The following is a 230686-nucleotide window of genomic DNA, read 5'->3' on the forward strand; positions in this document are numbered from 1 at the left end:
CCTCTGCACGGAGGCGGGCCGGGCTCGTTCCATACCGAGGGCGCTTGACCGACATCGTGCCGCGAGCCGCGCACGGGCGGCGGAGATATCGGGGAAACACCGCTGTACAGCGGTTGCGGTGGCGCGCCGCCGGTTGCGGGATCGGCGGGCGGGGTGGGATTCGGCGTCGTACAGTGGCGATGGTCGTCTATGGGAGGTAGGGGTCGTGCAGCCTAATCCACCGTTGGAACCGACCGCGGGTGAGCGGCTCTCGCATGCGGGGCGGATCTTCACCTCGGATCTGTCGGTCAATGAGTTCGCGCTATTGCACGGGGCCGGGTTCGAGCCGATCGATCTGGTGATGGGGGTGTCGGTCTATCACGTGGGGTTCCAGTTCACCGGGATCCGGCAGCAGATGGAGTTGACGGTGCTCACCGAGGCCACCTATCGGGCGCGCTGGAATGCCATGACCCGGATGCAGGCCGAGGCGGACGCGTTGCACGCCGACGGCGTGGTGGGGGTGCGGCTGGAGTGGCGCCATGTGGGGACCGAGGCCAGTCATCTGGAGTTCATCGCGGTCGGCACCGCGGTGCGATTCACGCAGGAGCCGGGCCGGTTCCGCAGGCCGAACGGGCAGGCGTTCACCAGTCATCTGTCCGGCCAGGACATGGTGACGCTGATGCGGTCCGGTTTCGCGCCGGTGGCGTTCGTCATGGGAAATTGCGTATTCCACGTGGCCGTACAGGGTTTCATGCAGTCCATGCGCCAGATCGGCAACAATGTCGAGATGCCGCAGTGGACGCAGGGCAACTATCAGGCCCGCGAACTCGCCATGTCGCGCATGCAGGCCGAGGCCGAGCGGGACGGCGGGATCGGCGTCACCGGGGTGGAGTTCCAGATCCAGAACTATGCCTGGGGCCATCACACCGTCGAGTTCTACGCCGCCGGAACCGCGTTGCGCCGCACCGGATCCGGTGAGACGATCACCCCGCAGTTCGTCCTCCCGATGGGCGGCTGACCGGTGGATTTCGATCCGGAGCACGCGGCGCGGGTGATCGGCGCGGCACTGCACGGCCCCGGCGGGGTCGCGATGGTCTTCACCGTGTTCGCCGGGGTGCCGGGCGCGGTGCGCACGCCCGCCAAGCGCGGCCTGTTCCGCTCCGAACCCGAACGGCTGCAATTGGGTTCGTGGCGCTATCAGGTCACCGGTGATCAGCGCGTGCTGGCCGCGCACGTGGTGAACGGCATCGTGCTGGCCGAGGATGTGCTCACAGCGGCCGCGGTCGGACCGCATGTGGCGCGCGCCCTGTCCGATCTGGTGGCGGGTTTCGGCGAGCCCGCTGTTCCGCGCATCACAGCCGCGCTGGAGGTCTTGGAAACAGTCGGCTGACCGGGCGTTCACCTGCGAGTATTAGGGGGTGAAGCGCGACGTTTCCGCCCATCTCGACGTTCTTGTACATGCCGATTCCGTGCTCGAGTTCCAAATCGCCGTGGCGCGTCAGCCCGGTATGGATTTGAGCGAATCACTGGTGTTCGAATTGGACGGCCGGCGCTGTCAGGCGCGCGAGGTGCTCGGCCCGCACGGTACGCGAATTCACGTATTGCGCTGTGGCGCGGGGAATCTGCACGCGTATTACAGCGCGACGGTGCTCGGGACGGCAGTCGCCGAGCCCCCTTCGGAGTACGATCTCGCGATTTACACCCGCCCGAGCCGATTCGCCGAATCCGATAAGCTGCTGAATTTCGCCGCCGCCGAATTCGGCTGCGGCATAGATGATCCGGACACCCCCGCCCGCGTGGCCGCCTGGGTCGCCCGCCGGGTCCGCTATCTCCCCGGCGGCAGCACCCCCAGTGACGGCGCGGTGGAGACCCTGCTGTCCGGCACCGGCGTCTGCCGTGATTTCTCCCATCTCACCGTCGCGCTGCTGCGCGCGGTCGGTGTGCCCGCCCGGGTCGCCTCGGCCTATCCCCCGGGCGGGGTTCCGATGGATTTCCATTCCGTCCCCGAGGCTTACGTGGGCGGGTCCTGGCGGGTCCTGGATCCCACCCGCATCGCTCCGCGCTCCACCCTGGTTCGCATAGCCACGGGCCGCGACGCCTCCGATATCGCCTTCCTCGGCAACCACGGTGGCGATATCACCGTGAACGGCCTGTGGGTCAACGCCTTCGTCGACGGCCCGCTCCCGTACGACGATTTCGAGCAGCCGCTGACCCTGGCCTGAGGGTCCGCGCCGGGTTCGCGGGCCCCGGAAGCCTGCACCAGATCCTGCCCCCTTCGCAGGATCTGGTGCCCTTCGAGCATGACTCAGCACCCCGGCTTCGATCACCCTCTCCGGAACCGGAAATCCTGGAAAAACGCTGATGGATGGGCCATTTCAAGACCGAAAAGGACTTTCCGGACCGGAAAGATTTGGCCGGAATCCAGTCGTTCCGCGATGACGCGCCCGCCCCGGAACCGCGAAATCCTCGCGTCTGCGGCGATTGCCGACGGTGTGCTCATGAAGGTGCGATGATGCTGATCGGCGATCGTGATCGCGGCACGGTCGAGGACGATATCGATCCCGTGGAAAGGCCGGCCATGACCGGATCGAAGCCCGTATCGACCTCGCGGCTGGCCCGCGGTTCCAAACTCGGTGCGGTGGTGGCCGTGCAGGCCGTTCGCAAGCGCCGGACCAAACTCGCCATGATCGGCAGATCGGCCGAGGTGCGCGCCCGCATGGCCGATGAGTCGGTATTGCATCTCGCCGAATCGCTGGTGTCGGTGCTCGGTCAGATGAAGGGCCTGGCGATGAAACTCGGGCAGTTGCTGTCGCTGCTCGATGTGGAGTTGGTGCCGCCCAGGTATCGGGAGAGCTTCCAGCGCCGCCTGGCGGTGCTGTTCGATCACGCGCCGCAGGTGGATTTCGCGGCCATGCGCGGGGTCATCGAGGAGGATCTGGGCAAACCCCTCGACGAGCTGTTCGCCGAGTTCGAACCGGAGCCGATCGCGGCCGCCTCCATCGGGCAGGTCTATCGCGCACGGCTTTTCGACGGCACGGCGGTGGCGGTGAAGGTGCAGTATCCGGGCATCGATCTGGCGGTGCGCGCGGATCTGCGCAATCTCGGCATGCTGCGGGTGCTGATGCAGCAGGTGATGCTGCCCGGTTTCACCCTGGGCGTGCTGGACGAGATGCGCGCCAATTTCGAGAACGAACTCGACTACGAGGTCGAGGCCCGCACCCAGCGACATGTGGCGAATATGTACGCCGACCACCCGTTCATCACTGTGCCGCAGGCTTTTCCGGAGTACAGCAGCCGCCGCGTACTGGTGACCGAATACACCCCCGGCCTCGATTTCGAGGCCATGCGGGCGCTGCCGGACGCCGAACGCGATCGCATCGGCGAGATCGTCTACCGCTTCTACGTGGGTTCGCTGTTCGAGTTCGCCGAATTCTGCGGTGATCCGCATCCGGGCAATCTGCTGCTGCGCCCGGACGGTCGCGTGGCGTTCCTGGATTTCGGGCTCTACAAGCGAATGGCGCGCGAGCACATAGCCTTCGAGGCCACCTGTCTGCGCGCCGCGGCCGAGGATCGCGATGATGATCTGTACCGGCTCATGGTCGAGCGCGGTGTCATCGACGAGCAGTCCGGCGTCACCCCCGAGGAGTGCTACGACTACGTGCTGTCGGCGGCGGAGTGGAGCCTGGTGGACGAGGACCTGCCGCTGACTCCGGAGCTGGCCTCGGCCGCCTTCCTGCACGCGGTCGATCCGCGCATCGCCGAATTCGACGGTATGCGCAGGCAGAATCTGCCGCCGGAGCATCTGTTCTCCCGCCGGGTCGACTTCTGGACCTGCGCCACCCTGGGTCAGCTGCGCGCGACGGCGAACTGGCATCGCATTGCCCGGGAATGGCTGTACGACGAGGAACCGATCACCGAACTGGGCCGCCTGCACCGAGATTGGCGAATGTGACCACCATCACCCCGTTAACGAACATAGCGTCATAGAGGATTTCACTGCGAATCACTCGTCCGGATCTTCCGGGCGTCGCGCACTGAGATGGCAAATCTTCTGGGAGGCAGAGCGTGCGATCGACAATCCAATCAAAAGGTAAAGCGGTGCAAAAAAGCCGCATATTCACGACCGTGGGGGCGGTGCTCGTAATCAGCACATCGGCATTGCTCATGACGGCGTGTAATGACAAGGACACCAAGGCCGGGCCGACCAGTTCGCAAATCGCGCAGCCGATGGGCACCGGCCAGCCCGGCGGCGGCAGCCCGGGCGGCACCTCCACCAACGGTCAGGCCACCGTCCGCACCGTCGGCAAGACCGGCTGGTACGAGGGCTTCGACATCACGGTGGACAAGGCGACCGTCATCCCGGACGAGTTCGGCGGGGCCAAGATCCGCATCGACATCACCTACAAGAACAACACCACCGATAACAAGACCCTGAGCATCGTGCCGACGTTGCAGGTGGGCAATGAGATCGACGCCGGGGCGGGCTTCGACAATCCGGCCGTGCCCGGAAAGGGTTCGGCCACCGGCAATGTCACCACCTCGGTGAAGAAGCTGTCCGACGCCCAGCATCTGCTGGACACCATCAAGGTCATCTACGGCACCGCCGCCGAGAATCAGACCATCATCCCGCTGTCCGCCGACGGCAAGGTCGAGAGCGTCAAGCCCAAGGAATTGAGCGTCTCGGGCACCCTGGTGCAGGATCAGACGACGATCCAAATCACCGGCGGCACACTGAGTCCCAGTTACAGCAAGGGCGAGAACGGGAAGATGGATCTCGCGCTGCACGTCAAAATCATTGGCGGATCGGGTATTTCCGATGGCGGATCGAATATCTTCTACGAATACTTCAGTGTGAAAACACCGGACGGCCAGAATCTGCCCGCCGATATTCGCGGACCCATCAACGAGTTGCTCGAACGCAATCAAACCATCGACAACGCAAAGAATTTCGCGATTTTCGTGGTGCCCTCCCCCGGCACCGGAACCTACGTGGTGACCTACGACGCCAAGAAGGGCGAGGGCACCGCGCCGACGTTCTCCTTCACCGTCAGCTGATCCGGGCGCGGCGCACGGTCCGGCCGTCCGCCACCGCGACCACCAGTGTGCGGGTCTCGGGAGTGTGCGCCCACCAGCGGTGAGCCACACCCGCCACGCAGTAGTAACTGTCGCCGGTGGCGAGGATGATCTCCTCGCCACCGGCGATCACCGTGATGGTTCCGGCCACCACGTGGATCAATTCGTCATTGCCGTGCGCGAATTCGCGGTCACCACGTTCGGTGCCGCCGGTGAATTCCAGGGCGCGCAGATCCCGCGCGCCGTGCACGAGCGAGCGCACCGAGCCGTCGCCGCCGTGCTCGGCCTGCGCCAGCGCGGTGTCATCGGCGGCCCGCACCACCGTCGCGGTGGGAGCGCTATCCGCGGCGGCGAGCAGTTCAGTGGCGGTGGTACCCAGCGCGTCGGCGATGCGCTGGAGCGACCGCAGGCTGGTATTGGTGCGACCGTTCTCCAGTTGGCTCAGGAATGACTGCGAGAGTTCGGTATGCGCCGCGAGCTGAGCCAGCGTCAGCCCGGCCGCGCGCCTGCGGCGATGGATGACATCACGCAGACCGGAATCGGATCCCGCCACACTCTCGCCGCTCACATCGCCCTCTCGTCGGTATCCGAACCGCCTCATTGTCGGCCCCGTGCGGACGATCGCACGGGTTTGCCTCACCGTGAGCAGAAGGCTTCTGCCGAGAGCCATCGTACTGAATATTCAGTGTCACTAAATATTCAGGAGGTTGTTCGGTGGAGCAGAACACGCTCAAACGTCGGGGTACGGGTCTGATCGGCAGCGATCGCGAACTGGCTTCGCCCGGGTACACGCTGTACGCGCCGCTGGCCGGCAACGGCATCGTCGATCTGGTCGACCTGGACGGCGAGCTCGCGCACCGGTGGACGCTGCCCTACCGGCCGGGCAGGCATGCCCGGCTACTGCCCGGCGGCGTGCTGGCCTACAACGGCGCGACCCTGAATATCGCGCCGCTATTCGCCATGTGGCGCAAGTACAGCGGCGGCTCCATGGGCCGGTACGACGCACAGGGCGTGCTGCTCAACGAGATTCGCGACGACTACCAGCACCACGACGCGCATCACTACGACGACGGCCGCGTGCTGTACGCCGCCGTGGAACCGCTGCGCGGGGCGGATGCGGCGCGCATCCAGGGCGGTGTCCCCGGCACCGAGGCCGATGGGATCGTCTGGTCCGATGTCATCAGGGAGGCCGCCCCCGACGGCACTTCGCTGTGGGAGTGGCGTGCGGTCGAACACCTCGATCCGACGGAATTCGGGTTGCAGCCGCACTATTGGCGCGAGCACTGGCCGCTGATCAACAGCGTGTACCCGCTCGATGAGCACACCGTAGTCGCCAGCCTGCGCAGCGTTTCGGCGGTCATCACCATCGATCGGCGCACCGGTAAGGCCACCACGCTGGCCGATCGCGCCAGCCTGGCGCAGCAGCATCACGCCACCCCGGTCGGGGACGGGCGGATTCTGGTGTTCGACAACGGCACCTTCCGGACCGGCGAATCGGTGACCTACAGCCGGGTCGTCGAAATCGACACCGCCACCGGCGATATCGCGTGGAGCTATCAGGATTCGCCGCGCGAGGCGTTCTTCACCCCGTTCATGGGCGGGGCGCAGCGGCTGCCCAATGGCAATACCCTGATCACCGAGGCGGCCTTCGGGCGCATCTTCGAGGTGACGCCGGAACGGCGGATCGTCTGGGAGTACGTGGTGCCGTCCTTCACCGAATATCCGGATCCGGATACCGCGGCGGTGTTCCCGGGCATCTCCAATGCCATCTTCCGCGCCTACCGCTACCGCGGCGAGGACATCCCCTGGCTCGGTGCGCTGTGAGTGTTACCGCCGTGCGGCCGGATTCGGCTGTCGACGAGGTGCCGCCGCCGGGGCGCGCATTCACCGCCGCGCTACAGCACCTGGCGGTCATGGTCGCCATGCCGATCACCTCGGTGCTGTTGATCGCGCACAGCCTGCGACTCGATGACGGTCAGGCGCGCGCACTGCTCTGCGCCACCCTGCTTTTCAGCGGTATCGGCACGATTCTGCAATCCAGCGGGCGGTTTTCACTCGGTGCGGGACTGCCGTTCGTCATGCTGCCGGGCGGGGCGGCGGTGGTGCTGTTCATTCAGATCGCGCAGGAGTCCGATGCGGCGACGGCCAGCGGTGCGGTGATCATCACCGCGCTGGCCGGAATCGTGCTGGTGCCGGTGGCGCGGCGGCTGGTGACCAGGCTGCCGATGGTGGTCATGGCGAGCATGGTGCTGGTGATCGGGGTGAACCTGGTCAAGGTCGCGGGCAATCTCATTGTCGGCGAACAGCCTTCGCGGACCGCGGTGGCGCTGGCCGGGGTGACCGTGGTGAGCACCGTGGTGGCGCACCGGTTTCTGCCGCGGGCGTGGCGACGGGTCTCGGTGCTGCTCGGCATGATCGCGGGCTGCCTGGTGGCGGCCGCGCTGGGGCAGTTCCATCTGCAATCGGGATCGGAGGTCGCGCAGTTGCCGCGGCTGTTCCTGTTCGGCACACCGCATTTCGACTTCCTGGCGGCCGTACCGCTGCTGGTATTCAGTATCGGTTCGATGGCCGAGGCGACGGGGCAGACCGTGCTGAACGCCAAGATCATCGGCAAGGAGATCGACACCGGCGTGACCACCGGGCGCACCATTCGCGGTGACGCGGTGACCTCGCTGCTGGGTGGACTGTTCGGCGGCGCGACCATGGTGACCAGCGGTGAGAATGTCGGGCTGCTGCGGCTGACCGGGGTGCGCAGTCGGTACGTCACCATGCTGACCGGTGCGCTGCTGGTGATCGCGGCCTTCGTGGCTCCCATTGGGCGACTGGTGAATTCGCTGCCGGGACCGGTGGTGGGCGGTACCGCCGCCATTGTGTTCGCCATGATCATCGCGGCGGCCATCGGCATGTTCCGGCAGGTCGATCTGGATTCCGATGCCGCGCTCATCACCGCGACCGCCGCGCTCACCGCCGGACTGCTGCCGATTCTGGTGCCCGGGCTCTACAAGAGCTTTCCGTCCGATCTGCGGCTGCTGCTCGGCAGCGGGGTGACCATGTCCGCCATCACCGGAGTGCTGGTACACCTGCTGTTCAGCCGCCGTACACCGGCCGCGGCACCCTCGCCATAACTGGAGATCTCACAACTGGAGGGGGATACCGGGGATTCGGTACTGTGTGGGCGGATCAGGGGAGAAACAATGCGACTCATCTCGGTATCGGCGGCTGCCCTCGGCGCGGGTGTGCTGCTGGCCCTCACCGCCACACCCGCGAATGCCGAACGCGGAGACGATCATCCGGGCTCCTGCCTGGTGGTGGCGAATCACAGCGGGGGGCCGCTCACGCTCACCCTGAAATATCCCGAGGTGTCCGGCACCTGGAATTACGACGACAATGAGCAGCCCACGGTGGTCGCCGACGAGGCGAATTCGATCATCACCTCGCCGAACGGGTTCTGGGAGGTGCGCCTCGACAAGGAGGTCCCCCGGGACTGGACCTATGACGCCGAGCAGAACTCCGGTCAGGGCTGCAACGGCTCCTGGCTGCTCACCGTGAACAAATAATTCGGGAGGCGGCGGGCCACCGGCTATCGGTAGCCTCGGGGGCGGCAAAAGCCGGGGGTGGAATCGATCCGCGCCCCGGTGCGTGAACGGCAGTGACGTCGGCGGCTGTACGCCGGTGGATGGGGGACGATTCCGATTACGGCACGGGGAATTTCGCTATGGGGTGGGGCAGGCGGCGACCGACCGGGCGGGCCGGGGGCGATCGGACCGAATCGGATCAGGCTGATCGGACTCCTCGCGGGCGTACTGGGCATCCTGCTGGCGGTGCTGACACCGCTGCTACCGGTGCGCCAGGACCGCGCGAGCCTGGATTGGCCGCAGCCGCAGTCGATCCAGCTCACCGCGCCCCTGGTGGATTACGTCCCCCTCGCCCTGGATGTGAGCATCCCCTGCACCGCTCTGCGTGACCTCACCACCGGCACCGTGCTGGCAACGGTGCCACCCAAATCCCAGGGCGCGACGGCGAAGGGCCTGCTGGCTCGCATCGAGGACAAGAACGGCTCCGGCCGCACCCTCTCGGTCCTGCTCCGCGATACCCCGCTCCTCACGGTGCCGCTGACCGAGATATCCACGGCCGCGCCGATATTCGACCCGAATCCGCCGACCACCGCTCGCAGCCAACCCCCTGCCACCGGGCCACCGGGCGGCAACCAGCCAGTCGGCAACAACACACCTTCCCCGGGATCCACCCCTCCTCCGGGCAGCACACCTCCGCCGGGCGCAACCCCTCCGCCCGGCTCGACACCACCCCCGGGTGCGACTCCCCCGCCAGGTTCGACGCCACCGCCCGGTGCGACTCCCCCGCCGGGCTCGACACCACCGCCCGGTGCGACACCGCCGCCGGGCAGTACTCCACCGCCGGGATCGACCCCGCCGCCCGGCAGCACACCGCCACCCGGTGCGACACCGCCACCCGGCAGTACGCCGCCTGCGGATTCCACTCCGCCAGCTGGAAATACACCCTCGAACCCGGGCACGGATCCGGGCACCAACTCGGTGATCGGCAGCGGTGCGGGCCCGGCGGCGAATCAGGAGACGTCACCGCCTCCCAATTGCGGTGCGCTGGTTGTGCATTCGACGTCCAGGTCGACCACGGTGGAGCTCACCGGGCTGAATCACAAGGACGGCACACCGTATCGGACCACGATCGACAAGGATGTGCGGCCGCAGATCGTCGGCGTCTACACGGATTTGGATCGGACGCGGCTGACCGACGCGCGGTTGCACGCCGACATCGATTCGCGGTTCTCATCCAGTCCGAGTGCGCTCAAGCTAGCCGCGGTCGTGGGCGCGGTGCTGTGCACGCTGATCGCGCTGGCCTGCCTGCACCTGCTCGATTCCGCCGACGGGCGCAGGGCGCGCCGGTTCCTGCCCGCCCGCTGGTGGCGATTCGGCCGGGTGGACGGCGTGGTGATCGCGGTGCTGGCGCTGTGGCATGTGATCGGGGCCAACACCTCCGACGACGGCTACATCCTCACCATGGCCCGGGCCTCCAAGCACGCCGGATACACCGCCAACTACTACCGCTGGTTCCAGGTCGCGGAGGCCCCGTTCGGCTGGCCGTACGAAATCCTCGCCCAGCTGACCAGATTCACCGACGCCAGCCTCTGGCTGCGCCTGCCATCCCTGCTCGCGGGCATACTGTGCTGGCTGGTCATCAGCCGAGAAGTGCTGCCCCGCCTGGGTTCCCGCGTCCACGCGCATGCGGCCGCCCGCTGGACCGCCGCCCTGATCTTCCTGGCCATCTGGCTCCCCTACAACAACGGCCTGCGCCCCGAACCCCTGATCGCCCTGGGCGCTCTGCTCACCTGGTGCTCGATGGAACGCGCCATAGCCACCCGCCGCCTACTCCCCGCCGCCATAGCGGTCCTGATAGCGGCCTTCTCCCTGGCCGCCGGTCCCAGCGGCCTGATCTGCGTAGCCGCCCTGATCGCCGGTTCCCGCTCGGTCATCCGCACCGTAATCGCCCGCGCCCGAACCCATTTCGGCCGTGGTCTGTTGCGATATGGCGCGTTGGTGGCACCTATGGTGGCGGCCGGGGTGCTGGTGCTCGTTGTGGTGTTCGCGGATCAGACGATTGCGTCGGTGCTCGAGGCGACGCGGGTTCGGACGCTGGTGGGGCCGAATCTGGGGTGGTCGGATGAGCCGACGCGGTGGGAATCGCTGTTGTCGCTGACTCCGGATGGGTCGCTGGCCAGGCGGTTCGGGATTCTCGGAATGCTGCTGTGCCTGGTGGTGTGCGTGCTGGTGGCGCGAGGTCGCGGGTTCCGGATTCCGGATACCGCGCGCGGGCCGGTGGCGCGGGTGCTCGGCATTGTGGTTATGGCGCTGCTGTTGATGATGTTCACGCCGACCAAGTGGACGCATCACTTCGGGGTGTACGCGGGGCTTGCCGCCGCGTTGGCGGCGATCACCACGGTCGCGTTGAGCGGCAACAGGGTTCGTGCGCCGTACCGGCGGTGGCTGTTCGGTGCGGGGGTGCTGTTCCTGCTCGCCGTCACTTTCACCGGGTCCAATGGTTGGTGGTATGTCTCCGGGTACGGGGTGTCGTGGCCGGATCGCGCGCCGGTGCTGGGCGGGATGAGTATCGCCACCATGTTCCTGGCGCTCGCGACGTTGAGCCTGGTGGGAGCGGGGTGGCAGTACTATCGCGATCCGCTCGGAACCGCCTCTACCACCGGGCGTTTCGATCGGATCAGGCCGTTGACGGTGGCGGCGGCCGCGCTGGTGCTGTTCGAGGTGGCATCCATGGCGCAGGCCGCGTACGCGCGGTATCCGGCGTATTCGGTGGCGCTGTCGAATCTGCGCACGCTCACGGGCAAGGACTGCGCGCTGGCGGATGACGTACTGGTGGAGACTGATACGCCCGGTTCAGTACTGGAGCCGTACAGCGGCAAGCCCGCCGACGGGCTCGCCGCCGAGAACACCGGTTTCACCGCGAATGGCGTCGGCGATCTCATGCCGGACGGACCGGGCGGCAAGCAATCCGGACCGCCCTCGGGCAGTGGGCCTTCCGGCGGCGGACCTTCCGGAAGCGGTCCGGGCGGTGGCGGTCCGAGCGGTGGCCCGGGCGGTCCGGGCGCACACGGCGGTCCGCCGCCCGGTGGACCCGGCGGGTCCACCACCGAGACCGGAATCAATGGCAGCACAGTCGCTCTGCCGTTCGGTTTGGATGCCGCGCGCACGCCGATACTCGGCAGTTACACCAGCGGCGACAGGCAGCCCGCGCATCTGACCACGCAGTGGTATCGCATGGATCTCGCTGCGGTGCAGAAGGATTCCGCCTACCGCGTGCTGGTGTTGACGGTCGCGGGCCGAATCGCCGCGACGGATGACACTGGCCATCACGTCGACGGTCAGCAATTGCGCGTGGAATTCGCGCATCGCGCCGACGACGGCACCGTCACCCCGCTGGGTGATCTGGTCCCGCCCGGTGTCGGCGGTGCGCCCATGTGGCGGAATCTGCCGATCGCGCTGGATCGAATTCCCGCGCAGACCAATGCGATTCGCCTGGTCGCCAAGGTCGATGATCTCACCGATAAGCAGTGGCTGGCGGTGACGCCGCCGCGCCTGCCCAAACTGGCGACTCTCAACACCGTCGTAGGCAAGTCCGAGCCGGTGCTGACGGATTTCCATGTGGGACTGGCCTTCCCATGCCAACAGCCGCTCAATCACCTGGACGGCGTCGGGGAACTGCCGGGCTGGCGCATCCTGCCGGATAAGCTCAATTCCCAGGTCTCGACCTCATGGCAGGGCGATTCCGGTGGCGGCCCACTGGGCTGGATCGATCTGCTGCTGACCCCGCGCACGGTCCCGTCCTATCTGGACCACGACTGGACCCGTGACTGGGGCGAGCTACAGCGCTATCAGTTCGCCGCCAATGCCCGTGCACCGCAGGCGGATATCACGGTGCGCGTCGAAAACCGCTGGGGCTGGGTCGATGACGCCCCGATCAAGACCGAGTAACACGCTCGAATAGCCGAAAAGGTCCGCCGCACTCCGAATCTCGGACTGCGGCGGACCTTTTCAACCGTGCCTACTTCTGCGGCGGCGCACCGCCACCCGGCGGCGGCTGCTGCCCGTCACCGGGCGGCTGCTGTCCGCCCGGAGGCTGCTGCCCCGCGGGCAGCGGCTTGCCGATGTGCTGCGCGATATCGGGCAGCATGCGGTTCGCCACCTGCTCCCACTGTCCCCAGTTGTGCACGCCGATGCTCGGGAAGTCGTAGGTGACATTGTCGTATCCGAGCCCCTGCAACCGCGACTGGAACGCCTTGGTATTGGCCAGCGCGATCCCCTCCAGCGGCATGCCCTGGATGACGGCGTCCACCGAGGACAGATCCTGTTGCGCCGGAACGGCACTGCCCGCGGCGATGTACAGCCGGATGTTATTGGCGATCAGCGTCGGCGCGAAACCGACGGCGTCCTGTCGCTCCCAGGCCGGGCTGCCCGCGGCCGCCATGGAGTCGATGTTGTAGCCGCCCGCGGCGATCATGGCCAGCCGCAACGCTTCTCGCATGCCCGGCGCGGAGGAATGCAGATAACCAGAGAGCGATCCGGCGTACACGAACTGATCCGGATGGTAGGCCGCCAGCACCACCGCGGCACTGCCGCCGCTGGAGAGCCCGAACACGCCATTGCGACTATCGCTGAACCCCAGCCGATTTCGCAGCGCGTCGCGCAGCTCGTGGGTCAGGAAGGTTTCCCATTTGTAGGTGTTGGTCTTGCCCTGCGTCTCATCCCAGCCCGCGATGGCCGATCCGGAGTCCCGCCCGGGCAGCAGCGACGCATCGGGGTTGACGCCGCCGAAGCTGCTCGGCTCATTCCAGTCCGCGTAGAAACTGGATTCGCCGCCGACCGGCATCACCACATTGATATTGAACTTGGCCAGCGCCGCCGGAATGCTGGTGTGCAGCTCCCAGCCGTTCAGATCGTTCTGCGCCCGTTCCCCGTCGAGCAGGTACACCACCCGATCGGTATTGCCGTCGGCCGCACGAATGATCCGGGTGTTGATCGCGCCCATGGCGGAGTCGACCGAGAAGTCGAACGCCGCCGGATCACGGTCCGCCACAGCGGGTCCCGCCACTACCACCGACGCCCCGAACGGTAGTAGTGCGACCGCGACGGCACCTACAACGGTCCGCCTGCCCCACCCACCCCGGGATCTGTGTCGGCGCTCCCGCGCCCCTCGCACAGCGAAGCCACCCATATCCTGTTATGCCCTTCCGCAATGCGGCCCTACTCGACCGCTCCCCACACCGCCCCGCCATACCGAACAACGGCGCGGCCCATATCGCCGAGCAGCATAACGCGCCCCCGCACCCCCGTCCCCACGAAATCCACCGGGCACAGACCCGGCCAAATGATCACGGGGCAATGGTGAAGGCGAGGCTGCGGCCGCGCGCGTCCAGGCGGCCGTCACCCCAGCTGGCGCCACCGTAGCCGTCGACTTCGATGGCGTACTCCCCGGCCGGCAGGGTGCCGGGCAGGCGCACCGTCGCCCAGGGGTGGCCGTCGACGAGTTCGAGGTAGGTGCGCTCGGCCCCGATTGCCAACGGCACCAGGAAGATTCGCGCGTATTCGAGTGTCATGTGCGCGGCTGTCGCACTGGCGGGCGACCAGCCGATTCCGACCTCGCGGGTATCCGCCTCGAATTCCACGGTGACCCGCAGCCGCGCTTCTCCCTCCAGCCCCGCCTGATAGCCCACGACATCCTCCTCGACCGCCTGCCCGATGCACCACGAGTGGCGACGCGATCGGGCATGCTCTGTCTTCCAGGCTGGCATGAAGAGTTCGGGCGGGCAACGCGGCGTACCCGGCCGGGCCGGACGCCGGTCAGGCGGGCAGCCGGGTGCCGGTGAGCCGCTCGGCCAGTGCCCACAGTTCGGCATTGGTCTCGCGATCCCGAGCGCGACGCGTGATGGTGGCGGTTCCGGCGGGGCCGACCAGTCCGAATCGTCCTGTGGGGCCGTAATATTCACCATTTCGCGCACCGGGATCGGCGGCGGCGTAGAGCAGCGGTTCGGCACCCTGTTCGGCCGCTTGCGAAGGCAGGAAGCCGAGATTGTTGAGCCAGCCGCGCGCGGGCTTCTCGCGCCCGAGACTGGCGCCGGCGGTTTGCAGATTGGTGCGGGTGTAGCCGGGGTGGGCGGCGGCGCTGAGCAGGTTCCAGCCGCGCTGTTCGGCGACCTCGGCCAGGCGCAGCGACAGGATCAGATCGGCGAGCTTGGATTGCGCGTAGGAGCGGTTCGGGCTGTAGCGGCGCTCCCACTGCGGATCACCGAAGTTGATGCGGCCGAAGTTCGCGGTGCCGCTGCTCATGGTCGCCACGCGCGGACGTTCGGCGCGCAACAGCAGCGGAAGCAGGCGCATGGTGAGCGCGAAGGGGCCGAGAAAGTTGCTGCCGAACTGCAATTCGAAGCCGTCGGCGGTGGTGTGCCGGTCCGGCGGGGCCATCACACCGGCATTGTTGACCAGTACATCGAGCGGGGTGCCCGCGGCGGTGAGCTCGTCTGCGAAGGCCCCTACCGAGGCGAGGTCGGCGAGGTCGATCCGCCGCACCTCGAGCTTCGCCTCCGGATGCCGCGCGAGGATTTCCGCCTTGGCCGCCTCACCCTTGGCCGGGGTGCGCACGGCCATGATCACCTGTGCGCCCGCGGCCGCGAGCCGTGCCGTCGCTTCCTTGCCGGTGCCACTGTTGGCTCCCGTGACGACAATTGTCTTACCGGTCTGATCAGGCACTTCGTACATGGTGAGCCCCTTCGGCGGATTTAGAGACCATCGGTCTCTTGCATGATTCGAGGTTAAGAGACCACCGGTTCGTTGTCAATAGACCGGTGGTCTGAAATACTCGGGACATGGTCCACTTCCAACGAGCCCGCAATGATGAGCAGCGCGAACTACGCCGCCGTGCCATCCTCGACACGGCCGCCGCCATGCTCGCCGAAATGCCGGTGGTGGATGTCGGACTCAATGAACTGGCCCGCCGCGTCGGCCTGGCCAAGTCGAATGTGCTGCGCTACTTCGAATCCCGCGAGGCGGTGCTGCTCCAGCTGCTGGATCTGCGCTATCGCGAATGGATCGGCACCGTGACCCCGCTGCTCGCCGATCACACCGGTGACCTGCGCACCCGCCGCACCCGCCTGGTCACCGCGTTCGTCTCGACCCTCGCGGGCGAACCGGTGCTGTGCGATCTGTTCAACGCCCAGGCCGCCATCCTCGAGCGCAATATCTCGCCCGAGGTGGCGGCCGATTACAAACGCACGTCACTGGGAGCCACCGCCGAACTGATGGCACCGGTCGACCACCTGATCCCGGAGTTCGGCCCCGAATCGGCCCTGAAATTCTGTGCGGCGGCACTGCTTTCGGCGGGCGCGCTGTGGAGTCACAGTCATCCGGCCCCCGCCATGCTCGCCGCCTACGAAGCGCATCCGGATCTGGCGGCCCTGCGGCTCGACTTCGTCCCCACGCTCACCGATCTGCTCACCGTGCTCGCCCGGGGGCTGCTGGCCCCGGACTGATCACGGGCGTTGATATTCGGCGCTGCGCCAGCCCGGCGGCGGATCCTCACCGACGCGGCCGTCGACGGCTTCGCGGATCAGGTCGGCGTGGCCGGTGTGGCGGCCGTACTCCTCGATGAGGTCGCAGAGCAGGCGGCGCAGGCTGAGGTGGTCGCCGTCCCAGTTGAGATGGACGGATTGGTCGAGACCGCCCGCGGCGAGGGTGGCGGCGAGAGTCGCCCTGGATCGCTCGATGGTTCGATCCCAGAGGGCGTAGAGCTGTTCGGGGGTGTCCGCGGCGGCCGATTCGAAGTCCCAGTCGGGGGCGGTCTTCCAGTCGACGGTGTCCCAGGGCGGGCTCACCGGCGCTCCGGAGAGTTTGGCGGTGAACATCTCGTCCTCGGCCCGGGCGAGGTGTTTGAGCAGACCGCCGAGGGTGAGCGCGGAGGCTCCGATGCGGACGGCCAGCCCGGCGGAGTCGAGATCATCGGCCTTCCAGCGGAAGGTGGTGCGCAGGCGTTCCAGCGCGCCGATGAGCTGCTCGGCCTCGGTCCCGGCCAGCGGCGGCTCCCAGGGAGTGGCGCTCGATGTCATAGGGCCACGCTAGCCTCGGGCGCATGGGGTTGGCAGTGGCAACACACGCGTTGGCTTACGCGCTGGAACATGATGAAGAGCATGCCGAAGCGCTGCGCGAGCAGCTGCAAGCGCTGAACGAACTGCTCACGGCCGAGGGACTGGCACCCCATGATGAGCCCGCCATCCACGGCCCGGCGACGGCCCGCGACCGACTGGGCGGGTTCCCCTACAGCTTCGTGCACTATCTGCGGCGCGCGTACGCCCGGGCGCTGGAGCATCCCGAAGCTCCGCTGACACCCGTTGCCGCGGGCGAGGATCCGACCGCGGACGAGGTGCTGGACCGTGTCATGTACACCTTCGAATCGCACCTGATCTGCCATTCGGACTGCGAGGGCTTCTACGTCCCGGCCGATTTCGAGGAGGTGCTCTTCCCCGATGCCGCACTGGAGATCCCGGGCGGCATGGTCGGCTCCAGCGCCGCTCTGCAGCGCGAACTCGTCTATGTCGCACCGTATCTCGGCATCACCCTGGTCGACGGCGAGCTATCGGACGCGGAGATAGCCAAGTTCGCGGAGGACGAGGACGAGCATCCGCTCTACCGCGAACGCGAAACCTGGCTGGTGCTGTTCGAGCAGGCACGCGTCTCGATGGCAAACCGCACCCTGATCACCTTCTGCTGAAACCGATTCAGCCGACCGCTTTACGCACGAGTTCGGCCAGGCGCTTCTCATCGGCGGCGGTCATCTTCGTGAGCCCGAACGCGGTCGGCCACATGGAGCCGTCGTCGATCTTCGCCTCATCACTGAAACCCAAAGTGGCATAGCGGGTTTTGAACTTGGCGGCGGCCTGGAAGAAGCAGACGACCTTGCCGTTCAGGGCGTAGGCGGGCTGGCCGTACCAGAGTTTGGCCGTCAGCGCGGGCGCGTTCTCGGTGATGACAGCGTGCACGCGCTCGGCCAGTACGCGGTCGGCCGCGGGCATCTCGGCGATCGTCGCCAGCACATCGGCCAGCGGATCCTTCTTGCCGCGACCCGAGGCCGCCTTCAACTCCTTGGCGCGATCCTTCATGGCCTCGCGTTCCTCGGCCGAGAATCCCTCGTAGCTCTTCTTCGTCGCGGCCATTTCGGTCCTCCTCCAGTGGTCTGATCTGGGCATTTCCCATGCTAGGGGGCGGGCGCGGGGCAAAGCTTCTTCAAACCTGATCGATCGGTGCGCGTCGTGATGGGTTAGGCTGCGGGCATGTCCATCAGCGTCCGTCTCGCTCCCGGTTGCCGCCCGCGCGGCTGCCGTGCGCCTGCGCGACGGGTGCTGGGGCGACGGGTTCGGTATGTGATCGGTTCCGAACCCGGGCAGGTCAATGGAATGCGATGGCTCAACGCGTCGCGTGCCGGGCGGGGTGTCTGAGGGAGCGTTCGCTCCCGGTTCCGCCCTCTCCTTTTCGAGGGTGTCAACGGTTGTCGAGCCGTCGGCATCGGCGCGCGCATACGCGTTCTCGTGACCCATTCCGAGCCTGCCGACCGGGGCATACGCCCCAGGAGACCGAACCATGACCACACAATTCTTCGTTCCGGACCTCGATGGCCGAACGCCCGACGCCGAAGGTTATTTCGGCGCTTTCGGCGGCAGATTCATTCCCGAGGCGCTGGTCGCCGCGGTGGAAGAGGTGGCGGCCGAATATGAGAAAGCCAAGGTGGACCCCGCTTTTCTCGCGGAGTTCGATGAACTGCTCGCCGATTACGCGGGACGGCCGACCGCGCTGACCGAGGTGCCGCGATTCGCGGAGCACGCGGGCGGGGCGCGGATCTTCCTCAAGCGCGAGGATCTGAACCACACCGGTTCGCACAAGATCAACAATGTGCTGGGCCAGGCCCTGCTCACCAAGCGCATGGGCAAGCGCCGCGTCATCGCCGAGACCGGGGCCGGATCGCACGGCGTCGCCACCGCCACCGCCTGCGCGCTGTTCGGGCTCGAATGCGTCATCTACATGGGCGAAGTCGACACCCAGCGGCAGGCGCTCAATGTGGCGCGCATGAAAATGCTTGGTGCGGAGGTGATTCCGGTGCTGTCCGGGGCGCGCACGCTCAAGGACGCCATCAACGAGACGTTCCGGGACTGGGTCGCCAACGCGGCGACAACGCACTACATTTTCGGCACCGTGGCCGGACCGCATCCCTTCCCCGCCATGATCCGCGATTTCCAGCGCGTCATCGGCGTGGAGTCGAAGGCCCAGATCCTCAGGCGGGCAGGGCGATTGCCGGATGCGGCGATCGCCTGCGTCGGCGGCGGATCGAATGCGATCGGGCTCTTCCACCCCTTCCTCGACGATGCCGGGGTGCGCCTGATCGGTTGCGAGGCGGCCGGTCACGGTATCGAGACCGGTGAGCACGCGGCCACGCTGTCGGCGGGCGAGCCCGGCATCCTGCACGGTTCGCGCTCGTACGTGCTCCAGGACGACGAGGGTCAGATCACCGAACCCTGTTCCATCTCAGCGGGTCTGGATTATCCGGGCATAGGACCGGAGCACGCGCATCTGCACGATATCGGCCGCGCGGAGTACCTTCCCATCACCGACGACGCCGCCATGCAGGCATTTCGGCTGCTGTCCGCCACCGAGGGCATCATCCCCGCCATCGAGAGCGCGCACGCGCTCGCGGGTGCGCTCGAGGTCGGCCGCGCACTCGGCCCGGACGGATTGATCCTGGTCAACCTCTCCGGTCGCGGCGATAAGGATATGGACACCGCCACCAAGTATTTCGCACAGTCGGAGGATGCCAAGTGAGCGGGAACACGCAACTGCTGAGCGATACGCTCGCCCGCGCCGCCCGGGAGAACCGGGCCGCGCTCATCGGATATCTGCCCGCCGGGTTTCCGACCGTCGACGGCGGTATCGCCGCGATCAAGGCGGTGCTGGACAGCGGGGCCGATGTGATGGAAATCGGCCTGCCGCACAGTGATCCGGTCATCGACGGTCCCGTCATCCAGGCGGCCGACGATATCGCGCTGCGCGGCGGCGTCCGCATCAAGGATGTGCTGCGCACGGTGCGCGAGGCATTCGAGGCGACCGGGAAACCGGTACTGGTGATGAGCTACTGGAATCCCATCCAGCGCTACGGGATCGAGCGATTCACCGCCGAACTCGCCGCGGCGGGCGGTGCGGGCGCGATCCTGCCCGATCTGCCGGTGCAGGAGTCCGCGGTGTGGCGCGAGCATGCCGAACGGCAGGGTCTGGCAACGGTTTTCGTGGTCGCGCCGAGCAGCCGCAATGATCGGCTCGCCGAAATCACCGCGGCCGGATCGGGTTTCGTCTACGCCTCGGCGCTGATGGGCGTCACCGGCACCCGGCAGTCCGTCGGCACGGCGGCGAACACCCTGGTGCAGCGCACCAAGGCCACCACCGAACTGCCGGTCTGCGTCGGCATCGGCATCTCCACACCCGCCCAGGCGGCTGATGTCGCGACCTTCGCCGATGGCGTGATCGTCGGTACGGCGCTGGTCAAGACGCTGCTCGACGCGGCCGATCTGGATAGCGGAATCACCGCCGCCCGGGAACTCACCGCCGCGCTCGCGGAGGGGGTGCGCAGACGCTGACGGCTCAGTGCGCGCCCAGGAAGGGAGCCACCGCGGTCCACCAGCCGTACACCGTGTCCACGAGCAGTCCGACGGCCAGGCCGGAGAGCACCGACAGGATATTGGGGTCCATGCTCTCCAGCCTAGTCCGGGGCTTCACACGGTCCAGTCGGGCCTTCGTGCGGCAACACTCGGGGCCTTCATGCGGCACAGTCCGAGCTTGTTTCGGACACTCGGTGCTTCGTGCGGCACGGTGCGGCGAACTCTGGTTGTATGCCCCGCATGGCATTGCATATGAGCCCGGACGGAGACTGGCACATCGGTGACAACCCACTCGATTTGGATGCGTTTCTGCACGAAATCGGCGCGGAAGGCTATGCGATCCACGAGACCAGACACTCGCTCTGCGTTAACTGCGGGTCCACTGTTTTCGGCATATCGGGCGATCCCGACCAGGGTGCCATTCGCCGCGATTGCCGCGGTTGCGGCGCAGGGCATTTCGTCGCCGGATGCGATGACGATTGGTCCGACGACCATACCGATGCGGTGGTATGCGTATGCGGCGAAAAGGATTTCAATATCGCCGTCGGCTATTCGCTGTACGCCGAGCGCACCGGAATTCGCGCGCTGACCACCGCCGAGCGCTGTCTGTCCTGCGGGCGCATCGAATCGTTCACCGGCTGGATGGTGCGGGGAGGCGCACTGCACCTGCTCGATCTGGCCTGAGCCCGAACACGAAACCGGTTGCGGTGGCGACGGAACGAACGCCACCGCACCCTCCGGTCGGCGCGCGAACGCCGAGATAAGCGATGGACAGTCCGCGACCGGGTGTGTAACGTACCGCGGGCCGTGACTTCGACCGAGGAGGTGAGACCCATGAACGCTGTATCCGTATGGGTGCTCCCGCTCGGTTCACGGTTGAGCGATTGACGTAGGTGTCGCTGGGAGTGCCTCGAACGCAAGGCATTTCGAAAGGCACCATCATGAACATTATCTCCGAGACATCGTCCAACGGTGTCATCGAACGCGGTTTCGTCCTCGACGAGGTCACCGGCGTTCTCTTCTCCCCCGAATCCGGTTCCACGGGCGCACCGCTGATCCTGAGCGGCCATTCCGGCGGCGTGCACAAGCGCGCACCGGGACTCGTGGCCAATGCCCACCACCTGGTGACCGAACTCGGCTATTCGGTCGCCGCGATCGACGCACCCGGGCACGGCGATCGGCCGCGCAATGAACGCGATCAGCAGTGGGTCGCACAAATGCAGGCGGCGCGGGCGGCGGGCGAATCCCTCGCACCCGTCATCACCGAGTTCAACCTGTCCCTGGCCGAGCGGGCCGTTCCGGAGTGGCAGGCCACCATCGACGCCCTGCAACAGCTGCCCGAGATCGGGCCGGACGCACCGATCGGGTTCGGCGGCATGACCCTCGGCGTGGTCACCGGCCTGTTGCTGGTCGCGGCCGAACCGCGGATCACCGCGGCGTCATTCGGTCCGGTGTTCGTCTTCGACGAGTTGCTGGACGCGGCCAAGAGCATCACCGTCCCGGTCGAATTCCTGATCGCCTGGGACGATGAGGAGATCGATCCGCGGCCGGGTCTGGCGCTGTTCGACGCCTGCGGCTCCCTCGACAAGTCGGTGCACGTCTATCCGGGCAGGCATAACCGGATGCGCGGCGTCCCGGCCGACAGCCGGAGCCGCTTCTTCGCCCGGCATCTGAATGGCACCGCTGTCTGACCGAGGCTGTCCCGGGCGTTCGGTACATACCGGACGCCCGGGTTCGGTTCCGATGAATCACACCGCGCCGCACCGTCCTACCCTGCGACAGATCGTTTCGAATCGAGCGAAGGATTCGCACATGCTCATCGTCGCGGGACACCTCATCGTCGACCCCCAGGACCGTCGGTCGTATCTCGCCGAGTGCGCCGAGGTCGTAGAATCGGCACGCAACGCACCCGGCAATCTGGACTTCTCGCTCACCGCGGATCTGCTCGATCCCGCGCGCGTCAACATCTTCGAACGCTGGGAGTCCCAACAGGCGGTCAATGACTTCCGGGGCAGCGGTCCGACGGATTCGCAAGCGGCGATGATCCGGTCCGCGCAGGTAGCCGAGTATGACATCGCGCAAGTGCGCTCGCTGACCTGATTGTGCGTGAGCCCTCAATTTGCGGGGATCGCAAGTGAAAGTATCGCTGGGATAACGGAATAGGTATGTTGTGGGCTACGGTCGGGCGTGTTGCGCGAGTGCGCCCGACCCCGGTGTAGCCGACAGGATTGACGAAACCCCATATGGCCGTGATGTTTCTCTGGATAGTTGTTCCCCTACTTGTGGTTGCGGTGGCGGCGGCCGGTTATACGGCGCTGCGACTGCGGGCGGAGCGGGCGCGGGCCGACGCGCTGACCGCTCAGGTGCGCGGCTGGGAGCAGTTGCTCGAACAGCTTGTGCGCAAGACGCTTCCGTCGGTCACCGAATCGATTCGGCGACCCGGAATGCCGGTCACCGGGACCGATATCCCGGTCGGACTGGAGCAGTCCAGTATCGCTCCGCTGGTGTGGCAGACCGTCGAATACTATGCCGAGGATTTGCGGCTGCTCTGGTCCGAGGCCGCCGAACAGGGCAGGCGCGAGGTGGAGACGCAGGCCCGGCAGGCGATCGCCAAGGCGGAGCAGACCGTGCGCGATGAGGCGCAGGCCGTGCGCGATGCCGCCCAGGGCGCGTCCCGCGATGTCACCGGCGCGGCCGTGCGCTCGTTCGGCACCTCGGTGGTCAGCCTCGGCGCGGACGTCGGCAAGGTGGTCAGCGCCGCGCTGCGCGAGCATCGCGATGACGCGGTGTACGAGACGCTGATCCGCATCGATCACAGTGTGCAGCAGATGATCCGGCAGGCGCAGTCCTACGTGATCGTCAGCGGCGGACTGCCCGGACGCCGCTGGCCGCAGCAGGCGGTCACCGATGTGGTGGGCGGCGCGATCGGCCGTGTCCGCGATTATCTGCGGGTTCGCTCCACCCAGGCCGACCGCGTGGTGGTGAGCCGCGTGGTGGAGCCGCTGGTGCATACGGTGGCGACGCTGCTGGATAACGCGCTGCGCTACTCGCCGCCAACCTCGTTCGTGGACATCAGTTTTCAGGAAGGCCACCACGGTGTGACCATTCTGATCGATGATGCCGGGGTGCGGATGAATCCCGAACAGCTCGAGGATGCCCGGCAGGTGCTGGCGGGTGAGCGCGCCATCGACATTCTCGAACTCGGCCCCGCACCCAAGATCGGCTTCCCGTCCATCGCGGCGCTGGTGCGCCGCTACGGATTCAGCGTGTACGTCGACGGGCCGAACGCCTACGGCGGCGTGCGCGCCATGGTCTTCATTCCCGAATCACTCTTGGTCGCACCGCAGGACGTGCGGGAGCAGCCCGCGCTTGCAGCGCCTGTGGTCGCACCCGTGCAGGAGCGCAGTGTGGCAGAAGAGGAAGAAATCGCCGCGGCGCTGACCGCGAGCGGACTGACGAAACGTCGGCGGCGCACCGTTGTTCAGCCCAGCGCACCGACGTCGGCGCCCATGCCCGCATTGCAGGCGGCGCCCAATCTCCAATCCGCACCGGCGCTCGCCCCCGCGCCGACGCTCCAACTCGCTCGACCCGATATCGCGGTGGCGTGGTACAGCGGTTCGGTGAGCGGCCGTACCGCCGCGGCCGAAGTCGATCAGACCGAAGGGAACAACTCGTGAATTCACCGACAGCGGCCGACTCGCACACCGCGGTCGACAATCCGTCCGACGGCAGCAACCGGCTCGGCTGGATGCTCGCCGATCTCGACATTCCGGGCGTGCGTTTCGCCGTGCTGCTATCGGAGGACGGGCTGCGGATCGCGCATTCGGGCAATATCACCAAGGACAACGCGGAACGTTTCGCCGCCGCCGCCTCGGGATTGCGTTCGCTCGGTAAGGCGCTCGGTGAATTCTGCGGCGGCCCGGGCGATCGCGTACGCCAGAACGTCACCGAATACGACGGCGGGATGATCTTCATTACCGCCGCGGGCGAGGGCGCGGTCATCGGCGTCTCCACCACCCCCGAGGTCGATGTGGCGCTGGTCGCGCACCGGCTCAACGAGCTCGCGGCGCGGGTCGGGCACGAGCTCGGTGCCATACCGCGCGGCGGCGCCCGGCCGTGACCGGGCCGCGGCGGGATCCCGATCTGGTCCGGGCCTATGTGCGCACGGGCGGGCGTTCGCGCGCCTCCCGGCAGCTGGACCTGGTCACCGTGATCGTCGCCGCCGAAACCCCACCGCAGGGCGGCTCGCCCGATGCCCGGCGCATCTACGCGCTGTGCCGGGACGCGTTGTCGCTCGCGGAGATCGCCGCATATCTCGATCTGCCGCCCTCGGTGGTGAAGATCGTCGTGGCCGACCTGCTCGATGGCGGTCACCTGATAACCCGGACGCCCGCACACACCCTGCCGGACGTCAGCCTGCTGGAAGAGGTACTGAATGGGCTCCGCGCCCTTGCGGTCTGAGTTGGCGCCCCCGGGCGTCGACTATCTGGCCCCCACCGTCGTCAAGTCGGTAAAGCTGTTGGTGGCAGGCAACTTCGGCGTCGGTAAGACCACGTTCGTCAGCAGCGTGTCGGAGATCAAGCCGCTGCGCACCGAGGAGACGATCACCGAGGCCAGTGTCGGCGTCGACGATATGGCCGGACTGCGTGAGAAGACGACCACAACGGTCGCAATGGATTTCGGCCGCATCACGCTGAATCCGCAACTGGCGCTGTATCTATTCGGTACGCCGGGTCAGCAGCGGTTCGTCCCGCTGTGGGAGGAACTCGCACTCGGCGCGCTCGGCGCGCTGGTGCTGGTCGACACCCGGCGCATCGAGCAGTCCGATGAGGTGCTGGCCGTGCTAGAACAGCGCGGTGTGCCGTATTCGGTGGCGGTCAATGAATTCGAAGGCGCGCACCGGTATCCGCTGTCGGAGATCCGCGATGCGCTCGACCTCGCCGAGGGCACCCCGCTGACCGCCCTGGACGCACGCGATCGGCGTACGTGCGTGCAGTCGCTCATCACCCTCGTCGAGTACCTGTTCCAATCTCGTCAGGAGTCACGACTTTGACCACTTCGACCGGGCCCACCGTCCTAGTCGACGGCACGCAATTCCCGCTCTACGCAGAGGAATTCGCGGCCGACCCGCACGGAAACTATCGCGAGATGCGCCGGCGTTACGGCTCGCTGGTGCCGGTGGAACTCGCGCCGGGGGTGTCCGCCACCCTGGTGATCGGCTATCACGACGCGGTGCGGATTCTCAATGATCCGGAGCATTTCCCCGCCGATCCGCGCATCTGGCAGCAGAACATTCCGGCGGACTGCCCGGTCAAGCCGATGATGGAGTGGTATCCGAACGTGCTGCGCAATGCCGGTGAAGCGCATCGCCGGTACCGGCAGGCCAATGTGTACGCCGTGGACGGGGTGGATCTGCACGGGCTGCACGCGATCGTGGAGCGGGAGGCGATTCCGCTGATCAATACGTTCTGCGAGAACGGATCCGCGGAGCTGATCACGCAGTACGCGTTCCCGCTGGTTTTCGCGGGGCTCAACGACATGCTGGGCTGCCCGCCGGAGATCGGGCAGCGGGTGGCCGCGGGTATGGCGGCACTGTTCGACTCGGTGGACGAGAACGCCGAGCTCGGAATGCAAACGCTCAGTGGGGCTTTGCTCGAGCTCATCGAGCTCAAGCGGAGTGAGCCCGGCGACGATATGGTGACGCGGCTGCTCCAGCATGACGCGGGCCTGGATGACACCGAGATGCTGGCCAACATCATCAGCATCTACGGCGCGGGGCTGGAACCGCAGCAGAATCTGATCATCAACACGCTGCGGCTGATCCTCACCGACGATCGCTTCGCCGGTGATGTGCTGGGCGGAAGTCTTTCCACCCGTGACGCTTTGGACGAGGTGCTGTTCAACGATCCGCCGATGGCGAATTTCGCCATCTCCTACCCGCGGCAGCCCATGCTGGTCGGTGAGACCTGGCTGCCCGCCCATCAGCCGGTGGTGATCAGCCTGGCGGGCTGCAATAACGATCCCGCCATCGGCGGCGGGGAGCGCATCGGCAATCGCTCACATCTGGCGTGGAGCCTGGGACCGCATGCGTGCCCGGCGAAGTCGGTCGCATCACTGGTGGCACAGGAGGCCATCGACCAACTGCTGGACGCGCTGCCCGAGCTGCGTCTCGCCGTTCCGGTTGATGAATTATCTTGGCGTCCAGGGCCATTCCACCGCGCGCTGGCAGCGCTGCCGGTGGTGTTCCCTGCGTGCCCGCCGTTGAATGTGAAGTAGGAGAGCTGTTTTGACGATCGAACCCTTGGCATTGGACCTGACCGGTGTCGACATTCAAGGTGAGAACGCCCGCATTCGTGCACGTGGACCGGTGACCCTGGTCGAGCTCATGGGTGTGCCCGCGTGGTCGGTGACCGACGCGGATGTGTTGAAGCGTTTGCTGGCCGATCCCCGGGTGTCCAAGGATCCGGCGCAGCACTGGGCGGCGTTCGGCAATGGTGAGGTCACCCCCGAATGGCCGCTGTTCCCGTGGGTCGCGGCGACCAATATGTTCACCGCGTACGGTTCGGATCACCGCCGTCTGCGCAAACTGGTGTCCCCCGCGTTCACGCACCGCCGCACCATGGCGCTGCGCCCGCGCATCGAGGAGATCGTCACCACCCTGCTGGACAACCTCGCCGCCACCCCGGCGGGTGAAACCGTCGATCTGCGTGAGGGTTTCGCCTATCCGGTGCCGATTCAGGTGCTCACCGAGCTGATGGGCGTCCCCGAGGATCGTGAACCCGCGCTGCGCATCTGCGTGGCGCGCTTCTTCGACACCGAGATCTCCCCCGAGGCGGCCGGTGCCAACTACCTCGAAATGTTCGGTCTCATCGAGGAACTCGTCGCCTTCAAGCGCGATAACCCGGGCGACGATATGACCAGCGTCCTGATCGCCACCCGCGATGAGGACGGTGAGCGTCTCACCGAGAAGGAAATGGTCGACACGCTGATGCTCGTCATCAACGCCGGCCACGAAACCACGGTGAACCTCCTGGACCAGGCCATCGTGGCCCTGCTCACCCACCCCGAACAGCTCGCCGCCGTTCGCGCCGGCGAGGTCACCTGGGACGACGTCATCGAGGAAACCCTGCGCTACGAGGCCCCCGTAGCCCACCTCCCCCTCCGCTACGCGGTAGAGGACATCGAAATCGACGGCATCCAAATCCCCAAGGGCCAAGCGATTCTCGCCTCCTACGCCGCCGCCGGCCGCGACCCCAAAATCCACGGCGAAACCTCCGAATCCTTCGACATCACCCGAGTCAACAAGGACCACCTCTCCTTCGGCCACGGCGTCCACCACTGCATCGGCGCCCCCCTGGCCCGCCTGGAAGCCACCATCGCCCTCCCAGCCCTCTTCACCCGCTTCCCCGACCTACACCTCGCAGACCCCACCACCCTCTCCCCCGTAATCGGCTTCATCTCCAACGGCCACCGCGACCTCCCCGCCCGCCTCACCGCGAACTGATCCCGACCACTCGGGCCCGGCCACTCGCCGGGCCCGAGTTCGATCTTGGTAACTTCATGTCCCCGGCCTCGAATCGGCCGGGACCTGAAGGGGGACGGGTGAATACGGCACAGCGGTATGAGTTCTTCGCCGAGCACGAGGCGCGCGGCCATTCGGAGTGCTACGAGCGATGGTCTCGCGAAATCGCTTATGACGACGAGATTCTCACGCTGATCGAGCAACTGCCCACGGACAAGCGGCAACCGAACCTGATCCTGGGCGCGGCCCGCTATCTGGGGGCCGAGCCGTCGGAGTTCACCGATTTCAAACCGTGGTTGATCCGCCATTGGGCAGCTGTCGCCGAAACGGCGATCGCACGCCGCACCCAGACCAACGAGGCCGGGCGCGCGGCGGTGCTGCTGCCCGCGCTGGCGCGAATTCCGGGGCCGCTGGCCTTGATAGAGGTCGGCGCGTCCGCCGGACTGTGCCTCTACCCCGATCGCTACAGCTACCGATACGACGAGCGAGTGGCCATAGACCCGGCGGACTGCATATCCGATGTTGTGCTCACCTGCGCCACCTCGGGCAACCCGCCCCTACCCGCCGAACTCCCGAATGTGGTGTCCCGCACCGGCGTCGACCTGAACCCCCTCGACGTCGAGAACGCCGACGATATGCGCTGGCTGGAATGCCTGATCTGGCCCGAACAACAGCACCGCCGCGACCGCCTCCGCGCAGCCATCACCATCGCCCGCACCGACCCACCCCACCTGGTCACCGGCAACCTGCTCGACACCATCACCGACCTGGTGGCCCAGGTCCCCTCGGGAGCCACCCCCGTGGTCTTCGGCAGCGCGGTACTCGCCTACCTCGACCCCGCCTCCCGCCTCGCCTTCGAAAGAACAATCCGCGCCCTCCCCTGCCGCTGGATCACCAACGAGGGCGTCGGCGTACTCGATTCGGTCGCGGCCCGCCTTCCCCACTCCCCCAGCACAACTCGCGGCTCCTTCGCCCTCAGCCTCGACGGCCACCCCCTGGCATATACGGGCCCACACGGCCAATCCCTGGACTGGATCGCCGCGGGGCACGCGTAGTTCGGTCAGGCGAAGCGCCAGCTTGTTGCGCCGTGGGGGTCTGCCAGGGCTACGCCTATGGCGGTGTGGATGGTGAAGCGGTAGAGGTACCAGGGGGCGGGGCCGGCGCTTTGGGCGCTGTAGGGGGCGTTTACGGTGTCGCCTGCGCGTTCGGCGGGCCAGCCGCCGGTGCGGTAGAGGGCGGTTACGGCGTCGAGTTCGGGGATGTCGGTGGTGCGGTGGGCGTGGCCTTCGAAGACGAGGTCTACTTCGGGGAGGCGGAAAGACAGTGTGCAGGCGGGGTTTTGGGTGAGGTTGCGGGATTTGCGGGTGCCGGGGCCGCTGGTGAAGTAGAGGTAGCCGTTGTGGGCTATCGCGCCGATGCCGGCCGAATGCGGGCTGCCGTTGGGGGCGACGGTGGAGAGGAAGGCGGCGGTTTCCATTGCGCCGATGCCCTGTTCGGCGGCCTTGAGCGCGCGGCTCCAGGGGAGTTCGTCGTCGCCGTAGATATTGAGGTTCTTGGCGGTGATCGGGTCCGGCAGCATGGCTCCTCCTCGTATCGGATATTGCCTATGGAGACGGTGCGCCGTGGCGGAATTCATCGCCGCGGATGATCAGGGCACGTGCAGGGTGGCCTGCGCCAGCATCGCGGGACCCATCCAGCGACGTAGGTAGCGGCGCAATTCTTCCTCCGAGCGCGGCGGATGGCCGGGCGAGACGAAGAAGGATTGCATTGTGCGGAGCAGGTATTCGACCAGCTCCCGCAGGGATTCGTCGTCGTAGCCGTACTGCGACCAGTCGACATCGAAGCGTTTGATCATGGTCATACCGAAGGCCTGCGCCTCATCGGAGGTGACACCCTCCGGATCGGCGGCGGAGTAGGTCGGGGTCAGCAGAATGCCCAGGTGCGGGGTGCGGTGCACCTCGGTGAGGGTGTAGACGACCGCATCGGTCATGGCCTCGACCGGATCCTCCTGTCCGCGTACCTGTTCGGTGAGCCGGTCCAGGAACCCCGCCACCGACGCCAGGGCCGAGGCGCGCATGAGCGCTTCCGCACTCGGGAAGTAGCGGTACACGGTCTGCCGGATGACACCGAGCGATTCGGCCACGTCGGCAATGCTGATCTCGCGGCCGGTACGACCGATCAGGTCGACGGCCGCGGCCACGATACGGCTCGCCGCCTCGTCGTCACTCTCCGGCGGACTGCCGCCCCACCCGCGCCTTCGTGCCACGAAAACCGACGTTAGCACGTCATGGTCACCCAATATTTCGATTGAACATACACCTAGACGTCAGAGTGTATGTTTGTATGGTCACCATGACGGATCTGATCGTGCGAAAGATGAATTTCGCCTTCGAGGACTACGACGTGCCCTTCCTCTGGAACGAGGAGAATCCCGCCTTCGCGAGCATGGCCAATGCCGTGTCGTTCCTGGCCATCGGCTTCGAGAAGATGATCGTGCAGATGATCATGCAGACGAAACCGCTGATCACCGATGCCGAAGTCGCCGAGGAGGCGGACGCGTTCATGCGGCAGGAGGGTCAGCATTCGACCGCGCACCGCCAGCATGTGCGCGGGCTGATCCGCAGCCATCCGGGCCTGCAGGAAACCCTCGACGAGGTGATCGGCGAATTCGACCGCCTCACCGCCAGCACCCCGCTGAACTACCGCCTCGCGTACACCGCGGACCTGGAGGCCACCTTCACCTCGGTCTTCAAACTGATGCTCGACAATGAGGCGGCACTGTTCGCGCCCGGCGACGATCGCGTCGCCTCCCTGTTCATCTGGCATTTCGTCGAAGAGGTCGAGCACCGCAGTTCGGCACTGATCATCTTCGATTCCGTTGTGGGCAGCGATCTCTACCGCATGCGCATGGCCCCGTCTATCTTCCAGCATGTGCTCAAGGTGGTCCGGATCGCCTGCGCGGGCTTCAATAAGCATGTGCCGGTGGAGGATCGGAAGGTGGACGCGCTCGCCATGTTCGCGAACTACCGCAGAAAGCAGCATCTACGCCGATTGCTACCGGGCCTGCACCCGCAGAACAGCGGACCGATGCTGCGCGCGTTCGACGCGCTGCCGCTCGGCGAGCAGCTGGTGGCGTTGAAGGGCATCATTCGCAGTCAGCTGCCCAAACACAATCCCGCGCACGAGAAGTTGCCCGCGCTCGCGGACGTGTGGTTCCGGCGCTACGAAGCCGGATACGACGTATCCCGCTGGTACACGGCGGATTCGATCGGAGCGAAGTAAATGACCGACCACTGTGCCCCCACCTTCGATCAACTCGCGCACTCGCTCGGCTTCTCCTGCGAGGAAGCGGGCGGCCTGGTCGAATTCCGCAATCCGTTCGGCCTGGAGAACTGGACCCTGACGGTCCTGGAAACCACCATCATCCTCGGCTCCATCCTGGCGCTGATCTGGGCGGTGATCCGGCTGCGCCGGCACGGCGACCCCACCAACCTGGTGCTCTGGTTCAGCGCGACCGCCTACCTGTTCATCATCGAACCGCCGCTCTACTTCCCCGCAGCATTCGGCATCGAAGAGCACGTCGATACGATGTTCGCGCACAACGTCTTCACGGTGGATTTCCTATGGGGCCGCCTGCCGCTCTATATCGTCGCCATCTACCCCTTCATGGCGACCGTGGCCTATGAGATCGTGCGCTCACTGGGCGTATTCCGCCGCTACGGCGCGCTTTTGGGCGCGACCTGCGTGGGTTTCGTCCACCACGCCTTCTACGAGATCTTCGATCATCTCGGCCCGCAATTGCGCTGGTGGGAGTGGTCCACCGGTAATTCGCTGAATCAGCCGTTCTTCGATTCGGTCCCGCTTCCCAGCGTGGTGGTGTTCGCCGCCCTGTGGCCGATGTCGCTGGCGTTCTGCGTCTACTGGTTCGTCGGCCGCAAGGTCGACGCGGGCACCCACTTCACCGGGCCCCAATTGGCAGGCCGCACAGTCGGAATCGGCCTGCTGGCCTCCCTCGGGACCTTCATCCTCCCGCTCCCCGCCACCGTCTTCGGCGCGGGCAGCACCACCGTGCGCGGCACCCTCTACGCCGCCGAGCTGATCGTGCTGACCCTGGTCGCCATCCCGATCCTGTTCCGCAGCTGGCAAAGTCAGCGTCAATCGACCGAAATGCCCCATTACACAAACGCTTTCGTCCGCGTCTACAGCCCCCTCTACCTGCTGGTGATGGCCATCCTCTGGATCACCGCACTCCCTGATCTCCGCGACGCCACCAACGGCCTGACCGCGAACGGCGATCCGATCGGCAACCCCTGGTACACCCTGGCCTGCTTCGTCATCGCAATCCTCTGCGTAGCAGCCATATTCACCACGGCATCGCCCAGTGGTCGGTCGGCGCAGCCGGAAATCAATGATGGAAGTCAGCGCTCGACAGAGCGTGCAGCGACCACCACAGAAGCGGCACCGTAGCGATTACGACAAGCAGCGTGGCGCGGATGACCAGCAGGGCACGATTCAGGACGACGGCTTCGACCACCAGGGTGGCGAGAACAATGGCCGTGATGCCGGTGGCCACCCAGACCGCGTCGGGCTGATGCGTGAATCTGCCCAGGGTCCAGCCGAAGAGCAGCAGTAGCGGCACCGTGAAGATCAGCCAGCCGAAGGCGAATCGGAGCAGGCGTCCGCCGTGCGCCGGGCGGTCGGTCTCGGGTACTCCGTCGACCAGTTCGTCCGGCACCGTGCGGGTTCGGGACAATTGCACGACGGCATGACCGATACCGGCCAGCAGGCAGGACACCAGCAGGGTGCGATAGCAGGCCGCGAGATAACCGGAGGACTCCCGGGGATAACGCCACGCCCACAGCGCCGGGAGCCATCCGGCGGCGAACATCAGCGCCAGGGCCGGAATCGTTTCGGGCCGCGCGGATAGCCGCTGCCGCAGATAACCCGGCGGCAGGGCGCGGCGCGTGCGGCCGAACAGCAGATAGATCTTCGACAGCGATGCGATGCCGATGATCAGGGTGAGCCAGCGCCAGCGTGCGGCATCGGTGAACATGGAGACGACCGCGAGCGGCAGGCTGGTAACCCAGATCGCGGTCGCCGCCCGGCCGACCGCCATCCACATGGCGTCGGCCGCGACCAGGCGCGGATCCGGAACGAACTCGGGTTCCGAATCCTCGTGCGCCGCAAAATATTCCGCGACCGCCTCACCCTCGGGCACGGGCCATTCGCCGATGTGGGTCGAACCCGGGCACAGCAGCGGGCTGTCGTCGGTGTCGTAGTCGTAGTCCGGATCGACCAGGCCGCGCCACCGCATGGCCGACATGCGAGCGGTGATGGCCAGCCCGTGCCAGGGTTCATCGCAATAGGGGTTTGGGCAGTCCGGATAGGTCGGATCGTCGAAGTCGTAACCGGTTTCGGGTTCGCCGTCGCGCATGCTGTCCTCGACGAGCGCGTCGATCTCGTCGAGTAGCCGCAGCACCGGATCGACGGGTGCGGCGTCCTCGGCGTCGAACGGGTTCACGGCGGGATTCGGCCGGGGCGCACCGGCATCCTCGGCGCGGCGTCCGATCGGGCGCACCCGCTGTTCATCCCCGGCAATACTCACCCGCCGATAGTAGGGCGGGCCCCCGACACCCGTCATCGAAAAATACCGCGAACCAACGGAATACGTCAGTGCGCGTTGAGGGCGTCCAGAATCATGGGGCGGGCGTTCGCCAGCGCCTGTTGCCAGTACGGCCAGGTGTGCGTGCCATTGCCGAGTTCGATGCGCGCGGGAATCCCCAAGGCTCCCAGCCGATCCCGGAACATCTGATTCGCGATCAAGGTCATCGCTTCCAGACCCATGGCATTGAGGGTATTGCCCAGCCCGAACGGCAGATCGGCCAATCCGGGCAGCGCATTGCCGGACCAGATGTACATCGGCAGCCCGCGCAGCAATTCGGCCTGATCGGTGGCGTCATTGCGCACCCACGCGGGATCCGAAGCCGGACCCCACATATCGTCGACATTGAAGTTGCCCTCATCGCGCATGGCGGCGCGCATGGCCTCATTCCACATCGGGAACGTCGGGTGCACATAGCCGGAGAAGGATCCGGCGAAGCGGAATTGATCGCGATGATGTGCGGCCAGCGTGAGCGCCGCATTACCGCCCATGGACGCGCCGACGATCGCGTTATTGGTGCGCGAGACGCCGTAGCCCGCCAGATACGCGGGCAGATCCTTGGTCAGGAAGGTTTCCCACTTGTACTTCGTCGCTTGCTGATTGGTGCTGCTGGGCCGATACCAGTCCGTATAGAAGCTGGAGTGCCCGCCCACCGGGAACACCAAAGTCACATTGTCCCCGACGAATTGGCGCAGCGCGTCGGTATCACTGGTCCATTGACTGTGATCCCCCGGTGCGCGCAACCCGTCCAGCAGATACAGCGCCGAACTCCCGCCCCGCGCCGCCCACTGCACCTGAACCTTGATCTTCCCCATCGCGGACGGCACCCAGAGCTCCTGGTAACCGCCTGCGGGAGAACGCAATACCGGACCGGGCACGGGAGCGGCGGTAGCGACCTCCACCCCCGCCGCGCCGAGCAGGACCACCGCCGCGGCGATCGTGCCCGCCCTGCGCCGCCAATTCCCCCGCGAGTTTCGATGTCGCATCACGGTATCCACCCTTATACCTCCCACCTGATTGCCCATCAAAGTTACCCCAGGCGGCTCGAATCCCACTGTCCCTCAGCCGAAGTTGCCGAATTTCCGGCGGATTCGGTCTTGTCACCGCCGCGACGTCCGGTCAGTCGCAGACCGTCCCGGATATTGAGCGACATCAGCACGATATTGACCGCGCCCGCCATGATTTCCACCGCCTGCACGCTGTAGAAGACGATGCCGAAATCGCCGCGCTCGGCGAGTACGTCCAGGGTGATCGCGGACGGAATCAACACCAGTAGTCCATTACCGGCGATGAACGGCATTCGGCGTTTCTTGGCGGCGATGATCGGGTGAGAGGCTTTGCCCGCCAATCGGAATCCACTCGCTCCGGTCAGCGCCAAGGCGAGCACCAGCAACGGCAAACCCCATGGAACAGCCTGTTTGACGGTCGTGACGGCCTGTTTCGAGCCGAAGATCTCGGTCGCGACGGTGGCGAGCCAGAAGGTGAGAATGGTGGTCAGTCCGAGTGCGCCCGCGATGGGATGGATGCGGGAAAGCATTGGTGCACCTCTTGTTCGATGATCAGGTGGGGCGATCGTCCTCGAGATTGCCGATCGCGTGACGCACGGCGCGCAGCAGTGCTTCCCGCTCGGCGTCCGAAAACCCTTCGGTGGCAGCGGCATTAACTTCGCGCGCGGCCGATTGCAGTACGGCGCGCAAGCCGCGCGCCCGGTCGGTGAGGTGGATCAGCGCCCGCCGCCCGTCCGCCGGATCGGGACTGCGTTCGATGAGCCCGTCCCGCTCCATCCGCTTGAGCGTGTGGGCCATGGTGGACTGATCGATGCGGACCCGCTCGCACAGTTCGTGCTGGGTCAGGCCCTCCTGCTCGTAGAGCGCCAGCAGTTGTGCGAATTGCCCCGGCACCACGCCGTGTTCGGCGATTCGATCCCGCAGGGCCTGTTCCATGAGGCGCGCCAGATGGTTGATTCCGTAGCCCAGTGAGGAACTGCGGTCCAGCGGCTCGCGCGGCGTCATACCCGCAATATTAGATGGCAAGCAATGTATTTGACAAGGCGTGCCCGCACCCGGGGCGGCTCACACCGCCCCGGGTGGTCCGGCTACGGAAGCAGCAACCTCCCGAGGAGGTCGTTGACCGCTGCGACCAGGTCACCGATGAAATGCGGGATCATGCCTTTCCTCCTTCGCGAAAGATACTTATAGATCAACTAGATTCGCCCTTCCCTGCGAACCGGAATCCGGATCGAAGGGTGTGCTGATCATTTATTCGTTGCCGGGAGCGGGAAGGATGGCGACCGGTACGAAATCAGGAAGCCGTAGAGCAGCACGGCGAAATAGACCAGGATGTGGGAGTTCTCCAGGATGGCCTCGCTGTGCCAGGGTTTCGGTAGCAGGAAGATTCCCACCGACACATAGTTCTCGCCCCAGTGATACGCCCACGCGCCGGTCGCGACGAACAGCGCCGCGGCCGCGATCCACCAGCGGGAGTTCGATTGCGCGCGATGGACGAGATGGACCAGCAGCGGGACGAACCACACCCAGTGGTGGCCCCAGGCGTACGGGGATACCGCGCAGGCCGTCATGCCCGCGATGGTCACCACCAGCAGGCGTTCGCCGCGGCGCTGCAGGGCCACGGTGAGCGCGAGGCTCGCGAAGGTCACCACTACGACGACCGCGAACCAGAGCCAGATCGGCGCGGAACCGCCGGTCCAGTGCGCGAGCATGCCGCGCAGTGATTGATTGGCCGGATTGGTATCGGGTGCGATGCGCTCGGACTGGAAGAAGGTCTCGAACCAGTAGCGATGCGAATCGGCGGGCAGAATGAGCCAGGCCAGTGCGATCGAACCGAGGAATCCGGCCACGACGGTTGCCGCCGAACGCCATTGGCGCAGCGCGAGGTACTGCACCGTGAAATACGCGGGGACGAGTTTGATACCCGCCGCGATACCGGCTCCGATACCACGCAGGCGGCTGTCGTCAGCGCGCGCGAAATCCCAGAGCACCAACAGCATCAGCACCAGATTGATCTGGCCGTAGAAGAGTGTGGTGCGCACCGGTTCCAGGAACAGGCAGGTAATCGCAAGCAGCGCACTGATTCCCGCCAGCCGGGCGTTCAGGCGATATCCCAGGATGCGCCAGCTCAACAGCACGCAGCCGTACAGCACAACGACATTCACCAGCAGCGATGAATACGTGACCCAGCTCCAGGGCAGCACCACGATCGGCAGGAATACCAGTGCCGAGAACGGTGTGTACGTGTACAGCAGCCCGAAAAACGTTGGCTCCGTGTACAGCGGGCGGCCGTGCAGTACCCGGTCCGCGCCGTCGCGGTACACGTGCGCGTCCAGCCCACCCGCGAGGATGCCGCCGGATTCGTGCATCCACGGGTTGACCGTGGCGAAGACCAGCGTCAATGCGATCACCGCACCGAGGGATAGTGCGAAAACCGTTGCACCCGAACATCTGAACTCGCGTAGCCCCTCTTTCAACACAGGTCTTTACCTTACGTAAAGATCTAGCCGTGTCATGACCCGGAAAGCTGGGTTTCGCCGTGTGGTTGCTCACGCCGAACCCCGCGCTGTGATGTTTCGGATGCGACCAGCGGGTAGTCCAACCAATGGCGCACTTCGCGCCATCACCCAATGTCGATGCGAAGGACCAGAATCCATGAGCACACGCGACACCACCACCCTGCTGACGCAACTGCGCACCGTGCGCGATCTGACCCATACCGAAATCCAGATCGCCGAAACCCGTACCGCGCAGGCTCGCACGGAGGCCGTGCGCCGCGAGCTGTCCGAGAACGCGGACAACGCCCGCGCCCGCGCCGAGGCCGTCGAGGCCGCCATTCGCGAACTGGGCGGCGTACCGCAGCTGATCGGCCCCTTCCTCGGACGGGCCGCCGCTACCTTCAAAACCGTTGGCGAGCAGGCACAGTCGTTCGACGAGGCACTGCTGAACGACCTCGCCCTCGAACACCGGCTGCTCGACCGAGCCCGCTATATCAAGGCCCTGGCCACCGATGCCCAGCGCGCGGATCTGGTCACCCTGGCCGACCGCCTGATCAGCGCGCACACCGCGACCGTGCAGTGGCTCACCACCGTGCTGGCCGAGGACGCCCTCGGCGGCCCGGCCGCCCTGCGCCGCACCCCCTTCCAGGCCGCCACCGGCACCGCGGTACGCCTGGCCAACCTCCCGATCACCTGGTCCACCCAGGGCATAGACCGCCTGCTCGACCTCTTCCGCTCGGCCGGACCGGCCCTGGAGGAAGCCCTCGACCGCAGCGCCCACGCGAGCCAGGTAGCCGCCAAAACCCTGAGCGCCTCCCGTGACTCGGCCCTGGCCACCGCCGAACGAGTCACCCGCCGCGAGGGCGTCGACACCGCCGCCGACACCCTCCACTCCCTGCGCACCACCACCGGCGTCCTGGAATCCGACGAACTCCCCGTAGACAACTACGACAACCTCAACGTCAACCAGGCCGTAAGCGCCATCAAATCCCTCACCCGCCCCGCCGACATCCGCGCGGTCCTCGCCTACGAGGAAGCCCACAAGAACCGCACCAACGTAGTCTCAGCAGCCGAAACCCGTTTCGCCGCAATAGCCCAGGACGTAACGGGCCTCAACTGATAGTCATTTCAGCCGATAACACGGGGCGGTGCGTCGCAAGACGCACCGCCCCGTAGCTGTCTGCGTCGCGGAACGCCCGAGTGACGGTGGTGAAGGAATACCGATGGGACGGGACGCCATCCGGTGGCGGTCGGTGCGCTTCGTCAACCCCTCGACATCGAAGCGACGCAAACCGGATGGTCGTTCCGATCTCCGTTAGAGACCCTAGGAAGGCGCGGGGCGGGGCGGTATCGGGCATGTGCCCTAGAAAGTACCTGTTTGCCGCGCCTTTGCCTCACCGATAAGTTTGGCTGCATGCTGTACGGCCGAGAGCTCGAGGAACGGCGGATCAGCACACTTCTGAACCAGGCCGGGAAAGGTCAGAGCGCTGCCCTGGAAATCGTCGCCGACGCGGGCTCCGGCAAGACCGCACTGCTGGACCGCGCGGTGGAGCTGACCGGCGGAACGTGGCGGATACTGCGTTGTGCCGGGGTGGACGGCGACTCCGAATTCCCCTTCGCCGGATTGCACGCACTACTGATCGCCGCCTGCGGGCATATCGAGGCACTGCCCCTGGACACGCTCCCGCAACCGCAGGCGGACGCACTGCGGGCGGTGATCGGCCTCACCGTCGCGACCCAGCCGGTCGATCGCTTCCTGGTGGGCTTGGCCACACTCTCGCTGCTCGCCGAACTCGCCGACGAACAACCGGTGCTGTGCACGGTCGACGATGTGCAGTGGCTGGACCGGGCATCCGCGGAAGCGCTGCGGTTCGCCGCGCGCAGGCTCGGCGCGGAAGGCATCGTGATGCTCTTCGCCAGCCGCGGCGACGCCGAACTCCCCGGAGTGCCCGAACTCCCGCTGCCGCCGCTCGATGAGCGCGCCGCCGCCGCACTGCTCGCCGACCGCTGGCCGAGCCTGAATCATGCTGTGCGGCGCAGAGTTCTACGGGAGGCCGGTGGAAATCCCCTGGCGCTGCTGGAACTTCCGCGCATGGACCTGGACGCACTGCCCGTCGGCCCGCTCCCGCTCCCGTATCGGATCGCCAGCGGCTATCAGCGCCAGATCGCCGCGCATTCCGCGGGCTGCCGGACCGCACTGCTGATCGCGGCCGCCGAACCGGCCGGTGATCCACGGCTCATATTGCAGGCGCTGGACGCGCTCGGTCTCGATCACGACAGCCTGACCGAGGCCGAGACCGCCGGACTGATCGATATCACCGCGCAAGCGATTCGATTCCGGCATCCACTCGCCCGCGCGGCCGTCTATCACGGCGCGACCTTCCGTGAACGCCAGTCCGCGCACACCGAACTCGCGGCCCTGTCGACCGACGATCCGGATGGTCGCGCCTGGCATCTGGCCGCCGCGACCATCGGCCAGGACGAGGACACCGCCGCACTGCTGGAGTCCGCGGCCGCGCGGGCGGTGAACCGCGCCGGATATTCGGCCGCCTCCGCCGCCATGGAACGCGCCGCCCTGCTCACCCCCGATCGCGAAATCCGCAGTCGCCGAATGCTGCTCGCCACCGAATGGGCGGCCGCGGCCGGCGGCTATCAGCGCGCATCGGACCTGGCACGACAGACCGAACAGCTGCCGCTGGCCGCCGACGGCCGCGCTCGGCTGGGCTGGATCGACGCATTCATCGAATTCGAACGCGGCAATCTGCGCAAATCGCGGGACTCACTGGTCGCGGCGGCCGACCACGTCGCCGCCGTCGACCCCGAACGCGCGGGTCCACTGTTTCTCCAGGCGGGCCACGCGTCCTGGGCCATGGGCGATCCGGTATCCGCACGCGCCGCACGCGCCAAACTGGCGGCGCTGCGACTGCCCGACGGCGAGCGCGCGGCATTCCTCGCCGCGATGGACGGACCGCTGGCTCTGCATACCGATGAGCTGTCCACGGGGATCACGATCGTGCGGGCGACCGTCGCGGCCGGGCATAGCACCGAGGATCCGGCGCTGATGCTGGCGGCGACCGGGCAGGCCATGCTCATCGGCGACCTCGAGGACGCGCGGACGCTGGCCAACCGAATGCTGGACAGCGCGCAGAGCCGGGGCATGATCAGCCGGTTCCCCACCGCGGCCCTGCTCGCCACCGCCTCCGAACTCATGCTGGGCCGGTTGCACGAAGCCGAATCGATGGCGGCGCAGGCGCAACGGGTCGCCCGCGATATCGGCCAGGGCGGCAATATCGCCACCGGCGAGACCTATCTCGCGCTGATCGCCGGTTTTCGCGGCGATGAGCAGCGCTGCCACGAATTGATGGCATCGCACCGCTCCTTCGGCCAGGACAATTTCATCGACCACGTGCATCACGAATGGGCGCTGAGCCTGCTCGATCTCGCGCATGGACGCTATGAACCGGCACTGGATCGTCTGGACGCACTACACCGCGTTCCCAACCGGATTCGCGGGCACTGGCTGCATCTGCTGCGCGATCTGGTCGAAGCCGCGGTCCGGGCGCGGCAACCCGAACGCGCCGCGGCGGCGATGGCGGAGATCGAGCACTGGACCGCCGCCCTGGGCTCCCCCTTCGCCGACGCCATCGCGCTGCGCTCGCGCGCCCTGCTCGACGGGAATGGCGAAGCCTATGCCACCGCTCTGAAAATCCAAGCGTCCGAAGGTCTTCGGTACGACCAGGCGCGCACCGCGCTGCTCTACGGCGAATGGCTGCGCCGCGAACGCAGCATCGGCGAGGCCCGCACCCAATTGCGCTTCGCCGCAGAGACTTTCGACCGTCTGGGCGCGCTCCCCTGGGGCGCCCACGCCCGCACCGAACTCCGCGCCGCCGGGGATGCCTCACCTCAGCTCGCCACCCCCACGATCGAAGCCGTCGCCGCCCTCACCCCGCAGGAACTCCAGGTGGTCCGGCTCGCCGCCACCGGGGCCACGAACAAGGAGATAGGCGCGAAACTCTTCATCAGCCCCAAAACCGTTGGCCATCATCTCTATCGGGCCTTCCCCAAACTCGGCGTCGCCAATCGAGTGGAATTGGCCCGCCTGGCCGCCTTCTGAGCGCTCGTCAAGCCCCCATCTTCAGCTGCCTGAATCAAGCTCCACGCAATTTGAAGCGTGATAATTTCACTTGATCGGCGTGATCTCGAATTCGTGCCGGAGGTCCATGAACGCATGGGCATTTCGTAGTGGAAGGGCTCTCATGACAACTTCTCGGGTGCGCGGCGCCAAGCTCGCCGCGACGGCGGTCGCCGGACTCGGCGCGGTATTGCTGGCGACCGCCCCGAACGCGGCGGCGGCCGACTACGGCGCCGTGACGCTGGATGGCTCATCGGCGCCGCAGGCCGGGTGCAGTTACACCCTGACCAGTGGAGATATCGTCGGCGGCGGCAGCAGTTCGACCAACAGCATGCCGATCACGTTCTCCGACAACGGCGCCGTCATCGGCACCGGCAAAGTGGGCGGCCTGATCCCCAGCCCGGCGAAGGTCACCTGGACCCCGAAGACCGCCGGCCAGCATGTGCTCACCGCGACCGGCGGCTGGGGCTCCGACTGGATCACGCTGGCACCGCTGACCGTTCAGGTCCGCGCCTCCGCCGCCACCGGCAGCTTCGGCTGCCCGCTGCCCAGCATCTCCGGCTAGCGCGCTACGGCACGAATATCTCGGTCACGGCCGGGATATTCGGCTTATCGGTGCGGAGCGTGAGTCGCACTCGGCCGGAACCGGTTTCGGCGAGGATGATCGCCGGACTCAATCGCTGGCCCGCTGGAATGAAGCGGGTCACCGTACCGGCCTGACCGCTGTCGAGATTCTGCCAATCCACGACGGCCGTCACATCACAGGCCAGCAATTGCGGCCCCCATTCGCCCACCGGCGAAAACCCTTGTGTCACACGCAGCACGACCGCATGCGCGGCACCCGGAGCCTCGGTGTACTGCGCGAGCGGACCGTCGAATCCGGTTCCGCCCGCGGACAGCATCCCCGCGCACACGCCGTTTCCGAGCGTGAACACCGGGCTGAGCGTGAAATCGGTCTTGGCGCAGGTGCGCGGTCCGACATTCGACCAGCCGAGCTGACAGGCATCCCCGGGATCGGCCGTGGCGGGCGTCGCAATCGCCGCACCCGCACCGATGAACGTGGCGGCAACAGCGCCGAACAGCATGAATCGCATTGTCGTACTCCCCTCATCGCACATTCTCGTTACCAAAGGCAAGCAGTGCGATGGTAGCGATGCGCAGGCCGCAAGCTGGCGGACGACTCGCTAGCGACGGCCGCCATCGCGTTCGGCGAGAATGCGACGCCATTCGTCCATGGCCCCGTTCAGCGCGTGATTCACCAGGTCCAGGATTTCGGCGGCGTATTCGAAGCGCGTCCCGGCGGGGGTGCCGGGGCCGAGGATCTCGGCGGCTCGTTTGGAGGTGACGGCCAGCGCGTGATTCGTCTGCATCGAGGTCAGCAGACTGCACAACCAGACCTTGTCATCGATGACATAGCGTTCGCGGCGCAGACCGGGGACGCGCTCGCGGCGGAGCATGGACTGACTCTCCAGGAACCCGACGGCATGCGAAACCGATGCGGCACTGACGCTCAGCCGTCGTACCAGATCGGCGGCGGTGAGAGCGCCGGAATCGGAGAATTGCAGACAGGACAGCACTCGGGCCTCCATGCGCGGCAGGCCCTGCGCCATCAGTTGATCGGTGAAGGTCTCGCTGATGTCCCGAACCGCGCCCGGATCGCGGCCGTGCGCGGTGTCGAGCGGCGGCGGCGTGGCGGGCCGGGGCTCCTTCCTGCGACGCGCGCGTTGACGAGTGTCCCTGTGCGCCTGGGCCGCCCGGTATCCGTCGGGGCCGCCGTTGCGGGTGACCTCACGCATGATGGTGGACGCGGGCCGATCGAGTCGACGCCCGATTTCCGCGTAGGCGAGCCCGGCCGCCAGTCCGGCGGCGATGCGTTGACGGTCTTCATCGGTGAGCCTGCCTCCGGGCATCGGTGCCGGTGTCCTATCTGCCGAATCGTGGTGCGGCGCTGCCCGCGCCGCTGGCCAGTATGCGTTCACGCTCACCTCATTGCAAAGCAGGGTTCGCGAAACGCATTGCATTTACGCGCATAACCATTGCAATGTGCATCCGAGGTGCCGCGCGCGAATGTTGATCAAACAGTAAACGCAATGTACTTTGGCGATCGTTCATGAAATTCCGAACGCTGCGTTGAGTCCGGCTTCACGATGGAGGAACACATGCTGGAGCGGCTCGAGCTGGAGGCGTTTCTCACGCTCGCCGAACAACTGCACTTCGGCCGCACCGCCGAACGCCTGCACGTGACGACGAGCCGGATCAGCCAGACCATCCGCAAGCTCGAAAGGCGCATCGGTGCACCGCTTTTCGAGCGCAACAGCCGCACGGTGACGCTCACCCCGCTCGGGAAACAGCTGCGCGATGATCTGCGCCCCGCCTACGACCAGATCTCCGCCGGCGTCACCGCCGCCAGCCGCGGCCACAACGTTCAACGCACCATCACCCTCGGCTTCTCCGGAGCCTGGAGCGGGAACCTCCTGGTACGCGCAACCGAACTGTTCCGAAACCGCTACCCGCACACCGCCGTCGACATCGAGGAAATCCAACTCACCGACCCACTGGGCCGAATGCGTTCGGGCGCGGTGGATCTGCAGCTGACCGAATTCCCGATCGCCGAACCCGACATCACCACCGGCGCGATCATGTTCAGCGAACCCCGCGGATTGCTTGTCCCGCAGGGACATTCATTCGCAACGCGGGAATCGGTGGCGCTGGAGGACCTCGCGGACACCACACTGGTCACCCTCGACGACGCGCTGATCCCGCGCTACTGGATGGACCACCACTTCCCGCGCCGAACCCCGTCCGGCCGCCCGATCCCGCAGGGACCGGCCACCACCTTCTGGCCCGAGGTTCTGGTACACGTGAGCCAGGGCATCGGGGTCAGCACCGTGGCACTGCGCGCCGAACAATTCCACGCCCGCCCCGGCATCGTGTTCGTGCCCGTTCACGATGGGCCGACCATCGACTACGGCCTCATGTGGCCGAGCGCGGGCCGGAACCCACTCGTACCACCCTTCCTCGAAGTCATCGCCGAAGCCGCACAACACGAGTGAGCGTTGAGCGCGGCTACACCCGGCGTTGCCGACTCGGCGCTTGCCGGGCCCCGCGGCCGTTGGCGAAGATTGTGCTGCGGACCGAAAACATATGTCGCGCATCACAGTGAGCGAGTGATGAATTCCGGCGCGAACCGTCGTCCTGACAGGTGAGCGCGCCGGATATCGCCGCTGAAACCCATTCGCCGAGAAGGACATTACGTTGGAAACCATTATTACGCCCGGGGGCGTCGAACTGGCATACGATCGCGTCGGTGGCGGTGACGCCGGAACGGTGATTCTGATCGGCGGAGCGTTCAGCTACCGGAAATTCCCGAAAATGGTGGAATTGGCCCAGAAATTGGCGCACGATTACGGCCTCACGGTGGTGAACTACGACCGGCGCGGGCGCGGTGACAGCACCGATTCCCCCGGCGAGTATCACGTCGGCAATGAGATCGACGATCTCGCCGCACTGGTCGAGGCGGTCGGCGGCCGGGCCGCGATTTTCGGCTGGTCCTCGGGTGCGGGCCTGGCGTTGCAGGCCGCCGCCTCGGGCCGGATTCCGGGCCTCACCAAGGTGATCGCCTTCGAACCGCCCTTCGTCACCGATCGCGAGAACTTCGTGCCACCGGCCAATTTGGCGGTGCGGCTGCATGAGTTGATCGCCGCGGACCGGCGTGCGGATGTGGTGCGCTACTACATGATCAATGCGATGGGTATGCCCCGCGCGTTCACCGCGATCATGCGCTTCACCCCCTTCTGGAAGAGTCTGCTGGCCACCGCACCCGCCGCCGCGCACGACTGGGCGGTCATGGGTCCGTTCATGCGCGGTGAGGCATTGCGCCCGGCCGATTGGGCGAATATCCAAATTCCGACCCTGGTCATCTCCGGCGGTAAGAGTGGAGCACTGCTGCGCACCGCCGCGCGCGCCATCACCGCGGTGCTTCCGAACGCGCGTCATACCGAAATACCCAAGCTGAGCCACAATCCGAATATCGGACTGCTGACGCCGGTTTCGGGGGAATTCCTGATCAGCGCGGATCAATTGGCGCACTGACGCGCCCGCTTACTTCTTATTTTCGAAAGGATCAATTCCATGCGAATCCGCATTCTGCCGCTGACCGCTCTGGTCGCATTATCCGCACTGATCGTCAGTGGCTGCGGCAACGACGACACCGCCGACGCTGGCACGTCCGCGACCACGCCCGTCGCGGCGGCCGATCGCGCATCGGCCGACGGCAAAGGCCACTACGCCCAGATCAACGGCGGCAGTGTCTATTACGAGACGCAGGGTTCCGGACGACCGATGGTGCTGCTGCACGGCGGGCTCGGCACCGCCGAATCCACTTTCGGTCCTTACGTTTCCGAGCTCGCCAAGACCCGCCGGGTGATCTCGGTGGAGTTGCAGGCGCACGGCCACACCCCGGATCGCGATCGGCCGCTGGCCTATGAATCGCTCGCCGAGGACGTCTCGGCGCTCATCACCCATCTGAATCTCGGCAAGGCCGATATCGTCGGGTATTCGCTCGGCGGGTCGGTGGCCATGCAGGTGGCCGCGCGCACACCGGAGCTGGTCAGCGGGTTGGTCGTGATCGGCGCGCCGTTCCGATCGGACGGCTGGCGGCCCGAAAGCCGCGCGGGCATGGCCGCACTCGATCCGGAGGCCATGCGCGGCACCCCGCTGCACCAGCTCTACACCGCTATCGCCCCGGATCCGAACGGCTGGACCTCCCTGGTCACCAAGACCAGGGAACTGCTCGCCCAGAACTACGACTGGACGGCGCGACTGGCCGAGATCCAGGCCCCCACCCTGGTCGTGACCGCGGAATCCGATGTGATCTTCCGGGAGCACGCCGCCGATACGGTCACCCGGCTCAATGCCGCGCATCCCAACCTGGCCCGTCTGGAAGTAGCGCAGGGCACAACGCATTACGACATCATGTACCGCCCCGACCTGCTCCTGCCGATGCTCGCCACCTTGCCGAAACAGTAGTTAGGTGCCATATTAGTCGGGTGGACACCGATTCGACCGGGGCGGCGACCCCCACCCTGGCACAGGCCCGCTCCCAGCTCCGGCGATACGGACTGGAGCGCGAGGCGGACCCGCAGGCGGTACTCGTCGCGGTACGACTGCTGGCCACCGGGGCGAAACTGAGCCAGGCCACCGAGATTCATTTCGCCAGATTCGGGCTGTCCACCGGCCGCTACCGGCTACTGGCCCACCTCGAGGATTGCGACGGCGAGCAATCGCCCTCGCAGCTGGCGGCCGCCCTCGGTGTCACCCGGGCCACGGTAACCGGGCTGATAGACACGCTGGAGAAGGAAAAACTGGTGTGCCGCACGCGATCCGGCGAGGACGGCCGTTCCGTCATGGTCGTCCTCACCGCCCGCGGTGCGAGCAGGCTGCGGGAGATCGCACCCGAACACTTCGCCCGCCTGCAATCCATGGTCGCCACCCTGACCCCGGAGGAGCGCACGCTCTTCCTCGATCTGCTCGAGCGCATCACCTCCGGTATCGGCGCGCTGGTCGCGGACTGAGGTCCGTCGCCCCGCGCGCTTTTTTGTAGACACATAGTTAGGTTCCTAACGATATGTTCGACAAGCCGCCACCGAAGTTCGTGCTGTGGCGCGAAGTCCTGGTCGCCTACCTCGCACCCGCGCTGTCCGCCGGTATCGGCGGCCTGCTCACCGGGCAACGGGATCTGCTGTACGCGGCGTTCACCTCGATCGCGGGAACTTCCGCCATCGTTGCCGCGCTCATTGGAATGTTGTTGCGAGGCAGGAGATATCGACGGCATTCGGGCACACCGAGGGTTCCCATCGTCGCCGCCGCTGCCGTCGCCGCAGCCGCGCTCGCGGCGTTAATCGCCTGGCTCGCAACGCATTACCTGCCCGGCCTGCCCGACCGCATCCGTATCGACTTCCCCATCGCCGCGGCGCTCGCGGCGACCATCACCACTTGGCGCTGGATCGGCAGCGCCCGAAGGGATTCGCAATGATCGTCGTCATGGGCGCGTCGAGTGCAACGGGATCCGCGTTGGTACGCGGGCTCGCCGCGCTCGGCAGGCCGAGCCGGGCCCTCACCCGCGACCCCGAACGCCTGCGCGCCGAGCTGTCGCCAGCCACGCTGCAATGGACCGAAATCCACCCCGCCGACGCGACGGATCCCGCCACACTGCGAGCCGCGTTCACCGATGCCCGGCAACTGTTCCTCACCATGACCAACGGTCCGCGCCAGATCGAACTGGAGAACCGGTGCATCGATATCGCGGCGGCCACCGGCATCGAGCACATCGTCAAACTCTCCGCCCCGGCCGCCGAACCCGGTTCCCCCGTTACCTTTTCACGCTGGCACCACGCCATCGAGGAGCAGCTGCGCGCGTCCCGAATGGAACACACCATCCTGCGCCCCTACGCATTCATGCAGAAGCTGCTCACCCTTGCCCCCGGCATCGCCGCTCGGTCCCTGTTCACCGGAGCCATGGGCACCGCCGCCTGCAACTACATCGATTGCCGTGATATCGCCGATGTGGCCGCAGCCGTCTTCACCCGCCCCGAACTCACCGGCCGCACTTACACACTCACCGGCACCGAGGCGATCACCCACGCGGAACTGGCCACTCGCCTCACCCGGCTGCTCGGCCACCCCATCCGCTACCTGGACCTACCGCCAACCGCGTTCCGCGACAGCCTCATTCGAGAAGCCGGTATGCCACCCTGGCTCGCCACCCACGTGATGGAGATCCAGCAGCTCGCGGTGACCCGCCCCGAACACCCCACCGACACCGTCACCCGGCTGCTCGGCAGCAGCCCGCGCACCCTGGACGACTTCCTGCGCGAAAACCTCGAACTGTTCCGGCGGCAGTGAGAACCCGAAAACAGACTGGTCGATTGTGTTGCCTGGCAGTGCCGGTACTGTCTGGCAATTATGGGGTACGACGTTAGTTTTCATGCGGTTGATATGCGGATGGCCGAAAGCCGGGTGCTTCCGTATATCGCCGGTTACGGCGACGACCGGGATCTGGATGATCTGATCCGGTTCGGCGTGGAGCAGGCCAAGGTCCGGTTCCGGGCCAACGCCTGGGGGCTGGGAGCGATGCAGGCGATCGGGCACGACAGTGGCTTCGACGCACAGCTGTATGTGTGGGGGCGACCGTATTTCGTCACCGCGCAATCTCCGGAGGATGTCGCGGAGACGGTGCTGCAGTACAACCGGTGCACCCCGGATCAGGTGGATCAGATTGCGATGCACCAGCTCTCGATTCTGGACTCGCGCCTGCCGGGCCGGGTGCGGCCGGATACCGAGGGCAGACTCCCGGCGGATCAGCATCTCGCCGAAGGGATTTCCGGCAAGATCGTGCTGCTGCGCAATGCGGTGCGGGCGCTGCGTGCCGGGCAGCCGTTCACCAAACCCAATGGCGAACAATCTCATCCGGGCGAAGTCCTCACCGGCAACCTGCAATTCGTACTGGTCGAGTTTCTCGCGAATATCCTGCCGGGCTGGATCCAGCGCGGTAAGGCCTGGCCGACGCTGCTCGAGCGCGAGGCCGAACTGACCGGCTATTCGGGCCTGGTCGACAACTCGGCGCTACTGGGCCTGCTGCGCACGGAATTCCCGGCGCTGGAATGGGAAGCCAACTACACGATTCCGACCAACTACGAGATCGGCGGATTCGTCAGCCCGCCCGCCGTCCAGCTCACCCGGCACTGGCTGGCGCGCAATGCCGAGGAACTGCTCGAGCTGGGCGAGGACGATGACGACCGCGACTTCTATCGCGTCGCGATGCGCAAGACCGATGAGGCACTGGCCCTGGCCGCGCGGATCGGCGGCGCGTTCGTGGAGGCGGCGGAGATCTACATTCCGATGGAAGGCTCGATGAACTGAGCCGGGCCGGGGGCTAGAGGTACGAACAGGCCGAGAAGCTGCCGTCATCGCAGACGACCATCAGGTGGTACTGCAACTGCACCGTCCCGGCCCGCACCGCTTCGGCCAGCGCGGGTCTGGCGCGCAGCACCTCGGCGAAATCCGGGTCCGCGGCGAGCATTCCGTCGAGGTACGGACGGGAACCCTGGTGCGTATCGACCTCGTCGAATTCACGCAGCGCCAGGTATGCGCCGACATCCTCGCCCGCGGGCACATCGAGCACCACATCCATTACCAGCAGACTCGTAGGACCGGTCTGCGCGATGACATCCAGGGTGCGCTCGCGCGTCGGGGGCCAATCGTCCTCGGCGCCGATCACCAGCACCTCAGCGTGCTGGTTCCGGGCATAGGATCCCGCGATCCCCACCCGGAGCCGGTGCGCGCGAGCGCCTTCGGACCGCTGATGGTCGAGCATCTCCTCGTGGATCGCGAGCAATTCCTCCAGCCGTTCGGCGGGGAAGCTCGTCATCGTCTCGGCATCGACGGGATCGTGTTCGAACAGCGGGATCTCGAGCTCCGCGTCGGTTTTCACATCGACGGCGATGGAGACGAGTTCCTGCGGCCATTCCGCCGAACTGACGTATCGGAACGCCTCCACCGCGGCATCCGCGACCTCTTCGAATTCCGCGTAGGCGCCCGGCCATCCGATGATCCGGAACCAGCTGTCCATACCCTTTTTCGGGTCCGGCTCCTGCCATTCGCCATAGCTCCACATATCGACGCTGCCGCGCCGCTTCTTCGGATTGCGCTGTTCGCTGTCGTACGTCGTCGACGTCTCGCAGAGCAGGAACTCGTCGAACCTGGTGAATCGCACGAACCTGTCGGTCTCGCCGTCGACCAGATTGGCGAAGATCAGGCGGCTGTCCGGCGGCAGGGTGAACAGCGTGTACGCGAGCGCCTCGGCGAACCAGTCCCACATGCGTGTTCGCACCTCGGCGGACTCCGACATCGGACTCGACCCGAGCGATGCGAACGCATCGGCCATCGACATGGTCTCGACGACCTCGTCGCTACCGTCGAAGGAGACCGTGGTGACGGTGAAGTTCATGGCGCTGAAGTCGGTGGCGTCGAATGCCGCCCGATCCCGCGCCTCCCGTAGCTCGTGCTTCCAGAATCGGCTCACTGGCCCTCCCCAATCCAACCCGTGAAACGAACAAAGCCGCAGGCTCAGTGCCTGCGGCTTTGCCAATGCGTGGAGCTAAGGGGATTCGAACCCCTGACCCCCTCACTGCCAGTGAGGTGCGCTACCAGCTGCGCCATAGCCCCGTTGCCCCGATTGCCCGGGGCGACTGGAAGAAGTTATCGGAGACCGGTGCGGAACCGCAAATCGGCTGGTGAAAGAGGTGCGGATGATTACGCGTCGATGGGGGCTGAGGTTTTGCTGAATGTTTTGCGGGACAGCGGAATATGGGGAGGTGCCGGGGTGGGCGCGCGCGTAGACTCGGCGGGGATTCGAGTTGTCCTAGGTGGGCCGAGGGAGCGCGGTTCATCGGGCTTGGAGGGATCGCACGCGGTTGAGGCTGATCAATGGCCGGTATGAGCTTCGGGAACTCGTCGGCAGAGGGGGTATGGCCGAGGTCTGGGACGCGTGGGACCGGCAGCTGCGACGGCGAGTTGCGGTGAAGGTGCTCGACTCGGGCAGTTTGATGCCGCTGGAGCGCGATGAGCGGGTCCAGCAGGAGCGGTTCGAACGCGAGGCCCGGATCGCGGCCCAGATGAACAGCGTGAACATCGTGATGGTGCATGACGCGGGGGTGTTCGTCGAAAACGGCCGCAGATACCCGTTTCTGGTGATGGAGTTCATCGCCGGGGAGAATCTGCGCCAGCATCTGCGGTACCGGGAGAACTGGGCGCTGCCGAGCCTGCTCCGAATTCTCACCGATGCGCTCGGCGGACTGGTGTACGCGCACTCCAAACAGGTGGTGCACCGCGATATCAAGCCCGAGAACATCATGATCTGCCGGGACGGGAGCGCCAAGCTCGCCGATTTCGGGATCGCCATCGAAATGCGGGAGAACGTCCAGCGGCTCACCCAGGTGCACGGGGCGCTGGGCACCCGGCAGTATTCGGCCCCGGAGTATCTGCACCACGGGCAGATCACCGACCTGAGCGATGTGTACTCGTTCGCGGTGGTGTGCGCCGAGGTGCTCAATCACGCCTACGGTCCGGCCGGGATGCCGGATGAGATCAAAGTCGTACTGGAGCAGTCACTTTCGCTGGATCCGACGCAGCGGCACCAATCCGCGGCGGAATTCCAGCATTACTTCCGCGAGGCGATCGAACGGTCGCGGCAATCCAGCAGAGCGCCGCGGCCCGCGGTTCCGGATCAGCCACGCCTGACATCGGTGCTCACCCCGGGTCCGCCGCGTGAGACCGAGTCCGAACCGCCCGACCCGCTGATCTATTCGTCCACCTGGAGCTACCTGACGGCCCCGGTGCTGGCGTCCAGGCAGAAGCTCTTGGCCGGATTGTCCAGGGACGACTACCGTTTCGTGGCCGCCCTGCTGGCCACCACCGCGGTCATCGGAATCATGCTGGGCGGCTTGGCTTTCACGCTGCTCACCTGGGTGGTCGTCGAGATCGGAAAGCTCTTCTAAAAAGGTGATGCGGTGAGATATCGACAGGCGGGCATGGCATGGCAGCGTTACCTCTACCCGGGTTCGCGTGCCTCGCACTGGCTTTGGATAGGCGTCCGGGTGGGCGTGGCGTTCTTCGTGCTGACCATCGTGGTCATGACCTTCGCGGTGCTCTCGTGAGGTGCACGCGGTGAGAACCGTCTGCCTGAACTGCCTCACCGAATTCCGCTACGACCGGGAGCGCAACCGCTGGTACACCGTCATCCGCCAGCGCAACGGCGGCTATGCCAAACAGATCGAAACCTACTTCGACAAGCTGAATCTGCGCTGCCCCAAGGGTTGTGAACTCGATCCGGTCACCCTCGATCACCCCACCAAGGTGATCGGCTTCGTCGGTGAGTCGGCCTCGTCCAAGAGCCATCTGATCGTATCCATGATCCATTCGATGATGAACGATCCGCACCTGGCCGGGCGCTTCTCCTTCATCGTCTCCCCCAAATCCGCGAGCCTGTGGACCGCCCTGGAAGCCCGCCTGCTCGATCGCCGCGCCCTGGACGCCACCGGACCGCGCCGCATGGCCATGGACCAGACCCAGCGCACCGACGGCATCGCCATGAACGCGCAGCGGCAATCCCAGGGCCACACCTGGGCCGGGCTGGAACAGCGCAGACCCATTCTGGTGACGGCGTATTCGGTGCACACCGCGAGCGCGGTGAATCTGGCGTTCGTGGATGTGGCCGGGGAGGACATCGCCGACGGCGCGGTCGCCGCGCGGGTGAGCCCGCATCTGGCGGTCGCCGATTTCCTCTGGTTCGTGGTGCCGTCCACGCTGAACAAGCAATACTTGGCCCTCATGCGCGAACAGGCCGATCCCGATGATCAGGAGAGCCTGAGCAATATCGTCGAACATTCGCAGACCGTGGGGCGCACCACGCTCATGATCGATCAGATCGCCAAACTGTGGCGCGCGGCGAACAGCTATCCGATCCAGTTGCCCATCGAACCGCCGCGATTGCACGTATCGACCATTGTCGCCAAGACCGATCTGCTCTCGCTACTGGATCTGCCGGAGGCCAATATCGTTGCCCCGCCCGCGAATTGGGCGGACAGCCCGGTCAGCACCAATGGTTCGGGCAATGCCTACGATCCGCCGCGCATCCGGGAGCGCTGCGAGATCACCCGCAATATGGTGCGGCAGCTGTTCCCGGCGGTGGATTCCGCACTGTCCATTCACTTTCCGTGGAATATGTACTTCCCGGTATCGGCGGTGGGCTGCGGTAAGCGCGGCAACGGCACGTATCCGGTCTTCAAACCGTACGGCGCGGCCGATCCGGTGGTGTACATGCTGGAGATGATCGAGGAGCTGCGGGCCTACCGATGACTGGATTTCCACAGCTGGTGTGTGGCTGGGCGCTGGTTAATCTCGAATCCTCCGGCGCCGGAGTGGGTGTGGTGGCGCGGTCCGGGAATTGGCCCGCGGCACTGGGTTTCACGGTGCGCGAACTGGGATCACTGGCGACCCTGCCCGAGGGCGGTGAGCCGGTGGGGTTCGCGCTGGAGTTCACCGTGACCAGGGGGATCGCCGTCGCCGGACTGAAGACGCCGTCCCAGGTGCGGCCGGGCACCTGCGTCACGCATTTGATCGCAGGCAATCGCGAGCAGCTCGACGGGGCGATGGCGCTGCGGCTCTTCGGATCCGGTGCGTTCCTGCACACCCTCACCGAGTCCGTCTCACCGACCGACAGCTGGCCGGAGGCCGCGGCCGACACGGGGAGCGGGCTCGCCGGGGCGGTCGAGAGCGCCCTCGGGCAGTCCTGGCTGCCGGTGCTCGTGGGCGCGGTGCTCGCCCACCTCGACGGCCGGGGGCCGACCCTCGCACTCCGGGTCGAGGATGCGGGCGATGCGGTGCGGATGCTGTCCGCGCTGTACGGGGTGCTGCCACGGAACACGCTGCGGGAGTTGACATTCACCACCGGTGCCGCGCTCATGGCGGAGTTGCCGAGTATCACCGCGGTGATCGGCCGTACCGCTCCCCCGCCGCCGGATCGGCGGATCGTCGACGCCGACAGCGGTATCGACAATATCGCCGACACCTATCAACGGCTGGGTCGCGATATCGTCGAGCATCGACGGGCCGGGCTCGCGGTACCCGCGATGCTGGTGTCGGTCAACGATATTCGGCAGTGGTGCTATCAACAGCAATTGCGCGCCCTGGAACCCGCGTTGCTCGATGACGCGCAAATGGTGCAGGTGCTCACCGATCCGACCCTGAGCCCGGACTGGTTCACCGATGCCGGCGTGGCGCGGCGCGCGATTCATCTCGCACTCGACAACACCGATGTCACAACGGCTTTGGCGAATCTTCCGGTGCGGAATCAGGTGCGCGAGGTCTTCGAGCAGACGCTCATCGATCGGGTCATGTCCGAGACCCGCGATCGCGGGCACGCCACCCGGGTCGCCCGGCAGCTCGGCTTCGACCTCAGTGAAGTCGTGGCGGCGGCGGCCTTCCGGCGGCTGGACACCGGAACGCTCAGCGCGAGCGATGCCAAAACCGTCTGGCCGCAACTCGAACGGGACTGGACCACCGGCGATACCGAACAGCGCGCCCTGGTCATCGAACGGCTGCAACGACATCGGGCGCTACGCGAGTTCACCGTCGGCGCGAAGGACCGCTATCTGGTGTACGAGACGGTGCGCGCCGAGATCGGCGATCCGGCGGTGCACACCGGTAGCAGTCAATTGCTGCGCACCGCCATGTACAGCCAGCTCGCGATCGTCGCGCAGCTCATGGTGAATATCTCCTGTACCAGCCGGGATCGCTATGTGCTGGAGCAGATCATGGCGTGTGCGCCGCCGGACCGGCTGCCCGGACTCATCGCCGAATGCACCCGGTACCCGGCGGTGGACGCCTTCGAACTCATGAAGGCGGTCACCATCGTTCGCGCCGAACCGGCCGAATTGGTGGACGCGCTGAAACCGGCGTGGAGCGCACTGCGCCGCGTCATCGGCCTGCCGCAGGCGCTGGAGGATCTGGCGGTGCTCGATGCGCAGGCGGCACAGCCGCAGGCTCAGGCCGGGCGGAATCGGTTGCGGCCGAATCTCTTCGGGCGCAGCGGCAAAGGGCGCGGCGACTGGACCCGGGCGGAGGTCTCGGCGCTGATCCGGGCGGCGATCGACGACCCGCTGCTGATCGCCGAACACCGGGAAATGCTCAGCGCGGCAATAGAAACCGATAACGAGTTCGTCGCCCGCCGCATGTCCGAACACTCGGACGCCACCGGCGCACCCGCACTGCTGAAGCAGATCCTCATCGTCGCCGGACACGACCGGGTGCCCGCACTGCTCACCCTGTGCGCACAACAGCACGACCTGGAGCCGCACGCCCTGTTCCGCGCCATCTGCGATCTGGATCTGGACTCCGCCGCCCTGGCCGAACTCCTCGACGGCGGCTGGCCGCACCTGCGCACCCGCCTGGACCTGCCGCACCGCATAGCCAACCTCATCGTGCTGGACGCGACGGCCACACTACCCGCCCGCCTGAAACCGCTCTCCGCCCCGAAGAAGCAGCGCCGCAACAGTTTCTGGCGCTGAGATGAGAGACGGGTGTGGATCCCGACCAAAGGCACGCCGGGATGACGGGGGTCCTCACCTCGAACCTGATGGGTCGGCGAGGGATGTTCAGCAGCCGAGGCAGCCTGGCGGGAGCACCTCGCACCACCAGGGTTTGGGTGGCGGGATGGGGTCGTCGGGGCTGCCCGCGCCCGAAACCAGCCACTCCCCTTGCACATTCACTTCGCGGGGGTCCAGGGCTCGGGTGGCGGGGCCCGCCGCGACGGAACCGTCGAGGTTGAATTTGCTGCCGTGGCAGGGGCAGTTGACGGTGCCGCCGGAGATGTCGTTCACGGCGCAGCCGAGGTGGGTGCAGATCACCGAGAGGCCGATGAAGGTGCCCGGGTTCGGCTGTGTCACAACGGTATTGCCGATGATCACGCCGGAGCCGACGGGGATGTCGGAGGTTCGGGCGAGGGCGTTGTCCGGTGCACCGGGGTCGGTGATGACCGGGGCGGCCTCCGGGATCGGGGCCTGCTCTTCGGAAGCGGGTGCGACCGGCACGGCCGGAGCGGGACCGGCGATGAGCTGACCGTCCCGCACACTCACCTTGCGGGCGACCAGCGGCCTGGTCGCCGGACCCGCCACTACTGAGCCGTCCAGGGCGAAACGGCTGCCGTGGCACGGACAATTGATCGTTCCGCCGGAGAGCGAGTTCACCGCGCACCCCTGATGGGTGCAGACGGTGGAGAAGGCCAGAAAGGTTCCGGCGCTGGGCTGGGTGACGACGGTATCGCCGAGAATTGCACCCGATCCGACCGGAATATCCGACACCCGGGCGAGCACGGTGCCGTCGATCGGCGCGGGACCCGGTGCCGGGGGCGGTGGTTCGGTGCTCGGCGGCACGGTGGTGGATGGCGGCGCACCGGAGGTCGTGGTCGGCGGGGACGACATCGAACTCGCGGGCGCGGAACTCCGCTGCCCGCCGGTGCACGCGGCCGCGAACACCAGCACGCTCGCCCCCGCCACAATTTCCCGGCGTCTGATCGGATCTGTGGTCATGTCGACCTCGGTTCACTCGGCACGCTTCGCTCGTTCCACGAGGCGACACCGGGATCGGTTCAGTCGAGCACGATCTGACCTTCAGTCGCGAACAGCCTGAAGTTCAGTCGTGCACAGCCCTCAACAGCCCGGGGCCGGGCGGTTCCGGACCCGGCGCGCACGTCGCCGTGGCGCGCCGACCAGCAGTGGAGCGATCGGCCCGGTGTACCCGCTGGCGATCAATTCGACCGTGGCGAGGAACTTTTCGGCGAAGCGCTCGGCGGTCTCCGGATCGAACCGGGCCATCGGATACAGGAACGGCCCGTCGATTCCGACCGGTGCGCCGGTGTGGTCGTAATGCTCGGTGAGCCCGAATTCCAGATCGTGTTTGGCGCGCACCACCCCGGTCGGCACCGCGGTTACCGACAGTCCGCCCGGAATCGATTCCCCGGGCGGGGCGGCGTCATCGCGTTGCAGGATGAGCGTGGCCTGGAAGAGCGGATGATTCGGATCCTGCGGCAGGCAGCGCAGCAGTCGCGGATTGGAGGTGTCCGGATTCGCGAAGGCGGCCAGGGCGACTCGGCGTACCTGGTCGAGCAGTTCGGTCATATCGGCGGCGCGGTCCAGGCGCACCCGCATGAGCACATCGTCCGCGAGATTGCCGACGATGTCGGCGAGCAGCGGATCATCGCGGCCGGAGACCGCGGTCGCCACCGTGACATCGGGCGATTTCGCGAAGGCCGACACCGCGACCGCGAAGGCGGTCTGCAGCATCATGAAAACGCTCGAACCGCTCTGCCGGGCGCGGTGCAGCAGCATGCGGTGGATATCGGCGTCCAAGCGCACCCGCAGCAGCGCGCCCGCGGCGTCCCGATATCCGGAACCGGCTCTGTCATAGGGCAATTCGAGCGGGATGGGCCGTCCGACCAGATTGTTCGCCCAGTACCGCAGCTGAGTGCTGGCCCGGCTGGACGGATCGTCGTACGCGCCCAGGTATTCGTGCTTCCACAGCGTGTAGTCGATGTAGTCGACCGGCAGCGGCGGCCACGCGGGAGCCTGTCTGCTCGCGCGCGCCAGGTAGGCGGTGACCAGATCCCGCATGAGCGGACCCATGGATTGACCGTCCAGGGAGATGTGGTGCACCACCAGCGCCAGCACCACATCCCGCGCCCCGAGCCGGAACACCCGGGCCCGGATCGGCACCTCGGTGCCGAGGTCGAAGGCGCGGCCGCTGAATTCGGCGATGCGCTCGGTGAGTTCGCCCGCGAAACTGTCCACCACGCGCACATCGATCCGCGCCACATCGGCGTCCATGACCACCTGCACGGGTCCGTCTGCGGTCGCCGGATAGCAGGTGCGCAGCGGAGCGTGCCGCCGCATGACGTCATCGATGGCGGCCAGCAGTGCGGGGATATTTACCGCCTGACCACGAATCCGAAACGCGCGAGCAACATTCCAGTCAGCGGAGTATCCGGCCGCCGCGGCATGCCACATGCGTTCCTGCGCGGGTGCGAGCGGAATCCTGGGTGTGCGCGGCATGCGCCGCAGCATCGGCGACTCGGTCACGATGCGCAGGAATTCGGCAGTGTCAGCAGGCTTTTTCCGCTCCACCGGCCGGGTCCAGGCAGCAACGGGTACCGCCATCGTCGCCGTCCTCTCAGCTGCCAGCCGATCCGAAATCACCGCCGCCCAAAGATCCGGCAGCGCTGCTGGACGACAGTGCGGAGAACGTTAGCAAAGCTATGGCAATTTGGGGGACCCAGAAAAGAGACACAGACCACTGCGTCCGAGAGGTTTACGCAAGCCCCGGAAAACTTGGGCTCGGCCCAATGGTCGGACCATCGTGCGCTGAGCCCGGGAGTCCGGGCTCAGCGGATGACGTCAGCGACGGGTGACCGTGGTGGGGATGCTGGCGAAGCCGCGGTTGTTCGAGGAGTGGATGCGGCGCAGGCCGTCCGGATCGATGTCGTAGTCGGAGACCGCGGCGGCGATCTCGGACAGCGCGGTGCGCAATTCCAGCAGCGCGAGATTGGAGCCGAGGCAATGGTGCCGGCCGCTGCCGAACACCAGCGAGGAGGTGGTGTCGCGGTCCAGATAGAAGGCGTCCGGATCGGAGAAGACCTCCGGATCGCGATTGGCCGCACCGGTGAGCAGCAGTACCCGGCCGCCCGCCGGAATGGTGACACCGTGCAGCTCGATGTCCGCGGTGGCGGTGCGCAGATTGGTCTGGGTGGACGGATCCCAGCGCATGGACTCGTCGATCCAGTCCTCGATGCGGCCGTCCAGGGCGAGGCGGCGCTGATCCGGGTGCAGCCAGCCCGCATGCCAGGTATTGCCGAAGGTCAGCATGGCGGTTTCGATGCCCGCGCCCACCAGCAGAATCAGTACGCCGACAATCTCTTCCGGGGTGAGGCGGTCATCGCCGTCGGCGGCGTCGAGCAGTCCGGAGAGCAGATCGTCCTGACGCTCCTTGCTCCGCTCGATGGTGAGTTCGGTGTAGTACCCGACCAGTGCGCCGATGGCCTGCACGGCCTCGGGCCGCAGATCGGTGGACTCCTCATCGGTGTACATGATCTCCATGCCGAGCTTGCGGATCATCTCCCGATCCGCCTGCGGCACCCCGACCAGTTCGGAGATCACATCGGTCGGGAACGGCCCGGCGAAATCGGTCATCAGATCGAAGCTGCCGCGTTCGAGCAGCGGATCGAGCACGTTGCGCGCGATCTCGCGTAGTCGCGGCGCGAGCCCCTGCACCCGATGCGCGGTGAACGCGCGCGCCACCAGCCCGCGCAGCCGGGTGTGCTTGGGCGGATCCATCGCGACGAAGGAGAAGAAATGTTCGGCCTGCGGACCCCAGAAGGCGGGCTCCATCCGGATGCCGTTCACACTGGAGAAGCGTTCGGAATCGCGCAGTGCGGCCAACACGTCGGCATGCCGGGACAGCGCCCAGAAGTCGTCGGTGTCGTTCCGGTAGACGGGAGCCTCGGTACGCAACCTGGCATAGTGGGGGTACGGATCGGCGTGAACTTCGAAGTCGTATGGGCTGTAGCGCGACATGATCAAACACTAATCGAATTGGATTGGGAGCGTTGTGAACTCGGAATCGGCAGCGGAGCGGATCGACACCACCAAACCGCACCCGGCTCGTCGCTACGACTACTGGCTGGGCGGTAAGGACAATTTCCCCGCCGACCGGGAGTCCGCGGACGCCGTCGCCGAGGCCTTCCCCACGGTCCGGCTGGCCGCGGTGGAGAACCGCAACTTCCTGCGCCGGGTGACCCGATACCTGGCCGCGGAGGCCGGGATTCGCCAGTTCCTCGATATCGGCGCGGGCCTGCCCACCGCGGGCAATGTGCACGAGATCGCGCAGGGCATCGCACCAGAATCACGCATCGTCTACGTGGACAACGATCCGATCGTGCTGGTGCACGCGCGCACCCTGCTGAACTCCGCGCCCGAGGGCCGGACCGCGTACCTTGATGCCGATCTGAACGATCCCGAACGCATCCTGAACCATCCGGATCTGCTCGCCACCCTGGATATGAAGCAGCCGGTGGCGCTCATGCTGGTCGCCATCATGCACTTCTTCACCGACGACCGGCATCCGTACGAATTGGTGCGCACGCTCTGCGACGCACTGCCGCCGGGCAGTCACCTGGTGATGTCGCATGCCACCAACGACTTTCTGGAGCCGGAGGATCTGGCGGCCACCACCGAGGCCAACAAGCGCAGCGGCGTGCCCTTCCGACTGCGCTCCAGCGCCGAGTTCGCGAAGTTCTTCAGCGGATACGAGATGGTGGCGCCGGGTATCACCGCCGTCATGGAGTGGCGGCCTGACGAGTATCGGGCGCAGCCGCGCGCGGAGGCCGTATCGATGCTCGGCGGCGTCGCGCAAATCTCGTAAATCGCGACAAAGCGACCGATTACAGCCTGCCGGTTTCCTTCAGCACCCGGCGGGCCTGCGCGAATAGCATGCCGACATTCACCGTTTTACGGCAGACCACCACGATAACCACGTCATCGCGGCTCTCGGTGCGAATGAACAGGTGTGTGAGGTTATCGCTGTTGACCAGAATCTCCTGGAAATAGTGCCGCTCCAGGCGAATTCCGCGCCGCTCCTTCCAAATATCCTCGATCATCACCACATTGCGCCCCTGGAACAGATCCAGGGTGGCGGCGGCGAGCAGATCGAGCACTTCCTGCGGATGATTGTCGACGGTCTCCACCGCCAGCAGCATTCCGGTGGTCATATCGATGGCGCCGGCGGCCAGGCATTCCGGAACTTCCGAGCGCAGCACTTTGACCATAATTCCGATGCGGTCCGAGAGGCTGCCCGGTCCGGTCGCGTTCGTGGTACTCATTGCGTCCTTTCTGTTTTCCGCGCGGTGGCGGTCCGTTGATAGGCACGGGTGGCCGGTTGCGGCGGGCGCGGCGGCAGCGTGTCATTGATGCCGCTGGCGCCGCGGCGGCGGCGCGGCAGCAGTGATCTGGCCCCGCCGCGCGCGGGTTCGGTCATCGGCAGCTGCACGCGTTCCAGCGGTGCGATACCGAGCAGATCGGCGTCGAGCATGCGCACCACGTCGACGGTCACCGCGTACAGGCTGCGGCTGAGCTGCATGGCGATATCGCGGCAACTGTGCCGGCCGTTCACCCAGAGCAGGATCTCCTGCCACTGCGCGGCGCTGCCGTGGCCGTCCTCGTGGCCGGCGAGCAGTTCACGGCCGGTATCGGTGAGCACCAGGTGATTTCGATGCGGGGAGACGCGGCCGTGCGCGAGGGCGGCCAGCCGCCGCTCGGTCTCGAACAGCAACCAGGCGGTGTCGATGCCGGGCAGTTCGCCCGACTCCGCGGGCGCGTCCTGCCAGCCGCATCCCGACACCCAGCCCGCGGTGATGGCGAATATCCCGTCCAGGGCCGCCATCTGGGCGACCAGGCGCACATCGGCCGCACCGGTGCTGACGCGCCCGGGCCGCGCGAGCAACTGCCGCACCCCGGGCGCGCCGGGCGATTCCACCGTAATGATCTGTCCGGCACGGAAATACAGATCACCGCCGGGTTCACCGGTGACTCGCAATATTCCGGTGTGCGCGATGGCCGCCGCATTCTCCGATTCGCCGACCAATTCGCGGGCGGACTCCCGGCCGAGCACCGTCAGGCGACCGGACTCGGCGAGAGGACCCGTGGTCATGCTCGAACTCCTGGAAATGGTCGTGCACGAATAGCGAAAAACACACGCCTGGTATGTATTTCGGCGCGCTTTCGGTAGCTCGAGTGCGCCGCGTGCTCGATATCCTGACAGCCCAGCAGTTTTGGAGCAACGGAATGCGGGGAATTAGGGACCAAAGTCCCATGGTCAGCTCGTCAAGCCGGGTATGCGCGGGGGTTGCCGGGGCAATAGTTTGCTGAAATGACCTGTCCAGCAACAAATACCGGCCGGTCGAATTCGACCGGCCGGTATTTGTGAACGGTATCAATGATCAGTGATCGCGCTCCACCACGCAATCGGCCAATTCCATCAGATCCCGCGCACCCCGAAATCCCGCGATACACGATTTCGCCGCCCGCACCCGGCGGATGGACTCGGCCTGCGCCCAGCGTCTGCCACCGGCGCGGGTGATCAGATCCGCGGCGCGCAGGGCCGCCGCGGCGTCCAGCGGTTCGCCCGAGCGGTACATCTCGGCGAACTCCCGCCCGGCCGCGGTACCGGACTCCAACGCCACCACGACCGGCAGACTGCGCTTATGCCGCATCAGATCATTGCCGACCGGTTTTCCGGTGCGCACCGGATCGCCCCAAATACCGATCAGATCGTCCACCAGCTGGAAGGCGATGCCCAGTTCCCGCCCGAAGTGGTCCATCGCCTCCACGACGTCCGGGCGCGCATCGGCGCACAGTGCGCCCATGGCACAGGCGCAGCCGATCAGCGCACCCGTCTTGTACTGGAGTGTTTCCAGGCATTCATCAAGGGTCACTTCATCTTTCGACTCCGCCGCACAGTCCCGCTGCTGGCCCAGGCAGAGTTCGATGACCGCCTGTTCGAGTCGCGCTATTCCGGACAGTCCGGCGATCGGCGCACCGGCGAGGGTCCAGATGGCCAGGCCGTGCATGGCGTCACCGGCGAGCACCGCATCGTCGATGCCCCAGACCCGCCAGGCGGTGGGGCGGCCGCGCCGGAGCTCATCACCGTCCATCACATCGTCGTGCAGTAGCGTGAAGTTGTGCACCAATTCCACTGCGGCAGCGGCATGTACGGCCTTTTCGGGTGATCTGTCCGAGTCCCCGCGCCCGCTCGCGGCGCGCGCGGCGGCGAGCACCAGCGCGGGCCGCAGGCCCTTACCGCCGGATTCGCCGAGGGTCGGCACCCCGGCGGCGTCCCACCAGCCCAGGTGGTAGCCCGCGACCAGCCGGAGTTCGGCGGGCAGGGTGTCCACCGCGGCGCGCAGCAGTGGTCTGGTCAATTGCTGGGCGCGCGAAAGGATTCGGTTCGCGTCACCGCCTTCCACCCAGGGCATTCCATTGCCGTAAGCGGGATCTGCCGCTGCCGAGGAACTCATGGCCACCTCCATTGACGCTGGGACTCGTAGTCGCCGAGTCGATCTCGTGGAATTCGAACCGGGGATTACCGGCCCGTGGTCGGCGTGCAGGCGATGGAGGGGCGGCGCTGCGGGCGCGGGGGTTGACGGCGAGCGCGGCGGGACAGCGTCCAGGGCTCCATCGTCAGGCCCCTCTCGCTGGGCGAAGTGCGAATTCGCTGGGCAGATTGAGAAACGAACTTGCGTCAGAACCTTTACCGCTACAACGTGATCCGAGTCACAGATCATGGTAAAGGCCCATTGGCCGTTAGCCAACACTTCGCAATCACCGCCGACCGACCGGTACCGTACGTCCGACTCATCTTCAGGAGGCTCAGCCATGACCGGATCCGCACTCGACCGCGCCGAAATCCTGCGACGCGTAGCCGCACGGGGCCGCATTCGCGTGGTCGTGGCCGGTGGCGGCACGGGCGGGCACACCTACCCTGCGGTATCGGCCGTGCGCGCGCTGCGCGATCTGACGGCCGAGGCGGGTGCTACCGCAGAGGTGTTGTGGGTCGGCGTGCCGAACAGCTTGGAACAGCGTGTCTCGGATGAAAACGACATTTCGTTCACGGGCATCAAGGCCGGAAAACTGCGGCGCGATCGCAATCCGCTGAAGATGCTGAACGCGGCCAATGCCAAGGACGCATTGCGGGTTCCGCTCAGCGTGCTCACCGCACAGGCGGTGGTGCGGCGCTTCCGGCCGGACGCGGTGCTGTGCACGGGCGGATACGTCTGCGCTCCCATCGGACTCGCCGCGGCACTGCGGCGGCGGCCCCTGGTGATCCACGAGCAGACCACCGGCATCGGCAAGGCCAACCAGCTACTCGCCCGCGCCGCCGACCGGATCGCGCTCAGCTCCGCGGCGTCGGTGGAACGGCTGCCCGCCAAGGTGCGCGGTCGCGCGGTGGTGACCGGCAATCCGATTCGGCCCGCGCTGACCACCGGCGACGCGAAAGCCGCTGCGCCGGCGCTGAATTGGACCGGATACTCCCCCGAACTGCCCACCGTGTACGTCACCGGCGGCGCGCAGGGCGCGGTGCAGATCAACGATCTGATCGATGAACTGCTGCCCGAACTGCTCACCATCGCCAATGTGATCCACCAGTGCGGCAAGCTCTCCTACGATCGGGTGCGCGAGCGCGCGGCCGCACTCCCGGCCGACCTGCGCGAGCGCTACCTGGTGCGCGAATTCCTCGGCCCCGAACTCCCCGATGTGCTCGCCCTCGCCGATGTGGTCGTATCCCGTTCCGGCGCAGGCACACTGGCCGAGCTCACCACCCTCGGCAAGCCCTCGGTGCTGATCCCCTACCCGCATTCGGTGGGTGGCGAACAGATCCGCAATGCCCAGATCCTCGCCGACCACAATGCCGCCCGGGCGCTGTCCGGCGCGGACGCCACCGCCGCCAACCTGCGCACCGCCCTGTTCGAACTGCTCACCGAACCCGATTCGCGCACAGCGGTTTCCGCCGCCGCCCGCGCCCAGGGCCATCCGGACGCCGCCGAACAGCTCGCCCTCAACGTCCTGGACCTGGCCACCCGCTGAGCCTTCGTAACCGAAGCGGCACTACAGCTTCCAGGCGATCAGCCACCTAGGACGGGGTCAGCCGCCGATGACGAGGCAGGTGCTGGTCGCCGTGGCGAGCAGTGTTCCGTCGGCGTCGCGGACGTCGGCTTCGGCGAAGGCGACGCGGCGGCCGGGTTTGGTGACCCAGCCGTGCACGGTGAGCTCACCGGTGTGCGCGTGGATGGGGCGCAGGTAGTTGATTTTGATTTCGATCGAGGTGTAACCGACGTTCGCGGCGAGGGTGGTGTGCACGGCACACCCGGCGGCGGTGTCCAGCAGGGTGCAGGCGACGCCGCCGTGGATCATGCCGATCGGGTTGTACATGGATTCGTCCGGCGTGCAGACGAACACGACATCGCCGTTCGCCACCTGAACGGGGCGCATATTCATGAGCCCGGCGATGGGCGCGCCCGGAATCTCGCCGTCGACCATGGCGGTCAGGTACTCCAGGCCGGTGCGACCCGGCGCTGCCTCCAGCGAGACCTTGGGGTCATGCCAGTAGACGGTTTTGCTGCGCACATCACCCCAGGATTCGGGGCTCGCGGGCGGTTCGGTGGTGATCGTCATGGAAATGACCCTAACACCCTGGGTTCACAATGTGAATGTAGATAGGATGTAGGGCATGGCACGGAACTGTTCGGTCGCGGCCGCACTCGGGATAGTCGGCGAGCAATGGGCGCTGCTCGCGCTGCGCGAGGTCTTCCTGGGCGTGCGCCGCTTCGACGCCATCCAGGAGGCGACCGGCGCACCGCGCGCGGTCCTGATCCGGCGGCTGCGCACGCTGGTCGATTCGGGCGTACTGGAACTGCACGACTATCGCGAACCGGGTTCGCGCACCCGCCAGGAGTACCGGCTCACCGCCGCGGGCCGCGAATTACAGCCGGTGCTGACCGCGCTCATGCAGTGGGGCGATAAGCATTTGGCGGGGCCGGGCGGGCCGCCGCTGGCGGTATCGCACTCCGACTGCGGTGCACCGGTGCGCGCGGTGCTGCGCTGCGATGCCGGTCATCAACTCCCCGATACCGGGCGCGGGCTGATCGCCACCCCGGCCGGGCGTCAAGCGGAGTAACCCAATCCACATCGCGGGCAAATCCGGTTGCGCACAATACCTTCCGGCACCGTTACGCACGAGTGACGTTCGCAACCGACCGATCGCCCCGAAAAACGGGTAATGTCGGTGGTGTCAGCAAGTTCTCGGCTATTCCAAGAGTTTGGAGATGCCATGCAAATCCAGGTCTTCGCCGACAAGCACATCGGCGGCAGCGCGGCACTCATCGAGCAGGCGCAGGACACCATCGAATCCATCCTCGACCGCTTCGCGGACAATCTGACCCGCGTAGAAGCCCACGTCACCGACGTGAACGGCCATAAGGGCGGCTCCGAAGACAAGCAGTGCAACCTGGAGGCGCGCCCCAAGGGGCAACCCCCGGTGGCGGTCCGCCATCGCGCCGCCACCGTCGAAGAGGCGTATATCGGCGCTGCGGAAAGCATGGCCCACCTATTGGACAGCCGCTTCGGGCGACTCCATCAGCACAAGGGCGGCGAGACAATCCGCCATATGGCAGCCCGCTAGCATCGGCGAAATACGCTGAATAACCGGGTGATTCGCGTACGCGAATCACCCGGAGGCGCGGGGCTTGGAGTGATATAGGGCGATTCGCCCGAACCGAATCCGGTATGCAGCCAAAGAACCTGTATCACATACGGATTCGCCTTCGTCCGGTAAGAAGCCCGCCGCAAGTCGCGGGCAGGCCATGGTCGATCAGGGCAGTAGGCCCAGACGCCGGGCGCGCACGACGGCTTCATGGCGAGAATGCGCGCCCAGTTTGGTCATGGCGCTGCGCAGGTAGCTTTTCACCGTTTCGGCGCGAAGCGAAAGCCGCAGCGCCGCTTCCGAATTGGTACAGCCCAGGGCGATCTGGGCCAGCACGTCCAATTCCCTGGGTGCGAGGGTAATCTCCCCCGCCGGATCCGTCACACCGGACACCAGGCGTGCCAGTTTATCGGTCACAGTGCGTAATCGGTTGCGGGCCAGTGCATCCGACACCGACGGTGTGATACCGCGCAATTCCGCGTGCAGATCCCGGAGCTGTTCTGCGAATACGACATCCGGACCGGTTACCGACGCGGCCGCGTCACGCGCCGATGCCAGCCGCAGCCGCCGGTCCACCTCATCGCGAATGGTGAGCTCGACGCTCAGCCGCTGTCCGGATCGGACCATGGCATCGGCGACCCGATCCCCTATCGGCCCGGAGTCGCGGTTGGCCACGTAGAGCACCGCGCGCGCCTGCCCGCCGACCACCACGGGCACCGCCACCACCGCGCGCAGGCCCTCACCGAGCACCGGGCCGTCGTAATGGTGGGTGATGGTCGAGGCGGAACGGTAGTCCGCGACCGAACGCGGCCTGCCGGTGGCGATGGCACTGCCGCCCAGACCCGAACTGGGCGCGACCAGCAGGCCGCGCATGCCGTTGGTCCGGGTGCCGACGAATTCACTGAGCACCAGACCGCCCGCGTGCACGGTGCCGCCGAACACCACGGGGGCCTTGGACAGCGCCGCGATCTGCCGTAATTCGGCGCGTAGCGCGTCGCCGTCATCGGGGCGGAGCAGATCGTCTGTGGCCGGGCTCATGGTTACCCCCGTTCGGGGCTGGTCGGGGTGGCGGTGTGACGTGGATCCTACCGAAGTGAGCATGAGCACGGACCGGCTCCGGCCGGTGAGCTATTCCTCGGGGGCGTGGAGCACGCCGCTACTCGGGGACACCATCGGCGACAATCTCGATCGCACGGCGGCCCGGTTCGCCGACCGCGACGCGTTGATCGACTACACCACCGGCCTCCGCTGGACCTACCGCGAGTTCCTGACGGAGGTGAACGCCCTGGCGCTGGGCCTGCTGGCGAGCGGGCTGGGCAAGGGCGACCGGGTGGGCATCTGGGCGCCGAACTGCCCGCAGTGGACGCTGGCGCAGTACGCGACCGCCAAGATCGGCGCGATCCTGGTGAATATCAATCCGGCCTATCGCGCGCATGAGCTGCGCTATGTGCTGGGGCAGGCCGGAATTCACACGCTGATCGCCGCGCCGTCGTTCAAGACCTCGGATTACGCGGCCATGATCGCGCAGGTGCGCCCGGAATGCCCGGACCTGGCACAGGTGGTGCTGCTGGACAGCCCCGAATGGCGGCGGCTCTTCGAAACCGGTCGCGCAGGCGACCCGGAACGCCTGGCGCTCGCCCAGGCCGCGCTCTCGGCGGACGATCCGATCAATATCCAATACACCTCGGGCACAACGGGTTTCCCCAAGGGAGCCACGCTCAGCCATCACAATATCCTGAACAACGGCTACTTCGTCGGCGAGCTGTGCGGCTATACCGAACAGGACCGCATCTGCATTCCGGTTCCCTTTTATCATTGCTTCGGCATGGTGATGGGAAATCTCGCCGCCACCACTCACGGCGCGGCCATGATCATTCCCGCGCCCTCGTTCGAACCCCGCGCGACGCTGGAAGCCGTTGCGGCCGAACGCTGTACCTCGCTGTACGGGGTGCCGACCATGTTCATCGCCGAACTGGCCGATCCGGAATTCGACACCTACGACCTGTCCAGCCTGCGCACCGGCATCATGGCCGGATCGCCCTGTCCGGTCGAGGTGATGAAGCAGGTCATCGAGCGCATGGGCATGGGCGAGGTGAGCATCTGCTACGGCATGACCGAGACGTCCCCGGTCTCCACCCAGACTCGCGCGGACGACAGCCTGGCGCAGCGCACCGCCACCGTGGGGCAGGCCGGACCGCATATCGAGATCAAGATCGTCGACCCGGCCACCGGGCTGACCGTGCCGCGCGGACTGCCCGGCGAACTGTGCACGCGCGGCTATTCGGTGATGCTCGGGTACTGGAACGATCCCGAGAAGACCTCCGACGCCATCGATTCCGCGCGCTGGATGCACACCGGCGATCTGGCCACCATGGACGAGGACGGCTACGTGGCGATCACCGGCCGCATCAAGGACATGGTCATCCGCGGCGGCGAGAACATCTATCCGCGCGAGATCGAGGAGTTCCTCTACAGCCATCCGGACATCCTCGACGCACAGGTGATCGGCGTGCCGGACGCCAAATACGGTGAAGAGCTGATGGCATGGATTCGCATGCGCGAGAACGCGACTCCGCTCACCGCCGAATCCCTGCGCGAGTTCTGCACCGGCAAGCTCGCGCACTACAAGATCCCCCGCTACGTACATCTGGTGGATGAGTTCCCGATGACCGTGACCGGCAAGATCCGCAAGATCGAGATGCGCGAGATCGCCGTGAACCTGCTGAACCGATCCGCCGAGGAGACCGCATGACCACCGCGACGCCCACCGCCAATACCGCGGCCTACCGCGCCGCCCGCGATCTGCTGGTCGCGCACGCCACCGACTACACCGCCGCGCTGGAGCATTTCGAATGGCCGCGTCTGACCGGCGTATTCAATTGGGCCACCGACTGGTTCGACGTCATCGCGCGCGGTAACGACCGCACCGCGCTCTGGATCGTCGAGGAGGACGGCGCGGAACAGCGCATCACCTTCGACCAGATGGCCGACGCGTCGGATCAGGTGGCGACCTGGCTGTCGAGTCTCGGTGTGGGCAAGGGCGATCGGGTGATGCTCATGCTCGGCAATCAGGCCGAACTGTGGGAGGCCATGCTGGCCGTGGCCAAGCTCGGCGCGGTGATCATGCCGACCACGGCGGCGCTGGGCCCGGAAGACCTCATCGACCGGATCGACCGGGGCGGTGCGGGTTTCGTGATCACCAATGCCGCCGACACCGCCAAGTTCGACGAGGTGCCGGGCGACTACGTGCGAATCGCGGTGGGACAGCAGGTATCCGGCTGGCGTTCCTACGCCGAGGCCACGATGACCATGTCGGCGGGTCCGTTCGCGGCGGTCACCGAGGTGGATGATCCGCTGCTGGTGTACTTCACCTCCGGCACCACCAGTAAGCCGAAGATGGTGCAGCACTCCCAAATCAGTTATCCGGTAGGGCATCTGTCGACCATGTACTGGATCGGCGTGCGCCCGGGCGATGTGCATCTGGCGATCAGCGCGCCGGGCTGGGCCAAGCACGCCTGGAGTTGTTTCTTCACCCCGTGGCTGGCCGAGGCGACCATATTCGTCTACAACTACGGCCGTTTCGACGCCGCGGCGCTGCTGAAGCAATTGCGTCGCGCGGAGGTGAACACGTTCTGCGCGCCACCGACGGTGTGGCGCATGCTGATTCAGTCCGATCTCGGCGAGCGACCGGCCGGTCTGCGTGAAATCCTCGGCGCCGGTGAGCCTCTCAACCCCGATGTGATCGCACAGGTGGAGAAGGCGTGGGGTCTGACGATTCGTGACGGCTTCGGACAGACCGAGACCACGTTGCAGGTCGGCAATACGCCAGGACAGCCGGTCAAGCCCGGATCCATGGGCCGACCGGCCCCGGGAGTGCCTGTCATACTCGTGGACCCCATCACCGGAGAACTCGCTGATGAGGGCGAAATCTGCCTTGACCTGGGATACACTCCGGTCAACCTGATGACCGGATATCTGGGCGATCCGGAACGCAATGCCGCTGTCACGGCGGGGGGCTTCTACCACTCCGGTGATGTCGCCTCACGCGACGACGACGGATACATCACCTATATCGGCCGCACCGACGACGTCTTCAAGTCCTCCGACTACAAGGTGTCGCCGTTCGAGCTGGAGAGTGTGCTCATCGAGCACCCAGCCGTGGTCGAGGCGGCGGTCGTCCCGCAACCGGACGACACCCGTCTCGCAGTTCCCAAGGCATACGTTTCACTCGCCGCCGGATGGGAACCCGATCGCGAAACCGCCCGCGCCATACTCGAATACGCCCGCGACCACCTCGCCCCTTATCTGCGAGTGCGCCGCGTGGAGTTCACCGAGCTACCGAAGACCATCTCCGGCAAGATCCGCCGCGTCGATCTGCGCCACCGCGAGGAGCGGGCGCACGCCGCGGGCGAGCAGATTCCCACCGAGTTCCGATACGAGGAAGTTTTCACCGAAACGCAGCCGTAGTCCCTTACACCGCACCTCATTCCGACGACCGATTGGAGCCCTGCGTGCCCCACAGCGTGGAGACCGCCACCGCCTACGTCATCGCCGCCCTCGAGGACAAGGGCACCGCTACGCGCGACGATTTCGACGTGACCGGCATCGTCAGCGCTACTCACCGTCTCGCCGAGACCTGGGATTTCCGTTCGGTGGATCGCGGCAGGTTCTGGAGTATCGCGGCGACGTTCCTCAGGTCGTGAACTCGAGCGATACCGGCATGTGATCAATTCGTATGCGCGGGAAGGGCGGAACCACGAGTTCGCGCTGGCGTACACTGGGATTCTGCCCTTCTCGAGCGACCCTTTCCGCATGACCCGGTCTGCTCACCCCACCGCGGCAGCCACTCAATGGAGAGGGCGCTTGATGATGACGGTATCCGGGCACCCCGCGCACCCCTCCCCTCCTCCGCTCACGCCCCCGGCGTGGCCGACCACCGGCTGAAATCCACAGTCGGGCAAGCACATGCCGCCGTTCATGGACCGCAACGACGCGGGCCGGCAGTTGGCCGGGCTGCTCGCTGCTTTTCGCGGTGACGATGTGGTGGTCCTCGCTCCGCCCGGCGGCGGGATGCGGGTCGCCGCCGAACTGGCCGCCACCCTGCACGTGCTGTTGGACGTAATCCTGGTGCGCCCCTTGGCCGTTGCCCGTCATCCCGACCTGGTGTACGGAATTCTCGGCGAGGACGAAACGCTGCTCATCGACACCACCGCCGTGGCGGGCGGGAGCCTGTGCGAAGCCGAACGGGCCGCCACCGAGGAGGCACAGGCGGAAATACTGCGCCGCAATGCCTTCAGCCTGCGCGGTGATCGCAAGCGCGTGGACCTGTCCGAGCGCACGGTGGTGGTGGCCGACGATTGCGTGGCCGATGCCACCGCCCTGCGCGATATTTGCCGAATGGCCCGGCTGCACGGCGCGATCCGCATCGCCGTCGCGGTCCCCGTCGCGGCACGGCAGGAATTGGGCACGCTCTCCCCGTACGCGGACAAGATCGTCTGCCTCAATGCCACCGCGCAGCCGCCGGACGCCGATCGCTGGTACGTGCAGAGCGATCTGACCACCAGTACCGATATCGCCGCACTACTGGCGGGCAATCACTCCTGCGGCTGGTCCGATGGTTTCGCGGGCGGGGACAAGCGCACCACCCCGGCATCGAGATCGAGTTCCAGTCGCGGCCGGTGGTCCTGACCGCCGCTGTCCTCACTGCCCTCGTCGGTCAGCTTCTTACCCGGGAACAACTCGCCGATGACACCCACGCCGTCCACGATAGCTCGCGTGGCGAAGGCGCTCCGGGATCAGTGCGAGCGGCTCATTGCTCACCGCTGCCCAGTGCTCGCATCAGCTGATCCTCGGTGATCGGCGGCACCGGGAGCGGATGCGCGGCGGCCGCGCGCAGACCGTCGAAAACCAGGGCGAGATGGCGTCGCCAGGCATCGGGGGCCAGGGTTCCGGTGGCCTCGACGATTCGGGTGTGCGCCCAGGTGATGAAGGCGATGTCCTCGAGCACCCAGTCCGGGCGCAGCACTCCGGCTCGCTGTGCGCGCGTGACGATTTCGCGCATTCGGTGGTGGCCGTCCTCGCGGGCGCGGGCGATGGCGGCGCTCGGGGCGGCCCGGACGGCGAGTTCATTGAGCAGCCGGTCGCCCGCCTGGAGTTCGCACACCTGCTCCACCAGATAGGTGAAGGATTCCCAGGGGTCTTCGATCAGCAAGGCGCGCTCGGCGATTCGGCCCCCGGCTTCGATGCGGTCCTCTACGGCGGCGGCGATCAGATCATCACGGGTGGGAAATCGGTTGTAGAGCGTGCCGATGGCGACGCCGGCCCGGGCAGCGACCTCTTTGAGCGGTGCGTCCAGACCGCGTTCGGCGAAGACCTCGCGGGCCGCGGTCACCAGGGCGTCGCGATTGCGGCGGGCATCCAGGCGCAGCGGCTTGTTCGAGGACATCCGCCGATCCTACAAATTCGGAGTGCGAAATATGTTGAGCATAGGTTCAACTTAAGCTAGCGTCACGACGGTAACTTGAACCAAGGCTCAACTTAGTGAGGCGCTATGAGCAAGACCATCGCGATATTCGGTTACGGACCCGGGCTCGGCGTCGGGACGGGACGGCGCTTCGGGCGCGAGGGTTTCCGGGTCGCGGTCATCGGACGCAACCCGGACAAGGCCGAACGGCACGCCGCCGACCTGCGGGCCGAGGGCATCGAGGCGGCGGCCTTTCCCGCGGACGTCACCGACGCCGACCAGCTGGACAAGGCCGTCGCCGCGATCGGGGAGACCTTCGGCCAGATCGATGTGGCCATGCACGGCGCGGCCGGGGACATGAGCGATCGCGTCCCGAGCACCCTGGCATTGGATGTGCCCGGACTCCGGGTTCCGATCGCGCTGAAACTGCATTCGCCGATCCTCATGACCCGGGCGCTCGCCCCGGCCATGATCGAACGCGGTGACGGTGCGCTGCTGTACTCCTCCGGATCCTCACCGCACGCGTCGCAGCCGTACCTGTCGAATTTCGGTGTGGCGCTTGCCGCCCAGCGCGGTTACGTCCATCAGCTCGCCGATGAACTCCGGGGCACCGGCGTCTACGCGGGCGTGCTGAATATCGGCGTGCTGATCGGCGGCAGCCGCGCCGAGGAGATCGTCGACAACCATCCCGAACTGGTCCCGGCCGGGGTGGAGATCGCCCGCATGACCAATGACGAACTGGGCGAACACTATTGGCGCATGTACACCGAGCGGGACAGCGTGGAGATCGACGTCGGCTTCTAACGGCCGAACATGCGCGATTTCAGCTCGCGTTCGGCCTGACGCAGGCTCGCGTCCAGATCCAGCCAGGTGCGCTGGCGCGGGGTCTGACCCTCGCCCATCCCGGTCATGACGAAGGTGAACACGCCCCGCAGCACCTGCCGCCGCCTGCCCGGGGAGTGCACGGCCAGGGTCATGGCGATGACCATCCCGACCCGGGTGACCGTGAAGGTGGCGTCACCGTCATGCCGTCCGGCGGTGAATTGCCGTGGCCGCGCGGTGATCTCGACCCAGTCGACGGTGGTGCGCGGAATCCGCTCGCACAGCATGTCGGTGAGCCGCTGCCGAATCATGGCAGGCGGATCGAAACCGAGCTGCCCCAGCCAGGTGGCGTCATCCGGCAGCAGGGTGAAATCGTCCGCGCACCATTGATTGATGCTCGGCTCATCCGATACGGCTGTTCTCATACTCACGCGCTCCCCTCTCTCGTGAGTGTCTGTGCAAGCGGGGCCCACCGCAACCGGTTTGGGCTAATCGGTTGCGGCGGGGGCGAAAACGCCCCGGGTCAGCGTGGTCATGATGGCGTCGACGAGTTCGTGGCGCGGGGTGGTCTCCTGTTTGGCGGCCTCCCACGCGGCATAGAGCAGCGCCCAGAAGGTGCGGCGCTGCCAGGACAGCGGCAGGGTTGCCCCGGTGGTCTCGCCGACGCGAATCAGGATGGCGTCCACCGCGTTCTCGCTCTGCGCGAGTTCGGCCCAGAGTTCGGCGTCACCGGCGAGGGCGGGTTCGGAGTAGACGAACAGCAGGATCGGGCCGAGGTCGAATTGGCCTTCCACGACCCGGCGCAGCGCGGCCGCCGGGGTGCCGCCGCCGGGTTCGGCGCGCTCGATGGCCTCGGTACTCAGCTCGGTGACGTGCCGGGCGAGGGCGCGCAGCAGATCGAGTCGTTCCGGGAAGTAGCGGTGCAGGGTGGTGCGGCCGACATCGGCGGCGGTGGCTATCTGGCCGAGCGAGGCCGCCGGGGTGGTGATGAGCACCTCGGCCGCCGCGTCCAGGATGGCGGCGCGGGTGCGGGCCCGGATACCGGTTCTGGCTGCTCCGGTGCCGGTGGCGGCGGGTGTGGCGGACATATCCGGAACGGTATCAGGCCGATCCTGAACAGAGCATAACTTGACTCTAATGGAACATCTGTGTTCCATTAGAGGTATGCAGAGTACCGAAGTCACCCTTGCCGCGACCGGGCGCGCCCAGCATCTGATGCTGCTGTGGTCGTTCGTGCGCCCACATCGGGGACGGCTGCTGCTCGCACTCTGCCTCGGCTTCGGCTATACCGCGACGGCGCTGGCCACTCCCCTGGCCACCAAATGGATTCTCGATTCGGTGGGAGCCGATGGCTCACTGCTGCAACCGATTTCGCTGCTGCTCGGACTGCTGGTGCTGGGCGCGGGGTTCGGGCTGGCCGAATGGCTGCTGCTGGGCCGGATCGCCGAGCACATCGTGCTGGACGCGCGCGCCTCGCTGGTGCGCCGGTTCTTCCGGGGCGTGCTGCCCGATCTGCAATTCCGGCCACCGGGTGAACTGGTCACCCGGGTCACCTCGGACACGCTGCTCCTGCGCGAAGCGGCCTCGTCCAGCCTGATCTACCTGATCAACGGCACCATCTCGCTGGTGGGCACGCTGATTCTGATGGCGGTGCTCGATGTACCGCTGCTGCTGTGCACGCTGGTGGCGGTGCTCGTCATCGCGGTGCTGGCGGGCTGGCTCATGCCCGCCATCGCGGTCGCGCAGCGGCAGGCGCAGGAATCGGTCGGGCGGCTCGGCGGCGTGCTGGAGGGCGGTCTGCGCGCGGTGCGGACGGTGAAATCCAGTGGTTCCGAGGAACGAGAGAGCCGCCGGGTCATCGCGCACGCCCGGGATTCGGCCGCGCACGCCAACCGCGCGGTGCGGGTGGAGGCCATTGCCTGGACCGTGGCGGGCAGCGGAATTCAGTTGGCCATCATCGTGATCCTGGCCTTCGGCGCCTGGCGGGTGCATCAGGGCGCGCTGGCGGTCTCGACGCTGGTCGCCTTCCTGCTGTACGCGTTCGGACTGGTCGAACCCGTCAGCGAGATCACCCGGCAGCTGGCGCAATTGCAGTCCGGTGTGGCCGCCGCCGCGCGCCTGCGCGAAGCCGAAAGCATTCGCACCGAGGATGTTTCGGCCGGGCATTCGGCAGATGACGATGCCGACGGGCCGAATGTGCTTACCTTCGAGGATGTTTCGGCCAGCTATTCGGGCGCCGATCGACCCGCGATCGACCAGCTGTCGGCAGTCATCCCGCGCCGCGGGCATACCGCCATCGTCGGACCTTCGGGCGCGGGCAAGACCACGCTGTTCTCGCTCATACTGCGATTTCACGATCTCGATGGCGGCCGAATCACCCTGGACGGCAAGGACTATGCCGATCTGCGCATCGATTCGGTGCGCGCTCGCATTGGCTATGTCGAACAGGAGACGCCGCTGCTGACCGGCACCATTCGCGACAATGTGCTGTATCGCCACCCGGATGCGACCGATACCGAGGCGTGGGCGGCGCTGTACGCGGTCGGGCTGGCCGAGACCGTGCACCGCCTGCCGGGCGGACTGGACGAGCCGGTCGCGCAGACCAGCCTTTCCGGTGGTCAGCGCCAGCGCATCGCACTGGCCCGGGCGATCGTGCGGCGACCCGAGATACTGCTGCTGGACGAGGCCACCGCACAGTTGGACGGGCGCACCGAGGCGGCGGTGCAGGAGATCATTCGCGATATCGCCCGCGACAGCGCGGTGGTGACCATCGCGCACCGGCTCTCCACCGTGATCGACGCGGACACCATCTGGGTGCTGGAGGATGGTGCGCTGCGCGCGGCGGGAACCCACCGCGAGTTGTACGCGAACGATGAGCTGTACCGCGAACTCGTTGCCGCACTGCGGATTTCCGCACCGACGGCCTGAGATCGATACGATCCCCAGGCACACGACTCGGGCCCAGCGGTGATCCGCTGGGCCCGAGGTGTTTTCGCACACCGTCGAATCAGGCGACCGCGACGAACTCCTGCTGCGCGGCGGTGGCGGCGGGGCGGCGCAGCACGGTGACGCTGATGGCCAGGGCCGCGACGAGCACACCGGTGGCGATCATGAAGGCCAGGCGGTAGCCGTCGGTCAGGGCGGCGGCCTCGGTGGCCCCGGCGGTGAGCCGTTCCCCGGTGCGCGAGGCGGCCAGGGTGGACAGCACCGCGACACCGAACGCCATGCCGACCTGCTGGGTGGTGTTGAACAGTCCGGAGGCCAATCCGGCATCGTCGGCGCGGGCGGCGGACATGCCCAGGTTGGTCAGCGCGGGCAGCACCAGGCCGCCGCCGGCGATCAGCACCATCATGGGCAGCAGGTCGGTGACGTAGGAGGCGTGCACCGGAAGCCTTGTCAGCCAGGCCATTCCGGCCAGCAGCAGCACCAGGCCGCTGATCAGCACGGCGCGCTCACCGAAGCGGGTGATCAGGCGAGCCGAGACGAACAGTGACACACCGCCGATGGCCACCGCGGCGGGCAGCATGGCCAGACCGGTCTGCAGCGCGCTGTAGCCGAGCACCCGCTGCATGTACAGCGCGACGATGATCTGGAAGGCGAACATGGCCGACAGGGTCAGCATCTGCACCACATTCGCGCCGGACACATTGCGGGAGCGGAAGATACGCAGTGGCAGCAGCGGGGTGGCGGCGGTGCGCTGGCGAATCACGAAGGCGGTCAACAGGATCAGCGACAGAGCGCCCAGGCCCAGGGTGTGCGCGGACAGCCAGCTGTACTCCTCGATCTTGACCACGGTGTAGATGCCCAGCATGAGTCCACCGGTCACCAGCAGTGCGCCCAGCGCGTCGGCTCCGGCGGCCAGACCCAGTCCGCGATCGGCGGGCAGCGCCTTGATGGCGAGCGCGACGGTCAGCACGCCGATCGGCACATTGATCAGGAAGATCCAGTGCCAGTTCAGCGCATCGGTGAGCACACCGCCGAGCACCTGACCGATGGATGCGCCCGCCGCGCCGGTGAAGCTGAAAATGCCGATGGCCCTTGCCCGTTCGCCCTTCTCGGTGAACATGGTCACCAGGATGCCGAGCACCACCGCCGAAGCGATCGCACTGCCGACGCCCTGTAGGAACCGGGCCGCGACCAACATGGCCGGGCTGGTGGCCGCACCCGCAAGCAGTGAGGCGGCGGTGAAGACGATATTGCCGGTCAGGAACATTTTCTTGCGCCCGATCAGATCACCGAAGCGGCCCGCGAGCAGCAGCAGTCCGCCGAAGGCGATCAGATACGCGTTGACGGTCCAGCTCAGCCCGGCCGGCGTGAAGCCGAGATCCTGCTGAATCGCGGGCATCGCCACGGTCACGATGCTGCCATCGAGGATGGTCATCAGCGTCGCGGCGGACAGCACCGCGAGGGCGAGATTTTTGGACGCAGTCATGATCTTCTCCTGTTCGAACCAACAAGAGAGACCGTACTAGATAGTTCCGTTGCAGACAATCTCTAACGGACTCTTTTTGCGAAACAGCTGGTCACTGCCTCGCACGCCGTGCCGTGGATGCCTCGGCAGTGGTCGAAAGGTGCCCTTCCACCAAATGATTCAGCGCTTTCACCAGAGCGTCCCGCTCCCCCTTGGGCAGCGACCCGAGCGCATCGCGATGCACCCCGTCCACAATCTCCTGACTGCGCGCGGCCAGCTTCGCCCCCTTCGGGGTGACCGCGATGATCCGCGCCCGCCGATCGGTACTCGACGGCTGCCGCTCGGCCAGCCCCGCCTTCTCCAGCGCATCCACGGTGACCACCATCGTGGTCTTATCCATATCCCCCAACTCCGCGAGCTGCGCCTGCGTCCGCTCCTCCTCCAGCGCATGCACCAGCACACAGTGCATCCGCGCCGTCAACCCGATCTCCGCCAGCGCCGCCGACATCTGCGTCCGCAACACATGGCTGGTCCGATCCAGCAGAAACGACAGATCACGTTCGGTTCGCACAGGCGCGAGAGCAGTCATACCGCAAAGTATAGTTTCGTAGCGGATAATCTGCATTCACCCGGATATGACTATCGGGCGGCGGCCCGCGCTCTGCGCTGTGCGGCCAGATCGGCATAGCGGGCGGGGGTGAAGTCGCCCAGGTATTCGGTCAGCGCGTTGCGGGTACGCCGGGTCGGCACCTCCATATCGGTGAGCAGATCATCGATATGGTGGATCAGGTGCGGGCCGACATAGAAGCCGCGGGCGCGGGCCGGAAACTCCTCGGCCAGCCAGGCGCCCACCCGGGCTATCTCGGCATCCATCTCAACGACGGTGGGCAGCTTCAACTCGTCCGCGAATACTTGCGACAGCCAGTGCGCGGAGACCTCCGAGGTGAGCTGGCACGCGGTCGAGGAGGCGTAACCGATGAATCCCAGGCGCGGTTCGGCGGGCGGAAGGATATGCCGATAGAGCCTGAATCCACTGTCCCGGAACAGTTCCGAGGCAAGGTCTGCCGCGAGGAACGGTAATGTCTGACGCCAGCCGGTGGCGAACAGCACGATATCGGCCGCCAGCCGGTCGCCGTCCGCCAGGCGCACCTCGTCCGGGCCGAACGATTCGATCGTGGTGCGGCGCAGCCGGATTCGCCCGGCCCGCGCCATCGGATAGAACTCCGAGGTGAATCCGGCATTCTCCAGGCCGCGCGGCAGGTGCTGTTCCGGAACCAGGATGGACGGCATGCGGAGCAGCGTGCGCAGGACCAGTTCGACTGTGCGCCAGAAGATCCGGGGCAGAGCGCGGCCGCGCCCGTGCAGGAATCGCTCGACCCTGTTTCGCCGGTGGCAGGGCATGAACAGCTCCGCGATTCGGCCGAGTAGGACCTGGTCGGCCGGGATGCGGCCGGGAAACCAGCGCGGAGCCATCCAGTGCGGGGTGCGGAACACCAGGGTGCAGTCACGCGCGTGCGCGGCGGCCCAGGCGGCGCAGTCCAGCGCGGATTTTCCGGCCCCGACGACAATGACCCGTCTGCCCGCGAACAGTGCCGGATCGGTCGCCTCACTCGAGTGCAACACGGTTCCGGCGAAGCGTTCGCGGCCCGCGATATCCGGCAGTTCGGGTTCGGAGTAGGTGCCGGTGCAAACCACCACGAAATCGCAGGCCAGCTCGATCGGACCGTCTGGGCCGATGCCGGTGACCGTGAAGCCGGACTCGTGCCGGGCCACCTCGGTCACCCGGGTCAACAGGCGAATCACCGGGTTCAGCTCGAAGCGGGCGGCATAGGAAGCCAGGTATTCGCGTACCTGGGCGGCCGTCGGGAACATGTCCGCGCCCGGATCGTACGGATGATCGGCAAAGGCGTAGGTATCACGAGAGTTGTTGGTGCGCAGTCCCGGATAGGTGCGCGACGGCGTCCACACGCCGCCGATCTCGGGCTCCCGTTCCAGCACGTGAACGTCGAATCCATCCTCGCGCAACACTTTTGCCGTCACGAGACCCGATATTCCGGCCCCGATCACGACAACCCGCTTGCATTCGACCATTACGCCAGCCCCCTCGCGCCGAAAGACCTCCCGATGCTAGCCCGTGCGGGCGGTATCGGGAGGTTCGATCGGCAGGCGGTCAACTGGCCTTTGGGCGGTCGCGGTAGAACCAGTCGTCGAGGGAGAAGTCTTCGCGGATTTTCTTCTGGTCCACCAGGAATTGCTTGGTGCCGGTGAGGAGGGTGATGCCTTGGGGGGAGAAGAGGTCTTCGGGGATGGATTCGAGGCGGGCGGTGGCGCGGACTACGGCTTCGGGGGCTTTGGATTGGGTGACTTCGTAGTTCACGTAGTCGGTGAAGTGGTCGCGGGCGAATTTGTTGGCGTCGTTGAGGATTTGCTGCCAGGCGGGGCCGAAGTCCTTGTGGGTGTCCAGGAAGTCCTGGCTGCTCACGGCGGAGCTGGTACCCGCCAGGGTCGGATGGTTGTCGCGGACCGAGTCCACCAGGTGGAATCCCTTGGCCAGGAACGCCTGTAGCGATGCGGACGGGTTCACGTCCGGCAGCGCCACCGCCGCGACGTCACCGCCGTTGAGGGGAGCCTCGGCATCGGTGGCGAGCAGGTGGATCAGCTGCGCGGAGATGCCTTCGGCCTGGAGTGCGCCCTGAAGGTAGCGGTCGATGTAGGAACCGAGTTGGACGCCGACCTTCTTGCCCGCCAGATCCTTCAGCGTGCGGATGGCCGGATCCTTGGCGACCACACCGGCGTTGTAGTTCACCGAATTGATGCCCAGCAGCCGGGTTTTCAGGCCGCTGCCGCGCGCCACCAGGGCGGGGGTGTCGCCGTAGCTCGCCACATCGAGCCGTCCGCCGACCAGTGCCTGGTTCAGGTCCGGGCCGTTGGGGAAGCTGTAGACCTCGATATTGTCCACGCCGAGGGGTTTCAGCGCGGGCAGCACCACGCCGCGCTGGTGTGCGAAACCGAGGGTTCCGGTCAGCACGTTGCCGCTGCCGATGACGCCGATGCGGAGGGTTTTGATCTCGGTGCGGGTGGCCGAACTATCGGCGCCCGAACCGCAGCCGGACAGCACCAGTGCGAGTGCGGCCACGGCGGCGGGAACGAGCTTTCTCAGGATGCGCATGAAGAACTTTCGTGAAGATCAGGGTTCGGAATGCAGCGCTGTCAGTTCGGACAGGCGCGGCGGTGGAGCACCGTGGGGCAGGCGCGGGCCGATCGCGACCAGGCTGCCGGGCTTGCGGCCCTGACCCCAGCCGATCTCGCGGCGGTAGCGGCCGACGTGTTCCTCGGGAATCGCCGTGAGGTCGGGCAGCGGGGTCACATCGGGCGATACGTAGAGGGCGTCGGTCGGGCAGTACGCCTCGCACATGAAGCAGGTCTGGCAGTCCGATTGCCTTGCGATGAGCGGGATTCCGCTCTCGGTGCGATCGAAGACATTGGTCGGGCAGACATCGACGCACTTATCGCAGCCGATGCAATCCTGGGCGCGGACCAGTTCGATCATCAGGCCACCGCCGCACTCGCGCCGACGGGCTGCTGTCCGGGAGCCGCCGAGGTGGCGGTCCAGACCTCGTGCAGACCACCCGAGAGAATGTGATGGTGCTGCGCCGGATCGAGATCGGGATGATCGGCGCGCTTGCTCATGCCGCGAGTCTCGGTGCGGGACAACGCCGATCGATACATGAGGCGACCCACCGCGGTGATGGCGGCGGCCTGTCGGGCGCGTACCCGCTCATCACCGGTGGCATCCCCGCCCAGACCGCGCTCGGCGCGCTCCCACAGCGAATCGAGTTCCGCCAGCGCGGGGGTGATGCGATCGCCGTGCCGCATCAGGTTCTTCTCGAACGGGATCAGCTCCGCCTGCGCGGCCGCCACGACTTCTTCGGCGGACACGGATTCCGAAGTGTCAGGGCGCAATCCGACCTGTCCGGCCCCGCGCAACGCGGCGTGATCGGGACGCGAATCGCGTGCGAACTCCGCCGCGCCCCGGCCCGCCCAGCTGCCCGAGGACATGGCCCAGGCCGAATTATGGCTGCCGCCACCGGTGAAGCCGCCGCAGATGCGCTCGCGGGTGGCCGCGTCACCGGCCGCGTACAGACCGGGAACCGTTGTGGCGCAGTTGTCATCGACGATATCGATGCCGCCGGTACCGCGCACGGTGCCCTCGGCGAGCAGATCCACCTCGAATCGATCCTTGAACGGGTCGATGCCGCGGCGATCGAACTGCAGGAAGAAGTTCGGCTGACCGAGTCGCATCTGCGCCTGCACGGTGGCGTCGGCGCGATCCAGCTGCGCGAACACCTTCTCCGACAGCAGGGTTCGCGCGATCACCGAACGACCCTTGGTGGAGCCCGCACCCTCGACCACGCGGCCATCCTCGTGGAAGAAGGTGGCGTAGCCGTAGTAGGCGGTCTTGGTGATGGTCGAGCCCTTGGGCACGATGGCGTACGCGTTGGAGAACTCCATACCGGAGAACCGCGCACCCACCTCGGCGGCCATGAGCGCGCCGTCGCCGGTGTTCACATTGGTCCCCAACGCCCGGGACAGGAACGCACAGCCGCCGCTGGCCAGCACCACCGCGCCCGCCGCGATGCGGTAGTCGCGGTCGGCCTGCCGCTGATAGCCCGCCGCACCACGCACCACGCCGTCGGCATCGACCAGAAGTTCCAGTGCCGGTGAATGATCCAGGATGGTGACCCCGGCGCGCTTCACCCAGGCGCGCATGCGGCGCATGTATTCCGGGCCCTGCACACCGGTGCGCATCTGTTCGCCGGTGCTCTCGTTCACCGGGAACGGGTAGCGGCCCTCGACCGCGAGGCGGTTCATATTCGCGTAGGTCTGATCCAGCACCCGATCCATCCAGTAGTGGTCGGCCAGGTGCCCGCCGAGCGTTTCGCGGCTGGCCTTGGCATTGGCGCGGGCGGTCGCCTCGGGAGCCACGTACCAGACGCCGGTGCCGGAAGGCGCTGTGGCGCCGCTGGTTCCGCAGTAGCCCTTGTCCACCAGCGTCACCTCCGCGCCGGCCTCGCGGGCGTGGATGGCGGCCCAGCAGGCGGCGGGTCCGCCGCCGATGACCAGCACATCGGTACTCAACTGCCAGGTTTCACTCATGGTCGGCTCCTGTCGGTGCTTCGGGGTCGACGCCGAGTGCGAGCAGCAAGCGGCGGCGGAGGTCGGAGAAGGTGGGGTCGAGCACCGAACGCGGGCGCGGCACGGTGATGTCGAAGGATTCGGCGATCCGCCCGTCGCGCAGGACGAGGGCGCGATCGGCCAGCAGCAGGGCCTCCTCCACATCGTGGGTGACCAGGAGCACCGCCTGCCGGTGCTGGGTCCACAGGCGCGCGACGAGCGCCTGTGCTTTGAGGCGGGTCAGCGCGTCGAGTGCGCCGAAAGGTTCGTCCAGCAGCAGCAATTCGGGATTGCGGACGAGCGCCCGGGCGAGGGCGACGCGCTGTGCCTCACCGCCGGAGAGAGTGGCGGGCCAGACATCGGCCTTGGCCGCCAGGCCGACCTCCTCCAGCGCGGCAATGGCCTGCGCCTTGGTGGCGCGGTCGACGCCGAGAACGACATTGCGCCACACCGACATCCACGGGATCAGTCGATGTTCCTGAAACACAATGGCTTTCGATGCCGGGGCCTCGAATTGTCCGGTGAATCCCCTATCGAGCCCGCCGAGTCCGCGCAGCAGGGTGCTCTTACCGGATCCGCTCGCGCCGAGCAGCGCCACGAACTCCCCCGGCGCGATATCCAGATCGACGCCGCTGAGCACGGTGCGCCCGGCGAAAACCCGGCGCGCGCCGCGAATGCGTACCGCGCTCGCAATGGTGGTGGTCATCTACGCTCCCTCGAATCCGGTTCGCCAGGAAAGGAATCGGCGCTCGAGCGCCCGCACGAACAGATCGGTGAGCAGGCCCAGCACGGCGTAGATCACCAGCACCAGGAAGATCTGATCGGTGCGCAGGAACTCCTTGGCGTCGTTCATCAGGAATCCGAGACCCACCGGCGTGGTCTGCATCTCGGCGACGACGAGTGTGAGCCAGCCCAGTCCCAGCGCCTGCCGCAGCCCGACCAGGATCTGCGGCAGCGCGCCCGGCAGGATGATCTTCGAGGTCAGCTGTAACCGGTTGAGCCCCAGCGATTCCGCCGCCTCGACCAGGCGGGTGTCAACCCCTCGAATACCGGCCAGCACGTTCAAGTAGATGGGAAAGATCGGCGCGACGATGATCAGCGCGATCTTGAACTCATCCCCGATCCCGAACCAGATGATGAACACCGGCACGAGCGCCAGCGTCGGCAACATCCGCATCGCCTGCAGCGGCCCGTTCACCAGATCTTCCGCTATGCGGAACAACCCGGCCGCCGCCCCCAACACCAGCCCGATCACGATCCCGATCGACAACCCCACCGCCACCCGCCGCGACGAAGCCGCCAAATGCTCCCACAACTCCCCAGAGACAATCAGCTCCCGCCCAGCCTCGATCACCTCCGTGGGCGCGGGCGTGGTGGCCCCCAGCCACCCCCGAGCCCCCAACTGCCACAGCACGAGTACCAGCACCAACCCGGAAGACTTCCGAGCCACCGACACCAACCTGCGCGTGATCACCCGCGCCCGAGATTCCGTCGTATCGAATGGTGCAGCCTCGGGCACAACAGCCGGGCGAGGGTCGGAAGCGACCGCCACCGCCAATCCAGGCGGGTCCAATTGCAGAGTCATCGGACACGTTCCTCACGGGAGAGTAGGTGCCCGAAACCGTAAGACGCCCAACCGTTCCCACTGAACGTTTCAGATCAGACCGATTCTGAACCCCCGAATTTTTCCACGATGTGGAAAGCCCCTTGCGGAATTCCGCCCGGCTACCGTGGGGAACATGATCGGCAACATGCTCTACGCCCACCTGGCCGATATCCACGAGCGCCTGCGCGGATTCCCCGTGGAGAAGAACATATCCACCGCGCGCTTCAACGAAATCCTCGACCTGCACCGTGCCGACGGCTGGCACCGCGTCTACGAGTACACCGGCCCCGACGCCTGGATCGACTACGGCCGCATTCACCTGAAGAACGGCCGCACCGTCCTCAGGTTCCGCTGGAACAACTACGACGAAGGCAGCGTCACCGGTCCGCGCGGGAACATCGAGGACATCGCTCGCCTGGTCCGCTGAACCATCTCACAACCGCGAGGGTTCGGTCGCGACGGCCGTGCCGGCGCGACGCAGGGATCGGCTGATGAGCCAGCCGAAGGCGGCGGCGAAGGGGGACATGACCACCGCGTATAGGGCTGCGGGGACGGCTATTTCGGTGCTGTCCAGGACGCTGATGGCAATGGTGATGGCGATGGCGCTGTTGTGGACGCCGATTTCCATCGAGGAGGCGATGGCTTGGCGTTCCGGGACGCCGAGCAGGCGTGGGAGCCAGTATCCGACGGTGAGGCTTATCGCGCATAGGAGGGCTACGACGAGGCCGATTTTGGGGAGGTCGCCGTCCATGCCGGAGCGATCCGATGCCACCGCACCGATTACGACGAACACCAGGATGATCGCCGATGCGATGCGGACCGGGCGATCCATTCGGTTGGCGAACAGGGGGCGTAGCGCTCGCACCGTCATGCCGATCGCCACGGGGATCAGCACTATCGCGAATACCTGTACGGCCTTTCCGAATTGCACGCCCAGGGAGCCCGTTCCATCCTCGGGACCGAAATGGTCGATGGCCGCGTTGGTGATGAGCGGGACCGTGAGCACCGAGATGACCGAATTCACCGCTGTCAGGGAGACATTCAGGGCGACGTCACCGCCGAACAAATGGCTGAAGAGGTTCGCGGTCGCGCCTCCCGGGGAGGCGGCCAGCAGCATGACGCCGATGGCCGCCAGTGGTTCCAGCCCGAACAGTGTCACCAGGCCGAACGCCACCAGCGGTAGCACCACCATCTGGCAGACGAGGGCGATCAGCACCGCTTTCGGCTGCTGCGCGACGCGGGTGAAGTCCGCGGGGGTGAGGGACAGGCCCAGGCCGAACATGATCACGCCCAGCGCGATCGGCAGTGCTACCGCGATAAATCCGGAATTCATTGCGCCCCGTCACCTTTCACCGCACCCGCACAGCACTCGAACCACTCACCTACGACAGTAGCGGGAGGGTACGACGTTTCACGCGCGTTCGGACCCGCCACGACTGGGCAGGCGCCGGACACGTTCGGCGGGTGAGCGATCGACGCCACACCGGCGATCGATCCGGAGGGCAGGCGATCCGCACCTCCGGGAGGGCCGGAATCGGGGTTCAGCTGGAGGTTCGGGGTGCCTGCGCGACTTGTCGGTGGGGTCACATACCTTGGGCGCATCGTATCGATCGGGAGGGAAGCGATGGCCTCGGAATCGGGTGCCTTGCCGGATCAGCCGGCTTGGGAAAGTGCTTCTGTCGTAAGGGTTTTGCCCGCTGTGGCGGCGCGGAAACTGAATAAGGTGCCGTTCGTGGAATTGGCCGACGGACGGCTGCAGGGAGTGGTGTCGAGCGGGTCCGACATCTCCCGGGTGTATGTGGCTTCGGTGACGGCGGGGACGCACGGGCTCAGTTGCAGCACCAATAACAATCGGCCGTGTGGCGGGTTGAATCAGGGGTGGGCCTGTAAGCATCTGGACTCGCTCATCGATGAGGCCGTATTGCAGTACGGGCAGGATCGGGTGGCCCGTTTTCTCCGGGTCGACGTACCCGAGGGGGCGCGGATCTCGTCCTGTCTCAATGGATCTCGCGACCCGGCTCCGGCCGCCGCGGTGTTCAGCCGGTTCCTGCGGCATCTGACCTATCTGGAATTGCCGGGTAGCGCGACGCCGATTCCGGAGTTGCAGTGGTTTCCGGCGGGGGTGGGTCGCTGATGCAGGCCGTACAACTGGACGCGCTGGCGTCCGAACCCGCCGGGGTCACCGCCGCGCTGGAAGTGGTGGGCGGTTTCGATACCGCACTGGTCAATGGACTCGCACGGGTTTCCGAACCGCAGAGCGCCGCATTGGGGGCGCTGGCCGGGGCCGTCGCGGGATCGCCCCTGGCCGAGGCCGTCGCGGCGGCGGTGGCCAAGGTGAGCACCGGAGCGATCGGGACCGATGAACTGTCGGCGCTGGCGGCCGCTCGTGCCGCGCTACTGGGCGCGGTGCATGACGCACTTGTCGCGCAGGCCGATACAGCGTTGGGCCGCAACCGATTCGAGTGGATCAGCGCGTCGGAAGCCGTCGCCCCGAGCCAGCTCGCCATCGGCTCACGCGCCTGGCTGGGCGAACTGGCCATCTCCGGATGGCGCGGTGTCGACCACGATTTGGTGGCGGCCGCGGATCAAACCGTGGAAGCGCTGCTGGGTGAACCCGCGTTGCGGCGACTGGCGGTACTGCTCGACGGATTCACCGCCGAACTGAGCGCCTCCGCACCCATCGCGAGCATGGATCGGGTGCCCGCGCGCCGCTGGGCCGACCTGTGGGCGCGGGCCCTGCTGCTGTCTTGGCGCGGCACGGAATCCACTGCCGTCGAATCGATTTCGGGACGGCTACTGCCCCTGGGCGTGGATGTGCACGAGCACGGCACCGCGGTGCAGGCACAGGTGTACGGCGTGCTGGAGACGGAGGGGACAGCGCGACAGGTGCGGGTATCGGTGGCGGCCGCCAAGGTGGACACCATTGTGGGACCGGCGATTTGGCAGCTGCTCGGCGGGCATCGGCAGCTGTTGACGGCGCTGGCCGAACATCGGGCGCTGGAGCTCACCGATATGCCGCTGGCGGCGACCGGCGATCTCCTGTGGGATGACGATCGGGCGCGGGCTGGGGAGGCCGCCGATCCGTTCGTCACCGCCACCGTGCAATTGCCGCAGGCGCAGGCTCCGGCCGTCGCGCCATTGGATCGCGATCCGGTCCACATCGCAGTACCGGTTCTGTTCGAGGGGTACCGGTTCCGCGATGGCGCACTGGAAGTGGGCGAGGCACGGATACGGGTCGAGCTGGACGCATTGCCGTCCGCCGGTCCGCTCACGTCGGCGGGAGTCGGCGCGTCCAGCAGTCTGATCGGACTGCTGCGCTGGGACAACGGCGGCTGGTCGGTGCGACCGCTGGCCATCCAGCGCAAGGTGAAGACCGCGCTCACCGCGTTCCACAACGGCGATTGGGCGCTCGGCCCCACCGATCCGAAAGTCGCCAAGGCACAGGCGAAGTCGGGCGATGCCGTCGCCGTATTGCGCGAACGCGCGGGACGGTTGCTGCGGAAATGACCAATCATGAAACGCGCAGGCAGATCCTGTACTGGCGGCTGCTGGCCGGTGTCTTCAGTGGCGATCAACAGCCGACTCTCGAGCAGGCGAGCGCCGGGATCGTCGACGATCTCGGATTGCCGCTGGCGGTGCTGGATCCGGGTATCTCCATAGACAATGTGGTGCAACGGTATCCGGCAATGCGGGCGGAGTTCGACGGACTCGATTTCACCGAGGCGGAGCAGGTCCCGCCGGTGGAAGCAGCCGCGGGCGATACGACCGAAGACTCCGCGCCCGAGGCAACCCCGTCCGAGGCAGCACTGTCCGAGGCGATCCAGCCCGCAGACTCCGCACCGGAGGCGCTCCAGACCATCGGCGCGGCCGATGTGCGCACTGCCGCCTTGGTTTCCAAACTGCTGCTCAATGTCTTCGCCACCGGCTCCGGACAGGTCAGCGCCACTCAGCTCGCGGGTTGGCAGTCCGACGCCAACTGGCTGCGCCGCTGCCTGGGCGAGGAGGCGAGCAGCGTGCAGGGCGTGCTCACCGGCCTGGAAGGCGAACTGGTATCGCGCATGCGGTTGCGCGAAGTGCTGGCCGATCCACACTTGGCCGCCCAGCTCACCCCGAGCATGTCGCTCATCGAACAGCTGTTGCGGGACAAGCACAATCTGTCCGGCGTGGCGCTGGCCAATGCCAAACGCCTCATCCGCCGCTATATCGACGAGGTCGCCGAGGTACTGCGCACCCAGGTGCAGCAGACCAGCGTCGGCACCGTCGACCGCTCGGTGCCACCCAAGCGCATCCTGCGCAATCTCGATGTGGACCGCACCATTTGGAAGAATCTGCCCAACTGGAATCCGCAGGACGAACGCCTGTACGTCGACCGGCTCTACTACCGGCAGACCGCCAAGCGCACCGTCCCCGCCCGCATGATCGTGGTGGTGGATCAGTCCGGATCCATGGTCGATTCGATGGTGAACTGCACCATCCTGGCGTCCATCTTCGCGGGTCTGCCCAAGGTGGATGTACACCTCATCGCCTATGACACCCGCGCCCTGGATCTCACACCGTGGGTGCACGATCCATTCGAGGTGCTGCTGCGCACCAATCTCGGCGGCGGCAATGACGGCCCGATCGCCATGGCCATGGCGCAACCCAAGATCAGCGATCCGAAAAACACCGTGCTGGTGTGGATTTCGGACTTCTACGAGTTCGATCGCTCACAGCCGCTGTTCGAGGCCATGGAGGCCGTGCACCGGTCCGGGGTCAAACTCATTCCGGTCGGCTCGGTGAACAGCTCCGGCCATCAGAGCGTCAATCCGTGGTTCCGGGAGCGCTTCAAAGCCCTTGGCACCCCGGTGATTTCGGGACGCATTCAGAAACTCGTGCACGAACTCAAGAACTTTCTCGACTAGGAGACACCATGAACGACGTTTTGCGCGCCCCCGCCGAGATCAAGTACGCCGAGGAACTCGATTGGCTGGAGTCCATCGACGACAATCCCAAGCCCTTCTCGTGGCGGCTGAGCCCGAAGATGGTGCGGCTGTTCATCTTCGGCTCCGAACGGGCCGACGGACTGGATCGCGAAGTGGCGCAGAAGTGGTTCGGCGATCGCAGCTTCGTCGAGCGCAGCATCGTCACCCTGGCCTCGGACCGCGGACTGCTGCTGATCGGCGATCCGGGCACCGGTAAGAGCTGGCTGGCCGAATTGCTGGCCGCGGCCATCAGCCGCAATTCCACGCTGGTGGTGCAGGGCACGGCGGGCACCACCGAGGATCACATCAAGTACTCGTGGAATATCTCCATGGTCATCGCCAAGGGGCAGTCGCGGGAATCGATGATCCCGTCCCCGATCATGACCGCCATGGAGCAGGGCGTGATCGGGCGCTTCGAGGAGCTCACCCGTTCCACCAGCGATGTGCAGGACGCGCTCATCTCCATCCTGTCGGAGAAGTACGTCTCGATTCCCGAACTCGATGACGACAATGTGGTTTTCGCACAGCCCGGCTTCTCCATTATCGCCACCGCGAACAGCCGCGACCGGGGTGTGAACGATCTGTCCTCGGCGCTCAAGCGGCGCTTCAACTTCGTGCGGATTCCGGTCGTCTCCAATAAGAAGAGCGAGGCGGAGATCGTGCGCTTCCGCACGGCGGAGCTGCTGCGCCGTCATTCCCTGGAACTGGAACTGCCGCCCACGCTGCTGGACATCCTGCTGGAGAGCTTCGCCGATCTGCGCGCCGCCGCGGCCGCCGCCACCAGCGATGACGACAAACTGGAGTCGGCGCTGTCCACCGCCGAGCAGATCGGCGTGCTCGAAGACGCCATCCTGCACAGCCAGTTCTTCGGCGCGAAGGAATTGAGCGCGGAAACCCTCGCCGGTTCGCTGGTCGGCTCGCTGGCCCGGCGCACGCCCGAGGATCTGGCGATCCTCAACAAGTATCTGCACGGCGTGGTCGAACCGCGCATCAAGACCAACAAGGGCAAGGCCCCCTGGGGCGAATTCCTGGAGGGCGGCCGGGCCGCGATCGCGAGGCTCTCATGACCGTCTCCGATATTCGTTCCGCACCGAATACCTTTGCCGCGCTGCGGGATCAGCTGACGGACGCGGCCGTCGCGTTCGCGGGTGCGCCCGGAGCGGCCGGGGATATCCTGGCGGGCATAGTCGACGATGTCGACCGGGCGCTGTCGGAGCGGCTGGAGATCTTCCCGGTCTGCCACCACTCCCCCGCCTCCGGGCTGGCGATGGTGCGACGGCTGCGCGATAAGCAGCCGAGCGTCATCTATATGGAGCTGTGCGAGGATATGCGCCCGCTCCTGGATGAGCTGCGCAACTGCCGATTGCCGGTCGCATTGCAGGCATTCGCCACCGATACCGCCGGCTTCCCGGCGGAGTGGGCTCCGCTGTCGGTGGTCGCGCCGATCACCGAATCGTCGGCCGAGTATCAGGCCATCGCATACGCCCTCGAGACACCGGGTGTGGAATTGGTGCTGGTGGATCGGTCGACAGACCATGTCTTCCAGTGGGGTTCCGACGACGAGGAAGCACCGGCCGAGGAAACACCGGCCGACGGTGAGCGGCCCGAGGACGACGGGCTGCACGGTTCCGCCGTCGGCATCGAAATCGGTGATCTGCGACCGCGTTTCGCCGAGCTGGAAGAGCATCTGCTGCATCACGGCAAGGTCCGGCACTGGTCCGAATGGTGGGACCAGTACGTCGAACAGCCGCTCGCGGACGCCGACTACGACACCTATCGACAGGTCATGGTGTTGATCGGCAGTCTGTTCCGGCGGCTGCGGCGCGGCAGCACCGCGGAGGACGAGAATCGGGAACGGTACATGTGGACTCGAATGCGAGAACACCTGTCCGCCAACGATATCGATCCGGCGCGGGCGCTGTACGTCTGCGGTGCGGCGCACGCGGCCAGCCCGGTGGAGCAGTTCGGCGTGGACTCGGACGCACCATTCGAGATCTCGCCGCGTTCGGCCACCACGTGGCACTACGGGCTGATTCCCTCCAGTCATTCCGCGATCGAAGCGCAGTTCGGGCTCGCGGGCGGTGCGGTGTCCATCGCCGCCGCCACCTGGGCGAAAGGGTTGCGGCGCGGCAAATTACAGCCTTTCGAGTTGGAGGGGCAGCCCGGGGCGAAGAAGCGCGTCAAGAAGCTGCCGCTGCCCGGTGAGTCGGAAGCCGAAGTGGCGGATCAGCTTTCGGGATTCCTGTCCCGGCCGCCGGTGCTGGATCCGCTCGATGAGGCCGAACTGCTGGAATGGTCGGTGGACATCGTCCGGCTGGCCCGGCGCAATGGCTATCTGGCCAGCACCGCCGACGCCATCGCGATCTTCGAGACCTCGATCCTGTTGGCGGGCTTGCGAAATCGTGCCCGCCCGACACCGTACGACTTCCAGGACGCGGCCGTCACCTGCATCGAGAAGGACCGGGTGCCGGGCCGCCGCGATGTGCGGCGACTGTGCGAAATCCTGCTCGGCGGCGATCGCATCGGCCAGGTCGGCTATGCCGCGCTCCCGCCGCTCGCCCGCGATGTCCTCGATCGCCTCGAACCCCTCGGACTCGACCTGTCCAAGCGCACGCTGCAACGCGCACTGCTGGACCTGAAATCGAATCCGGACCTGCGCCCGTGCTCGGATCTGCTGTGGCTGCTGCGCAGACTGCTGCCGCAGGATGCGTTGCGCCCCATCATGGGTTCGCGCGGACTCGGTGAGACCTCCATCCAGGAGAGCTGGGATATCGGGCTCGGCAAACACCAGCGCTCACTGGTCGAACTCGGCTACGAGGGCGTCTCGGTGGAACAGGTGCTGGAGCAGCGCCTGCGCCGCGCGGTCACCGCACCGGACGCGACGGCCGCCCTGGCGCTCGCCGCGGTCGAAGACGCCCTGGTCTATCTGGGCTCGGCCCGTCTCGCCGCCGAACTCGGCAATCGCGCGGTCGAACTCCTGGCCGCCGAGCGCACGGTGGACGACGCTCCCATTGTGCTGCGCCGTATCCGCCTGCTGCTCAACTACTTCCGCTCCACCGAAGGCGGCCTCCCCACCTGGTGCGAACGTTTTGTAACAGCCGGTTACGCCCACTACTGCACCCTGCTCCCCACCGCCTTCACCTCGGAGGAGACGGGCCCCGCCCAGGTGGCGGCCATGCTCGGCTTCCTCTTCGGCATGGAGAACCTGGCTCTGTCGCTGGGTTGCGACCACACCCAGCTGGAACTGTCCGTCCTGCAATCCCACCCCGAATCCCCCGCCAAGATCGCGCTACTCTGGGCGGCCCGCTTCCAACTCGGCATGCTCACCATGGCCGAACTCCGCACCCGCTGCGACGCGATGCTCACCAACCCGCTGGTGCTGCCAACGGTCCCGCACTACATAAGCGGCTTCATCCAAGCCATAGACCCGGCCCCGGCCCTGAAACCCTTTGTCGTGGAACTGTTGTCGAAAGCCTTCGGCACCCTCCCCGACACGGTCCTGCTCCCCTGGCTCCCGAAACTCATCACCACGCTGAAAGACCAAACAGCCGACCTCATCCCCGGCCTGGTCCGCGAAGCAGGCCGCACCTTCCCCGGCGCACTACCCGCCGTGGACGCGTTCGTCCCGCCGTGGTCAGCCGAAACAGCCACGGTCGCACCAGCTTCGGTGACCGTGCCGGACGGACCGGTCACCGAACTGCTGGCGATGCACCCCGACACCTGTGATGCCCTCGCGGGAATCCTCGGCATCGAGGGCGACTGGCGAACGGCCGGACCGACCGGGAACAGCGAGGTAACCGATCTACTGGACCGGTTCCCCGCTACCGCCGTCGCGCTGGCGGCCCAGCTCGGACAGTCATTCGCTCGACACTGATTCGAACCGTTTCCGGTCGGCGGCGGGCTTCGGCACCTGATGCAGGACGGTGACGTTGTCCGCCGCGGCCGGGGTGTCCGGGTAGAACCAAACGATTATCGCGAGACCCACTGCGGCACCAAGGATTTGGGCGGTGATGTAGGCGGGGGCCGAGGTGGGGGCGATGCCCGCGAGGGTGTTGGAGAGGGTGCGGGCCAGGGTGATGGCGGGGTTGGCGAAGGCGGTGGAGCTGGTGAACCAGCAGGCCGCGCCTATGTAGGCGGTGATGGCGGTGGCGGAGAGGGTGGGGCGGGAGGCTCGGGACAGGGCCAGGATTACCGCGAGTAGGCCTGCGGTGGCGACTATTTCGCCTATCAGGTGGCCGGTGGTTACGCGGTGGTTGGTGGAGAGTTGGATCGGGGGGAGGTCGAACATGACGTTCGTGAGGATCGCGCCCGCGGCGGCTCCGAGGGTTTGGGAGAGTGTGTACGCGAAGACCCGGGGGCCGGGCAATCCGCGGCCCAGGCGGCGGCCGATGAGCCAATCCGCCACGGAGACAATCGGATTGAAGTGTGCGCCCGAGATGGGGCCGAAGACCAGGATCAGGACCCAGAGGCCGAGCATGATGGCGATCGAGCTTTCCAGGACCTGGAGGCCGAGATCGTTCGGGGACCAGCGCTGGGCGGAGATGCCGGAGCCGATGACCACCGCGACCAGGAGTGCCGTGCCGAGGAATTCGGCCGCCAAACTACGCGTTGGCTGCCACGACATAGTCACCGACATGGTGCAGGTCGGGATAGAGGCGGTGGGCCAGGCGGCGGGATTCGTCGGTGGGGGGAACCAGATCGGGGATGAGGATGCAGCGCAGGCCGGCGGCGTGGGCGGCGCGCAGGCCGTTGGTGGAATCCTCCAGGGCCAGTGTGTCATCGAGATCGAACGCGAGTGTCGCGACGGCCTTCAGATACGGCTCGGGGTGGGGCTTGCCATTGTCCACGTCCTGGCGGGTGATCACGGCGTCGAAACGGTCGATGAGACCGGTCAGCCGGAGGTGATGGTCGGCCCGCTCCCGGGACGACGAGGTGGCGATGGCCTTCGGAATACCTTGCTGGTCAAGGATATCCAGGAGTGCGAGGGCACCCGGTTTGGTTGTCAGCTCACCATCGTCGACGAGGCGGCGCAGGTGCGTCTCGTGCAATTCGAAGTACTCCGCCAACGGGAAATCCGGGCCGTAGGCATCCGCGGCCAGTTCCCGGCAGCGATCCGCCGGAACCCCGATCATCGATCGGCAGAATTCCACCGGCATGTCATAGCCGAGTTCGGCGCCCGCGCTGACCAGCGATCGCATGGCCAATCGCTCCGAATCGATGAGGAGGCCGTCCATATCGAATACGACCGCGCGCACCGGGTTCATCGAACACTCCCTTCGAGTACCGAGGTCAGCCTGCGCCGCACCGCGACGTCGACTCCCTCGTGGGTCAGATCGGCCAGCGCGTCACCGACCTGGCGTTGCAGTCGATCCGGCTCCGGCAGCGTGCCGAAGATATCGGTGCGCTGCAGGAATCTTTGCGCGCACAGGTGCGAATCCGCGACATCGGCCAGTGGCGTCAGCGAGTTCGCGCGCGGATCGATCACCTCCATCACCGCATCGGCGGCCCGCGCGGCGGTGAACCAGCGAATCCACGCGGCGATCAACAGTGCGGCCGCGGGCGTCGGGCGGCCCGCCGCGACATTGTCCCGCAGGGCGGCAACGACTCTGGGCATCATCTTGTCCGACCCATTGCGGCCGACCCGCGTCATATCGTGGCAGATCGCCGGATTGCGGAAGCGAATCATCAACTCGTCCACGGTTCGTCGCAGTTCGGCGGGCGGCAGCGACAGCGTCGGGCCCTGCTCGCACAGCATGAACTGGCGGGCCAGCGCACCGAGTGTGGGATCCGCGGCCGCGGCCGCCACGGTGCGGTACCCGGCCAGCGCACCCAGATAGGCCAGCAGCATATGAGTTCCGTTGAGCAGGCGCAGTTTTGCCAGTTCATGGTCGGTCACATCGTTGACGAAATGCGCACCGGCCAGATCCCAGCGCGGCCGATCACCATCGAAATCCTCGATGGTCCAGGTCATGAACGGTTCCGCCGAGACCGGCGCCTGATCTTCGATGCCGCCCAGCCAGTTTCGCGCCGCGGCCTGATCGGCCGGGGTCGCGGGCTGCACGATCCGGTCGACGACACTGTTGGGGAACTGGACATTGCGCGCGATCCAATCGGCGAGACCGCCATCGCGCAGGGCCGCGAAATCGATCACGGCGGCGCGCAGCGTGCGGCCGTTCGCGCACAGGTTGTCGCAGCTGAGCACCACCGGCGGTGTACCGCCGCGGCGGCGCACCTCGGCCAGTCCGTAGACCAGCATGCCGATCGGGGTGACCGGGCGACGCGGATGGCGCAGATCGTGGCGCACCTGATCACAGTCGAGATCGAGTCGCCCGGTGACCGGGGAGACGCAGTAACCGCTCGCGGTGACGGTCAGGGTGACGATCTTGATCCCGGGATCCGCGATCCGGCTCGGCACGCCGAGGCGATCCGACGGCGCGTGCACCCCTTCCACGATGGTGCCGACCACCTCGACCCGCGCCTGCCCGTCATCGTGCAGCAGCGTCGTATAGAGATTGTCCTGAGAACGCAAGGCGTCCACCACCATTGGGCGCGCCATGGCCACCGAGACGATCCCCCAGCGCGGGTCCGATACGGCATCGATGGCATGTTGGGTCACCAGCGCCTGATGCGCGCGATGAAATGATCCACAACCCAGATGCAGGATCCCCTTCGTGAGACTGCGCGGCGCGAAACCGGGCCGCGTGACACCGCTGGGCAAACGGCCGAGCACCGCCTCGGAAAGGCGCGGAACAGGCGGGGCGGGCGGCAGATCCGTCGCGGTGAATTCGATGTACCGAGCGGGCGAGATATTGAACACGTTACGCATGCACGACTCCGTGAATCCAAAAGTAGAAGACGTTGAACAGAGGCGTCAATTCGGCGGTGAATCCGGCGCAGCGCATACGCTAACCCCGATTTCTCAATCGTTGGTTAACAACCGGCTGTTTACTGGAAGCGTCAACAATCCGCAGGTGAGCGGGCCGGGCGTAAGGGATCCGTAAATTGCCAAGTCATATGCGGCGAATCAAAAGAAGAAATCGGACACGGCGGTCCGCGAAATCCTCACGGTGAATCCGATCACATGGCCGAATTCCACCGCCGATCAAACGATTCGAATTCTCCGGCGGCCCGGCCCCGCGCAGCTCGCGGGCTACATCGACATCGGATCGCTGTAGATCACCCGGGTGATCTGACTGGATTCGGTGATCACCGTAAGCCGTACGAAGACCTGAAGATTCACCTGCCCGATCGCGCCGGACACCGAGACCCGGGTGTTCTCCAGATCGATCGACGAAACCGGCGTGGTCATCGGAAATTTCGCCAGCGAGGTCTCGGTGACGGTGCCGGGTTCGATGGCGAGCGCGAGGGAGTGCGAGGGAATGACGTCCACCGCCATCCCGATCGACGGATTCAGCGAAGGTCCGCCCGCGCCGAGGCCGACTCCGATGCTGGGGACGATGGACAGGCTGGGAGTGTTGACGGTGACGGTCGCCGAGGTCAGTTCCCAGGGATACGCGACCGCGAATCCCACCTCGAGACTGACATCCTTCGCCTGGACTCCGGCGGGCAGATCCACCTGGCCGATCGCGATACCGCTGAGATAGGCGGCACGACTGAGCGGGCTACCGTCCAGTGGCGGAACCACTTTCAGCGCGGTGTCGGCCTCGGTGACTCGAAGATGCGTGCTGTCGAGCGCGGTGGCGTCGATCTGATGTCGGATGGTCACTCCGAGTGCGGCGGGATCGATGAAATCCGCTGTGGCAGTAGGTTCCGACGCGAACGCGCCGAGTACCAGGCCCGCCACGATCCAGGTGCGACGCTTGGGTCGCCACTTGCCAGCCGTGACAAGCGTTGCCATCGAGAACATTTCGGAAGCCTCCAGTGAAGAGCGAGCGCGGTTGATCCGCGGGGGCGGTGAACAAGGAAGGACGAAACAGGTCGAAAACAGCGAAATCTATTGCCGCACAACCGATACGGAGTGCGTGCCGCTATCCGGAAGCAACCGGCGCGTTCGACTGAGGGAAAGTAACAGTCCCAGACAGTCTCGGTCCACAGCTTCCTCAACCCCGGTGACCAACAGCACATTCGACCACGTTCGCCCTCCGGTCAGGCCGAGCGTTTTTTGCGCCGGGTACGGCGCTTGAACAGCCAGGTGGACAGGCCCGTGACAGCGAGGGCCAGCGGGGCCAGGCCGAACAGCAGCCAGAGAATTCGCCACCAGCCGTTGACCAGCCAGCCGAAATGAGCCGGTTCGAAGATCTTGTCGTAGAACTTGTTCGCGACAGGCCGGCCGTCACCCGTCTCGGTCACCGAAATATCGGTCGCGTCATGGGAATTGACGTAGACGACGATATCGCCGCTGTAGAAGGCGCGATGCGCGTAAGGCGAGTAGCCGCTGGCGATCGCGGCGCGGTAGTAGTCGGCGCCTTCGGCGGGCAGCATCAGATAGGCCAGCCTGCCGGGCACCGCGCGCAGGGCGGCATCGGTCGCCTCGGTGACCGATATCGGCGGGGTCCGCGGTGGCACCTGGCGTGGGGTGAAGCCGTCATCGGCCAGTTCGGCGACCGTTTTGCCGCCGGTCGAGACCAACCAGGCGTCCTTCACCGCGGGCAGTTCGAGGGTCGCTCCGGTAATCCCCCACAGGAGCAGAAACGGGACGCTGATGATGCCGATTACGTTGTGCAGGTCACGATCTCGCGCGAATCTACCTTTGCGCCAGCGCACCCGGAAGCCGTGGCTCATGCGGCGCAGCGACGGCCACCAGATGATCGCGCCCGAGACCGCGAGCAGGATCAGCAGGAGTCCGAGACCACCGAGAATCACCGCGGCCCAGGTGATATCGAGTAGCGGCGGATTGCCGTTGAGTGCGGCGATGCCGCCGGTGTAGCCGACGCAGCCGAAGGCGCAATCGTGCACGTTGACCAGCAGGCCGAGGACCCCGCGGGTGAGGCTCGCGCTGCCGTTGATCCGGCCGGTGCCGGGATCGATGGCGTAGGCGGCGGTGAAGTCGGTATTGCCGACCGCGATGATGCCGTCGTCGGCACCGACCCATCCGACACTGAAATCCGGGTCGGCGGCCTGTACCAGGCTCACCGCCTGATCGAGATCGATGACAGCGGGACCATCGGTGTGCGCATAGAACGAACTGTGACTCAGACGGAACAGGTCCGCGTGGTACAGCAGGATCGCACCGGAGGTGGTCTGCACGACGAGCAGCAGCCCGAGGATGAGAGAAGACCAGCGGTGGATGGTGATTAGGCTGCGGCGCACCGGTTTTCGGCTGCGGCGACGCGTGCTTGCCGCAGGCTTACCGCGGCGCGGTGTAGGTGCGGCATCGGTGGCGCTACCCCTTCCCGGCATGATCGTCGGATTCATGAGGGTAGGCTAACCTAGCTAAAGGTCAACCGGTACAGGTACGTTTCGAGAACCACGCGCGCGGGACACGACAGAGTCCCAGACACTGGGTTACAGCAGCATGGGACTCTGCCGCGCGGGCTGGAAGCTTCCTATCGGGCCAGCACGTCCCGCAGAGTGGCGGCGAAACCGTCCGGATCGCCCTGCTGACCGAACTCGCCATCGAGGAAACCGCCGTGATGGCTGGGGAACTCGACCGGCTTCGAGCCGAGCTGCTCGGCGACCGCGAGACCGGCGCGGTAGGGCAGTTCACCTTCCGACTCCACGCCGATCGCGATCACGATACGGGTCGCGGCGGTGCGCAGGGCCTCGAAATCGTGGGCGTAGTGGGTGGTCGCAACGAGGTTCTGCCCCAGCAGCGCATCATCGCGGCTGCCATCGTCGGCGACCGGGAGGCCGAACATCGCGGGATCCGCGGCAAGCGTGGCGAAGTCAGCGGGAATCTCACCCTTCAGACTGATCAGGCTGATGAACTTGGCCATGGCCCCACCGAATCCGGCACTGAGGTAGAGCTCGTGAATATGCGCGGTCGCCGCCAGCGCCCGCGCACTGTCCGGAACGTAGCGCACGGCCGGCGGCTCATGAGCGATGAGGGTACGAACCGCATCGGGATGCTTGGCCACCAGCGCCAGCGCGTTGACCGCACCGCCACTGCTGGCGAACACATCGACCGGCCCACCACCGAGTGCGTCGATGACCTGACGCAGATCATCCACGTGCACATCAGGATTGGACGCACTCGCGGGATCGGCCTTCGTACTGCGGGCGATCCCGCGCGGATCGTAGGTGACCACCGTGCGGTCCGGAAACCGATCGGCCAGACTGACGAAACCACTCGCGTCCATGGGCGTCCCGATCAACATCAGGATCGGTTCCACACCGGCCGGTTCGGCCGCGCGTACGTCGTAAACAATTGTGGCACCGGCAGTTTCAATGGTGCGGGTCTTCAACTCGGCCATGACAGGCAGTTCCCTCTTTGCGTTCGATTGTCGATGGAATCGGATATGGATCCGAAACACGTTCCGCGAGTGCGGAATTCACCACAATCATCGCCAGGAATCAACCTGCGCAACAAGCGGTGAATCCGCCACGCTGGATGTAATCGAACTCAACAATCTCCCGCTGCCGCGAGGTCAGTCCTTGCGGGTGTAGCGCCGGGACGCAAGCGGCGCGAACACTACGAGCAGGGCGATAGACCATGCGACGGTGGTGATCACGGGGTGCGCGAGTGGCCAGGGGCCGGTCGGGGCGGCGGCATTCCCGAACAGGTCACGGACCGCGGTGATCGCCGCGCTGAACGGGCTCCACTCCGCGAAGGTGCCCAGCCAGGCGGGCATGCTCGATGTGGGGACGAAGGCGTTGGAGACCATGACGAAGGCGAGAATGACCGGGGCCAGTTGCTGCACCACTTCCTCGTCGCGGATGGCCAGGCCGAGGAAGATCCCCACCCAGGTGAGGGCGTAGCCGAAGAGTGCCAGCACGGCGAATCCGGCCAGCGTGCGCGCGAATCCGTCGTGCGCCTGCCATCCCACCAGCAGGCCGACCACGGCCATGACCGCGATCGACATGACCGACAGCAGCAGCTGGCTCAGGCTCGCGCCGAACGGCACCGCGAAACGTGCCATCGGCATCGCCCGGAATCGCTCGGTCACGCCATTGCGCGCATCGTGGGCGGCAGCACCCGCGGCAACCACCATGCCCGTCCCGGCCACGAGGACGAAGGCCGCCGGGATGATCTGCTCCCGGTACGAGGAACCCGGGAGCGCGTCACGGAGCGATCCGCCGAAGACGTATCCGAAGACGAGCACCAATCCGATCGGGCCCGCGAGGTTCGCGGCGAGCAGAGCGGGATTTCGCTTGAGCGCCAAGAGATTACGGTAGAGGACACTCATGCCGTCGACGAGAGCGTTGCTCCGCTCGGCCTGCTGCGTGCTCATGCGTACTCCTTGGTCAGGGCCAGGTAGGCCTCGTCGAGCGTGGGATCGGACAGTCCGATGTCGAGGACCTCGACATCGGAGTCGGTGAGGGCGTTCAGCAGCGGAGGCAGGGCGATCGACCCGGTTTCGACTCGACCCGTGAGCGCGGCGTCCTGCTGCTGTTCGACCAGGCCGCTGACTCCCAGTGCCGTGAGGACGTCAATTGCGTTGCGCCGGTCCGACTCTCGGGTCAGCTGGACGGTGAGTCGCTGTCCGATTCGCGCCTTCAGGTCGCGTGGCGTGCCATCGGCGATGATCTGTCCGGCGGCGAGCACCGCCACGCGGTCGGCCAGCTGATCAGCCTCGTCGAGGTACTGGGTGGTGAGGAAAACGCTCGTACCGTCCTGCGCCAGTTGGCGAACCGTCGCCCAGATCTCGCTGCGGCTGCGCGGGTCCAGGCCGGTGGTCGGTTCGTCGAGGAACAGCAGGGCCGGGCGACGGATCAGGCTCGACACGATGTCGAGCCGTCGGCGCATGCCGCCGGAGTAGGTGGCGACGGGGCGATCAGCGGCATCGATCAAGCCGTACTGCTCCAGCAGTTCGTCGGCCGACGCACGGGAATCCGCGCCCGACAGTCCGTACAGCCTGCCCAGCACGTTCAGGTTCTCCCTGCCGCTCAGGCGGTCGTCGAGGCTGGTGCGCTGCCCGATAACGCCGATCATGGCTCGCACTCGCGCGGCCTCGGTGACGACGTCGGCCCCGAACACCAGGGCCTGCCCGGCCGTGGGCGCGGCCAGCGTGGTGAGGATCCGATTCAGGGTGGTCTTGCCCGAACCGTTGGCGCCCAGCAGCCCGAACACCGTGCCCGCCTCGATCGTCAGGTCGACGCCGTTCAAAGCGGTGACCCGACCCTCGCCCTTCCCATATGTCTTGAACAGTCCCCGCGCGTGAATCACGCCGGGCGCTTCGTGTTTCATCTCAGCTCCCCATTAGTGCGATCAATGTTCGCAGTAAACGTACATCAGATCTGCGAACAGTGCATGCAGTAAGCTGCCCGCATGGATGACGACGGCGCACCGCGCCCGGTGATCTGGATGCGCGACCCATCCCCCCGCCGCGGGCCGCGACCGACGCACACCCGCCAGGAGATCGCACAGGTGGCGATGTCCATCGCCGATGAGCACGGACTGGACGCCGTCTCGATCCGAGCGGTCGCCAAAGAGCTCGGGGCGGGAGCCGCATCGCTCTACCGCTACATCGACTCCAAAGCCGACCTGTACGACCTCATGGTCGACGCGGCCACCGCCGAATTCAGCCTCCCGAATGCACCCAGCGGCGACCAACGAGCCGACCTCACCACGATCGGGAACCGCGCCAGGTCCGTCTACCAGCGCCACCCGTGGGCAATCACCCTGTCCTCCAACGCATCCTGGGGACCACACGTCCAGGCTTACATGGAGTACTTCCTAGCGGTACTGAAACCAACAGGCCTGAACGCCCGCCAACAACTCGAACTGATCGCCCACTTCAACGCCTCCGTCGCCACCTTCGCCGCACACGAACGTCAGCAGACCGACCGGCCCGGCAACCCCGAGGCGCTACAAGCCCGAATGATGCACCTGAAACAGATCGCCGAAAACCCGAAACTCCCCCACCTGTCCACCGCCGTCGCCACCATGCTGACCTCGACACCGGAAGACACCGACCCCGACGAGCTGTTCCGCCGATCCCTCAACCGGCTCATCGACACCATCCCGGCCCAGACCGACAGCTGAGAATACGAAACGCAAAAGGCCGGATCCGATTTCGGATCCGGCCTTTGCGATGGGTGGACCTGACGGACCAGCATACGAACCGGGCGGTGCTGGTAGACGGGTCGGACGTGATCATTCGGGCCGTGGGTGCCCGATCGGTCGTCGGCGGTGATGCCCGATGACCGGCCACGACGAACACCGGGCTGCGTTTGGGTCGGCGGATGGCAGCGCGGATAGGTCAGCGTCTGCTCGGCGTCCTATAACCGCCGCCCCAAACGCCGAACACGGCATCGGCATCCGCGCCGCTCAACACCATAATCCGAGGGCGGGGTCGAAATCCCGACTCAGTATCAATACTGAGGGTTCATCACGAGGGGGACGGCGACACGGCCACGGCGTGCACTGCGGCGGGCATCCCAACGCCGGTCCCTGGTTCCGACTGCTCGATCGTGACCGCCGTCTGCTCTACCCGCTGAACGAGCACAAGATGTTGACCACCGACCAGATCGCGGCGCTGGAATTCACCTCGACCCGCCGCGCCCAAGACCGACTACGCAAGCTGCGTGAGATGGGCATGCTGTTCGCCTTCCGCGAGTCGCTCTACGGCGGTGGCACCAGCCAAACACGCCACACCCTCGGCTACTCCGGCGCACGCCTGATCGCCGCGGCCCGCGCCGAGAAGCCGCCGACCCCGGCCGCGCACGCACTGTCGCTCGAACGGCTGGCCTGTTCCCGTACCCTCAAGCATCGCTTGGGTGTCAACGGTTTCTTCGCCGCGCTGGCCGCGCACCGCAACCCCGCCCGTCACCCCGATACTGCAGATGTGGAGGCGTTGACGCAGTGGTGGTCGGAACGTCAATGCACGGACCAGTTCTGGACCTCCCCGCTCGATCCCACCCCGATCCGACCGGACGGGTACGGCTGCTGGGAGGAAGACGGACGCACGGTGCGGTTCTTCCTCGAATACGACACCGGCACCGAAACCCTGGCCACCGTCGCTGCCAAACTCCCCGACTACCAAGACTTCCCGACCGACAGGTTCGGGATCCTGCTGTTCTCACTGCACTCGTCTCACCGTGAGACCGGGATACGCACCGCCCTACGCCGCGCCCTCGCCCATGGCGACCCGGGCCCGGTGATCGCGACCACCGCCCGCGACCTCACCGCCGACTACGACCCGGCAGGCCCGGTTTGGGCCCTGCTGACCACCGGCAACGGCAATACGGTGGCCAAACGGCTCCGGCTGGCCGAACTACCGCAACGCGGCCCACACATCGCGCACCACTCCAGCACCGGCCAGCGCTACAACGAAGCCGCCTTCGACCGCCACGATCTGCAAATCCGTGACCTATTCGCCAACCATTTGCAATCCACCAGCAGCTCGTGCCCGACTCTGGACGGACGCCATCATGACCAGGCCAACCAGACAGACGAAGACACCTTCATCGAGTTGGAGGACAATCCCCTCCCGCACGAATGCTGATGGCTGCTGTCCCTGGGCGCCACCAACGCCCGGCCAAGCAAATGTACCGACCGTCCGTCGCTGCGCCGATGGAATCCGATATCGCTTATCGGCCACCTGCGAGGTCGTGGAGCGCGGTCGAAATCCATTGGCATCGATGGAAACTGGAGGCATCGGCTGGTGCGTCCGTTTGCGCGGGCGTGTCTACGAACGCGCTATTTTGCCGATTATATTGCATTCGGCCACGATCGTGCCGTCTCGAATTCAGGACCCGAGAGGACAGCTAGCCTTCCGCAATAGCATCCGAAAGCAGATCCATTATCAATTCCGGCGTGAGAGGAATTTCTTCACGGTTCCAGATATCGGTTTGATTCAAGATCGGAGGACTTAACACATATGGCCATTCGTGAATGAACGCAGAATTCGTAAGGCCATGCCATCTATCTAGAGGGCCGAGCCTTTCATTGCCGCCATACGTTCGATAGAGATCGAAATTCTTTTCCCGAGATTCGAATCTAAGAACAAGCCACCGGAGTTCGCCACCATCGATCACCTTGCATACGATATTCGCAACCGGAAATTCTTCGAATGGGTATGACGCACGCGCCGTGCTGTAAATTCCACCAGCGTGAACCAAATTGTTAGCTACTCCAGTGTCCACCGACCTGCGCCATGCCGACGCAATGTTCGGATTGTGCGGCTTCGGTAGCGCTTCAAATAGAACGAGTCGTACTTCGGCTGTGTGCCATTTCAAACGCCAGGCATGCTCACCTTCTCTTGCCAGGTCGACATCACCCAGGATCTCGGCCAGTTCAAAGGCAGTTGCCACCAAATCATCGAGATCTGCGACAGCCTGACCTTTGCGATCAGCAGCAAGGCGCAGCTGGTTGTTTGCAGTTTCTCGATGCACGTCTTGCTGCGCTGAGCGCTGCTCAGCAAGGTACGCCTGCTGTTCAAGTTTCGCTTGGTTCGACGTATGCGGCACTAGCGAACGATCAATCGACTCGATTACGGCTGTAGCATTTTGAGGTCGCGACGATGCGTTCTTATGGAGGAGACGTACCATTAGGCGGCGGATGCCAGATGGAATGTCGACCGGAGGCTCAAGCGGCATAGTATTTAGATGCAGTTCGCGCCATTCGGAATTATCGCCGTCGCCAATAAAAGGAAAACCTCCGACGAGTATTTGATGAGCTATCACACCCAATGCATACAGATCTGACTTATGGTTCGCGCTCTCCAGTCGCCATAGTTCCGGTGCCATATATTGCTTAGTGCCGTAGCCTTTGAATGTCTCAGACGGACCCGCGGTGCCTATACTCAAATCTCTAGAGATTCCAAAGTCGGCAAGCTTCCAGTTGCCGTCAACCCTAAGAATATTACCCGGCTTCAAATCGCGATGGACAATAGATGCATTCGCCAGATCTTGCAATCCGATCGCAATCTGACGAATAATCTCGATACCTTCGGCGAAGTCAACGCGCTCGCCCTTCAAATGCCCCTCAAGTGAGCATTCGGCAATCGGCATAACAACAAGTACATTATCACCGTGGATTGCATAATCCAGGTTTGAGAGCAGGTGGGCGCTAGGCGCCTGCGCGACGAGATCGCCTATTTGAAGTTCACGCACTCGACGACGCATATCGACGTCGGCGCCGACCCGCTTTACTGCAACTGGGCTGCCGACCTCATCATGCCCTTCGAAAACCTTGCCGAACCCAGAGGGATCACCGATCCGCTTCGAGTCGTCGAAAGCCCAGATCGCCTCGCTTCGACCCTTGAACTCGATCACGGCCACGCCGCTGCCCTTCTTCCTCGCAAACGCCAATCCGCTTCGGAACTCGACACCTGACCTCTACCCGTAGACGCACCGTGTATGTAAGTCACACAGATCCCGTGCGCGCTGACCGGCAGCGAAATACACTACTACACAACATCTTCAGCCGGTGCACCCAGGGCCCGATGTGACCCCGCTTCGATCTGAGTCGAGTTCCGAAGCCGAATAACCTCTCCGTTTCGGCATCGCCGCCAGCGCTGCCACCGACCGACCGACAATGCCGCATGGTGTGCTGACCGAACCGGCCACACGAGGCGTCGGAAGATCAACGGGCAGAGCGCAGTACGGGCTGCCGGGCAACGCACGCTCATGCCGATGACCGGTAATCTGGCGTCGAAGCACCTGCTCATGTCGTACGCTCCCGATCGCCCGCCCTTGAGTTGTACTTGGCCTGGAGCTTCGCCAGCAGAGGCTCACGCGCCAGATGAGGAAACCGCATGGCAGCATCGACCGGATCTCTTGCTCTTACGTTCCCCGATCTCGCGGCGGAATGGGACCACGAGAAAAACGATCTGACGCCTGATCATGCGTCGCCTGGAAGCAGCAAAAGGGTCCATTGGAAGTGTCGGAAGGCCGGACACCAGTGGGAAACCGCGATCTCGAAGCGGACACGCCGAGGTGACGGCTGCCCTGTGTGCTCCGGGCGGCAGGTGCTAGCGGGATTCAACGACCTAGCGTCACGGTTTCCCGAGATCGCAGCGGAATGGGACCACGAGAAAAACGAAGAACTTGTGCCCACCCAGGTCTTAGCTGGGAGCGGCCAGAAGGCACATTGGCAATGCCGAAGGGCGGGGCACCGGTGGGAGGCCGTGATCGTGAGCCGTACACGCCAGGGTGTCGGCTGTCCGGTGTGCGCTGGCAAGAAGGTCCTAGCCGGATTCAACGATCTAGCGTCGCAGTTTCCTACGATCGCCGCAGAGTGGGACTATGAGAAGAACGACGCCCGTCGCCCAGACCAAGTGACGGCGGGAAGCCACAGTAAAGTCCACTGGAAGTGTCGCGACTTCGGACACCAGTGGAAAGCCGCGATCGAGAAGCGAACCAAACTAGGGCAAGGCTGCCCCATTTGCTCCAACAATAGGGTGCTGGGAGGCTACAACGACCTGGCGTCGCAGTTCCCAGAGATCGCAGCGGAATGGGACTACGAAAAAAACAGCGGACTGCGCCCGGACCAGGTTATGGCTGGTGGTGACAGCAAGGTCCACTGGAGGTGCCGGGCGTACGGACACCAATGGGAAACCAAGATCGCGGAGCGAACCAGCGGAGGATACGGCTGTCCTGTTTGCGCCGGCGCCAAGGTCTTGGCGGGATTCAACGACCTGGCGTCGCAGTTCCCTGAAATCGCTGCAGAGTGGGACTACGAGAAGAACGACGCCCGTCGCCCAGACCAAGTGACGGCGAAAAGCAGCAAAAGAGCCCACTGGAAATGCCAAGAAGCAGGGCATCAATGGCAGGCCATCATCGCGAATCGGACCCGCCTAGGTAGAGGTTGCCCGACATGCGCCAACCAGCAGGTCTGGCCAGGTGTCAACGACCTCGCGTCGCGGTATCCGAAGATCGCTACAGAATGGGATTACACGAAGAATGCCCCGCTGACACCTCACGATGTTATGGCGAGATCCAAGGCTGAGAGACATTGGTTGTGTCCCAATGGGCACGAATACACGATGCAGGTGGTGCGGCGCACTAGTACGACAGACCCAACGGGCTGCCACTGCCAGCTGCGAAGGTGGACTGGCCGAAGGCTTGAGGGCTTTGTCGCGGATTTGGCCACATACACGGATGCGATGACACCGGCGATGCGGTACGCGGTCTGCCAGCAGGCGGGAGTCCTGACCTCCAGTAAGTCGGACGTGATTGGGAAGGTGCTGAGCGATCCGGCGCTCCTGTCCGACTCGTTCCCCGTTGGCGATGAGGAGCTTGTCACGGAGGAGAGCTCTGCGTGGTCAGAGCCCGAAGAGGACGATATTGGCGCGCTCGACCCTGAGGGCCATCTACCGACGCCGCAGGATGTTGCCCTAGCGACCGCCGACGCCGAAGACATGGTCGGTTGGCAAGGATCGAGAACCGACTCGCACACGCTCCCGACCCTAGACGTCAACCACGTGCTGAGGATGGCTGAGAGGTTCTTCGCGAGTGTGGACGAGGACACCGCGGACTTCCTGACGATCGCCGCGGCCGCGCAACTCTGGAAGGCCGCCTACCGACTGCATTCCGCCGCCCTATCGGAAGAGGAGCGGGACATGCTGCAGGCCGAACTGGACAAGACTCTTGAGCCGCGGACCGACGAGTACGCGGAGCGCATCCGACTCTGCTTTCGCTCTGAGTACGATCAGGCCCTCGCCATTGGCCTTCCGGTGAATTGGTCATTCCGCCCGGCGAACAGCACGGAGATCGTGCTTCCGAACCTGATGCAGCGGCATGTCGCGGCGCAGGTTGTCGCACGCAAGCGTGTAGGCAACTGGTCCGGGACGGGTGCGGGCAAGACCGTGTCGGCGATCCTCGCCGCCGGTGCGGTAGGGGCGGGGTATAAGGGCAGCATCATCCTTGTGATCTGCCCGAACAATGTCGTCCCCGTATGGATAGCCTCGGTGCAGAACTGCTATCCCGATGCTCGTATCGAATCGAAGACACTCACGCCTACCTGGGCAGGGGGATCGGGTACACGCTGGTTGGTCGTCAACTACGACCGATTGCCTGGCAATGAAGGCACAATCAGACAACTTATCGACGAGAATCCGATCGATATGCTCATCATCGACGAAGTGCACTACGTCAAGGAGCGGGAGAACGTCGCACCGTCAAAGCGCAGGGGAGTACTCGCCGGAATCGCTGTCCAGGCATCGCAGGCAAACCCGTATCTCGCAGTGCTGGCCATGTCAGCCACTCCGGTTGTCAACGATCTTCATGAGGCTCGGAGCCTACTTGAGCTGGTCGCAGGCGTGGAGCTCGACGACATCGCCACCGCGAAGACCGTGCCAAATGCGATGCGCATGCATCAATACCTCACCCGTTTGGGCTCCCGATGGATGCCGGACTACAGCACCGACCTTGAGCCCGTCACAGTGCCGCTGGACGTGACCCACCGCCTCGACGACATCCTCGCACTCGGAAAATGCCCCACTCCATCCGCCCTGGATCAGATGCTGCTGACCGACAAGCTCGACACAATCGTCGCGAACTGCAGTTCGACGCGCAAGACGCTGATCTACACGCAGTTTGTCTCTGGTGTCGTTGAACCGCTCACGGAGGCTCTAAACGCTGCGCACCTCAGGGTCGGGCTTTTCACCGGCAACGACAAAGACGGGTACGCCCGCTTCGTCGGCACGTGGCCGAACGGCGACTCGGTCTCCGATGAAGAGCGGGTTGACGTCCTCATCGGGTCAGAAGCCATCTCGACCGGTGTCGACGGACTCCAGCACGTCTGCGACACTCTGATCTTCGCGACGCTACCGTGGACGCATGCGAACTACCAGCAGATCGTAGGACGCATTCACCGACAGGGACAGACCTCGAAAGCGGTAAGAGTAATTATCCCTGCAACATTCGCCAACCTCACTACCGCTGAGGGAGACAGCAAGCAGTGGTCGTGGTGTGGACAGCGTTGGGCCCGAGTCGAAATGAAGGAGTCACTGTCCGACTGCGCTGTAGACGGTGTACTACCGAGAGGCGTGTTGGTCAGTCCAACGGAAGCTGCACACGCCTCGGTCGAGTGGCTGCGACGGCTAAAGAAGGATGGATTCCAGCCAGCTACCCGAAAGCCGCTCGACCGGCTCCTCGGCGAGGATGTCGAACGGATGTCTCCCGTCGCCCGGAATCGTCGCTATGGCGACCTGACTGCACTGCACGGTGCTTGGGCTTCGACGAATTCCGCGGTCACACACAGCAGGCTCGCCGAGAATCCGGCCGAGTGGCGGCGGTACCACAGCCTCTACGCAGAAGCTAGGAGGAGGTGGGAAACGGTGCCCGCCTATGAATTTGCGAAATGGCTCAACGACGGACGGCGCCCGTGCATCGTCGCGGACCTCGGGTGCGGAGAGATGCTGCTCGCAGACCGGGTGACGAGCGGTCACACGATTCTGCCTTTCGACCACGTCGCATACGACCACCGTGTGACGGTCTGCGACATCGCTGCCGTCCCGCTCGACGACGCATCAGTGGACATCGCAATCCTGTCATTGGCGCTGATGGGGAAAAACTACGCCGACTACATCCGGGAAACACACAGGATCCTCCCGGTCGACGGTCATCTGTGGCTCTGCGAACCAACCTCCAGCATCGGTTCAGACCAGATGCGACTGAGAGGTGTCCTCGCGGGATTTGGCTTCGACCTTTATCGCGTAAATATCATGGGGCAGTTCACGTTTGTTCGTGCAATCAGGTCAGACGATGCGCCCCATGACGTCACAGAGCCGATCAAACTGCGCAGCCATAGATCCTGACACGCGATCGGTGCTGGCGAAGCGGGAACAGGTTGCGGAGCCCGCGGTGGAATGTCCCGTAATGCCGACCTAAGCGCTGTCGAGCCGGCCACAGTGATGGAATCCAGAGGTACCGGTCTGACGAGTGCGGCGCGAGGTGTCGCGAAATGGAGGACTCTGTTGATCGTTCATGATTGCTGCTCATGACCGAGTCCAGCCCTGAGTGGACTCCGCCGGAGTCCTGTGATCAGTGCCCGCATCCGATTTCCGAGCACATGCTGTGGAAACCGGGTGAGGTTTGCGGTGGCTGGATGCACTGTTGCGCTGCCGATTACCAGTGCTGGCACGACCGGCCTCAGCTGACCGGCGCGCAGGCGAACATCGACTCGCGAATGGTTGTGGAGAGTGTCGACCGTCTGTCGAGTCGTCCCGGGTGGCTGTTCGTCTCGGGAGTTGTCGAAGGTGAGCCGCTTTTTGTTGGCGACACGGTATTTGTCCAGCACGGGAACAGGACTCGCTCCACGAAAGTCAGAACGATCGAAATTCATACTCGTCCCGGCAAGACCACGATCGTGCTGGACACCGACCTCGAAGATCTAGCGATAGAGAGTGCGATCGTGAGCCGGCGGGCTGGGCGGTAAGGCGCGAAGGCGGTCGAGGACGGAGTCCAGCCGACTGTTGACCGCGTAGGGTCTGGGGCGTGAAGCGTGCGACGCAGTGGAACATCCTCGGGGAGCGCTTGGTCGATGAGAATCGGCACATTCGGCTGTCGACGGTCGACGTCGAGCTGCCGGATGGTGTCCGGTTCACTCAGTACGTGGCACGGATGCCGCGGTGCGCAATGACGTTGGTACTCAACGAGAATCGCGAAGCTCTGTTGATGTACCGGCATCGGTTCATTATCGATCAGTGGGTATGGGAGCTACCGGGCGGCTACGTTGATCACGCCGAGGATGTCGCGGTGGCGGCGGCTCGGGAGGTGGAAGAAGAGACTGGGTGGCGGCCGCGCACGATTGAGCATCTGGTGACCTATCAGCCCTCGATCGGCACCTTGGATCAGCCTCAGGAGATCTACCTCGCCCGGGGTGCGGATCTCACCGATACTGCGCCCGATATCAATGAGGCTGAGGACGTGCGTTGGATTCCGCTGGCCGAAGCGGCGGCCATGATCGATCGGGGTGAGATCGTGGGCGCAGCCACTGTAGTCGCGATCTATCGGGCGCTCAGCCTCGCCGAGTGAGTTCGAGGATCTGCTGGCGGAACTCGGCGACCTCGGTCAAGTCATTGAACGGCCGCAATCGGAAACGCAGGTCTCGCAGATAGGACAGGCTGCGGCGGGACGCGAGATCGACGGCTATATCGAGCGCGCCGAGCCCGATCCTCACAGCCTCGCGCGGGTCGGTGACTGTTAAGGCGGAGGCAAGCAGGCTCAGATTGAATGCTCGTCCGCGTTGGTAGCCCGCCGACATTGTCAACGATCGCTGTGCGAATTGCGCTGTGCGCGTGTGGTCTCCGAGTTCACGGAAGCAATGGGCAGTTTTCGCGGATATGTAAGACGTATCGAAGTAGGCCAGCCATACCGGTTGTTCGCCGGGTCGGGCGCGGTCGAAAGCGCGTTCTGCGGCGTTGAGCGCTGTGGTGCAGGATGTTTCGTCTTGGCGGGCGGCGTGGCCATGAGCTTCGACCATATGACATTCGGATTCGAGGGCGGCCAGACCCGCTGCGCGGGCGGCGATCTGGGCGGCGCGCGCCAAGTCGATGGCATCCCCGGGCCGGCCGACATAGGTGGCCTGGTGGCTCATGGCGGCCATGATTTCCGCACTGAGTGCGCCGTCGCTGGCAGCGCGCGCAAGGCGAAGAGCTTGGATGAGGTAGCGCTGAGCCAGGCCGTGATCTTCCTGGTCGTAGGCGGCCCAGCCTGCCAAGCGTACGAGTTCGGCTGTGGAGCAGAACAATTGGCGGCCGATAAGCTCGTTGAAGCTGCCACGCAGCAGCGGTGCCACCGAGCTGTGCAGATATTGGACGATTGTCGAGCGGACCTTGCCGCCGCCTACCTTGTTGTCGAGATCTCGGAATGCGGCAGCCATGGATTGGACTGCGTCGACGTCGATCTGTCCGACTCGACGCGACGAGCCGATCGACACGGGATGTTCGGGGCCGGGAAGTGTCAGCCACCGCATAGAGGCGGCCGGGTACACCGCGACCGCGTACGAGGTGTCCTGCAGAAAGCGTCGGTGCTCGATGTCGCTGCGCCACAGCGCAGTCGAAGCCTCGACCGCGCCGGAGAGGCTCAGTGAGAACTCCAAGCCAAGGTCAGCGGCCTCATCCCGGGCGCTGGACATCCCGCACATGGCCGGTGTGATCGTACGCCCGAGCAATTCGGTCAAGGTGTCGGCAATCAGCTGCGGCACAGGCGGTTGTGGTTGTTCTCCGGACAGCCAGCGCCCAATCGAAGTGTGGTCGTAGCTGAGCTTCAGCCCCAGACCTCGCCCCCGATCGACGACGCGGCGGGCGAGCGCCTTGCGTACCCCTCCGGCCTCGTCGACCAACTCCTCGAACTGCCGATTCGGTTGTTTCGCACGGCGTCCCATGAATTGCAGTGTGGCACCGGTTACACCGAATCGCTATCAATCGGCGATCGTGCACACCCCCTGTGCACACACCCGCCCGTCCCGCGCGTCTACTGCCGACCGCTCTGTGTGCAGTGGACTGGAAGTCAGCCCTAATGCCGGGCGGGCCTTGCACCCCACGAGCTCGCGGTATCTGGGCACGCTGCAACGACCGCCGAATACGGGGAGCTGCCGGACATGGACATCCTTCTTGCCATCACGCTCATATCGCTAGTGGTATTCGCCGCCGCCGCGACCGGCCGCCTTCTCTCTGGCAGCGACCGTCCCGTAACTCGGCTGACCGTTGCCGATATCCAGGCGCGACTGGCTTCCGAATCGCCATGCATCTACGTCCCGATCAGTCGAGGGCGGTGAGCGATGGCATTCACCGAACAGGAAGCGAAAGTGCTTGGCGCACTGTCGAACATGGACGCATCGCAGGCCCTTACAGTCCGACAACTCTGCCGTGCGACAGGACTGCCCGAGACCTCGATCCACCGGGCCCTGATGCGGCTGTCTCGCACCGGGCTGGCGATGGGCACGCTGCAAGGCCCTGCACGCTGGCGCTGCACCGATCGGGGCCGACTCGCGATCACCCGTCCTGTGTATCGCGACTATGCCGGGATACGCCCATGACCAACCACGTGATCGGATTCCTTCGCCCCACTGTGTCAGGCGAACAGTGGCAACAGGACGCGGAACGTATCCACAGGTTCGTTGAAGAGCGTGGATGGTCGCTGGTACTGGTCTACTACGGCGACCCGAAGCGTCCTGGCGCTGTGATCAATCGCCTGATGAATCTCGCCTACACAGAATGCGTGAACGAGGTGATTGCCCCAAGCACCGACCATTTCGCGCCTGACGATCTACCGGCTTTGGTCAAGATCGCCGACGTGATCTGTGTGGACACCGGCAGCAGGTACACGGTCCCCATCGAGGATGATCTCAGCGGTCATCCGAAAGCCATAACGACTGGAGGGGCCTGGACTGATGCAGTCAATGGAGCCCGGCTCGGATGGCAACAGCCATGACCTCGCACGTGACCAACAAGGTCACCGGTCGCCGTCCTCGCGGAATCTCAGCCAACTGGTGCTGAGGTCCTCCCAAATTCGTTGGTACTCATCGAACGTCGCTCGAATCTGTGCCACATCGAGCTGATCCGCGGGCGTATTGGCCACGTAGAACTCCAGAGCGTCTCGAATTCGATGGAATCGATACGACGCCTTCTCCATCGCCACCCACAGTGAGCGCCACGCGAAGAAGGGTTCCAGCGCACTGATGGCGGTCACGACGGCGACAAGTGCGAAGGCCGTGCCGGTCCACGGGTCGAGGTTTTGCAGTCCGAGGATGATCGTGGATGCTGCGGATAGCGCAATGGCCGCTACTCGCAGAACGACTGAACGCCGCCGGTTCTGGTGCTTGCGGCGTTGCGCGTACGCGTGCCCTGCATCGATCTGTTTGCAGACATAGGTAGCCAGTTCGAAAGGTGTTAGGCCAGAAGGCAAGTCGCTCACTGGGACGACGATAGCGGGACACCGGAATCGAAGCTCGGTAGTGCATGCGGATCGCAAGCTGCCGACTTCTCTTCTCCTGATTCCTCTACAGGCCCGCGCTTGGGAGGAAGGAGGCATGGCGAAGCCACCGCGGAGAGGACACCGGCCGACGGTCTCGGCGCAGATCGGCCGGTGACCGGTGGCATGAATCGGGGAAATCCAGGGTGCGAAACGCAAAAGGCCGGATCCGAAAATCTTCGGATCCGGCCTTTTGCGATGGGTGGAGCTAAGGGGACTCGAACCCCTGACCCCCACACTGCCAGGAGCGGGCCAAACGCCTGACCAGGCAATACGTTTCACATAATCGCAGGATCCTGATGTGCCTCCGATGCACCATTGTCGTCGTCGTTGTCGTCGGAGGTGTCGTCGTGCGGCCCTCTACTCCGGAGGCCGTTGGCCGGCGTCGTAGCTGTCTGCGAAGTGCAGTACTCGCGGCGCAAGAGGCATGTAGGGAGGCACCCGCACCCTACGCGTGAAGCCCGGGCCAGTCTGCAGCGCATACAACCCGCGCCTGCCGTTGAATCGGCTGATCAGTTCCTTTACGGTGGCGGCGTCACCGGCCGTGTCCGGGTACAGGATCGCGTCGAGCTTCTGTTGCAGCTCGCCGATAATCGGCTGGATGGTCTTGATCATGTCCAGCACGCTGGGATCGGAAGTCATTTGCTCCAGCTTGCTACGCTTTAGCCAGGTCTCCCTGGCCTCCTTGGTGAAGCGGAGCATGTAGTCCTTGTCCATATAAACGTTCACCGCAGGTTCCCCGTGCAGCCGTGCCGTGAAGTCATATTTGAATGCGTTGATATCGCCGTGCAGCAACGCATCGCGCATCTTCACTAACCAGCGATACTCGAACGACGTGCTCAGCAACTCGTTGAACAGGTCCAACACTGCTTTCTCTTGCGGGGTCTTTCGACCGAAGGAATCACGCACGGAACGAATAGACTGATCCTTGTGGCTGTGTAGTGCACTGGTGAACGAGATCAACGCCGAACGCAACCTACGCCGACGCTCGTCGAGGGCATCCTCATCGGCAAACGCGATTTGGTTGTTTCGTAGGTCGGTGAGCACTCCGACCAGTACATCGCAGAATCTATCGCTTTCATCCGAGACGTGCCGCAAGAGCTCACTGTCCAACATCCGCCGAAGCCGGTCGTACGAATCACGGTAACGCTTGTTTTCGTCTTCGCTGAACGAGCACACCTTCGTGAATATGATTGCCGCATCGACATTGGGATCGCGGTAACCCAGTATCGCACCGTATGGGTCCGCGTCGGCAGCTTCGTCGGCCGCAGCTTCTTGATCCATCTGCTGCTGAGCAGCCTCCTGAACTGCCTTTATGCCAGCGACCGCGGACGCGATGCGGTCCTGAGTCTCGTGCTGGGAAGGCAAGCCCTCGGAGAGCCAGCGGTGACTGTCTCGCACGATGCCGTCCAGTGCGGCTTGAAGAGAACCTTGGGCAGTGGCCCGTGTCATCCGGTCCCGCACATCAGGGGTGTTCATGTGATCGTTTACCGCCGCGCTCATCACCTGGGCAAGTGCACGCATGGCCTCGACAACAATGACCATCGCCGGACTGGTCGGCAGCGGCGCGGTGTCCTTCGAAACACCGCCCTGCCACGTTTCCATAGCGTTTCCGCAGAATTCGATCGGGTCACCACCCTCAAGGGCGTCCAGGCTTGCGATGAATCCTTCTAGCCGGTCGACCCATTTCCGTACCTGCGCTACGTCTTCCTCTTCCACGCCCTCGCCTCTCTCGAACCTTCACATCTTGTGTGGCTCCCATCGTGCGGGCAGCCAAATAGCTTCGCACAGAGACCAAGTGCCCGGCAATTCCCCGGCGTGTCTTCATCCATTGCGGATAGGTTGTCTATCCGCCCCTGACTACTCTCCCCCGCCTTCCTCATACTGGCCGCCCTCAGCGGAAGTCGGGCGTGTCAAGGATGCGCAGCACCGCGTAGCGGACGCCGTAGGTGGTCCTTGACTCGTTCGGCTGGAGCGAGACGATTGGGCCATGAGGAAGGTGGGGAACCCCGGCCACTGTTCGATAGAAGCCGACCAGGCACCGACCTCCTCTATCTATAGATATAAGGCGAATTCGGCAGCGTCTCAGGGCAAACCGTGGCGGTGACCCGATGCGGGCGGAAGGACGTCGTCCGCACCGGGTGACCGGTGGTTCCCCGGATAGCCAGTGTCCGGGGCTTCGCGGCCTGGAGTCGGCGTCGTTGGCGCTTCCACTGGTCGCCATCCTGCGTGAGCATCGAAAGCGGCAGTTGGAGGAGCGGTTTGCGGCCGGTGACCGGTGGCGGGATTCGGGGCTCGTGTTCACCACCCCGTTCGGTCGGCCGATCGAGCCGCGCAACGTCAATCGGATGTTCCATCGGCTGTGCGAGAAGGCCGGTGTGCCGCAGGTGCGGGTACATGATCTGCGGCATTCGTGCGCCACGTTGTTGTTCACCGAGGGCGTGGAGGCGGTGACGGTGCAGCGGATCTTGCGGCACAGCGCGATTGGGGTGACCACGGGCATCTACGTGGAGGTGATCGAGTCGGTCAAGCGTGACGCGCTGGACTCGATGGGGAACCTGTTCGATGCTCCGGCCGACGACGCTGCGGGGTGAGTTGTCGTCAAACGTGTCGTCAATCGGACAATTCGAACGCGGGCGAAACGCAAAAGGCCAGATCCGAAATTGCTCGGATCTGGCCTTTTGCATGGGTGGAGCTAAGGGGACTCGAACCCCTGACCCCCACACTGCCAGTGTGGTGCGCTACCAGCTGCGCCATAGCCCCATGTGTGGATTTGCTTGCGGGGCGTGCCCCGCTTGCTTGAACGAAGTTACACGATGCGGGTTGGGCAAACCAAATCGCCTGCACAAAGGGTGGCGGGGGCGATCTTCTGGGGGTAGGGTCGAACACATGTTCGATAGCGGAGAGGCGGAGGCTATGGGCGATGGGGAGCTGATCGAGGCACTGCGGCGGGCGCATGGGGCGGCGGCGTTTGCGCAGGCGGCGGAGATCACGGCTATTCGGGAGGTGTATCGGCGGCATCGGGCCGAGAATGCCGAACCCGGGCCGGGCGGGGTGCGGGCCGGGGAGTTCGCGGCCGCGGAGGTGGCGGTCGCGGTGCATGTGTCCGAGGGGGTGGCGGCGGCGCTCATCGATATCGGGTTGGCGTTGGATTCGCTACCGCAGACTCGGAAGGCGTTCGCTGCCGGGCGGATCGATCTGTCTCGGGTGCAGGTGATCGCCGAGGCCATGCGGGGGCTCACGCGCGAGGTGCGAGAAGCGTTGGAGCCCAAGCTTATCGACGCTGCTACCCGGACCGATCCGGGGCGGCTGCGGCAGACGGCGCGGCGGTGGATCATTCGCCTCGACAGCGCGGGGGAACAACAGCGGCGTGAAGAACGTGAGACCGATCGCGATGTGCGCATTCGCGCCGTGGCAGACGGAATGGCGGTTTTCGACGGATTGCTCCCGGCGGCCGGGGCGCAGACACTGGCCATGCGGCTGCGCGAGATGAGTCTTCAAGTCTGCGAGGATGATCCGCGCAGCATGCCGCAGCGGCGCGCAGACGCACTGGTCGCGCTCGCCGACGGGACCGGTCGCCTGCGCTGCGGTTGCACGCGCGGTAAGTACTGCCCGCAGGCTGGAGCGCCCTCGGCTCCGCGCCGGCCGCTCATTCAGGTCGGCATGTCCTCGGACACGCTGCTCGGGCTCCGCGACGATCCGGCCTACCTCTCCGGCTACGGACCCGTCGACGCCGCTCTCGCCCGCACCCTCGCCGAACACGCACGCTTCCAGGTGATTCCGGAATACTTCGCCCCGGCCGAACCGGAGAGCGAACCGGATTCGCCCGCCGCACGAAGCCGGGCGAATCACCCCGCAGGAACAAAGCGCGCCCGCACCGAACCGAAACCCAGTGCACCCCAAGCACTCCCGGATTCACCGTCCGAACCCGACGCACCGACCGCTCGCCGCGCGATCACGCCGAAAGCCCCATGGGAACGCATCCCGGGGATGCCGGGCGGACAGTCCCATGCGCCGACACCCGATCCGCTCAGCGCGACCAGGCGGCCTACCGATCCGGTCGCGCCGCAACCCGCCGCACAGCAGGACGATTTCGCGGCGATGGCATTGCGCAGAATCGCACGAGCCGACTCGGGCGTCTCCGATGAACTGCGCCGCGCCGCGCAACAAGCGGTGTCCAGCCTGGCCGACGCCGCTCGACACGATGCGGGAGTGGCGGCCGCGAACTCACCGGGAGATCTGCGGCCCGCGATAGAGGTACGCGCAACGGAGGGCGCACGGAGCACGGTAGAACATACGGCGTCGAGCTCGTCGGACGGTGCGCAATCCGATGCGGTTCAAGCCGTTTCGCGCGCATCGCAATATCTGCGGACTGGTGCGGCCGAGGCAGCCTCGAGCTCGACCGAAGGGCTGCGACGCGGTGGGGCGCAGATGAATCCGGCTGACGCCGAGGTTTTGCGGTCTGCGGCGGAGCAGGCGGATGCCGGATCGCCGGAAGCGCTGCGGGCGGCCGCTCGCCGGGCGGCGGGCACCGGAGTGCCTGGGGCGCACCCTGCGGGTTCGAAGCGTCGGCCGACTCCCGCATCGGCGAATGCGCCTGTGCTGCATCCGTTCTCGGCGGCTCCGCCGCGTGAGATCCGGGCCTTCGACGGTCTGTGTCGATTCCCCGGTTGCACCATGCCCGCCGCGGAAACACTGGTGACGCAGTTCGATCCGCTGCGTCTGCGCCGTGCACCGCAGACCAGCGCAGCTCCGCGCGCGGTGCTGTGCTCGCATCACCACCGGCTCAAGGCGCTCGCGGACAGCGGGAAACAGCCCTGGCGTGTTTATCTCGCCGATACCGATCGCATGCGCTGGATCGACCCGACCGGCGAATCCCACGAAACCATTCGCGAGGGCGCGCGATATCTCTTCCCGCACACCGATATAGACGCACCCACCGTTGCTACCCCGCACCTGCACCTGGCTCCCGAAGGGGCCCTGGATCCCCCAATCCCCTTCCGCCCCTTCAACACCGATATCTGCTACCCCCTGGACACCCACGTCCTACTCCACCCCCAACTAACCCGCACCACCCCCGAGAACGACATCCCCGCCACCCCGGCTCGCCCCGCACCCCGGTGAGCGCCGCCGCGCGGCACCGCCGTCCACACCACCCACTACCCCACCACGACGATCGAGACGCAGCCGATCACGCACCACGACAGCACCACCGCAGGTCCGCCTCGATCCGAAACCTATTCCCGCTCAATCGAGTCCGCCCCTGACCAAGGGACCGCGCTGCCAGCACGGTTCCCTGCCCGGGGCGCGGCTCTCCTGTGGCCCCGATGGGCCGCGCCCCACCAATTCTCTTGCACCACAACACCCGGAGTCGCGCCTGGCACACGACTCCTCGGGGGTGCGGCCGACCCGAACGGCCGCACCCCACCCGAACGGCAGCGCCGGGTAGCCGGAATTACTTGGCGGCGTTCTGGACCCAGTCTTCGTTGTTCACGTCGATCTTCTTGCCGTCGAGGAAGATCGAGGGGGTGGCTACGCGGTCGCCGGAGGCGGAGGTGAGGGCCTTCATGGCGGATTCGGCGTGGTTGCGGGCGGAGTCGAGGCGGTCGCCCTTGGTGATGCAGGTGAGGGCGTCGGCGGAGGCGCCGGCGTCCTTGGCGATGGCTACGAGTTCCTGGTTGTTGTGGTCGGAGCCGCCTTCGGAGGGCTGCTGGGTGGTGAAGAGCAGGGAGTGGAATTTGGCGTAGGCGGGGCCGTCACCGGCCTGGGCTACGCACTCGTTGGCCGCGATGGCGCGGGTGGAGTAGTCCTTGCTGCTGGACTTGGAGTCCAGGAAATTGACGAGGCGGTACCGGACCGCGAATTTGCCCTCGTCGACCTGCTGGGCGATTTCCTGGCCGTACAGCTTCTCCAGCTGACCGCAGGCGGGGCACAGCGGGTCTTCATAGACGTCAATGGTTTTGGTGGCGTCCGGCTTGCCCAGGACGATCGCGCCGTCGGAGTCCATGGCCACCGAGACGCCGGGATTGTGGGAAGGTCCGTAGCCGTCATTGCGGATCGAATCGCTGCCGCCCTTATTCCATTGGGAGACAGCGAAGATGATCAACGCGACCACCACCACGGCCACTGCGCCGAGGGCGTAGGTGGTCTTGCTCGATACCGGCCGCGGGGTGTGTTTCGAAGACGGTGCGTTCACCCCGCACACTCTGCACCACAACCACCCGCATCGGCCAGGCGGCCCCGCGAGCGTGTCGCCCCGGCCGCGAGATCCGGGCGGCTACGCCCCGGTGGTGACGGCGGGTTCCCTGCGCCGCAGGGTTTCCGGAACCGCCAGCCACACCGCCGAAGCCGACGCCAGAATGACGCCGGTGACCCCGAGCGCCACCCCGTAGGACACCTGATCGGCGAGCATGCCGATCAGATACGGTCCCAGGAACGTGCCCAGATCCGCGGACATCTGATACCCCGCCAGCACGGGCCCGCCGCGCACCCCGGGCCCGACGATATCGGCGACCGCGGCCTGCAGAGCGGGCGAGAACATTCCGGACCCGATCCCCGCGATACACGAGGCCACCAGCAGCCATGGGAACGTCGAGGCCAACCCCAGCCCGGCCGTACCCAGCGCGCACACCAGCGTCCCGGCGATCAGGAACGGCTTGCGGCCCAGCTGATCTGACCATCGGCCGGACAGGAACAGCACCGCGGCATTACCGGCCGCGAACACCGTCAGCGCGACACCCGCCAACCCCGCGTCCTTGTGCAGCACCTCCACCACGATCAACGGCACCAATGCCATTCGCACACCGAAAACCGCCGCGCCATTACCGAAATTCGCCCACAGCGCCGCCCGGTACGCGGGCCGCGCCAGCCCCTCCCGGAATGTCATGACCGCGGAACCATTGGCCGCCTCCGGGACCGCCAGCGGCGAATCCCGCAGCGCCACATACACGATCAAGCTGGCGATGAGCAGCGCGATGCAATAGATGATGAATGGCGCACGCAGCCCGAGGAACGACAGCGCACCACCCACCAGCGGCCCGCTGATCGAGCCGATCAGGAAGCTCGTCGAGTACACCCCCGACACCCGCCCGCGCTCCAGCGGCGGCGAAATCCGGATCACCAGCGCCAGCGAGGACACCGTGAACATGGTCGACCCGATACCGCCGAGCGACCGCAACACCAGCAGCTGCCAATAACTTTGGGCGAACGCGCACGCGCCGGTGGAAATCGCCACGATGATCAAACCGGTCAGATACACCGGCCGCTCACCGAGCTTCTGCACCAGCCGCCCGCCCAGCGGCGCGAACACCAGCCGCATGAGCGCGAACGCACTGACGATGAACGACGCCGCCGCGACACCGACCCCGAAACTCCGGGCGAACTGCGGTAGCGCGGGTGCGACCAGACCGAATCCGATGGCAATGGTGAACGCGGCTCCCACCAGCACCCAGATCTCGACCGGTAGAGCCTTGGATCTATTCACCAGCTAGCGCCCGTCCCACCATCTCCTCCGCGGCCGCCTGCACCTGTGTCAGATGCTCGGGGCCTTGGAACGATTCCGCGTAGATCTTGTATTTGTCCTCGGTGCCCGAGGGCCGGGCGGCGAACCAGGCGTTCTCGGTGGTGACCTTCACCCCGCCCAGCGCCGCGCCATTGCCCCGCGCCCTGGTCTGGATGCCGGTGATCGGCTCCCCGGCTATCTCTTTCGCGGTGATCATGTCCGGCGTCAACGCCGCCAGCCGCGCCTTCTGTTCCACGGTGGCGCTCGCGTCCACCCGGTTGTAGGCCGGACTGCCGTAGCGCTTCTCGAGTTCGGTATAGCGCGTGGACGGGCTCTGCCCGGTCACGGCGGTGATCTCCGCGGCCAGCAATGCCAGCAGAATGCCGTCCTTATCGGTGGTCCACACGGTGCCGTCCATGCGCAAGAAGGATGCGCCCGCGCTCTCCTCACCGCCGAAAGCCAGGCTGCCGCTGAACAATCCGGGCACGAACCATTTGAACCCGACCGGCACCTCGTAGACATCGCGGCCGAGCACACCCACCACGCGATCGATCATCGACGAGGTGACCACCGTCTTACCGATCTTGGTCAGTGCGTCCCAGCCCATCCGGTTGGCGATCAGATATTCGATCGCCACCGCCAGGAAGTGATTCGGATTCATCAGTCCCGCATCGGGAGTCACGATGCCGTGCCGGTCGGCATCGGCGTCATTACCCGTGGAGATGTCGTAATCGTCGCGAATCGCCACCAGCGAGGCCATGGCATAGCGCGAGGACGGATCCATCCGGATCTTGCCGTCACTGTCCAGGGTCATGAAGCGCCAGGTCGGATCGACGAACGGATTGACCACCTCGAGTTCGAGGTCGTACCGCTGCCCGATCTCCTCCCAGTAGTCCACGCTCGCGCCGCCCATCGGATCGGCGCCGAGGCGAATCCCGGCACCCCGAATCGCGTCCAGATTCAGCACATTGGGTAGGTCCCCGATATACCGATCGAGATAGTCGTAGCGTTCGACCTTATGAGCCAGGGCATGCGCGAGACTGGTGCGCCGCACATCGGCCAGCCCGCCGCGCAACAGCTCGTTGGCGCGCGCGGCAATCGCGTCGGTGGCGACGGTATCTGCCGGTCCACCGTGCGGCGGATTGTATTTGAACCCGCCGTCACGCGGCGGATTGTGCGAGGGCGTCACCACGATGCCATCGGCCTGATGCCGGGTGCCGCCGCGATTGTGCCGCAGCACCGCATGACTCAAAGCCGGTGTGGGCGTGTACCTGTCACGCGAATCGATAATGGCGGTGACGTCATTGGCGGCGAGCACCTCCAGCGCGGTGGTCCAGGCCGGTTCGGACAGCGCGTGCGTATCGCGCGCCAGATACACCGGGCCGGTGATGCCGCGGGTGGCGCGATATTCGACGATGGCCTGGGTGATGGCGAGAATGTGCGCCTCGTTGAACGCGTTGTCCAGACTCGACCCGCGATGACCCGAGGTGCCGAAGGTGACCAGCTGCGCCGGATCCGCCGGATCGGGAATCCGGCTGTAGTAGGCCGTCACCAAGTGCGCGATATCCTCGAGGTCCGTGGCGCGCGCCGGTCGCCCGGCCCGATCATGCGCCATGCTCGCACCTCCCTTCCGTATCGCCTGTGCCCGGCTGGTCATCAGGATCACGGGGACACCGCCACTACGTTCGCCACCGCATAGCTGTAAGCGCCCTCCTCAGTCCTTCGAACCGATACCCATTCGAACCTACTGAACGTGGTCAGCACGGATGTGCCCAGTGGAACGACACTATCGAATCGATGTGCCACCGCGCGATCCAACGGTTTCCGGCCCGCTAGCTCCTCACTCACCACCTGCCCCCAATCGTCGCCGTGCCGCCACATCGCTCCCCCGAAGTCGCCGGGCGCGGAAGATGTCCGGCCCATTCGAGCCAGTCTACGAACTTCCGCCGCCAACGTGCGCAAGGTGGCGAAGCAGTCGAGCACACGAGTTCCGACGATAGGGACGACTACCCTCCTGTTCAGTTTGCTAAACCGTTGCCCTTCGGCGTGTTGCTGAACCGGAACAGCACCCGGGAACTGCGAGGATAGTGCCGCTTGCCCGGAGTTGTCCCATCGGTATCGAGGAGAGCCAAGTTGGCGGTGCGGCAGTTGATCAGAAGCATGCTGGTCCGGAGCTGCGGCATCGCCGCAGCGGCGATCGCCGTCATGGCGTCCGCACCGGCGGCGCACGCGGGAGCGATATACCCGATCGCGGATCCCGACGGGTTCTACTACGCCCCAGGAAATCTCGGCTCGACCGCACCCGGCGATGTGCTGCGGTCGCGAAATGTGCCCTCCCCGTGGCCCGGCGCCACGGTATGGCAGTTGCTGTTCCACTCCACCGATTCATCGGGCGGGCCCATCGCCGCGATGACCACGCTGATCATGCCCGGCGGGCCGGGGCCCAAGCCGCTGGTCTCGTATCAGCCGTTCGTCAATTCGCTTGGGCTGCAGTGCGCTCCGTCGCATGCGCTGTTCGACGGCGGGCTCAAGGAGTCGGCGGCGCTGAATCTGCTGCTCGCCAGGGGCTGGGCGGTCGCGGTCCCCGACCATCTAGGCCCGGACAGTGCGTACGGCGCGGCTCGCATGGGTGGTCAGATCACCCTAGACGGCATTCGCGCGGCCGAACGGTTCGCTCCTGCGGGACTGGGGAATTCCCCGGTCGGCATGGTCGGATACTCCGGCGGGGCGATGGCGACGGGCTTCGCGGGCGCGCTCGCCCCTGAGTACGCGCCGGAACTGAATATCGTCGGGCTCGCGCAGGGCGGTGTGCCGGTGAATCCGGGCAAGATCGCCATCCAGGTCGGCGATGTCCCGCATCCGCTGTTCGGGCTGGGGTTCGCGGTGGCCATCGGCATGGAGCGTGAGTACCCGAGCCAGGTGCCGCTCGACAACGCGCTGACCCCGGCGGGGTACGCGCTGCGCGACCGGATCGCGAATTCCTGTGTGGATGACATCATCTCGGCCGGGGCCGGGCACACCATCAGCGAGGTCTTCCATCGCGGTATGGAGAACGATCCCTCGCTCATCGCGGCCTTCCACGACAACGCGCTGGAGATCTACCCCGGCGTGCCCCGGGTCCCGGTCTATGAATGGCACGGCGGCAATGATCAGGTGCCGCTGGATCTCGCGCTCGGGACCGCGGGCCGCTACTGCGCCTCCGGCACCCCGGTGCAGTTCGACATCATCCCCGGCACCGATCACGCCACGGCGATCCTGCCCGGCGCGATCAACGCCTACGGCTACCTGGCGGACCGTTTCGCGGGCAGGCCCGCACCATCCAACTGCCACTGAGGTTTTCAGTAAGGAAACAGCCCCGCTCACTGACGTGAGCGGGGCTGCGGCCTTTGTGGGGGAAGCGCGGAGCGGCCCCGCTCACTTCGTTGTGAGCGGGGCCGCTTCCTGTGATTCGGGGTTCGAATCTCAGTGCGCCAGAACGGGTTCGCCCTCGGAGGGGACGGGTACGTTGTTCGGCATGATGAAACCGGTGATCACCGCGCCGACCACGAAGATCGCGGCGGCCCACCAGAAGGTGGTGGTGTAGCTGCGCACGGCGGCTTCGGCCAGTACCGCGGGGGTCGCGGGACCGTGGTCGGAGACGTAGTTGCCGAGGGCGGTGGCGGCCAGCGTGCTCAGCAGTGCGGTGCCGATGGAACCGCCGACCTGCTGGCTGGTGTTCACCATCGCCGAGGCAACGCCCGCGTCCTCATGCTCCACACCGGAGGTCGCGCCGATGAAGGCGGTCGACATCGCGGTACCCAGGCCGACGCCCATCAGGATGAGGCTGGGCAGGATGTGGCTGGCGTAGGCGGTGTCCACGCCGATCCGGGTGAGCAGCGCCATACCCAGTGCGGCGATCAGGAATCCGGCGACGACGGTCACCTTCGGGCCGACCTTGGGCACCAGCAGCGACGGCACCGTGGTCGAGGAGGCGACCATGCCCGCCACCATGGGCAGGAAGGCCACGCCGGTGATGATCGGCGAGTAACCCAGCTGCTGCTGCATGTAGTAGGTCAGGAACAGGAACATGGCGAACATGCCGATGCCGATGGCGAAGACGGTCATGTAGGACGCGCCGCGGGTGCGGTCCAGCACCACGCGCAGCGGCAGCAGCGGATTGGCGACCCGCTGTTCCAGCGCGAAGAACACGCCGAGCAGCACCACGCCGCCGATCAGGAAGCCCAGCGTCGCCGAGTTGGTCCAGCCGTCGGATTCGGCCTTGGAGAAGCCGTACACGATGGAGAACAGCGCCGCGGTGACCGCGAGGGTTCCGGGGATATCCAGCTTGGGCCGGGTGGTGGCGGTGTGCTTGGCCAGCAGCAGGATCGCGCCGACCAGTGCGACGGCCGCGAAGACCAGGTTCACGTACATGACCCAGCGCCACGACGCCCATTCGGTGAGCGCGCCGCCGAGCAGCAGACCCAGCGCGCCGCCGGCACCGGCGATGGCGCCGAAGATGCCGAACGCCTTGGCGCGTTCCTTGGGCTCGGTGAAGGTCACGGTGAGCAGCGACAGTGCGGCGGGCGCCAGCAGTGCGCCGAAGACGCCCTGGGCCACGCGAGCACCGACCAGCACCTCGAACGAGGGTGCGGCGCCACCGACCGCGGAGGCGGCCGCGAAGCCGATCAGGCCGACGATGAAGGTGGTGCGGCGGCCGAACAGATCGGAGAGTCGTCCGCCGAGCAGCAGCAGGCTGCCGAAGGCGAGGGCGTATCCGGTGACGACCCACTGCCGGTCGCCGTTGGAGAAGCCGAGGTCGAGCTGGGCTTCGGGGAGTGCGATATTCACGACGGTCGCATCGAGTACGACCATCAGCTGGGCAACGCCGAGTACGGCGAGCACCCACCAGCGCATGGCATGTGATCCACGGCGACCGTCTCCGGTCGTCGGCGCGGCTACTGCCTTCTCTTTCTCGAGAGCTGTCGTCATGGTGGTTTCCTTGTCCCCTAGGATTAGCGGAGATGCCATCTCCGTTTACTGAACGAAGCTATCATGTAAACGGAGAGATTCCCTCCGGATAATCCCGGTTCCTGTTAGGATTAGGCTGTGAATCACGTCACCACCGCGCCCCCACCGCGTCGCCTGCGGGCGGATGCGGCCCGCAATCAGCAGCGCATCATCGCCGCTGCGCGCGAACTCTTCGCCGATCGCGGCCTCGAGGTCACCCTCGACGATGTGGCCGAACGCGCGGGCGTCGGCGTCGGAACCGTCTACCGGCGCTTCGCGAACAAGCAGGAGCTCATTCTCGAGGTCTTCGACGCCATGGTCACCGAGCTGGCCGCGGCCGTCGAGCTCGCGCTGCACCATCCCGATCCCTGGCAGGGCCTGGTGGAGTTGTTCGAGTACTCCTGCCGGCACATGTCCATCAACCGTGGATTCGGTGAGGTTGTGCTGGAGCTACACGACAGTATGGACCGCTTCACCGCCATGAAGGAACGGGTGCGTCCCGGAATGCAGGCGGTCATCCGCCGCGCCAAGGAGGCGGGCGCGCTGCAGCCGGATATCGAGGCGGGCGATTTCTTCGCCATGGTGAACATGGTCGACGGCGTCGCCGGTTTCGCCCGGCCCGTGAATACCGAAGTGTGGCAACGGTATATGGCGCTGGTGCTGAACGGCGTGCGCGGCGACGACGTCCCGCGGATCATTCCGACACAGCCTCCGCTCACCGATGACGAGGTGGAACTGGCCAAAGAAGCGATGTGCAGCGGCCGGAAAAGGTAGCGAGACTCACACCGGCGGTTTAAAGTTGGTCGCATGACCAACTCGTGGGCGAACTGGGCCGGGGATCAGAGCTGTACTCCGGCGGTTATCGCCGAGCCGGGCACGCCCGAAGAAGTCGCCGCCGTGCTGGCCCGCGCGGAGGCGGACGGGCATACCGTGCGCGTCGCCGGATCGGGGCATTCCTTCACCGAGACCGTGCTCACCGACGGCACCATGCTGCGCCTGAACAAGCTCGACAAGATCCTCTCGGTGGACCGCGCGAACGGGCTGGTGCGCGCCGAAGCGGGCATCACGCTCAACGCCGCCAGCAACGCCCTGCACCCCATGGGCCTGGCCTTCCCCAATCTCGGCGATATCGATGTGCAGTCCGTGGCGGGCGCGACCGCCACCGGCACCCACGGCACCGGGGCCAAATTGCAGAACCTCTCGGCCGCACTGCAATCGGTCGAGCTCATGCTGGCCGATGGCAGCCGCGTCGAACTCAATGAGCAGACCGATCCGGACGGCTGGCGCGCCGCGCGGGTGAATGTGGGCGCGCTCGGCGTGGTCACCGCCGTCACCCTGCAGATGGTGCCGTCGTTCGTGCTCGAGGGCGTGGAGCGGCCGGTGCCGGTGGAGGATGTGCTCGCCGATCTGGACACCTTCGTGGACGGCAACGAGCATTTCGAGTTCTACATGTTCGCGCATTCGCCGCTGGCCATGACCAAGGCCAATAACACCGTGGACCTGCCCGAACAGCCGCGCGGTAAGGCGATGGACTGGTTCTCGGACATCCTGGTCACCAACTACACCTTCGACGCGCTGTGCAAGCTCACCCGCGCCCAGCCCCGGCTGATTCCGTACGTGCAGCGGGCCGCGGCCTATGCGGGCAGCTATCGGCGGCAGGTGGAGCGGTCGTACAAGGTCTTCGCCAGTCCGCGGCTGTTCCGCTTCACCGAGATGGAGTACGCCATCCCGCGCGAGCACTCCGCCGACGCGATCCGCGAGATCAAAGAGGTGGCAAGCCATTTCGATACGGCAATGCCGATCGAGGTGCGCTGGGTCGCGCCCGATGACGCCTTCCTGTCCCCCGCGGGCGGCCGCGAGACCTGCTATATCGCGGTGCATCAGTACACGGGCATGGAGTACGAGCCGTATTTCCGGGCCTGCGAGGCGGTGTTCGATCGCTACAACGGCCGCCCACACTGGGGTAAGCGGCACTTCCAGACCGCCGAGACGCTGAGCGAGCGCTACCCGCACTGGGAGCAATTCGCCGAGGTGCGCGAGCGTTTCGACCCGCAGGGGCGTTTCACCAACGCGTATATCGAGCGGGTACTGGGTCCAATCGGCTGAAATGGCACTATGCTCGGTTGCTGAAAGATCGCTGTAATTGCGGAACTGCTCGTCGGACTGTCCTGGATGCGCGCCCGACCCGGGTGCGACCACACGGAGGAGGTTTCGATGTCTTCTTTCAACGACAACGTCAATGACGCGACCGATAAGGCCAAGGACGCAGCCAAGGACGCCGCGGACAAGGCCGAGGGCATGGCCGAACATATGGAAGACCGCCTCAAGCACGCGACCGATGACGTCAAGGAGAAGGTCGGCGGATTCGTCGACAAAATGAAGGAACGCCTCGGCGGCGGCGCGAAGTAGGGGCACCGAATATGCCGACGAATGACAATATCGGCGATTCCGCCGAAAAGGTGGCCGGTGATATCGGCGGCAGCGCCGGGGAATTCGCCGATAAGGCACAGACGGCCGCCGGACAGCTCGCCGAGCGCGCGAGCGGTGCGGCCGCCGAACTCGCGGACCGGGCCAGCAGCGCCGCCGCCGACCTCGCCGATATGGCGAAGGCATTCGCCGACAAGATAAACACCGACGATATGCAGGGCACCCTGGAACAGGTGCGCGCCAATCTGGAACACGCCGCCCAGGACGTGATGGCGGCGGTCAACGAGATCGTCGAAGCCGTGAAGAACAAGGTCGGCAAGTAGTATCCGCAACCCCGATGCCGAGCCGCCGCGCTCGGCATCGGGGTTGTCGCACATCGGAGTTCGGACCGTCGCACCACCTCGACAGGGAGCCAGCCACGTGAGCGCACCGAGCAAACCCTCGTCCGATCCGGCTCCGATCCATCACCGAGTGGCGGTCGCGCCGAGGGTGTTCTGGCCCTCGGCCATCGTGGTGACGGCATTCACCCTGTACGCCATTATCTTTCGCGATCTGGCGGCACGGCAGGCGAAAGCGATCCAGGACAATGTGATCGGCAGTTTCGGCTGGTACTACATCGTCATCGTGACACTGTTCGTGGTGTTCGCCATCTGGCTCGGGCTCGGGCGATTCGGCGATATCAATCTCGGCGAGGACGGCGAGAAGGCCGAATACTCCATGGGCGCTTGGCTTTCCATGCTGTTCGCGGCCGGGATGGGTATCGGCCTGGTGTTCTGGGGTGTGGCCGAACCGCTGTTCCATTATGACGAGCCGAGGCCCGGAGTCGGGTCGACCTCGGCGCAGCGCGCCGATGCCGCCATGGTGCAGACGTTCCTGCACTGGGGGATTCATCCGTGGGCCATCTACGTGGTGGTGGGCTTGGCCATCGCGTATTCGATCCATCGCAAGGGACGGCCGGTGTCGATTCGCTGGTCGCTGGAATCGCTTGTGGGCGATCGCATTCGGGGCTGGCGCGGTGATGTCATCGATATCGTGGCGGTGATCGGCACGGTGTTCGGCGTGGCCACCTCGCTCGGACTGGGCATCCTGCAGATCTCGGCGGGCCTGAATTACGAAGGCTGGCTGCATGACCCGGGTAAGGGCTTGCAGGTGGTGCTGATCATCGGGGTCACCGCGCTGGCCACCATCTCGGTGGTGACCGGGGTGGACAAGGGCATCAAGCTGCTCTCGCAGGCGAATATGGGGGTGGCCGGATTACTGCTGCTGTATGTGCTGGTGGCGGGTCCGACGCTGTTCATCGTCAATGATCTGGTGCAGAACATCGGCACGTACATCCAGCAATTGCCGAAGATCAGCCTCTACACCGGAGCCACCGAGGGGGCCGACGGCACCGCGTGGACGCAGCGGTGGACGGTCTTCTACTGGGGCTGGTGGATTTCCTGGGCCCCGTTCGTCGGTGTGTTCATCGCCCGGATCTCGCGCGGGCGCACGGTGCGCGAATTCGTGGCCGGGGTGCTGCTGGTGCCGACGCTGCTGACCTTCGTATGGTTCGCGGTATTCGGCGGGGCGGGTCTGCATCGCGAAATGCTCGGCGGCGGTGGACTTATCGGGCCGGATGGGCCGGATCGCGATAGCGCGCTGTTCGCCATGCTCGATACCTTGCCGGGCGGCAGCCTCACCGCCGGACTGGCGATGCTGGTGATCGTGCTGTTCTTCATCACTTCGGCGGATTCCGGTGCGCTGGTGGTGAATATGTTGTCCTCGGGCGGAAATCCGGAGCCGCCCAAATGGAGTCGGGCATTCTGGACCGCGATGCAGGGTGCGGTGGCCATCGCGCTGCTGGTGGCCAGCGGTACCGGCACCGCCGCGCTCACCACCCTGCAGACCGTGGCGATCCTGATCGCGCTGCCGTTCAGCGTCGTCATGCTCGCCATGTGCTGGGCGCTGGTGCGCACCTTCAAGGCCGAGCGCGGCGGCTGATCAGATCACATACCGCTCACCATGTGACGACTGTCAAAAACGTCAGCGCCTTGTCCGAAATGCCGTGCGGCCTGCCCTTAGACTTCGAGACAGAAGATTACGAATTCGTCTCGGATTGGATATTCCTGCATCATGCTCAAGGGTTTCAAAGACTTCCTGATGAGGGGCAACGTGCTCGACCTCGCGGTCGCGGTTGTCATGGGAACCGCGTTCACCGCCATCGTCACCTCGGTGACCAAGGGGCTGATCGAGCCGCTGCTGGCGACCGCCGGCGGTAATAGCGAATTCGGTCTGGGCTTCCAGATTCTGGCGAGCAAGCCGTCCACGTTCGTGGCGCTGGGCCCGATCATCAGCGCCGCGATCAACTTCGTGACCGTGGCCGCGGTGCTGTACTTCGTGCTGATTCTGCCGATGAAGCATCTGCAGGCCCGGCTGTCCAAGCCGACCGCGGTCAAGGCCGATCCGACCGAGCTGGAGCTGCTCACCGAGATCCGCGACCTGCTCGCCAAGCAGAAGGCCGAGACGGGCGAAACACTGAACAAGTAGGTCACGACCGCCTCCCCGGACCGGGGCTAGGGTGCTAGCCAGAGCGTTGCTGGCTAGTTCTCCGGGCACTCGATACGAGGAGGCGGGACCGTGGGCCGCATTCCGCCGCGACAGCTGTCGCAGGCTGGACCGGATCATGAGCATCCCGCCGCGCCCGGGCGCTGGGCGATGCTCGCGGTGCTGTGCTGCAGTCTGCTGCTGGTGGCCATGGACGCCACGATTCTGAATGTGGCGCTGCCGTCCCTGATCGACCATATGGATCCCAGTCCGATGGAACAGCTGTGGATCGTCGACCTCTACGGCCTGGTGCTCGGCGGTCTGCTCATCACCTGCGGTGCGATCGGCGACCGCTACGGCCGCAAGCGTTTGTTCATAGCGGGTTTCGTACTCTTCGGCGTGGCCTCGGTGATCGCGGCGATGGCGCATTCGCCCGCGCAGCTCATCGCCGGGCGCGCGCTGCTCGGTGTCGGCGGGGCCATGGTGATGCCGTCCACGCTTTCGCTGATCCGCAATATCTTCACCGATGATCATGAGCGCACCCAGGCCATCGGCATCTGGGCATCGGTCGCGGGGGCGGGCGCGGCCATCGGCCCGCTGGTGGGCGGGCATCTGGTGGAGGCGTTCGGTTGGTCGGCCGCGTTCTGGCTGAATGTGCCGGTGGTCGTGGTGACGGTGACCGCGGCGATCTGGTTGCTGCCCGAATATCGCGCACCGCAGATCGGCAGCCTGGATTGGCTCAGCGCGCTGCTGTCGGTGCTGGGCATCGTGGCGCTGGCGTGGGGTATCAAGCATGTGGCCAAGGGCAATCCGGCGGCGCTCGATCTGGTGATCCTGGTGGCGTCGGTGCTGCTGCTCGGACTGTTCGCGTATCGCCAGTTGCGCTCGCCCGATCCACTGCTGGATGTGCGGCTGTTCCGCAATCGCGCGTTCACCGCCGCCGCGCTGGCGACGCTGCTGGCCATGCTCGCCATCGGTGCGGCGCTGTTCCTGATCTCGTTGTGGCTGCAATACATTCACGGCTACACACCGTCCGAGGCCGGATTGCGCACGGTGCCCGCGGCGATCGCGACGCTGCTGGGCTCGCTGTCCGCGCCGTGGCTGCTGCGACGGGTCGGGGTGCGATTCCTGATGGGCTTCGGCCTGGGCGCGCTGGCCGTGGGTTTCATTGTGCTGGCGGCCATTCCGACCACTACCTATCCGCTGGTCGCGTTGATTCTGGTGTGTCTGGGCATCGGCGACGGGGTGGCGATCACCACGGCCGCGGCGGTGCTGGTCTCGGCGGTGCCGCCGGAGCGGGCGGGGATGGCGGGCGCGGTGGAGGAGACCAATTACGAGCTCGGCATCGGATTGGGTGTGGCATTGCTCGGCAGTATTCACGGCCGGTTGTTCGTCTCGCATATGACGAATCTGCCGCTGTCCGGGGAGCAGCTCGATACCGCGCGCGGTTCGGTCGGCGGTGCGGCGTATGTCGCGGATCAGGTGGGCGGGGCGACCGGGGCGCAGGTGCTCGAAATCGCCCAGCACGCTTATGATTCCGCGCTGACCACCACCTCGTGGATTTCCGCGGGACTGGTCGGGGCGGTCGCGGTGCTGACCGTGGTGCTGGTCCCGCGCGGGTTCACCGCCACCTCGGCGCACTGACCGAGCCCGGGCGCTCACACCGGTTCTATGCGGAGTTCGCGTTCCACGACGCGGTGTGCGACCTCGACCAGGGACAGGCTGTTGATGAAGGCGTAGCCGCGCAATCGGGCGTAGGCGTCGGCGATATCGATGCCGAGTTCTCCGCTGGTCATGGCCGCCGCCTGGTGAATCCATCTGCTGGACAGCGGTTGTGCCCACTGCCGGGCCTCGTCCCCGGAGGCGAGTACCAGGCTCGCGGTCACCAGATCCGCGATGTGCAGGGCCGCCGCGAGCAGGCGCGGACCGGGCCTGCCGGCGGTGTCGCGGTACAGATCCATCGCGCCGAGCGGCAGCGGCCCCAATCGCAGCGGCACCGCGAACAGCGAACCGGAGACCGCCACGCCCGCAAGGGCTTCGGCGAAGCCGGGCCAGCGCTCATAGACGGAGGTGAAGTCCGCGATCGTCACCGGTGTGCCGTGCGCCGACGCCGATACCGCGGGTCCCTCCCCCACCGTGGCCTGCGCCCGTTCCACCTGATCGGCGAAATCGTCACTGGCGCACCAGGGTTGCATACCGGCGTCGATCTCGTGCAGCACGATGGCGGCGCGGCGCACCGGCAGCACCCGCACGCAGGCGTCGCAGACCGCCGCCAGCCCGCCGCCGGCGTCGCGAACCGCCCGCAGGAACTGCCCGGTCAGCTGATCGAACTGTGTACCCATCCCTCGAACCGCCCCACACTCATCGTTCCGCGAGGAGTAATTCGGTGCCCTGCGCCCATGGTCCCGTCACAGTCCCGCAACGAAAAGGGCCGAAAGTCCCACAGTGGCATGAGTATCCGTCTACCGAGTGGATCCAGCCCAGGTCACGCCGGGGCAACGGGTCAGTGCGATCGGTCGTCGCCGGGGGCGTCGGTGAAGCCGATGGCGGCGTGCGTGCCGTCGCAGAAGGGTTTGTTGCGGGATTCACCGCAGCGGCAGAGTGTGACGCGGTTACGGATCTCGTAATCGGTGCCGTCGGCGGCGGTGACCTGGATGCCGCCGCGCACCCAGTAGGGCCCGCTCACCTCTTTGGCCGGATCTTCCACCAGGCCAATGGATTTGGGCAGGTCGGGTTCGTAGGCGGTGCGCTCGGCGAGATTCCAGGCGATCAGGCGGCCGGACGGGCAGTCCGCGGATTCGCGTTTGGTGGCCGCCGCGGCCTCGTCGCCGGGCTGTTCGACCAGGTTCCAGACCTGGCCGTCGGCATCGCAGAAGCGGGCGAACGCGCACAGCGACTGCGCGTCGGTGAGCGTCACCTCCGGCCCGTCCTGTTCGGTGGCCTGCGCCAGATACGGTGCGCGCGAGGCCATTTCGGTGCCGTCGAAGCCGATCTTGGCGTGTGTGCCGTCGCAGAACGGCTTCTTCGCCGAATGCCCGCAGCGGCACAGGCTGTAGTTCTCGCCGGGTGTGGCGACCGGATCGCCCTCGCGCCACTCCCGCGAATCGCCCCGGGCATCGGGAACAATGGTCTGCTTGCTCAGGGGTACGCCGCCGGTGACGCGGTACGGGCCGTTCTCGGTAACCCGGATCTGCATACGGGTTACTCCACCAGCACCGCTTCGGCGGGCCGGTGCGACACGCCGAGTCGGTACAGACCCCGCAGGTCATAGGTGTGGGTGGCGACCGCGCCGAGCAGTACGCCCAGCAGCAGTCCGAAGATCGTCATCCACAGGCCGGTGCCCAGGCCCGCCGACAGATGCCCGTCGAAGAACAGCAGCGACCGCACGGCCAGGTAGATCTGGTGCATGGGTTCGAAATTCGCCAGGAAGGCGATATAGCGCGGGGTCGCCTCGACGGGGATGCTGCCCGAGGAGGACGGCAGGCCCAGCACCACGAACACGATCATATTGATGAGCAGGCCCGCGGTGCCGAACGCGGCCAGCACCGACAGCCCGGTCACCGCGACGGCGGTGATGGCGAGCGTGCCGTACAGGAACAGTGAGAACGCGTGCTCGATAGGCATATCCAGCAGTTCGGCGATGCCCAGGAACACGCCCGAGGCGATCGGCGCGGTCACCGCGGCCATGGCCCATTTCACCAGCAGTGTGCGCCAGCGCGAGATGGCCACGGGTGCGATATGCCGGTACCACGGGCCGTATTCGGCGGGCACGTAGCCGAGCACATTGTCGACCATGGCGTGAATGATCATGGCCCCGCTGAAGCCGACGAACAGCAGGATCAGGGTGTAGAAGAAGGCCGACAAACCCTGACCGGTGCCCTCGGGCAGCGGGTGGTAAGGGCTCACCACCACATCGATGGGTTTGGCCAATTGCAGTCGCGCGGCACCGCTCAATTCGGTCGGGGCCGCGCCCGGCGCGGGTGCGAGTTTCGCCCTGACCTGCTCGGTGAGCTGGGTGCCGACGGTCGAATTGACCTGCGCCATGGCCTTATCGGTGATGCGCTGCACGATCGAGGAGGCGTAGGTGCTGGCGCGCGGATTGGTGTGCACGGTGATCACCGGGCGCTCCACATCGCCGGGCACCACCGAGGCGGTGGCCAGAATGCTCAGCCGCTTGCTGAAATCGCTGGGGATGACGATCTCGCCGTAGACCTTGCCGTCGGCCAGCAGTCGCTGTGATTCGCTGATGCCGACCACGTGCAGGTCGATCTTGTCGGCCGGGATCTGGGCGATGAGGGCCTCGGCGATCTGATCGCCGACATTGACCGGCTTGCCGTCGAGAATGTCGCCGTCGTCCTGGTTGACCAGCGCGATCGGGAAATCGTGCAGGTTCTTCTCCGGGTCCGAGGTGTACCCGAGGTACATGGTGCCCAGCAGTGCGGCGAGCAGCGTGATCACGAAGACGGGCGCGATCCAGCCGCGCAGCGGCACACCGGGCTTGGTGGCGGCCGGAATCGCCGAGGGCGCGGGATCTTTCGGCACTGGCTCACTCCATTCGATACGTACACGCTCTGAAAGTCTTCGCCAAATGTAGGCACTGACAACAAAGTAGTCAATGCCAACATCCACCGATGTGTCCTATATCCTGCAAGCACCATGTCCATAGCCAGTTCGCGCTCCTATCACCACGGCGACCTGCGGGCCGAACTTCTGCGCCGCGCCGAGTCGCTGCTGCGCCGTTCCGGGGTCGACGGTCTGTCGCTACGGCAGCTGGCCCGCGATACCGGGGTCAGTCATGCCGCGCCGAGCAGGCATTTCCGGGATAAGCAGGCGCTGCTCGACGCGCTCGCGGTCGCCGGATTCGAACGGCTCGGGGCCTCGTTCGAGCAGGCCGCGGACGGCGGCACGCTGCTGGAGCGGATCACCGCGGTGGCGCGCGAATATCTGCGCTTCGCCATCGACAATCCGGAACTGCTGGCCGTGATGTTCGCGCGCAAGCAGCGGCAGACCCCGGCAATCCAGGCCGCGGTGGCGCAGGCCCTGGCCATGCCGTTCGCCATGATCACCGACGGGCAGGAGCGCGGTGAGGTGGTGGCGGGCGATCCACGGCGAATCTGCCTGTCGGCCATGGCCGCACTGCAGGGGCTCGCCACATTCGTCGGCTCGGGTTTCGTGGCCGCCGAGGATGCCGACGGCCTATTTGAAGAGACCGTGACCCACATGTTGGACGGTTTGCGTCCCCGTCGCTGAAGAACCGGCGTGGCACCGTTACCTTTGGTGCGGACCACCGCGAACGACGACAATCGAAGGCGGGCAGTGACAACCCCAGGGCAGGCAGTGACAACCGGAGCCGGGCAGTGACCATCGCGGGCAGGCAGTACGGCGGGCGCGCCGTCACCGAGCGCAAAGCCGAACGGCGGCAGCGGTTTCTCGATGCCGCCATCCAGATCTTCGGCGAGCGCGGCTATGCCAACTGTTCCCTGGCCGACGTCTGCGCCGCCGCCGGACTCTCCAAAAGGCAGTTCTACGAGGAGTTCACCACCCGCGAGGATGTCCTCGTCGCGGCGTACGACCAGATTCAGGACGAGGCCACGGCCGCGCTCGCCGCGGCCCTGGCCACGCTCGGGCCGGATCCGGATCCGATCGACACCGTCACCCTGGTGCTCTCCGCCTTTCTCGGTTCGGTCGGCTCGGACCCGCATCGGGCCAAGGTCGCCTTCGTGGAGGTGGTCGGGGTCAGTCAGGCCATGGAGGAGCACCGCCGCGCCCGCAGGCACGCCTGGACGCTGGTCATCCGCCGCGCGCTGGAACCGCTCGCCGGACCGGGGGCCCGCATTCGCGGCAATCCGGAGATGGCGGGCAGCGCCCTGATCGGCGCGGTCAACGGCCTGGCGCACGAATGGCTGCTGTCCGATCCGCGCCCGCCGGTCAGCGAACTGGTGGACATGCTTGTCCCCATTGCGGTTTCGCTGATCATCCGGGATGAGCCCTAGATCCGCATGCGGGCCCCTACATCAACTGCCGCATGAAGTAGGTGTACTCGAGGGCGCTGGTGTGCGCCTTCTCGTCATTGTTCGCGCCCGCGCCGTGTCCGCCCTGGGTGGCCTCGTAGAAGAAATACGGGTCACCCAGCGCGGCTAGCCGGGCGGCGAATTTACGGGCGTGCTGCGGTCCGACGCGGTCGTCCTTGCTGGTCGTCCAGACGAACGGCTCCGGATACTTCACCCCGGACTTCAATCGCGCGTAGGGCGAGATGGATTCGAGGAAGGCACGCTCCTCGGGGACCGACATGGACCCGTACTCGCCCACCCAGGACGCGCCCGCCGCGATCTGCTCGTACCGCTCCATATCCAGCAGCGGTATCTGAATGTCCACCGCGCTCCACAGTTCCGGATGCTGGGTGAACTCCACGCCCATGAGCAGTCCGCCATTCGACCCGCCCTGAATCCCGAGATGCCGTGGCGTGCTGATATTCCGGGCTATGAGATCGTCCGCCACCGCGGCGAAATCATCGAAAGCCTTCTGCCGCTTGGTCTTCAGTGCCGCCTCATGCCAGGCCGGACCGTATTCGCCGCCGCCGCGAATATTGGCGATGACGTACGCCCCGCCCTTCTCCAGCCAGGATTTGCCCAGCAGCCCGTTGTAGCCGGGCGTGGATGACAGCCCGAACCCGCCGTAGGCGTACACGATGGTCGGGGTGCTGCCGTCGTATTTCATATCGGCCGCGTGCACGATGAAGTACGGCACCTTGGTGCCGTCCGCGGAATCGGCCTTCAGCTGCTCCACCACGAAGCGGGACGAATCGAACCGCGCCGGTGCGGATTTCACCGGAGCCAGGCGGCCGCTCGCGGCATCGAGACTCCACAGCGTGGCGGGTGTGAGCAGTGAGGTGACCGAGAGGTAGGCGGTCTCACCGCGCGAATCCGCGTCCACGCCATAGACGGTCGCGTTATCGGGCAGGGGCACCGGGGCGCTCGTCCACGAGCCGTCCGGTTGCGGGGCGTAGACGGTGGCACGGCCCTTCACGTCGTACAGCGAGGTCACCACCGCGTGCCCGCGCGTGGTCATGACCGACTGGAACGCCTCCTGCGGACCGGGGATGTACACCACCTTGGCCCGTAGATCGTCCGGATGCCGCGCCATCTCATCGGCGTCGAGGGAGATGAGCGAACCGGACTGGAATGTCGCACCGCCCGTGGTCCAGTCGTCCTTCAGCTGGACCAGCACCCGAGTGCCGACCATGCCCGCCACCTCGGATTTCGGCGGCAGCGCCAGGCGCACGGGTTTGCCGTTCACGAGCAGGTTGAACTGCGCCTCGAAGAACGAGGGGCGGCGCACCACCATGCTGACCCGATGCCCGTCGCCGCCGTCCAGCACCTGCGGTGCGGTGCCGAGCCCGTCGGCGGGATCACCGCGCAGCACCTCGGCGGCCTGATCCAGCGGCTGCCCGCGCTGCCAGCTCTTGACGATGTACGGATAGCTCGAGGCGGTCTTCTCCCCCGGCTGCCATTCCCGCGAGATCAGCAGCGTGTCATCGTCCGCCCACGCGACGTACTGCTTACCGCGCTCGAGGCTGAACCCGTTCGGCACGAATTGCCCGGTGCTGCGGTCGAATTCGCGCACCGTGACCGCGTCCTCACCGCCTTCGGACAGACTCACCAGGCAGCGCGTACCCCGATTGGGTGCGCAGGTCATGCCCTCCCACACCCAATTGCGCCCCTCGGCGGCGGCCAGCGCGTCCAGATCGAGCACGGTCTTCCACTGCGGTTGCGGCGCTTCGTAATCGGCGAGGGTGGTCTCGCGCCAGATTCCGCGCTGATGGTCACCGTCCTGCCAGAAATTGCCGATGGCGCCGTCCCGGAACTCGGGCGCGGGGAGCCGATCCGGGGCATTGGCGAGGGCCTTGGCCTGTGCGAGATTGTCCGCGTATCGCGGATCCTTCTCCAGCACCCCGAGTGTCTTGGCGTTCTCGGACGCGACCCAGGACTGCACCCGGGGCGAATCCAGCTCCTCCAGCCAGCGGAACTCGTCCCCCGAGCTCCCGGATCCGGCGCAGCCCGCGACGACCACGGCGATCATCGCGACTATCGCGGCTCGCCGGCCGATTCGGTTCCCGCCCGTACCGGCCACGAATCTTCCTGCACGAGCCATGAATCCCCCGTTTCATGATCATGCGCCCGCCCCGGGCGAAGCGTCGAAGGGCAGACTACCGTGCTCAGCCGACACTTTCACCGGGCCGATCGTCCCGCCATATCGAGGTTGCCGGTGGTGCGCGGCCGGAGTTGTCGGTGGTGCGCGGCAAGATCGGTGCCGGGTGCCGGGCCGGGACAGCGCGGTGGAGAGGGTGTTATGACGACAGAGGACGAATGGTCCGTTCCCGCGCAGTGGCGGGCGAAGGCGGAACCGTTCCGGGGGCGGAACACGGTGGGGGCCCGGGAGATCCCGGCCGATGCGACGGGGCGACTGGCCGCGCTGCTGGGGCGGTACAGCCCGCGAGTCCGGTCCTGGCTGGAGGTGCCGCCGGAGGGCGAATTCGGCGCGGCCGTGGCGGCGGCCACGGGGTACATCCAAGCGCCGGATGCCCCGATCACACCGTTGGCGGCGGCGGTGGTGTGGGCGCTGGCGGATTACAACCTGCGGCATCGCGAGTCCGAGCGCATCGAGATGCGAGATCACTTCCTGGACAGCTGGATTCAGCGGCACGGACCGGTCTTCGCGGCCGAGACCGTGGTGTGGAGTCGCGGCATCGTGGTGGATCGCCGACGGTCCAGCGAGGGCTGGCTGGCCGCGGTGCTGGAGCTCGCCGCGCCCGATGATCCCAATCTGATCGGTTTCGACTATCTGGCGCAGAGTCTGCGGGCGCATCTCGCGAGCGTCCCGGACGACGAGTATCAGGCTGTGGTGCAACGCCTTTCGGAACTTCGCGAGGATCCCGGCACGGTGTGGGCGCGGCTGGCGTGCACCTATCTGGTTCCCGATCAGCAGGAGTGGCTGGATACCGATCTCGCGGCCGATGGCCGGAATCCGCGCAGCCGGGCGCGCACCATGCTGTCCTCCTGCCTGACCACCGAAGCCCAGCTCGACCGCTTCCTGGAGGTCACCGGCCCACCGGTGTACAGCCCGGACTCGCAGAAGTTCAGCATGCTGACCCAGGTCGGACCCGCCGCGGTGCCGATGATCCTGCAACAGTTCGACTGGGCGGCGGGCAATAATTGGACCGCGGATATCAAAACACTGTCCGGCATGCTGTCCCAGGTGCCGACCGATGCCGCCTATCAGGCGCTGCTGAATCGGATCGACAACAAGCATGTGGCCGCCGCGCTGGACAAGGCTTCTGCCCGGTATCCGCGCCGGGCCATGCGGCTGCTGTCCCGTCAGGCCGCCGAACTGGCCACCCCGCTGGTGGTCCGGACATTGCGATTGCACGCGGCGGCGCATCCGGATCTGATCGCCGAATACGCTGTGGCGCAAGCACTTCCGCTGCTCGAGATCACCAAGCGGCTGCCCGACGCCGATACCGCCGCGCTGCCGCCCGCGCTCACCGGCGCACCGCCCAGGAAGGCTCCGAAACCGCCGAAATGGCTGGTGCCCACTCTCCTACCGCAGCTCCGACTGCGCGAGACCGATACCGCGTTGCCGGATATCGCTGCCGCACGGTTCATTACGATGCTGATCGCGTCCGGCGTCGATGACGATCACCCCGGGGTCGCCGAGGTGATCGCGGCCGTGGAACCGGCCGCGCTGGCCGAATTCACCTGGGCCATCTTCGATGCCTGGCAGTTGGCGGCCTATCCGGCCAAGAACGGCTGGGTGCTGCACGCGCTCGCGCTCACCGGCAATGACGACACCGCGCGCCGCCTGGTCCCGTATATCACTGCCTGGCCGGGTAAGTCCGGCAGTGCGCGGGCGGTGGAGGGACTGCGGGTGCTGGCCGCCATCGGCGGTGAGATCGCGCTCATGCACCTGCATTCCATTGCCGGGAAGACCAAATACGACAGCCTGCGCACCGAGGCCGAGAAGCAGGTGGCGGCCATCGCCGAACGGCTCGGCCTGGGTGAGGAGGAGCTGGCCGATCGGGTCGTCCCGCATCTGGGCCTGTCCGCGGACAGCACGCTGCGATTGAACTACGGACCGCGCGAGTTCGAGGTCGGCCTGGATCATGAACTGCGGCCGAGCATTTCGGCCGGGGGCCGATCCCTGCGCAGCATGCCCAAACCCGCCGCGGCCGATGATCCCGAGCTGGCTCCGGTGGCCTATCAATCCTTCCGCGATTTCGCGAAGGAGCTCAAAACGGTCACCACCGATCAGCTGCGGCGTTTCGAGGCCGCCATGGTGGACGGCCGCCGCTGGCGCGCGCCCGCGCAGCGCGCCATGATCATCGAGCATCCGGTGCTGGGTCAGCTGGCGCGGCGGCTGGTGTGGGCGATCTTCGCCGCCGACGGCACGGTGAGCGGATCGTTCCGGGTCGATCAGGACGGCACCCTGGCCGATATCGAGGACGAACGCCTCGAACTACCGGCGGACGCGCTGGTCGGCATCGCGCATCCGCTGCACCTCGGCGATGATCTGACGCGCTGGCGGGAGGTGTTCACCGATTACGAACTGCTGCAACCGTTCGAACAGCTGGAGCGGCCGGTGTACCGGTTCACCCCGGAGGAGGCTGCCGCGAAGGAATTGCCGCGTTTCGTCGATCGCAAGGTGCCGACCGGCAAGCTGTACGGCCTGCGCCAGCGCGGCTGGGAGCTGGGGTATTCCACGCTGTCCCACCGGTTCGGGGTGAACCGGCAGGTCGTGGTCAATGTGAGTCCGGGCATTCACGGCGGCTACAGCTACGAGGCCGAGGAACAGCTCATCGTCTCGGTGCTGTGCGAAGGCGGTGAGTTCGGCGAACTGGACGCGCTCACCGCCTCCGAACTACTGCGTCAGCTGGAGCGATTGGCCGCGTGAGCCCCGGCGCGGCGGCCGAAGAACGATCCCGCGCCGAGCTGGGTGCCGCTGGAGTACCCCTTGCCGTCTTGGGCCAGGGTCGCCGCGGTCGCGCCCGCCGCGTACAGGCCGGGAATGGGTGATCCGTTCTCGTGCAGCACTTCTCCGTCTACGGAGGTGTGCAACCCGCCCAGGGTGAAGCCCGCGTACAGGGCCTTGCCCAGGGTCAGGTCGAATGCCGCCCACGGGCCTTTGTCCTGCGGGGCGAGCCAATCCGGGTACTTGTGGAAATCCGGATCCTCGCCGCGCGCGGCATGCTCGTTGTACCGGTCGAGGGTGGCTTGCAGTGCCGCATAAGGGATTCCGAGCGCCTCGGCCATTTCCTCGACGGTCTCCCAGCCGTCGATGAACGGGGCGAGCGGGAACATCGGGCGTTCCATATGTTCGGAGTCGACGATCAAATACGCTGCCGCGCCGGGCTGTTCGAGCACGAACGCGGAGGTGCGCGAATGGTAGGAGTCCTCGGCGACGAAGCGCTTGCCCTCCTTGTTCACTACCAGTCCGGTGAGCAGGATCGATGGCGGGTACACCGGCGCGGTCACGAACGCCTGATCCATATTCCGGGCGGTGCCGCCCGCCGCCAGGCCCAGGCGCAGACCGGTCCCGTCGTCATAGGTGGTGCCGAGCACGAACGGCTTCTCGGCCAGCCACGGCACGTTCTCGGCGACCATCTCCGCGTTCATGACGAAGCCGCCGGTGGCCAGGACCACCGAATTCGCCTTCACCGCACCGGTTTCGCCGGGCCGCCGCCAGCGCACGCCGACAATGCCGCCCTCGGCGTCGGCGACCAGATCGGTCACCCCGGTCTCGTACCAGACCTCCACGCCCAGCGCCGCCGCCCGCTTCACCAGCAGTTCGATCACCATGGCCGCGCCCTGGGTATCACCGGGCACCGGTACCTTATGTCCGCGCGGTGCGGGTACGGCCTGATCGCGGTACGGCCACACCTTCTCGTTGCCGGTGTACATCAGCCCCTGGGTGCCGGGCTGGATGACCGCCTTCTCCGGGTAGTAGCTGCGCTCGAATTGGAAGCCGAGCCCCTCGAGCCAGTCGAAATGCTCGATGCTGCCGTCGCAGTAGGCGCGGATCTTCTCCGGTTCCGGTTCGCGCGCCACCGAGAGCAGGTACTTGTACATCTCCTCGGCCGAATCCTGTTGTCCGGTGGCTTTTTGCACCGCGGTGCCGCCGCCGAGGTAGAAGTGCCCACCGGCGAGCGCGGTGGTGCCGCCGGCCACGGCGGCGCGTTCCAGGATCAGCACCCGCGCACCGCGCGTGGCGGCCTCGACCGCGGCGCAGCCGCCGGCAATGCCGAATCCGGCTACCACCACGTCATATTCGGCGGTCCACTCGGTCACCGATTCCACCGCGACGACTTCCGGCGCTCTCGTGCTCACAGCGCACCCTTCTTGATCTGTTCGAAGAACTTCCGCATATTCGCCCCCACCTCGGCGAGTTCGATATAGGGCACCCCGGCGTCCGCGCCGTCGAGGTAGGCGAAGCGCATCTCGCCGCCCATGGTGCCCTGCTGCAGCACGTCGATGCCCTGTGCCGCGGCGTCTTTCAGCGCGGCGTCGAAATCGGCGGGTTCGGCGCAGACGTGATGCAGGCCCGGTCCGCCGCGCTCCAGGAATTCGGTGTAGATGGACGCGCCGCGGACGGGCTGGATCAGCTCGTACTGCATATCCCCGTTGTAGGCGAGGGAGATGTGCGCGGTGAAATCCGCGGGCTCACCCCGGTAGACGCAGGTGTCCGGGCCGAAGTGGATATCCGGCATGCGCGTCCACTTGCCCGCGCCGAGCGTCGCGCCCAGGAACTCCTCGCTCCGCGCCACATCCGTGACGACCCAGGCGATCTGGGTTATCGGTCCTGTCGACAGCATTGTCGTATTCACTCCTCCGTGCCACTTCTTCGGAGCCTAACCCGAATCCGCCGGGGCGACCCGGACAAGAACGAAGGCCCGGTCCATGGGACCGGGCCTTCCGAAATCGGTGCGATCATGCAGTCTGCGCGATGGCCTTGCGCATCGTCTTGATGGTGCGGGCGGTGATCACCATGAGCACGGTGATGACCGAGACCATGAGCACGGTGGACAGCCACACCATGGTGCTGATCGGCAGCTGGTAGGCGAGCACGACGCGCACCGCGGCCTCGCCGAAAAGTCCCGCGCCCCACAGCAGGGCGATGTTGATGTGGGTGCGCCGGGCGGTCGGGTTGGTCTCGAAGGCGTGCTCCACCGCGGCCAGCTTCTCCGGCGCTCCGGCCAGCGCCTTGCGCACCGCGGCATAGGTGAGCGGCTTGCCGATCAGTGCGCTGACCAGGAACGCCAGGCCGATGGCGGCGGTACCGAAGGAATCGCGGACGATCATGATCCGCGGGTCGCCACTGATCAGCGAGCCGACCAGGCCGACGACGAAGCCGATGAGCACGATGACGGCGATGGGATCCAGCTTGCGCGCCTTGACGGCCGGAATGAGCACGGTCGCCGCCGAGGCCACCGCACCGCCCAGCAGCGCGACGAAATCGGAGTACCCCAGCCAGTGCAGCAGGAAGTAGGCCGCCATCGGAATCGCGATATCCCGGGCGATCGGGGCGAGCATGCGTCGCATGGCCGGGCCCTGGGCCGAGTTCGGTGCGGTGGTCGTGGTGGTGTCGATGGCGGTCATAACGTTGCTCCCCTGTGGCTTCGACTGTGCGCTACGGGAAATGACGCTACGGAGATTCGGACCCCGGCAGATCTGCCAACCATCACGACCCCGGCATGACAACTGTCATGCCCGTGACCGTGAAAAGGTCAGGCGTGCGCGGACTCGGCCTCGCGAATATGCCCGATCAGGCTGGTCAGCGCCTTGGGCAGGCGCGGGCTGCCGGAGGCGAGCAGATCCAGGCCGCTGTCCGCGATGGCGGTTGTCATGACCTGGTAGCTGACCAGACCGCGCCGGGTGGGGAAGACCAGTACGCGGCGGCGGTCGGTGTCGTCGACCCGGCGGTGCACCAGATTGTCGTTGATCATGGCGTCGATGAGCCTGGTCAGGCTGGCCCCGGTGAGCAGGGTGGCCTCGGCGAGCTGCGACATGGAACGGCCTTCACCGTCGGCGACCGCGGCCAGCACATGCCAGCGGCCGACCGAGTTCTCACCGATACAGGCCGCGATGGCGCGATCCAATTCCTGTGCGGCCAGGCGCACCAGTCGCGCCAACTCCTCCAGTGCGGCGGGCGCAGTGCTATTGTCCACTCCAGCACTATATACAACGCCGTATGGTAAAGATTCAAATGGAAATATACGGTGGAGATTTCCATGGGCCACTTCACTTCTCGCGATAACCGCTCGACGGTCGATATCGCGCTGGTTATTCCGCTCAGTGGCCCGGCGGGCATGTTCGGGCCGTCCTCGGAGGCGTGCGCCACATTGGCCGTCGACGACATCAATGCCATGGGCGGAATTCTGGATCGCCCGGTGCGCCTGCACGCGGTGGATTCCGGTGCGCCGCTGCCGCAATTGGCCGAGCGGATCGGCCGCATGGTGGACAGCGGGGCCATCGACGGTGTGGTCGGCTGGCATCTGTCCAATGCGCGCAAGGTCATCACACCGCGCACGGCGGGCCGAGTTCCCTACGTGTACACCACCTTCTACGAGGGTGGCGAGGATTCCGACGGTGTGTACATGGTCGGCGAGACACCCGATCAGCAGCTGTTCCCGGCACTGCGCTGGCTGCGCGCGGAGTTCGGCATCCGGCGCTGGTGCGTGATCGGCAACGACTACGTGTGGCCGCGTGAAACCGCGCGGGCGACAAAGGAATTCACCGCCGGGACGGATATCTCCATCGTCGGCGAAGCCTATGTTCCGCTGGGCAGCCGCCGTTTCGGGCGCGCCCTGGAACTGATTCGCCACTCCCCCGCACAGGGTGTGCTGCTGTTCATGGTCGGTTCGGACTGCGCCGCCTTCAATCGCGCGTTCGCCCGCGCCGGACTGGACGACGGGCGACTGCGACTGTCCATGATGATCGGCGAGGACGTGCTGTACGCGGGCGGACCGGACAGCACTCGCGGATTGCACACCGCGTCAGGCTATTTCGAAAGCGTCATCACCCCGGAGGGGATGGATTTCGGCAGTCGCTATGTGCGCCGCTTCGGCAGTTACGCACCGGCGCTGAACAATATCGGCGAATCCTGTTACGAGGGCATGCTGTTGTTCGCCTCGCTCGCCGAGACCGCCCGCAGTCTGGACCCGCATCTGATCGAAAGGCATGCGGCACAGGTCAGTTACGGCGGACCGCGCGGTGAGGTGCGGGTGCGCGGCGCGCACACCACCCAGCCGGTCTTCCTGGCCGACGCCGACGCCCTCGAGTTCAGCGTGCTGGCCGAACTCGAGGGCTGAACCGACAGCGCCGATCAGCTCACCGCGGTGGGCTGCGCCAGACCGAGCCGGTCCGCGTCCGTGGTGTCCTGATAGGTGGCGGATTGACACTGCTCATGGCAGTTCTTGGTCAGCGTGCAGGTGAGCGAGGAGATGGGCCCGCCGTGGAAGGGGCAGTCGTGCACCATATCCGGGAGTTCGTAGCGTTTGCCGTCGACCACGTCCAGTAGTGTCTGGCCCGCCCACAGCGGTTCCTTCTCGATCTCCTCGCGCAGCGGATTGGGCCGCGCCAGATAGTATTTGCCGCCCGTCGCCAGCGCGATCAGCGGTGTGAGCACCAGCGCGATGGTCAGCGCGAGATACGGCGACCACGCCTTCAGGAATTCACCGAATGCCCCGAAGTAGGCCACGATCGACACCGCCGAACCGGCCAGCATGGAACCGAATCCGACCGGATTGATCGGGTACAGGTAGGCGCGCTTGAACTCGATGTACGGCGGGCTGATCTTCAACAGCCCCTTGTTGATCACCAGATCCGCGACGATCGCCCCCACCCAGGCGATGGCCACATTCGAGTAGAACCCGAGGATGGTGTTCAGCACCGAGAACATATTCGACAGCATGAGGGTGAGCGCGATGGCGATGTGCAGCACCAGCCACACCACCCGGCCCGGATGGATGTGCAGCACCCGGCTGAAGAAATTGGACCAGGACAGCGAGCCCGAATAGGCATTGGTGACATTGATCTTCACCTGCGACAGCAGCACCATGACCGTCGCGATGGTGAGCGCCGCGGCATGGCTGTGGATCATGGAACCGTAACTGCCCAGGAACATTTCGATCGGTTCGGTGGCGCGGGCGAAACCGACCTGCCCGGCCACGTAGAACGCCAGGAACGCGCCGCACAGCTGTTTGGCCGCGCCCAGGATCACCCAGCCGGGACCGGCCGCGAGCACCGCCGCCCACCAGCGCAGCGGCGGCGTCTCGGACTTCTCCGGCATGAAGCGCAGATAGTCGACCTGTTCACCGATCTGCGCGATGAGCGAAAGCGCAACGCCCGCACCGGCCCCCACCGCGATGGCGCTGACGCGCTGACCGCCGCCGTCACCCGCCCAGGACAGGAATCCGGTGAAACCGTCCGGATCGCTGATGGCGATCATGACCAGCGGCGCGGCGAACAGGATCAGCCATAGCGGCTGGGTCCACACCTGGAATTTGGCCAGCGCCGACATGCCGTACAGCACCAGGGGAATGATGATCAGCGATCCGATCAGATAGCCCAGTGGCAGGGGGATGTGGAAGGCCAGTTTCATGGCCTGCGCCATGATCGCGCCCTCCAGCGCGAAGAAGATGAAACAGAAACTCGCGTAGATCAGGCTGGTCAGGGTGGAGCCGAAGTAGCCGAAACCCGCTCCGCGGGTGAGCAAGTCCATGTCCAGGTTGTACTTGGCGGCGTAGTACGCGATGGGGATGCCGGTCAGGAAGATGGTCACCGCGGCGACCAGGATGGCGACCACGGCGCTGGCCGCGCCGTGCGTCACCGCGATGGACGCGCCGATCGAATAGTCGGCCAGATAGGCGATGCCGCCGAGTGCGGTGATGGAGCACGCCATCGGGCTCCACTTGCGAAAGGACTTGGGCGCGTAGCGCAGTGAGTAGTCCTCGATATTGTCCTTGGCCGCCCAGGACTGGAAGCGGGACCAGCGGGTCTGGGGCGGATCTGACTGCGCGGAGGGCGCGGTGCTGCTCATCGGATCTCCTAGCTGAGACGCCGCGACAGGGGCTGGCGGGTCGCGGCGAAACAAGACGCTAGGTGCAATATTTTCAGATGGCGATAATCCGAATGAAAATTAACTCGCGCGATACGGAGGTCTTTCGTCGTAATACGAAGTTCATCGCGCGGTTTCGCCCCGGAGACATGCACGCCTTTGTATCGTCTCCGTACGGAATAGGTTCATTTGAAACTAAGTGAGGTGAGTGAGCGTGCCCCTCTACGAGTTCCGCTGCCGCGATTGCGGCAGCTTCGATCGCAGCTTCAGCATGGCCGCGGTACCCGAGGTCGCGAACTGCCCGGAGTGTGCGGGCGACAGCCGCCGGCAGGTGGGCGGTGGCGCGTTCGTGCGGCCCGGCTCGGCCGCCGCCCGGCTCATCGACGCCACCGCGCGCACCGCGAGCGAGCCCGCCGTGGTCGGCGCTCCGGCCGGGCGCTCGTCCGCGCCGGTCACCCGGAATCCGTTGCACCGCAAGCTTCCCCGTCCCTGACACCGAAGGAGTCCCGTCATGCCCGAGTTGTTGTTCCCCCTGGATTCCCGCAAGAAGTTCACCGAACAGCAGTTCGTCGGACACAACCGCTGGCATCCCGATATCCCGGCCCCGGTCACGGTCAAACCGGGCGATGAGTTCCGGGTGCACGTGCGCGAATGGTTCGACGGCGCGATCCACAATGACGATTCCGCCGAGGATGTGCTGAACGCACCGCTGAGCACGGTGCACTGCCTGTCCGGGCCGTTCGCGGTGGAGGGTGCGCAACCCGGCGATCTGCTGATCGTCGACATCCTCGACATCGGCCCCATCCCGCAGGAGGATTCGGGTCCGCTCGCCGGTCAGGGCTGGGGATACACCGGCATCTTCCCGACCGATAACGGCGGCGGCTTCCTCACCGAACATTTCCCGGACGCGTACAAGGCCATCTGGGATTTCAGCGGTCACACCGCCACCTCCCGGCATGTGCCCGGGGTGAAGTTCACCGGCATCATGCATCCGGGGCTGATGGGCACCGCACCCTCGGCGGCACTGCTGTCCAAGTGGAATGCCCGCGAGGGCGCGCTGATCGCCACCGATCCGCTGCGGGTGCCGCCGCTGGCGCTGCCACCCGAACCGCGCGACGCCATCCTGGGTTCGCTCACCGGCGGTGAATTCGACCGTGCCGCAGCCGAAGCCGCGCGCACCGCGCCGCCCCGCGAGAACGGCGGCAATCAGGACATCAAGAATCTCACCCGGGGCAGCCGCGTCTTCTATCCGGTCTTCGTGGACGGTGCGAAGCTCTCGGTCGGCGATCTGCACTTCTCCCAGGGCGACGGTGAGATCACCTTCTGCGGCGCCATCGAGATGGGCGGTTTCATCGATCTGCGCGTGGATCTGATCAAGAACGGTATGGAGCTCTACGGCGTCAGCGAGAACGCCATCTTCATGCCCGGCAACGAGGGCCCCAATTACACCGAATACCTTGCCTTCTCGGGCACCTCGGTCACCCTGTCCGGCGAACAGCGCTACCTCGACTCCCAGCTCTCCTTCGAACGCGCCTGCCTGCACGCCATCGACTACCTCACCAAATTCGGCTACTCCCCCGAACAGGCGTACCTGCTGCTCGGCGCGGCCCCCATCGAAGGCCGCTTCTCCGGCGTCGTCGACATCCCCAATTCCTGTGCCACCGTCTACATTCCGACCGCCATCTTCGATTTCCCCATCGCGCCAACGGCTTCCGGCCCGGTGCGCATCGATCCCGGTATGGGAGCCCCTCACGCCACCCGCTGAATCTCGCCCGAGTTGGCGGCGGATTCGAGCGAGACGCCCTTGGTCTCGGGTGCGCCCCATACGCAGATGCCGAAGCCGACCGCGGTCAGGGCCGCGGCGGCCAGGAAGGTGGGGCCCATGCCGAGGTGGTCGAGGGACCAGGGTAGGAGGTAGGTGCCCAGGGCCGCGCCGATGCGGCTGACCGAGGTGGCGACGCCTACGGCGGTGGCTCGAATGTGGGTGGGGAACAGCTCATTCGGGTAGGTCCAGTCCAGCACGTTCGGGCCACCGCAGAAGAAGGCGTAGAGGCAGAGCATGAGGAAGCCGAGCAGGGCGGGCATGCTGGGCCAGACGCCGATGAACAGCACCGGCAGGATCATCAGGCCGAAGCACCAGACGATGACGGGGCGGCGGCCGACGGTGTCGATCAGGCGCATGGCGGGCAGACAGCCGATCAGGAAGACCAGGCTGATCAGGGCGGTGCCGAGGGTGTCCATCCAGGTGCCCTCGGGCATGCCGAAGGAGGACAGGATCTGCGGGCCGAAGGTCAGCATGGCGAACAGCACCGCCACCTGACACAGGAAGAAGCCGCAGCAGAACACGATTCGCTTGCGATAGCGCGGGGAGAACAGCTCCCGCAGTGAGCCGTGCGATTTATCGGTGCTGTCGGCCTCGATGAGTTCGGCGGGATTCACCCGCACGTGCAGGTACTTCTCGACCATATCCGCGGCTTTATCGGATTTGCCGTGCTGTGCCAGCCAGCGCGGCGATTCCGGCGCGGTGGTCTGCCGGACGATCAGGAAGAACGCGCACAGCACCGCACCGCTGGCCAATTGCCAACGCCAACTGCCGTTCCCGGCGAAGGTCAGCAGCAGATAGCCGGTCACGTACGCCATCACCGACCCCAGATACCAGGCCACGATCTGGAAGCCGAGCAGTTTGCCGCGCTGTTTGACCGGCAGCCACTCCCCCAGCAATGAGGTGGCGATCGGATAGTCCGCCGCCACCGCCATGCCCAGAATGAACCGCAGCAGCACGATGAGCCAGGTGGATTCGGCCCAGAACGACAGAATCGAACAGGCCGCCATCACCACCAGATCGGCCGTGTACATGACCTCGCGGCCGATCTTGTCGGTCAGCACCCCGAAAAGCGCGCCGCCGACGAACATCCCGACCAGCGCGGCAGCGCCGATCAATTGGATATCCCCGGTGCTCAGATCCAATTCGGCGGTCATGCCGATGAGCGCGGTGCCGACGATGCTGAGGATGTACCCGTCCAGCAGTGGCCCGCCCGAACAGGCGATGGCCAGCCGTTTATGGAAGCCGGTGAAGGGCGCCTCGTCGATGACCGTGCTCATCCGACCTCCTCGGCAGTGCATCGACAGGCATTCAGCGAATATTTGGCAATCTTCGCGAAGGTACCCGGCCGACGCTGCCGCAAACCCGGCTGACACGCCATCCCGGCATGTCGATCAACCCCGCGCCCGGCCATCGCCACCGCCGCGGAAATCGGGTACCGTCCGAGGTACCTATTCAACGAGTTGCATAAGAGGTGGCGATGAACTCCTTCCGCAAGGCCGTGGAAGCCCGTGATGAGCAGGCGATCGAGGCGCTGCTGGCTGATGATGTGGTGTTCACCAGTCCGGTGGCCTTCAAGCCCTATCCGGGCAAGCCCGTGACCGCGGCGATCTTGCGCGGCGTGCTGCGCGTCTTCGAGGACTTCGAATACGTGCGCGAGATCGCCGATGCCAATGGCCGCGATCACGCCCTGCTGTTCGAGGCCACCGTGGACGGTAAGAAGATCAACGGCTGCGATTTCCTGAAGTACGACGAGAACGGCAAGATCGTCGACTTCACCGTGATGGTGCGCCCGCTCTCGGCGGCACAGGCCCTCGCCGCGGCGATGGCCGGGCAGTTCGAGCAGATTCAGCAGGAGGCGGCCGCGCAGATCGCCCGCGAGGCGACCGCGTAATACGTTGCGGCGCTCAGGTGTTGCGCTCGGGAATCTGCTCGAGCGCCCACCGCGCCCACTCCTGATTCATGGCGGCGAACCGCTCGCCCCATTCCATCGCGATGCGGCCGTAGACCGACAGATCGCTGTCATCCCAATCGACGTTCGCGCCCAGCTCGTGTAGTTCCGACTCGGCGTTCACGTACAGCTCTTCGACATCGGTCAGGTACGCGCGCGCCTGCGCCCGGCCGATCTGCCCGAGGAAGAACACCCGCATCAGCATCTCGTTGCGCGGCTGCCGTTTCGGCCGGGTGTCGGTGAGCCATTCCCGCAGCTGTTCCAGCCCCGCCTCGGTGACGCTGTACTCCTTGCGCCCGCGCGCGCCCTCGTCCGACACCTTGATCAGTTCGGCATCGGCGAGCTTGGTGAGCTCGGTGTAGATCTGGCTCTGGGTGGCGGGCCACACCTGACCCAGCGAGATCTTGAACCGTCGCACCAGGTCGTATCCACTCGAAGGCTCTTCGGCCAGCACGCCGAGGAGGGCAAATCGAAGGCTCATGGCACTCATCCTACATTCCACTATTGACATGTCGACTTAGGAGGTTCTAACTTCGACATGTCAGATTAGGAATGTCACGCCGAGGAGCTATCGAAGATGTCCTACTTGCGCACCTTCGCCCCGTGGATCGTCTACGCGGTGATCCCCTCCGAATACTGGAAGTGGGCCGCCCTCATCGCCTTCGGCATCTCCGCCGCCACCGTCGCCCGCCAGACCCGCGCGGGCCAGGCGCTGGACGCCCAGCTCATGGATATCGGCTCCGCGGTGTTCTTCGCCGCGCTGACCGTGCTGGCGTTCGTCAATCCCGATACCGCGCTGCACCCGTACTCGCCCGCACTGTCCTCGGGCGTACTGGCGCTGATCGCGGGAATCTCACTGGCACTGCGCAATCCGTTCACGCTGCCGATCGCCAAGCAGAGCACGCCGCGCGAGCTGTGGGACAACCCGGTCTTCATTCGCACCAGCTACATCATCACCTCGGTATGGGCGGCCAGCTTCGCCATCGGGTGCGTGGCGCTCGCACTGCTTGCACACACCGACGGACCGCGCACCATCGCGCAGATCGCGGCCTTCGTCATCCCGGTCGTATTCACCCTGCGCTATGTCGCTTACATTCAGGGCAAGGCCCGCAAGATGGCGGATCCGGCATGACCACGACGCCCCCGCACCTGGCCGGGAACTACGCACCGGTCACCGAAGAGCTGACCGCACAGGAACTTTCGGTCACCGGCCGCATTCCGCCCGAACTCACCGGCTGGTACCTGCGCAACGGCCCCAACCCGCACGACGCCGCCTCCGGACACTGGTTCACCGGTGACGGCATGGTGCACGGGGTCCGTCTCGAAGGCGGCCGGGCCGTCGCCTATCGCAATCGCTGGGTGCGCACCAGCACCTTCACCGACGGTGCGAGCCCCTACGGCGCGGACGGATCCCGCGATCTGACGGCCGGCGTGGCCAATACCCATGTCATCCGCCACGCCGGGCACACCCTCGCGCTGGTCGAATCGTCACTGCCCTACGAATTGACCGCCGAACTCGATACCGTCGGCCCCTACGATTTCGACGGTGCGCTGCGCACCGCCATGACCGCGCATCCCAAAACCTGCCCGCGCACAGGCGAATTGCACTTCTTCGGCTATGAGGTGACCGGCGAGCCGTATCTCACCTATCACCGGGCCGACGCGAATGGCGAACTGCTGCTGAGCCGTCCTATCGAGGTGCCCGCCCCGACCATGCAGCACGATTTCGCACTGACCGCCGAACACGTCGTATTCCTCGATCTCCCGGTGGTTTTCGACCGGGAGGCCGCCGCCTCCGGCGGTATGGCCTTCCGGTGGAGCGACGACTACCGGGCACGACTGGGCGTACTGCGCCGCGATGATCCGCACGGCGCGATCGCCTGGTTCGAGATCGCGCCCTGCTATGTCTTCCACACCCTCAACGCCTTCGACGCGGACGGCCGGGTGATCCTCTACGCCATGCGCTATCCCGAACTGTGGCGCACCGACGCGGACACCTTCACCGAGGCCACGCTGTGGCGCTGGACCATGGACCTGGCCACCGGCACGGTGCGCGAGGAGCAGATCGACGATCGCGCGGCCGAATTCCCGCGCGTGGACGACCGGCTGCTCACCCTGGACTCGCGCTTCGGCCACGCGACCGTATCGGGGAAGTCCCGGCTGACCGGCGAAGGCGGCGCGCTGGTGCGCTACGACCTGCACACCGGCGCGCACACCGCGCACGAATTCGCCGCCGGACTGGTTCCCGCAGAGGCGGTTTCGCCCCCGCCGACGAAACACTCACCGGCGGCGGCTATCTCATGACGTACGTCTACAACCACGCCACCGACCGCAGCGATCTGACCATCCTGGACGCGAGCGATCTGACGGCCCCGCCGGTAGCCACCATCGGTCTACCGCAACGGGTTCCGTACGGCTTCCACGGCAGCTGGCTGCCGGATCTCCAGCCCTAGGCGCTGCCGCTGAAAATACCCTTGCAGGTCACGCCCGACTCACCGCTCAGGCTCATGGCCGAACCGAAGGTGGCGCAATCGCGCGGCCCGCCATTGACCGACCCCAGGGCCAGCCCGGTCGGCGACAGCGCCGAACCGGCATCGAGCCCCTCGGCCAGCGGCACCGCGCGGCTCGCACCACCTCCCGCGATCACGAAGCAGAGGCTCACCGCCGCAACACCTTCGGCGAGCAATAGCCCGGCACGGGACACCGACATGGGTTTTCTCCTGTTCACGCACGCGGACCGACAGGTCGGCGTGCGCGGAACTGTACCCGAGTGGTACGCCGCGCAACCTCGGTCCGGGCTGTGAATTCGCTTTGAAGGCCCGCCGCGCACCGAACGCGGCGACCGGGTACGGTTCGCGAAACCCGTTCCGGCACTGCGGCTCTGTTCGAGGTCGAGATCGTGACCGCGAACGACGAGTGACTGGAGTGCATGAAAATGGCTGATCTGCGGGGCCGCACGGTGGTCGTGACGGGGGCGAGTTCCGGAATCGGCGCGGCCGCCGTACGCCGCTTCGCCGAACTCGGGGCGCGCGTCACGGTGGTCGGGCGGTCACCGGAGCAGACGCGCGCGGTGGCCGAATCCATCGACGCCGAACACCATATCGCCGACTTCACCCGGCTCGACGATGTGCGCGAACTCGCCGACAAGCTCAGCGAACGGCCGATCGACATCCTGGCCAATAACGCGGGCGGCGTCTTCGCCGGTCGCCGCCTGACCGCCGACGGGCACGAAATGTCTTTCCAGGTCAATCATCTCGCGCCGTTCCTGCTCACCAATCTGCTCCTGCCCAACCTCGACGGCGCGCGTGTGATCAACACCGGCAGCGTCGCCTATCGCACGGGCAAGCTCGACCTCAACGATCCGGACGCCCAGGGCGGCCATCGCGCCTACGGTGCGGCCAAACTCGCGCTGCTGCTGTTCACCCGCGAATTGGCGCAGCGCGCACCGCGACTCACCACGAACATCTTCCACCCCGGCGGTATCGGCACCGGGGTCATGCGCGAGACCCCGATCCTGGGCCGTCTCATGGTCATCGGACGCCACGTGCTGCCCACCCCGGACACCGGGGCGGCCCCGATGATCCATCTGGCGACGGTAGAGGACCCCGCGTCGATCAACGGGGCGTACTTCAACAAGCTGCGCCGCCAGGAACCCACCCATAAGCAGGTCACCGATCCGGCCGTCGGCCGCGAGCTCTGGGATCTCTCCGCCCGGCTCACCGGCCTGACCGCCGACTAGACGCGGGTCAGGTATCGCGCCGCGCACGGGCGCGGCGCTTGCCCTCGTGCATGGCCTGTACGCGGGCGACCGGGATGGTGTGACCGTGTTCGATCAGGTCCGCGGGCAGGACCTGCGGGTCCGGCATCTGCTCGGCCCAGGGATCGCGGTCACCGAGTTCCTTCAGAGCGGTGCGGATGGTGAAATCCCGCGGGTGGATCTGCCCGAGATCGGCCCAGCCGATCGGGAAGGACACGGTGGCCCCGGGCCGAATGCGGGGGCTGTATGCCGCAACCACCGTCGCGCCGCCCGCGCGGGTGGAGTCCAGGAAAACCTTGCCGCCCCGGTCTTCTCGAATGAACGCGGTGGTGGCCAGCGCCGGATCGAGTCGCTCGGCGCGGACCGCGATGGCGCGGGTGGCGGCCGCCGCATCCTCGATATTCACATCTTTGACGGGAACGAAGATGTGAACGCCTTTGGCCCCACTGGTTTTCACCGCACCCGAGAGACCATCGTCCGCCAGGGCCCGGCGAATGAGTTCGGCCGCGCCGACCACCTGATCGAACGGCTGATCCGGGGCCGGATCGATATCGAGTACGAGATGCGTTGGGCCACCGGCATAGTCGACGAGCTCCTCGGCGAGCAATAGCGTCACGTGGTACTCCACCGCGCGCTGATTACCGAACCAGAGCAGCGTGCGCAGGTCATCACAGAGTGCGTAGGAGATCTCGCGCTTGGAGCTGTCCGCCCACATCGTCTTGCGCGGCACCCACTCCGGGGTGTACTTGGGCAGGTTCTTCTGCATGAACGGCTCCTGCCCGGGCCGCACCCGCACCACCGACAGCGGCCGGGCGCGCAGGTTGCGCACCAGCCGCTCCCCCACCGCCTCCAGATAATCGATCAGCTCACCCTTGGTGGCGTCCGCACCATCGAACAGCGGACTGTCCAGACTGCTGAACTTCAGACCGTCGCGAACCCCGTCACCCATGGGCCCCACCCTGCGCCCGCACCCGCCTCCCGTCAAGCATCCGGGCGGATCGGACCCGCTACATGGCCGGGAGTCGCTCCCCCTGCACCAGTTCCATATCGAGTTCCACGCGCAGCGTCGCACCCACCGCGGCGATGCCCGCGCGCACCATGGCGTTGTAGTCGATGGCGAAATCGTCTCGGTGCAAGAGGGTTTCGGCGTGGAAGGCCACTCGCACGCCGCCCCAGGGGTCCGGGCCGTAGCCGCCGTAGGTGACGGTGAGTTCGACCGGGCGGGAGCGGCCGTGCAGGGTGAGTTCACCCGGCATCACCCACGTGTCGCCGCCGGTGCGACGAAAACCGTTGCCCGCGAACGTGATCAGCGGGAAGCGTTCGGCGTCCAGGAAATCCGCGGAGCGCAGGTGCGCATCGCGCATGCCGACCCCGGTGTCCACGGCCGCCGCCTTGATCTCGGCGTATCCGGTGGACCGCTCGAAGTTCGCGGCGATCTCCAATCGCCCGCTCACCTCGGCGAAACGCGCCTTGATACCGGCGATTCCGAGATGCCGGGCGGTGACCAGCACGGTGGAATGCGCCGGATCGATGGTCCATGGGCCCGGCGGCGGCAGCGCCACCGTATTCGCCTCGGGCTCGAGGCGGACCTCGCCGAGCGCACCGCCACCGGTGGCGGCGATGCGAGCGAGCTGGGCCACCGGCTGATGACCGGGCGCGGTGACCACCGCGGTATGGGTACCGGGCGGCAGCGGTTCGGTCATCGCGACCCCGCTCGCATCCGATGTCGCCCGGGCCAATTGCCGACCTGCCAGGTCGGTGACGATCAGCACCGCACCCGGCATGGGCCAGCCCGCCGAACTCCGGATCCGGGCGGTGAGACCGGTCATGATCCCTCCGTTGACCATTCGACGTCATCCTGCTCGGCCGCAACCGTACCCAGGTCGTAGCCCAGATGCATATCGTGCACGATCTCCCCGCCGGTGAGCCGAATTCGACTGTGTACCGCAGGATATCCGCGCGCGATGACCGTGTACCCGCCTTCGACGAGATCCGGCACCGTATAGCGGCCGTGCGCATCGGTGCGAGTGGCCCCGACCTCGGTGCCCGCCGCGTCCAGAATGGTGACCGAGGCGTCCGGCAGCGCCCGGCCCTCGGCCCACACCGTGCCGGTCAGCATGGCCATCGCGGTCAGTTCCAGATCGAAATGCAGCAGTCCGCTGTCCGGCACCACCACCGAGGTGGCCTGCGGCCACATATGCGCGGCCGCCGCCACCAGCGTGTACGCGCCCGCGACCACACCGTTGCAGAGATAGCCGCCGTCGGCCCCGGACACCGCCGCGCCGACCACCTCACCGCGGGCGTCGGTCAGCGTGATGCTCGCGCCCGCGAGCGGTCCGCCGCGACCGGCGATGCGGATGATGCCGGACAGCTCGCCCGCACTCTGCAGTGTGATATCGCGCTGCTGCGGATGGGTGTCGATGGCGACATTGACCGCGGTCGGCAGATGTCCGGCCGCCGAGACGATCAGCACATAGCTGCCCGCGGCGGGCGGTTCGATGCGATAGCCGCCGCCGCTGTCGCCGGTGGCGCGCGAAACCTGGTGTCCGCGTTGATCGATCAGGGTGACGGCGGAATCGGGAATCGGGCGGCCGTCATCGCGCCGCACCTGTCCCACGATCGCGCGCACCCGCCCGGCGGCCGGTGCCGCGCCATTGGTCGCCGAGGCCGCCACGGTGGCCACGGGTTTCACCTCGAGATCATCGTTCTCGGCGTTATGCGCCTCCGCCAGTACGGGTTCCGGCTGCGAGATGGCGCGCGCGGCCCCGTCCCACACCTGATCCTCGGCCCACTCGGCCTCGGAAACCGCTGCGGGATCCACGGTTTGCGGCGCGGCGGGCGCGATGTCCTGGAGCGGGATCTCCTTCATGAACAGCAGCACTATGCACGCGACCAGCGCCACGCCGGCCGCCGCCCAGAACACACCGTGCATGGCGTTGGTGAAGCCGATCAGAATGGGGTCCCGCACCATTGCCGGAAGTGCCGCGATACCGGCGGTATTGGACTGCACACTGTCGAGCTTGGAGGCGTCGAACCCGGGCGGCAGATGACCGCCGAACGCGTCGATGATCTTGTTCGGCAGCAGATTGAACAGAATCGTCAGGAAGACCGCGACACCGAGCGTGCCGCCGACCTGACGGAAGAAGGTCGCCGACGCGGTGGACACACCCATATCCGAACGCGGACCGGCATTCTGGACCGCGATGATCAGCGTCTGCATACAGCCGCCGAGTCCGAGGCCGATGATGCCGCTGTAGAGCAGCGGCTGCCACAGCGCGCTGTCATAGTGCACCGTCGCGTACAGCGCACCGCCGCAGGCGATGATGAACGTGCCCGCCACCGGCAGAATCTTGTAGCGCCCCGTGCGTTTGGTGACCTGCCCCGAGATGAGCGAGCCGATCATGATGCCCGCCACCAGCGGCAGCATCAGCAATCCGGCCTTGGTCGGTGAGAACCCGCGCACCACTTGCAGATACAGCGGCACCATCGAGATCGCGCCGAACATGGCGATACCGACGATGAAACCGCCGATGATGCACACCGTGAAGGTCGAATTCTTGAACAGCCGCAATGGAATCAGCGCGGCGTCCTTCATCAGGTATTCGATACCCAGGAATAACGCCAGGCCGATCACGCCGATCACGTAGCACAGGATCGAGCGGCCCGAACCCCAGCCCCAGCCGCGTCCCTGTTCGGCGACGATCAGCAGCGGCACCACGCAAATGCTCAGTGCCACAGCGCCACCCCAGTCGACCCGGAGTTGACGGCGCTCCTGCGGCAGGTTCAGCACCTTGGCCACCACCACCAGCGCGATCACACCGATCGGCACATTGACCAGGAACACCCAGCGCCAGCCCTCCAGACCCCAGAGGTGATCGAAACCGGAGAACCAGCCGCCCAGCACCGGCCCGAGCACCGTCGCGATACCGAAGACCATCATGAAATAGCCCTGGTATCTGGATCTTTCGCGCGGCGGGACGATATCGCCGATGATCGTCATGGCCAGCGACATCAGCCCGCCCGCGCCCAGCCCCTGGAAGGCCCGGAACCCGGCCAGCTCGTACATCGAGGTGGCGAAGGTGCAGGCCGCCGAACCGATGACGAACAGCCCGATCGCGGTGAGGAAGAAGGCTTTTCGCCCGTAGATATCCGCGAGCTTGCCGTACAGCGGGGTGCTGATGGTGGCGGTGATCAGGTATGCCGTTGTCGCCCAAGCCTGCTGATCGAACCCGTGCAGGCTGTTGGCGATCTTGACGATGGCCACGCTGACGATGTTCTGGTCGAGCGCGGCCAGGAACATGCCCAGCAGCAGACCGGACAGAATGGTGAGGATCTGCCGGTGCGAGAGCTGCGGCGGACCGCCCGCCTGCTGTTCCGGTGACGCCTCGATCGTCGCACTTGTCATAGTTCGGGGACCTATTTCGATTCGATTGGCACAGTGGTTGTCTCGATGTCGTGCACGAGCCGGTCGAGCAGGTCGATCAGGGTGTCGCGATCGGCCGCGGGCCAGTCGGTCAGCAATCCGGCCAGCCAGAGATTGCGCCGCCGCCGGTTCTCGGCGAATACCCGCTCCCCCTCCGCGGTGGCGGTCAGCACGCAGGCGCGGCCGTCGATGGGATCCGCGCCGCGCGCCACCAGGCCGTGTGCGACAAGGGTTCTGGTCTGGCGGCTGATGGTCGAGATCTCCGCGTGCAGCAGTTCGGCGAGTTTGCCGGTGCGCTGCGGACCATCGTGGACCAGACAGAAGAGCACGGCGTAGGCGAGTTGTTCCAACCCGTCCGGGCCGTGCTTGATCACCCGATGTTTGGACCTGCCGATCGCCCGCATGAGACGGACCAGCACGGAGCCGAGCTGATCGGCCGCATCGGGTTCGGTTGTGGCGCTTGGATCACGGGCGACGATCGCCATGATCGATCCTTCACGATTACGCTTATTACTTAGCTACTACAACTACTTGCAGTTGCCAACTATACACACGGCGAGCATCGGATTGAAGGCCCGGAAATTCAGCGATGACCGTCCGCGCGCGGCGGTTCGACGCGCACCAGCCCCGACTGGAACGCGATCACCACCAGCTGCGCGCGATTCTGCACACCGACCTTCGACATGGCGCGCTGCACATGGGTGCGCACGGTCAGCGGGCTGACGTACATCTTCTCGGCGATCTCCTCATTGGACAGCCCCTCCGCCACCATGGCCACCACCTCGCGCTCGCGAGCGGTGAGCACTTCGAGGGATTCGGCGGCGCTGACCCGGCTTTCGGGCCGGGCCAGATAGCGCGCGATCAGCGAACGGGTCGCGGTGGGCGAGAGCAGAGCGTCACCGGCCGCGACCGCGCGAATGGACCGCAGCAGCTCCTCCGGGCCCACATCCTTGCCGAGAAAACCGCTGGCCCCGGCCCGCAGTGCCTGCGCCACATACTCATCCAGTTCGAACGTGGTCAGGATGAGCACCTTGGTCTCGCGCAATTCCGGATCGGCGCAGATCTCCTGGGTCGCGGTCAATCCGTCGACACCGGGCATGCGAATATCCATGACCACCACGTCCGGGCGCACCGCCTGCGCCGAATCGACCGCCTCGCGGCCGTTTCCGGCGATGCCGACGACCTCCATGTCCTCGGCCGAATCGATCAGCAGCCGGAAGGTTCCGGCCAGCAGCGCTTGATCATCGGCCAGCAGTACCCGGATGGTCATGAATTGTCCTCGTGGTCAGGGGTTCTCGGAGGTTCCAGCGGAAGTTCGGTGGTGACTTCGAAACCGCCGTCCGGTCTGCGCCCGGCCCGCAGATGACCGCCGACCGAGACCGCGCGTTCGTTCATACCGATCAGACCGTAACCCTGGCTGTCCGAATCCTGCTCCGAATCCCGTTCACCGCGAACGTGTTCGGCGCTCTCACCGCCGCCGTCATCGGTGACGCTGATGGTCAGCAGGATCCGGGAGTACACCAGCCGCACCGTCGCCGCCGCGGTGCCCGCATGCTTGGTGACATTGGTGAGCGCCTCCTGAATGATCCGGTACGCGGTCAGATCCGCGCCCGGGGACAGCGGACGTGGCACCCCGGTGATCGACAGCGACAGCGTCAGCCCGGTGCGCTCGAAAGAGGTGAGCAGCTCGGACAATTGGGCCAGGCCCGGCGTCGGCTCCAGCGGCGCGTCCGAATCATCCTCGCGCAGTAGGCCGACCGTGGCCTTGAGCTCACGCAATGCCGCCGAGGTGGTGCCCGCCAGCTGATCCAGCATCTCCTGCGCCTGATCCGGCTGACTGCGCAAAAGGTATGCGGCCGTGGAGGCTTGGGCATGCGCCAGCGCCATATGGTGCGCGACGATATCGTGCAGCTCCCGCGCGATGCGCAGGCGCTCCTCACCGACGCGCTGGCGCGCCTCCTCCTCGCGGGTGCGCTCGGCCAATTCGGCGCGCGCGTGCAGTGCGGCCAGGTAATTGCGGCGGCTGCGCCCGGCCTCGGCGAACGCGCCCGCCACCAGGACACCGGCGATCAGGGTGATGCGGCCACCGGTCAGCACGGGGTTGAAATGCTGGAAGAACGAGGCGATCAACAGTGCGACGCCCGCCACCATCGGCCAGACCTTGGCCGTACGAAGATCTTTCGACCAGTACCCGATCGAATACATCGCCACGAAGGACGCGCCCGCGGTCAACAGCGAGATCTCATAGCCCAGCGCCTCGATGGCGATCCCGCACACCGTCGTGATCACCAGCACCGTGCGCGGGAACTCGCGCCGCAGCAGCAGTGCCAGCGATGCCGTCGCCGAGAGGGCGAACACCGACATCGACGCCGGGCGCACCACCACCGGCCCCTGCCCGTTACCGTGATCCGCCAACCGGCTGGCATAGGTCGCCAGCACGCACAACAGGATCGCGACGACCACGTCCACGACGCGGCTGTGCCGGCGCGGCCACTGCGACCATTCGGCGGTCATAGGTGTTCCTCCTCGTTGAGAACCCTAATCGGACAACCCCGAAGCGACCGATAGGCCGCCCACCCGGGACGGCCCATCGATGCGTTCGGCTATCAGGCGCGAGCGGATTCCAGCTCCCGCTCCGGTTCGGCGATCTCCTTGCGGTTCAGGCTCTCGCCCTCCACATCCACATTCGGCAGGATCTTCGCCAGCCAGTCCGGCAGCCACCAGGCCTTATCGCCGAGCAGCGCGAGCACGGCCGGGACCAGGGTCATGCGGACGATGAAGGCGTCGAAGAAGACCGCCGCGGCCAGGCCCAGACCCATCATCTTGATCATCGCCTCACCGCCGCCGATGAAGCCGGAGAACACCGCGATCATGATCGCCGCCGCGGCCACCACCACCCGGCCGCTGTGCCGGAAACCGGTGACAATGGCGTCCTTGGCGCTCTCACCGTGCGCGTACGCCTCCCGCATCCGGGTGACCAGGAAGACCTCGTAATCCATCGCGAGCCCGAACACCACACCGATCAGGAAGATCGGCATCATGCTCATCACCGGCCCGGTCTGGTGCACGCCGATCAGGCCGGCCAGCCAGCCCCACTGGAACACCGCCACGATCACACCGAACGCCGCGCCCACCGAGAGCAGGAAGCCCAGCGCCGCCTTGATCGGCACCGCGATGGACCGGAACACCAGCATCAGCAGCAGAATGGCCAGGCCGACCACCACCGCCAGATACGGCAGCAGCGCGTCCGACATCTTCTGCGAGACATCGATATTCATCGCCGTCGCACCCGTGACCAGCACGGTCGCACCGGTCGCCGACTTCAGCGCCGTCGCCTCACCGCGCAGCTGGTTCACCAGATCCTTGGTATCGGTGGATGACGGGCCACTGGCCGGAATCACATTCAGCATGGCCGCGTCACCGGCCTGGTTGAACATCGCGGGCGACACCTCGACCACGCCCTTGGTGGTGGTGAGGGTCTTGACCGCCTGATCCACCGCGCCCTTCGGATCGGCGACACCCTTGACGTCGATCGCGATCATCAGCGGACCGTTGAAACCGGGACCGAATCCGGCGGCGAGCGCATCGTAGGCGCGGCGCTGCGTCGTCGAGGTCGGCTGCGCCTCATCACCCGGCATACCGAGCTCCAGGCTCGTCATCGGCAGCGCCAGCACACCCATGCCGACCAGGCCGATCAACAGCACCGCCACCGGGCGGCGCACCACGAATCGCGCCCAGCGCGTGGCCATTCCGGGCTTCTCATCCGGAATCTCCGTGGCGTTCAGGCCATTTCCGCTCGCCTGCCCCGCGATGGGCAGCACCCGGCGGAAAGCCTTGGGCATGACCGCGTTCTGGAAAAAGCCGAGGAGCGCGGGCAGCAGGGTCAGCGCGATGGTGACGGCGACGGCGACGGTGCCCGCCGCGGCCAGACCCATCTTGGTCAGCATCGGAATACCGACCACGGCCAGTCCGGCCAGCGCGATGACGACCGTCAGGCCCGCGAAAACCACCGCGGAACCGGCGGTTCCGACCGCACGACCCGCCGCTTCCTCGGCGCTGTAGCCCTCCGCCCGCTCGGTCCGGTACCGCGACACGATGAACAGCGCGTAGTCGATGCCGACCGCGAGCCCCAGCATCATCGCCAGGGTCGTTGTGGTGGTGGACATTCCGATGGTCACGATGGCGGCGATGCCGACACCGATGCCGATCAGCGCGGTCACCAGCGGCAACCCGGCGGCGGCGAACGCACCGAAGGTGATCATCAGAACAATGGCGGCGATGGCGATACCGATGGCCTCGGTGGCCCCGCCCATCTCGGGTTTGGGTTGCAGCGCCGACCCGCCGACCTCGACGGTGACCCCGGACCCCTTGCCCGCGTCGATCGCGTTGGTGAGCGCGTCATGACTGGCATCGGTGAGCTGATCGCTGGTCACGTTGTAGCTCACGGTCGCGTACGCGGTCGTGCCGTTCTTGCTCACCGCACCGGTCTGGAACGGATCGAGCACGCCCTTCACCTGCGTGCCGCCCGCGACCTCGGACACGATCTTCTCGACCGCGGCCTTGTTCGCGTCCGAACCTATCTGCTGTCCGTCCGGTGCGACGAAGACGATCCGGGCTTCCGCCCCATCGGATTTGGTGCCCGGGAAACGTTCCGCGAGCAGATCGAACGCCTGCTGCGACTCCGTCCCCGGAATAGAGAAGGTATCCGGCGGCGGAGTGGGCGCGCTGGCGGCCCCGGCCACCAGCGCCGCCATGATCCCCAGCCAGAGCACAACGACAAGCTTCCGCTTCTCGAACGCGAAGCGGCCCACCCGGTACAGGAATTTCGCCATGTGACAATGCTCTTGGTCGGCGTCTGTAGTCGGCATCGTGCACGTGAAGGCCGTTGCGCGTACTGCATCCGCAGTACGTCCGCCCCCGCCGTACGCGTTCCGCAGGTCCTGGAATGCCGTCGAATGCCCCCGAGGTGGCAGGCTGTCCCCATGGCCGATGAACAAGAAGTACCGAACGGGAATCTCGAGGCCCCGGCCGACGAGACGCCCGAAGAGGCGACCAAGCGCAAGTTCCGGGAAGCGCTCGCACGCAAGAATGGCCACCACACGGAGGCCGGAGCCGCCCAGAGCAATGCCAAAGTCCGCGGCACCCACGCCCAGGCGGGCGGTAAGCGCACCTTCCGCCGCCGGGCGGGCGGCTAACCCCCGGGTGTCCGCATGAGCGGGACGGGCCCCGCATCGGTGATACCGGTGCGGGGCTCTTCTTGTTTCGGCGCCGATTCTCTTCCCGCCGCACCGATGAATTCGATGCGCGAGCGCGGTCTACACCTACAGTCCGCACTCTGTGTACCGGTCAGGGAGGAAACCTGATGACCACTTCCGCACTGCCGCCCATTGTCGACGCCGCATCCTGGCGACGCGAACTCGACGCCCTGCGCGTCCGCGAGAAGGCCGCCACGCGCGAGCTCGACGCCATCGCCGCACAGCGCAGGCGGCTACCGATGGTTGAGATGCCCGACTACACCCTCGAGGGTGAGGAGGGTCCGGTTCGGCTGGCCGAAATCTTCGGCGACGCACCGCAGTTGATCGTCTACAGCCATATGTGGTTCGAGGGCGAGGAGTGGCAGTGCCCCGGCTGCACCGGATTCACCTCGCAGTACACCCGATTGGAGTTCCTGGCGAACTACGACGCGCGCTTCGTCATCGTCACCCAGGGACCCATCGACGAGGCGCTGGCCTACAAGCGGCGCGTCGGCAACAAGATGACCTGGTACTCCACCGCGAACAGCTCCTTCGGCGCGGATGTGGGCGCGCCGCCCGGAGCCGGTTTCGCGGTGAATGTGTTCCTGCGCGACGGGGATACGGTCTATCGCACCTGGCATACCGACGGGCGCGGCACCGAACAGCTCAGCCAGACCTTCCCGCTCATCGACCTGCTCCCCTACGGGCGGCAGGAGGAATGGCAGGACTCGCCCGCGGGCTGGCCGCAATCCCCCACCTACAGCCGCTGGGGCAGCTCGAAGGATATCGCCGCCGCCTACGGCGAACCGGGAGCCTGAACCAATCCGTCCGCCCGCGCCGGCGCGACCTGTGCGGCGGCGCGGCGGGCGGTGACCAGGTACAGGGCCACCAGCAGCACGCTCAGCCAGACATAGGAATCACCGACGAAGTGCTGCCACGGGGTCCAATGGGTTTCCTTGCCGTCCCCGCCCGGCAGCCAATTCTGCGGACCGTAGACGTACACCGCGACCGTGACCGCGGTGACCAGGTACCAGCCCGCCGCCGCACGCCAGGGCAGCCGGGTCGCGTATCCGATCATGGCGAGCACGGCGGGCGCGATCCACACCCAGTGGTGCGACCACGAGATCGGCGATACCAGCAGCGTGAAGACGGCATTGATGGCCAGCGCCAGCGGCGGCCGGTCCGCGGCCTGCCGCATGGCGGCCACCACCAGGGCCAGCACCAGCGCGCCCAGCACCAGCCACAGCAGGGTGAACAGCGGCTTGTGAATTCCGAAGCGCGCCAGCACGGCCTGAATCGACTGATTGGTGTGGAACGCGGATCCGCTCAGTCCGGACACATTGCCCATTCCGCCGAACCAGTACTCCGTCGACGACTTGGGCATGATCGGAAAGGTCAGCACGGTCGCGGCCGCACCCGTGATGGCCGCGGTCGCGGCGGCCTTGTAATCGCGGCGAATCAGGAAGTACAGCACGAAGGCCGCCGGGGTCAGCTTCACCGCGGCCGCGATGCCGACCAGCATGCCGCGCTTCCACTTCGGCTTCTCGGTCAGGCAGTCCGCCACCACCAGCGCCATCAGCAGCAGATTGACCTGCCCGAAATCGAGCGTCGAACGCACCGGCTCCAGCAGCAGCGCCAGCGGCGTGGCACAGGCGGTCGCGAACAGCGCCAGCTCCCGGCGACCCTGTTCCGGCCACACCCGGCGCGCGACCAGATACAGCGATAGCGCCAGCGCGACCACCGAGGTCACGAAGAACGCGAACCGGGCCGCATCCCACGGCAGCAGCGCGAAGGGCGACAGGATCACCGCCGCGAACGGCGGATAGATGAACGGCAGCCCGATCCCGATGGTGGTCTGCGGTAACTGCCCGTACAGATCACCGCCGTGCCGCAGCGTCTCGATCCCGATCCGGTACACCTGTAGATCGATGAACCCACCGGTGATCTTGGAGAACGGCCAGATCGGCCGGGTCAGGCACAGGTACGTGAAACCCGACAGCAACGCCGGAAGCAGCCACAGCACCCGCCCGAAACGGCGGTCCAGCGACTTCGGCACATCTACAGCGGTGGAACTACTCATCCGGACGAAGAATACCGAGGTCGGCTACGGCAATCGACCGGAGGCCGACCGGCACCGGAAAACTGTCCGGGAATGCCGGACGGCCCGGTGCCGGAATCGGGCTCAGTACGCGACCGTGAAGCGCGCGCCGATGAACGAATCCCGCTCGACCGCGTCCACGATGGCGGACGCGTAATCGCCTACGCTGATGCGACTTTCACCATCGGCGGCCACGATCGGGGTATCGCGGGCCTCGGCCCGATAGCTCCCGGTGGCCTCGCCCGGGACCAGGTGCACCGGCGGCGGGCTGACATAGGACCAGCGCACCCCGGTCTCGGAACTCCGGAAGATCTCCAGCGCCTCGGACTGATCCCGCGCCGTCTCCAGATACTGGGCCGGGAAATCCGGGGAGTCCACGAACCGCTGCCCCGGCGCGTACTCCAGGCTGCCGCCACCACCCAGGAACACCAGGCGATCCACACCGGCGAGCGGCAGCGCCTCCAGCAGCGCCGCCGCACCGCGCGGCACCAGGTGATCATCACCCTTGATGGCGACCACCACGGCATCGTGACCGGCGACGGCCTCCTTGATCGAGGTCGGATCGGTCACCTCCACCGCGCCCCGATCCAACGCGGTGACCGCGATGCCGCGGGCGGTGGCCGCCCGCACGACCGCACTGCCCAGGTTGCCGCGCGCGCCGATGACGGCGATCTTCAAGGGCTCCCGGCGCAGACCGTCGACGAAGTCCGCGATGAGCGGCGCGATCTCGGGCAGATTCTCCTCGAGCGCGAAATGCCCGGTGTCGAACAGATGCAGCGCGGCCTCGGGAAGATCACGCAGGTACGCGTGCGCGCCCGCCTCCGGGAAGAAGGCGTCGTTGCGACCCCAGAGGATGAGCGCGGGCGGGCGATGCTCCCGCAGCCACTGCTGCCAGACCGGATAGAGGTCGAGATTGCTGTGATAGTTCAGCGCGAGCTCGATCTGCGCGTCCTTGCGGCCCGGGAGATCCAGGAAATGCTGATCCAGGGTCCAGCCGTCCGGTGCGATGAGTTCGGTATCGGTGGTGCCGCCCTCGTACTGACTCCGCGTGACCGGCAGTTCCAGAATCTGCCGGACATTGTCCTCCGCGCCCGCGACGCCGGGCATATTGGCGCTCATCGCCCGGGCCATATCGGACAGGCCGTCGTCATAGGCGTTCGCGTTCTGAATGATCAGTCCCGCAATCCATTCCGGATGCCGGGTGGCCAGCCGGAACCCCACCGGACCGCCGAAATCGAAGGCGTACAGCACGAATCGATTCAGCTCGAGCGCATTCACGAAGCCCCCGACGATATCGGCCAGCCGATCGAAGGAGTAGCCGAAACCCGCCGGAACCTCGGTATGCCCGAACCCCGGATAGTCCGGCGCGACCAACCGGTACCGCCCGCCGAGCGCGTCCATCAATCGCCGGAACTGATGCGACGCCGACGGAAACCCGTGCAACAGCAGCAACACCGGCGCATCCGCCGGACCCGCGTCCCGATAGAAGACCCGCACCCCGTCGACCTCGACGAACCTGTGCCTGATGTGCGGAATATTCACTGCCGACCTCTCTGAAACACCTTCACCTATCCGGTCCACGATCAACCGTCCGCCGGACATGATCAAGAACGAATCACCCAATGGTCGTTAACCGGTGGTTGATGATGACGAGGGTCTTGGTCGCGTAATCGCCCGCGCCGGGCGGATCAAGATCGGACATCTCGTACCAATCGGGCGAAAGCTGTTGATTCACAGCATATTCGGAGCTTCGACGGGGCGAACCGACTGCGGGATTTCGAGCGGCCCGTGCGAAACTCGTTCGCGATGCTCACCTACTTCGAAGCGGTTGTCATCGGCGCGGTGCAGGGAGTCACCGAACTCTTCCCGATCTCCAGCCTGGGGCATTCGGTCCTGTTGGCGGACTGGCTCGGGGGCGCCTGGCGCGAACTACCGCAGGACGACGAAAGCCCCTCGGACACACCGTATCTGGCGTTCGTGGTGGCATTGCACGTGGCGACGGCGGTGGTGCTGCTGTGGCACTACCGGCGCGACTGGCGCTCCATCACAACGGGTTTCGCCGTATCGCTGCGCACCGGGCGAATCGATACCGTGCCACAGCGGCTGGCCTGGCTGATCGTCGTCGGCAGCGTGCCGGTGGCCGTCCTCGGCCCGCTGCTACAGCACCCGCTGCATGAGCTGTTCTCCAGTCCTTTCGCGGCCGCGCTCTTCCTCACGCTCAACGGCGTGGCGCTGATCGTCGGCGAGGCGCTGCGCAGGCGCAATGAACCCACGCTCGCGGAGTACGGGCGGCGCTTCGCCCGCCGGGAAACCCGTCGCTCGATGTTCACCACCGCGGAACTGCCACGCCTGCAAGCGGATCGGCCGCTGGCCGCGCTCACCACCGTCGACGCCCTCGGCATCGGCATGGTGCAGGCCGGGGCCCTGCTCACGGGTTTCAGCCGCGCCGGGCTGGCCATGGTCGGCGGCCTGTGGCGCGGCCTGGAGCATGAGCACGCCGCCAAATTCGCCTTCATGCTCGCCACCCCGGCCATCCTGGGCGCGGGCCTGTACGACCTGCACGATCTGTCGGGTGCCTCCAGCTCCGATATCGGCCCGATCCTGCTGGGCGCCTTGGCCTCCGGCATCTCCTCCTGGCTCGCGGTGCGCTACCTCGAGCACCACTTCCGCACCCGGACCCTGCTCGTCTTCGCCCTCTACTGCCTGATCGCGGGCACCGTCTCGCTACTGCACTTCGGCTGACGCCGACGGCCGGACGACGAAGGCCCGGTCCTGATGAACCGGGCCTCGATGGGAGTCGTCAGTGCGTGGGGCGCGTGGTCCATCTCGGATCACGCCACTGGCCGAGATCGAAGTAGAGGGTGGTCATGGAGTCCCACATGGTCGACCAGGACTGCTTGGGGTCCTGGCATTTCCACACCGAGACCATGCGATCGATGCCGGGGATGCCCATCGGGTCGTCGAGCCGGGCCACGCGTTCGACCTTGCCGAAGCGGGAACGCAGGTCGGGTTCGGCGGTGTCCAGGCCGACAAAGACCACCGTGGTGGCACTGTCCGGGGGCGGGCCGAAGAAGCCGAAGCCGCGGCTGGGGCTGTAGGTGGCGGGCAGGTCGTACCGGCCGCCCAGCTCCTCGATGGCGCCCGCCTGCCAATAGCCTTGGGCGACAATGGCGGAGTTCGATTTCTGTTCCGGCGTCAGGGTGCCGTACCCGGTGTCGACGGCCGCAACGAGCTTGTCCCAATTGGTGGTACCCCACAGGCCCGAGCGGAAGCCCAGGTCGATGGCGTCGTAGGTCTGGGTGCGCCAGCTGGACGGCAGCGGCATCAAGGTCAGCGTGCCGATATAGGTCACCACGGTGACCGCGATGAGCGGGATCATCGCGAGGTTCATCCAGCGCTTGCGGTCGAATTGCCAGAAGGTGACCGCACCGAGGGCGAACATGGCGGGGAAGAAGCCGGTCGGATAGTAGGGCCGGCCGTGCGTGATGATGACGAATACGGTCATGATGACGAGCGCGGCCGCGATGAAGCGGTACGGCCGCAGCGATTCCATCTTCCACACGCCCCAGAATCCGGCGGCGATCATCAGGGTGCCCAGGAATCCGGCCAGGCCGAGCCACTGCGGCAGGAATCCGATCGGACCGTAGCCGGTGGCGTCCTGTTCGGCGCCGATGATCTTGCCCATGGCCAGCTGCGGCCAGTTGTGCCGGGACTGCCAGATGAGAATCGGCACCAGAGACAGGGCCAGGATCGCACTCGCCATCCACAGCGCGGGGCGGCGCAGCACCTCCCGGGGACCGCAGGCGATGACCGCCAGGCCCAGGCAGGCCCAGACGATCGGGATCATCCACTTCACCTGCATATCCACCGCGGCCACGAGTCCCGCCACGATGATCAGCCGGTCCTGCCTGGTGCGAACCCAGCGAATGAGCAGCCAGGTGATCACGGCGGTGAGGGTGGCGTCGAAGGAGAAGGTGCTCAGGGCGACCTGGGTCACCACCAGGTAGGACGTCGCATAGGTGCCCGCGGCGAGCATCTGGACGCGGCGATTGCCGCGGAGCTCGTAGGCGATCAATGCCGCCACCACGATCGCGCCGACGCACATCAGCACGGCCGGGAACCGCAATGCGATCAGCGAACCGGGTGCCAGCACATCCGCTATCCGGGCGAAGAGCGGCACCACCACGCCCTGATCGGCGTAGGTGTAGTCGAGTCGCCGGCCGGAGGAAAGGAAATAGAGTTCGTCGCCGAAGAAGTCATAGCGGCCGGCCGTCACGGTCAGCGCTATCCCGGAGATCAATGCGATCAGGGCCACACCGCGGAAAGCGAACTGTGGATGAGGTGGATGAGTATGCCTATCCGAAATAACCTGTGGCTCGGCGCGAAGCGCAAAGACCGATGCCATGAACTGCCCCCAAGAGCTTTCCGACAGACGCGTTCGACGCCGCTACACGGTGGTGTCGCGCGCGATCTGTTCGCTGGTGAACCGATTCCTCCCCGGCAGCGAACTTGATGAGCGCGCACGCTCGGACCTGCTCGGATTGTGCAATTTTGTGAAATATTAGTTTGTATCACTGGAACCCGCAAATGGACCACGGGGGCTCGTGATAGCCGTTTGCTTTGAATGAATGTGACCCAGGTTACGAATTCCGACATTGCCCGCCGACGGCCGGGGATTCGATCCGGAGAAACGGAAATACCTGTTACTCGCCGGTTTCTATTCACGCGCAGTTCCCCGACAGTGACAATACGTGCCAGGTGCCCCCGAAACTATTGGCATGTCTTTATTCTAAAAATATGTTATTTCACTAAGTGGGCGCCAAGTCGATTCAACGACGAAGGCCCGGTCCGTGTGGACCGGGCCTTCGTGTCAGTGGAGCTGCCGGGAATCGAACCCGGGTCCTCCGCCGCATTTTCAGGGCTTCTCCGTGTGCAGTTCGCAACGTCTCTACTCGGATCTCTCAGTCATGCGAACAAGCCGAGATGACGATCCCAGTCGCTGTTGGATGTTCCGTTCGACTCCGCGACCGAGCCGAACGGTAAGCCCTCTAGCTGATGCCAGGGACCGGGTCGAGGGCGAACCCGGGCTGACAGACACGCTCTACTGCTTAGGCAGCGAGAGCGTAGTCGCGCTGATTGGAATCGGCGCTTATAGGGTTGCAGCGACGCTTATACAGTGGTCTCCTGCCTGCACTGACACGCTTCCCCTGAATCAACGTACGCAGTCGAAACCGTTCAGCCCCGTCTGTGTTCACCGATTCGAGTGAACTGCCCGGCTCGCACCGGGCGATTCATATTAACACCACCCAAACAGCGGATCATCCCATTATCCGCGCGTCACGCGGGGTGTTCGCCGATGACGAACCCGGGCTCAGCGCATACCCTTGATCCGGCGGCCGATCTCACGGGTGACCTCGCGCTCGGCATCGCGCTTGGCCAGGTCCTGCCGCTTGTCGTAGTCCTGCTTACCGCGAGCCAGGGCCAGCTCGACCTTCACCTTGCCGTCCGAGAAGTACATGGACAGCGGCACCAGCGTGAGACTGGACTCCTTGGTCTTGCCGACCAGCTTGTCGATCTCGCGGCGATGCAGCAGCAGCTTGCGCGTACGCCGCGGCGCGTGATTGGTCCAGCTGCCGTGCGAGAACTCCGGCACGTGCAGACCACGCAGCCAGACCTCACCGTCATCGATCGTCGCGTAGGCGTCCACCAAAGACGCCTTCCCCTCGCGCAGGCTCTTCACCTCGGTACCCACCAGCGCGATCCCGGCCTCATAGGTGTCGATGATCGCGTAATTGTGCCGCGCCTTGCGGTTGCTGGCGATTACCTTGCGCCCCTTCTCCTTCATGCTCCCTCTATCGTCGCGTCGCCCGGCACGGAACACCTTCCGCACCGAGCTGTGTCCCGGGCGCCGATCCCGGCCCCGGTCGAACCGCTGTCGTCTATATCGCGACCCAGAGTAATGGCCGCGGCCGACCGATTATTCCGGAGCACGTACCCCACTCCGTGCCGGGACCGCGACCCGCGACCCCTACTCCGGGAGTCGTGACCCGATGCCCGCGTCGAGCACGACCTTCGCGCCCGGTGCGGTGGCGACCTGCAGGGTGCGCAGGCGCAGCAGCGCCGGGTGCTCGTCGAGCAACTTGGCGGTATTGGCCAGCGAACGCAGCGCGGCCGCCTCGGCACGGGCCCGCTCCAACTCGGCACGACCGCGCTCACGGGCCAGCACCGTCTCCAGCGCGGCCTTGCGCAGCTCGCCCGGCAGCATCAGATCCTTGGCCCGGAGTCCGGACACCTTGATTCCGAGGTGCTCGACCGCCGTGGCCACGCGCCGTACGTCACCGTTGAGGAGCGCGCGATCAGCGACCAGCTCATCGAGCGTGTGCGCGGCGATCAGATCGCGAACGGCTTCCTGGATCGCGCCGTAGAGCACGGGTTCGGCGTACTGCGCGCCGGTGGTGAAGGCCACCGGATCGGTGACCACCCAGTCGGCGGCGTAGCTCACCCGCACCGAGAGACCATCGCGGGTGAGCAGCTCCTGCCCGCCCACCTGCAGCAGGCGCGGGCGCATATCGACGCTGACCAGTGAGCAGCGCTCGGCGTCGTACCGGTGCCGTCCCGGCTCCAGCACCCGCTCCAGCATGCCGTCCCGGTACAGCAGCGTGCGCTGCCAATCCATCACGGTCGCATAGTTTTTCGTGAACAGCTTCAGCTTCGTCATATCAATCTCCCTGCCGCGCCTGATGATTCGGTGACGACCGGATACGCCCTGCCCGGCACGGCAGGCGGCGGGAGCCTCCCCCGTCCGAAGACGGAGAGCTCGCAAAGCCGCGTGACCGCGGAATCCGGGCAGGGCGCATCACACTAAGGAGTTGAACCTCGACAGGTCGAAGACCTGTGTCACCAGAAAGTTGACCGCAACCGATATGGGGAACGCGCTCCGGAGATTCCGGTGCGCCCCTGACTCGCGGCCGGATTCCAAGGTAGCCAGAACAGCCCGTTTCGCGCGACCGATTTATCGCGGACCCCGGAAATGCGAAAACCCCAGCCGATGGCTGGGGTTTCGTTGTAGTCCCGACGGGATTTGAACCCGCGCTACCGCCTTGAGAGGGCGGCGTCCTAGGCCGCTAGACGACGGGACCAAGGTCGCTCACGATCAACACCGGAAGAATCCGACGCCCACCGTGGCAGCTCCGAAAGCTTATCGTGCTCCCGCCCAGCAACCAAATCCGCTGCCAGCGGCCTCGGACACGGGTCCTTGGCCGTCGGCGAAATGATCGAGCTAGCCGAAGTCGGGCGGGAGTTCGTCGAAGTCGGGAGGCATATCGTCGGGCCAGGGGACATCGTCGTAGGGCGAGGCTGGGCTTGCCGCGGTGGCCGCGCCGGGGCGGGACGAGGGCGGCGGGCTGGACCGGGGGGCGCTCCGCTGCGGTTTCGATCCGGGAGCGGGGTCGCGCGGTGCGTCCGGGGATGACACAGGGCGGGTGGTGGATCGGGTTGCGGGAGTGGCGGATTCGCGGGCTGTGGTGGTGGGCGCGGGGAAGCGGCTCGCGGGCCGGGCCGGGTTCGCGGGCGCGGGGGCTGCCGGGGCGGAGGCCGGGGTGGCGGAGGCGCTGCCCGCCACCACTTCCAGCACGCCTTCGCCGTACTTCGCGCGCTTGTTCTCACCGATGCCGGAGATGGTGCCGAGGTCGGCGAGGCTGGCCGGCTTGCGGGCGGCGATTTCGCGCAGGGTGGCGTCGTGGAAGACGACATAGGCGGGCACGCCCTGTTCCTTCGCGGTCGCGCCGCGCCAGGTGCGGAGGCGTTCGAAGAGGTCGGCATCGCCGGGGGCGAGGTCGGCGGTGGCGCGGGAAGCCTTGGCGGACTTGGCGGTTCGCGTCGATTTGGTGCGTTCGGGTTCGCGGCGGAGTTTGACCTGGCGGCCCTCGAAGAGCACCTCGTTGGAGGATTCGGTGAGGGTCAGCACGCCGTAATCGCCGTGCACCGCGAGCAGGCCCTGGGCCAGCAGCTGGCGGACCACACCGCGCCATTCGATATCGCGCAGATCCGCGCCGATGCCGAACACCTTGAGTTCATGGTGGGCGTGCTGCTCCACCTTGGGGTTTCGCTTGCCGATCAGGATGTCGACGATATGGCCCGCGCCGAAGCTCTGCCCGCGTTCGCGCTTGAGCCGCAGGATGGTGGAGAGCACCTTCTGCGCGGGCACGGTGCCATCCCACGATTCGGGGGCATTGAGGCAGGTATCGCAATTGCCGCACGGCTCCCCCGGCTGACCGAAGTAGGCGAGCAGCTGGGTGCGGCGGCATTCGACGGTCTCGCAGAGCGCCAGCATGGCGTCCAGATGCAGTTGCAGCTGCCGGCGATGCATGGCGTCGCCCTCGGAGGAGTCGATCATCTTGCGCTGCTGCACAACGTCACTGAGGCCGTAGACCATCCACGCGGTGGAGGCTTGGCCATCGCGCCCGGCGCGGCCGGTCTCCTGGTAGTAGCCCTCCACCGATTTGGGCAGATCCAGGTGCGCGACGAATCGCACATCGGGTTTGTCGATGCCCATGCCGAAGGCGATGGTGGCGACGACGACCAGCCCGTCCTCGCGCAGGAACCGCGCCTGGTTGGTCGCGCGGGTGCGGTTGTCCAGACCGGCGTGGTACGGCACCGCCGTGACGCCATTGGCGGACAGGAACGCGGCGGTCTTCTCCACCGAATTGCGGGAGAGGCAGTAGACGATGCCGGCATCACCGGCATGCTCGCCCTGAATAAACGCCAGCAGCTGCTGTTCCGGCCGGTTCTTACCTTCGATCCGGTACTGGATATTGGGCCGGTCGAAGCTGGCCACGAAATGCTTGGCCTCGGTGAGATCGAGCCGTTCGGCGATCTCCTTGCGCGTGGCGGCCGTCGCCGTGGCGGTCAGCGCGATGCGCGGCACATCCGGCCAGCGCTGATGCAGCATGGACAGCGCCAGATAGTCGGGCCGGAAATCGTGGCCCCACTGCGAGACACAGTGTGCCTCGTCGATGGCGAACAGCGCGATCTTGCCGCGATCGAGCAGTTGCGCGGTGGATTCGAGCCGCAATCGCTCGGGCGCGAGGTAGAGCAGATCCAGCTCCCCCGCCACGAATGCCGCCTCGACCGCGCGCCGCTCATCCGGGAACTGGGTGGAATTGAGGAAGCCCGCGCGCACGCCGACCGCGTTCAGGGCGTCGACCTGATCCTGCATGAGCGCGATGAGCGGTGACACCACCACGCCCACGCCCGGCCGCACCAGCGCGGGAATCTGATAGCACAGCGATTTACCGCCGCCGGTGGGCATGAGCACCAGCGCATCCCCGCCGGAGATGACCTGCTCGACGATCGCGCGCTGCGGCCCGCGGAAACTGTCGTAGCCGAACGTCTTCTGCAGAACCTGGTGCGCCGCAGCGCTTCCCGCGTCCATGGGGGCTGCGTTGGCTGCGACGGTCTCGACCTCCGGTGCACTCACCCGCGCAATCCTACGGATCCGGCCCGACACCCGTTTCGCCTTCCGCACACGATGCGCAACTTCGCACCCCCACCCGCCCGGTTCACGAGGTATGCGAATCCCGGGCGGGCGTGAGCGATCTCACTCCCGGACGTAGTACCGCAGTGCCGCGTAGGCCGCGAGCGCCGCGAATCCGATGCCGATCGGGGTGACGATCAGTGCGACGGTCGCGATGTCGTCACCGGTGATGCGCGGCAGCACTTGATCATTGAACAGACTGCCGAGCGCCCGATTGATCACCAGCGGTTGCGCGATGAACAAGCCGCCGATGGCCAGCGCCGACCCGATGGCGGCCGCGAACACCGCTTCCAGCAGGAATGGCAGCTGCGTGTACCAGCGCGTCGCGCCGACCAATCGCATGATGCCGACCTCGGTCTTGCGGGCCAGCGCCGCGACCTGCACCATATTGGCGATCAGCAGCAGCGCCGCCAGCGCCTGCAACGCCGCGAGCCCGAACGCCGCATTGCGAAGTCCGACAAAGAAACTCACCAGCCGGTCGACGATGTCCATATCGTTGAGCACCGTCATGACGCCGGGCCGTTTGGCGAAATCGTCATAGATGGACCGGTATTTGGTCACATCGTTGAGCTTCACCCGGAACGATGCGGGCAGTCCGTCCCTACTCACCTCATCGGCGAGTCCGGGCTGATCCTTGAAGGTGGTCTCCTTGACCTCCTTCACCGCGTCGGCGCTGTTGACGAACTGCACGCTCGCCACATCCGAATGCTTCTTCAGATCCGACATCAGCGTTTTGCACGGTTCCTGCGTGCAGTCCAGATCCGTGCGCGAGACGTCATCGTCCAGATACAGCCGGATCTCGACCCTTTGGACGTAGTAGTCCTGAATCTTGTCCGCCATGCGCACCGCGAGCAGGCCGCCGCCCAGCATGGTGAGCGAGACCGCCGTGGTCAGGATCATGGCGATGGTCATGGTGATATTGCGGCGCAGGCCGGTGAAAACCTCACCGAAAAGGAATCCGAGGCGCATTACCGGCCCACCCCGTAGACGCCCATCTCCTCATCGCGGACCAGCCGGCCGCGATCCAGTTCGACCACCCGCCGTCGCATGGCGTCGACGATGGTGTTGTCGTGGGTGGCCATCACCACCGTGGTGCCGGTGCGATTGATGCGCTCGAGCAAAGTCATGATGTCGGCGCTGGTTTCGGGATCGAGGTTGCCGGTGGGTTCGTCGGCGAGCAGTACCAGGGGCCGGTTCACGAAGGCGCGGGCCAGGGCCACGCGCTGCTGTTCACCGCCGGACAGCTCACTGGGCAGTCGATCGGCTTTGCCGGAAAGTCCGACCATATCGAGCGCTTCGGGGACCGCACGGTGGATGAAGGTGCGCGATTTGCCTATCACCTCCAGCGCGAAGGCGACATTCTGCTCGACGGATTTCTGTTGCAGCAGCCGGAAATCCTGGAAGACACAGCCGATGCGCTGTCGCAGTTTGGGCACTTTGCGGGCCGGTAGCTTATCGACCCGGAAATCGGCGACCCAGACTTCTCCGGCGGTCGGCTTCTCATCTTTGAGCAGCAATCGCATGAAGGTCGACTTACCGGATCCCGATGGTCCGATCACGAAGACGAACTCACCTTTTCCGATGTCGACCGAGACGTTGTCCAGGGCGGGCCGCGTCGAGGTCTTATAGGACTTGGTGACGTTCGCCAGGGTTATCACGGGAGCCCAGTCTAGCGAGACGTGACCGTTACCCGGCCACGCCGCGCAGACACGCCGTTAGCGGGCGGATGGCTCAGTTGGGCCAGACATCGGGTTGCTGAGTACCGAGTTCACGAAGGCCGGATAGTCCGGCCCCGTGGTGGTTTCGGGTTTCACGAACAGGTAGAGAACGAACGTGGCGACCCAGACCGTGATGAGGATCGCCGTGGACTTACGTGTTTTCACTCAAACCCTCCCGGCGGAGCGCCGCGGCCACCCGCACCCGCAGCTCACGACCGACTTCGAACTGTTTGCCCGGCAGTGTCCGGGCCACCATCTTGATATTGACCTGATTGACCGTGAGATCTTCGACACCCATGACGCTGGGCTCGTCCAGCAGCAGGGTCTTCAATTTGCGATCGGCGAACGCTTTCGCACCCACCTCCCGCAGGATTTCATTGACCTTGTTGATATCGGAGGTAGCGGGTACGGGCACGTCGATGGCGGCACGCGCCCAATCCTTCGACAGGTTGGTCACTTTCACGATCTGGCCGTTCGGCACGATGATCACTTCACCGTCGACGCTGCGCAAGGTGGTGACGCGCAACGTGACGTCCTCGACCGTACCCTCGGCCTCCACCGCGGAGCCAGTGACGGCGATGCGCACGACATCGCCGAAGCCGTACTGCCTTTCGGTGATCAGGAAGAATCCGGCGAGCAGATCCTGTACCACGCGCTGTGCGCCGAAACCCAGTGCGGCGCCGAGCACCGCGGCCGGGGCCACCAGACCACCGAGCTGGAATCCCATGCGGCGCAAGACTTCCAGCGCCACCAGGAAGTACACGATGGACAGTACGACCCAGGTGATGACCTGTGCCAGCGCATGCCGGTGCTTGGCCGCCTCGGACCGCACCAGCGAATCGCTGCTGCGGAAGGAGGTGTCGATCTTGCGGGTGATCCGGTCGCGCACGTAGGTCGCCGCGCGCGAGAACAACATCGCACCGACGATGAGCAGCACGATCTCGAGACCGCTGGACCGGAGCCAATTACCTAGGTCGGCACCGGTATTCGCGGCGAGTATCGAACTCATATGACTTACCCCTGGGTGGTCGACTGCTCCCGCATCCGCCAGCGGATTCCGGACTCGATGAAACCGTCGATGTCACCGTCGAGTACGGCCGAGGGATTGTTGACCTCGTAGCTGGTCCGGAGATCCTTGACCATCTGATACGGGTGCAGAACGTAGGAGCGCATCTGGTTGCCCCAGGACGCGCCCTCATTGGTCTTGAGCGCGTCCATCTGGGCGCGCTCCTCCTGCCGCTTGCGCTCCAGCAGTTTGGCCTGCAGCACGCGCATGGCCGAAATCTTGTTCTGGAGTTGGGATTTCTCGTTCTGGCAGGTGACGACGATGCCGGTCGGAATGTGCGTCAGGCGCACCGCCGAGTCGGTGGTGTTGACCGACTGACCGCCGGGTCCGGAGGACCGGTACACATCGACGCGCACCTCGCCGTCCGGGATCTCGATGTGGTCGGTGGTCTCCACCACGGGCAGCACCTCGACCTCGGCGAACGAGGTCTGGCGACGGCCCTGGTTGTCGAACGGACTGATACGCACAAGACGGTGCGTACCCATTTCCACCGAAAGTGTGCCGTAGGCGTAGGGCGATTTCACGGCGAAGGTCGCCGACTTGATGCCCGCCTCTTCGGCATAGGAGGTGTCGTAGATCTCGACGCTGTACTTGTGCCGCTCGGCCCAGCGCACGTACATGCGCATCAGCATCTGCGCCCAGTCGGCGGCGTCCACGCCACCCGCGCCGGAGCGGATATTGACCAGCGCCTCGCGCTTGTCGTACTGGCCGGACAGCAGGGTGCGGACCTCGAGGGCCTCCACATCGCCGTGCAGGATGGCCCGCTCGGCGTCGGCGTCGGCGAGGGCGGAGGCGCGCGCGTCGCCCTCCTCGTCCTCGGCGAGTTCGTACAGCACCGGCAGGTCCTCGAGCCGCTGGCGCAGCTCCTGGACCCGGCGCAGTTCGCTCTGGGCGTGGGAGAGTTCGCTGGTCACGGCCTGCGCGTGGTCCTGGTCGTTCCAGAGTTCGGGATCCGCGGCCTGCTGTTCCAGTTCGTCGATCCGCCGGACCAGTTCTTCGATGTCGAGCACCGACTCGATGGTCTTCAGAGTCGAGTCGAGTTCGGCCAGGTCAGCGGAGACGTCAGGATGCACGGTGTTCAAGGCTACCGCCCCTTTCAAGGTCGATAAACAAAGGGAGACCCGCCGCGTGCGGCGCGGCCGGGTGGGGCGGTCGATACCGCCGGAGAAGTTCGGGCGCGCGGCGGTGCGCGGACACGCGTGCACCCGCCGCGCCACGGTCAAGTGGGTGCGGCGGATTCAGCGATCCGCGAAGGCGTTCCGGGTGCGGCTCTTCAACCGGCGACGGCGCGCAGGCTGCCGGGCTTGCGGCCGATGAGGGTGTCCAGCGCGGTGGCGGTGGATTCGTCGGCGGGGAGGTAGATCATGACGTACTGATCGTCATCGGCCGACAGATGCAGGGTTTCGTAGGCCAGGCGGAGCATTCCGGCTTCGGGGTGCAGCAGGCGGCCGACGCCGTTGTGGTCGGGCAGGCCGGGGATGGTGTCCATGCGCCGGGTGAAATCCTCACCGGCGGTAATGGTGAGTTCGTCCATGAGGACGGCCAATTGCGGATCGGCGCGACCCGGACCCTGTTTGAGGGAGGCGACGCATTTGTCGGCCTTGTGTTCCCAATCCGGATAGGCGGTGCGGGCACGCGGATCGGTCAGGACGAACCGGGCGTAGCTGTCGAGGTCGCCGCCGTCCAGCAGGCCGAGCGGGGCCATCAGACTGCGATAGCCCTCGGTGTAGGCGAGTATCTCGCTGAGGCGGTTCATCACGACGGCGGGCGCGGGCTCGAGCTGATCGAGGATGGCCCGGATGGCCGGGCGCACCTGCCGATTGGGTCCGGCGCCGCCGCTGCAACTGAAGCCGGGATCGGCTCCTTTGCCCAGTTGATGCAGGTGCACGCGCTGGGTCCGGGTCATGCGCAGTGCGTCGGCGAAGGCGGAGAGCACCGCCGCGGACGGATGCCGATCGCGGCCCTGTTCCAGTCTGGTCAGATATTCGACGCTGACCCCGGCGAGGGTGGCGAGTTCGGAGCGGCGCAGCCCGGGCGTGCGGCGGCGCGGCCCGGCGGGCAGGCCCACGTCGGTGGGCGTGACCGCCTCCCTGCGCGTGCGCAGGAACAGCCCGAGCTCGTTGTCACTCACTCTTCGAACGTACCAACTCCGGCGGTGCCGAGAGTAGCCCCGGCACTACCACTCTCGGCACGGTCTCCCTGTCCGGCCGCCCGAATCGGAGAGTTGTCCGCAGCGGCCGATCGGGCCGCCCGGGACATATCGAAGGAGTCCGACATGAGCAGCACAGCTCCCCGCCTCGCGGTGATCATCGGCAGCACCCGCGAGGGGCGGTTCGGTCCGGTCCCCGCGGCCTGGTTCGCGAAACAGGCTCGGCGGCACGGGGTTTTCGAGGTGGATGTCATCGATCTGGCGGATTACCCACTGCCGCACGAGCTTCCGGCGCTGTCACCGATGATCGAGCCGAATCCGCCGCGTCCGGCGGGCACCGCGGAGTTGACCGAGCGCCTGGATGCCGCCGATGCGGTGGTGATCGTGACGCCCGATATCAACGCCAGCTATCCGGCCTCGCTGAAGACGGCCATCGACTGGCATTTCACGCAGTGGCAGCGCAAGGCGATCGGATTCGTCGGCTACGGCGGCAGCAGCGGCGGGTTGATGGCGATCAACCATCTGCGGCATGTGTTCACCGAGCTCAACGCGCACACCGTGCGGGAGTATCTGATCTTCCCGAAGTTCTTCCTGCTCTTCGGCCCGGACGGGGAGCTGCTCGACCCGGCGGCCCCGGAGGCGGCCGCGGCGGCCATGCTCGACCAATTGCGCTGGTGGTCAAGCGCTTTGGCCAATGCCCGCGAACTCAGCGCTTCGGCCTGAGCCGGGGGAATCATGGCGCGGCGCGGGTGGCGGCCGCTCTACCGCAGCGCGGTGAATGCGAGAAGTTTGCGGCCGACGCGCGACGGTAACCCGGGGGCGCTAGCGTGTTGTGAGTGACCACCTACTCCAGTGATCTCGAACTCGCCCTGCGGCTGGCCGACGCGGCCGACGCCATTACCCGTGACCGGTTCGGCGCTCTCGATCTGAAGATCGATTCCAAGCCGGATCTGACCCCGGTATCGGATGCGGACCTGGCCGTGGAGCGCATGGTGCGCGAGGCGCTGGGGTCCGAGCGGCCCGCCGACCTGGTGCTCGGCGAGGAATTCGGCGGGGATGCCGAGTTCTCCGGTCGCCAGTGGGTGATCGATCCGATCGACGGCACCAAGAATTTCGTGCGCGGCGTGCCGGTGTGGGCCTCGCTCATCTCACTGCTCGAGGACGGCGTGCCGGTGGTGGGCGTGGTGAGCGCTCCGGCGCTGTCGCGGCGCTGGTGGGCGGCGGCAGGCGCGGGCGCGTGGACGAGTTTCGAGAAGTCCGAGCCCAAGGCCATCTCGGTATCGGCGGTGGCCGAATTGGGCGCGGCGAGCCTGGCGATCTCCTCGCTGTCGGGCTGGCGGGCGATCGGGCGGCGGGCCAAGTTGATCGCGCTCACCGATGAGGTGTGGCGGACCCGCGGCTACGGCGATTTCTACGGCTACACGCTGCTGGCGGAGGGTGCGGTGGATATCGTCACCGAACCCGAACTGTCGCTGTGGGATATGGCGGCTCTCGACATTCTGATTCGTGAGGCGGGTGGCTCGTTCACCTCCCTCGACGGTAATCCCGGACCGCACGGCGGCAGTGCCGTGGCGACGAATTCCCATCTGCAGGACCAGGTTCTGGCCGCGCTCGCCGCCTGATACCCCGGACACACGAACGCCCCCGCCTGCAGTGCGGGGGCGTTCACGTTCGTTCGGTCGAGATCTAGGCGGAACCGCCGCCGCCACCGCCGGGTGTGCCGATGAGCACCCCCACGAGGCCGCTGAGCAGACTGGTAACCACAGAGACGAGTCCTGACAACATAACCAATCCTCCTTTCGTCTCGTCGAAAAACGTAGTGAGGCTTGACAGTTGGCGTGATGGAAACGAAATAACCGTATCGAGTTCCCGCTTATGCAAGACTCGCCACGCAGCGAATCATGGTGCACGCAAGCAGTTTTGACGGGTTTATCGCGAAATACCTTGGGTAAACCTATTATCCACGCTTATTGATGCGGATCACGTGTCGTATCAACAAATTCGGAGCCGCAGGCCACGCGGATAGGTCCCGACCTCAGGCGTTGGGCGTGCCGACGCCCTTACTGGAACCGGTGGACGACCCCGACAGCAGGCCGACCAGCGCCTTGACGATGGGCGAGCAGGTCGGATCGGTGTTGGAGGTACAGCCGATCTCCGAGGAACCGGAGGAGCCGGAGGTCGCGACCGGCGCGGCGACCGGCGATTGCGCCGCGGCCACCCCGGCCTGAATGGGCATGAACAGGGCGCCCGCCACGGCGATACCGGCGATTGAACGCTTCATTTCGAGTCCTTGTCTGGTGAGTCTTACTCGCTGCCGACTCGGACGGTAGTGAAACGTAAAGTTTTCGCAAAGCCCCGAATTCTCTGGTAACTCCGGACTATCCGAGCACGCGCAGGGTGGGCCAGGTCCGACTCCAGGGCAATAGCGTTGCGCGACATACATACAGGGTGCGACCCTGCTCGTCATTGTCGATGCCGAGGCCGTTATCGATCCGGCCAACCGGCTCGGGGTTGGCGCACAGGCGGGCGAGGCGGCCCGGATTCAGGCCGACGGTGAGCACCGGACGGCCTTCGGCGGGCGGACCCCACCACCAGTACGCATTGTGCGCGCTGTGCGGCACAGGCAGGCCGTACGCGGGACCGAAGCGCTCGATGGCTGCCGCCTCACCGTAGTTGGCGGTGAGGATCTCCGCGTCCGGGGCGAAACGGGAACGGGCATCGGCGATCTGGCGCACGAAGCCGGGCCAGCCGATGGTCTCGCCCGCGTCGTAGTTGATCGCGAGCACCGGAGAATCGGGCAGGTCGGAGACCGGGAGGATCGGCAGGAACAGCACGGCCGAGACGGCGGCGTTCACGGCCACCGCGAAAGCGACCGCGCCGCCGCGTATTCGACGATCCGCGAGCTTCGGGGCCAGACCCACGGCTCCGGCCGCGAGGAGCAGCGGGTACATGCCACCCAGGTAGTACGCCTTACCGCCGGTGAGTGCGAAGATCAGGAAGAGCAGCGCGTAGGTGAGCACGAAGGCGCGATACCGGATATCCCGGCCCAGCCGATAGAGGCCGAATATCCACAGCGGCACCAGCAATGGGCCCATCAGCCCGAATTGCAGCAAGACGAAGGCGAGCGGCGAGTTCGAGGTGCCGGAGGATCCGCCCGCGATGGAACGGCTCAGCTCCCATTGCGGCCAGCCATTACTCCCCTGCCACCACAGGTAGGGCAGCACCAGCACGCCGGCAATGCCGATGGCGATCGGAAAATACCGGGTGGCGAAGATCTTTCGAGGTCCGACCATTGCGAGCGACAGGGCCAGCACCAGCAGCGGAATCGCCATCAGCGCCTTGTTCTGCAGGCCGATTCCCGCCAGCACACCGATCGGCAGCCAGCGGTGTGGCTGGAAGTCAGTGCGGAGCAACCGCATTGCGAGCAGAGTGATCCCACACCAGATGACCAGGTCGAAAACCGTTGTGCCGAGCTGATGTCCGGCCGCCATGACCAGCGCCGAAGCGGCGACCGCCGCTGCCGACAGGGCCTGCGCTACCCGTCCCCCGCCGAGTTCGCGGGCCATCCAGCCCGCGCAGAGCACCACGGCCACCGCGGCGAGTATCGCCGGAATGCGCAGCAGTATCAGTGAATTGGAGTCGATCGAGGATATCCCCCGCGCGATCAGCGGCACCAACGGTGGTTGATCGGCGTATCCCCAGTCCAGCCGCCGTCCCGCGGCCAGGAAGTACATCTCGTCGCGGTGATATCCGTACCGATCCGCGAAGCCGAGCAGAACCGCCGCGAAAATGCCCGCCACCCAGTACATTCGGCCAGCGTGTCAAACGGCGATGAACTCCGGATGGATTTCGCGCACCCGTTTCCCATGCGAACCCGACGCGGGGCTGCGGTCCCGACGCCGGGAGGTGGTGCGGTCAGGCCGCGGAGGAAGTGCCGCCGGTGGGGGCGGCCGAACCGGTGGTGGACGGGCCCGCGACGGGGCTGTAGCCCGAGCCGGAATTGCCGGAGCCGGTATTGATCTGACCCGAGCCGGTGCCCGCGGCGCTGGAGCCGCCGTTGCCGAGCTGGACCGAGCCGAATCCGGCCGACGAGCCGGAGTCGCCACCGCCGCCGTTACCGGAGCCGGTGTTGATGCCGCCTTCGGTGACGGTGCCGATGTCCTGCAGCGGAATGCCCTCGGCGGACGCGTTCGGGGCGGCGGCGATGAACAGTGCGATGGCTATCGCGCCGGTGGTACCTACCAGCGTTTTCATTTAGGGAGACCTCCATATGGGGTGCAAGGGTGCGCCGACACCGTAGCCCACTCGTAGACCTTTTGAATGACGTTTGTTTCACTATTGGCCATGGCGCATTGGAGACTTGCGAAACCACCGCGCTGACCAGCCGATTCGACAACCCTCGACGTCAGTTCTTACTCTGAAGTAAGATAGTCTTACTCTGGAGTAAGATTGCTGGGCAGGATCACCCTCCACACTCAAGAAAACTGGTGATTATGAGCACTCGAGACACCGCAAAGACGCGACGTCCGGATACTTCCGCCGTAGGCCTCAACCCGGTCAAGCGCGACTGGATGGGCGCTGCGATGCGGGTCATGACGACCATCACGGGGTCCGAACTCGCGGAGAAGTACAACCTGCGCAAGCCCATCGAACGGCTGACGTACGAGGGCACCAAGACCGGTTTCCGCAGCCTCGGCGCCGCGACCCGCGTCTTCGAGAAGGTTTCCGGTGGTGGCGCTCCGAAGCGCTTGCCCGCCAACGAGTCCAAGAAGAAGGACTACTTCGACCTGACCCCGACCGACGATCAGCAGATGATCGTCGAGACGGTCCGTGAGTTCGCCGCCGAGATCCTGCGCCCGGCCGCCTATGACGCCGACAATGCCGCCAAGGCCCCGCGCGATCTGCTCGAGCGCGCGTCCGAGCTCGGCATCACGCTGATCAATGTGCCCGAGGAGTTCGAGGGCGCGGCCGCCGAGCGTGGCGCGGTCACCAATGCCCTGGTCGCCGAGGCGCTCGCGCACGGTGACATGGGTCTGGCGCTGCCGCTGCTCGCGCCGAGCGGTGTGGCCGTCGCGCTGTCCCAGTGGGGCACCGACGCGCAGCAGAAGACCTACCTGGGTTCGTTCGCCGGTGAGAATGTGCCGCAGGCGTCGGTCGTCATCTCCGAGCCGCAGGCGCTGTTCGATCCGTTCGCGCTGAAGACCAAGGCCACCCGCTCGCCCAGCGGTTACCGTCTGAACGGTGTGAAGAGCCTGGTTCCGGCCGCGGGTGATGCCGAATTGTTCATCGTGGCAGCCGAACTCGACGGTCGTCCGGCTTTCTTCATCGTGGAGTCGGACACGCAGGGTGTGGTCGTGGAGGCCGATCCTTCGATGGGTCTGCGCGCCGCCGGTCTGGGGCGCCTGATTCTCGACAATGTCGCCGTGTCCACCAGCGCGCTGCTGGGTGATGCCGAAACCGCCCAGCGCTCCGAGGATTACGCGGATGCCGTGCGCCTGTCCCGCCTGGGCTGGGCCTCGCTGGCGGTCGGTACCGGTCAGGCCGTGCTGGACTACGTGATTCCGTACGTGAAGGAGCGCGAGGCGTTCGGTGAGCCGATCGCGCATCGCCAGGCGGTGGCCTTCATGGTCGCCAATATGGCCATCGAGCTCGACGGCCTGCGCCTCGTGACGCTGCGGGGTGCGTCACGCGCGGAGCAGGGCCTGTCGTTCGCTCGCGAGGCCGCGCTGGCCAAGAAGCTGGCGACCGAGAAGGGCATGCAGATCGGCCTGGACGGCGTGCAGCTGCTCGGCGGTCACGGTTTCACCAAGGAGCACCCGGTGGAGCGCTGGTACCGCGATCTTCGTGCCATCGGCGTTGCCGAGGGCGTCGTCCTTCTCTGACCCGACTTCTCAACGGAGAGACAACTCATGATCAATCTCGAACTCCCCAAGAAGCTGCGGGCCAGCGCCAACCAGGCCCACCAGGTTGCCGCCGAGATCTTCCGCCCGGCTTCGCGCAAGTACGACCTGGCCGAGCACGATTACCCGACCGAGCTCGACACCATGGCCGCCATGATCGAGGGCCTGTCCGATTCGGGCACCCAGGACATCTCCGGCGCCACCGGCGGCCGTAAGGCCAAGGGTGAGGGTGCGGCCGAGCCGGATGTGCACGCCACCGAGCTGCTCGGAAACACCAACGGCGGCAATATGTCCGCGCTGTTGAACGCGTTGGAGACCTGCTGGGGCGATGCGGGCCTGATGCTGTCCATCCCCTACCAGGGTCTGGGCAATGCCGCGATCGCCGCGGTCGCGACCGATGAGCAGCTGCAGCGTTTCGGCAAGGTGTGGGCCGCCATGGCCATCACCGAACCGTCCTTCGGCTCGGACTCGGCCGCGGTCTCGACCACCGCCACCCTCGACGGTGACGAGTGGGTCCTGAACGGCACCAAGATCTTCGTCACCGCCGGTTCGCGCGCCACCCACATCGTGGTGTGGGCCTCGGTCGACAAGTCGCTGGGCCGCGCCGCCATCAAGTCCTTCGTGGTTCCGCGTGATGCCAAGGGCCTCACCGTGTCCCGCCTCGAGCACAAGCTCGGCATCAAGGCGTCCGACACCGCGGAGATCCGTTTCGAGGATTGCCGCATCCCGAAGGACAACATCCTCGGCAGCCCGGAAGTCAACGTGGAGAAGGGTTTCGCGGGCGTCATGCAGACGTTCGACAACACCCGCCCCCTCGTGGCCGCCATGGCCGTCGGCGTCGGCCGCGCCGCCCTCGAAGAGCTCCGCAAGGTCCTCTCCGACGCCGGCATCGAAATCGACTACGACAAGCCCGCCAACAACCAGCACGCCGCCGCCGCCGAATTCCTCCGCATGGAAGCCGACTGGGAGTCCGCCTACCTCCTCTCCCTCCGCGCGGCATGGATGGCCGACAACAAGAAGCCCAACTCCTTGGAAGCCTCCATGTCCAAGGCCAAGGCCGGCCGCATGGGCACCGACGTAACCCTCAAGGCCGTCGAACTCGCAGGCGCAACGGGCTACTCCCAGCGCACCCTCCTGGAAAAGTGGGGCCGCGACTCGAAGATCCTCGACATCTTCGAAGGCACCCAGCAAATCCAGCAACTCATCGTCGCCCGCCGCATCCTGAACCTGGGCAGCGACAAGCTGAAGTAAGTTCTGGCACAACGGAAAACCGGCGTCGGTCCGCTCATCGGACCCCGCCGGTTTTTCGTCTCCATGTCCCGCATCTGATCGTTTCCCGACCGTCGCCGAGCAGATGGATGCGCGTCCTCAGGGACGACCGTCAGACGCGCCCCGAAATCGGGAGCTTCAACAGTCGCTTCTAGATCTTCGTGGTGCAGTTCTTGGCCATGTCCAGCATCGCCTCCTGGCTGCGCCTGCTGCGTACATCGTCCTTACGTAGACTTCGCCCCTCGGACAAGGGAGTCGCGAACGCACGGCAGGCCAGTTCCACAGCAGTGACGATCGCCTCTTCGATTTGCTCAGACATCGCCTTGTCCGAAACGCGAAGTTTGAGATTCTTGGTTTTCTGGAGCAATTTGCCTGTCCCCTCGGCGCCGCCATTCTCGAAAATCTTGACAAAGCCGGGGTTCACCAGGGCTGAGACCGCCATGGAGATGTGATATTTCGCAGCCTTCAAAGTGGCGGATTCGGGTGTCCGCGCGAAGTATCTGTCGATTCGATAGATAATCCACGCCGCGTAATAATACATCTCGACCGGGTACGCTCCCCACACAAGTGAATCTTCGGCTTCAAGATCCTTCGGGGACCCGATCGCGCGGGACGATTCGCCGAATAGTGTCGCAGCAACAGCCCGGTTTAGCTCGGGGGTTGTGACGACACGCGTGCGAGGGAATTCAAGTGCCGTGCCACGGTTCTGCCTTTCATACCGGAGTCCATCCAAACCCGATTGCGTGAAGTACTCCTCGACATCTTTCGCGATTTGCGAGCTCGCCTGGATGTCCGTCAGCCCAATTGCTGTTTGAAGGTTTGTTGCGATAGCGACGCTGGTTCGAACTCCGGAGTCATTGGAGCTGACGATCTTTACCGGAACCCAAAGCTCGGCCAGTAGCGAGGGCTCATTCTTGACACGATCAGACTCAGACCATCGGATCAACTGATGGCTTGTCTGACCGCCGTTGACGATCTGGTAACCGGAGATGAAGAAACGATCTCCGAGGCCGCGCAACTCAGTTGCAATAAGTGTCAGCCCGTTGTTCAAGAATGGGAAGTGCTCACGGTCCGCAGATTGAAGCGTGCCCATTATCCTGCTATTGACTGGGTTATGCGCGCCGAGATCCAGTCGCACATTGTCGTCGAAAATTCCGGGCCGGATTTCGCCTGACTCATCTTTGAGAAGTTTCATCAATTCGTTTGCCGAGATCAGCCCAATGTAAGCCTCGCTCACCCTCTCGGTGGCAGGGATTGTCTGGCGCTTCTCGAAATTGAACTGAATGTTTTGAGGCCCGAATCGTTCCTTCTGCTTGGTGGCCAGTTCCTCGTGCCCGTGCGTTCGAAGCTTCAGACCTTCCGAGTAGGCGCCGATATTGCGAATCCGGTCGAGAGCTTCGGTTATCTGCAGCTCTGATTGCGCACTCGTTCCCGGATGGGAGCTGGTAGTGACGTAGTAAATTTCGCAGGGAATCCGGCTGTCTTGGAACTTATCTCCGCTCTCCGCGATCCTGTCGATCAGGCTGGCCAGATCGACCAGCCGCGGAGGCAACGAAATACTTCCCGGCTTCATAGCATACTTGGTGACGGACTCGACTCCGTGGAGAAATTTCGCGATCAGCTTAGAGTCGTACGATTCGCTCGTCTTGGTCTGAATAAAAATAACTTTGGCGGAGTTCGTGGTTTGCTCGGATATCGCTTCATCGATTTCCGCAGGTTCGAATACGACCCGTCCGTTCACGATCACCGCACCGACGTCGATGCCCTCATCGCTGCCGCCGCCGATGATGGACCGCTCGATCGCATCCACGTCGTCGCGGAGGTACTGGAAGAGATAGCTCGCAGCGGCATAGCGCTCGAACAAATCCGCTTCGGTGCCCTCGAAACCGAAATCGCGAGCAAACTTTGTGACGCGCTTGCTGGTTAGGGTGTGCACCCATCCTCCTGGTTGGCAGCTAAGGGCGATGCCGAGTCTCACGAGCTATACGGGGAAGCATGGACGCCCCCTGGCTGGACTCTACCGGCCCCGGCCGATCTGCTCGCGGGGATGTGTCAGGGTGACCAACGCGCAGAAGGGAATTGGCTGTGCGGCCAACCTTGTCAACTCCACACAGGATCGCATGTATGCGGAAGCGGGAGAAGAGGAACCGGCGGGCGCTGGACAATCAGCGAAGGGCACGCATGAACTCGGCCATGACCTTCACTCCCTCGATTCCATAGGACCTCAACGCCTTCTGCGCGACGTCCAGTCGAATCCAATCCTTCAGGACCGGTGGCGCACCAGGCCCACGGCAGGCACCCAGCAGATCCGGCAGATCCAGTATTTGATACTGGCTCGCCGCATCTTGAACGTGGGTAGCGACAAGTTGAAGTAGGTTCTGGCGCTGCGTTAGCCGGTGTGGTCCTGGTTTGGGGCCGCACCGGTTTTTCGTTTTCCAGTGGGGGGTGGGCGGAAGATGTTGTCCCAGTGGGTGTCCAGGTGGGTGATGGCTGTGGGGAGGGGGAGGGCGGTGTAGGTGCCGGGGTGGGGTTCGGTGAGGAGGTTCAGGGATTTGAGGGCTTGGATGCCTGATTGGGCTTCGAAGTCGAAGGTGGTGTTCCAGCGGGAGTGGAACCAGGATTCGATTTGGGTGTCGAGGTCGGCGGGGGTCAGGGGGTGGGGGGTGGTGTTGAGGAAGTGGTAGGTGAGGAGGATTTGTTTGAGGTCGGCGTCTTCGGCGGCGTCCAGGAGGTGGTGGAAGACGCCCGCGCCGTTGTCGAGATTGCGGAAGTAGAGGTGTTCGGAGAGGGTTTTGAGGAGTTTGATCTTGCGGTTCTTGAACTTGGAGAATTGGCGGAAGAGGTAGCCGCCGAAGGCGCCCGTACCGGCGGCCAGGCTGATGAGGGCGGTTTGGTCGAGGCGCACGGACTCCTGGCGCAGACCGGCCCAAAAGGCAAGCAACAGTAGGACGGGGGCGAGGGCGGCGATCAGTTTGGTTGCTATGACGATGATTCCGGAGATCATCGCGGGGACGCCGATCAGGAGTTTGTCCAGAGGGCGCATGCCGACCCGGACGTTCGGGTAGAGCATTTCGAGATCGTTGCGCGGAACATCGCGGAACAGCTTCAACACCACCTCGCCACCCAGGCGCGGTATGTAGACGAGAACCTTGGAATAGCAGGTGAATTCGATGGCGCGACGGCGTAATCCGAACAGCCACTTCACCTGTTCGGTGCGCTCGGCGACACCGCGACGGAAGAACAGCGCGGCGTCGAGATCCTGATCGTCGACCGCCAGCCGCACCTTGACCAGGGAATGCTCGGCGAAGGCCCGGCGGATCTCCGCGGTGTCGATACGGGTGAAGTCGGCCGCCTCGGCGAGTTCGACCAGTTCACGCTCCAGGATCTGCTGGGCCACAATGTAATCCGCGGTGGTCGCGGGATGCACCGCGCGCTCGTCCGCCGCCGGATCCAGCACCTGGTACGCATCAAGGAGCGCATCGCCGCGCAGGTGATAGCGGTGGTGCACCAGCGCGGCGAGTAGGCGGGCGAACTCCAGGAAGGATTCCCGTTCCTTCGCGGGTACCTCCTCCGCACAGAGCGCGATCACCGCGCTCTTGCGGAACGGCAGGAAATGTTCGGCCTCCATCGATGCTCCTTCCGACGGGCGGACCCGTCGGAGTTCACCTTAGGTGGCGGATACGGGTCGCCGAAGCAGGGTGCGCAGGGCACCCGGCAGCGGCTTGGGGTCGCGCTGGGCGGGAGCGCGCAGCGCCCACGAGGTCAGCGTGAAGGCGGTGAAAACCAGCGGGCTGATCCAGCGCGGAGCCGGATCACCGACGGCCAGATGGGAGGCGGCCGCACCGGAGTACACGAAAACCAGTCCGGCGTAAGCCCATTCCTTCAGGCGCGGGAGACCGGGAGCCACCACCGCACCCACCGCGAGCAGTTTGGCGGTGCCCAGGATCGTCGCGAAGTACATCGGATAGTGCAGATCGTCGAAAGTGTCCCGCACATACGGGATTCGGGCCAGATCCCAGTAGGAGCCGACGACCGATTCAGTGAGAACGATGCCGCTGGTGACGACGAACGCGGCGAACTTGGCACGTTCGACCGGAGTCGTCCCCGCATACGTATTGATCAGCGCGCCAACGCGACTCGCGGGAGTGCCGTAGACCGGCGGTACGGCATTCTCGGCCGGTGCGCTCGAATGCGTGTGCGTGCTCATCGCTCGTCCACGATTTCGCCGGTCTCGACGGTGGCATCGACGGTCAGCGCCATGGTCGCCCCGACCAGCGGGAACCCTTGGGACGCACCGATCGCCGTGAGCATCTGCTCGGCGGAGTCCCAGCGCCAGGTGTCGGCGTAACTGCCGTCCTCGAGGCGGGTGAGGCGGGTTTCGGTGAGCCCCGGGTTATTCCGGCGAATACCGTCGATGAGGATGCTGCGCTGGGCCAGCATGGCGTCGAAGTCGGCGGCCTCGACGCGGTAGTGGTGAATCCTGACGACCGGCATGATGTCGCTCCTTGCTCTATTCGGGTGGTCTTTCCGACACCGAAAGCGTCACATCGGCCGGGTCCGGCGAGTAGTGCGGCGCCGCACCGGTTGCGGGTGCAACCGCGGGCTTCTCGGCTGTGCAATCTGCATATTCGCTGATGGGGACCTCGGCGGTGAGCACGAATTCTCCGTCCCGCACCCAACTGGTGAAACAACCGCCCGCATCGACGACGCGAGCGCGCATATTCCGCAGACCCTGTCCATCGGCGGATACCTCGGCGGCGACACCGTCATTGCGAATGCTCAAGTGCAGCCGCTCATCTCGCCGATGGCAGGCGATCTCGGCGCGCGTCGCCGCACTGTGCCGGAGAATATTGGTGACGGCCTCGCGCACCACCGGCACCAGCAGCGCACCCGTCCGCTCCGGGAGCCCGGCATCGGAGTCGATATGCACCGTCACGTCATTGTCGGCGAGTGCCCGTCTGGCGGAACGCAGTTCACGAGCCAGTGACATCTCGGGCAGATCCTCCACCATGGCCCGCGCCTCGGTGCGCGCATCGGCCGCGATGCGCAGCGACTCCTCGATCTCGATCGCGGCGCGCGCGGGGTTCCGGGTGACGAGTTCGGTGATGAGATCGCTCTTGAGCGCGAGCACCGACAGGGTGAGCGCGAGCAGATCGTGCATATCGCGCGCGACCCGTAATCGCTCCACGTGCACTGTGATTCGCATGAGCTCGGCCCGCGACCGGTTCAACTGATCGGACAGTTGCAGGAATCGGGACAGCCCGAACAGCACCAGCGTCGCCTCCATGGCGAGGAACACCCAGCCCACCCGGCTGGTGAACTCGGCGGCCGGTTCGGTGTAGGCGGCCCGCAATGCGATGAGCCCGGCAGCGATGACCAGCGCCCGTATCCCGGGCACGCTGAGCAGCACCGCGGTCGCGAGCAGAATCAGCCATACGCACCAGGACGCGCCCAGCCAGGGCAGCGGCAGCAAGGTGATGGCGGCGTGCAGGCACAGCAGCGCGATGGCGTGCCGGGGCCAGCGCAGTTGCGCCAGTAGCAGACTCGACATGGCCGCACCGCCCACCGCGATGGCGAGGCGGTAGTGCGTGGCCTCCAGGGTCTGATCGACGGTCCAGGCGGTCAGACTCAGCACCAGCGCGGCCAGGGTCAGCCGGGGCACGAACCCGGCGGCCGGATCGATATCGAGGGGCGGGGTGTAGAAGCGATGGTGCTCCTCGGCGGTGTCCCGCACGGTCTGGGTCATACCGCGGGTCACCCGGGCGACCCGGGTGGCGGCCTGCCGCGCCGCCGCCGGATCGGCTTCCAGATCGCGCCGCGCCTCGCCCAGCCAGTCGATGACGATATCGAGTTGATCGCCGAGCGCGGCCCGCAATCGGCGAGCGACCTGTAATCGCTCGCGCGCGAGCGTGATTCGCTCCAGTTCACCGCGCGTGGTGGCGAGCCGATCGACCAGTTCCGGCAGCCGCAGCAGGCTGTACAGGACGATGCCGACGGCGGCGGTGGTGAGCACGCCGTACAGGTATGTGGTCCAGCTTTCCCGCCAATCCTGGTGCGCGATACCGGCACTCACCGCGACCAGCCCGAACGCCCGCCAGCGCAACCGCTTCGGCAGGCACCACAGCACCGTGGCGGTGAGCAGGAACCCCTGGTTCACCCCGATGCTTCCGGTCACGAACAGCGGCAGGCAGGTCAGCGCGAATTGAATCGGCAGCACCCACGCGCGACTGCCCGGGCGGCGCTGCGCGAGCACCAGCAGTCCGGCCTGCACCGCGCAGCAGAGCACCATCGCGGCGTCCGCGCCACCGACGAGCACGGACAGGGTGAAGACGGCCAGAAACAGGTACCCGGTCGATCGCGGTAGTAGCGCCACGCCGATGATTGCATATCAGAGCAGCCGTTCGGGCAACCGCGATACCGCCCCGAACCTGCGGTTAGGAGCGGGTTTTCGTGCTGAGAGTGCTGGTTGCCGAGGATATGCGGCTATTGCGCGACACCCTGGTCGCCGCACTGGAATTGGAAGACGATATCCGCGTCGTCGCCGCCCTCGATCGCGGTGAGGCGATCGTGGACACCGCGATAGCCGAACAGGCCGACCTCTGCATCGTCGATATCGACCTCCCCGGCGTCGACGGCCTCACCGCCGCCGCCGATCTCGCCACCCGTTACCCCGCCTGCCCGGTCCTGATCCTCACCGCCCTGTCCAACCCGCGACACCTCAAGCGCGCCATGGAGATCGGCGTACGCGGCTTCGTCCTCAAGGACACTCCCCGGCGAGAACTGCTCGCGGCGGTCCGCACGGTAGCGGCGGGCGGCCACACCCTCGATCCCGACCTCGCCTTCACCGCACTGCGCACCCCCGACTCCCCCCTCACCGACCGCGAAACCGATGTCCTGCGCACCTTTTCCGCGGGCGCGGACCCCCGCGAAATAGCCGCCCACCTCAACCTCACCTACGGCACCGTCCGCAACTACCTGGCCTCCGCGGTCACGAAACTACAGGCCCGCAACAAAGTCGACGCCGTCCGCATCGCCACCGCGTCTGGCTGGCTGTAACTCGTTCATGCGGATGCAGATCCGCAGTCGGCGGTTGAAGGAGGCGGGGTGGGTGGTGCTGAATGCGCCGCGCGCCGCGCGTTCGAGGGATTCCAGATGATCGCAGAAACCCGCACCGAATCCGAGATCGGTGCACACCCGGTCAGCCAGGTATTCCTCGCGCCAACCGAGCCATGTTTTCGCGAAGGGCTGGAGTAGGCAGATCGCGGCCAGCACCGGAGCGAAATGCGGACCGAGAACCGGGTACAGCGCGGCGGTGACGACTACGAACGACATCGCGGCCAGACTCACAGCGCAGAGCTCCCAGCGACTGATCCGCTCTCTCCGGTCCGGCAGTACGTCGATGAACAGCCTGGTCGGGGAACCGAATACCGTGGACAACGGTGTGGCACAGAGGTTTTCGAGACACCTCGTGACCCAGCCGCCGATCAGTTGATGACCGAATTCGTGGGCGACCACCGCCCGCAGTCCCTGTGGCGGCAACTCGTTGACAGCTGAAATCGTCACCGAGACAAGTCGACGAGGATACGCCCGTCCCGCCGGATCGCCGCTGCGCGTGCGCAACGCGAGACGCAGCCAGGATTTGGGGTACCCGGCGGCCCGCATCACATCTTCGGCGGCTACGCCCAGCATCGCCAAGGGCATGAGGCGCGCCTCGTCATACGAGCTGATGGTGGGAAATTCATAGGCGCGCCGGCGCTGTGTCAGTTCATCCGGCACGGCCCAGATATTGAGCAGCACATAGAACCATGCGAGGAATCGGATCACCACGACGGCGATCACGACCCAGAGTCCGGCCCATTCCGCCAGACCCCAGAGCATCGCCACGGTCGCCACCGCCCAGGGCGCGGTGATGAGCAGTCGGATGATCGGCAGCAACCGGACTCCGATTGCGGTGCGGCCGTGAAACCGGTATCGGGCTGCGGCCGAAGAGGATTCGAGAGACATGATCGATCGACTCTCCGTGTGGTGGAGGCGTCGCGTTCGTGCGCGATCGCTTCACCATACGAACCTCCCACACGTTCGCGTAGCCCCTACTTCGAGTGGGCCGGAGCAGCCCAATCGACGCGGTAGTCGAACATCCAATTCAGGTGGCCGATTCCGCCCGTGGCGGCGCGGCGCAGGAAGAACGGGGTGAGCATGCGGACGAGCAGGCGGGAGATGCCGTTGGTGGCCTTGTCGCCGCTGGTTTCCGCGCCGTGGGCGACGACGCGTTCGACGCGTTCGCGGCGGCGGTGTTCGAATTCGGTGAGGGCGGCGGCGGTTTCGGGGATATCGCGCAGGCAGGTGGCCAGGACGATGGCGTCTTCGACGGCCATGGAGACGCCCTGGCCGGAGGAGGAGGCGACGGCGTGCGCGGCGTCGCCGATGATGACCATGGAATCGTTGTGCCACTTGGCTACCGAGGGCATGTCGTACTGATTGAAGGCGGGGACGAAGGTCTCGTCCGGGGTGGCGGCGACGATGCGGGCGGCGGGGGTGCGGTCCGCGACGAGCAGCCGCGTCAGCTCAGCACGCCAGTGCGCGATATCGGCTCCGGACAGCTCGGATTTCGAAAGCTCCCGTGTGCGCGGCACATTGGCGAACCACCAGATCTCCCCGGTCGGCGCGACCAGGTAGCCGAAGAAGACCTCTTTACCGAAGATCATGTTGTAGATGCCCGGCTCCAGCGCCAGTTCGGCGTGCAACGCCGGATCGTTCACGAAGCCACCGAGTCCGTAGATGCCGAGATAGTTGGCCTGCGGCGCGGTCGAATCGATGATTTCCCGAGTGCGGGAACGGATTCCGTCCGCCCCGATGAGCAGATCGGCTTCCAGTGTGCTGCCGTCGGCGAAGGTCGCGCGGACACCGCCCCCGGGGATTTCGACGGCATCTACCAGGCGCCTGCCGAACTCGTAGCGAATCCCCCGCCGCTCGGCCTCGGCATTGAGCGCCCGGTACAGATCACGCCGCTTCACGCTGTGCGTGACGGTGCCGTCGGGCAGCGTCCCCCCGATCGGCATATCGGCGATGTGCTTACCGCGCGCGGTGGAGAACGACAGCGTCCCGGTGGGATGTCCGGTCGCCTTCACCACCTCGTGCGCGTCGATCAGGGACAGCGCCGCCAGCCCGTTCACCGCGACCGTCAGGTACGCCCCCAGCTGTTCGGCCGCCGCGTCCTCGTAAGCCTCGCAGACGACCGCTTCGATTCCGACCCGCTGCAATGCCATGGCCGTGACCGGTCCCGCGATACCGCCGCCGATGATCAGTGCTTTCTTCACGGTATGTCTCCTCATAAGCTTTCTTGACTGTGCTGTATCTTGATAATCAAGACATCATTAGTTTGACGATCGAGGTTCTTGAATGTCAAGAGAAAATATGGAAACCCTGCGTGAGCAGGTCGGACAGGAGTCTCAGGCGCTACAGGCCGCGGTCGACGGCGTCGATGAGGCCGCCGCGGCCGTCCTCGGCGTCAATCGAACCGATCTGCGCTGCCTCGAAGTTCTCATGCGCGGCGAGGCCACGCCCGGACAGCTCGCCACCGAACTCGGGCTCACCAGCGGCAGCGTCACCACGGTCGTCGACCGGCTCACCAAGGCCGGATACGTGGAGCGCCACCGCGAGGACGGCGACCGCCGCAAGGTACTCATTCGCAGCACCCCGGCGGCACAGGCGAAGGCGTGGGAGATCTACGGCCCCATCGCCACCGAGGGCGCGGCCGAGCTGTCCGAGTACTCGGCCGAACAGCTCACCACCGTGCTGGAATTCCTGCGGCGCAGCCGGGACCTGCAAATTCGCCATCGCACCCGAATCGCGGAGCTGCCCAGAACCATTCGCTGACGGCGCTAACACAGCCGATACATTGCGAGGCCCTCCGCTTCACACACGGTGCCGACAATCGACGCATGTCGCACCCTGGACCCACCGTCGCGGAGATTCTGGCATCGCACGAAAGTGGTAGCGGGTCACCGATACACACGGCCGCGCGGGTGGCCGACGCCATCGCAGCGCGCGGGGATGATGGCACCTGGATCACCCCGGTACCGCGGGAACAGCTGCTCGCCGCCGCCGCGGAGATCGAACAGCGGCCGGGCGCGCGGACGCTGCCGCTGTACGGGGTGCCGTTCGGGGTCAAGGACAGTATCGATGTGGCGGGCTGGCCCACCACACTCGCCTGCCCCGATTTCGCCTACACCGCAACGGAAACCGCGCCCGCCGTGCAACGGCTACTGGACGCCGGGGCCCTCTTCGTCGGCAAGACGAATCTGGATCAGTTCGCGACCGGCCTGAACGGCACCCGGACTCCCTATCCGATTCCCCGCAGCGTCTTCGGCGGGGATCTCATCTCGGGCGGCTCCAGCTCGGGTTCGGCGCGGGCGGTGGCGCTGGGCGAGGTGCCGTTCTGTGTCGCCACCGATACCGCCGGATCGGGCCGAGTTCCGGCCGCGCTCAACGGCATTGTGGGTTGGAAGCCCTCACGCGGGCTGATCAGCACGGTCGGCCTGGTTCCGGCCTGCAAATCGCTGGACTGCCTCACGCTCATGGCCACCCAGATCGAGGATCTGGACCGCGTCTTCGAGGTGATCGCGGATGTCGATCCGGCCGATCCGTGGAGCCGCGAGCGCGGGGAACGCTTCGACGGCAGGCGAATTCGGGTGGGACTGCCCGCCGAGGACGAACTCGAATTCTTCGGCGACGAGGTGTTCCGGCACGCGCACCTGGGGATGCGTGATCGCCTCGCCCGACTCGGATTCGATTGCACGGCAACCACACTGCGTCCGTTCCTGGACGCGGGCGAACTGCTGTACCAGGGACCGTGGGTGGCCGAACGGCTGGTGGAATTCGAGACCTTCCTCGCCGAACACCCCGATTCCATCCTGCCGGTGATCCGCGAAATCCTCACCGGCGGTTTCCGATTCAACGCCGTGGACGTCTTCCGCGCCCAGCAGCGCCTCCAGGAACTCAAAGCCGCGGTATCCCGTATGTGGGCCGATTTCGATGTCATGGTGGTGCCCACCATCGGCACCACCTTCACGGTGCCGCAGGTACTGGCCGATCCGATCGCCGCCAATACCGTCCTGGGTCACTACACCCATTTCGGAAACCTGCTGGACCTCACCGCGATCGCCGTGCCCGTGGGCATGACCGCGGACGGCCGCCCGCTCTCGGCCATGGTCTTCGGACCCGCGCTGGCCGATGACACGGTGCTCGCGGCGGCCGCCCGCATCCTCGACGAGCCGCGCCCGCTGGTGGCGCATTCGGAAGTCCGGCTCGCAGAGAGAGAACGAAGATGACGGCAGTTCAACATATTTCGGCGCAGCCGACCGAATACTCCTTCGAGCCGAGCGCGGTGGCGCTGCTCGTCATCGATATGCAGCGTGACTTCCTGCTACCCGGCGGGTTCGGCGAGAGTCTGGGCAATGACGTGGCCCTGCTGCGCACCGTCATCGAACCGCTCGCCGCCTTGATCGCCGCCGCGCGTGCGGCCGGAATCCCCGTTATCCACACCCGGGAGGGACATCTTCCCGACCTGTCCGACTGTCCGCCCGCGAAGTTGTCGCGGGGCAACCCTTCTCAGCGCATCGGTGATCCGGGTGCGTTCGGCCGCATTCTGGTGCGCGGCGAATACGGCCACGACATCGTCGACGAACTCGCACCGCTCGCGGGCGAGGTGGTGATCGACAAGCCCGGTAAGGGCGCGTTCTACGCCACCGAGCTCTCGGATGTGTTGGCGGCCAAGGGCATCAGCTCGCTGCTGGTCACCGGCGTCACCACCGAGGTGTGCGTGCACACCACCGTGCGCGAGGCCAATGATCGCGGTTTCGAATGCCTCGTCGTATCCGATTGCGTCGGTTCGTATTTCCCGGAATTCCAGCGAGTCGGGCTGGAGATGATCGCCGCGCAGGGCGGCATCTTCGGCTGGGTGGCCGATTCGGCCGCCGTCATCGGCGCTCTCGACGCCGCCACCGCTTCATCGCACGCCACCGCTGCATCGCACGCCACAGCTCAGTGAACAGGAACCACCATGTCCGTCGATACCAAGCTTCCTGACGAAACCGGTTCCGCCGCACCACTTTCACTGCCCTGGTGGACGCGAGGCGATACCAATGCCTTCTTCGGGTTGTCCTTCAATATTCTCGTCAACGTCCTGACCCTGACCACGCTTTCCATTGCGGTGGTGAAGATTCCGAGCGGCGATGTGCTCGGCACGGTGCTGCCCGCGCTGGGTGTGGCGCTGGTGCTGGGCAATCTCTACTACATGCTGCTGGCGCGAAGACTCGCCCGCCGCGAGGACCGCGATACCGTGACGGCGCTGCCGTACGGGCCGAGCGTGCCGCATATGTTCATCGTGGTCTTCGTGGTCATGCTGCCCATCTATCTGAAGACCAATGACCCGATGAAAGCCTGGTCGGCCGGTCTGGCCTGGGCGTTCATGATCGGCGTCATCGTCATGATCGGGGCGTTCGTCGGACCGTTCATTCGCAAGATCACCCCGCGCGCGGCCATGCTGGGCACCCTCGCGGGCATCTCGATCACCTTCATCGCCATGCGGCCCGCCGCGCAGATGTGGGAGGCGGCCTGGATCGGACTGCCGGTGCTGGCGATCATCCTGATCGGCTTCTTCACCGATGTGAAGCTGCCGGGCAATGTGCCGATCGGCCTGGTGGCGCTGCTCGTCGGCACGGCCATCGGCTGGATCGGCGGCTATATGTCGGTGCCCGATGTGTCGGCCGCCGCGCACGATATCGCGCTGGGACTGCCGGATCTGCGATTGCATCTGCTCTTCGACGGACTGGGCAATCTCGCACCGCTGCTCGCGACGGCAATTCCCTTGGGCGTCTACAACTTCACCGAAGCCATGAGCAATGTGGAGAGCGCGGCGGCGGCGGGCGACAACTACAACCTGCGCAGTGTGCTGCTCGCCGACGGTTTCGGCGCGATCATCGGCTCCGGGTTCGGATCGCCGTTCCCGCCCGCCGTGTACATCGGGCATCCCGGCTGGAAGGACGCGGGCGGGCGCACCGGATACTCGCTCGCCAGCGGTGCGATCATCGGATTGATGTGCTTCCTCGGCCTTTTCGGGGTGCTCGCCACGATTCTGCCGATTCCCGCGATCGTGCCGATCCTGCTGTACATCGGCCTGCTGATCGGTGCGCAGGCCTTCCAGGCGGTGCCGCGCCTGCACGCGGTGGCCGTGGTCGCGGCGCTGCTGCCCAATCTCGCGGAATGGGGAGTGGGGCAGATCGACAATGCGCTCAGCGCCGCCGGAACCACCGCGGACAAGGTCGGCGCGTCCGCGCTGGGGCAGGCGGGCGTGGTCTACGACGGATTGAAGACGCTCGGCTCCGGTGCGGTGCTCGCCGGTCTGGTGCTCGGCACCATGGTGACGTTCATCCTCGAAAAGCGTTTCCGCGCAGCGGCTGTCGCGTCGGTGGTGGGCGCGGGGCTGGCCTTCATCGGGCTCATCCACGCCAGTGAGGTCGGCTGGGCGGCCGCGCCGAAGGTGGCACTGGGCTACCTGTTCTTCGGGGTGGTCTGCCTGGCCTGCGCGTTCCTGCCCAAGCCCGCTCCGGAGCCCGCACCCGACACGCTCGACACGGCCGAGGCGGAATCCACGTAGCGCGAAGGGGCGGGTGCGGGGCACACTCGGTGCTGTGAAGCTGATGCCAGTTGGGGGTGGGCTGTCGTGAGCACGCTTGCTCGAGGAGAGAACCGCCCCGCACCCGGAGAACGATTGACGGTCACCGTCGCCGGTTCGGCCGCACTCGATGTCTCGGCGCTGCTGCTGGGCACGGACGGAAAAGTGCGGTCCGACGCCGATTTCGTCTTCTTCAACCAGCCCGCGGGCCCCGGGGTCACCTATCGGCACGGGGCCGGGCGCGGTGACATGGTCGATGTGCAGACCGGCGCGGTGCCCGCGAATGTGGACAAGGTGGTGGTCACCGCCAGCCTGGACGGCAGCGGGCCCGCCACCTTCGCCGGGGTGGGCACCCTCACCGCGACCATCGGCTCCGATTCAGGGTCCTTGACCTTCCCCATGTCCGGACTCAGCACCGAGACCGCCGTCGTGTGCGTGGAGATCTACCGGCGCGGCGGGGCATGGAAGGTGCGAGCGGTCGGACAGGGCTACGACAACGGGTTGGCCGGTATCGCCGAAGCGTTCGGCGTGAATATCGACGATGAGCCCGCGCCCGCGGCACCGAGCACACAGGCTGTCGCCACCCCGCCCGGCCAATACCCCAGCGCGCCTGCCCCGAGCGCGCCCCCTCCCGCGCCGGGCTCGTATCCGCCGCCCGTACCCGCTGCCCCGCAACCTCATTCACCGTCGCCGGCTTACTCCGCGCCGGCCGCACCCGCCTTTTCGCAAGGAGCCCAGCCCATGCAGAGCGAACTGTTCGATCCCCGTCATGCCGAGGTCAATGGCATCGGCATTCAGAAGCAGGGCGGGAAGATGATCAAGGTCGCCGTCAATGGGGAGGTGATGGCGCGGGCCGGTTCGATGGTGGCCTACCAGGGCGATCTGCAGTTCAAGGCGCTCGGCTCCGGCGGTATCGGCCGCGCGATCCAGCAGCGGTTGACCGGTGAGGGCGTACCGCTCATGAAGGTCACCGGTCGCGGGGACCTGTTCCTGGCCAATGGCGCGGCCGATGTGCACACCGTCGATCTGGACGGCACCGACGGCCTCACCATCAATGGCGCGAATGTGCTCGCCTTCGATCCGACGCTGACCTACAACATCAAAATGGTCCAGGGCGCAGCGGGTTTCGCCAGCAACGCGGGTCTGTTCAACTGCGTCTTCACCGGCCGCGGCCGCATCGCCATCACCACGCACGGCTCCCCCGTCGTCCTCAATGTCGACCAGCCCACCTACGCCGACCCGCAAGCCGCCGTAGCCTGGTCCTCCAGCCTGCAAACCGGCATCAAGCGCAATGACTCCATGGGCTTCAGCCGCCTCATCGGCCGCAGCACCGGCGAGGGCATGACCCTGTCCTTCTCCGGCCGCGGCTTCGTCATCGTGCAACCCTCCGAACTCCCCCCGGGCGGCCTCATCGGCGGCACCGGCGGCGGCCAGGAGGCCGGGCAGAGCGGCGGCCTGCTGGGCGGCATCCTCGGCTGATCACCCGGGAGCATCCCGCCTAGAATCATGGGATGAAGGTGCTCGGTGCTTGCCCGCTGGATTGCCCGGACGGCTGCTCCTGGGTGGTGGATGTCGAGGATGGCGTCGCGGTCGGATTGCGCGGGAACAAGGCGCATCCGGTTACCAGGGGTGCGCTGTGTGTGAAGGTGAACCGGTATCTGGAGCAGTTGAAGTCCGATGAGCGGATCACCTTTCCGATGCGGCGGGTCGGGCGCAAGGGTGAGGGGCGGTTCGAGCGGATCACCTGGGACGAGGCGCTCGATGAGATCGCCACGCGGCTGCAGGGCGTTGTCGCCGAGCACGGCGGGGAGGCGATCTGGCCGTTCCACGGGACCGGGAGCCTCGGGTACATCCAAGGGCTGGAAGGGTTTTCGGGGCGGCGGTTCTTCAATGTGCTGGGCGCTTCGCTGCATGATCCGACGATCTGCTCGGTGGCGGGGACGCTGGGGGTGAAGTACACGCTGGGGACTTCGGGCGGAATGGATCCGGAGGATTTCGTCCATTCGAAGTTGATTCTGCTGTGGGGCACCAATCCGCTGAGTTCGGGACATCACGGGTGGAAGTTCATCCAGGACAGCGGGGCGTACACGGTCGCCATCGATCCGGTGCGCTCGCGCACGGCCGAACGCTGCGATGAGCATCTCGCACCGCTGCCCGGCACCGATGCGGCGCTGGCGCTGGGGCTCATGCACGTGATCGTGTCGATGGGCGCGCAGGATGACGCGTTCATCGCCGAGCACACCGTGGGCTGGGATGAATTCCGCACGCGCATAGCCGAATTCACGCCGGAGCGGGTTGCGGAGATCACCGGCCTGCCGGTCGAGCGGATCGTGGCGCTGGGTGAGCGCATCGCCCGCACCCGCCCCACCGCCATTCGCGCCTCACAGGGCATGCAGCGGCACGCGGGCGGCGGTATGGCGCTGCGGGCGCTGGCCTGCCTGCCTGGCATCACCGGCGACTGGGCGATTCCCGGTGGCGGACTGCACTATTCGACGAGCGGGCACTTCGATCTGAACACCGCCGGTCTGGTGCGCTTCGATCTGCTGCCGCATCCGGTGCGCACGCTGTCCATGACCCGGCTCGGCGAAGGACTGCTGGAAACCGAGGGGCCGCCGGTCAAGGCACTCTTCGTGATCGCCGCGAATCCGGTCGGGTCCAATCCCGATCAGCGGGGCGTGCGACGGGGACTGGCCCGCGAGGATCTGTTCACCGTTGTGCTGGAACACTTTCCGACCGATACCGTGGACTACGCCGATATCGTGCTGCCCGCGACCATGCAGCCCGAACATCTCGATGTGCTGGCCGCGTACGGCAATCTGTATCTGGTGTGGAATGAACCGGCGGTGCCGCCGCCCGGTGAATGCCGCTCCACCACCGAGACTTTCCGGCAGTTGGCGCAGCGCATGGGTCTCACCGAGCCCGCGCTGTACGACTCGGACGAGGAGTTGGCCGCGCAACTGCTGAAGGGCCACGACCTGGACCGTTTGCGCAGGGAGGGCTTCCTGAAGGTATCGCCGCGCCCCGTCCCCGTCGACAAGGTGCGATTCGTCTCGGACCGCGCCGCGATGGCGGGCCACGACCCGCTCCCGGCGTACATCCCGCCCGCCGATCCCGGTGACGGGCTGGTGCTGATCTCGGCGGCCTCGCACTACTTCCTGAACACCACCTTCGGGAACAATCCCGAATTACGCCGCCGCGCTGGCGATCCGACGGTGACCCTGCATCCGGACGATGCCGCCGCCCGCGGTATCGCGGACGGCGATCGCATCACCGTGGCCAATGATCGCGGTTCGTTCGAGGCGATCGCCGAGGTCTCCGATCGGGTGCGCCCTGGCGTGGCCGCCACCCCGAAGGGCCGCTGGGCCAAGCATTCCGGCGGTTCGACCGTGAATGCCACCGTCGCCGAACGTGATTCGGATTTCGGTGGCGGCGCGGTCTTCCACGACAACCGGGTGCGGATCACGGTCGCGGCCGGAATCGCCTAGGAGAACTGGATATTGACCGAGGCCCCGGGCGGAATCCTGCGCACCTGATCGTGGATCTGCCCGAGGATGTGCAGGCTCACCACCATATCGGTGACATCGACGTTCTCGGCCTCCAGCTCACCGCCCAGCACCAGCGGGTGCGAGAAGTCGTAGACCTCGTGCTCCCCCGGCACCAGCCCGCGGCCCTCGAGTTCCAGTGCCAACTCGGCGATCAGGTATTTCTCCTGTCCCGCACCGGTATTCAGCTCCGCCTCGAGTTCGTCCAGGCTGTCCCATTCGCGGGTGAGCTCACCCTCGACGGTGTCCAGCCACCACACGCCGTCGTCCGCGCCGAAGAACACGTCACCGAAGATCGAGGTGAACAGGGGCGTCTTGCCGTCGAGGCCGATCCACGCCCATGAGCTCAGCGCATCGCCGAATTGTTCGGGCGTGAACCATTTGATCAGTTCCACACCGGCACACTACATCTCAGGCGGCGGCGAAGCGGACGGCGAGCTGTGTGCGCGAGGCGCAGGAGGTGGCGGCCAGCACCCGGGTGAGATGTTTCTTCACGGTGTCGACGCCGATGAAGAGCCGTTCGGCGATCTGCCGATTGGTCAGCCCGTGCGCGGCGAGGTCCGCGACCTCCCATTCGCGCGGCGTCAGCTGCCAATTCGACAGGGCGGCACGGCGATCCCGGTCCCGGTTCAACTGTTCCACCACCAGCGGCGCGAGATGTCTGCGCAGCGCGTGCAGCACCGCCAGATCGCGGTCGGGCACCCGGGGCGCGTCCACCACGGCCATGCCGATGTACAGCACCCCGGCCGGACCGCCGTCGACCACCATGGCTGCCTTGTCATTGATGCCGTTGGGCCGCAGGAACTCGAGCAGGAACGGCGCGTCCGGCACGATCTCGGCCAGCCCGGACACCCCGCGCGCACCGATCGCCTCGGCCACCCGCGCATCGCGCAGCGGATCCCTGCCGGACCAGCGCTCGGCGTATTCGGCCAGGAATTCCGGGGTGTATCCGCCCTGCACCCCGCAGCCCTCCTCGACGGCGTCCGCGAGGGTATCCCCGTGCAGCACGGCCACTCCGGTGAAACCGAACCAGCTCTGTAGCGCGAGCACCAGTCGTTCCCGGAATTCGGGCAGGTCGACGGCACGATCGACGGATTCCAGCACGCCGATGAGCCGCCGGTGATCCTCCGCCGAGAGGGATTCGCCCTGCGGTAGCGGCCGGGGCGTGCGGCTGGAATTACGGAGTGCGCCTGTCACGCATCCATATTCCACCTTCGGGCCATACCGGGCCATGCGAGAGCCCGGCATTGTTATCGCCATGAGTACAGAGAACAACACCCGCCGCTGGCTGATCACCGGAGCCAACAGCGGTTTCGGCGCGGCGTTCACCGCGGCCGTGCTGGCCGCGGGCGATGAGGTGATCGCCGCCGTGCGGCGGCCCGAATCGATGGCGGAAGTCGTTGCCGCGCACCCGGATCGGGTGCAGGTGGTGGCGCTGGACGTGCGCGACCCGGCCGCCGCCGAACGAGCGGTCGAGGAAGCCGGGCGTATCGATGTGCTGGTGAACAATGCCGGTTACGGGATTGTCGGGGCCATCGAAGAGACCACCGAGGACGAATTGCGCGATGCCATGGAGGTGATGTTCCACGGGCCGCTGCGCCTGACCCGGTTGGTGCTTCCGCAGCTGCGCGAACGGCGCGGCGGCGCGATCGTGCAGGTCAGCAGCATGGGCGGTTTCATGTCATTCGCCGGTGTCGGCGGCTACAGCGCGGCCAAGGGTGCGCTGGAATTGGCCAGCGAGGCGCTGGCGGCAGAGGTGGCGCCGCTCGGCATCCAGGTGCTGATCGTGGAGCCCGGTGCGTTCCGGACCGGTTTCGCCAAGCCGGACGCCCTGCGCGTCACCGGTGCGATCGCGGACTACGCGGGAACGGCCGGGGTGGCCCGGGATGGACTGCCGTCCTCGGATCAGCAGCAGGAGGGTGATCCGGCCAAGGCGGCGGCCGCGGTGATAGCCGTTGTCGGTCAGCCGAATCCGCCGCTGCGCCTGGCACTGGGGCCGGACGCGGTGGGCGCGATTCGTGGCAAACTCGCGGCTGTCGCCGCGGACCTGGATGCGACCGCCCACCTCGGCCTGACCACCGGTCTCGCGAACTAGGCCGCGCTACCGCTCGCCTGCGACATGATCGTGGTGAAAATGTTGGCGATGACTTCGAGCAGTTCCATCGGGTACCTCATCAACTGGAAAGTGGGACACCGCAGCCTCATCGACCCCGGTGTACGCCGGGTGTCGGGGGCATGAATACCCGTGGTCATTCTGCACACCTGCGGCAAATGTCCGTTGTGACCGAATTTGTGTAACGCTCATCACAGCTCGCTGTTACCGTGGCGGAACCCGTCGCATGCGAGGCGGTGGGCCGCACATTCTCTCGGAGGTGGGTCGACATGACCTCGGTTCTGTATTCGGCGCAACAGCGACTGGCACATACCGCCGAGATCATAAAGGGCCTGAAAACGCTGCGGGACAAGGGCATTACCGATCCGCGCAATCCGGTGGAGACGCTGCGCACCGCCCGGGAATCACAGGTGTTCGGCCCGCCAGCCACCGCCGTCCGCCATGCCGCGCGCGTCTGGCCCGAGCTCATCGGGCTCGCCGACGAACGCGGTGAACTCACCTACCGCGAGATGGACGAGCGCTCGAACGCGGTGGCGCGCGGCCTGCAACGCCTCGGCGTCACCCCCGGCACCGTGATCGGCCTGCTCGCCCGTGATCACCGCGGCCTGCTGCTGGCCATGGTCGCGGCGGGCAAGCTCGGCGCACGGGTCGCGCTGATGAACACCGGATTCGCCAAACCGCAGTTCGCGCAGGTCTGCGAGCGGGAGAACGTCAAGGTAGTCATTCACGACAGCGAATTCCTGGGGCTGCTCGACGCCTTGCCCGCCGACCTGCCGCGGGTATTCAGCTGGGTCGACGAGGGCGTCGAACTGCCCGCGGGCGCGATCACCCTCGACACCCTGATCGACGCCAATGCCAAAGCCCCGCTGCCGAATCCGAAGAAGCCGGGCGGGGTAGTCATCCTCACCAGCGGCACCACCGGACTGCCCAAGGGCGCACCCCGCGACAAGACATCGCCGCTGGCCACCGTGCAGGTGATCGATCGCATCGACTTCCCGTCCCAGGGCACCATGGTCATCGTCTCGCCGATCTTCCACAGCACCGGACTGGCCACCTGGCTGGTCGGCACCGGACTCGGCAACAAGGTGGTGGTGGCGCGCCGCTTCGACGCCGAGCGCACCTTGCGCCTGATCGCCGAGCACAAAGCGGAGATGCTCGTGGCGGTGCCGACCATGCTGCATCGAATGGTGGAGCTGGACAAGGATATTCGCGATCGGTACGACACCTCGTCGCTGAAGGCGATCGTGATCGCGGGTTCGGCGCTGTCCCCGGAACTCTCGGTGCGCACCGCCGAGGTGTTCGGCCCGGTGCTCTACAACCTGTACGGCTCCACCGAATGCGCGGTGGCGACGGTGGCGCGACCGGAGGATCTGGCCATCGCGCCGGGCACCGCGGGCCGCTCCCCCACCACCTGCGAGGTGGTGCTGTTCGACGCGGACGGGAAGCGCATTCGCGCCAAGAACGTCACCGGCCGCATCTTCATTCGCTCGGGCGCGCCGTTCAAGGGCTACACCGACGGACGGCACAAGCAGATCATCGACGGCTATATGTCCAGCGGCGATGTCGGCCATTTCGATGATCGCGGACTGCTTTTCGTGGACGGCCGCGATGACGACATGATCGTCTCCGGCGGTGAGAACGTCTTCCCGCAGGAGGTGGAGAACCTGCTGCTGGAACGCCCCGATGTCTTCGACGCGGCGGTGGTCGGCGTGGACGATGTGGAATTCGGCAAACGCCTGCGCGCCTTCATCGTGCTCGAACCCGGTGCGGCCGCGCCCGATCCGGCGGAGATCAAGGCGTACATCAAGAACAATCTGGCCCGCTACAAGGTGCCCCGGGACGTGTTCTTCCTGGATGATCTGCCGCGCAATGCCACCGGCAAACTGCTGCGCCGGGTGCTCGTGGAATACCAGGAGCCCGCGAAATCCTGAGCCGCTCCCCGATCCGCGCGGGTGTCGTCCCCGCCACCACCTGGGCGGTTTATACGCTACTTCGGGTACCAGAGACCTCGGCCACACCCTTCCCACCAGCGCTTGCTAGGGTTAGCGGTGCACTGGATCTCGAGGTTGCGGTCCGAGCGCCGACTCGTCCGGCGGGGGATCGCGGAAGGTTGTACCTATGTCTCTTGCCCTTCCGTCGGCAGGCACGGTTTTTCGCAAGGCCGGTGATACGGCGCTGAGTGTCAACGCCATGGTGCGCGGGGGTCTGTTCAATCCGCTGCGCCCGGATCAGGCGGTGCGATCGGCGCTCAATGTGCTCAAGTTCGGGCCGTTCGCGGGCGCGGTCGTACACGCCGCCAACACCAATCCGAAGTCGGCGGCCATTGTCGACGAGCGCGGCGAGATGACCTTCGAGCAGCTGGACAAGCAGTCCTCGGCGTTCGCGCGCGGCCTCGCCGCCCAGGGTCTGGGCCCGGGCGATGTGATCGGCGTGCTGGCGCGCGATCATCGCGGCATGGTGCTCGCCTTGGTCGCCGCGGGCAAGCTCGGTGTGCGCGCGGTGCTGATGAACACCGGTTTCGCCAAACCGCAGTTCGCGGATGTGGCGACGCGCGAGAAGGTCAAGGCGGTGCTGCACGACAGCGAGTTCTTCGATCTGATGGGCGCGATTCCGGCCGAGATCCCGCGCATCCTGACCTGGGTCGACGAGAAGGACAACGCGGACCCGTCGATTCCGACCATCGAATCGGTGGCGGCCGGGCAGTCCACCGCACCGCTGTCCCCGCCGGATAAGCCGGGCGGCATGGTCATTCTGACCAGCGGTACCACCGGCACCCCGAAGGGCGCGCCCCGCGATAAGGTCAGCCCCTTCATCACCGCGCAGTTCCTGGATCGAATTCCGTTGCCGCGCAACAGCACCGTGGTGATGGCCGCGCCGATCTTCCACGCCACCGGACTGTCCCAGTTCACCATCTCCATCGCACTGGGCAATCGAGTCGTATTCCAGCAGCGGCGCTTCGACCCCGAGACCACCCTGGCCAATATCCAGAAGTACCGGGCACAGGGCCTGACCGTGGTGCCGACCATGCTGCAGCGCATCCTCGACCTGCCCGCGGAGACCCTCGCCAAGTACCAGCCGAGCGAGACCCTGCGCGTGCTCTTCGCCGCCGGTTCGGCCATCCCGCCGGACGTGGTCACCCGCACCCTGGACTACTTCGGCGATTCGCTCTACAACGTGTACGGCTCCACCGAATGCGCCGTCATGACCGTGGCCAATCCGGCGGAACTGCGCAAGGCGCCGACCACCGCGGGCAAGGCGCCGGTGGGCATTCGCATCGCGCTGTACGACGAGAACCGCAAGCGCATCACCGCGCCGAACGTGACCGGCACGATCTTCATCGAGAACGGGCACTCGTTCAAGCAGTACACCGACGGGCGCACCAAGGAGTACGTCGACGGGCTCATGTCCAGCGGCGATGTCGGCCACTTCGATACCGACGGACTGCTTTTCATCGACGGGCGCGATGACGACATGATCGTCTCCGGTGGCGAGAACGTCTTCCCGCAGGAGGTGGAGAACCTGCTCTCCAACCGTCCCGATGTGCTCGAGGCGGCCGTGGTCGGCGTCGAGGACCGCGACTTCGGTAAGCGGCTGCGCGCCATCGTGGTGCCGGGTCCGGACTCCAAGCGCGATGTCCAGGAGATCAAGGACTACGTCAAGGAGAATCTGGCGCGCTACAAGGTGCCGCGCGAGGTCATCTTCCTCGATGAGCTGCCGCGCAATGCCACCGGCAAGCTGCTGCGCAAGCCGCTGATCGAAATGGCAGTTCCCGCCGAGTAATTCCGGATGGAAGCGAGAATCCCGGGCCGCGAAAAGGGTCCGGAATTCTCAGCTATTATCAGCGCGTGAGTTTCGAGTCCGGCCGGTCGACGGCGCATAACAGCGGTGATGCCGCTGTATTGCGCGGTGGATCGGCCGGACTGCTCTCCGGAGCGTTCGCGGTCGCCGCGCACGGCTGGATATCGGGGGCCGCACCGCTGGAGTCCGGGGCGCTGACGCTGCTGGTGGCCGCCTCGGCGGCGGTCGGGGCGCTGGTGGCCGGAATCGGCGCGCTGCGCACCACCTGGCTCGGGCTCGTGATCGCGCTCATCGGCGGGCAGTTGCTCGGGCACTTCAGCATGATGTGGGGTTCGCCGGGCAGCAGTGCGCACCACCATCATCACGCGTCGATGTGGAGTCCGGCCATGCTGGCCGCGCATATCGTGGCGGCCTGCGTGGCCGCCGTGGTGATCCTGGGCGCGGAGGGCGCGTATCGCATAGCCAGCACGGTGCTGGCTTGGGCGCTGCCCGTTGCCGTTTCGCTGCCGGTGCTGACCGGACCACCTCAGCTTCCGATCGCGCATCGCGATCGAGTCGTGCTGCGCGTGCTCGCGGCCGACGCCTTCCGGACCCGCGGTCCGCCCATTCTCGGTCGAGTCTGATTTCTCCTCTCACCCGGCACGGACCTGAGTGTTCGTGTGTCTTCGCCGTATTCGGCGTACCCGGGTTCTCCTCGAACATCAGAAAGACCGCCGGTGACTATTACCGAGAGCGGTGCCGTAGAGACGGTACCGCCTATTCAACCTGCCCAGAATTCGGAATCCCCACCTAAACGCAGTGCGGGCAATGCCTTTCAGGCGTTGATGCTGCGACTGCATTTCTATGCCGGTGTATTCGTCGCACCGTTCATTCTCATTGCCGCCGTGACCGGTGCGCTGTACGCGGTGGCGCCCACGCTGGAGACCTTCGTCGATCGCGGTCTGCTGCACACCGATTCGACCGGTCCGGCCAAACCGCTGTCCGCGCAGATCGCCGCGGCCACCGCTGTGGAGCCGAAGCTGGCGCTGGTGGCGGTCGCACCGGCGCAGAACAGCGGTGACACCACCCGGGTCATCTTCAGCGATCCGAGCCTCGGCGAATCCGAGCGCCGCGCGGTGTTCATCGATCCGGTGACCGCCACGTCCGTCGGCGACAGCGTCGTCTACGGCAGTTCCGGGGCGCTGCCCACGCGCACCTGGATCGATCAACTGCACCGGGATCTGCACCTGGGCGACTTCGGCCGCTACTACAGCGAGATCGCGGCGTCCTGGCTGTGGGTCATCGCACTGGCCGGACTGGTGCTGTGGTTCCGCCGGGTGCGGGCGCGGCGCGAAAAGCGCTCGGCCGGTTGGCTGTTCCGCCCGGATCGGTCCCGGCCGCGCGCCCGCACGCTGAATTGGCATGCGGCCGTGGGCATCTGGATTCTGCCGGTGCTGCTGTTGCTGTCGGCGACCGGTATGACCTGGTCCAAGTACGCCGGTGAGAACGTCACCAAACTGCGCCAGGAAATGAGCTGGACCACGCCGTCGGTGACCACCAAGCTGCCCGGCACCGAGGGTCCGGCCATGCCCGCCGGTGGTGACCACGCCGGTCACGGCGGGGGCGCGACGCCCGCCGCCGCACCGAATCCGAACAAGGCGGCGCTGGTGGACACCGTGTACGCGGTGGCTCGCGCCAACGGTGTGGACGGCCCCATCGAGATCAGCATTCCGGCCAAGGACGGCACCGCGTTCGTGGCCAAGGAGCTGCGCCGTCCCGGCGTGCTGACCGTCGACGCCATCGCCGTGAACGGCAGCACCGGCGTCGTCACCGATTCGCTGAAGTACTCGGATTGGCCGCTGGCGGCGAAATTGACCAACTGGGGCATCCAGTTCCATATGGGGCTGATGTTCGGGCTGCTCAATCAGCTGCTGTTGCTCGCGGTCATGATCGGGCTGCTCACCGTGGTGGTGCGCGGATACCTGATGTGGTGGCGACGCCGGCCGACCAAGTCCGAGGCCAAGGTCGCGCTGGGCAGGGCCCCGCGGCGCGGTGCGCTGCGGCAGACGCCGATCACCGTCCTGGTGCCGTTCCTCGCGGTCGCCGCGGTGGCGGCCTGGTTCGCACCGATGATCGGCATTCCACTCCTCGGCTTCCTGCTGGTGGACGTCCTGGTGGGCTTGGCATCCCGCCGTCGCGCCACCGCCTGACAACCGAATCCCACTGAGCGGCACGGCGATTGGGCCGTGCCGCCGGTAAACCATACCTTCACGCCGATCCCGGCGGTCGGGATCGACTCTGCCCGTGCAGTACCTGACCTGCACTGACACAAGGATTTTCACCTGATGAAGCTCAACACCTTCGCCGCGTCCATCGTCATGTCGAGCGCGCTCGCCGTCTGCGCAGGCACCGCGCACGCCGATACGACGGCCGATTCGGCGATCAACTACACCGCCACGAACAGCGAGACCAATACGGTCATCCGCACCGATGCCGGTTCCATGGCGGTCGAGGACGGCGTCTTCAAGATCAAGGCGGCCGACGGCAAGACCATCGCCGGAACCGAATTGACCTTCCGCGTAGACGATTTCGTCTTCCCCATCGCCACCGAGATCCACGACCGGGTGGCCACCCTCACCCCGCAGTTCGACCTGGCCCACGCCGCCTACCGGCCCGTGGCCCTCCCGTTCGAGAACGGGGCGCCCTGGAAGACCGAATACGACCGCGAACAGGCCGCCTGGAGCCGCATGACCAGCACCATCGGCATGGGCGCGACGATCGGCACCCTGGTCGGCGGCCTCGGCGGCGCGGCGGTCGGCTGCCTCATCGGCGGCGCCACCCTCGCCACCGTGACCGGTGCGCTGACCGCCATGTTCGGCGCGCTGGGCGGTGCGGTGCTCGGGTGCATCGTCGGCATGAGCGTGATCGGTTTCCTCGGAACCGTCGCGGGCCAGATCTTCGTGACGGCTCCGGTGGCGATTCTCGCTGCGGCGCAGTACTTCACGACGATCAACCAGCCGTTCACGGCACCGGCCAAGTAGGCCCGGAATACGCGCTGCGGTATCCCCCGGGTAACCGGGCGATACCGCAGGCTATCCCCCGAGCTTCCCGGTGAGTAGCGACTCCAGCTCGGCGGCGACTTCCTCGAGGGGTTCGAGACTGCGGTGCACCCGGCAGAGGATTATCGCGCCCTCGACGGACGAAAGCGTCAGTGTGGCAAGGCTTCCGGCGCGGGATGCGGGGATGCCCGCGGAGATAAGGGATGCGACGAGCGCGGTGCGCCAGCGAGTGAAGGTGGCCGATACCTCCGGATGCAGGGCGCGATCGTCGTCGGTGCCGCTGACCGCCACCGCGACGGCGGGGCAGACGGCTTGGAAGTCCTCGGTGTTCAACAGGATCCGCCGCCAGAAGTCGACGAGACGGTGCAGCGCTTCCACCGGGCCGACGGTCGAGGTCTCCTCGATGATGGCGGCGATGGCATCGGACGCCAGACCCAAACTCTCACCGAGTAATTGGCGGCGGCCACCCGGGAAATGATGGTAGACCGAGCCGCGCGGCGTGCCGGTGCGGGCGAGCACGGCATCGATGGTGACACCCGCGGAGCCGCGTTCGCGCAACAGCTCCACCCCGCCGATCAGCATCTTGCGCCTGGTTGAACCACGTGCTGCCATGACGCTAATCCTCGTGCGGTGCTTCGAATTTCGCCTGCACGGCGGAAAGGTTCGCGCGCATATTGCGCTCCCATTCGACCAGGCGATTGGCGATGATCCGGCCTTCCTTCTCCGGCATGGCGGTAATGGCCGCGTTCAGCCCGGACGGGTCCGGCCCCATCCGGCCCCACTGCCGCACGATCACCCCGGAGCTCGCCGGATCGATCTCGAAACCCCAGGTGGCGCTGACGCCGAGCGGCCCGCGCACCTGCCATACCCAGCGGCGTTCGGGCTCCACCTCGATCACCTCGCATTCGGTGCTCCACGCACCCATGGCGCTGTGCTGATTCGTGCCCCGGAATCGTGCGCCGAGCTCGACGTGGTCCGCGCCGTCCAGCCATTCGACCGAGTCCAGTTCATCGGAGGCGAGGGCGGGCAGCCCGATATCGGTGACCACGGCCCACGCCTGCTCCGGGGTACAGGACACCCGCTGGGAAACTTCGACGGTTGGTTGATCGCGGTAGCGCACTGTGCAGCCTTTCGGGGTTCCGGCCAGAGTTTCTATGGTCTATAACATAGAACATGATGTCGATGGAGCCCAAGGGGAAACCGCTCGAGGTCGGAGTCGTGATCGAACCGCGCCTGCCGGGGGCGGCGGAGTTCGCGGTGGAGGCGGAGCGGCTCGGCGTCGCCTCGCTATGGGTGCCGGAGGTGTGGGGGTACGACGCGCTGACCGGGCTGGCCTACCTCGCCGCCGAGACCTCGACGATCCGATTGGGCACCTTCGTGGTTCAGCTCGGCTCGCGCTCACCGGCGCTGCTGGCCACCTCGGCGCTGAGTCTGCAGGAGCTCTCGGGCGGGCGCTTCAACCTGGGCATCGGGGTATCCGGGCCGCGGGTGATGGAGGGGTGGCATGGCGTGCGATTCCGCAAACCCGTTGCCACCACTCGCGAAACCATCGAGATCCTGCGAATCATCAGTCGCGGTGAACCTTTGAGCTACGACGGCGAGGTGTACACGCTGCCGCTGCCGGACAGCGCCGGTCGGACGCTGCGGCCGCTGGTCGCGCCGCGCGAGGTACCGGTATACGTCGCGTCCATGGGTCCGGCGAATCTCCGGCTCACCGGTGCGGCGGCGGACGGGTGGCTCGGCAACGCGTTCATTCCCGAAGCGGCCGAGGTGTTCTTCGATCCGCTGCGGGAGGGCGCGGAATCAGCGGGCCGCACACTCGGCGATCTGGATCTGGTGGCACCGGTGGCCGTCGAGTTCGCCGATGACGAAACCGATGCGGCACAGCGTATTCGGAAGCACGCCGAGGGCTACGCCTTCACCATCGGCGCGATGGGTGCGAACGGGCGCAACTTCTACAACGAGGCGTTCACCCGGCTCGGATTCGGTCCGGCCGTCGAGCGGGTGGCCCAGCTGTGGCAGTCCGGCGATCGCGATGCGGCGCGCCGCACGGTCCCGCTCGAACTGGGCAGCCACACCAATCTGGTCGGCACCGCCGACGATATCGCCGAGCGCGTGAAACGCTATCGGGCAGCGGGCATTTCGACACTGCTCGCCAAGATGGAGACGCCGTTCGAGGAACAGCTGGTCACCCTGCGCCGACTGCTGGAGCTGGTGCGCGCCTGAACGGGCGGGCGGCGAGACCTATTCGGCGTCGTCGTCCGCGCTCGTCAGCTGCGGCACCGGGCGTAGCCGGACCCAGGCGAAGAAGATCAGGCCGACGACCGTCATACCTATTCCGGCCCATAGGTTGATGTCGATGCCACCGGTCTTGGCGCGCTGGAAATCGGTGTTGTACGCCAGCGCGACGACGATCAGGATCACTCCGTAGCAGGCGAGTAACCCGCCGACGATGGTGCGGATATCGAACAGCATTTGACGCCTTTCCTTATCCGACGAACACATTGAGCAGAATCACGATGACCAGCGCTATCCCGGCCAGCAGGCCGGGGCGCTGATACCAGGGCAGGGTGGCCGCGTCCGCGTCGGTGCGCATGGCCTTGGGGGTTTCGGAGTAGACCAGGCCCGCGAGTTCGGCGACCGGTTTGGGCCGCGACACCTGGGTGACCAGCACGCTGACCACGATGTCGACCACGAAGGCGATGCCCGCGGCCACGAAACTCGTTCCCTGACCCGACAATTCGAAGACGTGCGCCTTGCTCATCACGAAGACGATGATGGCCGCGCCGGTACCGCAGACCAGTCCGATCCAGCCCGCCGCGGGCGTCATGCGCTTCCAGAACATGCCCAGGATGAAGGTCGCGAACAGCGGTGCGTTGAAGAAGCTGAACAGGGTCTGCAGGTAATCCATCATGTTGGAGAAATTGCCCGCGATGAACGCGGTGCCGACCGCGCCGATCGTCGCGCCGACCGTGGCCAGGCGGCCGACCTTGAGGTAGTACTGATCGGAGCGATCGCGCTTGACGTAGCGCTGCCACAGGTCGTAGCTGAATACGGTGTTGAAGGCCGACACATTGGCCGCCATACCCGCCATGAACGCCGCCAGCAGTCCGGCCAGGCCGACGCCGAGCAGTCCGTTGGGCAGCACATCCTTCATGAGATAGAGCAGCGCCTGGTTGTAGGTGACATCGCCTTTGTAGTCCGGATTCGCCGCCAATTGTGTTTTGAAATCGGCGATCTGGGGCACCAGCACCGCGCTGATCATGCCGGGGATGACCACGATGAAGGGGATGAACATCTTCGGGTACGCGCCGATGATCGGGGTGCGCTGCGCCGCCGAGATCGAATGCGTGGCCAGGGCGCGCTGCACCTCGACGAAGTTGGTGGTCCAGTAGCCGAAGGACAGCACGAAGCCGAGGCCGAACACGATGCCGATCACCGAGGCGATATTGCTGGTGAAGCCGGTGAGCTCATTGCCCGGCCAGGAGTCCAGCTGTTCCGCACCGCCCGGACCCTCGATCACCTTCTCGCGCAGGCCGTCCCAGCCGCCGACCTTGTGCAGGCCGACAATGGTGAGCGGCAGCAGCGCCGCCACGATGATGAAGAACTGCAGCACCTCGTTGTAGATGGCCGCCGACAGTCCGCCCAGGGTGATGTACGAGAGCACGATGGCCGCCGCCGCCAGCACCGACACCCACAGCGGCCACCCGAGCAGCACATTGACGATGCTGCCGAGCAGATACAGGTTCACGCCCGCGATGAGCACCTGTGCCACCGCGAAACTCAGCGCGTTCACCAGGTGCGCGCCGGGACCGAAGCGGCGCAGCATGAACTCGGGCACGCTGCGCACTTTGGAACCGTAGTAGAACGGCATCATCACGATGCCCAGGAACAGCATGGCCGGGACCGCGCCGATCCAGAAGTAGTGCATGGTCGGCATGCCGTATTCGGCGCCATTCGCCGACATGCCCATGATCTCGACCGCGCCCAGATTGGCGGAGATGAAGGCCAGGCCGGTCACCCAGGCCGGTAGCGAACGGCCGGACAGGAAGAAGTCGATACTCGACGAGACCCGCTGGCGGGCCAGCCAGCCGATCCCGAGTACGAAGACGAAATACAGTGCGACCAGGGCATAGTCGATGGGGTCGGCATCGAGTCTGAGTTGGCTCGAGGCCATTACCGCAGCGGGCTGCCCGAATGCCACCGCGGGCAGGCTGGCGTCGAACGGCATACGGCTCTCCTGTCGAAACAGATGGCGCGGGCACGACTGTAGCGCGAAATACTAGCGGGGTGTTCGCTGGCCTATGGGAGGCGCGGCCTGGCGTCTAGGAGTATTGACCGATCACCAGGTCCAGTGCGGTACTTCGCGCAATGGATGAAGTTGCTCGTCGGTTTCCGCGAGCGAGTTCTGCTGTGCGACCTGGGCGCCGAACTCCACATGCTGGCGCACCGCCTCGCGGAATTTCTCATCGGCGGGCATACCCGCCGCGTCGAGGGATTCCAGATACACCTCGACGAAGCGCTGCCGCTGCGCATCGGTGATCTTCAGGCCGCGGTGCGCGTCGATGATGTACGCGAAGCCCAGTTCCCGGGTGAAACGGCCTGGGCCACCGAAGGATTCGGCGGTGAACCAGGTCAGATGGTCGACGTGATCCGGCTGACGCACCGGAAACACCTCGCGCAGCACGGGATCCGCCAGTGCGCGATCGTAGAAGATCTCTTCCAGGCGGTGCAGGGCCTCTTCGCCGCCGGCGAACTCGTACAGGCTCTCCATGGCTCGCTCGTTCCTGGTGTGCGAGTTGATCGTTCCGGTATTCAGGCTAATCCCGGACAGCCGAAAACGTGCGATATAACGATCGCGCGGTGCAATCGAACAACCCCGTCCGGCTCCGGGGACGGCGCTAGGACAGTCGGCGCGCGCCCGCGGCCGGGGTCACCTCGAAGTCGCGCGGGGCGTCGAAACCCCTGCGCGCGAAGGCATCCCGCACCGTGGTGACGATTCCGGCGGCCCGCCCGGCGTCCGCCAGCGCGATGACGCTGCCGCCGAACCCGCCGCCGACCATCCGCGCGCCGTACGCGCCCGCCACCAGCGCGGCGGCGACGGCGGTGTCCAATTGCGGGGCGGAGACCTCGAAATCGTCCCGGAGCGAGGCGTGCCCGGCGGTCAGGATCGGCCCGATCGCGCGCGGATCGGCGCCACCACGCAATTTGTCGGCAACCTGGCGCACCCGGGCGTTCTCGGACACCACATGCCGGGCCCGCCCGCGCAGCACCGGATCGGTGAGCCGATTCGCCTCGGCCAGGGTCGCGTCACGCAGGTACGGCACGCCGAGTTCCACGGCGGCGGTGGCACATTCGGCGCGCCGCTGCGCGTACTCGCCGTCCACCAGATGGTGCGGACTACCGGTGTCGAACACCAGCAGGCTCAGGCCGAAGCGGCGCAGATCGAAGGGGATCTGCTCGTACTCGCGCGTGCGCACATCCAGGAACAGCACATGCCCCGCGGTGCACAGCATGGATGCCGACTGATCCAGGATGCCGGTGGGTACCCCCACGTAGACGTTCTCGGCAGTGCGCGCGATATCGATGATCTCGGCGGTGGAGATGCTGGGCGCGAACAGATCTCGCAGTGCGATGGCCACCGCGCAGGACAGCGCCGCCGAGGAGGACAGGCCCGCGCCGATGGGCACATCGCCGTCCAATTCGAGATCGACCCCGCGCACCTCGTGCCCGCGCCGCTCGAATTCGCGGATCACCCCGAGCGGATAGTGCGACCAGTTCGGCAGTTCGGACCAGCCCGCGGCGGCGAGCGCGCCCATGGCGATCTCGACCTCGTCGCAGGGCGCCTGTGCCGACCGCAGCCGCACCAGCCGGTCCGTCCGGATCGCGGCGGTGCAGGTCATGCCCATCGGCAGGGCCAGCGGCAATACGTATCCCTCGTTGTAATCGGTGTGCTCACCGATGAGGTTGACCCGGCCGGGGGCGAGCCAGCGCCCCGCCGTCGATGTCGCGGACGATGCAGCCACCTCAGCTCCTGTTCCCAGAGTCACGCAGGCCGTCGGGTTCCATTGCGCAGCGAGCATAGCGAGTCACGCGGATCGCGATGCTGCGGGTTCGGCGGACTCCACTACGCGGAGCGACATTTCGTGCCATGATCGACTCGGTTGCCCAAATTTCGATGGCAGCGCCTCTTCCCCCGTGGATACTGCGGCCGTCGCTCGGCACCTATGCTCGTACGGCAATGCTCGGTTCGTGATTCGTGGTGGCACAGCCGATTACAACTGGGGACGGAGCGGACAAAAGGGGGGCTGGTGCAAGCAGACGAACAACCGGCCGGTTCCGGTCGACGGTTACGAGTCTGTTGGCGTTCACTGCTGTTCGGTTGTGGGGTATTGATTCTGGCACTGCCCCTGGTGGTGAACAATCGCCTCCTCGCCCTGTGCACGCTGTTCGCCTCGGTCACCATCGCACTGGTCATGATCGGCGCCGGTGTGCACCGCTATCGGCCGCGATTCCCGCTGCCCTGGTATCTGCTGTCGGCCTCGGCCGTGCAATTCACCATAGGCACCACCCTGCGCGAAGTCACCGACTGGCACCGCCATCCATTCGACGATCTGTTCACCCTCAGCGGCTACTGCTGTATCGGCGCGGCCGCCGTGCTCTGGCTGCGGCCGCGACAGAACAGTACCGATCACGATCTGCTGCTGGATTCCGGCCTGATCGGACTCGGTGCGGCACTGCTGTCCTGGACCTTTCTCATCTCGCCGATTCTGCATCGCGCACACGGCTTCAATTTCACCACCGCCACCGCGATCACCTATCCGGTGGTCGACGCCTTCCTGCTCACCGTGGTGGCGCATTCGGTGGTGACCTCCGCGCGCTCGGAAACCTCACTGCGCCTGGTGTATCTGGCCATGCTGGTGATTCTGGCGGGCGATCTCGGCTACAACCTGGAGACGGCCGGTTCGGCCGAACTGGGCCGCCAGATCCTGCTGCTGCCATTGCAACTGGCGTACACGCTGATCGGCGCGGCGGCGCTGCATCCGACCATGGTCATGCTGGGCGGGCCGCGCGATATCCATTCCCATCGCTCCCGCCAGCGCGCCAGCATCATCGCCATCGTGATGATCGTGGCCTCGCTGGTGCCGGTGGTGGGCTCCAGCCTGAATCTGCTGGACCGCGTCGTGGTCTCCTCACTATTCGCCCTACTACTCGCCGGCGTGCTGCTACGCAGCGAACGCGCCATCGAACGCAGCGCCCGCAGCGAACGGCGCGCGCAGTACCAGGCGGACCACGATATGCTCACCGGCCTCCTGAACCGCGCCGCTCTGCTGCGGGCGCTGCATCGTAATCGGGACCGCTGGGGTGATCAGCCGCTCGCGCTGCTGTTCATCGATCTGGACGGGTTCAAACGGGTCAATGACAATTGGGGGCATGCGGTCGGCGATGAGCTGATCGCCAATGCGGCGGCCCGTATTCGCCGCATCATCCGGCGCGATGACGCCGCCGCGCGTTATGGCGGTGACGAATTCGTGGTGCTGGCCCCGCTGGGTCGTCAGCAGGCGCTATTGCTGGCCGAGCGGCTATTGGCCACACTCGGTGAACCGTTCGAACTCAGTGCCGCCGAGGTGCGCATCGCGGCCAGTATCGGAATTGCCTGCAGCGGCCCGCGCGGGGCCGATACCACGGTGTATGAGCTTCTCCGCGAGGCGGATTCGGCTATGTACCATGCGAAGGAATATTCGCTGGGGTACGTTTTCCATGCTGATCTCAGGCATGGTCACCCGGAGTCCGGACCGCGTACGTGGCACCGGGAGTCCGCGGTCTGACATCGTAATTGTTGTCAACGCACGGATATTCGGGTACTTCAATGAAGATTACGACCAGTCGCTATCGACTACTCACCGCGACCGGGGCCGCCTCGGTCGCACTCGCGCTCGGCGCGGCGGGAGCCGCCAACGCGGCTCCGCTGGAGCTGGAGAATACGCCCGCGGTGACCGCGCCGGCGGGTGCGGAAATCGCCATCGGCACCGGATCACTCAATACCGGATCGATCGGAAGTGGTTCGGCCACAGGTGGTTCCAGTAACCCTTACGCGCCGTACACCGGCTCGGGCAAGGGCACCGGATCCTCCGGCTGGGGCGACAGGATCGGTCGAATGGGACCGAATATCGCCGCCGGTATCGATAACTTCCTGCGCGGGCTGGGGTTCCGGCCGGGCAACGTTCCCGCTGCTCCGGACGCGGAACCTCCTGCGGCGGAAGGCTAGCCGGCGAGCTCGTCGAGCAGCCGCCGGGCGTTCTCCAATTCGGCCTGCAGCTGCTCGACCTTGGCACGCTGTGTCAGTCGTACCGCCTCGAGCACGCCGTCGACCACCTCGGCGACCTCCGGGTGCAATAGCTTGGCGGCCTGCGAGACCGCCGAACCCGGTACGGACAGGCCCTTGATGGTGCGCTTCTTGCCATTGACCACGTCCAAGGTCCACTCGCCGTCGGCGGTGCCGCTGAGCGTCACCACGACTTCGGGTTCCTTGGGCTTCTTCGCTGCGGCCGCGTTGCGCGCGGGGCGCGATGCGGCGGCGGCCGGTTTGGGCTTGGCCGCCTCGGTGCTGGTTTCGGTTGCGGGAACAGCTGTCTCGGGCTTGGGCGCGGCGGGCGCGCTCGGCGGAGTAGCGGCAATGGTCGCGGTGGGTGCTGCGGGCGACGGCATCGTCACGGTGGGGTCCTTCCTGGTTGCCGTTTTCTGTTTCGCACCGGCGGCGGGCTGCTGCCGGGCCGGTTTGGTCAGGGTCACCTCGGTGGGGCCGAACGAAAGCACATCTTTGGAACCGGTCGGCTTCACCTGCAGGAAATCACCCTCGGACGGATCACCGAGTGAGATCACCTTGCCGGAACGGCCTTCCGGTACTCCGACCGCTGCCGCCGTGAACCACACCATCGGCGGACGGCCTGCATCGATCTGCTCGGCGATCTGCCGAATCTCTATCTCCGACAAGGGCTGTGGCTTGGTGCTACGGGACGACATGGGACTCTCCGGGCGGACGGTTGGACATCAGCGTGCACAGAGCATGCCCCATGGCACCGACAAATCCACATCCGGAGAATTCGCACCGCCACCGACGCACTGGTCAGTGAACGTTTAGCTAATCCGACTCGTGCGGCCCACCGAGCATGGCCGGCGGTCCGATCGTAGGCGCAGAGCACCCCGTGCGCGCAAGTTTCCGAGCTGTCGGCCCCTCGAACCAGGAGCTGTCGGCCCCTCGAACTCAGAGCTGTTCCACCCCGCGCAGCACACAGCGCACGCTCTGCGGGCGGGTGACCGGATCGAGTTTGGTCTCGGTGGTGAAGTCCTGAGTGGCCCCGGCCGCCACGGTCACCTCGGTGCTGGTGCGTTCCAGCACTGTGGATTCCGCGGTGAGGAAACTGATCACCACGAGGTACCGGTGCTCCACCTGATCCCGGTTGCTCACCACCGCGGTGGCCTCCCAGCCCGCCGAGGTGCCGCCGCAGCCGGTGACGAACGCGCTGCGCTGCATTTCCGCGGTGCTGTGTTGCGCTTCGGCCTTATCGGCGCCCTCGACTCCCGGCGTCGGCGTACCCGCTCGCGCACACCCCGCCAGCACAGCCGCGCATCCACCCAGAACACCGACGAGCCTCAGGTAGGGGGCGATCATGAATCTCCCTTTCCACCGCGCACTTCTGTGCAACAAATCAGCCGTGCGGTAAACCAGCGCCCCCGTAACACTGTTGCCGCTAATTAGCCGCGCGCAGAGATTACCCCAGTTGACGCGCGTGTCGTCACATGACGCGGCAGGCGTGTCGCACCGGGGGCGGAAGTTCAGTTCGCACCCAATACCTCCAGCACGCGACGGGCCTGGTAGTCCGCCCCCAACTGGTTCGGATGGAAGGGTACGGCCAGGCCGACCGGCGTGCCGGAGAACGGGATCAGACCTTCCACCCACCGGGTGCCGACCGGCTCGCAGGCATCGTGACCGGAACTGCCGGTGTAGGTGTCCACGAACTCGACACCGCTGGTCGCGGCCACCCGGGCGAGCATGTCGTGCAGTTCGATGAGCTTGCCGCCCAGCCAGATCGCGTCCGGATCGGAAATCGGGATCATCGGGAAACAGCCGCCGGTGACGCCGATGCCCTCGAAGTAGTCCAGCAGCAGAATGCGCGCGTGCGGGGCGCGCTCGCGAATCCCCGCGACTACGGCGGCCACCCGCGGCTCGGCCCGCGCGATATTCGCCGACATCCGGTCCACCCCGTTCACGACCATCGCGTCGAGACAGGGCGTGGCGCGCGGATCGGCGGTGACGCAATCGGAGACGGTGGCCGCCAGATCCGCGTCATTGCCGCCGATTTCGAGGGTGACCAGATCGGTGGACTCGCTCAGCCGATCGAATTGCGGTGGGTTGCTGCCGAATACGGAGGTCTGCGGGGAGGTCATATTCACCGTCATCGCACCGCCGCAGGTGGCATCGCGGAACACCGGAACCGCGAGCGCGGCGGCCACCTGCTTGGCGTAGTTCCCGATGCTCTGCACGCAGTGCAGCGGGGTGAACGCCGTGGTCACCTGGGTCAGGGTGGCATCGGCCGCCCATGAATCCCCCAGCGCCACATACTCGTTCAACGGTGCGGTGTGCACCCCGGGTTCGGCGTGCGCCGCGCCAACCGGCAGCACCGCCGCGACCGCGGCGGCCGCCACCAGGGCATGCGAGATCCTCAAGTCATTCTCCCCTTGACCGACACCCCGACAGTGAACTGGACCGTTGTTCAGATTGCTCTGCCGAGAACATAACAGCGGTCCGCGTCACGCGTGCGGTGAAAGTGGAGAATTCCCGGGGGCTTCAGCCGCGGTCAACCCTCAGACGCGCTCCCCCGAGGTCAGCAGCGGCTCGGCGTGCTCGCGTTCGTATCCGAGCAGCACATCGTGGGCGACCTCGCCGTCCACCACCGTGACCCGGCTGAAGACCGGCGGATAACCCCGGGCCATCACCGTGTACCGGCCGTCGGCCAGATCCGGGACGACGTAGTGGCCGGTATCGTCGGTGCGGGTGACGGCGATGAGATCGCCCGCTTCGTCCAGGACGGTGATCTGGGCGTCCGGAACCTTGTGTCCCGCATCGGTGCTCGCCGATCCGGCCAGTACGGCGCGGGGCAGCAATTCGACGTCGTGGCGGAGCATGCCGGAGTCCGGGACGGTCAGGGTGACGGCGGTGGGGCGCATATGACCGGCCACCGCGACCAGGGTGTAGTTGCCCGCCAGCACACCGCGGCAGACGTACGCGCCGTCGGCCGTGCTGACGGCGGAGGCGACGACATCGCCGTAGGTGTCGGTGAGGGTGACCGAGACATCGGCCAGCGGAGCACCGCGGCCCGCCGCGCGCACCAGACCCGAAACCTCGCCCGAACCGATCAGCGCGATATCGAGTTGATGCGGGCGGCGCGAGACCGTAATGGTCACCGCCGTCGGCTGATAGCCGTAGGCGGAGACGATCAGGACGTAGCCGCCCGCGCGCGGCGCGCCGATGGCGTAGGCCCCGTCGGCTTGGCCCAGAGCCCGCGAAACCTGGTGTCCGCGTTGATCGATGAGGGTGAGCACCGCATCGGGGATCGAGGTGCCGTCCTCGCGGTGCACACAGCCGGAGATGGCGATCCCGGCCGGCTCGACGATCCGCAGTTCCTGCTCGGGCTCCGCGTCGGGGACGGCCTCGGCCTCGGGTTCGGGCTCGGTCACGACGCCCGCCTCGGCCGCCGCCGGGGACGGCATGTCCTGCAGCGGAATCTCTTTCATGAACATGAGCACGAACGCGGCCAGCACCGCCACCGCGCCCGCCACATAGAACACCCCGGCCATGGCATCGGTGAAACCGATCAGGATCGGGGATCGAAGCTGTTCGGGCAGTGCGGCGATCCCGGTGGTATTGCTCTGGATCCGGCCCAGCTCCCCCGCGTCGAAGCCGGGCGGCAGCTCACCGCCGAACGCGCGCAGAATGCGCTTGGGCAGCAGGTTGAACAGGATGGTCAGGAAGATCGCCACGCCCAGCGTGCCGCCCATCTGACGGAAGAAGGTGGCGGCCGCGGTGGAGACGCCCATATCCGAACGGGGACCGGCGTTCTGGGTCGCGATGACCAGGGTCTGCATACAGCCGCCCAGGCCGAAACCGATGATGCCGCAGTACAGCAGCGGCTGCCACAGCGCGCTGTCGTAGTGCACCCGGGCGAACAGCACCGAGCCGATGGCGATAACCAGTGAGCCCAGAATCGGCAACACCTTGTAGCGGCCGGTGAATTTGGTGACCAGCCCGGCCAATTGCGCGCCGATCATGATGCCGACCACCAGCGGCAGCATGAGCAACCCGGCATTGGTCGGCGAATAGCCACGCACCACTTGGAAATACAGCGGCACCAGCACGATGGCGCCGAACATGGCAACGCCCACAATCAATCCGCCGATGATGGCGAGGCTGAAGGTGCCATTGCGGAAGAGCCGCAATGGAATCAGCGCGGCATCCTTCATCAGGAATTCCACGATCAGGAAGAGCACGAATCCGCCCGCGGCGATGCCGTAGCAGAGCAGCGCGCGATGGCTGTGCCAGCCCCAGTCCCGGCCCTGCTGGGCGATGATGAGCAGCGGCACCGTGGCGGCGGTCAGGGTGATCGCACCGAACCAGTCGGTGCGGATGCGCTTGCGCTCGAACGGCACATTGAGCACCCGGGCCACCACCAGCATGGCGAGGACGCCGATGGGGACGTTGACCAGGAACACCCAGCGCCAGCCCTCCAGGCCGAGCAGGTGATCGGCATTGGAGAAGAAGCCGCCCAGTACCGGGCCCAGCACGGTGGCGATACCGAAGACCATCATGAAATAGCCCTGGTAGCGGACCCGTTCCCGGGGTGGCACGATATCGCCGATAATCGTGAAGGCCAGCGACATGAGCCCGCCCGCGCCGATGCCCTGTACCGCGCGGAAGCCCGCGAGCTGATACATGGTGGTGGCGAAGGTGCAGGCCACCGAACCGAGCACGAAGACCCCGATGGCTATGAGGTAGCAGGGTTTTCGGCCGTGGATATCGGCGAGTTTGCCGTACAGCGGGGTGCTGATGGTGGCGGTGATCAGGTAGGCGGTGGTGGCCCACGCCTGCTGATCGAAGCCGTGCAGGCTGTTGGCGATGCGCACGATCGCCACGCTGACGATGTTCTGATCCAGTGCCGCCAGAAATACGCCCAGCAACAAACCGGACAATATGGTCATAATCTGACGGTGCGACAGTGACTCTCTCGCACCGCTTTCCGAAGCCGGCGGGATAACCCGCGGCTTGGTTGGGGCATTAGTCATGTTTGGGGCCCTTGTCGGATTTCGGGTGTCCGTGCAGTGCGGTGCTACTCGAAAAGACCTCGCCATGAAGCAATTCGGGCAGCGTACCCTTGCCGATCCGGCCCCTGACCGGCCACCCCCGCTATGAGGTGGTTACCCCTCCACTTGTGCGTACAGCGGAATTCCGGTGTGGAAGAAGCGAATGAGCTGACCGATCCGCACCGAATGATCCACGCAGTGCCCGAAATGATGCGCCATCATGGCGATATCGATGGCCATGGCCGACCCGTGCGACCAGCCCGAATCCGCGGCGGCCTCGGCGGCGCGCAGGCGCAGCCGGTCCAGTGCGTCATCGCGCGGCACCAGCACCTGATCGCGCGGCGGATTCTGCGCGGCAATGACTCTCACCACCAGATCCACCAGAGTGGTTACCGCATCGGCGATCTCGGCCAGCATCTCGGCGATCGGCTGCACCGCAACCGGTTCCGGATAGCGGCGCACCACCACATCGGCCACCCGGCTCAGCGCGCCGGCGATGCCGAGCAGATCGTCGGCGATCTGCATGGCCGTCACCACATGGCGCAGGTCGCGCGCCACCGGGGCCTCCAGGGCCAGCAGGATGACCGACCGGTCCTCGCACTTGGCGTGCTCGATCTGCACCTGTTCCTCGAGCGCGAACACCTCGTAGGCGGCGGTGAGGTCACAGCCCTCCAACGCCACCGTCGCGCGCTCGGCCGCCTCATGGGTCAGCCGCGCCATATGCGCCAGCTCATCGGTCAGCGCCATGAGCTCGATCGAGAATTTCGTCCGCACTCGCATATCTTGTCCGCCCACCCGCACAACTGCACAATATCGCGGGAAAAGCATTCCGCCCGAATGCGTCTCGGCCATGTCACCGGAAAATAACCAACCGACCAGTCGTATTCATTGCCCGGGCACCGGTGCGTCGTATCCGGAAAAGCACCCGGGGTACCCGACACTGGGGCGGTGGCCGAGACCTCCGTGTCCATCGAAACCCCGTCCCCGGCGAGCCGCATGCCGACCTGGCTGCCCCGCGCCATGGTGCTCGCCTTCGCCCTGCTCGGGGTGTTCGAGCTGGTCAATTGGGCCGCACACGAATTGATCGGGATCGCCGTCATGATGACGGTGGCCTTCTTCATCTCCCTGGCCATGGAGCCCGCGGTGGACGCCATGGCCGGGCGCGGGATCAATCGCGGCATCGCGACGGCGGTGGTATTCCTCGTCGTTTTCGCCTGCACCATCGGCTTCCTGGTGACGCTCGGCATTCTCATGGTGGAGACCGTCGGTAATGTTCTGGACGAATTGCCGCGTCTGCTG

Annotated in this window: 212 protein-coding genes, 3 tRNA genes, 1 other RNA gene and 3 pseudogenes (1 of these 219 cut by a window edge); 109 read left to right on the top strand and 110 right to left on the bottom strand. The window is 66.0% G+C overall.

The window, feature by feature from the left end; all coding sequences use genetic code 11:
• Positions 1 to 205: 205 nt before the first annotated feature.
• From ACFC4D_RS38225 to ACFC4D_RS38245, 5 genes are all read left to right on the top strand, one after another.
• Positions 206 to 997 carry a heavy metal-binding domain-containing protein gene (locus ACFC4D_RS38225; protein WP_375968524.1) on the top strand — a complete coding sequence of 264 codons (792 nt, stop codon included), beginning with the start codon at positions 206 to 208 and terminating at the stop codon, positions 995 to 997.
• Positions 998 to 1000: 3 nt separating this feature from the next.
• Positions 1001 to 1369, top strand: a complete 369-nt coding sequence (locus tag ACFC4D_RS38230) for a DUF5073 family protein (protein WP_364638710.1) — start codon at positions 1001 to 1003, stop codon at positions 1367 to 1369.
• Between the two features lie 28 nt (positions 1370 to 1397).
• On the top strand, positions 1398 to 2201 hold the full coding sequence (locus ACFC4D_RS38235; RefSeq protein ID WP_376070805.1) for a transglutaminase family protein: 804 nt from the start codon (positions 1398 to 1400) through the stop codon (positions 2199 to 2201).
• Positions 2202 to 2557: 356 nt separating this feature from the next.
• Positions 2558 to 3931, top strand: a complete 1374-nt coding sequence (locus ACFC4D_RS38240; protein ID WP_376071225.1) for an ABC1 kinase family protein — start codon at positions 2558 to 2560, stop codon at positions 3929 to 3931.
• 182 nt (positions 3932 to 4113) lie between these two features.
• The gene (locus ACFC4D_RS38245; protein WP_376070808.1) at positions 4114 to 5034 is read left to right on the top strand and encodes a hypothetical protein; all 921 of its coding nucleotides are present in this window, start codon (positions 4114 to 4116) and stop codon (positions 5032 to 5034) included.
• Here the strand turns inward: ACFC4D_RS38245 and ACFC4D_RS38250 are convergent.
• The gene (locus ACFC4D_RS38250) at positions 5027 to 5620 is read right to left on the bottom strand and encodes a helix-turn-helix domain-containing protein (RefSeq protein WP_376070811.1); all 594 of its coding nucleotides are present in this window, start codon (positions 5618 to 5620) and stop codon (positions 5027 to 5029) included. The two genes, ACFC4D_RS38245 and ACFC4D_RS38250, sit on opposite strands and share 8 nt — an antisense overlap.
• Positions 5621 to 5766: 146 nt before the next feature.
• Here ACFC4D_RS38250 and ACFC4D_RS38255 point away from each other — a divergent pair, with 146 nt between their 5' ends.
• From ACFC4D_RS38255 to ACFC4D_RS38270, 4 genes are all read left to right on the top strand, one after another.
• Positions 5767 to 6876 carry an aryl-sulfate sulfotransferase gene (locus tag ACFC4D_RS38255; RefSeq protein ID WP_376070814.1) on the top strand — a complete coding sequence of 370 codons (1110 nt, stop codon included), beginning with the start codon at positions 5767 to 5769 and terminating at the stop codon, positions 6874 to 6876.
• The gene (locus tag ACFC4D_RS38260) at positions 6873 to 8177 is read left to right on the top strand and encodes a uracil-xanthine permease family protein (RefSeq protein ID WP_375968529.1); all 1305 of its coding nucleotides are present in this window, start codon (positions 6873 to 6875) and stop codon (positions 8175 to 8177) included. Before ACFC4D_RS38255 ends, ACFC4D_RS38260 begins: the two co-directional genes overlap by 4 nt.
• A gap of 69 nt (positions 8178 to 8246) precedes the next feature.
• Positions 8247 to 8609 carry a hypothetical protein gene (locus ACFC4D_RS38265; RefSeq protein WP_375968530.1) on the top strand — a complete coding sequence of 121 codons (363 nt, stop codon included), beginning with the start codon at positions 8247 to 8249 and terminating at the stop codon, positions 8607 to 8609.
• A 264-nt stretch (positions 8610 to 8873) separates the two neighbouring features.
• Complete coding sequence (locus tag ACFC4D_RS38270) at positions 8874 to 12575, top strand: arabinosyltransferase domain-containing protein (protein ID WP_376070816.1); 3702 nt, start codon at positions 8874 to 8876, stop codon at positions 12573 to 12575.
• Between the two features lie 70 nt (positions 12576 to 12645).
• Here the strand turns inward: ACFC4D_RS38270 and ACFC4D_RS38275 are convergent, their stop codons facing one another.
• The 4 genes from ACFC4D_RS38275 to ACFC4D_RS38290 all read right to left on the bottom strand — a co-directional run bounded on the left by ACFC4D_RS38275 (position 12646) and on the right by ACFC4D_RS38290 (position 15356).
• Positions 12646 to 13815 carry an alpha/beta hydrolase gene (locus ACFC4D_RS38275; RefSeq protein WP_376070819.1) on the bottom strand — a complete coding sequence of 390 codons (1170 nt, stop codon included), beginning with the start codon at positions 13813 to 13815 and terminating at the stop codon, positions 12646 to 12648.
• Positions 13816 to 13844: 29 nt separating this feature from the next.
• Positions 13845 to 13976 (bottom strand): hypothetical protein, encoded by a 132-nt coding sequence (locus ACFC4D_RS38280; RefSeq protein WP_375968533.1) that lies wholly within the window; start codon positions 13974 to 13976, stop codon positions 13845 to 13847.
• Complete coding sequence (locus tag ACFC4D_RS38285) at positions 13973 to 14314, bottom strand: hypothetical protein (RefSeq protein ID WP_376070822.1); 342 nt, start codon at positions 14312 to 14314, stop codon at positions 13973 to 13975. The genes ACFC4D_RS38280 and ACFC4D_RS38285 overlap by 4 nt, the downstream gene beginning before the upstream one ends.
• 127 nt (positions 14315 to 14441) lie before the next feature.
• Positions 14442 to 15356, bottom strand: coding sequence for an SDR family oxidoreductase (locus tag ACFC4D_RS38290; RefSeq protein WP_376070824.1), 915 nt, complete (start codon positions 15354 to 15356; stop codon positions 14442 to 14444).
• Between the two features lie 107 nt (positions 15357 to 15463).
• Here ACFC4D_RS38290 and ACFC4D_RS38295 point away from each other — a divergent pair, with 107 nt between their 5' ends.
• The gene (locus ACFC4D_RS38295; RefSeq protein ID WP_375968535.1) at positions 15464 to 16126 is read left to right on the top strand and encodes a TetR/AcrR family transcriptional regulator; all 663 of its coding nucleotides are present in this window, start codon (positions 15464 to 15466) and stop codon (positions 16124 to 16126) included.
• Here ACFC4D_RS38295 and ACFC4D_RS38300 read toward each other — a convergent pair whose 3' ends face one another.
• The gene (locus ACFC4D_RS38300; protein ID WP_376070826.1) at positions 16127 to 16699 is read right to left on the bottom strand and encodes a DUF664 domain-containing protein; all 573 of its coding nucleotides are present in this window, start codon (positions 16697 to 16699) and stop codon (positions 16127 to 16129) included.
• Positions 16700 to 16722: 23 nt separating this feature from the next.
• Here ACFC4D_RS38300 and ACFC4D_RS38305 point away from each other — a divergent pair, with 23 nt between their 5' ends.
• Positions 16723 to 17361 (top strand): hypothetical protein, encoded by a 639-nt coding sequence (locus ACFC4D_RS38305; RefSeq protein ID WP_376070829.1) that lies wholly within the window; start codon positions 16723 to 16725, stop codon positions 17359 to 17361.
• Positions 17362 to 17368: 7 nt separating this feature from the next.
• On the opposite strand, the gene ACFC4D_RS38310 is transcribed toward ACFC4D_RS38305, so the two are convergent.
• A complete protein-coding gene (locus ACFC4D_RS38310; RefSeq protein ID WP_376070832.1) occupies positions 17369 to 17803 on the bottom strand; it encodes an iron chaperone in 435 nt (144 codons plus the stop codon).
• Positions 17804 to 17920: 117 nt separating this feature from the next.
• On the opposite strand from ACFC4D_RS38310, the gene trpM reads away from it, so the two are divergent.
• The 13 genes from trpM (at position 17921) to ACFC4D_RS38375 (ending at position 28867) form a co-directional block, all read left to right on the top strand.
• Complete coding sequence (trpM, locus tag ACFC4D_RS38315) at positions 17921 to 18085, top strand: tryptophan biosynthesis modulator TrpM (protein WP_375968539.1); 165 nt, start codon at positions 17921 to 17923, stop codon at positions 18083 to 18085.
• Positions 18086 to 18227: 142 nt separating this feature from the next.
• Positions 18228 to 19460 (top strand): tryptophan synthase subunit beta, encoded by a 1233-nt coding sequence (trpB, locus tag ACFC4D_RS38320; RefSeq protein WP_376070834.1) that lies wholly within the window; start codon positions 18228 to 18230, stop codon positions 19458 to 19460.
• A complete protein-coding gene (gene trpA / locus ACFC4D_RS38325) occupies positions 19457 to 20269 on the top strand; it encodes a tryptophan synthase subunit alpha (RefSeq protein WP_375968541.1) in 813 nt (270 codons plus the stop codon). Before trpB ends, trpA begins: the two co-directional genes overlap by 4 nt.
• Before the next feature lie 261 nt (positions 20270 to 20530).
• Positions 20531 to 20974: a hypothetical protein gene (locus tag ACFC4D_RS38330; protein WP_375968542.1), complete on the top strand. Its 444-nt coding sequence runs from the start codon at positions 20531 to 20533 to the stop codon at positions 20972 to 20974.
• Between the two features lie 257 nt (positions 20975 to 21231).
• Positions 21232 to 21981, top strand: a complete 750-nt coding sequence (locus tag ACFC4D_RS38335) for a dienelactone hydrolase family protein (protein WP_376070837.1) — start codon at positions 21232 to 21234, stop codon at positions 21979 to 21981.
• Between the two features lie 121 nt (positions 21982 to 22102).
• The gene (locus tag ACFC4D_RS38340; protein WP_364638758.1) at positions 22103 to 22390 is read left to right on the top strand and encodes an antibiotic biosynthesis monooxygenase family protein; all 288 of its coding nucleotides are present in this window, start codon (positions 22103 to 22105) and stop codon (positions 22388 to 22390) included.
• Between the two features lie 143 nt (positions 22391 to 22533).
• Positions 22534 to 23967, top strand: a complete 1434-nt coding sequence (locus ACFC4D_RS38345) for a sensor histidine kinase (RefSeq protein WP_364638761.1) — start codon at positions 22534 to 22536, stop codon at positions 23965 to 23967.
• Positions 23968 to 24038: 71 nt separating this feature from the next.
• Positions 24039 to 24410, top strand: a complete 372-nt coding sequence (locus ACFC4D_RS38350) for a roadblock/LC7 domain-containing protein (protein ID WP_364640402.1) — start codon at positions 24039 to 24041, stop codon at positions 24408 to 24410.
• Entirely contained in the window at positions 24407 to 24751 is a 345-nt protein-coding gene (locus ACFC4D_RS38355) for a DUF742 domain-containing protein (protein ID WP_364638764.1), read from the top strand. The genes ACFC4D_RS38350 and ACFC4D_RS38355 overlap by 4 nt, the downstream gene beginning before the upstream one ends.
• Positions 24726 to 25343, top strand: a complete 618-nt coding sequence (locus tag ACFC4D_RS38360; RefSeq protein WP_364638767.1) for an ATP/GTP-binding protein — start codon at positions 24726 to 24728, stop codon at positions 25341 to 25343. Before ACFC4D_RS38355 ends, ACFC4D_RS38360 begins: the two co-directional genes overlap by 26 nt.
• The gene (locus ACFC4D_RS38365) at positions 25340 to 26566 is read left to right on the top strand and encodes a cytochrome P450 (protein WP_375968544.1); all 1227 of its coding nucleotides are present in this window, start codon (positions 25340 to 25342) and stop codon (positions 26564 to 26566) included. The genes ACFC4D_RS38360 and ACFC4D_RS38365 overlap by 4 nt, the downstream gene beginning before the upstream one ends.
• A 10-nt stretch (positions 26567 to 26576) precedes the next feature.
• Positions 26577 to 27794, top strand: a complete 1218-nt coding sequence (locus ACFC4D_RS38370; RefSeq protein WP_376070840.1) for a cytochrome P450 — start codon at positions 26577 to 26579, stop codon at positions 27792 to 27794.
• A 98-nt stretch (positions 27795 to 27892) separates the two neighbouring features.
• Positions 27893 to 28867, top strand: a complete 975-nt coding sequence (locus ACFC4D_RS38375; RefSeq protein ID WP_376070843.1) for a DUF2332 domain-containing protein — start codon at positions 27893 to 27895, stop codon at positions 28865 to 28867.
• A 5-nt stretch (positions 28868 to 28872) separates the two neighbouring features.
• Here the strand turns inward: ACFC4D_RS38375 and ACFC4D_RS38380 are convergent, their stop codons facing one another.
• Both ACFC4D_RS38380 and ACFC4D_RS38385 read right to left on the bottom strand, forming a co-directional pair.
• The gene (locus ACFC4D_RS38380; protein WP_376070846.1) at positions 28873 to 29391 is read right to left on the bottom strand and encodes a pyridoxamine 5'-phosphate oxidase family protein; all 519 of its coding nucleotides are present in this window, start codon (positions 29389 to 29391) and stop codon (positions 28873 to 28875) included.
• 69 nt (positions 29392 to 29460) lie between these two features.
• Positions 29461 to 30078, bottom strand: a complete 618-nt coding sequence (locus ACFC4D_RS38385; protein ID WP_375968549.1) for a TetR/AcrR family transcriptional regulator — start codon at positions 30076 to 30078, stop codon at positions 29461 to 29463.
• Positions 30079 to 30164: 86 nt separating this feature from the next.
• Between ACFC4D_RS38385 and ACFC4D_RS38390 the strand changes: the two genes are divergently transcribed.
• Positions 30165 to 31094: a metal-dependent hydrolase gene (locus ACFC4D_RS38390; protein WP_376070849.1), complete on the top strand. Its 930-nt coding sequence runs from the start codon at positions 30165 to 30167 to the stop codon at positions 31092 to 31094.
• A complete protein-coding gene (locus ACFC4D_RS38395; protein ID WP_376070852.1) occupies positions 31095 to 32279 on the top strand; it encodes a hypothetical protein in 1185 nt (394 codons plus the stop codon).
• Here the strand turns inward: ACFC4D_RS38395 and ACFC4D_RS38400 are convergent.
• The 5 genes from ACFC4D_RS38400 to ACFC4D_RS38420 form a co-directional block, all read right to left on the bottom strand.
• On the bottom strand, positions 32218 to 33417 hold the full coding sequence (locus tag ACFC4D_RS38400) for a hypothetical protein (RefSeq protein WP_376070854.1): 1200 nt from the start codon (positions 33415 to 33417) through the stop codon (positions 32218 to 32220). The two genes, ACFC4D_RS38395 and ACFC4D_RS38400, sit on opposite strands and share 62 nt — an antisense overlap.
• A gap of 65 nt (positions 33418 to 33482) precedes the next feature.
• On the bottom strand, positions 33483 to 34460 hold the full coding sequence (locus tag ACFC4D_RS38405; protein WP_376070857.1) for an alpha/beta hydrolase: 978 nt from the start codon (positions 34458 to 34460) through the stop codon (positions 33483 to 33485).
• 44 nt (positions 34461 to 34504) lie between these two features.
• Positions 34505 to 35011, bottom strand: a complete 507-nt coding sequence (locus tag ACFC4D_RS38410) for a hypothetical protein (RefSeq protein WP_376070859.1) — start codon at positions 35009 to 35011, stop codon at positions 34505 to 34507.
• A 22-nt stretch (positions 35012 to 35033) separates the two neighbouring features.
• A complete protein-coding gene (locus tag ACFC4D_RS38415; RefSeq protein ID WP_375968554.1) occupies positions 35034 to 35486 on the bottom strand; it encodes a MarR family winged helix-turn-helix transcriptional regulator in 453 nt (150 codons plus the stop codon).
• A 242-nt stretch (positions 35487 to 35728) separates the two neighbouring features.
• A complete protein-coding gene (locus tag ACFC4D_RS38420; protein ID WP_376070861.1) occupies positions 35729 to 36892 on the bottom strand; it encodes a glycosyltransferase 87 family protein in 1164 nt (387 codons plus the stop codon).
• Between the two features lie 244 nt (positions 36893 to 37136).
• Here ACFC4D_RS38420 and ACFC4D_RS38425 point away from each other — a divergent pair, with 244 nt between their 5' ends.
• From ACFC4D_RS38425 to ACFC4D_RS38435, 3 genes are all read left to right on the top strand, one after another.
• A complete protein-coding gene (locus tag ACFC4D_RS38425; RefSeq protein WP_376070864.1) occupies positions 37137 to 38099 on the top strand; it encodes a ferritin-like domain-containing protein in 963 nt (320 codons plus the stop codon).
• A 294-nt stretch (positions 38100 to 38393) separates the two neighbouring features.
• Entirely contained in the window at positions 38394 to 41093 is a 2700-nt protein-coding gene (locus tag ACFC4D_RS38430; RefSeq protein WP_376070866.1) for a LuxR C-terminal-related transcriptional regulator, read from the top strand.
• Positions 41094 to 41235: 142 nt separating this feature from the next.
• Complete coding sequence (locus ACFC4D_RS38435) at positions 41236 to 41676, top strand: hypothetical protein (protein ID WP_376070869.1); 441 nt, start codon at positions 41236 to 41238, stop codon at positions 41674 to 41676.
• Positions 41677 to 41680: 4 nt separating this feature from the next.
• On the opposite strand, the gene ACFC4D_RS38440 is transcribed toward ACFC4D_RS38435, so the two are convergent.
• Together ACFC4D_RS38440 and ACFC4D_RS38445 are read right to left on the bottom strand one after the other, a co-directional pair.
• A complete protein-coding gene (locus ACFC4D_RS38440) occupies positions 41681 to 42205 on the bottom strand; it encodes a hypothetical protein (RefSeq protein WP_376070872.1) in 525 nt (174 codons plus the stop codon).
• A 90-nt stretch (positions 42206 to 42295) separates the two neighbouring features.
• A complete protein-coding gene (locus tag ACFC4D_RS38445) occupies positions 42296 to 43021 on the bottom strand; it encodes a helix-turn-helix domain-containing protein (RefSeq protein WP_375968560.1) in 726 nt (241 codons plus the stop codon).
• Between the two features lie 249 nt (positions 43022 to 43270).
• Between ACFC4D_RS38445 and ACFC4D_RS38450 the strand changes: the two genes are divergently transcribed.
• From ACFC4D_RS38450 to ACFC4D_RS38480, 7 genes are all read left to right on the top strand, one after another.
• Positions 43271 to 44164, top strand: a complete 894-nt coding sequence (locus tag ACFC4D_RS38450) for a LysR family transcriptional regulator (protein ID WP_376070874.1) — start codon at positions 43271 to 43273, stop codon at positions 44162 to 44164.
• Positions 44165 to 44366: 202 nt separating this feature from the next.
• Entirely contained in the window at positions 44367 to 45203 is an 837-nt protein-coding gene (locus ACFC4D_RS38455; protein WP_376070877.1) for an alpha/beta fold hydrolase, read from the top strand.
• Positions 45204 to 45242: 39 nt separating this feature from the next.
• Entirely contained in the window at positions 45243 to 46139 is an 897-nt protein-coding gene (locus ACFC4D_RS38460) for an alpha/beta fold hydrolase (protein WP_376070879.1), read from the top strand.
• 20 nt (positions 46140 to 46159) lie between these two features.
• Positions 46160 to 46684 carry a MarR family winged helix-turn-helix transcriptional regulator gene (locus ACFC4D_RS38465; protein WP_376070882.1) on the top strand — a complete coding sequence of 175 codons (525 nt, stop codon included), beginning with the start codon at positions 46160 to 46162 and terminating at the stop codon, positions 46682 to 46684.
• 53 nt (positions 46685 to 46737) lie between these two features.
• Positions 46738 to 47145 (top strand): hypothetical protein, encoded by a 408-nt coding sequence (locus ACFC4D_RS38470; RefSeq protein ID WP_376070884.1) that lies wholly within the window; start codon positions 46738 to 46740, stop codon positions 47143 to 47145.
• Positions 47142 to 48014 carry an NmrA family NAD(P)-binding protein gene (locus ACFC4D_RS38475; protein WP_376070885.1) on the top strand — a complete coding sequence of 291 codons (873 nt, stop codon included), beginning with the start codon at positions 47142 to 47144 and terminating at the stop codon, positions 48012 to 48014. The genes ACFC4D_RS38470 and ACFC4D_RS38475 overlap by 4 nt, the downstream gene beginning before the upstream one ends.
• 99 nt (positions 48015 to 48113) lie before the next feature.
• On the top strand, positions 48114 to 49031 hold the full coding sequence (locus tag ACFC4D_RS38480) for a hypothetical protein (protein WP_376070888.1): 918 nt from the start codon (positions 48114 to 48116) through the stop codon (positions 49029 to 49031).
• 13 nt (positions 49032 to 49044) lie between these two features.
• Here the strand turns inward: ACFC4D_RS38480 and ACFC4D_RS38485 are convergent, their stop codons facing one another.
• Both ACFC4D_RS38485 and ACFC4D_RS38490 read right to left on the bottom strand, forming a co-directional pair.
• On the bottom strand, positions 49045 to 50193 hold the full coding sequence (locus ACFC4D_RS38485; protein WP_376070890.1) for a hypothetical protein: 1149 nt from the start codon (positions 50191 to 50193) through the stop codon (positions 49045 to 49047).
• A gap of 70 nt (positions 50194 to 50263) precedes the next feature.
• Positions 50264 to 50336 (bottom strand) — tRNA-Ala (locus ACFC4D_RS38490).
• A 200-nt stretch (positions 50337 to 50536) separates the two neighbouring features.
• On the opposite strand from ACFC4D_RS38490, the gene ACFC4D_RS38495 reads away from it, so the two are divergent.
• From ACFC4D_RS38495 to ACFC4D_RS38510, 4 genes are read left to right on the top strand one after another with little or no spacing between them, the layout of a single operon-like run.
• Positions 50537 to 51667, top strand: coding sequence for a serine/threonine-protein kinase (locus tag ACFC4D_RS38495; protein ID WP_376070893.1), 1131 nt, complete (start codon positions 50537 to 50539; stop codon positions 51665 to 51667).
• 12 nt (positions 51668 to 51679) lie between these two features.
• Positions 51680 to 51826, top strand: coding sequence for a hypothetical protein (locus tag ACFC4D_RS38500; protein ID WP_364638839.1), 147 nt, complete (start codon positions 51680 to 51682; stop codon positions 51824 to 51826).
• A gap of 10 nt (positions 51827 to 51836) precedes the next feature.
• The gene (locus ACFC4D_RS38505) at positions 51837 to 53027 is read left to right on the top strand and encodes a hypothetical protein (protein ID WP_364638842.1); all 1191 of its coding nucleotides are present in this window, start codon (positions 51837 to 51839) and stop codon (positions 53025 to 53027) included.
• On the top strand, positions 53024 to 55237 hold the full coding sequence (locus ACFC4D_RS38510) for a hypothetical protein (protein WP_376070895.1): 2214 nt from the start codon (positions 53024 to 53026) through the stop codon (positions 55235 to 55237). The genes ACFC4D_RS38505 and ACFC4D_RS38510 overlap by 4 nt, the downstream gene beginning before the upstream one ends.
• Positions 55238 to 55324: 87 nt before the next feature.
• Here ACFC4D_RS38510 and ACFC4D_RS38515 read toward each other — a convergent pair whose 3' ends face one another.
• From ACFC4D_RS38515 to ACFC4D_RS38525, 3 genes are all read right to left on the bottom strand, one after another.
• Positions 55325 to 56257, bottom strand: coding sequence for a ubiquinol-cytochrome c reductase iron-sulfur subunit (locus tag ACFC4D_RS38515; RefSeq protein WP_376070898.1), 933 nt, complete (start codon positions 56255 to 56257; stop codon positions 55325 to 55327).
• Between the two features lie 120 nt (positions 56258 to 56377).
• Positions 56378 to 57880 (bottom strand): condensation domain-containing protein, encoded by a 1503-nt coding sequence (locus tag ACFC4D_RS38520; RefSeq protein WP_376070900.1) that lies wholly within the window; start codon positions 57878 to 57880, stop codon positions 56378 to 56380.
• 237 nt (positions 57881 to 58117) lie between these two features.
• Entirely contained in the window at positions 58118 to 59293 is a 1176-nt protein-coding gene (locus tag ACFC4D_RS38525) for a cytochrome P450 (protein ID WP_375968573.1), read from the bottom strand.
• Positions 59294 to 59327: 34 nt separating this feature from the next.
• Here ACFC4D_RS38525 and ACFC4D_RS38530 point away from each other — a divergent pair, with 34 nt between their 5' ends.
• On the top strand, positions 59328 to 60140 hold the full coding sequence (locus ACFC4D_RS38530) for an SAM-dependent methyltransferase (protein ID WP_375968574.1): 813 nt from the start codon (positions 59328 to 59330) through the stop codon (positions 60138 to 60140).
• A 19-nt stretch (positions 60141 to 60159) separates the two neighbouring features.
• On the opposite strand, the gene ACFC4D_RS38535 is transcribed toward ACFC4D_RS38530, so the two are convergent.
• From ACFC4D_RS38535 to ACFC4D_RS38545, 3 genes are all read right to left on the bottom strand, one after another.
• Positions 60160 to 60597, bottom strand: coding sequence for a hypothetical protein (locus tag ACFC4D_RS38535; RefSeq protein ID WP_375968575.1), 438 nt, complete (start codon positions 60595 to 60597; stop codon positions 60160 to 60162).
• Positions 60594 to 61424, bottom strand: a complete 831-nt coding sequence (locus tag ACFC4D_RS38540) for a hypothetical protein (RefSeq protein ID WP_376070902.1) — start codon at positions 61422 to 61424, stop codon at positions 60594 to 60596. The genes ACFC4D_RS38535 and ACFC4D_RS38540 overlap by 4 nt, the downstream gene beginning before the upstream one ends.
• A gap of 289 nt (positions 61425 to 61713) precedes the next feature.
• The gene (locus ACFC4D_RS38545; RefSeq protein ID WP_376070905.1) at positions 61714 to 62790 is read right to left on the bottom strand and encodes a polyprenyl synthetase family protein; all 1077 of its coding nucleotides are present in this window, start codon (positions 62788 to 62790) and stop codon (positions 61714 to 61716) included.
• 358 nt (positions 62791 to 63148) lie between these two features.
• On the opposite strand from ACFC4D_RS38545, the gene ACFC4D_RS38550 reads away from it, so the two are divergent.
• Complete coding sequence (locus tag ACFC4D_RS38550; RefSeq protein WP_364638868.1) at positions 63149 to 64357, top strand: UDP-N-acetylglucosamine--N-acetylmuramyl-(pentapeptide) pyrophosphoryl-undecaprenol N-acetylglucosamine transferase; 1209 nt, start codon at positions 63149 to 63151, stop codon at positions 64355 to 64357.
• 57 nt (positions 64358 to 64414) lie between these two features.
• On the opposite strand, the gene ACFC4D_RS38555 is transcribed toward ACFC4D_RS38550, so the two are convergent.
• Positions 64415 to 64945 carry a PaaI family thioesterase gene (locus ACFC4D_RS38555; protein WP_376070907.1) on the bottom strand — a complete coding sequence of 177 codons (531 nt, stop codon included), beginning with the start codon at positions 64943 to 64945 and terminating at the stop codon, positions 64415 to 64417.
• Positions 64946 to 65000: 55 nt separating this feature from the next.
• Here ACFC4D_RS38555 and ACFC4D_RS38560 point away from each other — a divergent pair, with 55 nt between their 5' ends.
• Together ACFC4D_RS38560 and ACFC4D_RS38565 are read left to right on the top strand one after the other, a co-directional pair.
• Positions 65001 to 65447 carry a winged helix-turn-helix transcriptional regulator gene (locus tag ACFC4D_RS38560; RefSeq protein WP_375968579.1) on the top strand — a complete coding sequence of 149 codons (447 nt, stop codon included), beginning with the start codon at positions 65001 to 65003 and terminating at the stop codon, positions 65445 to 65447.
• 153 nt (positions 65448 to 65600) lie between these two features.
• Positions 65601 to 65951: a ribosomal subunit interface protein gene (locus ACFC4D_RS38565; protein WP_364638877.1), complete on the top strand. Its 351-nt coding sequence runs from the start codon at positions 65601 to 65603 to the stop codon at positions 65949 to 65951.
• A gap of 189 nt (positions 65952 to 66140) precedes the next feature.
• Here ACFC4D_RS38565 and ACFC4D_RS38570 read toward each other — a convergent pair whose 3' ends face one another.
• Complete coding sequence (locus ACFC4D_RS38570) at positions 66141 to 67010, bottom strand: response regulator transcription factor (RefSeq protein WP_376070909.1); 870 nt, start codon at positions 67008 to 67010, stop codon at positions 66141 to 66143.
• Between the two features lie 61 nt (positions 67011 to 67071).
• Between ACFC4D_RS38570 and ACFC4D_RS38575 the strand changes: the two genes are divergently transcribed.
• From ACFC4D_RS38575 to ACFC4D_RS38590, 4 genes are all read left to right on the top strand, one after another.
• Entirely contained in the window at positions 67072 to 68724 is a 1653-nt protein-coding gene (locus ACFC4D_RS38575; protein ID WP_376070912.1) for an AMP-binding protein, read from the top strand.
• On the top strand, positions 68721 to 70439 hold the full coding sequence (locus tag ACFC4D_RS38580) for an AMP-binding protein (protein ID WP_376070915.1): 1719 nt from the start codon (positions 68721 to 68723) through the stop codon (positions 70437 to 70439). The genes ACFC4D_RS38575 and ACFC4D_RS38580 overlap by 4 nt, the downstream gene beginning before the upstream one ends.
• A 44-nt stretch (positions 70440 to 70483) precedes the next feature.
• Positions 70484 to 70675, top strand: a complete 192-nt coding sequence (locus ACFC4D_RS38585; protein ID WP_364638889.1) for a hypothetical protein — start codon at positions 70484 to 70486, stop codon at positions 70673 to 70675.
• Positions 70676 to 70949: 274 nt separating this feature from the next.
• Positions 70950 to 71660 carry a phosphoribosyltransferase family protein gene (locus ACFC4D_RS38590; RefSeq protein WP_375968583.1) on the top strand — a complete coding sequence of 237 codons (711 nt, stop codon included), beginning with the start codon at positions 70950 to 70952 and terminating at the stop codon, positions 71658 to 71660.
• Between the two features lie 121 nt (positions 71661 to 71781).
• On the opposite strand, the gene ACFC4D_RS38595 is transcribed toward ACFC4D_RS38590, so the two are convergent.
• Positions 71782 to 72417, bottom strand: a complete 636-nt coding sequence (locus ACFC4D_RS38595) for a TetR/AcrR family transcriptional regulator (RefSeq protein WP_376070918.1) — start codon at positions 72415 to 72417, stop codon at positions 71782 to 71784.
• 105 nt (positions 72418 to 72522) lie between these two features.
• On the opposite strand from ACFC4D_RS38595, the gene ACFC4D_RS38600 reads away from it, so the two are divergent.
• Positions 72523 to 73239 (top strand): SDR family NAD(P)-dependent oxidoreductase, encoded by a 717-nt coding sequence (locus tag ACFC4D_RS38600; protein WP_376070921.1) that lies wholly within the window; start codon positions 72523 to 72525, stop codon positions 73237 to 73239.
• Here the strand turns inward: ACFC4D_RS38600 and ACFC4D_RS38605 are convergent.
• Both ACFC4D_RS38605 and ACFC4D_RS38610 read right to left on the bottom strand, forming a co-directional pair.
• Positions 73236 to 73682: a hypothetical protein gene (locus tag ACFC4D_RS38605; protein ID WP_376070924.1), complete on the bottom strand. Its 447-nt coding sequence runs from the start codon at positions 73680 to 73682 to the stop codon at positions 73236 to 73238. The two genes, ACFC4D_RS38600 and ACFC4D_RS38605, sit on opposite strands and share 4 nt — an antisense overlap.
• A 63-nt stretch (positions 73683 to 73745) precedes the next feature.
• Positions 73746 to 74345, bottom strand: a complete 600-nt coding sequence (locus ACFC4D_RS38610) for a TetR/AcrR family transcriptional regulator (protein WP_376070927.1) — start codon at positions 74343 to 74345, stop codon at positions 73746 to 73748.
• 76 nt (positions 74346 to 74421) lie between these two features.
• On the opposite strand from ACFC4D_RS38610, the gene ACFC4D_RS38615 reads away from it, so the two are divergent.
• Positions 74422 to 76185 carry an ABC transporter ATP-binding protein gene (locus tag ACFC4D_RS38615; protein WP_376070930.1) on the top strand — a complete coding sequence of 588 codons (1764 nt, stop codon included), beginning with the start codon at positions 74422 to 74424 and terminating at the stop codon, positions 76183 to 76185.
• A gap of 79 nt (positions 76186 to 76264) precedes the next feature.
• Here the strand turns inward: ACFC4D_RS38615 and ACFC4D_RS38620 are convergent, their stop codons facing one another.
• From ACFC4D_RS38620 to ACFC4D_RS38655, 8 genes are all read right to left on the bottom strand, one after another.
• Positions 76265 to 77689 carry an MFS transporter gene (locus tag ACFC4D_RS38620; RefSeq protein WP_375968588.1) on the bottom strand — a complete coding sequence of 475 codons (1425 nt, stop codon included), beginning with the start codon at positions 77687 to 77689 and terminating at the stop codon, positions 76265 to 76267.
• Between the two features lie 91 nt (positions 77690 to 77780).
• Positions 77781 to 78257 carry a MarR family winged helix-turn-helix transcriptional regulator gene (locus ACFC4D_RS38625; protein WP_375968589.1) on the bottom strand — a complete coding sequence of 159 codons (477 nt, stop codon included), beginning with the start codon at positions 78255 to 78257 and terminating at the stop codon, positions 77781 to 77783.
• Between the two features lie 50 nt (positions 78258 to 78307).
• The gene (locus tag ACFC4D_RS38630) at positions 78308 to 79759 is read right to left on the bottom strand and encodes a flavin-containing monooxygenase (RefSeq protein WP_376070932.1); all 1452 of its coding nucleotides are present in this window, start codon (positions 79757 to 79759) and stop codon (positions 78308 to 78310) included.
• Positions 79760 to 79838: 79 nt separating this feature from the next.
• Positions 79839 to 80837, bottom strand: a complete 999-nt coding sequence (locus ACFC4D_RS38635; protein WP_376070934.1) for an ABC transporter substrate-binding protein — start codon at positions 80835 to 80837, stop codon at positions 79839 to 79841.
• A gap of 18 nt (positions 80838 to 80855) precedes the next feature.
• Entirely contained in the window at positions 80856 to 81218 is a 363-nt protein-coding gene (locus ACFC4D_RS38640; RefSeq protein WP_376070936.1) for a 4Fe-4S dicluster domain-containing protein, read from the bottom strand.
• Entirely contained in the window at positions 81218 to 82825 is a 1608-nt protein-coding gene (locus ACFC4D_RS38645; protein ID WP_376070938.1) for an FAD-dependent oxidoreductase, read from the bottom strand. Before ACFC4D_RS38645 ends, ACFC4D_RS38640 begins: the two co-directional genes overlap by 1 nt.
• On the bottom strand, positions 82818 to 83549 hold the full coding sequence (locus tag ACFC4D_RS38650; RefSeq protein ID WP_376070941.1) for an ABC transporter ATP-binding protein: 732 nt from the start codon (positions 83547 to 83549) through the stop codon (positions 82818 to 82820). The genes ACFC4D_RS38645 and ACFC4D_RS38650 overlap by 8 nt, the downstream gene beginning before the upstream one ends.
• Complete coding sequence (locus tag ACFC4D_RS38655; protein ID WP_376070943.1) at positions 83550 to 84293, bottom strand: ABC transporter permease; 744 nt, start codon at positions 84291 to 84293, stop codon at positions 83550 to 83552.
• Positions 84294 to 84582: 289 nt separating this feature from the next.
• Here ACFC4D_RS38655 and ACFC4D_RS38660 point away from each other — a divergent pair, with 289 nt between their 5' ends.
• A complete protein-coding gene (locus tag ACFC4D_RS38660; protein ID WP_376070946.1) occupies positions 84583 to 84876 on the top strand; it encodes a hypothetical protein in 294 nt (97 codons plus the stop codon).
• 6 nt (positions 84877 to 84882) lie between these two features.
• Here ACFC4D_RS38660 and ACFC4D_RS38665 read toward each other — a convergent pair whose 3' ends face one another.
• Positions 84883 to 85782 carry a bile acid:sodium symporter family protein gene (locus ACFC4D_RS38665; protein WP_376070948.1) on the bottom strand — a complete coding sequence of 300 codons (900 nt, stop codon included), beginning with the start codon at positions 85780 to 85782 and terminating at the stop codon, positions 84883 to 84885.
• Positions 85783 to 86181: 399 nt separating this feature from the next.
• Between ACFC4D_RS38665 and ACFC4D_RS38670 the strand changes: the two genes are divergently transcribed.
• Genes ACFC4D_RS38670 through ACFC4D_RS38690 form a run of 5 tightly spaced genes read left to right on the top strand, consistent with a single transcriptional unit; the run spans position 86182 to position 93284 of the window.
• The gene (locus tag ACFC4D_RS38670) at positions 86182 to 86583 is read left to right on the top strand and encodes a hypothetical protein (RefSeq protein ID WP_376070951.1); all 402 of its coding nucleotides are present in this window, start codon (positions 86182 to 86184) and stop codon (positions 86581 to 86583) included.
• Positions 86583 to 87956, top strand: a complete 1374-nt coding sequence (locus tag ACFC4D_RS38675; RefSeq protein WP_376070954.1) for a hypothetical protein — start codon at positions 86583 to 86585, stop codon at positions 87954 to 87956. The genes ACFC4D_RS38670 and ACFC4D_RS38675 overlap by 1 nt, the downstream gene beginning before the upstream one ends.
• Positions 87953 to 89350 carry a VWA domain-containing protein gene (locus ACFC4D_RS38680; RefSeq protein ID WP_375968599.1) on the top strand — a complete coding sequence of 466 codons (1398 nt, stop codon included), beginning with the start codon at positions 87953 to 87955 and terminating at the stop codon, positions 89348 to 89350. The genes ACFC4D_RS38675 and ACFC4D_RS38680 overlap by 4 nt, the downstream gene beginning before the upstream one ends.
• 8 nt (positions 89351 to 89358) lie before the next feature.
• Entirely contained in the window at positions 89359 to 90477 is a 1119-nt protein-coding gene (locus tag ACFC4D_RS38685; RefSeq protein ID WP_364638944.1) for an AAA family ATPase, read from the top strand.
• Complete coding sequence (locus tag ACFC4D_RS38690; RefSeq protein ID WP_376070956.1) at positions 90474 to 93284, top strand: DUF5682 family protein; 2811 nt, start codon at positions 90474 to 90476, stop codon at positions 93282 to 93284. The genes ACFC4D_RS38685 and ACFC4D_RS38690 overlap by 4 nt, the downstream gene beginning before the upstream one ends.
• On the opposite strand, the gene ACFC4D_RS38695 is transcribed toward ACFC4D_RS38690, so the two are convergent.
• The 8 genes from ACFC4D_RS38695 to ACFC4D_RS38730 form a co-directional block, all read right to left on the bottom strand.
• Positions 93267 to 94034, bottom strand: a complete 768-nt coding sequence (locus ACFC4D_RS38695; RefSeq protein ID WP_376070959.1) for an aquaporin — start codon at positions 94032 to 94034, stop codon at positions 93267 to 93269. The two genes, ACFC4D_RS38690 and ACFC4D_RS38695, sit on opposite strands and share 18 nt — an antisense overlap.
• On the bottom strand, positions 94012 to 94674 hold the full coding sequence (locus tag ACFC4D_RS38700; RefSeq protein WP_376070961.1) for an HAD family hydrolase: 663 nt from the start codon (positions 94672 to 94674) through the stop codon (positions 94012 to 94014). The genes ACFC4D_RS38695 and ACFC4D_RS38700 overlap by 23 nt, the downstream gene beginning before the upstream one ends.
• The gene (locus ACFC4D_RS38705) at positions 94671 to 96236 is read right to left on the bottom strand and encodes a mannitol dehydrogenase family protein (RefSeq protein WP_376070963.1); all 1566 of its coding nucleotides are present in this window, start codon (positions 96234 to 96236) and stop codon (positions 94671 to 94673) included. Before ACFC4D_RS38705 ends, ACFC4D_RS38700 begins: the two co-directional genes overlap by 4 nt.
• Positions 96237 to 96560: 324 nt before the next feature.
• Complete coding sequence (locus tag ACFC4D_RS38710; protein WP_376070965.1) at positions 96561 to 97268, bottom strand: MspA family porin; 708 nt, start codon at positions 97266 to 97268, stop codon at positions 96561 to 96563.
• A 248-nt stretch (positions 97269 to 97516) separates the two neighbouring features.
• On the bottom strand, positions 97517 to 98785 hold the full coding sequence (locus tag ACFC4D_RS38715) for a PepSY-associated TM helix domain-containing protein (protein WP_376070968.1): 1269 nt from the start codon (positions 98783 to 98785) through the stop codon (positions 97517 to 97519).
• Between the two features lie 131 nt (positions 98786 to 98916).
• Positions 98917 to 99783: an alpha/beta fold hydrolase gene (locus ACFC4D_RS38720; RefSeq protein ID WP_376070970.1), complete on the bottom strand. Its 867-nt coding sequence runs from the start codon at positions 99781 to 99783 to the stop codon at positions 98917 to 98919.
• Positions 99784 to 99957: 174 nt separating this feature from the next.
• Complete coding sequence (locus ACFC4D_RS38725; protein ID WP_376070972.1) at positions 99958 to 100761, bottom strand: ABC transporter permease; 804 nt, start codon at positions 100759 to 100761, stop codon at positions 99958 to 99960.
• On the bottom strand, positions 100758 to 101717 hold the full coding sequence (locus tag ACFC4D_RS38730) for an ABC transporter ATP-binding protein (protein ID WP_376070975.1): 960 nt from the start codon (positions 101715 to 101717) through the stop codon (positions 100758 to 100760). The genes ACFC4D_RS38725 and ACFC4D_RS38730 overlap by 4 nt, the downstream gene beginning before the upstream one ends.
• Before the next feature lie 81 nt (positions 101718 to 101798).
• On the opposite strand from ACFC4D_RS38730, the gene ACFC4D_RS38735 reads away from it, so the two are divergent.
• Both ACFC4D_RS38735 and ACFC4D_RS38740 read left to right on the top strand, forming a co-directional pair.
• A complete protein-coding gene (locus tag ACFC4D_RS38735; protein WP_376070978.1) occupies positions 101799 to 102515 on the top strand; it encodes a TetR/AcrR family transcriptional regulator in 717 nt (238 codons plus the stop codon).
• Between the two features lie 376 nt (positions 102516 to 102891).
• On the top strand, positions 102892 to 103977 hold the full coding sequence (locus ACFC4D_RS38740; protein WP_376071228.1) for a replication-relaxation family protein: 1086 nt from the start codon (positions 102892 to 102894) through the stop codon (positions 103975 to 103977).
• A gap of 262 nt (positions 103978 to 104239) precedes the next feature.
• On the opposite strand, the gene ACFC4D_RS38745 is transcribed toward ACFC4D_RS38740, so the two are convergent.
• Positions 104240 to 105754, bottom strand: a complete 1515-nt coding sequence (locus ACFC4D_RS38745) for a serine/threonine-protein kinase (protein WP_376070980.1) — start codon at positions 105752 to 105754, stop codon at positions 104240 to 104242.
• Positions 105755 to 106230: 476 nt separating this feature from the next.
• Here ACFC4D_RS38745 and ACFC4D_RS38750 point away from each other — a divergent pair.
• The 4 genes and pseudogenes from ACFC4D_RS38750 to ACFC4D_RS38765 form a co-directional block, all read left to right on the top strand.
• Positions 106231 to 106635 (top strand): annotated as a pseudogene (locus ACFC4D_RS38750) (zinc-ribbon domain-containing protein); the annotation flags it as partial.
• Between the two features lie 6 nt (positions 106636 to 106641).
• A complete protein-coding gene (locus tag ACFC4D_RS38755; RefSeq protein ID WP_376071231.1) occupies positions 106642 to 110235 on the top strand; it encodes a zinc-ribbon domain-containing protein in 3594 nt (1197 codons plus the stop codon).
• Between the two features lie 182 nt (positions 110236 to 110417).
• Positions 110418 to 110855: a hypothetical protein gene (locus ACFC4D_RS38760; protein ID WP_376070982.1), complete on the top strand. Its 438-nt coding sequence runs from the start codon at positions 110418 to 110420 to the stop codon at positions 110853 to 110855.
• 59 nt (positions 110856 to 110914) lie between these two features.
• Entirely contained in the window at positions 110915 to 111454 is a 540-nt protein-coding gene (locus ACFC4D_RS38765; protein ID WP_376070985.1) for an NUDIX hydrolase, read from the top strand.
• Here the strand turns inward: ACFC4D_RS38765 and ACFC4D_RS38770 are convergent.
• Positions 111438 to 112805 carry a hypothetical protein gene (locus tag ACFC4D_RS38770; protein WP_376070987.1) on the bottom strand — a complete coding sequence of 456 codons (1368 nt, stop codon included), beginning with the start codon at positions 112803 to 112805 and terminating at the stop codon, positions 111438 to 111440. The two genes, ACFC4D_RS38765 and ACFC4D_RS38770, sit on opposite strands and share 17 nt — an antisense overlap.
• Before the next feature lie 396 nt (positions 112806 to 113201).
• Between ACFC4D_RS38770 and ACFC4D_RS38775 the strand changes: the two genes are divergently transcribed.
• Together ACFC4D_RS38775 and ACFC4D_RS38780 are read left to right on the top strand one after the other, a co-directional pair.
• Positions 113202 to 113459: a MarR family transcriptional regulator gene (locus ACFC4D_RS38775; RefSeq protein ID WP_376070990.1), complete on the top strand. Its 258-nt coding sequence runs from the start codon at positions 113202 to 113204 to the stop codon at positions 113457 to 113459.
• Positions 113456 to 113854, top strand: coding sequence for a hypothetical protein (locus tag ACFC4D_RS38780; RefSeq protein ID WP_376070992.1), 399 nt, complete (start codon positions 113456 to 113458; stop codon positions 113852 to 113854). The genes ACFC4D_RS38775 and ACFC4D_RS38780 overlap by 4 nt, the downstream gene beginning before the upstream one ends.
• A 21-nt stretch (positions 113855 to 113875) precedes the next feature.
• Here the strand turns inward: ACFC4D_RS38780 and ACFC4D_RS38785 are convergent, their stop codons facing one another.
• Positions 113876 to 114337, bottom strand: coding sequence for an SLATT domain-containing protein (locus ACFC4D_RS38785; protein ID WP_376070994.1), 462 nt, complete (start codon positions 114335 to 114337; stop codon positions 113876 to 113878).
• A gap of 417 nt (positions 114338 to 114754) precedes the next feature.
• On the bottom strand, positions 114755 to 116113 hold the full coding sequence (locus ACFC4D_RS38790) for a hypothetical protein (protein ID WP_376070996.1): 1359 nt from the start codon (positions 116111 to 116113) through the stop codon (positions 114755 to 114757).
• Between the two features lie 482 nt (positions 116114 to 116595).
• Here ACFC4D_RS38790 and ACFC4D_RS38795 point away from each other — a divergent pair, with 482 nt between their 5' ends.
• Complete coding sequence (locus ACFC4D_RS38795) at positions 116596 to 116988, top strand: tyrosine-type recombinase/integrase (RefSeq protein WP_376070999.1); 393 nt, start codon at positions 116596 to 116598, stop codon at positions 116986 to 116988.
• 96 nt (positions 116989 to 117084) lie between these two features.
• On the opposite strand, the gene ACFC4D_RS38800 is transcribed toward ACFC4D_RS38795, so the two are convergent.
• Positions 117085 to 117157 (bottom strand) — tRNA-Ala (locus tag ACFC4D_RS38800).
• 126 nt (positions 117158 to 117283) lie between these two features.
• Between ACFC4D_RS38800 and ACFC4D_RS38805 the strand changes: the two genes are divergently transcribed.
• Complete coding sequence (locus tag ACFC4D_RS38805) at positions 117284 to 119518, top strand: DUF222 domain-containing protein (protein WP_376071002.1); 2235 nt, start codon at positions 117284 to 117286, stop codon at positions 119516 to 119518.
• 331 nt (positions 119519 to 119849) lie between these two features.
• Here the strand turns inward: ACFC4D_RS38805 and ACFC4D_RS38810 are convergent, their stop codons facing one another.
• The 3 genes from ACFC4D_RS38810 to pgm all read right to left on the bottom strand — a co-directional run bounded on the left by ACFC4D_RS38810 (position 119850) and on the right by pgm (position 123510).
• Positions 119850 to 120590, bottom strand: coding sequence for a DsbA family protein (locus ACFC4D_RS38810; RefSeq protein WP_376071005.1), 741 nt, complete (start codon positions 120588 to 120590; stop codon positions 119850 to 119852).
• An 81-nt stretch (positions 120591 to 120671) separates the two neighbouring features.
• Entirely contained in the window at positions 120672 to 121880 is a 1209-nt protein-coding gene (locus ACFC4D_RS38815) for an MFS transporter (protein ID WP_376071233.1), read from the bottom strand.
• Positions 121870 to 123510 (bottom strand): phosphoglucomutase (alpha-D-glucose-1,6-bisphosphate-dependent), encoded by a 1641-nt coding sequence (pgm, locus tag ACFC4D_RS38820; RefSeq protein ID WP_375966317.1) that lies wholly within the window; start codon positions 123508 to 123510, stop codon positions 121870 to 121872. The genes ACFC4D_RS38815 and pgm overlap by 11 nt, the downstream gene beginning before the upstream one ends.
• A gap of 545 nt (positions 123511 to 124055) precedes the next feature.
• Here pgm and ACFC4D_RS38825 point away from each other — a divergent pair.
• The gene (locus ACFC4D_RS38825) at positions 124056 to 125228 is read left to right on the top strand and encodes a lipase family protein (RefSeq protein ID WP_375966315.1); all 1173 of its coding nucleotides are present in this window, start codon (positions 124056 to 124058) and stop codon (positions 125226 to 125228) included.
• Between the two features lie 129 nt (positions 125229 to 125357).
• Here the strand turns inward: ACFC4D_RS38825 and ACFC4D_RS38830 are convergent, their stop codons facing one another.
• Positions 125358 to 126863, bottom strand: a complete 1506-nt coding sequence (locus tag ACFC4D_RS38830; RefSeq protein WP_364638980.1) for an MFS transporter — start codon at positions 126861 to 126863, stop codon at positions 125358 to 125360.
• 117 nt (positions 126864 to 126980) lie between these two features.
• Between ACFC4D_RS38830 and ACFC4D_RS38835 the strand changes: the two genes are divergently transcribed.
• The 7 genes from ACFC4D_RS38835 (at position 126981) to ACFC4D_RS38865 (ending at position 133475) form a co-directional block, all read left to right on the top strand.
• The gene (locus ACFC4D_RS38835) at positions 126981 to 127655 is read left to right on the top strand and encodes a TetR/AcrR family transcriptional regulator (RefSeq protein ID WP_375966312.1); all 675 of its coding nucleotides are present in this window, start codon (positions 126981 to 126983) and stop codon (positions 127653 to 127655) included.
• 33 nt (positions 127656 to 127688) lie between these two features.
• The gene (locus tag ACFC4D_RS38840) at positions 127689 to 128987 is read left to right on the top strand and encodes a D-arabinono-1,4-lactone oxidase (RefSeq protein ID WP_376071008.1); all 1299 of its coding nucleotides are present in this window, start codon (positions 127689 to 127691) and stop codon (positions 128985 to 128987) included.
• Between the two features lie 108 nt (positions 128988 to 129095).
• Positions 129096 to 129290, top strand: coding sequence for a hypothetical protein (locus ACFC4D_RS38845; RefSeq protein ID WP_364638988.1), 195 nt, complete (start codon positions 129096 to 129098; stop codon positions 129288 to 129290).
• 11 nt (positions 129291 to 129301) lie between these two features.
• Positions 129302 to 129631, top strand: coding sequence for a hypothetical protein (locus tag ACFC4D_RS38850; protein WP_376071011.1), 330 nt, complete (start codon positions 129302 to 129304; stop codon positions 129629 to 129631).
• A gap of 97 nt (positions 129632 to 129728) precedes the next feature.
• Positions 129729 to 131288 (top strand): BCCT family transporter, encoded by a 1560-nt coding sequence (locus ACFC4D_RS38855; RefSeq protein WP_376071013.1) that lies wholly within the window; start codon positions 129729 to 129731, stop codon positions 131286 to 131288.
• A 132-nt stretch (positions 131289 to 131420) separates the two neighbouring features.
• The gene (gene mscL, locus ACFC4D_RS38860) at positions 131421 to 131834 is read left to right on the top strand and encodes a large conductance mechanosensitive channel protein MscL (RefSeq protein WP_375966302.1); all 414 of its coding nucleotides are present in this window, start codon (positions 131421 to 131423) and stop codon (positions 131832 to 131834) included.
• 90 nt (positions 131835 to 131924) lie between these two features.
• Positions 131925 to 133475 carry an MFS transporter gene (locus ACFC4D_RS38865; RefSeq protein ID WP_376071016.1) on the top strand — a complete coding sequence of 517 codons (1551 nt, stop codon included), beginning with the start codon at positions 131925 to 131927 and terminating at the stop codon, positions 133473 to 133475.
• Positions 133476 to 133489: 14 nt separating this feature from the next.
• Here the strand turns inward: ACFC4D_RS38865 and ACFC4D_RS38870 are convergent, their stop codons facing one another.
• The 3 genes from ACFC4D_RS38870 to ACFC4D_RS38880 form a co-directional block, all read right to left on the bottom strand.
• Complete coding sequence (locus ACFC4D_RS38870; RefSeq protein ID WP_376071019.1) at positions 133490 to 134173, bottom strand: GAF and ANTAR domain-containing protein; 684 nt, start codon at positions 134171 to 134173, stop codon at positions 133490 to 133492.
• Between the two features lie 161 nt (positions 134174 to 134334).
• Positions 134335 to 135027, bottom strand: a complete 693-nt coding sequence (locus ACFC4D_RS38875; protein ID WP_376071022.1) for a CDGSH iron-sulfur domain-containing protein — start codon at positions 135025 to 135027, stop codon at positions 134335 to 134337.
• 5 nt (positions 135028 to 135032) lie between these two features.
• Complete coding sequence (locus ACFC4D_RS38880; RefSeq protein ID WP_376071025.1) at positions 135033 to 136373, bottom strand: DUF3533 domain-containing protein; 1341 nt, start codon at positions 136371 to 136373, stop codon at positions 135033 to 135035.
• A 114-nt stretch (positions 136374 to 136487) separates the two neighbouring features.
• Between ACFC4D_RS38880 and ACFC4D_RS38885 the strand changes: the two genes are divergently transcribed.
• Positions 136488 to 137081, top strand: a complete 594-nt coding sequence (locus tag ACFC4D_RS38885) for a TetR/AcrR family transcriptional regulator (protein ID WP_375966288.1) — start codon at positions 136488 to 136490, stop codon at positions 137079 to 137081.
• Between the two features lie 107 nt (positions 137082 to 137188).
• Positions 137189 to 137824, top strand: coding sequence for a TetR/AcrR family transcriptional regulator (locus ACFC4D_RS38890; RefSeq protein ID WP_364639013.1), 636 nt, complete (start codon positions 137189 to 137191; stop codon positions 137822 to 137824).
• Positions 137825 to 137840: 16 nt separating this feature from the next.
• Here ACFC4D_RS38890 and ACFC4D_RS38895 read toward each other — a convergent pair whose 3' ends face one another.
• Positions 137841 to 139961: a prolyl oligopeptidase family protein gene (locus ACFC4D_RS38895; RefSeq protein ID WP_376071028.1), complete on the bottom strand. Its 2121-nt coding sequence runs from the start codon at positions 139959 to 139961 to the stop codon at positions 137841 to 137843.
• Between the two features lie 219 nt (positions 139962 to 140180).
• Between ACFC4D_RS38895 and ACFC4D_RS38900 the strand changes: the two genes are divergently transcribed.
• Complete coding sequence (locus ACFC4D_RS38900) at positions 140181 to 142778, top strand: DUF4132 domain-containing protein (RefSeq protein WP_376071030.1); 2598 nt, start codon at positions 140181 to 140183, stop codon at positions 142776 to 142778.
• Here the strand turns inward: ACFC4D_RS38900 and ACFC4D_RS38905 are convergent.
• The 4 genes from ACFC4D_RS38905 to ACFC4D_RS38920 form a co-directional block, all read right to left on the bottom strand.
• On the bottom strand, positions 142754 to 144211 hold the full coding sequence (locus tag ACFC4D_RS38905; protein ID WP_376071033.1) for an FAD-binding protein: 1458 nt from the start codon (positions 144209 to 144211) through the stop codon (positions 142754 to 142756). The two genes, ACFC4D_RS38900 and ACFC4D_RS38905, sit on opposite strands and share 25 nt — an antisense overlap.
• Complete coding sequence (locus ACFC4D_RS38910) at positions 144208 to 144696, bottom strand: VOC family protein (protein WP_376071035.1); 489 nt, start codon at positions 144694 to 144696, stop codon at positions 144208 to 144210. Before ACFC4D_RS38910 ends, ACFC4D_RS38905 begins: the two co-directional genes overlap by 4 nt.
• 115 nt (positions 144697 to 144811) lie before the next feature.
• Complete coding sequence (locus ACFC4D_RS38915; protein ID WP_375966273.1) at positions 144812 to 145480, bottom strand: VC0807 family protein; 669 nt, start codon at positions 145478 to 145480, stop codon at positions 144812 to 144814.
• Positions 145481 to 145608: 128 nt separating this feature from the next.
• Positions 145609 to 146049 (bottom strand): MarR family winged helix-turn-helix transcriptional regulator, encoded by a 441-nt coding sequence (locus ACFC4D_RS38920; RefSeq protein WP_375966271.1) that lies wholly within the window; start codon positions 146047 to 146049, stop codon positions 145609 to 145611.
• A gap of 63 nt (positions 146050 to 146112) precedes the next feature.
• On the opposite strand from ACFC4D_RS38920, the gene ACFC4D_RS38925 reads away from it, so the two are divergent.
• Positions 146113 to 147192, top strand: a complete 1080-nt coding sequence (locus ACFC4D_RS38925; protein WP_376071038.1) for a substrate-binding domain-containing protein — start codon at positions 146113 to 146115, stop codon at positions 147190 to 147192.
• A gap of 14 nt (positions 147193 to 147206) precedes the next feature.
• Here the strand turns inward: ACFC4D_RS38925 and ACFC4D_RS38930 are convergent, their stop codons facing one another.
• Positions 147207 to 148922: a purine-cytosine permease family protein gene (locus tag ACFC4D_RS38930; RefSeq protein WP_376071041.1), complete on the bottom strand. Its 1716-nt coding sequence runs from the start codon at positions 148920 to 148922 to the stop codon at positions 147207 to 147209.
• A gap of 232 nt (positions 148923 to 149154) precedes the next feature.
• Here ACFC4D_RS38930 and ACFC4D_RS38935 point away from each other — a divergent pair, with 232 nt between their 5' ends.
• Both ACFC4D_RS38935 and fmdA read left to right on the top strand, forming a co-directional pair.
• On the top strand, positions 149155 to 149433 hold the full coding sequence (locus tag ACFC4D_RS38935; RefSeq protein WP_375966263.1) for an FmdB family zinc ribbon protein: 279 nt from the start codon (positions 149155 to 149157) through the stop codon (positions 149431 to 149433).
• Between the two features lie 18 nt (positions 149434 to 149451).
• Positions 149452 to 150705, top strand: coding sequence for a formamidase (gene fmdA / locus ACFC4D_RS38940; protein ID WP_364639042.1), 1254 nt, complete (start codon positions 149452 to 149454; stop codon positions 150703 to 150705).
• On the opposite strand, the gene ACFC4D_RS38945 is transcribed toward fmdA, so the two are convergent.
• A complete protein-coding gene (locus ACFC4D_RS38945; protein WP_376071044.1) occupies positions 150690 to 152042 on the bottom strand; it encodes an MFS transporter in 1353 nt (450 codons plus the stop codon). The genes fmdA and ACFC4D_RS38945 overlap by 16 nt on opposite strands.
• A gap of 200 nt (positions 152043 to 152242) precedes the next feature.
• On the opposite strand from ACFC4D_RS38945, the gene ACFC4D_RS38950 reads away from it, so the two are divergent.
• A complete protein-coding gene (locus tag ACFC4D_RS38950; protein ID WP_364639048.1) occupies positions 152243 to 152656 on the top strand; it encodes a nuclear transport factor 2 family protein in 414 nt (137 codons plus the stop codon).
• Between the two features lie 13 nt (positions 152657 to 152669).
• Here ACFC4D_RS38950 and ACFC4D_RS38955 read toward each other — a convergent pair whose 3' ends face one another.
• On the bottom strand, positions 152670 to 153194 hold the full coding sequence (locus tag ACFC4D_RS38955) for a PadR family transcriptional regulator (protein WP_376071046.1): 525 nt from the start codon (positions 153192 to 153194) through the stop codon (positions 152670 to 152672).
• Between the two features lie 96 nt (positions 153195 to 153290).
• Here ACFC4D_RS38955 and ACFC4D_RS38960 point away from each other — a divergent pair, with 96 nt between their 5' ends.
• On the top strand, positions 153291 to 153845 hold the full coding sequence (locus ACFC4D_RS38960; RefSeq protein ID WP_375966252.1) for a hypothetical protein: 555 nt from the start codon (positions 153291 to 153293) through the stop codon (positions 153843 to 153845).
• A pseudogene (locus ACFC4D_RS38965) lies at positions 153842 to 155166 on the top strand (carotenoid oxygenase family protein). Before ACFC4D_RS38960 ends, ACFC4D_RS38965 begins: the two are co-directional and overlap by 4 nt.
• Here ACFC4D_RS38965 and ACFC4D_RS38970 read toward each other — a convergent pair.
• Complete coding sequence (locus ACFC4D_RS38970) at positions 155163 to 155423, bottom strand: hypothetical protein (protein ID WP_375966247.1); 261 nt, start codon at positions 155421 to 155423, stop codon at positions 155163 to 155165. The pseudogene ACFC4D_RS38965 and the gene ACFC4D_RS38970 sit on opposite strands and share 4 nt — an antisense overlap.
• Before the next feature lie 225 nt (positions 155424 to 155648).
• Here ACFC4D_RS38970 and ACFC4D_RS38975 point away from each other — a divergent pair, with 225 nt between their 5' ends.
• Positions 155649 to 156452 carry an SDR family NAD(P)-dependent oxidoreductase gene (locus tag ACFC4D_RS38975; protein ID WP_376071049.1) on the top strand — a complete coding sequence of 268 codons (804 nt, stop codon included), beginning with the start codon at positions 155649 to 155651 and terminating at the stop codon, positions 156450 to 156452.
• A gap of 7 nt (positions 156453 to 156459) precedes the next feature.
• Here ACFC4D_RS38975 and ACFC4D_RS38980 read toward each other — a convergent pair whose 3' ends face one another.
• From ACFC4D_RS38980 to ACFC4D_RS39010, 7 genes are all read right to left on the bottom strand, one after another.
• Positions 156460 to 157419: a DNA polymerase domain-containing protein gene (locus ACFC4D_RS38980; protein ID WP_376071051.1), complete on the bottom strand. Its 960-nt coding sequence runs from the start codon at positions 157417 to 157419 to the stop codon at positions 156460 to 156462.
• A 58-nt stretch (positions 157420 to 157477) separates the two neighbouring features.
• The gene (locus ACFC4D_RS38985; RefSeq protein ID WP_375966239.1) at positions 157478 to 158299 is read right to left on the bottom strand and encodes a YceI family protein; all 822 of its coding nucleotides are present in this window, start codon (positions 158297 to 158299) and stop codon (positions 157478 to 157480) included.
• A complete protein-coding gene (locus tag ACFC4D_RS38990) occupies positions 158296 to 160875 on the bottom strand; it encodes an MFS transporter (protein WP_376071054.1) in 2580 nt (859 codons plus the stop codon). Before ACFC4D_RS38990 ends, ACFC4D_RS38985 begins: the two co-directional genes overlap by 4 nt.
• A gap of 11 nt (positions 160876 to 160886) precedes the next feature.
• On the bottom strand, positions 160887 to 161378 hold the full coding sequence (locus tag ACFC4D_RS38995; protein WP_364639075.1) for a MarR family winged helix-turn-helix transcriptional regulator: 492 nt from the start codon (positions 161376 to 161378) through the stop codon (positions 160887 to 160889).
• Positions 161379 to 161476: 98 nt separating this feature from the next.
• Entirely contained in the window at positions 161477 to 162163 is a 687-nt protein-coding gene (locus ACFC4D_RS39000; RefSeq protein WP_376071056.1) for a response regulator, read from the bottom strand.
• Positions 162160 to 163407 (bottom strand): sensor histidine kinase, encoded by a 1248-nt coding sequence (locus tag ACFC4D_RS39005; protein WP_375966230.1) that lies wholly within the window; start codon positions 163405 to 163407, stop codon positions 162160 to 162162. The genes ACFC4D_RS39000 and ACFC4D_RS39005 overlap by 4 nt, the downstream gene beginning before the upstream one ends.
• A 92-nt stretch (positions 163408 to 163499) precedes the next feature.
• The gene (locus tag ACFC4D_RS39010; RefSeq protein ID WP_376071059.1) at positions 163500 to 165725 is read right to left on the bottom strand and encodes an MMPL family transporter; all 2226 of its coding nucleotides are present in this window, start codon (positions 165723 to 165725) and stop codon (positions 163500 to 163502) included.
• Positions 165726 to 165875: 150 nt separating this feature from the next.
• Here ACFC4D_RS39010 and ACFC4D_RS39015 point away from each other — a divergent pair, with 150 nt between their 5' ends.
• Positions 165876 to 166088: a DUF5302 family protein gene (locus ACFC4D_RS39015; RefSeq protein WP_375966225.1), complete on the top strand. Its 213-nt coding sequence runs from the start codon at positions 165876 to 165878 to the stop codon at positions 166086 to 166088.
• A gap of 167 nt (positions 166089 to 166255) precedes the next feature.
• Entirely contained in the window at positions 166256 to 166945 is a 690-nt protein-coding gene (locus ACFC4D_RS39020; RefSeq protein ID WP_376071061.1) for a DUF899 domain-containing protein, read from the top strand.
• On the opposite strand, the gene ACFC4D_RS39025 is transcribed toward ACFC4D_RS39020, so the two are convergent.
• Both ACFC4D_RS39025 and ACFC4D_RS39030 read right to left on the bottom strand, forming a co-directional pair.
• On the bottom strand, positions 166924 to 168207 hold the full coding sequence (locus tag ACFC4D_RS39025) for a glycosyltransferase 87 family protein (RefSeq protein ID WP_375966221.1): 1284 nt from the start codon (positions 168205 to 168207) through the stop codon (positions 166924 to 166926). The genes ACFC4D_RS39020 and ACFC4D_RS39025 overlap by 22 nt on opposite strands.
• 102 nt (positions 168208 to 168309) lie before the next feature.
• Positions 168310 to 169767 (bottom strand): alpha/beta fold hydrolase, encoded by a 1458-nt coding sequence (locus ACFC4D_RS39030; RefSeq protein WP_376071064.1) that lies wholly within the window; start codon positions 169765 to 169767, stop codon positions 168310 to 168312.
• A gap of 264 nt (positions 169768 to 170031) precedes the next feature.
• Here ACFC4D_RS39030 and ACFC4D_RS39035 point away from each other — a divergent pair, with 264 nt between their 5' ends.
• Positions 170032 to 170967 carry an undecaprenyl-diphosphate phosphatase gene (locus ACFC4D_RS39035; protein ID WP_364640410.1) on the top strand — a complete coding sequence of 312 codons (936 nt, stop codon included), beginning with the start codon at positions 170032 to 170034 and terminating at the stop codon, positions 170965 to 170967.
• A gap of 58 nt (positions 170968 to 171025) precedes the next feature.
• On the opposite strand, the gene ACFC4D_RS39040 is transcribed toward ACFC4D_RS39035, so the two are convergent.
• The 11 genes and pseudogenes from ACFC4D_RS39040 to ACFC4D_RS39090 all read right to left on the bottom strand — a co-directional run bounded on the left by ACFC4D_RS39040 (position 171026) and on the right by ACFC4D_RS39090 (position 182675).
• A complete protein-coding gene (locus ACFC4D_RS39040; protein ID WP_375966218.1) occupies positions 171026 to 172540 on the bottom strand; it encodes an ArnT family glycosyltransferase in 1515 nt (504 codons plus the stop codon).
• 556 nt (positions 172541 to 173096) lie between these two features.
• Positions 173097 to 173468, bottom strand: a transfer-messenger RNA (tmRNA) gene (ssrA, locus tag ACFC4D_RS39045).
• A gap of 128 nt (positions 173469 to 173596) precedes the next feature.
• Positions 173597 to 174070, bottom strand: a complete 474-nt coding sequence (gene smpB, locus ACFC4D_RS39050) for an SsrA-binding protein SmpB (protein WP_364639102.1) — start codon at positions 174068 to 174070, stop codon at positions 173597 to 173599.
• 183 nt (positions 174071 to 174253) lie between these two features.
• A complete protein-coding gene (locus ACFC4D_RS39055) occupies positions 174254 to 174943 on the bottom strand; it encodes a slipin family protein (protein WP_376071066.1) in 690 nt (229 codons plus the stop codon).
• 348 nt (positions 174944 to 175291) lie between these two features.
• Positions 175292 to 175364 (bottom strand) — tRNA-Glu (locus ACFC4D_RS39060).
• A 473-nt stretch (positions 175365 to 175837) separates the two neighbouring features.
• Positions 175838 to 177658 (bottom strand): annotated as a pseudogene (gene recQ / locus ACFC4D_RS39065) (DNA helicase RecQ); the annotation flags it as partial.
• A 165-nt stretch (positions 177659 to 177823) separates the two neighbouring features.
• Positions 177824 to 178729, bottom strand: coding sequence for a permease-like cell division protein FtsX (gene ftsX, locus ACFC4D_RS39070; protein ID WP_376071069.1), 906 nt, complete (start codon positions 178727 to 178729; stop codon positions 177824 to 177826).
• Positions 178729 to 179418 (bottom strand): cell division ATP-binding protein FtsE, encoded by a 690-nt coding sequence (gene ftsE, locus ACFC4D_RS39075; protein ID WP_364639110.1) that lies wholly within the window; start codon positions 179416 to 179418, stop codon positions 178729 to 178731. The genes ftsX and ftsE overlap by 1 nt, the downstream gene beginning before the upstream one ends.
• A gap of 211 nt (positions 179419 to 179629) precedes the next feature.
• Positions 179630 to 180487 carry a mechanosensitive ion channel family protein gene (locus ACFC4D_RS39080; RefSeq protein WP_375966210.1) on the bottom strand — a complete coding sequence of 286 codons (858 nt, stop codon included), beginning with the start codon at positions 180485 to 180487 and terminating at the stop codon, positions 179630 to 179632.
• A 5-nt stretch (positions 180488 to 180492) separates the two neighbouring features.
• The gene (gene prfB, locus ACFC4D_RS39085; RefSeq protein ID WP_376071235.1) at positions 180493 to 181617 is read right to left on the bottom strand and encodes a peptide chain release factor 2; all 1125 of its coding nucleotides are present in this window, start codon (positions 181615 to 181617) and stop codon (positions 180493 to 180495) included.
• A 200-nt stretch (positions 181618 to 181817) separates the two neighbouring features.
• Complete coding sequence (locus ACFC4D_RS39090; RefSeq protein ID WP_376071071.1) at positions 181818 to 182675, bottom strand: helix-turn-helix transcriptional regulator; 858 nt, start codon at positions 182673 to 182675, stop codon at positions 181818 to 181820.
• 144 nt (positions 182676 to 182819) lie between these two features.
• Between ACFC4D_RS39090 and ACFC4D_RS39095 the strand changes: the two genes are divergently transcribed.
• Positions 182820 to 183416: an NADPH-dependent FMN reductase gene (locus ACFC4D_RS39095; protein ID WP_376071074.1), complete on the top strand. Its 597-nt coding sequence runs from the start codon at positions 182820 to 182822 to the stop codon at positions 183414 to 183416.
• A 113-nt stretch (positions 183417 to 183529) separates the two neighbouring features.
• Entirely contained in the window at positions 183530 to 184315 is a 786-nt protein-coding gene (gene hisN, locus ACFC4D_RS39100; protein WP_376071077.1) for a histidinol-phosphatase, read from the top strand.
• A gap of 413 nt (positions 184316 to 184728) precedes the next feature.
• Here the strand turns inward: hisN and ACFC4D_RS39105 are convergent, their stop codons facing one another.
• The 3 genes from ACFC4D_RS39105 to ACFC4D_RS39115 form a co-directional block, all read right to left on the bottom strand.
• Positions 184729 to 184974 carry a hypothetical protein gene (locus ACFC4D_RS39105; RefSeq protein ID WP_376071080.1) on the bottom strand — a complete coding sequence of 82 codons (246 nt, stop codon included), beginning with the start codon at positions 184972 to 184974 and terminating at the stop codon, positions 184729 to 184731.
• A gap of 97 nt (positions 184975 to 185071) precedes the next feature.
• Positions 185072 to 186502, bottom strand: a complete 1431-nt coding sequence (locus ACFC4D_RS39110; protein WP_376071083.1) for a glycosyltransferase family 39 protein — start codon at positions 186500 to 186502, stop codon at positions 185072 to 185074.
• A gap of 106 nt (positions 186503 to 186608) precedes the next feature.
• Positions 186609 to 186947 (bottom strand): hypothetical protein, encoded by a 339-nt coding sequence (locus ACFC4D_RS39115; RefSeq protein WP_376071086.1) that lies wholly within the window; start codon positions 186945 to 186947, stop codon positions 186609 to 186611.
• Between the two features lie 233 nt (positions 186948 to 187180).
• Between ACFC4D_RS39115 and ACFC4D_RS39120 the strand changes: the two genes are divergently transcribed.
• Positions 187181 to 188575: an acyl-CoA dehydrogenase family protein gene (locus tag ACFC4D_RS39120; RefSeq protein WP_375966194.1), complete on the top strand. Its 1395-nt coding sequence runs from the start codon at positions 187181 to 187183 to the stop codon at positions 188573 to 188575.
• 27 nt (positions 188576 to 188602) lie between these two features.
• Positions 188603 to 189844: an acyl-CoA dehydrogenase family protein gene (locus tag ACFC4D_RS39125; RefSeq protein WP_364639134.1), complete on the top strand. Its 1242-nt coding sequence runs from the start codon at positions 188603 to 188605 to the stop codon at positions 189842 to 189844.
• A gap of 169 nt (positions 189845 to 190013) precedes the next feature.
• Here the strand turns inward: ACFC4D_RS39125 and ACFC4D_RS39130 are convergent, their stop codons facing one another.
• On the bottom strand, positions 190014 to 191798 hold the full coding sequence (locus ACFC4D_RS39130; protein WP_375966188.1) for an AIPR family protein: 1785 nt from the start codon (positions 191796 to 191798) through the stop codon (positions 190014 to 190016).
• A gap of 121 nt (positions 191799 to 191919) precedes the next feature.
• Between ACFC4D_RS39130 and ACFC4D_RS39135 the strand changes: the two genes are divergently transcribed.
• Complete coding sequence (locus ACFC4D_RS39135; protein ID WP_376071089.1) at positions 191920 to 192237, top strand: hypothetical protein; 318 nt, start codon at positions 191920 to 191922, stop codon at positions 192235 to 192237.
• 14 nt (positions 192238 to 192251) lie between these two features.
• On the opposite strand, the gene ACFC4D_RS39140 is transcribed toward ACFC4D_RS39135, so the two are convergent.
• The 4 genes from ACFC4D_RS39140 to ACFC4D_RS39155 are packed head-to-tail and all read right to left on the bottom strand — an operon-like array spanning position 192252 to position 196235.
• Positions 192252 to 193490: a TMEM143 family protein gene (locus ACFC4D_RS39140; RefSeq protein ID WP_376071092.1), complete on the bottom strand. Its 1239-nt coding sequence runs from the start codon at positions 193488 to 193490 to the stop codon at positions 192252 to 192254.
• Positions 193491 to 193529: 39 nt separating this feature from the next.
• Positions 193530 to 194069: a DoxX family protein gene (locus tag ACFC4D_RS39145; RefSeq protein ID WP_376071095.1), complete on the bottom strand. Its 540-nt coding sequence runs from the start codon at positions 194067 to 194069 to the stop codon at positions 193530 to 193532.
• Positions 194066 to 194356: a hypothetical protein gene (locus tag ACFC4D_RS39150; protein ID WP_375966179.1), complete on the bottom strand. Its 291-nt coding sequence runs from the start codon at positions 194354 to 194356 to the stop codon at positions 194066 to 194068. Before ACFC4D_RS39150 ends, ACFC4D_RS39145 begins: the two co-directional genes overlap by 4 nt.
• Positions 194357 to 194372: 16 nt before the next feature.
• The gene (locus tag ACFC4D_RS39155; RefSeq protein WP_376071098.1) at positions 194373 to 196235 is read right to left on the bottom strand and encodes a sensor histidine kinase; all 1863 of its coding nucleotides are present in this window, start codon (positions 196233 to 196235) and stop codon (positions 194373 to 194375) included.
• A gap of 77 nt (positions 196236 to 196312) precedes the next feature.
• On the opposite strand from ACFC4D_RS39155, the gene ACFC4D_RS39160 reads away from it, so the two are divergent.
• Positions 196313 to 196918: a DNA-binding response regulator gene (locus ACFC4D_RS39160; protein ID WP_376071101.1), complete on the top strand. Its 606-nt coding sequence runs from the start codon at positions 196313 to 196315 to the stop codon at positions 196916 to 196918.
• On the opposite strand, the gene ACFC4D_RS39165 is transcribed toward ACFC4D_RS39160, so the two are convergent.
• Positions 196859 to 197866, bottom strand: a complete 1008-nt coding sequence (locus ACFC4D_RS39165) for a hypothetical protein (RefSeq protein ID WP_376071104.1) — start codon at positions 197864 to 197866, stop codon at positions 196859 to 196861. The genes ACFC4D_RS39160 and ACFC4D_RS39165 overlap by 60 nt on opposite strands.
• 86 nt (positions 197867 to 197952) lie before the next feature.
• The gene (locus tag ACFC4D_RS39170) at positions 197953 to 199179 is read right to left on the bottom strand and encodes an FAD-dependent oxidoreductase (RefSeq protein ID WP_376071107.1); all 1227 of its coding nucleotides are present in this window, start codon (positions 199177 to 199179) and stop codon (positions 197953 to 197955) included.
• Positions 199180 to 199261: 82 nt separating this feature from the next.
• On the opposite strand from ACFC4D_RS39170, the gene ACFC4D_RS39175 reads away from it, so the two are divergent.
• The 6 genes from ACFC4D_RS39175 (at position 199262) to ACFC4D_RS39200 (ending at position 207022) form a co-directional block, all read left to right on the top strand.
• The gene (locus ACFC4D_RS39175; RefSeq protein ID WP_375966166.1) at positions 199262 to 199738 is read left to right on the top strand and encodes a MarR family winged helix-turn-helix transcriptional regulator; all 477 of its coding nucleotides are present in this window, start codon (positions 199262 to 199264) and stop codon (positions 199736 to 199738) included.
• 65 nt (positions 199739 to 199803) lie between these two features.
• Complete coding sequence (locus tag ACFC4D_RS39180; RefSeq protein WP_376071109.1) at positions 199804 to 201192, top strand: allophanate hydrolase; 1389 nt, start codon at positions 199804 to 199806, stop codon at positions 201190 to 201192.
• Positions 201189 to 201911 (top strand): cysteine hydrolase family protein, encoded by a 723-nt coding sequence (locus ACFC4D_RS39185; RefSeq protein ID WP_376071112.1) that lies wholly within the window; start codon positions 201189 to 201191, stop codon positions 201909 to 201911. The genes ACFC4D_RS39180 and ACFC4D_RS39185 overlap by 4 nt, the downstream gene beginning before the upstream one ends.
• A 12-nt stretch (positions 201912 to 201923) precedes the next feature.
• Positions 201924 to 203519: a regulator gene (locus tag ACFC4D_RS39190; RefSeq protein WP_376071115.1), complete on the top strand. Its 1596-nt coding sequence runs from the start codon at positions 201924 to 201926 to the stop codon at positions 203517 to 203519.
• Between the two features lie 66 nt (positions 203520 to 203585).
• Complete coding sequence (locus ACFC4D_RS39195) at positions 203586 to 205016, top strand: AIM24 family protein (protein WP_376071118.1); 1431 nt, start codon at positions 203586 to 203588, stop codon at positions 205014 to 205016.
• A 32-nt stretch (positions 205017 to 205048) separates the two neighbouring features.
• A complete protein-coding gene (locus tag ACFC4D_RS39200; RefSeq protein ID WP_376071121.1) occupies positions 205049 to 207022 on the top strand; it encodes a molybdopterin-dependent oxidoreductase in 1974 nt (657 codons plus the stop codon).
• On the opposite strand, the gene ACFC4D_RS39205 is transcribed toward ACFC4D_RS39200, so the two are convergent.
• Together ACFC4D_RS39205 and ACFC4D_RS39210 are read right to left on the bottom strand one after the other, a co-directional pair.
• Positions 207019 to 207474 (bottom strand): T6SS immunity protein Tdi1 domain-containing protein, encoded by a 456-nt coding sequence (locus tag ACFC4D_RS39205; protein WP_375966153.1) that lies wholly within the window; start codon positions 207472 to 207474, stop codon positions 207019 to 207021. The two genes, ACFC4D_RS39200 and ACFC4D_RS39205, sit on opposite strands and share 4 nt — an antisense overlap.
• 16 nt (positions 207475 to 207490) lie before the next feature.
• Positions 207491 to 208276, bottom strand: a complete 786-nt coding sequence (locus ACFC4D_RS39210) for a LuxR C-terminal-related transcriptional regulator (RefSeq protein WP_375966151.1) — start codon at positions 208274 to 208276, stop codon at positions 207491 to 207493.
• Positions 208277 to 208337: 61 nt separating this feature from the next.
• On the opposite strand from ACFC4D_RS39210, the gene ACFC4D_RS39215 reads away from it, so the two are divergent.
• From ACFC4D_RS39215 to ACFC4D_RS39240, 6 genes are all read left to right on the top strand, one after another.
• Positions 208338 to 209174, top strand: coding sequence for an SDR family NAD(P)-dependent oxidoreductase (locus ACFC4D_RS39215; protein ID WP_376071123.1), 837 nt, complete (start codon positions 208338 to 208340; stop codon positions 209172 to 209174).
• A gap of 287 nt (positions 209175 to 209461) precedes the next feature.
• Positions 209462 to 211123, top strand: a complete 1662-nt coding sequence (locus tag ACFC4D_RS39220) for an acyl-CoA synthetase (protein ID WP_376071126.1) — start codon at positions 209462 to 209464, stop codon at positions 211121 to 211123.
• A gap of 187 nt (positions 211124 to 211310) precedes the next feature.
• A complete protein-coding gene (locus tag ACFC4D_RS39225; protein ID WP_375966145.1) occupies positions 211311 to 212972 on the top strand; it encodes an acyl-CoA synthetase in 1662 nt (553 codons plus the stop codon).
• Between the two features lie 65 nt (positions 212973 to 213037).
• Positions 213038 to 213613: a hypothetical protein gene (locus ACFC4D_RS39230; RefSeq protein WP_376071129.1), complete on the top strand. Its 576-nt coding sequence runs from the start codon at positions 213038 to 213040 to the stop codon at positions 213611 to 213613.
• A 201-nt stretch (positions 213614 to 213814) separates the two neighbouring features.
• Entirely contained in the window at positions 213815 to 215179 is a 1365-nt protein-coding gene (locus ACFC4D_RS39235; protein ID WP_375966140.1) for a PepSY-associated TM helix domain-containing protein, read from the top strand.
• A 135-nt stretch (positions 215180 to 215314) separates the two neighbouring features.
• A complete protein-coding gene (locus tag ACFC4D_RS39240) occupies positions 215315 to 216010 on the top strand; it encodes a hypothetical protein (RefSeq protein ID WP_376071132.1) in 696 nt (231 codons plus the stop codon).
• Between the two features lie 51 nt (positions 216011 to 216061).
• Here ACFC4D_RS39240 and ACFC4D_RS39245 read toward each other — a convergent pair whose 3' ends face one another.
• Both ACFC4D_RS39245 and ACFC4D_RS39250 read right to left on the bottom strand, forming a co-directional pair.
• Complete coding sequence (locus ACFC4D_RS39245) at positions 216062 to 216640, bottom strand: TetR/AcrR family transcriptional regulator (protein WP_376071135.1); 579 nt, start codon at positions 216638 to 216640, stop codon at positions 216062 to 216064.
• 4 nt (positions 216641 to 216644) lie between these two features.
• Entirely contained in the window at positions 216645 to 217148 is a 504-nt protein-coding gene (locus ACFC4D_RS39250) for an SRPBCC family protein (RefSeq protein WP_375966132.1), read from the bottom strand.
• Between the two features lie 53 nt (positions 217149 to 217201).
• On the opposite strand from ACFC4D_RS39250, the gene ACFC4D_RS39255 reads away from it, so the two are divergent.
• Complete coding sequence (locus tag ACFC4D_RS39255; RefSeq protein ID WP_376071137.1) at positions 217202 to 218254, top strand: LLM class flavin-dependent oxidoreductase; 1053 nt, start codon at positions 217202 to 217204, stop codon at positions 218252 to 218254.
• A gap of 18 nt (positions 218255 to 218272) precedes the next feature.
• On the opposite strand, the gene ACFC4D_RS39260 is transcribed toward ACFC4D_RS39255, so the two are convergent.
• The 4 genes from ACFC4D_RS39260 to galK all read right to left on the bottom strand — a co-directional run bounded on the left by ACFC4D_RS39260 (position 218273) and on the right by galK (position 222054).
• Complete coding sequence (locus tag ACFC4D_RS39260) at positions 218273 to 218503, bottom strand: hypothetical protein (protein ID WP_364639250.1); 231 nt, start codon at positions 218501 to 218503, stop codon at positions 218273 to 218275.
• A gap of 13 nt (positions 218504 to 218516) precedes the next feature.
• Complete coding sequence (locus ACFC4D_RS39265; protein ID WP_376071238.1) at positions 218517 to 220205, bottom strand: sodium:solute symporter family protein; 1689 nt, start codon at positions 220203 to 220205, stop codon at positions 218517 to 218519.
• Positions 220206 to 220370: 165 nt separating this feature from the next.
• The gene (locus ACFC4D_RS39270; protein ID WP_376071140.1) at positions 220371 to 220802 is read right to left on the bottom strand and encodes a group II truncated hemoglobin; all 432 of its coding nucleotides are present in this window, start codon (positions 220800 to 220802) and stop codon (positions 220371 to 220373) included.
• A gap of 127 nt (positions 220803 to 220929) precedes the next feature.
• Positions 220930 to 222054 carry a galactokinase gene (gene galK, locus ACFC4D_RS39275; protein WP_375966123.1) on the bottom strand — a complete coding sequence of 375 codons (1125 nt, stop codon included), beginning with the start codon at positions 222052 to 222054 and terminating at the stop codon, positions 220930 to 220932.
• A 366-nt stretch (positions 222055 to 222420) separates the two neighbouring features.
• On the opposite strand from galK, the gene ACFC4D_RS39280 reads away from it, so the two are divergent.
• Positions 222421 to 223857: a diguanylate cyclase domain-containing protein gene (locus ACFC4D_RS39280; protein WP_375966120.1), complete on the top strand. Its 1437-nt coding sequence runs from the start codon at positions 222421 to 222423 to the stop codon at positions 223855 to 223857.
• A gap of 41 nt (positions 223858 to 223898) precedes the next feature.
• Positions 223899 to 224297 (top strand): hypothetical protein, encoded by a 399-nt coding sequence (locus ACFC4D_RS39285; protein ID WP_376071143.1) that lies wholly within the window; start codon positions 223899 to 223901, stop codon positions 224295 to 224297.
• Here ACFC4D_RS39285 and ACFC4D_RS39290 read toward each other — a convergent pair.
• The 5 genes from ACFC4D_RS39290 to ACFC4D_RS39310 all read right to left on the bottom strand — a co-directional run bounded on the left by ACFC4D_RS39290 (position 224294) and on the right by ACFC4D_RS39310 (position 230161).
• Entirely contained in the window at positions 224294 to 225052 is a 759-nt protein-coding gene (locus ACFC4D_RS39290; RefSeq protein WP_375966115.1) for a DUF6319 family protein, read from the bottom strand. The two genes, ACFC4D_RS39285 and ACFC4D_RS39290, sit on opposite strands and share 4 nt — an antisense overlap.
• A gap of 241 nt (positions 225053 to 225293) precedes the next feature.
• The gene (locus ACFC4D_RS39295; RefSeq protein ID WP_364639271.1) at positions 225294 to 225701 is read right to left on the bottom strand and encodes a hypothetical protein; all 408 of its coding nucleotides are present in this window, start codon (positions 225699 to 225701) and stop codon (positions 225294 to 225296) included.
• Positions 225702 to 225865: 164 nt separating this feature from the next.
• On the bottom strand, positions 225866 to 226756 hold the full coding sequence (locus ACFC4D_RS39300) for an SGNH/GDSL hydrolase family protein (RefSeq protein WP_376071145.1): 891 nt from the start codon (positions 226754 to 226756) through the stop codon (positions 225866 to 225868).
• A gap of 138 nt (positions 226757 to 226894) precedes the next feature.
• Positions 226895 to 229369 carry an MFS transporter gene (locus ACFC4D_RS39305; protein WP_376071148.1) on the bottom strand — a complete coding sequence of 825 codons (2475 nt, stop codon included), beginning with the start codon at positions 229367 to 229369 and terminating at the stop codon, positions 226895 to 226897.
• A gap of 132 nt (positions 229370 to 229501) precedes the next feature.
• Complete coding sequence (locus ACFC4D_RS39310) at positions 229502 to 230161, bottom strand: phosphate uptake regulator PhoU (RefSeq protein WP_375966107.1); 660 nt, start codon at positions 230159 to 230161, stop codon at positions 229502 to 229504.
• Positions 230162 to 230335: 174 nt separating this feature from the next.
• Here ACFC4D_RS39310 and ACFC4D_RS39315 point away from each other — a divergent pair, with 174 nt between their 5' ends.
• A protein-coding gene (locus tag ACFC4D_RS39315) for an AI-2E family transporter (RefSeq protein ID WP_375966105.1) crosses the window boundary here: on the top strand, positions 230336 to 230686 show its 5' portion. The gene runs 816 nt beyond the window's last position; 351 of the gene's 1167 nt are visible here — the first part of the coding sequence; its start codon is at positions 230336 to 230338; its stop codon lies beyond the right edge, outside the window.

It is taken from the genome of Nocardia sp. NPDC056000, from assembly GCF_042269265.1.
Taxonomy (GTDB): domain Bacteria; phylum Actinomycetota; class Actinomycetes; order Mycobacteriales; family Mycobacteriaceae; genus Nocardia.

Excerpts from the sequence above, each read along its gene's own strand:
- ACFC4D_RS38870 (WP_376071019.1), bottom strand. The coding sequence starts at position 134,173 with ATGGGTACACAGTTCGATCAGCTGACCGGGCAGTTCCTGCGGGCGGTT.
- ACFC4D_RS38335 (WP_376070837.1), top strand. The coding sequence starts at position 21,232 with ATGAACATTATCTCCGAGACATCGTCCAACGGTGTCATCGAACGCGGT.
- ACFC4D_RS39240 (WP_376071132.1), top strand. The coding sequence starts at position 215,315 with ATGAAGCTCAACACCTTCGCCGCGTCCATCGTCATGTCGAGCGCGCTC.
- ACFC4D_RS38435 (WP_376070869.1), top strand. The coding sequence starts at position 41,236 with ATGACAACTTCTCGGGTGCGCGGCGCCAAGCTCGCCGCGACGGCGGTC.
- ACFC4D_RS38300 (WP_376070826.1), bottom strand. The coding sequence starts at position 16,699 with ATGACATCGAGCGCCACTCCCTGGGAGCCGCCGCTGGCCGGGACCGAG.
- ACFC4D_RS38735 (WP_376070978.1), top strand. The coding sequence starts at position 101,799 with ATGGATGACGACGGCGCACCGCGCCCGGTGATCTGGATGCGCGACCCA.
- ACFC4D_RS39225 (WP_375966145.1), top strand. The coding sequence starts at position 211,311 with ATGTCTCTTGCCCTTCCGTCGGCAGGCACGGTTTTTCGCAAGGCCGGT.
- ACFC4D_RS38780 (WP_376070992.1), top strand. The coding sequence starts at position 113,456 with ATGACCAACCACGTGATCGGATTCCTTCGCCCCACTGTGTCAGGCGAA.
- ACFC4D_RS38840 (WP_376071008.1), top strand. The coding sequence starts at position 127,689 with ATGACCAACTCGTGGGCGAACTGGGCCGGGGATCAGAGCTGTACTCCG.
- ACFC4D_RS38610 (WP_376070927.1), bottom strand. The coding sequence starts at position 74,345 with ATGTCCGCCACACCCGCCGCCACCGGCACCGGAGCAGCCAGAACCGGT.
- ACFC4D_RS38390 (WP_376070849.1), top strand. The coding sequence starts at position 30,165 with ATGACGGATCTGATCGTGCGAAAGATGAATTTCGCCTTCGAGGACTAC.
- ACFC4D_RS38990 (WP_376071054.1), bottom strand. The coding sequence starts at position 160,875 with ATGACAAGTGCGACGATCGAGGCGTCACCGGAACAGCAGGCGGGCGGT.
- ACFC4D_RS38675 (WP_376070954.1), top strand. The coding sequence starts at position 86,583 with ATGCAGGCCGTACAACTGGACGCGCTGGCGTCCGAACCCGCCGGGGTC.
- ACFC4D_RS38715 (WP_376070968.1), bottom strand. The coding sequence starts at position 98,785 with ATGAATCCGACGATCATGCCGGGAAGGGGTAGCGCCACCGATGCCGCA.
- ACFC4D_RS38360 (WP_364638767.1), top strand. The coding sequence starts at position 24,726 with ATGGGCTCCGCGCCCTTGCGGTCTGAGTTGGCGCCCCCGGGCGTCGAC.
- ACFC4D_RS39145 (WP_376071095.1), bottom strand. The coding sequence starts at position 194,069 with ATGAGCACGCACACGCATTCGAGCGCACCGGCCGAGAATGCCGTACCG.
- ACFC4D_RS38960 (WP_375966252.1), top strand. The coding sequence starts at position 153,291 with ATGTCCTACTTGCGCACCTTCGCCCCGTGGATCGTCTACGCGGTGATC.
- trpM (WP_375968539.1), top strand. The coding sequence starts at position 17,921 with ATGTCCATCAGCGTCCGTCTCGCTCCCGGTTGCCGCCCGCGCGGCTGC.
- ACFC4D_RS39015 (WP_375966225.1), top strand. The coding sequence starts at position 165,876 with ATGGCCGATGAACAAGAAGTACCGAACGGGAATCTCGAGGCCCCGGCC.
- ACFC4D_RS38915 (WP_375966273.1), bottom strand. The coding sequence starts at position 145,480 with ATGACCGCCATCGACACCACCACGACCACCGCACCGAACTCGGCCCAG.
- ACFC4D_RS39010 (WP_376071059.1), bottom strand. The coding sequence starts at position 165,725 with ATGGCGAAATTCCTGTACCGGGTGGGCCGCTTCGCGTTCGAGAAGCGG.
- ACFC4D_RS39150 (WP_375966179.1), bottom strand. The coding sequence starts at position 194,356 with ATGCCGGTCGTCAGGATTCACCACTACCGCGTCGAGGCCGCCGACTTC.
- ACFC4D_RS39235 (WP_375966140.1), top strand. The coding sequence starts at position 213,815 with ATGCTGCGACTGCATTTCTATGCCGGTGTATTCGTCGCACCGTTCATT.
- ACFC4D_RS39295 (WP_364639271.1), bottom strand. The coding sequence starts at position 225,701 with ATGATCGCCCCCTACCTGAGGCTCGTCGGTGTTCTGGGTGGATGCGCG.
- pgm (WP_375966317.1), bottom strand. The coding sequence starts at position 123,510 with ATGGCGCATGATCGGGCCGGGCGACCGGCGCGCGCCACGGACCTCGAG.
- ACFC4D_RS38330 (WP_375968542.1), top strand. The coding sequence starts at position 20,531 with ATGGCATTGCATATGAGCCCGGACGGAGACTGGCACATCGGTGACAAC.
- ACFC4D_RS38695 (WP_376070959.1), bottom strand. The coding sequence starts at position 94,034 with ATGTCGTGGCAGCCAACGCGTAGTTTGGCGGCCGAATTCCTCGGCACG.
- ACFC4D_RS38450 (WP_376070874.1), top strand. The coding sequence starts at position 43,271 with ATGCTGGAGCGGCTCGAGCTGGAGGCGTTTCTCACGCTCGCCGAACAA.
- ACFC4D_RS39080 (WP_375966210.1), bottom strand. The coding sequence starts at position 180,487 with ATGAGTTCGATACTCGCCGCGAATACCGGTGCCGACCTAGGTAATTGG.
- ACFC4D_RS39255 (WP_376071137.1), top strand. The coding sequence starts at position 217,202 with ATGATGTCGATGGAGCCCAAGGGGAAACCGCTCGAGGTCGGAGTCGTG.
- ACFC4D_RS39260 (WP_364639250.1), bottom strand. The coding sequence starts at position 218,503 with ATGCTGTTCGATATCCGCACCATCGTCGGCGGGTTACTCGCCTGCTAC.
- ACFC4D_RS39125 (WP_364639134.1), top strand. The coding sequence starts at position 188,603 with ATGATCAATCTCGAACTCCCCAAGAAGCTGCGGGCCAGCGCCAACCAG.
- ACFC4D_RS38580 (WP_376070915.1), top strand. The coding sequence starts at position 68,721 with ATGACCACCGCGACGCCCACCGCCAATACCGCGGCCTACCGCGCCGCC.
- ACFC4D_RS38845 (WP_364638988.1), top strand. The coding sequence starts at position 129,096 with ATGTCTTCTTTCAACGACAACGTCAATGACGCGACCGATAAGGCCAAG.
- ACFC4D_RS38900 (WP_376071030.1), top strand. The coding sequence starts at position 140,181 with ATGACGACAGAGGACGAATGGTCCGTTCCCGCGCAGTGGCGGGCGAAG.
- ACFC4D_RS38875 (WP_376071022.1), bottom strand. The coding sequence starts at position 135,027 with ATGCAGATCCGGGTTACCGAGAACGGCCCGTACCGCGTCACCGGCGGC.
- ACFC4D_RS38310 (WP_376070832.1), bottom strand. The coding sequence starts at position 17,803 with ATGGCCGCGACGAAGAAGAGCTACGAGGGATTCTCGGCCGAGGAACGC.
- ACFC4D_RS38850 (WP_376071011.1), top strand. The coding sequence starts at position 129,302 with ATGCCGACGAATGACAATATCGGCGATTCCGCCGAAAAGGTGGCCGGT.
- ACFC4D_RS38760 (WP_376070982.1), top strand. The coding sequence starts at position 110,418 with ATGACCGAGTCCAGCCCTGAGTGGACTCCGCCGGAGTCCTGTGATCAG.
- ACFC4D_RS38540 (WP_376070902.1), bottom strand. The coding sequence starts at position 61,424 with ATGACCACGGGTCCTCTCGCCGAGTCCGGTCGCCTGACGGTGCTCGGC.
- ACFC4D_RS38520 (WP_376070900.1), bottom strand. The coding sequence starts at position 57,880 with ATGGCGGTACCCGTTGCTGCCTGGACCCGGCCGGTGGAGCGGAAAAAG.
- ACFC4D_RS38630 (WP_376070932.1), bottom strand. The coding sequence starts at position 79,759 with ATGGTCGAATGCAAGCGGGTTGTCGTGATCGGGGCCGGAATATCGGGT.
- ACFC4D_RS38475 (WP_376070885.1), top strand. The coding sequence starts at position 47,142 with ATGATCGTCGTCATGGGCGCGTCGAGTGCAACGGGATCCGCGTTGGTA.
- ACFC4D_RS39190 (WP_376071115.1), top strand. The coding sequence starts at position 201,924 with ATGTCCGTCGATACCAAGCTTCCTGACGAAACCGGTTCCGCCGCACCA.
- ACFC4D_RS38410 (WP_376070859.1), bottom strand. The coding sequence starts at position 35,011 with ATGCTTTCCCGCATCCATCCCATCGCGGGCGCACTCGGACTGACCACC.
- ACFC4D_RS39055 (WP_376071066.1), bottom strand. The coding sequence starts at position 174,943 with ATGACGAAGCTGAAGCTGTTCACGAAAAACTATGCGACCGTGATGGAT.
- ACFC4D_RS38545 (WP_376070905.1), bottom strand. The coding sequence starts at position 62,790 with ATGAGTTCCTCGGCAGCGGCAGATCCCGCTTACGGCAATGGAATGCCC.
- ACFC4D_RS38575 (WP_376070912.1), top strand. The coding sequence starts at position 67,072 with ATGAGCACGGACCGGCTCCGGCCGGTGAGCTATTCCTCGGGGGCGTGG.
- ACFC4D_RS38635 (WP_376070934.1), bottom strand. The coding sequence starts at position 80,837 with ATGCGCATCCTGAGAAAGCTCGTTCCCGCCGCCGTGGCCGCACTCGCA.
- ACFC4D_RS39285 (WP_376071143.1), top strand. The coding sequence starts at position 223,899 with ATGAAGATTACGACCAGTCGCTATCGACTACTCACCGCGACCGGGGCC.
- ACFC4D_RS38720 (WP_376070970.1), bottom strand. The coding sequence starts at position 99,783 with ATGGCCGAGTTGAAGACCCGCACCATTGAAACTGCCGGTGCCACAATT.
- ACFC4D_RS38460 (WP_376070879.1), top strand. The coding sequence starts at position 45,243 with ATGCGAATCCGCATTCTGCCGCTGACCGCTCTGGTCGCATTATCCGCA.
- ACFC4D_RS38645 (WP_376070938.1), bottom strand. The coding sequence starts at position 82,825 with ATGAGTGAAACCTGGCAGTTGAGTACCGATGTGCTGGTCATCGGCGGC.
- ACFC4D_RS38710 (WP_376070965.1), bottom strand. The coding sequence starts at position 97,268 with ATGGCAACGCTTGTCACGGCTGGCAAGTGGCGACCCAAGCGTCGCACC.
- ACFC4D_RS38830 (WP_364638980.1), bottom strand. The coding sequence starts at position 126,863 with ATGACGACAGCTCTCGAGAAAGAGAAGGCAGTAGCCGCGCCGACGACC.
- ACFC4D_RS38950 (WP_364639048.1), top strand. The coding sequence starts at position 152,243 with ATGAACTCCTTCCGCAAGGCCGTGGAAGCCCGTGATGAGCAGGCGATC.
- ACFC4D_RS38640 (WP_376070936.1), bottom strand. The coding sequence starts at position 81,218 with ATGATCGAACTGGTCCGCGCCCAGGATTGCATCGGCTGCGATAAGTGC.
- ACFC4D_RS38380 (WP_376070846.1), bottom strand. The coding sequence starts at position 29,391 with ATGCTGCCGGACCCGATCACCGCCAAGAACCTCAATATCTACGGCGAC.
- ACFC4D_RS38415 (WP_375968554.1), bottom strand. The coding sequence starts at position 35,486 with ATGACGCCGCGCGAGCCGCTGGACCGCAGTTCCTCACTGGGCTACGGA.
- ACFC4D_RS38405 (WP_376070857.1), bottom strand. The coding sequence starts at position 34,460 with ATGCGACATCGAAACTCGCGGGGGAATTGGCGGCGCAGGGCGGGCACG.
- smpB (WP_364639102.1), bottom strand. The coding sequence starts at position 174,070 with ATGAAGGAGAAGGGGCGCAAGGTAATCGCCAGCAACCGCAAGGCGCGG.
- ACFC4D_RS38620 (WP_375968588.1), bottom strand. The coding sequence starts at position 77,689 with ATGACTGCGTCCAAAAATCTCGCCCTCGCGGTGCTGTCCGCCGCGACG.
- ACFC4D_RS38725 (WP_376070972.1), bottom strand. The coding sequence starts at position 100,761 with ATGAGCACGCAGCAGGCCGAGCGGAGCAACGCTCTCGTCGACGGCATG.
- ACFC4D_RS38305 (WP_376070829.1), top strand. The coding sequence starts at position 16,723 with ATGGGGTTGGCAGTGGCAACACACGCGTTGGCTTACGCGCTGGAACAT.
- ACFC4D_RS38770 (WP_376070987.1), bottom strand. The coding sequence starts at position 112,805 with ATGGGACGCCGTGCGAAACAACCGAATCGGCAGTTCGAGGAGTTGGTC.
- ACFC4D_RS38945 (WP_376071044.1), bottom strand. The coding sequence starts at position 152,042 with ATGAGCACGGTCATCGACGAGGCGCCCTTCACCGGCTTCCATAAACGG.
- ACFC4D_RS38445 (WP_375968560.1), bottom strand. The coding sequence starts at position 43,021 with ATGCCCGGAGGCAGGCTCACCGATGAAGACCGTCAACGCATCGCCGCC.
- ACFC4D_RS38590 (WP_375968583.1), top strand. The coding sequence starts at position 70,950 with ATGGACCGCAACGACGCGGGCCGGCAGTTGGCCGGGCTGCTCGCTGCT.
- ACFC4D_RS38350 (WP_364640402.1), top strand. The coding sequence starts at position 24,039 with ATGCTCGCCGATCTCGACATTCCGGGCGTGCGTTTCGCCGTGCTGCTA.
- fmdA (WP_364639042.1), top strand. The coding sequence starts at position 149,452 with ATGCCCGAGTTGTTGTTCCCCCTGGATTCCCGCAAGAAGTTCACCGAA.
- ACFC4D_RS39020 (WP_376071061.1), top strand. The coding sequence starts at position 166,256 with ATGACCACTTCCGCACTGCCGCCCATTGTCGACGCCGCATCCTGGCGA.
- mscL (WP_375966302.1), top strand. The coding sequence starts at position 131,421 with ATGCTCAAGGGTTTCAAAGACTTCCTGATGAGGGGCAACGTGCTCGAC.
- ACFC4D_RS38975 (WP_376071049.1), top strand. The coding sequence starts at position 155,649 with ATGGCTGATCTGCGGGGCCGCACGGTGGTCGTGACGGGGGCGAGTTCC.
- ACFC4D_RS38685 (WP_364638944.1), top strand. The coding sequence starts at position 89,359 with ATGAACGACGTTTTGCGCGCCCCCGCCGAGATCAAGTACGCCGAGGAA.
- ACFC4D_RS39220 (WP_376071126.1), top strand. The coding sequence starts at position 209,462 with ATGACCTCGGTTCTGTATTCGGCGCAACAGCGACTGGCACATACCGCC.
- ACFC4D_RS38265 (WP_375968530.1), top strand. The coding sequence starts at position 8,247 with ATGCGACTCATCTCGGTATCGGCGGCTGCCCTCGGCGCGGGTGTGCTG.
- ACFC4D_RS38275 (WP_376070819.1), bottom strand. The coding sequence starts at position 13,815 with ATGGGTGGCTTCGCTGTGCGAGGGGCGCGGGAGCGCCGACACAGATCC.
- ACFC4D_RS39215 (WP_376071123.1), top strand. The coding sequence starts at position 208,338 with ATGAGTACAGAGAACAACACCCGCCGCTGGCTGATCACCGGAGCCAAC.
- ACFC4D_RS38885 (WP_375966288.1), top strand. The coding sequence starts at position 136,488 with ATGTCCATAGCCAGTTCGCGCTCCTATCACCACGGCGACCTGCGGGCC.
- ACFC4D_RS38690 (WP_376070956.1), top strand. The coding sequence starts at position 90,474 with ATGACCGTCTCCGATATTCGTTCCGCACCGAATACCTTTGCCGCGCTG.
- ACFC4D_RS38925 (WP_376071038.1), top strand. The coding sequence starts at position 146,113 with ATGGGCCACTTCACTTCTCGCGATAACCGCTCGACGGTCGATATCGCG.
- ACFC4D_RS38555 (WP_376070907.1), bottom strand. The coding sequence starts at position 64,945 with ATGACGATCACCACCGAACCGCCCGCGAGCCCCGAATCCTGGGGTGAT.
- ACFC4D_RS38290 (WP_376070824.1), bottom strand. The coding sequence starts at position 15,356 with ATGTACGAAGTGCCTGATCAGACCGGTAAGACAATTGTCGTCACGGGA.
- ACFC4D_RS38775 (WP_376070990.1), top strand. The coding sequence starts at position 113,202 with ATGGCATTCACCGAACAGGAAGCGAAAGTGCTTGGCGCACTGTCGAAC.
- ACFC4D_RS38395 (WP_376070852.1), top strand. The coding sequence starts at position 31,095 with ATGACCGACCACTGTGCCCCCACCTTCGATCAACTCGCGCACTCGCTC.
- ACFC4D_RS38430 (WP_376070866.1), top strand. The coding sequence starts at position 38,394 with ATGCTGTACGGCCGAGAGCTCGAGGAACGGCGGATCAGCACACTTCTG.
- ACFC4D_RS38700 (WP_376070961.1), bottom strand. The coding sequence starts at position 94,674 with ATGAACCCGGTGCGCGCGGTCGTATTCGATATGGACGGCCTCCTCATC.
- ACFC4D_RS38425 (WP_376070864.1), top strand. The coding sequence starts at position 37,137 with ATGAGCACACGCGACACCACCACCCTGCTGACGCAACTGCGCACCGTG.
- ACFC4D_RS39165 (WP_376071104.1), bottom strand. The coding sequence starts at position 197,866 with ATGTCTCTCGAATCCTCTTCGGCCGCAGCCCGATACCGGTTTCACGGC.
- ACFC4D_RS38240 (WP_376071225.1), top strand. The coding sequence starts at position 2,558 with ATGACCGGATCGAAGCCCGTATCGACCTCGCGGCTGGCCCGCGGTTCC.
- ACFC4D_RS38910 (WP_376071035.1), bottom strand. The coding sequence starts at position 144,696 with ATGCTGTCGACAGGACCGATAACCCAGATCGCCTGGGTCGTCACGGAT.
- ACFC4D_RS38605 (WP_376070924.1), bottom strand. The coding sequence starts at position 73,682 with ATGAGAACAGCCGTATCGGATGAGCCGAGCATCAATCAATGGTGCGCG.
- ACFC4D_RS38825 (WP_375966315.1), top strand. The coding sequence starts at position 124,056 with ATGCTGGTCCGGAGCTGCGGCATCGCCGCAGCGGCGATCGCCGTCATG.
- ACFC4D_RS39140 (WP_376071092.1), bottom strand. The coding sequence starts at position 193,490 with ATGGAGGCCGAACATTTCCTGCCGTTCCGCAAGAGCGCGGTGATCGCG.
- ACFC4D_RS39035 (WP_364640410.1), top strand. The coding sequence starts at position 170,032 with ATGCTCACCTACTTCGAAGCGGTTGTCATCGGCGCGGTGCAGGGAGTC.
- ACFC4D_RS38970 (WP_375966247.1), bottom strand. The coding sequence starts at position 155,423 with ATGTCGGTGTCCCGTGCCGGGCTATTGCTCGCCGAAGGTGTTGCGGCG.
- ACFC4D_RS39025 (WP_375966221.1), bottom strand. The coding sequence starts at position 168,207 with ATGAGTAGTTCCACCGCTGTAGATGTGCCGAAGTCGCTGGACCGCCGT.
- ACFC4D_RS38995 (WP_364639075.1), bottom strand. The coding sequence starts at position 161,378 with ATGGCGATCGTCGCCCGTGATCCAAGCGCCACAACCGAACCCGATGCG.
- ACFC4D_RS39115 (WP_376071086.1), bottom strand. The coding sequence starts at position 186,947 with ATGAAAACGCTGGTAGGTACCACCGGCGCGATAGCCATCGCACTGTTC.
- ACFC4D_RS38470 (WP_376070884.1), top strand. The coding sequence starts at position 46,738 with ATGTTCGACAAGCCGCCACCGAAGTTCGTGCTGTGGCGCGAAGTCCTG.
- ACFC4D_RS38615 (WP_376070930.1), top strand. The coding sequence starts at position 74,422 with ATGCAGAGTACCGAAGTCACCCTTGCCGCGACCGGGCGCGCCCAGCAT.
- ACFC4D_RS39005 (WP_375966230.1), bottom strand. The coding sequence starts at position 163,407 with ATGACCGCCGAATGGTCGCAGTGGCCGCGCCGGCACAGCCGCGTCGTG.
- ACFC4D_RS38680 (WP_375968599.1), top strand. The coding sequence starts at position 87,953 with ATGACCAATCATGAAACGCGCAGGCAGATCCTGTACTGGCGGCTGCTG.
- ACFC4D_RS38345 (WP_364638761.1), top strand. The coding sequence starts at position 22,534 with ATGGCCGTGATGTTTCTCTGGATAGTTGTTCCCCTACTTGTGGTTGCG.
- ACFC4D_RS39180 (WP_376071109.1), top strand. The coding sequence starts at position 199,804 with ATGTCGCACCCTGGACCCACCGTCGCGGAGATTCTGGCATCGCACGAA.
- ACFC4D_RS38550 (WP_364638868.1), top strand. The coding sequence starts at position 63,149 with ATGACCGGATCCGCACTCGACCGCGCCGAAATCCTGCGACGCGTAGCC.
- ACFC4D_RS38665 (WP_376070948.1), bottom strand. The coding sequence starts at position 85,782 with ATGAATTCCGGATTTATCGCGGTAGCACTGCCGATCGCGCTGGGCGTG.
- ACFC4D_RS38295 (WP_375968535.1), top strand. The coding sequence starts at position 15,464 with ATGGTCCACTTCCAACGAGCCCGCAATGATGAGCAGCGCGAACTACGC.
- ACFC4D_RS38510 (WP_376070895.1), top strand. The coding sequence starts at position 53,024 with ATGACTGGATTTCCACAGCTGGTGTGTGGCTGGGCGCTGGTTAATCTC.
- ACFC4D_RS39245 (WP_376071135.1), bottom strand. The coding sequence starts at position 216,640 with ATGGCAGCACGTGGTTCAACCAGGCGCAAGATGCTGATCGGCGGGGTG.
- ACFC4D_RS38525 (WP_375968573.1), bottom strand. The coding sequence starts at position 59,293 with ATGTCGCGCTACAGCCCATACGACTTCGAAGTTCACGCCGATCCGTAC.
- ACFC4D_RS38515 (WP_376070898.1), bottom strand. The coding sequence starts at position 56,257 with ATGACCACAGATCCGATCAGACGCCGGGAAATTGTGGCGGGGGCGAGC.
- ACFC4D_RS39000 (WP_376071056.1), bottom strand. The coding sequence starts at position 162,163 with ATGACCATCCGGGTACTGCTGGCCGATGATCAAGCGCTGCTGGCCGGA.
- ACFC4D_RS38560 (WP_375968579.1), top strand. The coding sequence starts at position 65,001 with ATGGCACGGAACTGTTCGGTCGCGGCCGCACTCGGGATAGTCGGCGAG.
- ACFC4D_RS38340 (WP_364638758.1), top strand. The coding sequence starts at position 22,103 with ATGCTCATCGTCGCGGGACACCTCATCGTCGACCCCCAGGACCGTCGG.
- ACFC4D_RS39185 (WP_376071112.1), top strand. The coding sequence starts at position 201,189 with ATGACGGCAGTTCAACATATTTCGGCGCAGCCGACCGAATACTCCTTC.
- ACFC4D_RS38980 (WP_376071051.1), bottom strand. The coding sequence starts at position 157,419 with ATGGGTGACGGGGTTCGCGACGGTCTGAAGTTCAGCAGTCTGGACAGT.
- ACFC4D_RS39095 (WP_376071074.1), top strand. The coding sequence starts at position 182,820 with ATGAGCAGCACAGCTCCCCGCCTCGCGGTGATCATCGGCAGCACCCGC.
- ACFC4D_RS38600 (WP_376070921.1), top strand. The coding sequence starts at position 72,523 with ATGAGCAAGACCATCGCGATATTCGGTTACGGACCCGGGCTCGGCGTC.
- ACFC4D_RS39290 (WP_375966115.1), bottom strand. The coding sequence starts at position 225,052 with ATGTCGTCCCGTAGCACCAAGCCACAGCCCTTGTCGGAGATAGAGATT.
- ACFC4D_RS38705 (WP_376070963.1), bottom strand. The coding sequence starts at position 96,236 with ATGCGTAACGTGTTCAATATCTCGCCCGCTCGGTACATCGAATTCACC.
- ACFC4D_RS38535 (WP_375968575.1), bottom strand. The coding sequence starts at position 60,597 with ATGAGTACCACGAACGCGACCGGACCGGGCAGCCTCTCGGACCGCATC.
- ACFC4D_RS39265 (WP_376071238.1), bottom strand. The coding sequence starts at position 220,205 with ATGGCCTCGAGCCAACTCAGACTCGATGCCGACCCCATCGACTATGCC.
- trpB (WP_376070834.1), top strand. The coding sequence starts at position 18,228 with ATGACCACACAATTCTTCGTTCCGGACCTCGATGGCCGAACGCCCGAC.
- ACFC4D_RS38625 (WP_375968589.1), bottom strand. The coding sequence starts at position 78,257 with ATGACTGCTCTCGCGCCTGTGCGAACCGAACGTGATCTGTCGTTTCTG.
- ACFC4D_RS39200 (WP_376071121.1), top strand. The coding sequence starts at position 205,049 with ATGAAGGTGCTCGGTGCTTGCCCGCTGGATTGCCCGGACGGCTGCTCC.
- ACFC4D_RS38650 (WP_376070941.1), bottom strand. The coding sequence starts at position 83,549 with ATGACCACCACCATTGCGAGCGCGGTACGCATTCGCGGCGCGCGCCGG.
- ACFC4D_RS39175 (WP_375966166.1), top strand. The coding sequence starts at position 199,262 with ATGTCAAGAGAAAATATGGAAACCCTGCGTGAGCAGGTCGGACAGGAG.
- ACFC4D_RS39110 (WP_376071083.1), bottom strand. The coding sequence starts at position 186,502 with ATGTACTGGGTGGCGGGCATTTTCGCGGCGGTTCTGCTCGGCTTCGCG.
- ACFC4D_RS38930 (WP_376071041.1), bottom strand. The coding sequence starts at position 148,922 with ATGAGCAGCACCGCGCCCTCCGCGCAGTCAGATCCGCCCCAGACCCGC.
- ftsX (WP_376071069.1), bottom strand. The coding sequence starts at position 178,729 with ATGCGCCTCGGATTCCTTTTCGGTGAGGTTTTCACCGGCCTGCGCCGC.
- ACFC4D_RS38955 (WP_376071046.1), bottom strand. The coding sequence starts at position 153,194 with ATGAGCCTTCGATTTGCCCTCCTCGGCGTGCTGGCCGAAGAGCCTTCG.
- ACFC4D_RS39105 (WP_376071080.1), bottom strand. The coding sequence starts at position 184,974 with ATGAAGCGTTCAATCGCCGGTATCGCCGTGGCGGGCGCCCTGTTCATG.
- ACFC4D_RS38985 (WP_375966239.1), bottom strand. The coding sequence starts at position 158,299 with ATGACCGGTCTCACCGCCCGGATCCGGAGTTCGGCGGGCTGGCCCATG.
- ACFC4D_RS38570 (WP_376070909.1), bottom strand. The coding sequence starts at position 67,010 with ATGAGCCCGGCCACAGACGATCTGCTCCGCCCCGATGACGGCGACGCG.
- ACFC4D_RS38440 (WP_376070872.1), bottom strand. The coding sequence starts at position 42,205 with ATGCGATTCATGCTGTTCGGCGCTGTTGCCGCCACGTTCATCGGTGCG.
- ACFC4D_RS39305 (WP_376071148.1), bottom strand. The coding sequence starts at position 229,369 with ATGACTAATGCCCCAACCAAGCCGCGGGTTATCCCGCCGGCTTCGGAA.
- ACFC4D_RS38660 (WP_376070946.1), top strand. The coding sequence starts at position 84,583 with ATGATCGGCAACATGCTCTACGCCCACCTGGCCGATATCCACGAGCGC.
- ACFC4D_RS38730 (WP_376070975.1), bottom strand. The coding sequence starts at position 101,717 with ATGAAACACGAAGCGCCCGGCGTGATTCACGCGCGGGGACTGTTCAAG.
- ACFC4D_RS38595 (WP_376070918.1), bottom strand. The coding sequence starts at position 72,417 with ATGTCCTCGAACAAGCCGCTGCGCCTGGATGCCCGCCGCAATCGCGAC.
- ACFC4D_RS39270 (WP_376071140.1), bottom strand. The coding sequence starts at position 220,802 with ATGGAGAGCCTGTACGAGTTCGCCGGCGGCGAAGAGGCCCTGCACCGC.
- ACFC4D_RS38480 (WP_376070888.1), top strand. The coding sequence starts at position 48,114 with ATGGCCGAAAGCCGGGTGCTTCCGTATATCGCCGGTTACGGCGACGAC.
- ACFC4D_RS38805 (WP_376071002.1), top strand. The coding sequence starts at position 117,284 with ATGTTCGATAGCGGAGAGGCGGAGGCTATGGGCGATGGGGAGCTGATC.
- ACFC4D_RS38565 (WP_364638877.1), top strand. The coding sequence starts at position 65,601 with ATGCAAATCCAGGTCTTCGCCGACAAGCACATCGGCGGCAGCGCGGCA.